General features: G+C 66.2%; 194 protein-coding genes, 1 tRNA gene and 2 riboswitches (2 of these 197 running past the window's edge). Of the genes, 102 read left to right on the top strand and 93 right to left on the bottom strand.

Translation table 11 applies throughout. The annotated features are described in order from the left end of the window. Both C8J24_RS14545 and C8J24_RS14540 read right to left on the bottom strand, forming a co-directional pair. Positions 1 to 1,339, bottom strand: the 5' portion of a protein-coding gene (locus tag C8J24_RS14545) for an ABC transporter permease (RefSeq protein WP_107933470.1). It extends 1,160 nt beyond the left edge of the window; 1,339 of the gene's 2,499 nt are visible here — the first part of the coding sequence; its start codon is at positions 1,337 to 1,339; its stop codon lies off the left edge, out of view. Next, a complete protein-coding gene (locus C8J24_RS14540) occupies positions 1,336 to 2,055 on the bottom strand; it encodes an ABC transporter ATP-binding protein (protein ID WP_107933467.1) in 720 nt (239 codons plus the stop codon). The genes C8J24_RS14545 and C8J24_RS14540 overlap by 4 nt, the downstream gene beginning before the upstream one ends. A 37-nt stretch (positions 2,056 to 2,092) precedes the next feature. On the opposite strand from C8J24_RS14540, the gene C8J24_RS14535 reads away from it, so the two are divergent. Both C8J24_RS14535 and C8J24_RS14530 read left to right on the top strand, forming a co-directional pair. Further along, a complete protein-coding gene (locus C8J24_RS14535; protein ID WP_244180748.1) occupies positions 2,093 to 2,806 on the top strand; it encodes an arylesterase in 714 nt (237 codons plus the stop codon). A gap of 132 nt (positions 2,807 to 2,938) precedes the next feature. After that, complete coding sequence (locus C8J24_RS14530; RefSeq protein ID WP_031395205.1) at positions 2,939 to 3,673, top strand: Crp/Fnr family transcriptional regulator; 735 nt, start codon at positions 2,939 to 2,941, stop codon at positions 3,671 to 3,673. A gap of 24 nt (positions 3,674 to 3,697) precedes the next feature. Here C8J24_RS14530 and C8J24_RS14525 read toward each other — a convergent pair whose 3' ends face one another. From C8J24_RS14525 to C8J24_RS14515, 3 genes are all read right to left on the bottom strand, one after another. Beyond that, positions 3,698 to 4,036 carry a hypothetical protein gene (locus C8J24_RS14525; protein ID WP_107934255.1) on the bottom strand — a complete coding sequence of 113 codons (339 nt, stop codon included), beginning with the start codon at positions 4,034 to 4,036 and terminating at the stop codon, positions 3,698 to 3,700. 88 nt (positions 4,037 to 4,124) lie between these two features. Continuing rightward, positions 4,125 to 4,940 (bottom strand): transglutaminase-like domain-containing protein, encoded by an 816-nt coding sequence (locus C8J24_RS14520; protein WP_107933465.1) that lies wholly within the window; start codon positions 4,938 to 4,940, stop codon positions 4,125 to 4,127. A 13-nt stretch (positions 4,941 to 4,953) separates the two neighbouring features. Beyond that, entirely contained in the window at positions 4,954 to 5,880 is a 927-nt protein-coding gene (locus tag C8J24_RS14515; RefSeq protein ID WP_056675681.1) for a transglutaminase family protein, read from the bottom strand. 16 nt (positions 5,881 to 5,896) lie between these two features. Here C8J24_RS14515 and C8J24_RS14510 point away from each other — a divergent pair, with 16 nt between their 5' ends. The 7 genes from C8J24_RS14510 to C8J24_RS14480 all read left to right on the top strand — a co-directional run bounded on the left by C8J24_RS14510 (position 5,897) and on the right by C8J24_RS14480 (position 15,422). After that, positions 5,897 to 6,694 (top strand): N-formylglutamate amidohydrolase, encoded by a 798-nt coding sequence (locus C8J24_RS14510; RefSeq protein WP_107933463.1) that lies wholly within the window; start codon positions 5,897 to 5,899, stop codon positions 6,692 to 6,694. Between the two features lie 124 nt (positions 6,695 to 6,818). Beyond that, positions 6,819 to 9,734, top strand: a complete 2,916-nt coding sequence (locus tag C8J24_RS14505) for a PAS domain-containing protein (protein ID WP_107933461.1) — start codon at positions 6,819 to 6,821, stop codon at positions 9,732 to 9,734. Between the two features lie 121 nt (positions 9,735 to 9,855). After that, entirely contained in the window at positions 9,856 to 10,824 is a 969-nt protein-coding gene (locus tag C8J24_RS14500) for a c-type cytochrome (protein WP_107934253.1), read from the top strand. Continuing rightward, positions 10,821 to 13,367 carry a cytochrome c oxidase subunit I gene (gene ctaD, locus C8J24_RS14495; RefSeq protein WP_107933459.1) on the top strand — a complete coding sequence of 849 codons (2,547 nt, stop codon included), beginning with the start codon at positions 10,821 to 10,823 and terminating at the stop codon, positions 13,365 to 13,367. The genes C8J24_RS14500 and ctaD overlap by 4 nt, the downstream gene beginning before the upstream one ends. Next, positions 13,364 to 13,765, top strand: coding sequence for a hypothetical protein (locus C8J24_RS14490; protein ID WP_107933457.1), 402 nt, complete (start codon positions 13,364 to 13,366; stop codon positions 13,763 to 13,765). The genes ctaD and C8J24_RS14490 overlap by 4 nt, the downstream gene beginning before the upstream one ends. Continuing rightward, positions 13,762 to 14,382, top strand: coding sequence for a cytochrome c oxidase assembly protein (locus tag C8J24_RS14485; protein WP_107933455.1), 621 nt, complete (start codon positions 13,762 to 13,764; stop codon positions 14,380 to 14,382). The genes C8J24_RS14490 and C8J24_RS14485 overlap by 4 nt, the downstream gene beginning before the upstream one ends. After that, positions 14,379 to 15,422, top strand: coding sequence for a c-type cytochrome (locus tag C8J24_RS14480; protein WP_107933453.1), 1,044 nt, complete (start codon positions 14,379 to 14,381; stop codon positions 15,420 to 15,422). Before C8J24_RS14485 ends, C8J24_RS14480 begins: the two co-directional genes overlap by 4 nt. A 34-nt stretch (positions 15,423 to 15,456) precedes the next feature. Here the strand turns inward: C8J24_RS14480 and treY are convergent, their stop codons facing one another. The 5 genes from treY to C8J24_RS14455 all read right to left on the bottom strand — a co-directional run bounded on the left by treY (position 15,457) and on the right by C8J24_RS14455 (position 25,516). Next, positions 15,457 to 17,874, bottom strand: coding sequence for a malto-oligosyltrehalose synthase (gene treY, locus C8J24_RS14475; RefSeq protein WP_107933451.1), 2,418 nt, complete (start codon positions 17,872 to 17,874; stop codon positions 15,457 to 15,459). Continuing rightward, on the bottom strand, positions 17,871 to 19,853 hold the full coding sequence (gene malQ, locus C8J24_RS14470) for a 4-alpha-glucanotransferase (RefSeq protein ID WP_107934251.1): 1,983 nt from the start codon (positions 19,851 to 19,853) through the stop codon (positions 17,871 to 17,873). The genes treY and malQ overlap by 4 nt, the downstream gene beginning before the upstream one ends. After that, positions 19,850 to 21,559: a malto-oligosyltrehalose trehalohydrolase gene (gene treZ / locus C8J24_RS14465; RefSeq protein ID WP_107933449.1), complete on the bottom strand. Its 1,710-nt coding sequence runs from the start codon at positions 21,557 to 21,559 to the stop codon at positions 19,850 to 19,852. Before treZ ends, malQ begins: the two co-directional genes overlap by 4 nt. After that, the gene (glgX, locus tag C8J24_RS14460; protein ID WP_107933447.1) at positions 21,556 to 23,658 is read right to left on the bottom strand and encodes a glycogen debranching protein GlgX; all 2,103 of its coding nucleotides are present in this window, start codon (positions 23,656 to 23,658) and stop codon (positions 21,556 to 21,558) included. Before glgX ends, treZ begins: the two co-directional genes overlap by 4 nt. Positions 23,659 to 23,842: 184 nt before the next feature. Next, positions 23,843 to 25,516 carry an alkaline phosphatase D family protein gene (locus C8J24_RS14455; protein ID WP_107933445.1) on the bottom strand — a complete coding sequence of 558 codons (1,674 nt, stop codon included), beginning with the start codon at positions 25,514 to 25,516 and terminating at the stop codon, positions 23,843 to 23,845. A 166-nt stretch (positions 25,517 to 25,682) separates the two neighbouring features. On the opposite strand from C8J24_RS14455, the gene C8J24_RS14450 reads away from it, so the two are divergent. Both C8J24_RS14450 and C8J24_RS14445 read left to right on the top strand, forming a co-directional pair. Further along, a complete protein-coding gene (locus tag C8J24_RS14450) occupies positions 25,683 to 28,109 on the top strand; it encodes a TonB-dependent receptor (RefSeq protein ID WP_107933443.1) in 2,427 nt (808 codons plus the stop codon). A 199-nt stretch (positions 28,110 to 28,308) separates the two neighbouring features. Further along, positions 28,309 to 29,412: an NADH:flavin oxidoreductase/NADH oxidase gene (locus tag C8J24_RS14445; protein WP_107933441.1), complete on the top strand. Its 1,104-nt coding sequence runs from the start codon at positions 28,309 to 28,311 to the stop codon at positions 29,410 to 29,412. 46 nt (positions 29,413 to 29,458) lie between these two features. On the opposite strand, the gene C8J24_RS14440 is transcribed toward C8J24_RS14445, so the two are convergent. Both C8J24_RS14440 and C8J24_RS14435 read right to left on the bottom strand, forming a co-directional pair. Next, entirely contained in the window at positions 29,459 to 30,256 is a 798-nt protein-coding gene (locus C8J24_RS14440; protein ID WP_107933438.1) for a glucose 1-dehydrogenase, read from the bottom strand. Between the two features lie 83 nt (positions 30,257 to 30,339). Beyond that, positions 30,340 to 30,633 (bottom strand): hypothetical protein, encoded by a 294-nt coding sequence (locus C8J24_RS14435; RefSeq protein ID WP_244180746.1) that lies wholly within the window; start codon positions 30,631 to 30,633, stop codon positions 30,340 to 30,342. Positions 30,634 to 30,754: 121 nt separating this feature from the next. Here C8J24_RS14435 and C8J24_RS14430 point away from each other — a divergent pair. After that, positions 30,755 to 30,844, top strand: a tRNA-Ser gene (locus tag C8J24_RS14430). Positions 30,845 to 30,923: 79 nt separating this feature from the next. Here the strand turns inward: C8J24_RS14430 and C8J24_RS14425 are convergent. Together C8J24_RS14425 and C8J24_RS14420 are read right to left on the bottom strand one after the other, a co-directional pair. Beyond that, positions 30,924 to 35,003 carry a peptidoglycan DD-metalloendopeptidase family protein gene (locus C8J24_RS14425; protein WP_107933433.1) on the bottom strand — a complete coding sequence of 1,360 codons (4,080 nt, stop codon included), beginning with the start codon at positions 35,001 to 35,003 and terminating at the stop codon, positions 30,924 to 30,926. Beyond that, entirely contained in the window at positions 35,000 to 35,332 is a 333-nt protein-coding gene (locus C8J24_RS14420) for a hypothetical protein (RefSeq protein WP_146163693.1), read from the bottom strand. Before C8J24_RS14420 ends, C8J24_RS14425 begins: the two co-directional genes overlap by 4 nt. A 661-nt stretch (positions 35,333 to 35,993) precedes the next feature. Between C8J24_RS14420 and C8J24_RS14415 the strand changes: the two genes are divergently transcribed. The 3 genes from C8J24_RS14415 (at position 35,994) to C8J24_RS14405 (ending at position 37,042) form a co-directional block, all read left to right on the top strand. Continuing rightward, positions 35,994 to 36,239, top strand: coding sequence for a helix-turn-helix transcriptional regulator (locus tag C8J24_RS14415; RefSeq protein ID WP_107933428.1), 246 nt, complete (start codon positions 35,994 to 35,996; stop codon positions 36,237 to 36,239). 136 nt (positions 36,240 to 36,375) lie between these two features. Beyond that, positions 36,376 to 36,693, top strand: a complete 318-nt coding sequence (locus tag C8J24_RS14410) for a hypothetical protein (RefSeq protein ID WP_107933426.1) — start codon at positions 36,376 to 36,378, stop codon at positions 36,691 to 36,693. Positions 36,694 to 36,766: 73 nt separating this feature from the next. Continuing rightward, positions 36,767 to 37,042: a hypothetical protein gene (locus C8J24_RS14405; protein ID WP_107933424.1), complete on the top strand. Its 276-nt coding sequence runs from the start codon at positions 36,767 to 36,769 to the stop codon at positions 37,040 to 37,042. A 108-nt stretch (positions 37,043 to 37,150) separates the two neighbouring features. Here the strand turns inward: C8J24_RS14405 and C8J24_RS18070 are convergent, their stop codons facing one another. Then, positions 37,151 to 37,666: an SH3 domain-containing protein gene (locus tag C8J24_RS18070; protein ID WP_107933422.1), complete on the bottom strand. Its 516-nt coding sequence runs from the start codon at positions 37,664 to 37,666 to the stop codon at positions 37,151 to 37,153. A 183-nt stretch (positions 37,667 to 37,849) separates the two neighbouring features. On the opposite strand from C8J24_RS18070, the gene C8J24_RS14395 reads away from it, so the two are divergent. Together C8J24_RS14395 and C8J24_RS17375 are read left to right on the top strand one after the other, a co-directional pair. Continuing rightward, positions 37,850 to 38,419 carry a hypothetical protein gene (locus tag C8J24_RS14395; RefSeq protein WP_208403733.1) on the top strand — a complete coding sequence of 190 codons (570 nt, stop codon included), beginning with the start codon at positions 37,850 to 37,852 and terminating at the stop codon, positions 38,417 to 38,419. Between the two features lie 373 nt (positions 38,420 to 38,792). Next, positions 38,793 to 39,134 (top strand): hypothetical protein, encoded by a 342-nt coding sequence (locus C8J24_RS17375; RefSeq protein ID WP_146163692.1) that lies wholly within the window; start codon positions 38,793 to 38,795, stop codon positions 39,132 to 39,134. Positions 39,135 to 39,246: 112 nt separating this feature from the next. Here the strand turns inward: C8J24_RS17375 and C8J24_RS14385 are convergent, their stop codons facing one another. Further along, positions 39,247 to 39,729: a DUF4142 domain-containing protein gene (locus C8J24_RS14385; protein WP_107933419.1), complete on the bottom strand. Its 483-nt coding sequence runs from the start codon at positions 39,727 to 39,729 to the stop codon at positions 39,247 to 39,249. A gap of 351 nt (positions 39,730 to 40,080) precedes the next feature. Between C8J24_RS14385 and C8J24_RS14380 the strand changes: the two genes are divergently transcribed. Continuing rightward, positions 40,081 to 40,713, top strand: a complete 633-nt coding sequence (locus C8J24_RS14380; protein WP_167396768.1) for a hypothetical protein — start codon at positions 40,081 to 40,083, stop codon at positions 40,711 to 40,713. A 112-nt stretch (positions 40,714 to 40,825) separates the two neighbouring features. Beyond that, entirely contained in the window at positions 40,826 to 41,020 is a 195-nt protein-coding gene (locus C8J24_RS14375; protein WP_107933415.1) for a hypothetical protein, read from the top strand. An 89-nt stretch (positions 41,021 to 41,109) separates the two neighbouring features. Here C8J24_RS14375 and C8J24_RS14370 read toward each other — a convergent pair whose 3' ends face one another. From C8J24_RS14370 to C8J24_RS14360, 3 genes are read right to left on the bottom strand one after another with little or no spacing between them, the layout of a single operon-like run. Next, positions 41,110 to 42,378: a Y-family DNA polymerase gene (locus C8J24_RS14370; protein ID WP_107933413.1), complete on the bottom strand. Its 1,269-nt coding sequence runs from the start codon at positions 42,376 to 42,378 to the stop codon at positions 41,110 to 41,112. Next, entirely contained in the window at positions 42,375 to 42,851 is a 477-nt protein-coding gene (locus tag C8J24_RS14365) for a LexA family protein (RefSeq protein WP_107933411.1), read from the bottom strand. The genes C8J24_RS14370 and C8J24_RS14365 overlap by 4 nt, the downstream gene beginning before the upstream one ends. Positions 42,852 to 42,854: 3 nt before the next feature. Continuing rightward, positions 42,855 to 43,049, bottom strand: coding sequence for a hypothetical protein (locus tag C8J24_RS14360; RefSeq protein WP_107933408.1), 195 nt, complete (start codon positions 43,047 to 43,049; stop codon positions 42,855 to 42,857). Between the two features lie 136 nt (positions 43,050 to 43,185). On the opposite strand from C8J24_RS14360, the gene C8J24_RS17725 reads away from it, so the two are divergent. Next, complete coding sequence (locus C8J24_RS17725) at positions 43,186 to 43,524, top strand: hypothetical protein (RefSeq protein WP_208620969.1); 339 nt, start codon at positions 43,186 to 43,188, stop codon at positions 43,522 to 43,524. 166 nt (positions 43,525 to 43,690) lie between these two features. Further along, positions 43,691 to 44,236: a hypothetical protein gene (locus tag C8J24_RS14350; protein WP_244180743.1), complete on the top strand. Its 546-nt coding sequence runs from the start codon at positions 43,691 to 43,693 to the stop codon at positions 44,234 to 44,236. A gap of 264 nt (positions 44,237 to 44,500) precedes the next feature. Here C8J24_RS14350 and C8J24_RS14345 read toward each other — a convergent pair whose 3' ends face one another. Next, on the bottom strand, positions 44,501 to 44,923 hold the full coding sequence (locus tag C8J24_RS14345; RefSeq protein ID WP_107933406.1) for a GNAT family N-acetyltransferase: 423 nt from the start codon (positions 44,921 to 44,923) through the stop codon (positions 44,501 to 44,503). Between the two features lie 863 nt (positions 44,924 to 45,786). Between C8J24_RS14345 and C8J24_RS14335 the strand changes: the two genes are divergently transcribed. Both C8J24_RS14335 and C8J24_RS14320 read left to right on the top strand, forming a co-directional pair. Continuing rightward, entirely contained in the window at positions 45,787 to 45,978 is a 192-nt protein-coding gene (locus C8J24_RS14335; RefSeq protein ID WP_107933402.1) for a DUF6771 family protein, read from the top strand. 1,856 nt (positions 45,979 to 47,834) lie between these two features. Continuing rightward, positions 47,835 to 48,053, top strand: a complete 219-nt coding sequence (locus tag C8J24_RS14320) for a hypothetical protein (RefSeq protein ID WP_146163690.1) — start codon at positions 47,835 to 47,837, stop codon at positions 48,051 to 48,053. A 1,042-nt stretch (positions 48,054 to 49,095) separates the two neighbouring features. Here the strand turns inward: C8J24_RS14320 and C8J24_RS14315 are convergent. The 4 genes from C8J24_RS14315 to C8J24_RS18065 form a co-directional block, all read right to left on the bottom strand. Further along, a complete protein-coding gene (locus tag C8J24_RS14315; protein WP_107934247.1) occupies positions 49,096 to 49,401 on the bottom strand; it encodes a transcriptional regulator in 306 nt (101 codons plus the stop codon). Continuing rightward, entirely contained in the window at positions 49,391 to 49,843 is a 453-nt protein-coding gene (locus C8J24_RS14310) for a hypothetical protein (protein ID WP_107933393.1), read from the bottom strand. The genes C8J24_RS14315 and C8J24_RS14310 overlap by 11 nt, the downstream gene beginning before the upstream one ends. A gap of 296 nt (positions 49,844 to 50,139) precedes the next feature. Further along, positions 50,140 to 51,006, bottom strand: a complete 867-nt coding sequence (locus C8J24_RS14305; protein WP_107933391.1) for a DUF4231 domain-containing protein — start codon at positions 51,004 to 51,006, stop codon at positions 50,140 to 50,142. Positions 51,007 to 51,014: 8 nt separating this feature from the next. Then, a complete protein-coding gene (locus tag C8J24_RS18065) occupies positions 51,015 to 51,425 on the bottom strand; it encodes a TIR domain-containing protein (RefSeq protein WP_107933388.1) in 411 nt (136 codons plus the stop codon). Between the two features lie 404 nt (positions 51,426 to 51,829). Between C8J24_RS18065 and C8J24_RS14295 the strand changes: the two genes are divergently transcribed. Further along, positions 51,830 to 52,660 carry an EcsC family protein gene (locus C8J24_RS14295; RefSeq protein ID WP_107933386.1) on the top strand — a complete coding sequence of 277 codons (831 nt, stop codon included), beginning with the start codon at positions 51,830 to 51,832 and terminating at the stop codon, positions 52,658 to 52,660. 266 nt (positions 52,661 to 52,926) lie between these two features. On the opposite strand, the gene C8J24_RS14290 is transcribed toward C8J24_RS14295, so the two are convergent. From C8J24_RS14290 to C8J24_RS14270, 5 genes are all read right to left on the bottom strand, one after another. Continuing rightward, the gene (locus C8J24_RS14290; protein WP_107933384.1) at positions 52,927 to 55,479 is read right to left on the bottom strand and encodes a VapE domain-containing protein; all 2,553 of its coding nucleotides are present in this window, start codon (positions 55,477 to 55,479) and stop codon (positions 52,927 to 52,929) included. A gap of 111 nt (positions 55,480 to 55,590) precedes the next feature. Then, positions 55,591 to 55,878 (bottom strand): hypothetical protein, encoded by a 288-nt coding sequence (locus C8J24_RS14285; RefSeq protein ID WP_107933382.1) that lies wholly within the window; start codon positions 55,876 to 55,878, stop codon positions 55,591 to 55,593. A 247-nt stretch (positions 55,879 to 56,125) separates the two neighbouring features. Continuing rightward, positions 56,126 to 56,719: a hypothetical protein gene (locus C8J24_RS14280; RefSeq protein ID WP_107933380.1), complete on the bottom strand. Its 594-nt coding sequence runs from the start codon at positions 56,717 to 56,719 to the stop codon at positions 56,126 to 56,128. Further along, on the bottom strand, positions 56,716 to 56,943 hold the full coding sequence (locus C8J24_RS18060; RefSeq protein ID WP_107933378.1) for a helix-turn-helix transcriptional regulator: 228 nt from the start codon (positions 56,941 to 56,943) through the stop codon (positions 56,716 to 56,718). Before C8J24_RS18060 ends, C8J24_RS14280 begins: the two co-directional genes overlap by 4 nt. A 140-nt stretch (positions 56,944 to 57,083) precedes the next feature. Beyond that, entirely contained in the window at positions 57,084 to 58,256 is a 1,173-nt protein-coding gene (locus C8J24_RS14270) for a tyrosine-type recombinase/integrase (protein WP_107933376.1), read from the bottom strand. 439 nt (positions 58,257 to 58,695) lie between these two features. Between C8J24_RS14270 and C8J24_RS14265 the strand changes: the two genes are divergently transcribed. Continuing rightward, positions 58,696 to 60,504: a tetratricopeptide repeat protein gene (locus tag C8J24_RS14265; protein WP_107933374.1), complete on the top strand. Its 1,809-nt coding sequence runs from the start codon at positions 58,696 to 58,698 to the stop codon at positions 60,502 to 60,504. Positions 60,505 to 60,599: 95 nt separating this feature from the next. On the opposite strand, the gene C8J24_RS14260 is transcribed toward C8J24_RS14265, so the two are convergent. Next, positions 60,600 to 63,692 carry a TonB-dependent receptor plug domain-containing protein gene (locus C8J24_RS14260; protein ID WP_244180741.1) on the bottom strand — a complete coding sequence of 1,031 codons (3,093 nt, stop codon included), beginning with the start codon at positions 63,690 to 63,692 and terminating at the stop codon, positions 60,600 to 60,602. A gap of 609 nt (positions 63,693 to 64,301) precedes the next feature. On the opposite strand from C8J24_RS14260, the gene C8J24_RS14255 reads away from it, so the two are divergent. Next, positions 64,302 to 67,751, top strand: a complete 3,450-nt coding sequence (locus C8J24_RS14255; RefSeq protein ID WP_107933372.1) for an amidohydrolase family protein — start codon at positions 64,302 to 64,304, stop codon at positions 67,749 to 67,751. Between the two features lie 36 nt (positions 67,752 to 67,787). Here the strand turns inward: C8J24_RS14255 and C8J24_RS14250 are convergent, their stop codons facing one another. Beyond that, the gene (locus C8J24_RS14250) at positions 67,788 to 70,331 is read right to left on the bottom strand and encodes a PepSY domain-containing protein (protein ID WP_107933370.1); all 2,544 of its coding nucleotides are present in this window, start codon (positions 70,329 to 70,331) and stop codon (positions 67,788 to 67,790) included. A 185-nt stretch (positions 70,332 to 70,516) separates the two neighbouring features. Here C8J24_RS14250 and C8J24_RS14245 point away from each other — a divergent pair, with 185 nt between their 5' ends. Then, on the top strand, positions 70,517 to 71,827 hold the full coding sequence (locus tag C8J24_RS14245) for a metal-dependent hydrolase family protein (protein WP_107933368.1): 1,311 nt from the start codon (positions 70,517 to 70,519) through the stop codon (positions 71,825 to 71,827). A 49-nt stretch (positions 71,828 to 71,876) separates the two neighbouring features. Here C8J24_RS14245 and C8J24_RS14240 read toward each other — a convergent pair whose 3' ends face one another. Further along, positions 71,877 to 72,212 carry a hypothetical protein gene (locus C8J24_RS14240; RefSeq protein WP_107933366.1) on the bottom strand — a complete coding sequence of 112 codons (336 nt, stop codon included), beginning with the start codon at positions 72,210 to 72,212 and terminating at the stop codon, positions 71,877 to 71,879. A 196-nt stretch (positions 72,213 to 72,408) separates the two neighbouring features. On the opposite strand from C8J24_RS14240, the gene C8J24_RS14235 reads away from it, so the two are divergent. The 4 genes from C8J24_RS14235 to C8J24_RS14220 are packed head-to-tail and all read left to right on the top strand — an operon-like array spanning position 72,409 to position 76,752. Then, positions 72,409 to 73,560 (top strand): fumarylacetoacetate hydrolase family protein, encoded by a 1,152-nt coding sequence (locus C8J24_RS14235; RefSeq protein WP_107933364.1) that lies wholly within the window; start codon positions 72,409 to 72,411, stop codon positions 73,558 to 73,560. Between the two features lie 23 nt (positions 73,561 to 73,583). Next, a complete protein-coding gene (gene xylB / locus C8J24_RS14230; protein WP_244180739.1) occupies positions 73,584 to 74,369 on the top strand; it encodes a D-xylose 1-dehydrogenase in 786 nt (261 codons plus the stop codon). A gap of 3 nt (positions 74,370 to 74,372) precedes the next feature. Continuing rightward, entirely contained in the window at positions 74,373 to 75,251 is an 879-nt protein-coding gene (locus C8J24_RS14225; RefSeq protein ID WP_107933362.1) for an SMP-30/gluconolactonase/LRE family protein, read from the top strand. 55 nt (positions 75,252 to 75,306) lie between these two features. After that, positions 75,307 to 76,752, top strand: coding sequence for a sugar porter family MFS transporter (locus C8J24_RS14220; RefSeq protein WP_107933360.1), 1,446 nt, complete (start codon positions 75,307 to 75,309; stop codon positions 76,750 to 76,752). Between the two features lie 79 nt (positions 76,753 to 76,831). Here the strand turns inward: C8J24_RS14220 and C8J24_RS14215 are convergent, their stop codons facing one another. Next, on the bottom strand, positions 76,832 to 78,610 hold the full coding sequence (locus C8J24_RS14215; protein WP_056407987.1) for an IlvD/Edd family dehydratase: 1,779 nt from the start codon (positions 78,608 to 78,610) through the stop codon (positions 76,832 to 76,834). A 337-nt stretch (positions 78,611 to 78,947) separates the two neighbouring features. On the opposite strand from C8J24_RS14215, the gene C8J24_RS14210 reads away from it, so the two are divergent. Continuing rightward, entirely contained in the window at positions 78,948 to 79,364 is a 417-nt protein-coding gene (locus tag C8J24_RS14210; RefSeq protein ID WP_056675741.1) for a globin domain-containing protein, read from the top strand. Positions 79,365 to 79,401: 37 nt separating this feature from the next. On the opposite strand, the gene C8J24_RS14205 is transcribed toward C8J24_RS14210, so the two are convergent. From C8J24_RS14205 to C8J24_RS14195, 3 genes are read right to left on the bottom strand one after another with little or no spacing between them, the layout of a single operon-like run. Further along, on the bottom strand, positions 79,402 to 80,703 hold the full coding sequence (locus C8J24_RS14205; RefSeq protein ID WP_244180737.1) for an MFS transporter: 1,302 nt from the start codon (positions 80,701 to 80,703) through the stop codon (positions 79,402 to 79,404). Continuing rightward, entirely contained in the window at positions 80,691 to 81,902 is a 1,212-nt protein-coding gene (gene manD, locus C8J24_RS14200; RefSeq protein ID WP_107933356.1) for a D-mannonate dehydratase ManD, read from the bottom strand. The genes C8J24_RS14205 and manD overlap by 13 nt, the downstream gene beginning before the upstream one ends. A gap of 9 nt (positions 81,903 to 81,911) precedes the next feature. Then, on the bottom strand, positions 81,912 to 84,281 hold the full coding sequence (locus tag C8J24_RS14195) for a glycoside hydrolase family 3 N-terminal domain-containing protein (RefSeq protein ID WP_107933354.1): 2,370 nt from the start codon (positions 84,279 to 84,281) through the stop codon (positions 81,912 to 81,914). 166 nt (positions 84,282 to 84,447) lie between these two features. On the opposite strand from C8J24_RS14195, the gene C8J24_RS14190 reads away from it, so the two are divergent. The 6 genes from C8J24_RS14190 (at position 84,448) to C8J24_RS14165 (ending at position 94,841) form a co-directional block, all read left to right on the top strand. Continuing rightward, positions 84,448 to 86,592 (top strand): alpha-glucuronidase family glycosyl hydrolase, encoded by a 2,145-nt coding sequence (locus C8J24_RS14190; protein ID WP_244180831.1) that lies wholly within the window; start codon positions 84,448 to 84,450, stop codon positions 86,590 to 86,592. A gap of 20 nt (positions 86,593 to 86,612) precedes the next feature. Then, positions 86,613 to 87,893 (top strand): SGNH/GDSL hydrolase family protein, encoded by a 1,281-nt coding sequence (locus C8J24_RS14185; protein ID WP_107934239.1) that lies wholly within the window; start codon positions 86,613 to 86,615, stop codon positions 87,891 to 87,893. Between the two features lie 429 nt (positions 87,894 to 88,322). After that, positions 88,323 to 91,433, top strand: a complete 3,111-nt coding sequence (locus C8J24_RS14180; RefSeq protein WP_244180735.1) for a TonB-dependent receptor — start codon at positions 88,323 to 88,325, stop codon at positions 91,431 to 91,433. Between the two features lie 137 nt (positions 91,434 to 91,570). After that, positions 91,571 to 92,290, top strand: coding sequence for a SapC family protein (locus C8J24_RS14175; RefSeq protein ID WP_107933352.1), 720 nt, complete (start codon positions 91,571 to 91,573; stop codon positions 92,288 to 92,290). Between the two features lie 5 nt (positions 92,291 to 92,295). Beyond that, positions 92,296 to 93,327 carry a cupin-like domain-containing protein gene (locus C8J24_RS14170; protein ID WP_107934235.1) on the top strand — a complete coding sequence of 344 codons (1,032 nt, stop codon included), beginning with the start codon at positions 92,296 to 92,298 and terminating at the stop codon, positions 93,325 to 93,327. An 11-nt stretch (positions 93,328 to 93,338) separates the two neighbouring features. Beyond that, complete coding sequence (locus C8J24_RS14165) at positions 93,339 to 94,841, top strand: tryptophan halogenase family protein (protein ID WP_107934232.1); 1,503 nt, start codon at positions 93,339 to 93,341, stop codon at positions 94,839 to 94,841. A 36-nt stretch (positions 94,842 to 94,877) separates the two neighbouring features. On the opposite strand, the gene C8J24_RS14160 is transcribed toward C8J24_RS14165, so the two are convergent. After that, positions 94,878 to 95,369, bottom strand: a complete 492-nt coding sequence (locus tag C8J24_RS14160; protein WP_031441091.1) for a nucleoside deaminase — start codon at positions 95,367 to 95,369, stop codon at positions 94,878 to 94,880. Between the two features lie 214 nt (positions 95,370 to 95,583). Between C8J24_RS14160 and C8J24_RS14155 the strand changes: the two genes are divergently transcribed. Together C8J24_RS14155 and C8J24_RS14150 are read left to right on the top strand one after the other, a co-directional pair. Continuing rightward, positions 95,584 to 95,892 carry a hypothetical protein gene (locus C8J24_RS14155; RefSeq protein ID WP_107933350.1) on the top strand — a complete coding sequence of 103 codons (309 nt, stop codon included), beginning with the start codon at positions 95,584 to 95,586 and terminating at the stop codon, positions 95,890 to 95,892. 86 nt (positions 95,893 to 95,978) lie between these two features. Beyond that, complete coding sequence (locus tag C8J24_RS14150; protein ID WP_037528414.1) at positions 95,979 to 96,215, top strand: hypothetical protein; 237 nt, start codon at positions 95,979 to 95,981, stop codon at positions 96,213 to 96,215. A 55-nt stretch (positions 96,216 to 96,270) separates the two neighbouring features. On the opposite strand, the gene C8J24_RS14145 is transcribed toward C8J24_RS14150, so the two are convergent. Together C8J24_RS14145 and C8J24_RS14140 are read right to left on the bottom strand one after the other, a co-directional pair. Beyond that, positions 96,271 to 98,133: a glycoside hydrolase family 15 protein gene (locus C8J24_RS14145; RefSeq protein WP_107933348.1), complete on the bottom strand. Its 1,863-nt coding sequence runs from the start codon at positions 98,131 to 98,133 to the stop codon at positions 96,271 to 96,273. Between the two features lie 162 nt (positions 98,134 to 98,295). After that, complete coding sequence (locus tag C8J24_RS14140) at positions 98,296 to 99,138, bottom strand: response regulator (protein ID WP_107933346.1); 843 nt, start codon at positions 99,136 to 99,138, stop codon at positions 98,296 to 98,298. 141 nt (positions 99,139 to 99,279) lie between these two features. Here C8J24_RS14140 and C8J24_RS14135 point away from each other — a divergent pair, with 141 nt between their 5' ends. Genes C8J24_RS14135 through C8J24_RS14125 form a run of 3 tightly spaced genes read left to right on the top strand, consistent with a single transcriptional unit; the run spans position 99,280 to position 102,115 of the window. Beyond that, positions 99,280 to 99,999 (top strand): response regulator, encoded by a 720-nt coding sequence (locus C8J24_RS14135; RefSeq protein ID WP_037528413.1) that lies wholly within the window; start codon positions 99,280 to 99,282, stop codon positions 99,997 to 99,999. Continuing rightward, entirely contained in the window at positions 99,996 to 101,372 is a 1,377-nt protein-coding gene (locus C8J24_RS14130; RefSeq protein WP_107933344.1) for an ATP-binding protein, read from the top strand. Before C8J24_RS14135 ends, C8J24_RS14130 begins: the two co-directional genes overlap by 4 nt. Before the next feature lie 26 nt (positions 101,373 to 101,398). Beyond that, positions 101,399 to 102,115, top strand: coding sequence for an EF-hand domain-containing protein (locus C8J24_RS14125; RefSeq protein ID WP_167396766.1), 717 nt, complete (start codon positions 101,399 to 101,401; stop codon positions 102,113 to 102,115). A gap of 9 nt (positions 102,116 to 102,124) precedes the next feature. Here C8J24_RS14125 and C8J24_RS14120 read toward each other — a convergent pair whose 3' ends face one another. The 4 genes from C8J24_RS14120 to C8J24_RS14110 all read right to left on the bottom strand — a co-directional run bounded on the left by C8J24_RS14120 (position 102,125) and on the right by C8J24_RS14110 (position 106,501). Then, positions 102,125 to 102,610, bottom strand: a complete 486-nt coding sequence (locus C8J24_RS14120) for a Spy/CpxP family protein refolding chaperone (RefSeq protein ID WP_167396765.1) — start codon at positions 102,608 to 102,610, stop codon at positions 102,125 to 102,127. Positions 102,611 to 102,632: 22 nt separating this feature from the next. Beyond that, entirely contained in the window at positions 102,633 to 102,809 is a 177-nt protein-coding gene (locus tag C8J24_RS17600) for a hypothetical protein (RefSeq protein WP_156360410.1), read from the bottom strand. A gap of 153 nt (positions 102,810 to 102,962) precedes the next feature. Beyond that, positions 102,963 to 105,785 (bottom strand): TonB-dependent receptor, encoded by a 2,823-nt coding sequence (locus C8J24_RS14115; RefSeq protein ID WP_107933338.1) that lies wholly within the window; start codon positions 105,783 to 105,785, stop codon positions 102,963 to 102,965. A 389-nt stretch (positions 105,786 to 106,174) separates the two neighbouring features. Next, on the bottom strand, positions 106,175 to 106,501 hold the full coding sequence (locus C8J24_RS14110; protein ID WP_031394510.1) for a hypothetical protein: 327 nt from the start codon (positions 106,499 to 106,501) through the stop codon (positions 106,175 to 106,177). A gap of 225 nt (positions 106,502 to 106,726) precedes the next feature. Between C8J24_RS14110 and bamA the strand changes: the two genes are divergently transcribed. Both bamA and C8J24_RS14100 read left to right on the top strand, forming a co-directional pair. Next, positions 106,727 to 109,330: an outer membrane protein assembly factor BamA gene (gene bamA, locus C8J24_RS14105; RefSeq protein WP_107933336.1), complete on the top strand. Its 2,604-nt coding sequence runs from the start codon at positions 106,727 to 106,729 to the stop codon at positions 109,328 to 109,330. Between the two features lie 206 nt (positions 109,331 to 109,536). Next, complete coding sequence (locus tag C8J24_RS14100; RefSeq protein WP_107933334.1) at positions 109,537 to 110,373, top strand: glycoside hydrolase family 16 protein; 837 nt, start codon at positions 109,537 to 109,539, stop codon at positions 110,371 to 110,373. Positions 110,374 to 110,385: 12 nt separating this feature from the next. On the opposite strand, the gene C8J24_RS14095 is transcribed toward C8J24_RS14100, so the two are convergent. Together C8J24_RS14095 and C8J24_RS14090 are read right to left on the bottom strand one after the other, a co-directional pair. Next, entirely contained in the window at positions 110,386 to 111,543 is a 1,158-nt protein-coding gene (locus C8J24_RS14095) for an MFS transporter (protein WP_107933332.1), read from the bottom strand. A 149-nt stretch (positions 111,544 to 111,692) separates the two neighbouring features. Continuing rightward, the gene (locus C8J24_RS14090) at positions 111,693 to 114,005 is read right to left on the bottom strand and encodes a beta-glucosidase (RefSeq protein WP_420894117.1); all 2,313 of its coding nucleotides are present in this window, start codon (positions 114,003 to 114,005) and stop codon (positions 111,693 to 111,695) included. 203 nt (positions 114,006 to 114,208) lie between these two features. Between C8J24_RS14090 and C8J24_RS14085 the strand changes: the two genes are divergently transcribed. The 7 genes from C8J24_RS14085 to C8J24_RS14055 all read left to right on the top strand — a co-directional run bounded on the left by C8J24_RS14085 (position 114,209) and on the right by C8J24_RS14055 (position 124,487). Continuing rightward, positions 114,209 to 117,265: a TonB-dependent receptor gene (locus C8J24_RS14085; protein WP_107933330.1), complete on the top strand. Its 3,057-nt coding sequence runs from the start codon at positions 114,209 to 114,211 to the stop codon at positions 117,263 to 117,265. 111 nt (positions 117,266 to 117,376) lie between these two features. Next, the gene (locus C8J24_RS14080) at positions 117,377 to 118,930 is read left to right on the top strand and encodes a tryptophan halogenase family protein (RefSeq protein WP_107933327.1); all 1,554 of its coding nucleotides are present in this window, start codon (positions 117,377 to 117,379) and stop codon (positions 118,928 to 118,930) included. Then, the gene (locus C8J24_RS14075; protein WP_167396764.1) at positions 118,930 to 119,646 is read left to right on the top strand and encodes a SapC family protein; all 717 of its coding nucleotides are present in this window, start codon (positions 118,930 to 118,932) and stop codon (positions 119,644 to 119,646) included. The genes C8J24_RS14080 and C8J24_RS14075 overlap by 1 nt, the downstream gene beginning before the upstream one ends. Continuing rightward, complete coding sequence (locus C8J24_RS14070; protein ID WP_107933325.1) at positions 119,639 to 120,673, top strand: cupin-like domain-containing protein; 1,035 nt, start codon at positions 119,639 to 119,641, stop codon at positions 120,671 to 120,673. The genes C8J24_RS14075 and C8J24_RS14070 overlap by 8 nt, the downstream gene beginning before the upstream one ends. Next, the gene (locus C8J24_RS14065) at positions 120,670 to 122,187 is read left to right on the top strand and encodes a tryptophan halogenase family protein (protein WP_107933323.1); all 1,518 of its coding nucleotides are present in this window, start codon (positions 120,670 to 120,672) and stop codon (positions 122,185 to 122,187) included. The genes C8J24_RS14070 and C8J24_RS14065 overlap by 4 nt, the downstream gene beginning before the upstream one ends. Beyond that, positions 122,180 to 123,238, top strand: coding sequence for a LacI family DNA-binding transcriptional regulator (locus C8J24_RS14060; protein WP_244180733.1), 1,059 nt, complete (start codon positions 122,180 to 122,182; stop codon positions 123,236 to 123,238). The genes C8J24_RS14065 and C8J24_RS14060 overlap by 8 nt, the downstream gene beginning before the upstream one ends. A gap of 154 nt (positions 123,239 to 123,392) precedes the next feature. After that, a complete protein-coding gene (locus C8J24_RS14055; RefSeq protein ID WP_107933319.1) occupies positions 123,393 to 124,487 on the top strand; it encodes a metallophosphoesterase in 1,095 nt (364 codons plus the stop codon). Here C8J24_RS14055 and C8J24_RS14050 read toward each other — a convergent pair. After that, on the bottom strand, positions 124,450 to 125,721 hold the full coding sequence (locus C8J24_RS14050) for an NAD(P)/FAD-dependent oxidoreductase (protein ID WP_107933317.1): 1,272 nt from the start codon (positions 125,719 to 125,721) through the stop codon (positions 124,450 to 124,452). The genes C8J24_RS14055 and C8J24_RS14050 overlap by 38 nt on opposite strands. A 196-nt stretch (positions 125,722 to 125,917) precedes the next feature. Between C8J24_RS14050 and C8J24_RS14045 the strand changes: the two genes are divergently transcribed. The 6 genes from C8J24_RS14045 to C8J24_RS14020 all read left to right on the top strand — a co-directional run bounded on the left by C8J24_RS14045 (position 125,918) and on the right by C8J24_RS14020 (position 130,638). Continuing rightward, positions 125,918 to 126,478 (top strand): gluconokinase, encoded by a 561-nt coding sequence (locus C8J24_RS14045; protein WP_244180731.1) that lies wholly within the window; start codon positions 125,918 to 125,920, stop codon positions 126,476 to 126,478. An 84-nt stretch (positions 126,479 to 126,562) separates the two neighbouring features. Next, complete coding sequence (locus C8J24_RS14040) at positions 126,563 to 127,672, top strand: Gfo/Idh/MocA family protein (protein ID WP_244180729.1); 1,110 nt, start codon at positions 126,563 to 126,565, stop codon at positions 127,670 to 127,672. Then, complete coding sequence (locus tag C8J24_RS14035; protein WP_107933311.1) at positions 127,672 to 128,157, top strand: cupin domain-containing protein; 486 nt, start codon at positions 127,672 to 127,674, stop codon at positions 128,155 to 128,157. The genes C8J24_RS14040 and C8J24_RS14035 overlap by 1 nt, the downstream gene beginning before the upstream one ends. 326 nt (positions 128,158 to 128,483) lie before the next feature. Next, the gene (locus C8J24_RS14030) at positions 128,484 to 128,999 is read left to right on the top strand and encodes a Ros/MucR family transcriptional regulator (protein WP_244180726.1); all 516 of its coding nucleotides are present in this window, start codon (positions 128,484 to 128,486) and stop codon (positions 128,997 to 128,999) included. Between the two features lie 128 nt (positions 129,000 to 129,127). Next, a complete protein-coding gene (locus tag C8J24_RS14025; RefSeq protein ID WP_107933308.1) occupies positions 129,128 to 129,907 on the top strand; it encodes an NUDIX hydrolase in 780 nt (259 codons plus the stop codon). Continuing rightward, entirely contained in the window at positions 129,907 to 130,638 is a 732-nt protein-coding gene (locus tag C8J24_RS14020) for an extensin-like domain-containing protein (RefSeq protein ID WP_107933306.1), read from the top strand. The genes C8J24_RS14025 and C8J24_RS14020 overlap by 1 nt, the downstream gene beginning before the upstream one ends. A 4-nt stretch (positions 130,639 to 130,642) precedes the next feature. On the opposite strand, the gene C8J24_RS14015 is transcribed toward C8J24_RS14020, so the two are convergent. The 4 genes from C8J24_RS14015 to C8J24_RS14000 form a co-directional block, all read right to left on the bottom strand. Further along, positions 130,643 to 131,185, bottom strand: coding sequence for a hypothetical protein (locus C8J24_RS14015; RefSeq protein WP_236559025.1), 543 nt, complete (start codon positions 131,183 to 131,185; stop codon positions 130,643 to 130,645). Positions 131,186 to 131,449: 264 nt separating this feature from the next. Then, positions 131,450 to 131,758 carry a hypothetical protein gene (locus C8J24_RS14010; RefSeq protein ID WP_107933303.1) on the bottom strand — a complete coding sequence of 103 codons (309 nt, stop codon included), beginning with the start codon at positions 131,756 to 131,758 and terminating at the stop codon, positions 131,450 to 131,452. 93 nt (positions 131,759 to 131,851) lie between these two features. Next, entirely contained in the window at positions 131,852 to 132,643 is a 792-nt protein-coding gene (locus tag C8J24_RS14005; RefSeq protein ID WP_107933301.1) for a transglutaminase-like domain-containing protein, read from the bottom strand. 82 nt (positions 132,644 to 132,725) lie between these two features. Further along, the gene (locus tag C8J24_RS14000) at positions 132,726 to 133,475 is read right to left on the bottom strand and encodes a Bax inhibitor-1/YccA family protein (protein ID WP_031440668.1); all 750 of its coding nucleotides are present in this window, start codon (positions 133,473 to 133,475) and stop codon (positions 132,726 to 132,728) included. A gap of 119 nt (positions 133,476 to 133,594) precedes the next feature. Between C8J24_RS14000 and thpR the strand changes: the two genes are divergently transcribed. Then, a complete protein-coding gene (gene thpR, locus C8J24_RS13995; protein ID WP_042467069.1) occupies positions 133,595 to 134,197 on the top strand; it encodes an RNA 2',3'-cyclic phosphodiesterase in 603 nt (200 codons plus the stop codon). A 12-nt stretch (positions 134,198 to 134,209) separates the two neighbouring features. Further along, positions 134,210 to 134,746, top strand: coding sequence for a superoxide dismutase family protein (locus C8J24_RS13990; RefSeq protein WP_107933299.1), 537 nt, complete (start codon positions 134,210 to 134,212; stop codon positions 134,744 to 134,746). A gap of 42 nt (positions 134,747 to 134,788) precedes the next feature. Here the strand turns inward: C8J24_RS13990 and C8J24_RS13985 are convergent, their stop codons facing one another. The 3 genes from C8J24_RS13985 to C8J24_RS13975 all read right to left on the bottom strand — a co-directional run bounded on the left by C8J24_RS13985 (position 134,789) and on the right by C8J24_RS13975 (position 138,540). Further along, a complete protein-coding gene (locus tag C8J24_RS13985) occupies positions 134,789 to 136,387 on the bottom strand; it encodes a spinster family MFS transporter (protein ID WP_107933297.1) in 1,599 nt (532 codons plus the stop codon). A gap of 81 nt (positions 136,388 to 136,468) precedes the next feature. Continuing rightward, complete coding sequence (locus tag C8J24_RS13980) at positions 136,469 to 137,332, bottom strand: hypothetical protein (protein WP_146163689.1); 864 nt, start codon at positions 137,330 to 137,332, stop codon at positions 136,469 to 136,471. A gap of 11 nt (positions 137,333 to 137,343) precedes the next feature. Next, complete coding sequence (locus tag C8J24_RS13975; protein ID WP_107933293.1) at positions 137,344 to 138,540, bottom strand: TIGR04063 family PEP-CTERM/XrtA system glycosyltransferase; 1,197 nt, start codon at positions 138,538 to 138,540, stop codon at positions 137,344 to 137,346. Positions 138,541 to 138,558: 18 nt separating this feature from the next. Here C8J24_RS13975 and C8J24_RS13970 point away from each other — a divergent pair, with 18 nt between their 5' ends. From C8J24_RS13970 to C8J24_RS13960, 3 genes are read left to right on the top strand one after another with little or no spacing between them, the layout of a single operon-like run. Continuing rightward, positions 138,559 to 138,834, top strand: a complete 276-nt coding sequence (locus C8J24_RS13970; RefSeq protein WP_146163688.1) for a hypothetical protein — start codon at positions 138,559 to 138,561, stop codon at positions 138,832 to 138,834. Further along, positions 138,827 to 140,170: a putative O-glycosylation ligase, exosortase A system-associated gene (locus C8J24_RS13965; RefSeq protein WP_107934223.1), complete on the top strand. Its 1,344-nt coding sequence runs from the start codon at positions 138,827 to 138,829 to the stop codon at positions 140,168 to 140,170. Before C8J24_RS13970 ends, C8J24_RS13965 begins: the two co-directional genes overlap by 8 nt. Continuing rightward, a complete protein-coding gene (locus C8J24_RS13960) occupies positions 140,167 to 141,258 on the top strand; it encodes an acyltransferase family protein (RefSeq protein WP_107933289.1) in 1,092 nt (363 codons plus the stop codon). Before C8J24_RS13965 ends, C8J24_RS13960 begins: the two co-directional genes overlap by 4 nt. 36 nt (positions 141,259 to 141,294) lie before the next feature. Here the strand turns inward: C8J24_RS13960 and C8J24_RS13955 are convergent, their stop codons facing one another. Then, entirely contained in the window at positions 141,295 to 141,858 is a 564-nt protein-coding gene (locus tag C8J24_RS13955; RefSeq protein ID WP_107933286.1) for a type 1 glutamine amidotransferase domain-containing protein, read from the bottom strand. An 86-nt stretch (positions 141,859 to 141,944) separates the two neighbouring features. On the opposite strand from C8J24_RS13955, the gene C8J24_RS13950 reads away from it, so the two are divergent. Then, entirely contained in the window at positions 141,945 to 142,976 is a 1,032-nt protein-coding gene (locus C8J24_RS13950; RefSeq protein ID WP_244180724.1) for a DNA topoisomerase IB, read from the top strand. Positions 142,977 to 142,987: 11 nt separating this feature from the next. Next, a complete protein-coding gene (locus C8J24_RS13945; protein WP_107933282.1) occupies positions 142,988 to 144,163 on the top strand; it encodes a mechanosensitive ion channel family protein in 1,176 nt (391 codons plus the stop codon). Positions 144,164 to 144,486: 323 nt separating this feature from the next. Here C8J24_RS13945 and putA read toward each other — a convergent pair whose 3' ends face one another. Beyond that, a complete protein-coding gene (putA, locus tag C8J24_RS13940) occupies positions 144,487 to 147,504 on the bottom strand; it encodes a bifunctional proline dehydrogenase/L-glutamate gamma-semialdehyde dehydrogenase PutA (RefSeq protein ID WP_244180829.1) in 3,018 nt (1,005 codons plus the stop codon). A gap of 133 nt (positions 147,505 to 147,637) precedes the next feature. Between putA and C8J24_RS13935 the strand changes: the two genes are divergently transcribed. From C8J24_RS13935 to C8J24_RS13925, 3 genes are all read left to right on the top strand, one after another. Further along, entirely contained in the window at positions 147,638 to 148,096 is a 459-nt protein-coding gene (locus tag C8J24_RS13935; RefSeq protein WP_107933278.1) for a MaoC family dehydratase, read from the top strand. A gap of 52 nt (positions 148,097 to 148,148) precedes the next feature. Further along, entirely contained in the window at positions 148,149 to 149,327 is a 1,179-nt protein-coding gene (locus C8J24_RS13930) for an acetyl-CoA C-acyltransferase (RefSeq protein WP_031394542.1), read from the top strand. A 78-nt stretch (positions 149,328 to 149,405) separates the two neighbouring features. After that, entirely contained in the window at positions 149,406 to 149,888 is a 483-nt protein-coding gene (locus C8J24_RS13925; protein ID WP_031394543.1) for a pyridoxamine 5'-phosphate oxidase family protein, read from the top strand. A gap of 69 nt (positions 149,889 to 149,957) precedes the next feature. Here the strand turns inward: C8J24_RS13925 and C8J24_RS13920 are convergent, their stop codons facing one another. Beyond that, complete coding sequence (locus C8J24_RS13920) at positions 149,958 to 151,190, bottom strand: polyhydroxyalkanoate depolymerase (RefSeq protein WP_107933276.1); 1,233 nt, start codon at positions 151,188 to 151,190, stop codon at positions 149,958 to 149,960. Positions 151,191 to 151,375: 185 nt separating this feature from the next. On the opposite strand from C8J24_RS13920, the gene C8J24_RS13915 reads away from it, so the two are divergent. Then, positions 151,376 to 153,151: an ABC transporter transmembrane domain-containing protein gene (locus tag C8J24_RS13915; protein WP_107933274.1), complete on the top strand. Its 1,776-nt coding sequence runs from the start codon at positions 151,376 to 151,378 to the stop codon at positions 153,149 to 153,151. Here the strand turns inward: C8J24_RS13915 and C8J24_RS13910 are convergent. Next, on the bottom strand, positions 153,148 to 153,498 hold the full coding sequence (locus C8J24_RS13910) for a TfoX/Sxy family protein (protein WP_107933272.1): 351 nt from the start codon (positions 153,496 to 153,498) through the stop codon (positions 153,148 to 153,150). The genes C8J24_RS13915 and C8J24_RS13910 overlap by 4 nt on opposite strands. A 101-nt stretch (positions 153,499 to 153,599) precedes the next feature. Here C8J24_RS13910 and C8J24_RS13905 point away from each other — a divergent pair, with 101 nt between their 5' ends. The 3 genes from C8J24_RS13905 to trhO all read left to right on the top strand — a co-directional run bounded on the left by C8J24_RS13905 (position 153,600) and on the right by trhO (position 156,568). Continuing rightward, complete coding sequence (locus C8J24_RS13905) at positions 153,600 to 154,757, top strand: saccharopine dehydrogenase family protein (protein ID WP_107933270.1); 1,158 nt, start codon at positions 153,600 to 153,602, stop codon at positions 154,755 to 154,757. A 78-nt stretch (positions 154,758 to 154,835) separates the two neighbouring features. After that, positions 154,836 to 155,507 carry a PAS domain-containing protein gene (locus C8J24_RS13900; protein WP_107933268.1) on the top strand — a complete coding sequence of 224 codons (672 nt, stop codon included), beginning with the start codon at positions 154,836 to 154,838 and terminating at the stop codon, positions 155,505 to 155,507. 38 nt (positions 155,508 to 155,545) lie between these two features. Continuing rightward, positions 155,546 to 156,568: an oxygen-dependent tRNA uridine(34) hydroxylase TrhO gene (gene trhO, locus C8J24_RS13895; protein WP_107933266.1), complete on the top strand. Its 1,023-nt coding sequence runs from the start codon at positions 155,546 to 155,548 to the stop codon at positions 156,566 to 156,568. 110 nt (positions 156,569 to 156,678) lie between these two features. Here the strand turns inward: trhO and C8J24_RS13890 are convergent, their stop codons facing one another. The 4 genes from C8J24_RS13890 to C8J24_RS13875 are packed head-to-tail and all read right to left on the bottom strand — an operon-like array spanning position 156,679 to position 159,609. Then, positions 156,679 to 157,218: an ankyrin repeat domain-containing protein gene (locus tag C8J24_RS13890; RefSeq protein WP_107934221.1), complete on the bottom strand. Its 540-nt coding sequence runs from the start codon at positions 157,216 to 157,218 to the stop codon at positions 156,679 to 156,681. Further along, positions 157,211 to 158,398: a glutathionylspermidine synthase family protein gene (locus tag C8J24_RS13885; RefSeq protein WP_107933264.1), complete on the bottom strand. Its 1,188-nt coding sequence runs from the start codon at positions 158,396 to 158,398 to the stop codon at positions 157,211 to 157,213. Before C8J24_RS13885 ends, C8J24_RS13890 begins: the two co-directional genes overlap by 8 nt. Beyond that, positions 158,398 to 159,147: a PspA/IM30 family protein gene (locus C8J24_RS13880; RefSeq protein ID WP_031440688.1), complete on the bottom strand. Its 750-nt coding sequence runs from the start codon at positions 159,145 to 159,147 to the stop codon at positions 158,398 to 158,400. The genes C8J24_RS13885 and C8J24_RS13880 overlap by 1 nt, the downstream gene beginning before the upstream one ends. Before the next feature lie 27 nt (positions 159,148 to 159,174). After that, positions 159,175 to 159,609, bottom strand: coding sequence for a YjfI family protein (locus C8J24_RS13875; protein ID WP_208620967.1), 435 nt, complete (start codon positions 159,607 to 159,609; stop codon positions 159,175 to 159,177). Between the two features lie 312 nt (positions 159,610 to 159,921). On the opposite strand from C8J24_RS13875, the gene C8J24_RS13870 reads away from it, so the two are divergent. From C8J24_RS13870 to C8J24_RS13860, 3 genes are read left to right on the top strand one after another with little or no spacing between them, the layout of a single operon-like run. After that, entirely contained in the window at positions 159,922 to 160,563 is a 642-nt protein-coding gene (locus C8J24_RS13870) for a DUF2491 family protein (RefSeq protein WP_031440687.1), read from the top strand. Between the two features lie 31 nt (positions 160,564 to 160,594). Then, the gene (locus C8J24_RS13865; protein ID WP_031440686.1) at positions 160,595 to 161,008 is read left to right on the top strand and encodes a DUF350 domain-containing protein; all 414 of its coding nucleotides are present in this window, start codon (positions 160,595 to 160,597) and stop codon (positions 161,006 to 161,008) included. 11 nt (positions 161,009 to 161,019) lie between these two features. After that, entirely contained in the window at positions 161,020 to 161,592 is a 573-nt protein-coding gene (locus C8J24_RS13860; RefSeq protein WP_037529576.1) for a DUF1190 domain-containing protein, read from the top strand. Between the two features lie 36 nt (positions 161,593 to 161,628). Here the strand turns inward: C8J24_RS13860 and C8J24_RS13855 are convergent, their stop codons facing one another. Beyond that, entirely contained in the window at positions 161,629 to 163,122 is a 1,494-nt protein-coding gene (locus tag C8J24_RS13855) for an MFS transporter (protein WP_107933260.1), read from the bottom strand. Further along, complete coding sequence (locus C8J24_RS13850; protein WP_107045869.1) at positions 163,119 to 164,156, bottom strand: LacI family DNA-binding transcriptional regulator; 1,038 nt, start codon at positions 164,154 to 164,156, stop codon at positions 163,119 to 163,121. The genes C8J24_RS13855 and C8J24_RS13850 overlap by 4 nt, the downstream gene beginning before the upstream one ends. A gap of 236 nt (positions 164,157 to 164,392) precedes the next feature. On the opposite strand from C8J24_RS13850, the gene C8J24_RS13845 reads away from it, so the two are divergent. The 4 genes from C8J24_RS13845 (at position 164,393) to C8J24_RS13830 (ending at position 172,893) form a co-directional block, all read left to right on the top strand. Then, positions 164,393 to 167,230, top strand: a complete 2,838-nt coding sequence (locus tag C8J24_RS13845; RefSeq protein ID WP_107933258.1) for a TonB-dependent receptor — start codon at positions 164,393 to 164,395, stop codon at positions 167,228 to 167,230. A gap of 97 nt (positions 167,231 to 167,327) precedes the next feature. Continuing rightward, positions 167,328 to 169,178, top strand: coding sequence for an alpha-amylase family glycosyl hydrolase (locus C8J24_RS13840; protein WP_107933256.1), 1,851 nt, complete (start codon positions 167,328 to 167,330; stop codon positions 169,176 to 169,178). Next, positions 169,178 to 170,794, top strand: a complete 1,617-nt coding sequence (locus C8J24_RS13835) for an alpha-glucosidase (protein ID WP_107045872.1) — start codon at positions 169,178 to 169,180, stop codon at positions 170,792 to 170,794. Before C8J24_RS13840 ends, C8J24_RS13835 begins: the two co-directional genes overlap by 1 nt. Beyond that, positions 170,791 to 172,893 (top strand): glycoside hydrolase family 97 protein, encoded by a 2,103-nt coding sequence (locus C8J24_RS13830; protein WP_107933253.1) that lies wholly within the window; start codon positions 170,791 to 170,793, stop codon positions 172,891 to 172,893. The genes C8J24_RS13835 and C8J24_RS13830 overlap by 4 nt, the downstream gene beginning before the upstream one ends. Positions 172,894 to 172,941: 48 nt before the next feature. Here C8J24_RS13830 and C8J24_RS13825 read toward each other — a convergent pair whose 3' ends face one another. Beyond that, positions 172,942 to 173,568, bottom strand: a complete 627-nt coding sequence (locus tag C8J24_RS13825; protein WP_107933251.1) for a glutathione S-transferase family protein — start codon at positions 173,566 to 173,568, stop codon at positions 172,942 to 172,944. Between the two features lie 106 nt (positions 173,569 to 173,674). On the opposite strand from C8J24_RS13825, the gene C8J24_RS13820 reads away from it, so the two are divergent. Beyond that, positions 173,675 to 175,102 (top strand): dihydrolipoyl dehydrogenase, encoded by a 1,428-nt coding sequence (locus C8J24_RS13820; protein ID WP_107933248.1) that lies wholly within the window; start codon positions 173,675 to 173,677, stop codon positions 175,100 to 175,102. A 3-nt stretch (positions 175,103 to 175,105) separates the two neighbouring features. Here the strand turns inward: C8J24_RS13820 and C8J24_RS13815 are convergent, their stop codons facing one another. The 3 genes from C8J24_RS13815 to C8J24_RS13805 are packed head-to-tail and all read right to left on the bottom strand — an operon-like array spanning position 175,106 to position 177,447. After that, positions 175,106 to 175,306, bottom strand: a complete 201-nt coding sequence (locus C8J24_RS13815; protein ID WP_107933246.1) for a hypothetical protein — start codon at positions 175,304 to 175,306, stop codon at positions 175,106 to 175,108. Between the two features lie 57 nt (positions 175,307 to 175,363). Next, positions 175,364 to 175,747 carry a MerR family transcriptional regulator gene (locus C8J24_RS13810; RefSeq protein WP_031440676.1) on the bottom strand — a complete coding sequence of 128 codons (384 nt, stop codon included), beginning with the start codon at positions 175,745 to 175,747 and terminating at the stop codon, positions 175,364 to 175,366. Further along, entirely contained in the window at positions 175,744 to 177,447 is a 1,704-nt protein-coding gene (locus tag C8J24_RS13805; protein ID WP_244180722.1) for a long-chain-fatty-acid--CoA ligase, read from the bottom strand. The genes C8J24_RS13810 and C8J24_RS13805 overlap by 4 nt, the downstream gene beginning before the upstream one ends. Before the next feature lie 133 nt (positions 177,448 to 177,580). Here C8J24_RS13805 and C8J24_RS13800 point away from each other — a divergent pair, with 133 nt between their 5' ends. From C8J24_RS13800 to C8J24_RS13785, 4 genes are all read left to right on the top strand, one after another. Further along, the gene (locus tag C8J24_RS13800; protein WP_031395136.1) at positions 177,581 to 178,717 is read left to right on the top strand and encodes a thiolase family protein; all 1,137 of its coding nucleotides are present in this window, start codon (positions 177,581 to 177,583) and stop codon (positions 178,715 to 178,717) included. Beyond that, the gene (locus tag C8J24_RS13795) at positions 178,717 to 181,035 is read left to right on the top strand and encodes a 3-hydroxyacyl-CoA dehydrogenase/enoyl-CoA hydratase family protein (protein ID WP_107933244.1); all 2,319 of its coding nucleotides are present in this window, start codon (positions 178,717 to 178,719) and stop codon (positions 181,033 to 181,035) included. Before C8J24_RS13800 ends, C8J24_RS13795 begins: the two co-directional genes overlap by 1 nt. A gap of 213 nt (positions 181,036 to 181,248) precedes the next feature. Beyond that, positions 181,249 to 181,659 (top strand): DUF2147 domain-containing protein, encoded by a 411-nt coding sequence (locus tag C8J24_RS13790; RefSeq protein WP_031395134.1) that lies wholly within the window; start codon positions 181,249 to 181,251, stop codon positions 181,657 to 181,659. 50 nt (positions 181,660 to 181,709) lie between these two features. Continuing rightward, positions 181,710 to 183,002, top strand: a complete 1,293-nt coding sequence (locus tag C8J24_RS13785) for an OmpP1/FadL family transporter (protein WP_107933242.1) — start codon at positions 181,710 to 181,712, stop codon at positions 183,000 to 183,002. A gap of 36 nt (positions 183,003 to 183,038) precedes the next feature. Here the strand turns inward: C8J24_RS13785 and cobU are convergent, their stop codons facing one another. Continuing rightward, positions 183,039 to 183,578, bottom strand: coding sequence for a bifunctional adenosylcobinamide kinase/adenosylcobinamide-phosphate guanylyltransferase (cobU, locus tag C8J24_RS13780; protein WP_107933239.1), 540 nt, complete (start codon positions 183,576 to 183,578; stop codon positions 183,039 to 183,041). Between the two features lie 87 nt (positions 183,579 to 183,665). Between cobU and C8J24_RS13775 the strand changes: the two genes are divergently transcribed. Genes C8J24_RS13775 through C8J24_RS13765 form a run of 3 tightly spaced genes read left to right on the top strand, consistent with a single transcriptional unit; the run spans position 183,666 to position 187,049 of the window. Beyond that, positions 183,666 to 184,640 carry a threonine-phosphate decarboxylase gene (locus tag C8J24_RS13775; protein ID WP_107934217.1) on the top strand — a complete coding sequence of 325 codons (975 nt, stop codon included), beginning with the start codon at positions 183,666 to 183,668 and terminating at the stop codon, positions 184,638 to 184,640. After that, the gene (gene cbiB, locus C8J24_RS13770; RefSeq protein WP_107933237.1) at positions 184,633 to 185,571 is read left to right on the top strand and encodes an adenosylcobinamide-phosphate synthase CbiB; all 939 of its coding nucleotides are present in this window, start codon (positions 184,633 to 184,635) and stop codon (positions 185,569 to 185,571) included. The genes C8J24_RS13775 and cbiB overlap by 8 nt, the downstream gene beginning before the upstream one ends. Further along, positions 185,559 to 187,049: a cobyric acid synthase gene (locus C8J24_RS13765; protein ID WP_107933235.1), complete on the top strand. Its 1,491-nt coding sequence runs from the start codon at positions 185,559 to 185,561 to the stop codon at positions 187,047 to 187,049. The genes cbiB and C8J24_RS13765 overlap by 13 nt, the downstream gene beginning before the upstream one ends. On the opposite strand, the gene cobS is transcribed toward C8J24_RS13765, so the two are convergent. From cobS to C8J24_RS13735, 6 genes are all read right to left on the bottom strand, one after another. Then, positions 187,017 to 187,733 carry an adenosylcobinamide-GDP ribazoletransferase gene (gene cobS / locus C8J24_RS13760; protein ID WP_107933233.1) on the bottom strand — a complete coding sequence of 239 codons (717 nt, stop codon included), beginning with the start codon at positions 187,731 to 187,733 and terminating at the stop codon, positions 187,017 to 187,019. The genes C8J24_RS13765 and cobS overlap by 33 nt on opposite strands. Then, complete coding sequence (locus C8J24_RS13755; protein ID WP_107933231.1) at positions 187,730 to 188,308, bottom strand: histidine phosphatase family protein; 579 nt, start codon at positions 188,306 to 188,308, stop codon at positions 187,730 to 187,732. Before C8J24_RS13755 ends, cobS begins: the two co-directional genes overlap by 4 nt. Further along, on the bottom strand, positions 188,305 to 189,318 hold the full coding sequence (gene cobT, locus C8J24_RS13750) for a nicotinate-nucleotide--dimethylbenzimidazole phosphoribosyltransferase (RefSeq protein ID WP_107933229.1): 1,014 nt from the start codon (positions 189,316 to 189,318) through the stop codon (positions 188,305 to 188,307). Before cobT ends, C8J24_RS13755 begins: the two co-directional genes overlap by 4 nt. Then, positions 189,315 to 189,731: a DUF1636 domain-containing protein gene (locus tag C8J24_RS13745; protein ID WP_056407800.1), complete on the bottom strand. Its 417-nt coding sequence runs from the start codon at positions 189,729 to 189,731 to the stop codon at positions 189,315 to 189,317. Before C8J24_RS13745 ends, cobT begins: the two co-directional genes overlap by 4 nt. 97 nt (positions 189,732 to 189,828) lie before the next feature. Then, a riboswitch (cobalamin riboswitch) is annotated at positions 189,829 to 190,015 on the bottom strand. Positions 190,016 to 190,036: 21 nt separating this feature from the next. Then, positions 190,037 to 190,822: an ABC transporter ATP-binding protein gene (locus C8J24_RS13740; RefSeq protein WP_107933227.1), complete on the bottom strand. Its 786-nt coding sequence runs from the start codon at positions 190,820 to 190,822 to the stop codon at positions 190,037 to 190,039. Further along, positions 190,816 to 191,811 (bottom strand): FecCD family ABC transporter permease, encoded by a 996-nt coding sequence (locus C8J24_RS13735; RefSeq protein WP_107933225.1) that lies wholly within the window; start codon positions 191,809 to 191,811, stop codon positions 190,816 to 190,818. Before C8J24_RS13735 ends, C8J24_RS13740 begins: the two co-directional genes overlap by 7 nt. 67 nt (positions 191,812 to 191,878) lie before the next feature. Here C8J24_RS13735 and C8J24_RS13730 point away from each other — a divergent pair, with 67 nt between their 5' ends. Continuing rightward, positions 191,879 to 192,727: an ABC transporter substrate-binding protein gene (locus C8J24_RS13730; RefSeq protein ID WP_420894116.1), complete on the top strand. Its 849-nt coding sequence runs from the start codon at positions 191,879 to 191,881 to the stop codon at positions 192,725 to 192,727. Here the strand turns inward: C8J24_RS13730 and cobO are convergent. From cobO to hppD, 10 genes are all read right to left on the bottom strand, one after another. Further along, on the bottom strand, positions 192,724 to 193,323 hold the full coding sequence (gene cobO / locus C8J24_RS13725) for a cob(I)yrinic acid a,c-diamide adenosyltransferase (protein ID WP_420894115.1): 600 nt from the start codon (positions 193,321 to 193,323) through the stop codon (positions 192,724 to 192,726). The two genes, C8J24_RS13730 and cobO, sit on opposite strands and share 4 nt — an antisense overlap. Next, positions 193,323 to 195,281 carry a TonB-dependent receptor plug domain-containing protein gene (locus C8J24_RS13720; RefSeq protein ID WP_107933221.1) on the bottom strand — a complete coding sequence of 653 codons (1,959 nt, stop codon included), beginning with the start codon at positions 195,279 to 195,281 and terminating at the stop codon, positions 193,323 to 193,325. The genes cobO and C8J24_RS13720 overlap by 1 nt, the downstream gene beginning before the upstream one ends. Before the next feature lie 182 nt (positions 195,282 to 195,463). Further along, positions 195,464 to 195,696: riboswitch (cobalamin riboswitch) on the bottom strand. Positions 195,697 to 195,754: 58 nt separating this feature from the next. Continuing rightward, positions 195,755 to 196,579: an HpcH/HpaI aldolase/citrate lyase family protein gene (locus C8J24_RS13715; RefSeq protein WP_107933219.1), complete on the bottom strand. Its 825-nt coding sequence runs from the start codon at positions 196,577 to 196,579 to the stop codon at positions 195,755 to 195,757. Then, positions 196,576 to 197,028, bottom strand: a complete 453-nt coding sequence (locus C8J24_RS13710; protein WP_107933216.1) for a MaoC family dehydratase — start codon at positions 197,026 to 197,028, stop codon at positions 196,576 to 196,578. The genes C8J24_RS13715 and C8J24_RS13710 overlap by 4 nt, the downstream gene beginning before the upstream one ends. Then, positions 197,028 to 198,863 carry an acetyl/propionyl/methylcrotonyl-CoA carboxylase subunit alpha gene (locus C8J24_RS13705; protein WP_107934213.1) on the bottom strand — a complete coding sequence of 612 codons (1,836 nt, stop codon included), beginning with the start codon at positions 198,861 to 198,863 and terminating at the stop codon, positions 197,028 to 197,030. Before C8J24_RS13705 ends, C8J24_RS13710 begins: the two co-directional genes overlap by 1 nt. Next, entirely contained in the window at positions 198,860 to 199,345 is a 486-nt protein-coding gene (locus C8J24_RS13700; RefSeq protein WP_107933214.1) for a nuclear transport factor 2 family protein, read from the bottom strand. Before C8J24_RS13700 ends, C8J24_RS13705 begins: the two co-directional genes overlap by 4 nt. A gap of 4 nt (positions 199,346 to 199,349) precedes the next feature. Continuing rightward, positions 199,350 to 200,951, bottom strand: a complete 1,602-nt coding sequence (locus tag C8J24_RS13695) for a carboxyl transferase domain-containing protein (protein WP_107933212.1) — start codon at positions 200,949 to 200,951, stop codon at positions 199,350 to 199,352. Positions 200,952 to 200,982: 31 nt separating this feature from the next. Further along, the gene (locus C8J24_RS13690) at positions 200,983 to 202,149 is read right to left on the bottom strand and encodes an isovaleryl-CoA dehydrogenase (protein ID WP_107933210.1); all 1,167 of its coding nucleotides are present in this window, start codon (positions 202,147 to 202,149) and stop codon (positions 200,983 to 200,985) included. Between the two features lie 68 nt (positions 202,150 to 202,217). Next, positions 202,218 to 202,649, bottom strand: a complete 432-nt coding sequence (locus C8J24_RS13685) for a Rieske (2Fe-2S) protein (RefSeq protein WP_420894121.1) — start codon at positions 202,647 to 202,649, stop codon at positions 202,218 to 202,220. A gap of 16 nt (positions 202,650 to 202,665) precedes the next feature. After that, positions 202,666 to 203,736: a 4-hydroxyphenylpyruvate dioxygenase gene (gene hppD, locus C8J24_RS13680; RefSeq protein ID WP_056675945.1), complete on the bottom strand. Its 1,071-nt coding sequence runs from the start codon at positions 203,734 to 203,736 to the stop codon at positions 202,666 to 202,668. 88 nt (positions 203,737 to 203,824) lie between these two features. On the opposite strand from hppD, the gene C8J24_RS13675 reads away from it, so the two are divergent. Beyond that, the gene (locus C8J24_RS13675; RefSeq protein ID WP_056675947.1) at positions 203,825 to 204,322 is read left to right on the top strand and encodes a MarR family winged helix-turn-helix transcriptional regulator; all 498 of its coding nucleotides are present in this window, start codon (positions 203,825 to 203,827) and stop codon (positions 204,320 to 204,322) included. Here the strand turns inward: C8J24_RS13675 and C8J24_RS13670 are convergent. Then, a complete protein-coding gene (locus tag C8J24_RS13670) occupies positions 204,277 to 205,164 on the bottom strand; it encodes a LysR family transcriptional regulator (RefSeq protein ID WP_107933208.1) in 888 nt (295 codons plus the stop codon). The two genes, C8J24_RS13675 and C8J24_RS13670, sit on opposite strands and share 46 nt — an antisense overlap. Before the next feature lie 92 nt (positions 205,165 to 205,256). Here C8J24_RS13670 and C8J24_RS13665 point away from each other — a divergent pair, with 92 nt between their 5' ends. The 9 genes from C8J24_RS13665 to C8J24_RS13625 all read left to right on the top strand — a co-directional run bounded on the left by C8J24_RS13665 (position 205,257) and on the right by C8J24_RS13625 (position 214,744). Next, positions 205,257 to 207,383 (top strand): malate synthase G, encoded by a 2,127-nt coding sequence (locus C8J24_RS13665; RefSeq protein ID WP_244180720.1) that lies wholly within the window; start codon positions 205,257 to 205,259, stop codon positions 207,381 to 207,383. A gap of 87 nt (positions 207,384 to 207,470) precedes the next feature. Beyond that, positions 207,471 to 208,769, top strand: coding sequence for a homogentisate 1,2-dioxygenase (hmgA, locus tag C8J24_RS13660; RefSeq protein ID WP_107933207.1), 1,299 nt, complete (start codon positions 207,471 to 207,473; stop codon positions 208,767 to 208,769). Continuing rightward, positions 208,766 to 209,407 (top strand): maleylacetoacetate isomerase, encoded by a 642-nt coding sequence (maiA, locus tag C8J24_RS13655; RefSeq protein WP_107933205.1) that lies wholly within the window; start codon positions 208,766 to 208,768, stop codon positions 209,405 to 209,407. The genes hmgA and maiA overlap by 4 nt, the downstream gene beginning before the upstream one ends. Before the next feature lie 114 nt (positions 209,408 to 209,521). After that, positions 209,522 to 210,634 carry a glycosyltransferase family 4 protein gene (locus C8J24_RS13650; RefSeq protein WP_107933203.1) on the top strand — a complete coding sequence of 371 codons (1,113 nt, stop codon included), beginning with the start codon at positions 209,522 to 209,524 and terminating at the stop codon, positions 210,632 to 210,634. Then, on the top strand, positions 210,631 to 211,554 hold the full coding sequence (locus C8J24_RS13645) for a glycosyltransferase family 2 protein (protein ID WP_107933201.1): 924 nt from the start codon (positions 210,631 to 210,633) through the stop codon (positions 211,552 to 211,554). The genes C8J24_RS13650 and C8J24_RS13645 overlap by 4 nt, the downstream gene beginning before the upstream one ends. Continuing rightward, positions 211,551 to 212,654 (top strand): acyl-CoA dehydrogenase family protein, encoded by a 1,104-nt coding sequence (locus tag C8J24_RS13640; protein WP_107933199.1) that lies wholly within the window; start codon positions 211,551 to 211,553, stop codon positions 212,652 to 212,654. Before C8J24_RS13645 ends, C8J24_RS13640 begins: the two co-directional genes overlap by 4 nt. A 50-nt stretch (positions 212,655 to 212,704) precedes the next feature. Continuing rightward, entirely contained in the window at positions 212,705 to 213,343 is a 639-nt protein-coding gene (locus tag C8J24_RS13635) for a PIG-L deacetylase family protein (RefSeq protein WP_244180719.1), read from the top strand. Next, on the top strand, positions 213,327 to 213,905 hold the full coding sequence (locus C8J24_RS13630; protein WP_107933195.1) for an SAM-dependent methyltransferase: 579 nt from the start codon (positions 213,327 to 213,329) through the stop codon (positions 213,903 to 213,905). The genes C8J24_RS13635 and C8J24_RS13630 overlap by 17 nt, the downstream gene beginning before the upstream one ends. Then, positions 213,902 to 214,744: a glycosyltransferase family 2 protein gene (locus C8J24_RS13625; RefSeq protein WP_107933193.1), complete on the top strand. Its 843-nt coding sequence runs from the start codon at positions 213,902 to 213,904 to the stop codon at positions 214,742 to 214,744. The genes C8J24_RS13630 and C8J24_RS13625 overlap by 4 nt, the downstream gene beginning before the upstream one ends. Here the strand turns inward: C8J24_RS13625 and C8J24_RS13620 are convergent. Both C8J24_RS13620 and C8J24_RS13615 read right to left on the bottom strand, forming a co-directional pair. After that, positions 214,741 to 216,057, bottom strand: a complete 1,317-nt coding sequence (locus C8J24_RS13620; protein WP_244180718.1) for a sensor histidine kinase — start codon at positions 216,055 to 216,057, stop codon at positions 214,741 to 214,743. The genes C8J24_RS13625 and C8J24_RS13620 overlap by 4 nt on opposite strands. After that, positions 216,054 to 216,722 (bottom strand): response regulator, encoded by a 669-nt coding sequence (locus C8J24_RS13615; protein WP_107933191.1) that lies wholly within the window; start codon positions 216,720 to 216,722, stop codon positions 216,054 to 216,056. The genes C8J24_RS13620 and C8J24_RS13615 overlap by 4 nt, the downstream gene beginning before the upstream one ends. Positions 216,723 to 216,832: 110 nt before the next feature. Between C8J24_RS13615 and C8J24_RS13610 the strand changes: the two genes are divergently transcribed. After that, positions 216,833 to 217,465: a hypothetical protein gene (locus tag C8J24_RS13610; protein WP_146163687.1), complete on the top strand. Its 633-nt coding sequence runs from the start codon at positions 216,833 to 216,835 to the stop codon at positions 217,463 to 217,465. Between the two features lie 85 nt (positions 217,466 to 217,550). Here C8J24_RS13610 and C8J24_RS13605 read toward each other — a convergent pair whose 3' ends face one another. Genes C8J24_RS13605 through C8J24_RS13595 form a run of 3 tightly spaced genes read right to left on the bottom strand, consistent with a single transcriptional unit; the run spans position 217,551 to position 219,686 of the window. After that, the gene (locus tag C8J24_RS13605) at positions 217,551 to 217,889 is read right to left on the bottom strand and encodes a hypothetical protein (RefSeq protein WP_107933187.1); all 339 of its coding nucleotides are present in this window, start codon (positions 217,887 to 217,889) and stop codon (positions 217,551 to 217,553) included. Further along, complete coding sequence (locus C8J24_RS13600; protein ID WP_107933185.1) at positions 217,882 to 219,435, bottom strand: PepSY-associated TM helix domain-containing protein; 1,554 nt, start codon at positions 219,433 to 219,435, stop codon at positions 217,882 to 217,884. The genes C8J24_RS13605 and C8J24_RS13600 overlap by 8 nt, the downstream gene beginning before the upstream one ends. Further along, positions 219,432 to 219,686: an iron transporter gene (locus C8J24_RS13595; protein ID WP_107933183.1), complete on the bottom strand. Its 255-nt coding sequence runs from the start codon at positions 219,684 to 219,686 to the stop codon at positions 219,432 to 219,434. The genes C8J24_RS13600 and C8J24_RS13595 overlap by 4 nt, the downstream gene beginning before the upstream one ends. A 278-nt stretch (positions 219,687 to 219,964) precedes the next feature. On the opposite strand from C8J24_RS13595, the gene C8J24_RS13590 reads away from it, so the two are divergent. Next, positions 219,965 to 221,251 (top strand): glycoside hydrolase family 130 protein, encoded by a 1,287-nt coding sequence (locus tag C8J24_RS13590; RefSeq protein ID WP_107933181.1) that lies wholly within the window; start codon positions 219,965 to 219,967, stop codon positions 221,249 to 221,251. A 48-nt stretch (positions 221,252 to 221,299) separates the two neighbouring features. Here the strand turns inward: C8J24_RS13590 and C8J24_RS13585 are convergent, their stop codons facing one another. Beyond that, positions 221,300 to 223,861, bottom strand: coding sequence for a TonB-dependent receptor plug domain-containing protein (locus tag C8J24_RS13585; RefSeq protein WP_107933178.1), 2,562 nt, complete (start codon positions 223,859 to 223,861; stop codon positions 221,300 to 221,302). 357 nt (positions 223,862 to 224,218) lie between these two features. On the opposite strand from C8J24_RS13585, the gene poxB reads away from it, so the two are divergent. Further along, positions 224,219 to 225,967, top strand: coding sequence for a ubiquinone-dependent pyruvate dehydrogenase (gene poxB, locus C8J24_RS13580; protein ID WP_107933176.1), 1,749 nt, complete (start codon positions 224,219 to 224,221; stop codon positions 225,965 to 225,967). Between the two features lie 54 nt (positions 225,968 to 226,021). Here poxB and C8J24_RS13575 read toward each other — a convergent pair whose 3' ends face one another. Continuing rightward, entirely contained in the window at positions 226,022 to 227,689 is a 1,668-nt protein-coding gene (locus C8J24_RS13575; RefSeq protein WP_031395000.1) for an MFS transporter, read from the bottom strand. A gap of 49 nt (positions 227,690 to 227,738) precedes the next feature. Continuing rightward, positions 227,739 to 229,166 carry a DcaP family trimeric outer membrane transporter gene (locus C8J24_RS13570; protein WP_107933174.1) on the bottom strand — a complete coding sequence of 476 codons (1,428 nt, stop codon included), beginning with the start codon at positions 229,164 to 229,166 and terminating at the stop codon, positions 227,739 to 227,741. Positions 229,167 to 229,313: 147 nt separating this feature from the next. Here C8J24_RS13570 and acs point away from each other — a divergent pair, with 147 nt between their 5' ends. Beyond that, a protein-coding gene (gene acs, locus C8J24_RS13565) for an acetate--CoA ligase (protein ID WP_107933171.1) crosses the window boundary here: on the top strand, positions 229,314 to 230,686 show its 5' portion. The gene runs 583 nt beyond the window's last position; the window shows 1,373 of its 1,956 coding nt (coding positions 1-1,373); it begins with the start codon at positions 229,314 to 229,316; its stop codon lies beyond the right edge, outside the window.

Raw genomic sequence — 230,686 nt, 5'->3', positions numbered from 1 at the left:
ATCGCGCAGCCGCGATCCGGATGAGCCAGCCGAACCCGGCGAGGAGGAGCAGCACTGCCGCGACCGCCGCAAGGAACCCCGCGCTGAGCCCGGGCTGTTCTGCGGTCAGCAGCGCGAGCGCGACGAGTGCAAGCCCGCCACCGGCGACCCAGGGCAGCGTCCGGCGCAACGGTACGCGCCGCTGGCCGGCATTGCCACGCAACAGCACGACCGCCGGCACGCTTCCGGCTTCGACCAGTGCTGGCGCGGTAAACGCCAGCGCGATCACCATCCCATAGGCGGCGGCAAGCAGCAGCGGCACGGGCTGCACCGCGAAGCTCGGCGCGACCGGCAGCACGTCGCCCGCGAGCGCGACGATCAACGGCACCGCCGCGGCGCCGGCGATCAAACCGGCGAGAATGCCAATCCCGGCGACAACGACGATCTGGATCAGGTAGACCCGGGCGATCATCCCGGACGTCGCGCCAAGCACCTTGAGCGCGGCAATGCTCTGGCGCCGTGCGGCGAGATAGGACGAGACGCCGTTCCCGACCCCGATACCGGCGATGACGAGCGCGGAGAGGCCGACGAGCAACAGGAACTGGCCCATCCGCTGGACGAAGCGTTCGGCACCGGGCGCCGCGCGATCGCGGGTCTTGCTTTCCCAGCCCGCCGACGGGAATGCCGCCTTGATCCGGTCGACCGCGCGCGTGGGCGCGAGTCCCGACCGGAGGCGGACGCGATATTTGGTCTCGTACAGGCTGCCCGGCTGGATCAGGCCGGTCCGCGCAATCCCGGGCAGCGAAACGATCGCGACGGGGCCCAGCGTAAAGCCTTCGCCCAGCCGGTCAGGCTCCTCGACGAGGACATGGTCGACCACGAACTCGGCCGTACCCAGCCGGATCCGGGCGCCGCGGCCGACGCCCAGCCGGTCGGCGAGCGCGGGTGCGATCCAGATCCCCGAGTCGCGCGGCGGCTCCGCTGTGCCACCATCGGCGAACCGGACGGCGCCGTAGAGCGGATAGGCGCGGTCGACGCCCTTCAGTTCGATCGGGACGCTGGCCGCACCGCGAACCGCCGTCGCCTGCATGCGCACCGTCTCCGATACGGTGCCGAGCGCGGCCATCGCGCGGCGCTCCTCGGGTGTCGCAGCGCGTTGCGACGTGGCGAATTCGACGTCGCCACCCAGGATCGTGCTGCCACGACTTGCCAGTTCGCCGTCGATCGCGCGGGTCAGGCTGCCGATCGCCGCCAGCGCGCCGACCCCCAGGAACAGACAGGCAAGCAGCAGTCGCAGGCCGCGGAACCGCAGATTGAGCTCGCGCCTGGCCAGACGCCAGGCGAGCCGCCAGTCGGTCATGCCCCCGCGCCCGTCACGGACCGCAACTGGTCGCGGACGATACGCCCGTCACCAAGCTCGACGACCCGATCGCACCGCGCCGCAAGGACCGGATCATGCGTGATGATGATCAGCGTTGCGACCGTCGCCGCGCGTCGGTCGAACAGCAAGTCCATCACCGCCGCACCCGTCGCGGCATCAAGGTTGCCCGTCGGCTCGTCCGCGAAGACGAGGTCCGGCCGCGGTCCCAGCGCGCGGGCGATCGCGACACGCTGCTGCTCCCCGCCCGACAGCTGGGTTGGATAATGCCCGGTCCGGTGGCCAAGCCCGACCGCCTCCAGCTCGACGGCGGCGCGTGCAAACGCATCGGCCATGCCGGCAAGCTCCATCGGGACGGCGACGTTTTCCAGCGCCGTCATCGTCGGCAACAGATGAAATGCCTGGAGCACGATGCCGATACGACCGCGCCGCGCGCGCGCCAGCGCATCCTCGTCGAGCGCGCCGAAATCGAGTCCCGCCACCTCGACCTCTCCGCCGCTCGCCTGTTCGAGCCCGGACAGCACCGCCATTAGCGACGATTTGCCCGACCCTGAGGGCCCGAGCAGCGCCACGCTGCTGCCCCGCGCAATGTCGAGATCGATGCCCTTGAGGATCGCGGTCGCGGCACTCGCGCTGCCGAGCGTCAGCGTGACATTGCGGGCCGATATCACCATATCGTCGGAGGTTGATCGGGACATGGAGCACTTTACGTTGGAGCGAAACAGGCCTTCATATGTGGCAGTCGCCGCGGTTCTCCAAGCGCTGGTCCTCGCGGGGTGCGATCGGGCGGCGGATAGCTCGGCCCCTGTGGCGGCCACCCGCGGCGCGGGCAACGACACGGCGGTCGATGGTACGGCGGTCGCGATGCCTCCCGCGCCGGCCGGTCGCGAGCGCCTGATCCTGGCCTTTGGCGACAGTATGTACGCGGGGTACGGCGTCGCGCGCGGTCACAGCCTGCCCGACGTGTTGCAGGCGACGCTGCGCCGCAAGGACGTCAACGCGACGATCGTCAATGCCGGCGTCTCGGGCGACACCAGCGCGGCCGGGCGCCAGCGGTTTATCTTCACGCTGGACAGCCTGCCCCGCAAACCCGATCTCATCCTGCTCGGCCTGGGCGGCAACGACGTGCTGCGTCAGATCGCGCCTGCCGAGACCCGCGCCAACCTGACCGCGATGATGGACGAGGCGCGCCGCCGCGATATCCCCGTAGTTTTGACGGGCATGCGGGCGCCCCCCAATCTCGGTCCCGAATATCAGGCGGCGTTCGACACGATCTGGCCCGATCTTGCCAAAACCTATGGTGCGGATCTCTATCCTTTCATTCTCGATGGCGTGATCGGCGACGCTGCGCTGATGCAGCGCGATCATGTCCACCCGAACACACGCGGCATCGATCGGATCGCTGACCGATTTACGCCGATCATTCTGGGACAGCTCGATAAAGGCTGATACGGACCAATCCGCCTGTTGACGACCGGACGAACCGCATGGTTGAGCATGGGGTCACGAGCGGCCGCAACGGGCAGCCGAGATGGGCAGCCGACAGGGGCCGCCGACAAGGGCGAATGCAGGGGCGGAACGATGCATCGAAGTGGGTTGATCGCGCGGCTCGAACGCCATCTTGCGCTGACGGAAGAGGAACGCGCTGCGATCTCGCGCGCCGAGCAACGCGAGATCCGGCTCAAACCCGGCGAGATCCTGATGGCCGAGGGCGGGACGAGCCATGCGCTGTTCGTCGTCCATTATGGCTGGCTGCATTCGGCGGCGAGGCTCGCGGCCGGCGGCCGCCAGATCCTGCGCTTCCATTATGCCGGCGACCTGATCGGCACGTCGAGCATCGCCTGGTCGCAAGCCTCGGCGACGCTGACCGCGGTGTCGGACTGTACCGTCACCGAACTGCCCAAGGCCGATCTGGGCCAAATCTTTCGCCAGCAGCCACGGCTCGCCGGGCTGCTCTATGCCATCGCCGCGGCCGAGAATGTCGCGATGAGCGACCGGCTCACCTCGATCGGCCGCAAAGGTGCGGCGGAGCGGCTGACCACGCTCCTGCTCGATATCCTGGCGCGTCTTCGGGTCACTGCCGGTGGCGTGATCGACTCCTTCGACCTGCCCCTGACGCAGAGCGATATCGGCGATGCGCTCGGCTTGACCAAGGTGCACGTCAACCGGACGATCCGTGCGCTCGAGCGTGACGGCGTGATCGAGCGCAACGGTCGACGAGTCCGGATCCTCGACCCGGAGCTTCAAATGCGGCGGACGGGCTTTGTCGACCGCTACGGCGAGATCGAGACGGCATGGCTGCCGCCGGCGCCGTAACCACGGCGCCAATCCGTTTGGCGGTCAGTTAGGCTCGACGACGAAGAGCGTCACGCCCTCATATTTGATGTCGTGCGGGTTGAAGACGGCGTCGGGCCGGAAACCCTCGTCAATCACGACGATATCCCTCAGCCCGGCGAGCTTGAACGTGCCGAGCTTGATCTCCTTGGGCGGCTGCCCGTCGCGCTGCAGCGTGACCGCGTCCACAAACACGTCATCATGGCGCGTGAACAGGATATGCGGCGCGAGTTTGACATGCATCCGGTTGTAGACCGCGGTCACGCACTGGCGCAGCGCGATCGCTTGCAGCAGCAGCGCGTTGGCGTTGCTCGGGACGGAACCGGGTGTCGAAGAAGCAGGCATATGATGCATCGCAGCATTGTTTAATGGTGTCGCGGCGTTCGCACGAACGCCGGCGGGGTGACAAGCGTAAACCGACGCTGCGGCGGGCTCAAGCCGCCGCGTCGACGCTGTCGGTATGGACGTCGAAGCCCACGAGCCGCGCTGGCCCGAACGTCGTCGTGAGCGCGGCATCGGTCGCATCGCGGCCGCGCGCCATCAGGATCCGCCCGATCCGCGGCTGGTTGTGTCGCGCGTCGAAGGTGTGCCAGCGTCCGCCGAGATAGACGTCGAACCAAGCCGAGAAATCCATCGGCGCGTCGACCGGGGGAATGCCGATATCGCCGAGATAGCCGGTGCAATAGCGCGCCGGAATGTTCATGCAGCGGCACAGCGTGATCGCCAGATGCGCGAAGTCGCGGCACACGCCCTGCTGTTCCTGATGCGCATCCCAGGCGGTCTTGGTCGCCCGCGCATGATGATAGCCGAACTCGATATGGTCGTGCGTGAACTGCACGATCGCCTGCACGCGCGCCCAGCCTGAGGGCACATGCCCGAACAGCGACCAGGCAGTTTCGGACAGCCGGTCCGTCTCGCAATAGCGGCTGCCCAGCAGGAAGACGAGGATCTCGTCCGGCAGATCCTCGACGGCATGCTGAACGGCATCGGGATCGGCCGGGTCGGGCTGCCCGTCATCCTCGATCGTGAAGTCGCACGACAGCGTCAGGCCGCCGGCGGGGACGGTCATGCGCGTGCAGACATTCCCGAACGCGTCGAGATAATCGTAGATCGGGACGTCGGGGCTCGCGACGATCCGGTGCGGGGTGACCAGATCGCGGTTGCGCGACGGATGAAGGCTCAGCATCGCCATCAGCGGCGTCGGAACATCGGCTTCGAAGCGAATATCATAGCCGGCGCGGATCAGCATGCGGTCGTCTTTCTCATGCCCGGACCGGCTGCGGCGCGAGCGGGGTTGTGGCTGTGGGGGCGGCGCTCGGCTCGTCGACCGCGATGTCGACCGAGACGGTCATGTCGAGGAAGCTGCCGGGGAACCCCGCCCAGCTTCCCGAGATCGGGACTGCCTGGTAGATGTCGCGGGCGATCGCGACGCGGATCAGGCCGCGACTGCCGATGATGCCGTTGGTCGGATCGAACTCGACCCAACCCGATCCCGGCAGATAGATGCGGACCCAGGCATGTGTGTTGCCGCCTCCCGTCCGCTGCTCGCGGCTCGACGGATTATAGACATAGCCCGACACGAACCGCGCCGCGAAGCCGAGCGCGCGCGCCGCTTCGATCATCAGCATCGCATAATCGCGGCAGGTACCCTTGCGGCGGGCAAGCGTCTCGATCGGCGACTGCGTCCCCTTTTCGGGGCGCGGCACATAGGTGAAGTCGCGCCGGATCGCCGCGGTCATGTCGGACAGCATCGCCAGCGTATCCGTCCGCCCCGAGGGATCGAGGAACCGCCGCGCCCAGCGATCGATCTCGCGGTGCGGATCGTGATGCTGGCGCTCGATCGACCGCAACAGGTCGGGCATGTCCTCGGACGAATAGGTGAACGGATACGAACGTGCGTATTGCTCGATATCGACCGTCGCGAGTTCGGCGGGGCTGTGATCGAGCCGCACCCGGCTGTCGAACACGAGTTCGCGCGCACGGCGATCGAAGGTCGCGATCGCCACCGAATTACCGAACACGTCGTGCAGCCAGCGCACCTCCGACGGTTCCGGCGTGATGGTCAGCTCGGCCGAAATCAGCTGCTGGTCATGGCTTTCGCGCGGACGGACCATGATACGGTGCTCGCCAAATGCTACCGGCTGCCGGTAAGTGTATCTCGTCACGTGAGAAAGTGTGAGAAATGGCATTCAGGATCCGTATCGCATGACCAACCGGACCGAGGGACCGCTGATCGCAGCAGGAGACAGGCCTCCGACCGTCATCGTCAACCCGAAAGGCGCATCATCGTTCCTCCTGATCGGCGATCATGCTGGAAATTCAGTGCCCGTGTCGCTCGGGTCGCTCGGTCTCGACGATGCCGAGCTGGGACGGCACATCGGCTGGGACATCGGCGTCGGCGAGGTCGGACGGTTGCTGGCGAACCGGCTCGACGCGGTCTTCATCCACCAGACCTATTCCCGGCTGGTCGTCGACTGCAACCGGAGCGAGACGCAACCCGATGCGATCGCCGAGACCAGCGACGGCACGCCGATCCCCGGCAATCGCGACCTGAGCGAGGCGGACAGGGCCGCGCGATATGCGGTGATCCATGCCCCCTATCATGCGGCGATCGCGGCCGAGATCGCACGCCGGGATGCCGCCGGACAACCGACCATCCTGGTTGCGCTGCACAGCTTCACCCCGGCGATGCGCGGCGCGGACGGGGCGGGATTGCGACCCTGGCATATCGGCATCCTGCACGATGGCGGCGACACGCGCTTCGCCCTAGCGATGCTCGAGGTCCTGGCCGGCGAGCCCGACCTCGTGGTGGGTGACAACGAGCCCTATCGGATGGACCTGATCGATTATACGATCCCGCGGCACGCCTACCCGGCACGGCGCCTCTATGCGGAGATCGAGATCCGGCAAGACCTGATCGGCGCGCCCGAGGGCTGTGCCGCTTGGGCGGAACGGGTCGCGTCCGCTCTGACATCCGCCAGCCCGCGCGTCCGTTCCGCATGACACCAAACTTCCCGGGGATCGACCACCGCCTGTCTCGCGTTTGACGACCCGGGTCCAGTGACGCCGGCTGCATGGCTGGTCGTATGCCGGACCCGAGTTGGTGTTCCTGCGAGTAGAAAATTCGATGCCCTCGAGTCCGAACAACGTCCCCGGGAACGACTATCAGCGCGTATCGGGACATCCCGGCGAAGGCGACTATCACGAAGTGTTCGCCGCGATCGAGATCGGCTTCGGACTGGTCGAGCTGATCTTCGACGGCGATCGCGCGGTCGATTGCCGGTTCCTCGAGACGAACGCGCAATTTCTCCGACAGACGGGCCTGCGCGATCCGGTCGGACAGACCTGGCACGCGCTGCAGCCCGCGCTGGATGGCGACTGGATCGGGACGTTCGACGAGATCGCCCGGACCGGGCACGCGACCCGATTCGAGACGGGCGTGGCGCAAGGCGATCGACGCTATGATGCGCAGCTCGCGCAGATCGGCGAGCCAAGTTCGGTCAGGATTGCCGTGCTGCTGAGCGACGTGACCGAGAGGCGCAGGACCGAGACGCTCGCTCGCGAAGCCGAAGAAAGGCTGCAACTCGCGCTTTCGGCCGGGGGCGGGATCGGTACCTGGGACTGGGACATCGCCCGGGATCGCGTCACCGCCGATGCGCGGTTCGCCGTGCTGTATGGGGTGGATCCGGCAGCGGCGGCGGCGGGCGCGCCGATCACGACGTTCTTTCAAGGCATTCATCCGGACGACCGCGCGCGTACCGAGCAGGCAATCGAGGCGGCCGTCCGATCGGGCGGCCCCTTCGAAGCCGAATATCGCCTGCTCGAGCGCGACGGGACGATCCGCTGGGTGATCGCGCAGGGCCGCTGCGAGCGCGCGGCCGACGGGACTGCGCTACGTTTTCCCGGGATCAGCTTCGAAATCACCGCCCGTAAGCTCGCCGACGTGCGGCAGACCGCGTTGCTGGCGCTCGGCGATGCGATTCGCGATCTGACGGACCCTGCGGCAATCGCCTATGCAGCGGCCGAAATCCTCGGCCACGCCCTGCAGGTCAGTCGGGTCGGCTATGGCGTGATCGACACCCTTGCCGAGACGATCACCGTCGAGCGGGACTGGAATGCGCCGGGGACTCGCACCCTGGCGGGAATGCTGCAGTTCCGCGACTATGGGTCCTATATCGAGGATCTGAAGGCAGGGCGCACGGTCGTGATTGCCGATGTCGAGCGCGACCCGCGAACTGCCGCGGGTGCTGACGGCCTGAAGGCGATCAGCGCATGGTCGTTCGTCAACATGCCGTTGCTCGAACAGGATGCCTTCGTCGCGCTGCTTTATGCCAATCACGATCAGCCGCGCGTCTGGGCCGAGGAGGAACTGCAACTTATGCGCGAGGTCGCAGACCGGGTGCGTGCGGCGACCGAGCGGCTGCGTGCGGAAGCAGCGCTCCGCGACAGTGAAGAGCAGTTCCGCGTCTTCGCGCAAGCGGTGCCCAGCCTGATCTGGGCGGCGCGTCCCGATGGCGAGATCTACTGGGTCAACCAGCAAGTCTACGATTATGCCGGTATCTCGCCCGGCGCTCTAACCGGATCCGGCACGTGGCTGTCACTGGTTCACGCCGACGATCGCGAGGCTACGGCGACGACGTGGCAGGCCGCACGCGATACGGGCACTACCTATGCCGCCGAGTTCCGGTTGCGTAGTGCTGATGGCGGCTACCGATGGTTTCTTGCTCGCGCGGAGCCGGTACGGACCAGCGGCGGCCAGATCACGCGCTGGGTCGGCACCAATACGGACATCGACGATGGCCGCCGGCATGCCGCCGAACTGCTCGCCTGGACCGAGACGCTCGAAGATCAGGTCGCCGCGCGCACCCGCGAGCTCATGGACGTCGAGGCCGCGCTGCGCCAGAGCCAGAAGATGGAAGCCGTGGGCCAGCTGACCGGCGGGCTGGCACACGACTTCAACAATCTGCTGACGGGGATCATGGGCAGCCTCGAACTGCTCGGCATCCGCATCGCGCAGGGACGGCTGGGCGATGTCGAGCGCTATTCGCTTGCGGCGCAGGGTGCCGCCAAACGTGCCGCGGCGCTGACCCACCGCCTGCTGGCCTTTTCGCGGCGGCAGACGCTCGATCCCCGGCCGACCGACGTCAACCGGCTGATCGGCGGGCTGGAGGAGCTCGTGCGCCGGACGGTCGGGCCTGATGTCGCCGTGGAGGTGGTCGCGTCCGCCGGGCTGTGGTCGACGCTCGTCGATCCCAACCAGCTCGAAAACGCGATCCTCAACCTGTGCATCAACGCGCGCGATGCGATGCCAACCGGCGGGCGGCTGACCATCGAGACGGCCAATCGCTGGATCGACGCGCGGATGGGCCGCGACCGCGATCTCGATCCCGGACAATATGTCTCGCTCTGCGTGTCCGACAACGGCACCGGCATGCCGCCCGAGGTCGTCGCCAAGGCCTTTGATCCGTTCTTCACGACCAAGCCCTTGGGTCTGGGCACCGGGCTCGGCCTGTCGATGATCTACGGCTTTGCGCGCCAGTCGGGCGGACAGGTCCGGATCTATTCGGAGGTCGGCGAAGGCAGCAATATCTGCATCTATCTGCCACGGCATTTCGGTCCGTCGGACGAGGACGAACCGCAGCCCGACTTTGCCGAGGTCCCGCGCGCTATCCGTGGCGAGACCGTCCTGATCGTCGACGACGAACCCACCGTCCGCATGCTGGTCGTCGAGGTGCTCGAGGAACTGGGCTATGCCGCGATCGAAGCCGCGGACGGGCCTGCCGGCTTGAAGATCCTCCAGGCCGACACGCGCATCGACCTCCTGGTCACGGATGTCGGCTTGCCGGGGGGGATGAACGGGCGGCAGATGGCGGATGCCGCGCGCGTAGGCCGTCCGGACCTCAAGATCCTCTTCATCACCGGCTATGCCGAAAATGCGGTGGTCGGCAACGGCCATCTCGATCCGGGCATGCACGTGATGACGAAACCCTTCGCGATCGACGCGCTGGCCGGCCGTATCCGCGATCTCATCCGCCTGCCCTAGTCCACATGCCAGCCACCCCTGCCCGGGTTGTGCCAGTCCATGACGGAAAGTTCATTTAAGGGGTTTAACGCCGTTTCGGCCACAGCTAGAGGATCTGCTCAAAGGGGAAGCTAAGGCGATGATGCGGAAGGCAAGTTTACTTTCCGTCTGGGCGTGCCTGCCGGCGCTTGGCGCCTGCAACCGGCACCAGTCGACGCTGGCTCCGTTCGGCGAACAGGCCGATCAGGTGCTGTCGATCACCATCGTGCTGGTCGTCGGCGCGGTCGTCCTGGCGCTTGGCCTTGCGCTGCTGATGCGGCACGCGATCCGCGCGCCCGAGGGGCGGTTGACGCACAAGGGCGGGATGAAGATGGTCCTGTGGCTTGGCGGGATCGGCCCGTCGATCCTGTTGCTCGCGCTGCTGCTCTACGCGTTGCCCGCAATGCGCCCCCGACCGGTCGCCGATGCCGACCTGCGGATCGGCGTCGATGGCGAGCAGTTCTGGTGGCGCGTACGTTACGCCCCGCCCGGCGGCGCGGTCGTCGAGGCAGCGAACGAACTCCGCCTCCCCGTCGGCCGCACCGTCGAGCTGTCGCTGCGCAGCCCCGACGTGATCCACAGCTTCTGGGTGCCGGGGCTTGCGGGCAAGATGGACATGATCCCCGGCCGCACCAATCGCCTCGTCGTCCGCGCGACCAAGGCCGGAACATATCGCGGCGTCTGCGCCGAATTCTGCGGGCTGGGACATGCGCTGATGGCATTCGACGTCGTCGCGATGGAGCATGCCGCGTTCGAACGCTGGCTCACCGCGCAGGCGCGTCCCGCGACGGTCACCGCATCGCCCGGCGCGAGGTTGTTCGCCAGGTATGGCTGCAGCGGTTGCCACAGCGTGCGCGGGGTGGGCCCGGCGGCAAAGATCGGCCCCGACCTGACGCATTTCGGATCACGTCCGACGCTTGCTGCGGGGATTTTGCCGATGACCCACGCCAATATCGCGCGGTTCGTGCGTGAGCCCGGCAAGACCAAGCCCGGCGTCCAAATGCCCGCCTTCCCGCAGATGTCGGCCGCCGAAGCCGACCAGATCGCCAGCTATCTTCAGGGGCTGAAATGACGACCGACAGTCCGGCCTATGTCGCCCCCGACCAGAACGATCCCGCCGTCCGCAAGGGCCAGGAGGATCGCCTGCGCGAGGTCTGGAAACCGCCGAGCGGCTGGTTCTTCCGCTGGACCGACGTCAACAACAACCGGATCGGCGTCTGGTACACGCTGACCGCGTTCGGCTTCATGCTGTTCGCGGGCGTGCTCGCGCTGATCATGCGTACGCAGCTGGCGGTGCCGAACAACGATCTGGTCACCGCTAACACGTTCAACCAGCTGTTCACGCTGCACGGCTCGATGATGATGTTCCTGTTCGCGGTGCCGATGTTCGAGGCGGTCTCGATCATTCTGCTGCCACAGCTGCTCGGCGCGCGTGATCTTCCGTTTCCGCGACTGTCGGGCTTTGGCTATTGGAGCTTCCTGATCGGCGGCGTGTTCGTCTCCGGATCGATCTTCTTCGACGCCGCCCCCGATGGCGGCTGGTTCATGTATCCGCCACTGACGACACGGACCGATCTCAGCGGGCTCGGCGCGGACATCTGGATGCTGGGCCTCAGCTTCATCGAGGTGTCGTCGGTCGCAGCTGCCGTCGAGCTGATCGTCGGCGTGCTCAAATGCCGCCCGCCCGGCATGCGGCTCAACCTTATGCCGCTCTACGCCTGGTACATCCTCGTCGTCGCGGTGATGATCCTGTTCGCCTTCCCGCCGCTGATCGCAGGCGACGTGCTGTTCGAGATGGAGCGGCTGCTCAACTGGCCGTTCTTCAATGCGGAAAAGGGCGGCGATCCGCTGCTGTGGCAGCACCTGTTCTGGATCTTCGGCCACCCCGAAGTCTATATCGTCTTCCTGCCGTCGATCGCGCTGTTCGCAATGCTGATCCCGACCTTCGCGCAGCGGCATCTGCTGGGGTATCCGTGGATCGTGCTGGCGGCGGTCGGCACCGCGTTCCTCAGCTTCGGGTTGTGGGTCCACCACATGTTCACGACCGGGCTGCCCAAGATCAGCCTCGCCTTCTTCGCGGCAGCGTCCGAGGCGGTTGCGATCCCGACCGGCGTCCAGATCTTCGTGTTCATCGCGACGCTCTGGGCGGGCAACGTCAAGAAATCGACGCCGTTGCTCTACGCGAGCGGCAGCCTCGCGGTGTTCGTGATCGGCGGTCTGACCGGCGTGATGGTCGCGGTGGCGCCGTTCGACTGGCAGGCGCACGACACCTATTTCATCGTCGCGCATCTCCATTACGTGCTGATCGGCGGTACGCTGCTGCCGCTGTTCGCCGGGCTCTATTATTACTGGCCGCTGGTGACCGGCAAGAAGCTGTCGGATCGGCTCGGGCGGACCGCGTTCTGGATCATGTTCGTCGGCATGAACCTGACCTTCTTCCCGATGCACCTGTCGGGCCTGCTCGGCATGCCGCGCCGCGTGTTCACCTACCCCGAGGAGCTCGGCATCGGCGGGCTCAACCTCGCCTCGACCGCCGGCTCCTACCTGTTCGCGCTCGGCGTGCTGATCGTGTGCATCGACCTCGCGCTGTCGCCGCGTCGCCCGAAGGCGCCGCGCAATCCGTGGAACGCAGGGACGCTCGAATGGCTGGCGCTGCCCGATGACGAGGACTGGGGCATCCGCTCGGTCCCGCTGATCGAGAGCCGCTATCCGATCTGGGACCAGAAGAACTTCGTCCAGAAGGTCGACGAGGGCCGCTTCTTCCTGCCCGACGCGGAGGAGATGCGGCGCGAGTCGATCATCACGACCGTGCTCGATGCGCGGCCGCTGCAGGTCATCCGCCTGGGCACGCCCAGCGTGAAACCGATGATGACCGCGGTGGCACTGGCGGGCGTGTTCATCCTGACGACCTACCATCTCTATCTGCTGTCCGCGCTGAGTGGCGTGGCGACGCTCGCCTGCGTGCTGTGGTGGCTGTGGACCGGCACTGCCGAGATCCCCGAAAAGCCGACCAAGCATATCGGTCACGGGATCGAGGTGCCGCTCTACACCTCGGGGCCATCGGCGCCGGGCTGGTGGGCGATGTTCATCACGATGATGGCGGATGCGACCGCGTTTTCGGGGCTCGTCTTCGGCTATTTCTTCTTCTGGACGATCCATAGCAATTTCCCGCCCACGGGCGCGGGGCTGGACGGGCCCGGCGTATTCTGGCCGATGGTCGCGCTGGCGCTGACTTTGACCGGCTGGGCGGCGACCGTCGGCGCGCGTGAGGTGCACCGTCGCGGCAACGTCGCCGCCGGCCGCCTGCTGCTGGTTCTCGGCATCGTCGCAACGCTGTCGAGCCTGTTCGCCGGGCTCGCCGGGCCGTGGTATTCGGGGATGGACCCCGAACTGCACGTCTATCCGGCGATCGTCTGGACGCTCGCGATCTGGACGGCGGTGCACGCCGCGATCGGCGTGATCATGCAGGCCTATACGCTCGCGCGCAGCCTCGCTGGAAAGATGACGCCCGTCTATGATGCCGATCTGCGCAACATTACCGTCTACCACCATTTCCTCGCACTGACGGGCATCGTGACGTTCTGCACGATCGGCCTGTTCCCGGGGGTCGCATGACAACACCCAAGGACAATCGGAAACACTGGGCGCGCGACCTGAAGGTCACGTTGTGGACGCTGATCGTCCCGCCGACGATCTGGGCCGTGCATTTCCTGTTCTGCTATCTGTGGGTTGCGGTGACATGCGCCAAGTCGCCGACTCCGGCAACGGCGCTGACGGGGTTTCCGCTCGCCACGCTGATCGCGACGATCGTCGCGCTGCTTGGCATCCTCGCCGCGGGCTATATCGCGCGCGTCCAGTCACAGACGCCGGGCGATGCTCCGCCGCATGACGAGGGGACCGCGATCGACCGGCTGCGGTTCCTCGCGCTGTCGACCCGGCTGCTCGCGGGCCTGAGCTTCGTCGCGGTGATCTTCACCGCGCTGCCCGTGATCGTCTTCGGCGATTGCCGATGAGGCGCGCGAGCCTCGCGCTCGGCGTCGCGCTGGTGCCGATCGGCTGGGCGTTCGCCGCCGCGCCGCTCGGTATGGTCGGCCACATGACCGGCCACATGATCGCCGTCGCGGTTGCTGCGCCGTTCCTCGCTTATGGTATCGCGGGCAGCCGGTTCGATCCCGCCGAGCGCTGGCCGACAATCGTCACCCCGCTTGCCATGTCGCTGGTCGAACTGGTGGTCGTGTGGCTCTGGCACCTTCCTGCGCCCCGGCTGGGCGTCGACATGCAGCCGGTTGCGCTGCTGCTCGAACAGGCGAGCTTCCTCGCCGCCGGTCTGCTGTTGTGGAGTGCGGTGCTCGGCACGCGCACCGGCGGCGCGACCGACCGGCGCGTATCGGGCGTCGCCGCGATGCTGCTGACGTCGATGCACATGACCCTCCTCGGCGCGCTCGTCGGCCTCGCCCCGCGGCCGCTTTACGCGATGATGGCGATGCACCCGGCCGCGCACGGCCTCGACGCGCTCGAGGATCAGCAGCTCGGCGGCGTCGTCATGCTGATGGTCGGCGCGGCAAGCTATTTCCTCGGCGGGCTCGCGATGCTCGGCGGGGTATTGAAGACACGGAGCGCGACGGCATGACGATCCGCATTACCTGGGCGCGCGCGATCGCCGCGATCGTCGCGCTGGCGCTTGCCGGGCTGTTGTTCGCCTGGTCGGGCGTGTTCAACATCGCCGCCTCATCGGGTCATTGGAAGATCACCGACTGGTTCCTTCACTGGACGATGCGCAATTCAGTGCGCACGCACGCCGCCTTTACCGCGCCCGACGATCCCAAGGCGAATGAAGGCCTCGTCAGCGCGGCGGGCCTGTTCAGGGCAAGCTGCGCCTCGTGCCACGGCGCGCCCGGCGTGCGTCCGTTGCCGGTGATGCAGGCGGCGACGCCCCCTGCCCCCGACCTCGCGGTCAACGCGCGCGAATGGACTGACAAGCAGATCTTCTGGATCCTCAAGCACGGCGTCAAATATACCGGCATGCCCGGCTGGGCGGCCAAGGATCGCGACGATGAGGTCCGCCGCATGGTCGCGTTCGTCCGCCTGTTGCCGGAGATGTCGCCTGCGACCTATCGCGCCCTGACCGAAGTCCCCGGCAGCGGTACCGCCGGTCCTGACACAGCACGTATCGCCGTCTGCGCCGGCTGTCATGGCACGGACGGCCGCGGCCGTGGCCAGTCCGACATGCCCGTCCTCGGCGGCCAGAGCCCCGTCTATCTGCGTGCCGCGCTCCAGGCCTATGCGACTGGCAAGCGCCAGAGCGCGGTCATGGCCAACGCCGCCGCGACGCTGACGCCCGGAGAGATGACGCGGCTTGCGCGGCATTTCGCCACGATGCCGGGTCTCGGCACGACCACAGCCTCGGGCAATGCGAATGCTGCGCGGATCGTCCGAGAGGGCCTCCCGGCCAAGCAGCTTCCCGCCTGTGCCAGCTGCCATGCACCGGGCAAGCCCTATCCGGTGCTTGCCGGGCAGAGCGCCACCTACATCGCACAGCGTCTGCGCAACTGGCGGGGAGACGAGACGGTGGTCGACGCGCGCAAGTCGCAGGCGACGATGCCGGTGATCGCGCGCCGCATCCCCGAGGACATGATCGACCCGATCGCGGCGTATCTCGCCGGCAAATAAGCTGCGTCCCGCCGTACGCGGGACGCAGCCCGGGTCAATCGCTCGCCGCGACGAAGACCGGTCCGTCCACGAAAAGGTCGGCTGCGCGCTCGCCGGTCGCGAGCCGCGTTTCACCCCACCATGCCGCAGGAACCGCCGCCCCCGACTGATCGAGCAGTTCCGTCGCGCAGCGTAGCGCGACCGCAACCCGCAACGTCTGCCCATTCGCGCGGCGCTCGAAGGCGAGGACATGCGCGGCGCGCGATCCGGTCACGTCGAGAGGGGCGTAGTCACCCTGGGCGAAGATCTGGGGTGCGTCCGCACGGGTCGCGAGCAGTCGGGCAATCAGCGCGAGCTTTGCAGGCGCATCGTGCTCGAGTAGACGCGCGCGGCGGGCATAATCCACCGGCCGGCGGTTATCCGGATCGACCAGGCTGAGATCCGCCAACTCGGTGCCCTGATACAGATCGGGAACCCCCGGCACGGTGTACCGCAGCGCCGTCTGAACGAGCGCATTCGCCTGCGCCGCCGCCGCGGTCGCTTCGATCAGGTCGTGCAGCTCGCGCAGAAACCGCGCGGAACGGTCCGGGTCGAGCAGGGCGCGTGCAAGTGCGTGACAGCGGTCCTCATAGGCCTCGTCCGGCGCCTCCCAGGACGACCGCAGCTTGGCCTCGCGCAACGACTTTTCCTGCCACCCGACGATGCGCTCGGCAAAAGCGGCAAGCCCTGCGCGGTCATCGATCTGGAGCCCCTCGGGCCACGCCCCGAACAGCGTCTGCAGCAGCATATAGGCATCGCCTGCACCCACCGCGTCGTCGATAGCGGCCGCCGCGGCGAGCCAGCCCGTCACGGTCTCACGCCAGCGCACCGGGATTTCGCTCAAGACGGCGAGCCGGGCACGCACGTCCTCGCCACGCTTGTGATCATGCGTCGCCGACGCCAGCATCGCACGCGGCCAATAGGCGGCGCGCTCCGCCATCGCGGCATGAAACGCCTCGATGGGCAGCGCGAAGGCTGCGGGGTCGAACCCGACGTCGTTGCGCGACAGCAACCGGCCATAGCGGTAGAAGGCGGTGTCCTCGACCGCCTTCGCCACGATCGGTGCCGAGAGTTGCTGGAACCGCCTCACCGCGGCCGGGGCGAGATCCGGATCGCCCGGACCTTCGCCGGCGAGCCAGTCGAGGATCAGGTCGACGACCGGTCCCTCGCCGGGTGCCAGATGCGTCGCGACCCGCTCGCGCACGATCGCCCGGATCGCGGCATCGGCGGCGGGTGCCGCGACGCCGGTGCCATAGGTGCGATAGACCGGGAAGACCCAGAGCATGCGCTCCACCGCCCGCCGGATCATCCCCGCCGTCAGCCCGTCGCCTTGCGGCGTCGACCGTGCCAGCGCGACGAACGCCGCGACGCATCGGGCAAGCTGCCCCTCGAACTGCCAGGACAACATGTCCTGACGCGCGCGCAGATCCTCGGGCTCGAACGCGGCCGACCGCCCGCTGATATCCGCCCAGAGCTCGGCGAGCGGTGCGGCGCCGTCCTCGTCATGCAACAGCGCGGTGACCTGCGCCATGAAGTCATACCCACTGGTACCATCGATCCCCCAGTCGGTGGCGAGCGGTTCGCCCTCTGCGAGGATCTTCTCGACGACGATATAGGCCGGATCCGCGCCAGCTGGCGTGATTGCATCGAAGTGCGCGCGCAGCGTTCGGCAATAGCCGGCGGGGTCGGTCAGTCCGTCGACATGATCGACCCGGACACCGTCGATCAATCCCTCGGCATAGAGGTCGAGATACAGGCGGTGGCTCGCTTCGAACACTGCGGGATCTTCCGCGCGCAGTCCGGCGAGATCGTTGATCGTGAAAAACCGCCGCCAGTTGAGATCGTCGTTCGCCGTTCGCCACGATGCCAGCCGGTAATGCTGCCGATCGAGCAACGCGGTCAGGTCGTCACTCGCCGCGGTCGCGTGATCCTTGGGACGGAGCGGCAGACGGTGTTCGCCATACGCGACGAGCATCGGCACATCGTCGACCTGCTCGACGCTGAGCGCCCCCTGCGCGATCGCCACCGACACCGGATCGCCCAGGATCGGCAGCAGGACGGGTTCGCGCCAGTCGATGTCGAAGAATTGCGCATAATGGCTCGACGCACCGTTCGCGAGGACGTCGTTCCACCAGCCATTCTCGCCGCCCGCCACACCCATGTGATTGGGGACGATGTCGACGATCATGCCCATGCCGTGCGCCTTCAACCGGTCGACGAGCCGGCGAAACCCCGCCTCGCCACCCAGTTCGGGATTGATCCGGGTCGGATCGACGACGTCATAGCCGTGCGTCGAGCCTGACCGTGCAGTCGCGATCGGCGAGGCGTAGAGATGACTGATCCCGAGCGCGGCGAGATAAGGCACCTGCGCCTCCGCGTCCGCGAAGGTGAAGTCCTTGTGGAACTGCATCCGGTAGGTCGCACGTGGCGTCATGATGCGCGCGCCGTTTCGATCAGAGCGATGCGTGCGGCAGTGTCGGGGCGCGCGAGCAGCGCGTCGGTGGTGTCTGGCATGCGTCTCCGCCAATTGGGGTGTTCATCGGTCGTGCCGGGAAGATTGGGCTGCTCGACGAGCCCAACGAGATCCTCGAGCGGGAAGATCGCCAGCCCGCATGGCGTCCGTGCGACATGCGCCAGCGCGGCGTCGACGACCGGCGCGGTGTCGCTCGGGTCGGGCTGTGGCCCCGGCGCACCGAGCGCGGTCCACAAACGGGACCGATCCGCGGCGCGCGCATCGTGGTCGGCCGCCTCGTCGGCGGCGTCGCTGGTCCGGCCAAGGGCCCAGTTCCAGGCGATATCGCGCCCCTGCCACCAGCCCGCGATCGTCGCCAGATCATGCGTCCCGCTCATCGCGACCGCATCGATCGACCAGGATTCGGGGGGGATGAATTCACCGTCGCCGTCGCGCTCGAACCAGAGCACGCGCATCCCCAGCATCGCCCGCGTGTCCATCGCCTCGCGAAACCCGTCGGGCACGGTCCCCAGATCCTCGCCGATGACGATCGCGCGCGCGCGGTGCGATTCCAGCGCGATGATCCGCATCATGTCGGCAAACGGCATGTCGAGATACGCCCCGTCCGCCGCCGACGCGCCGTCCGGCACCACCCATAGCCGCCGCAAGCCAAAGGCGTGATCGATGCGAAGCCCGCCGGCATGCGCCAAGCCCGCGCGGATCGTCGCGATGAACGGGGCGAAGCCATTTGCCACAAGCGCCCGTGGGTCGAAGCCGGTGATGCCCCAGGCCTGCCCGTCGGGCCCCAGCGGGTCGGGTGGCGCACCGATCGACAGACCGTTCAGCAAATCACCCCGCCGTCGCCACGCATGGCTGCCGCCCGGATCCATGCCGACCGCGAGATCCGCGACCAGACCGACCGCCATGCCGCCATCACGTGCCGTGCGCTGCGCCCGTTCGAGCCCCGCATCCGCCAGCCACTGGAGAATGACGTAGAAGTCGCACGTATCGCGCTGCTCCGTCATGAACGCGGCGACCGCGGCGCCATCGGGATCCTGATAGGCGGCAGGCCAGTCCTGCCATCCCCGGGCGCCCGACTGCGCAAGAAAATGGGCGTGAAGCGCATCGAACGCGGCGTGGAAACGCAGGTCGCTGCCGCCCCTTGCGCCGAACGCCTCGACCTCGGCCCGTACCGTGTCCGGCAACGTGTCGAACTGTCGGCGCAGCGCGACGAGGCGATCCGGGATCGCGCCCGCCCAGTCGATCAATGCGGGCGGCGACCCTGGGTCCGCCGAAACAGCGCCCGCCATCACGGACGGATCGGCGAGCATGACGTTCAGGAACTGGCGGCTCGACGGGGCATAGGGGCTGAACCGGGTCGCATCCGCCGGGAACAGCGCATGTGTCGGGCTGATCGCCACCGCATCGGCACCGCGCGTCGCGAACGCGCGCACCGTGTCCGCAAGCGTGCCGAAGTCGCCGAACTCGGTGCTCCGGCCGTCGCGCAGGGCGGGGATCTGCACCGCCGGGCCCCAGAGGCGCCCACCTGCCTCGACGTCCGCGATCGTGACGCAGCGCGGTGGCGCGATCGCGAGCCGGATGTCCCGGCCGCCGAGCGTGAGCAGGTGGTATCCCGCCTCCGTGATCCCCGGCAGCTGCCCGTCGACGATCGTCACGGCACGCGACGCCCCGTCCTCCAACGTCAGAACCGCAGGACCATCGCCTGCCCCGATCGACACCCGCGCACCGACATCCGCCGAGACGAACGACGGGGGTTCGGCTCGCACCGCGCGCGCGGTGGCGAGGCTCGCGCGTATCGCCGCCTCGCTGTCCGCGGGAAGTCCGAGCGCGTTCAGGATCGCTTGCAACGCCTCGTCGGCCACGGTCTGCGCACGCCCACCGGCATCCTGCCACCGGGGCTGCAGACCAGCGGCGGCGGCGAGGTCGTGGAGCAGGCTCATGCCGCCAGCCACACGGCGACGCTCGCGTGCTGCCCGGGATCGCCCTGCGCGAACAGCATCTCGCCGGAGGCTTCCGGAAACGCGACCGGATCCTCGCCGAGATTGAGCGCGATCGTGAGCACCGCGCCGTCGCCCAGCGTCCAGCGCGCGACGACCGCCGCCGGCCCGATCGCCTCGGCGCCGATCGCGCGCGTGCCGGACAGGCGCGGTATGATCGCGCGCTGCCGGACCGCGATCAGCGTGCGATAAAGATCGCGCCAGGCATCGGCGTCGGGACCGGGTGCAGCGACCGACGCCTCGAAGGTCGCGCTCGCATTCGGATCGGGGATCGCAGCGCGGGCGGATTCGTCGGCGAACGCGGCAAACTTCGCGAATTCCCGGCGCCGGCCATCGCGCACCGCATCGGCAAGCTCGTCATGGAAGTCGGTGAAGAACAGGAACGGCGTCTCGCTCCCCGTCTCGTCCCCCATGAACAGCAGCGGGATCTGCGGGCAGAGCAGCAGCAATGCGGTCGCAGCACGCAGCCGTGCGTGATAGGTGAGCAGCGTAAGCCGCTCGCCAAGCGCCCGGTTGCCGATCTGGTCGTGGTTCTGCAGAAACGACACGAACGCGGTCGGTGAAAGGTGCGCGCTCGGCGTGCCGCGCGTCCGACCGTCATGATTGGCCGACCCCTCCCCCTGATAAATGAACCCTTCGCCCAGGCACCGCGCGAGACGCTCCGCCGGCCGGTCGGCGAAGTCGGCGTAATAGGCGCTGGTTTCGCCCGTCAGCAGCACGTGAAGGACATTGTGGAAGTCGTCGTTCCACTGCGCATCATAGCCGCCCGGCCGCAGCCGATCGGCGTCGTTGCGCTCGTTCTCGAGGACGAGGTGGATCGGCCGGTCGGTGACCGTCGCGCGGATCTCAGCCGCCATCGCATCGAGGAACCGGTCATTGTCGATCGCGTGGACCGCATCGAACCGAAGACCGTCGATCCGGTAGTCGGTGAGCCACATCAGGGCGTTGTCGATGAAGTAGCGCGCAACGGGTTCGACATCGACCGCCACCGCGCCGCCCCAGGGGGTGTCGACGTCCTTGTGAAAGAACGATCCAGCATAGGCGCCCAGATAATTCCCGTCGGGTCCGAAGTGATTATAGACAACATCGAGCAGCACCGCGACGCCAAGCGCGTGTGCGGCATCGACCATCGCCCGCAGATCGTCGGGCGTGCCGTAGCTCTCGGCGACCGCATAGGGCAGGACGCCGTCATAGCCCCAATTGCGCGTGCCGCCGAACGCAGCGACCGGCATCAACTCGACCGCGGTCACGCCGAGCGCGGCGATCTCGGGCAGGCGTGCGGTGATCCCGGCGAAACCACCCATGGTGCCGGCATGGACCTCCATGATCACAAGCTCCTCCCAGCGCCGCCCGCGCCAGTCGGTCGATCGCCAGCGATACGCATCGGGATCGACGGTGACGCTCCAGCCATGCACACCCCCCGATTGCTGGCGCGACGCGGGGTCGGGCACGACCAGATCCTCGCCGATCCGGAAGCGATAGCGCACCCCTGCCCCGACATCGGCGGTCGCGGTGAACCATCCGTCCGTCTGTCCGTCCAACGGCTTCGGCGCAGCCCCGTCGATCTCCAGCGTCACCCGGTCGGCATCGGGCGCCCAGAGCCGGAACGCTGTGCCGCCGCTCGCCGGCGTCGCGCCCCACGCGCTCATGCCGGATCCATCCTCCAGGACAGCAGCGCCGCACCCTGCGGCGCGAGATCGTAGCTGTCGGTGATCGGCATCGGCTGCTGCTCGGGCTTTGCGCTGTCGATCAGGACCATACGCTCGACCTCGGAGGGCGGTGGCATGGTGAAGGTCAGCGGCCCCTCCGACGCGTTCAGCAGCAACGACACGACCTGGATCCTGCCATCCTCGCACAGCGCCGCACGACGCATCGTCAGCGCACGGCCATTGGTGTTTTCCCAGTCCTCGGGAGACAGCTGGACGCCACGCTCGTCCCACCATTCGATGTCCTTCAGACCCTCCGCCGGGGTATCCTCGCCGTAGAGGAAATTGCCCGCGCGCAGCATCGGATAGTCGCGCCGCAACGCGGCCAGCCGCGCGGTGAAGTCGATCAGCGCTTCGCCCTCGGGGGTCTTCGCCTGCGTCCAGTCGAGCCAGCTGATCTCGTTATCCTGGCAATAGGCGTTGTTGTTGCCGCCCTGCGTCCGCCCGAACTCGTCGCCCGCGACCAGCATCGGCGTGCCGAGCGACGCGAACAGCGTCGTCAGCATCGACCGCGCGACCCGCTTGCGAGTTTCCGCGATCGCGGGATCGTCGGTCGGCCCCTCGACACCCCAGTTGCGCGAGCAGTTGTTCGAATGGCCGTCGCGATTGTCCTCGCCATTCGCCTCGTTGTGCCGCTCCTCATAAGCGGTCGTGTCGGCGAGCGTGTAGCCGTCATGCGCGCCGAGCAAATTGACGCTGGCCCAGGGGCGCCGCGCACGGCGATCGAACAGATCCGCCGACCCGGTCAGCCGCGCCGCCAGATCCGCGCGCTGCGCATGGTCACCGCGCCAGAACTTGCGGACGGTATCGCGGTACTTGTCGTTCCATTCGGCAAAGCCCGGGGGGAAATTGCCGAGCTGATAGCCACCCGGACCGATGTCCCACGGTTCGGTGATCAGCTTCAGCCGGCCCAGCACCGGATCCTGGCGCAGCACGTCGAAGAAGCCGGCGCCCGGATCGAAGCCGGTGTCCGTCCGCCCCAGCGTCAGCCCGAGATCGAAACGGAACCCGTCGATCCCGAAGCTGGTCGCCCAGTAGCGTAGCGAATCCGCCACCATCTGGATCACCCGCGCCTTGGTCAGGTTCAGCGTGTTGCCGGTCCCCGTGTCGTTGATCGAGAAGCGCGGCTGATCCTTGACCAGCCGGTAATAGCTCGCATTGTCAAGCCCGCGCCACGACAGTGTCGGCCCCTGCTCGGACCCCTCGCATGTGTGATTGTAGACGACGTCGAGGATCACCTCGATCCCCGCCGCATGGAGACGGCGGATCGACCGGCGCAGTTCGTTGTGACTGTCGGTCGCGAAGAAGGAGCGTTCGGGCGTAAAGAAGTTGAGGGTGTTGTACCCCCAGTAATTCCGGAGCCCCTTCTCCTGTAGGAACCGGTCCTGCGTATAGCTCTGGATCGGCAGCAGCTCGAGCGCGGTCACGCCGAGCCGCTTCAGATGATCGATGACCTTGGGATTGCCGAGCGCGGCGAAGGTCCCGCGTTCGGAGGGCTGCACCTCGTCGAACAGCTTGGTCAGGCCCTTGACGTGCGCCTCGTAGATCACCGTCTCGGACCAGGGCGTGTTGGGGCGGACGTCCCGCGACCAGTCGAAATGGCTGTCGGTCACGACACCCTTGGGCATGGTCAGCGCATTGTCGCGCCGATCGAAGCTCAGATCCTCGCGCGCCGACTTGACCTGATAGCCGTACATCGCGTCGGTCCAGCGCAGCTCGCCCGTCATCGCCTTGGCATAGGGATCGAGCAGCAGCTTGTTAGGATTGAACCGGTGGCCCTCCTCGGGTGCGTACCGGCCATAGGCGCGATAGCCATAGGACAGCCCCGGCTGCGCATCGGGGAGGTAGCCGTGCCACACCTCGTCGGTCCATTCGGGCAAGACGTAGCGCTTGAGTTCACGGCGGCCGCTGTCGTCATAGACGCACAGCTCGATCTTTTCGGCATTGGCCGAATAGACCGCGAAATTGACCCCGAGCCCGTCGAACGTGGCGCCGAGCGGATAGGCCGAACCGGCCTCGAGCGTATCAGGCAGAAGATGCAAAGCGAGCCCCCAGATTGACGCCAACCTCCACCATTCTAGCAGCGCGGCGGCGTGTCAGGGCGAAAACCCGCCTGCTCCCGGCAATGTTCCCGAATCGGTTTCTTTTCCCTGTCGACGGAAAATCATCGGCGGGATCGGGCAAGGCGGGTGACGCCGATGGGCGTCACCCGGTGTGCCGCCGCCGTTATCCAAGCTGCTCGAGTTTTGCATCCGGGGCTGCGGCCGAGGCGCGGAACCGCGCGACGCTCGCCTCCTCGAACGACTTGGCAACAACGGTCGATACCGTCTTGAAGTCGGCGGTGGCATGGTCCGGCGTCAGCGTCAGGACGATGAACCCCTTGCGATCCTGGTCGCAGAAGCGGACCTCGTCATTGGCGTCGGCGATCAGCGTCCCGATCCCCGGGATCAGCGAGCCATAGGACGGGCTGGTGATCGCGGTCGCACCGAATTCGACCGCGACGAGCTTCCCCGATGCATCATGCAGATCATTCGCCCAGCCGGCATGGCTATCCCCCGACAGCACGACCGGTCGCGACCCCGACCGCTTGAACGCGGCATAAAGCCGTTCCCGTGCTGCGGGATAGCCGTCCCAGCTGTCGAAGTTGAACGGCAGACCCGCGCGATAGGATGCCATGCTCGCCATCAGCGCCGTGCGCCATTTCTCCGGGAGCCGCGCCATCATCGCGGCGAAGCGATCGGGGCCAAGCTGCCTCTCGAGATCCGGGCCGGCCACGCGCGCCATCACCACCTGGTTGCCGAGTACCTGCCACGGCTTGCCCGCCGTGACCGACGCCGCCATCGTCCGCTCGATCCAGGCGAGCTGCGGTGCGCCCAGCATTTCGCGACCCGGCTGCGCGCGCTCCGCCATCATCGGGGCATATTCGGCAGGCGCAATCGCCTCGCCCTTCGCCGCGACCTGCCTGCTCCGAGCGAGCAGCCGCGTCTCGACCATCACCAGCGTCGCGAGATCGCCGAACTCGAAACTGCGGTTGATCGCTTCCCACGGCTCGCCGGGCCTCGGGTCGCGGATCGGCATCCATTCGAAATAGGCCTGCATCGACGCGGCCTTGCGCGCCTTCCAGTCGCCCTCGGTCGCCGGGTCATGGTTCTCGGCGCCGCCGATCCAGTCGTCATTGGCGACCTCGTGATCGTCCCACACGCAGATGAACGCCGCGCGGGCGTGCGCCGCCTGCATGTCGGCGTCGCGCTTCACCTGCGCGTGACGCATCCTATAGTCGGCGAGCGTCAGGATCTCATGCGTGGGCTCGACCAGCCGGCCGATCTTCTTGCCGATGTCGCCGCCATAGCCGTCGATGGCATATTCATAGATGTAGTCGCCGAGATGCAGCACTGCGTCGAGCCGGTCGAGTTTGGCGATCGAAGCATAGGCGTTGAAGAACCCGCCGGGGTATAGCTGGCACGACACCACGCCCATGACGACATCCGCAACCACGCCGCGGGGCAGCGTGCGGACCCGGCCGACGGGTGAGCGCGTGCCCGCCGCGGTTTCGAACCAGTAGCGATACTCGGTCCCGGGTTTCAGCCCCGTCACCGCGACCTTGGCGGTGAAGTCGCGCGCCGCCCGCGCCGCGATCCGGCCCGAACGGAGGGGCGTATCGCCCTCGCGCAATGCGACATGCCAGGTCAGCGCGATATCGCCCGCCTGTTGCGGATCCTGCGGGGTAGCACGCGTCCACAGGATCGCGCCGTCCGCCAAGGGATCGCCGCTCGCCACGCCGTGGTCGAAGCGCGCTGCCCCCGCGCTGCCGTTCGTGCGCGCCGCGGTGGCGAGGCCGGGAAGCGCGAGCGCGGAGCCGGAGCCGAAGAGCGTGAGGGCGTCGCGGCGATTGATCGTCATAACAGTGCCTTTTGCGGTGATGCCGCCTGCTAGGGGCGCTCGGCGTCAGTCACGTTGCGGCGGTGTTACGCCGCGATGACAGGCCGTCACGCGCGGGTCATGTATCCGACGCGGAACCGTAACGACCCCGCCCTAGGTGCTCGCTCACTGACAATCGGGGGACTTCATGACGACTATTTCTACGCGCCTGGCTCTGGCCGCGCTTGCTGCATCCTGTTCGACGGGTGCGCTTGCCCAGGCGATCGTCGCACCCGATCCGGCGACCGGCCCGGCCGCCCGCGCCAGCGTGACAAACGGCGACGACATCGTCGTCACCGCGCAGAAGCGCGAACAGCGGATCGAGGACGTGCCGCTGACCGTCACCGCGCTCACCGGCGCGAAGATGGCGGATATCGGCGTCAACTCGCTGTCCGAAGTCGCCGCCTATATTCCCGGCCTGCAAATCCAGGAGCAGAGCGCGAACAACCCCGGCTTCGTGATCCGCGGCATCACCTCGGACAATGGCTCGTCGCAGCAGGGTGCGCGCGTGACGCTCTACTATAACGGCGTCGACATCAGCCGGTCGCGCGGCGCCTATCAGGATCTCTATGATCTCGAGCGGATCGAAGTCGTGAAGGGCCCGCAGGCGACGCTGTTCGGCACCGCCGCGGCGGTCGGCGCCATCAACCTCATCTCCGCCAAGCCGCAGCCCGGCACCTCAGGCGCGATCACCGGCTCCTACGGCAATTACAACAGGACGCAGGTGTCGGGCTTTATCAACGCCGGCAACGACGTGCTGTCGGGGCGCCTCGCCTTCGCCTATAAATATCGCGACGGCTATGTCCGCAACATCGCCGGTGATGCGAACATCCCCAACCAGAACCAGGGCAAGGTCGATCAGGACGATCTGAACGGTCAGGACCAGCGCGGCATCCGCGGTTCGCTGCGCTTCCGTCCGAACGACGCGGTCACCGCCGATCTCGTCCTGACCTATGATGGTCAGCGCAATCCCGGCACCGCGTTCAAGAGCCGCGCGCATGCCCCGACCGGCGGCCAGACCGGCGATTACGGCAATGCCGAACTTTCGGGCTCGCCGTTCAGCGCGACGGCGCTCGGTGCGCGCAAGCTCGGTCTCGACCGCAACGTCTATGATGCCAATCTGACGGTGTCGGTCGATCTGTCGCCCGGCATCACCTTCACCACCGTCAACGGCTATCGCCGCTTCGACGCGCTCGAGATATTCGACGCGGACGGCGGCCCGGCCTGGTATCTCGAATTCGCCGAGGATGCGAAGGGCGACCAGTGGAGCCATGAGAGCCGCTTCGCGTTCGACGGCCCGAAATATCGCGCATCGTTCGGCTGGAACGCCTTTTTCGAAAACGGGTCGCAGCGCGTCCCCTTCTCGACCGAGGAGGGCACCTATATCGCTTGCTCGATCGCCACGGCCTATCAGCCGTTCCGTACCGCGCTGAACGGCGCGGGGATCCCGACCGGCCCGGGCTGTGTCGCCGCCAACGGCACGATCCCGGCAGCGACCCGCGCCACCGCGATCCTCACCGGCGGCCGCGCGACGCAGATCCCCTATTCGTCCGAGTTCACCAATTACGGCAACAACGACACCTATTCGGTGTTCGCCGACGCGACCTATATCCCGATCCCGGCGCTCGAGCTGACCGCCGGCGCACGCATCCTGATCGAGGATCGTCAGTCGGGCTATTCGTCGATCCAGCCGAATTCGCAGATCCTCGCTGCGCTGGGCGTCCGCACCAGCCTGCTCGGCACCGCGAACACCAATGGCGTGAAGTTCGAGGCGGACCAGAGCTTTGCCGCGATCCTCCCGCGGTTCAACGCGCTGTTGAAGCTCGACGACGATGTCAGCCTCTACGGCACGATCAGCAAGGGCCGGCGCTCGCCGGTCGTCCAGTTGGCGGCACTCAACGCCGTCAACGGCGTACGCCCCAATCTTCAGATCGTGCCTGAGGAAAATGTCTGGAACTACGAAGGCGGGGTCAAGGGGCGCGTCGGTCCGTTCACCGGCGCGGCATCCGTCTTCTATCAGACCTATGACGGGTTCCAGGTCTCGGTGAACGAGGTCAATCCCGCCAATGGTGCGGTCGTTGCGGTCACGCGCAGCGCGGGCTCGGCAAAGAATGTCGGCGTCGAGCTCGAGGGCAATCTGGCGCTTGGCCAGTATCTCTCGGTGTTCGGGACCTTCGCCTATCTCGACGGCGGGATCGCGGACCAGCCTGCAGGCACCTTTGCTGGCAACCGCTTCCGCCTCCAGCCGAGCACCACGGCATCGGGCGGCGCGACGCTCCGGCTGCCCGTCGGCGGCGCGGTCTTCTATGCGACGCCGAGCGCGAATTACCGGTCGAAGGTGTTCTTCGAACTGCCCAACAGCGCCGCGATCAGCCAGCGCGGCTATACGCTGGTCAACTTGCGTGCCGGTATCGAGCTCGCGGACGGGCGCTACCGCGTCGGCGGCTTTGCGCGCAACCTGACCAACAAGCGCTACCTGATCGACGCGGGCAACACGGGCGGCGGCTTCGGCATCCCCACTTATATCGCCGGCGAACCGCGCTTCTACGGCGTCGAGCTCGGCGCCAAGTTCTAAACAGCCCTGTCCCACCCTGTCGTTCCGGCACGCGCCGGGACGGCGGGGACCATCCGCAAAGACCAGTCGGGCGGCTGCAAGTTGGCGCGCCCGGCACTCGTCCGCCGGCTCCTATCCCGGCCCGGTGCGTTGACGCGCATTCCCCATCGCACGAGGTTCTCACGATGCGCGCCATCCCCATCGCTACGGCCGTTTCCGCATGAGCGGTCCGCAGCTCTTCACGCCGTTCAAGGTCGGCAAGCTCGATCTCGCCAACCGGATCGTCATCGCGCCGATGTGCCAATATTCGGCGGTCGACGGCTGCATGACCGACTGGCACCTGATCCATCTCGGGCATCTCGCGCTGTCGGGGGCGGCCCTGATGATGCTCGAAGCCGCCGCGGTGACGCCCGAGGGGCGGATCACCTACGGCGATGTCGGGCTGTATGACGATGCGAGCGAAGCGGCGATCGCGCGGACACTCGAGAGCGTGCGGCGCTGGTCGGACATGCCGATCGGCATCCAGCTGTCGCATGCCGGACGCAAGGCGTCGTGCGAGGTGCCCTGGAAGGGCGGCGGGCAGATCGCGCCGGGCGCCGACAAGGGATGGCAGACCGAAGCCCCCTCCCCGGCCGCTTTCCTGCCCGACGATACGCCGCCGACGGCGCTCGATCGCGAGGGGCTGGCTCGACTGCGCGACGCGTTTGCCGCCGCGGCGACGCGCGCGGCACGGCTCGGGATCGATGCGATCCAGCTGCACGCCGCGCACGGCTACCTCCTCCACCAGTTCCTCTCGCCCTTGGCCAACCACCGCGACGACGACTATGGCGGCAGCCTCGAGAACCGGATGCGCTTCCCGCTCGAAGTGTACGACGCGGTCCGCGCCGCCTTCCCGGCGGATCGCCCGGTGACGATGCGCGTATCGGGCACCGACTGGGTCGAGGGCGGCTGGGACGGTGAACAGACCGTCGCCTTCGCCAAGGCGCTCGAGGCTCGCGGGTGCGCCGCGATCCACGTCTCGAGCGGGGGCCTCAGCCCGGACCAGCAGATCCCGGTCGGGCCGAGCTATCAGGTCCCGCTGGCGCGTCAGGTCAAGCAGGCGGTCGGCATCCCCGTCGTCGCGGTCGGGCTGATCACCGATTATGAACAGGCCGAGGCGATCATCGGTACCGGTGACGCCGATCTCGTCGCGCTAGCCCGGACCCTGCTCTACGATCCGCGCTGGCCGTGGCATGCCGCCGCACATCTCGGCGGCCATGTGAAGGCGCCCAACCAGTATCTCCGCTCACAGCCACGCCAGTACAAGGACCTGTTCCAGGCCTGACGCGAGCCGCGACCCTCGCGGGTCGCGGCAATGTCTCCAGCCGCGGTCAGCCGTTTTCGCGGAAACCGGGATACAGGCTCATCCCGCCGTCGACGGTCAGCGTCGATCCGATGATATAGTCCGCGGCGTCGGACACCAGGAACAGCGCCGCACGCGCGACATCGTCGGGCTCGCCGATCCGTCCATAGGGGATGAGCTTGAGCAGCGCGTCGGCGGCATCGCCCCTGGTCGCATCGGCGTTGATGTCGGTCGCGATCGCGCCGGGCGCCAGCGCATTGACCCGGATCCGCTCCTGCGCGACCTCCTGTGCCAGCGTGCGCATCAGCATTCCGCTGCCGCCCTTCGACGCCGCATAGTTCGCATGCCCCGCCCAGGGGATCGTCTCGTGCACCGAACTCATGAACAGGATCTTGCCGATCGCCCGGCCGAAGCCGCGATCACCCTGCGCGCGGAACCGGCGTACCGCCTCGCGCGAAACGAGGAACTGGCCCGTCAGGTTGACGTCGATGACGCGGCTCCAGTCGGCCAGCGTCATGTCCGCATAGCCCGCATCCTTCTGCATGCCGGCATTGGCGAACACGACGTCGACGCCGCCGAACCGCGACACGGTCTCGTCGAACAGCCGGAGGACCGCATCCTCGTCCGCGGTATCCGCCTGGCAGGAGAACGCCTCGCCGCCGCCGGCCACGATCCGCGCGACCACGTCGTCCGCCGCCTCGCGATTGCTGTTGTAATTGACCGCGACGCGCGCGCCGGCCTGCGCGAAGAGCAGAGCGGCGGCGCGTCCGAGGCCGGAGCTTGCGCCGGTGACGATAGCGGTCTGTCCGGAGAGATCGATGTGCATGGGGCTCGCTTTCGCTAGACTGTCAGGAGTTGCGTCCCCAACGCCCGCCTTGCCAAAGCTATCCGTCTGCCCCCACCGGGCGGCTAGCCGCCCAGCGTAACCGCCGTCCGCAGCGCGCGCGCATAGGCCTGCGCAGCCTGTTGCTCGGCCGGGGTCTTGAACGCGTCACGCGGGTCGGGCGCATCGCCGAGCGTCGCCAGCACCGCCCACAGCGCAAACCGACGGCCGGTCTCGCGCTCGGTCCCGAACGCAATCCGGACGCGCTCGAGACCGTCATCGATCGCGATCGTATCCAGCGTATCGAGATCGGTCGTGCCGAAATAATGGGTGAGCATCGCATCGAGATCCATGGCGCAGCGCTGCCCGAGCCGGGCCATCGTGGCAAGCCATGTCGAACGGCCGGCCACCTCCCTGCGAAAGAGTTGCGCAACGGTCCACCCCGACCTAGATGCCGGTCGCACACGCCCCTCCGCCATCGCGGCGGCGCGGATGCGGTGCGGAAGAGTGTCCGAGTGGTTTAAGGAACTGGTCTTGAAAACCAGCGTAGGGGTAACTCTACCGTGGGTTCGAATCCCACCTCTTCCGCCATAAACTATTGAAATCGTTGGGAAATCTTGCCTTCGGGCGGCCCTGCCCCATTTTCTGCCCTGCCAGAGGGCGTGCGCTATCAACCCAGCACCTGCTTGACCGCGGCGCTGTTCGCCCGGATGTAATTCAGGAACGCCTTGCCGCCCACGCCGCTGTCGAGGCCCTTCGACACGATATCGCCAGCATCAAGTGCATTGACGACGGTGATCTTCGGCATCGGCGCTGCACCGCCACCCAGGCCGCCGTTCGCACGGTGACGCGGGTCACCGCGGGTCAGGATCTCTTCGCCCCTCTGCGCGATGATCGGCACCTCGTCAGGCCGCAGCCCCGCGATCCCGCCGGTGTGGAACCGCGACGCGCCGGCGAACGCTGCTGAGCTCATGAAGCGCGACCCGGACGTATTCTGTCCTACGACACCGCCAGTATGCTGTGCGGGCACAGGTCCGCCACCGCCGATCGCACTGATGACGCCTTTCGCGATGTTCAACGCGATCTGCTGCAGGATCATCTGCGAGATGAGCCGCAGAAAGTTCGCCGCGAAATCTAGGAACGCGTTCTTCAGCGCGCCGAACGCGCTCTGTCCGTCGACCAGTGCCTGCACGAACCCGTCGATTGCCGAGGTAAGGGTGTTGGCAAATGCATCGGCGATTTGCTCCACCGATACATCAAGGATCGTCCCCCATTCGGCAGACGACTGTTTCGCGATGGTGAGCTGCGTGTTGATGGTGGCCAGCTGCGCGGCCGTCAGCCCCAGCGGGTTGTCGCCGGGCGACAGCGCCGCATAGAACGCGATCGCCTTGTCGACGGCGCCCTGCAACTGGGTGTTCACCTGCCCCAGCATCGGCAGTAGCGAGTCGGCCTCGGCATTCAGCCCACTGTCGCGCAGGAACGTGACCTGATCCCGCATCGCGTCGCGCTGGGCGGTCAGATCAGCGACGGGCTTGTCGACGCTGTTCTGCTGCGCCTGGAACGCATCCTTTGCGTGCGCCGCGTCGAAATACGCGCCGGTGACCTCGCGCAGCCGTTCGATCCGCAGCGCCAGCCCGGCGTCATCCGGCGCGACACCGGCCTGTGTCGCGTCCGTCTCGGCCTTCCGAACGGCGTCCTCGATCGCAGCCTTACGCTGGGCGGCCAGCAGCAGCCCGTCGGTCAGGTTCTGCTGCTCGCGCAACTGCTCGGTGTCCTGCACCATGGCAGCGCTGGTCTCGTCGACCTTCGCCAGATACGCGTCGCGCTTGTCCGCGAGCTTCTGCTGCGCGTCGTCATAGTTGTCGATCGCGTCGGCCTGATCGACCTGGAACCGCGACTTCCCGTCCGCCGGGAACAGCCCCTTGGTCGGGTCGACAGGCTTCCCGTTGACCGTCACCGTGTAGTGCAGGTGCGCGCCGGTGCTGTTGCCGGTGTTGCCCGACTTCGCGATCGCCTGGCCGGCGGTAACTACCTGCCCCTGCGCGACTACGTTGTTGTCCGACAGGTGGCTGAACTTCGAAATCGTGCCCTTGCCGTGGTCGATGTAGACGAACTTGCCCAGCTTCGAGTCGGTGCCGGTCTCGATGACGACGCCCTCCGCCGGCGCGCGCACCGTGGTGCCCGACGGCACGGCATAATCGACGCCCTTGTGGAACGTCGACGCACCCGCCTTCGGGGCAGCGCGCGCACCGAAACCGGACGAGATGCGACCGTCGACCGGCGCCTGGAACGCCGTCTGCTTGGCGAGTCGTTCCTGTTCGCGCTTACGCTCGTCGGCCAGTCGTTTGGCCTGATCGGCTTCCCGCTTCCGTTCGTCGGCAGCCTTCTTCAGCGCTGCCGTGCGCGCCTCTTCAGCTTTCTGGCTGATGTACGCCTGTTTTGTGGCCTCGCTGGCGAACTTGAAATTCTTCTCGACATACTCGGTCGCGGTGCGGCGGGCTTCGTTCGTCGCCTTGAGCACGGATTTCTCGGACTTGGCCGCCTCCGTCTGGGCAGCCAGGTCGACCGACTGCTTCTTCGTCAGCTCACCGCGTACGGCAACCGTGTCGTTGAGTTGCTTCTGGGTGCCGTTCAGCGCGGCATACTGCTTCTCAAGCCCGGCAATCTGTGTGCGCAGCACCGCGATGTCCGCGTCGAGCGCGCCGACCAAGCCGGGGTTGGCACCCTTCGCCGCTTCCTTGTTCGCGATGACCTGCTTCGCGCGGGCGATCTGCGCGGCAACGTCGGCCGCCGACTGCGCGCCGCTGATCGCGCGGATGGCCTGCGACGCAATGCGGCCGAGCCCTTCCAGCTCCTTCGCGACTTCCTTGATCGCATCGGTATTCGACAGCACGTTGAGGAAGTCCGACCATGCGGTGCTGAGCGACCGGGTCGCCTCGGACCATGCGCCGCGCGACTTCTGGGCCGCGTCTTCCTGCTGCTCGCTGAAGATCCGCAGCGCTTCGTTGCGCGCTTCGGCGGCCTTGCCCTGGTCGAACAAGGACTTGATGTTGTCGCGCTGCGTCGACGTGAGAAAGTTCGTCGCGTCGTCCAACTTCTTGACGCTGTCGTATCCGCCGGTGAACGCCTCGCTGACCTGCTGCGCGGCGTCGACCACCTTGATGCCGAGCACGTCCGCCAGATCCTGCGCGGCCTCGCCGAACTCCACGATGCGGGCCGGATTTACGCCGTCCTTCACGAACCCGCGCACCACGGTGACCGCGTCGGCTGCCGACAGGCCATACCGGTCGAGCGCTTCCGCGGATTCGTTCAGCGCCTTGGCACCGTAGGTCGCGCCGTCCGCCGACGCCGCCAGCAGCCCCATAAACTTCCGCGTGCGTTCGGCTTCGTCGCCGGCGCTTTTCAGCGCGATTGCGACGGTACCGATGACAGCGACGAACCCCAGAATCGCGGGGTTCGTGAATGCTCCGACGATCGCAGACCCGACACGCGGGAAAATCTGAACGATCTGCCCGGCCTGCTGACCGAGCGTCTGCGTCAGCGAGGTGCCGGACGCCAGCTGCGTGACGACGTCATTCACCTGGTAGCCGAGATTCTGCATCTCGTAGGGCTTCAGGCCAAACAGCAACGGCTTACCGCCCGCGCCCATGCCTTGCGACCCGTTCAGCGCCGCCGACGCCTTCGCCGCCCGGCCACGCAGCAACTCGGTCGCCGCGCCCAACTCGGTCGCGCTGATCTTGCCTGCTTTGTAGAGGCGATTCGCTTCGGCCACTTCCGTGTTCAGGTTCGCCTGGATCGTGGCCATCGGGTTGAGCTCGGCGCGCAACCGGGCCGTGGCGTCGACCAGTTCCTTCTCGGCGCGCGCGGCACCTTGGGCAGCGTCTTCCTCGTCGCGCAGTTGCTGGGCGAACACGGTGTCGGCAGCGCGGCCGGCGGAACCACCGTTACCCTCGATCCGCGCCCGCGCCCGCAGCGCGTTGTTCGTCAGCTCGGCAGCCTGCGCCCGACTGCGCTCGGCAGCGGCTGCGGCCTCGGAGGCTGCCGCCTGCTTCTCGAGCAGCCCGAAGGTGGCGCCGTTGTCGACGGCTGAACCGCGATCGGTGCCGGTCGCCCGCGCGATAGTCTTGAGCACGGCAGCATTGCGTTGCGCGGCCGCGGTCTGGTTATCCAGCGACCGGGCGTAATCGGCGGCCTCCTGAGCCGCGAAAGTACTGACGGCGCCGGCGAGACGCGTCTGCCGCTCCAGCTCAGCCATGCCCGACGCGGCGCGCGTGAACCCGGCTTCCTGCTGCGCGATGGTCCGCTGCAGCTTGTCCGCCTCCGACTCCAGCCGGCGCATCTCGGTCGTGACTTCGCCGATCTGGGCGCGCAGGACATCGGCGTTGCCGTTCGTCAGCAGCGCATCGACCAGGGCGACACGCAACTGGTCCGCCGCGCGCGCCGCGCCGCGCTGCTGGGCTTCCAGTGCCGTGTATTGCGCCTTGCTGGCGGCGATCGCGCGGTTCTGCCGTTCGAGGGCCGCGGCACCGGCGTCACTGGACTCCGCGGTGCGGGCATAGGCCTTGTCCAGTGACGCGAGCACGCCGAGGATCTGCTGCATGCCGCTGGCTGCGCTCTCGCTGCCGGACGCGACCTTCTTCTGGGTGCCGATCAGCTGCTCGAGCGCGTTGCCGATCGCCGTGACAGCCTTGGTCGCCTCGTCGCGTGCGCGGATGACCAGGACGCTGTCGACTTGAGTGCGCGCGCTCACTGAACGCTTCCAATGTCGTTCCCGAAGCCCGGCGCGACTGCAGTGATAAACACTTCACCAATGCTCTGTGGCGTATGGGCGGCAATCGTATGTACAGCCACAACCGCGGCTCGGATCGACGTCAGCAAACCTCGCTGCACATCAGCGAGGGGGCGACCGCTACTCGTGGCAACCAAGTCTCGCGCGACATCACCATCGATCGCCATTTTTGATATTGCGTATGAAATATCGTCGACCGTTATCCGCGGCATAGCTGCCACCACGGATAGGGCAGCCGGCTTTCTTTCGATGATTTCCGAAAGCTGCTTAAGAGATAAGGGTTTATTCATGTCGCCGGTTCACTCCGTTGTATAGTAACATTTACCACGGGTCCGCCGGGAAATGGAATTTTAGAGGGTCGTCACAGTTTCAACCGAAAGTTGAATATCAACTAGACTAGTTGTAAGTGATTCGGTAACGAAGTTTTAGCTTTACGGAGCTAATTGATAGCATGTATCTAGCTACTGCAGGCTCAAAACAATGAGTCGGTACGGTTGGCAATCCGTTGCAGTAGAAGCCGCTTTTCCGTCATCCGCTTTGAGCGGTGTTATGCGGTCGGGCGATAATGGGGAGTCTATGACTCGTCGTGTCTACTGCACGATATTGCCACCCGTTATCGTCCGGTCACCAAGTGGCAATTTGGCCCGGACACTCACCAGTAGGAGTTATGTTCGTGGTCGATCAGCAAGCATTAAACACAAGCGCACTTCGGGAAGAGATTGCCGGTTACATCGATATGCCTGAGACAGGCGACTACGCGGTAGATTGCGCAACTGGGCGGCGATTTGCGGACGCGATCATCGCAAGAATGTCGGCCGATGCAGGGCTGCCCATGCTCAGTAGCGTGACCCGTGGTGCTGTCGAGTCAGGCCGTTGGACGCCAATGCACGCTGGCTTCTACCAACGGATCGCCGAGCACTGCACCCGAACAGCTTAGCAAGTGAGGCATGTATGGCAGTTCTTGAGTTTTGGGGACTGCGGCGGGTCATGGAAACGACCGGCGTCTCGAAATCAGAGCTATACCGGTTGATGCGTGCGGGACAATTTCCGCAGTCACGCCCTTATCAGCATTCTCCAAAGCGACGGTTCTGGCTGTCTTCTGAGGTTCAGTCTTGGCAGATGATGCAGATTGGCAAGGGAGGAATCCAGAATCTGACTCAGGCTGACAGCGATTTTGAAGTGCTTCTCAACTCGTAGTTGTATTAGCCCTTCGAAATTTATTAGATTCGCCAATCCGAGTTATACACAAGTCGTTCCGCGAAAGTACGGGCTGGTGTCTCCGCACTGGTCCGTACATTCGCCGGATGCGGTACAACCATCGGAGATACATCACATGGCCAACGCCAAACCCCGCCCCACCGGCAACGATACTCTCGAAGTCGATCGCAAGCGTCTGCCAGACGGCAAGACCAACTGGTCGGCCAGCGGCGCTTTACCTGATCCCGTCATTCAGGAAGTCGGCATCGTTCCGCTGAAGGCGATCAATACGATCGTCTACGGCGCGCAGCAGACTGCGGCGCCGGGCTCGCTGTTCGTTCCGCCGACGGCAGTCGAGCGGGCTGAACTGTTGCAGGGTCAATATCCGGCGGCTGAAGAGCCTTCCACGGCTGAACTGTCGCTGTTCTCCGAGCAGCAGAGCGAGTTCGCCTGAACCAGTTGGCCGCCTGCGGCGTCACTCCACCGCAGGCGGCCTTCAATCTACAGGAGTGTAGGAGACATCTAAGATGTCCGACCATGAGCAGTACTTCCGCCAAGGGCCGGCATTCACCGCCGCGGCACGGGTGCAAGAAGCCAGCCTTAAGCCGCTGAAGGCGACCGGGCAGATTCTCTTCAATGCGAAGGAAGCGGTTCGCGGTAGCGTGCTGAAGGACGGCGTGCGGTCCGTCTCGCCGAAGACTGTGTTCATGCCGGTGACAGCTACCGAGCGTCGCGAACTACTGTCAGGCGAATATCCGATTGCGGTCGAACCCACGGCTGCCGAGATTGCCGCGTTCGGCTGACATCCAAAAAGGGCGCCAAGGTTTCCCCTGGCGCCCTTTCGACTTAAGCCATGGTTCGATGCTGCTAGGGCTTTCGTTGCAGCAGCGCTTCCCGAAAAGCGAAGTTCATTAAACCCCGTATCGCTTATTGCCGCCGCTGGTGATGCAATAGCGACCGCCGCGGGGGCCAACGCAAATGTTGCTGCCGGAGCACGGGCAAGAGCCGCCGCCGTAGTTGTACCGGGGTGCGCTTCGAGCCCGGCTCTGTCGCCGCGGCGAGCGACGAGGCGTGCTGGACAAGAATGAGGGCCGGCGACTAGGCCGATTGATGCGCTCCCTGTTCGCGTAGGCGCTGTGGCTAACAGCACGGGACTGCCGCAGACTCACGCGGTTAGCGTCTGCGGTGCCCTGCCCTCCGAGATACCGCGATGCCACCCAGCAGCTTCGAGGCGCGTGGCGTATCAGTGACCAATTACCTCGGCGCCGTTCTACGGACACGTCAGTGCCGGCGGGAATGCGGTCGACGATACGCGCAGTGGCCGTAGGTTGATCTCGACAGTTGAGGTTGCTCGCCACAGTCGTTGCGCTCGCCGCTCCGGAAATTAGGCCCGCCACGATCACAATGCATCTTAAAATACCGCGCATTAACCACACCTCTTATCTATCAGGCATCTACTTCGGCTCGCGTGGCCGCTATAATTCGCTCCGGGTCAATCGTTGATCGGCGTTGCGTTCAATTTCGATGGATATCTTCCGTTGACCGCGAGTGACTTAAGCGACAGGCTTCGCAAATCGACCTGGGGAGGTCGAATCAGGAGGGGCTAATTCATGAAAAACACAATTCTCGCGCTCGCGTGCGCGCTTACATTTGCTGTGCCTGCAGTCCAGGCGCAGACCGGTCCAGTTGCGACCGCTGCTACGACGTCGGGAACGCTCCGCGCGGGAACGTCGGTTCCGCTGAAGATGGCCGAAGGGCTGACCACGAAGGGCAAGAAGCTTAAAGTAGGCCAGCGCTTTCAGATGGAGACAGCGGAGGCTGTTACAATCGATGGCAACGTCGTGATCCCAGCCGGCAGCCCTGCAACTGGCGAGATCACCGAAGTCAGGAATAAGGGCATGTGGGGTAAATCAGGCCGCATCAACGGACGCGTCCTGTACGTGCGTGCGAATGGTCGGCAGATCCGCATGAGCGGCTCGATCGACGATAAAGGCAAGACGGGGACTGCGGGCGTCGTTGGCGCCGTAGTTCTGATCCCGGTAGCCGGTTTCTTCATGACCGGGACGAGCGCTGACATTCCGTTGGGCGCGCCGGTAACCGCATTTATCGACGAGGACGTTTCGATTGCCGTCGTTCCGGCGGCCGCGCCGATGGTAGTTTCAGTGCCGGCAAAAAACTGACGTAGCGAGCGCGGGTGTGATCGCCCGCGCCCGTCTCGCCTCAGACTGGCTTGGCGCCAGCCGTGCCGCATTTTGCAAACTTGCCATTCGCGCTCTTGCAACGGGCCGGCTTGGCTGGTGCCTTGGGCGGGCATTTCGTGAAGCGTCCTTTAGTGTCCTTGCACGGTGCGGCGAATGCCGGCGCACCACTAGCAATTAACGACAACGACGCGGCAGCAACGAGCAGGGTACGCATGTGGCCAATCTCCAAGCCCTTAATGGGCAAGGCGATGCTATGCCGACCGCGGTATCGGTCAACTGACAAAGCCTTCATCACATTCGCGGAGCTTTCTGCCGGTTGTGCGTTGGTCACCAACGACACTGAGAGGTTGCCATGACAGACAACAGCACGCCGAAGCCTAACGAAAATGTCCGGGTAAAATCCAAGGACGCGAACCCAGCCGACGACGGTTTCGGTAAAAGTGATGGTTACTCGGGCGACGAGTACGATAGCGTGGGCCATGCCGCTGAGCGTCATTTGCAGAACCGGGACCGTGCGCCTGGTGCGGAGCCAATGGAAAAGGCTGACGGCAGGGACATTCCGCGCGAAGCTGGTAAGCGAGCATATATCGACAACCAAACCGGTGAAGTTCACGGCAGTGGGGCCAGTGCAGGTGGCGGCAATCCGGGGGAGGATATCGACTTGGACACGTCGCGAAGCGGGCCTGAGGAATAGCTATCGGACACTGGAGGGCGCGGCGACGGGGAAGCGTAGCGCTCCGTCGCGAAAATTTGCCGTTAGCCAACAACAATGATCTCGACCCGCCGAAACGGGTCGAGATTTGTCTTCACATGGATTCCAGCATCTCGATGTGATGCTGGACGGTTGGCGCGATGGTCGACGCGACCTGCTTTAGCGCGGGAGCCGAACCGGAAGTGGCAAAACCCTGGTGAAGGGCGAGTGCCTGCTGGTGAGCAGTCTTCTGCTGCTTGATATAAAGTGCATCACGTGCTGGTCCCTTGGACGCCTTAAGCGCAGCGATATTCTTTCTGCCCATCGGGTCAAGCATCGGGGGCTTTGGCGTCAGGCCGGACTGCGTAGCCGCGGCCTTCACGTCAGCAGTGCTCTTGTTGTGGTCGCTTACCATCATCGTGGCGAACTGCTTAAGCTCGGCGTTCTTCGTGGTGGCCATCACGAGATTGCTCGATTGGATCTCATATTGGTCCGACGCGCCAGCTTTCACGACATAAGTAGCGGGGGATGGCACGCTTTGTGCCGCTACCAGTGTGGGGGCAGCGATCAGCACTGCCGTGAGAATAAGCCGCTTCATTATCTTCTCCTACGCCTTGTATTTGCGTAAGGTGATAAGGGATCAGCCGATCATAGTGTTCCCCTGTCGGTCTACTTGCCGGCCCTCTCTTAATGTTGATTTATACGATTCGAGGGCTGGCGCCAATGATGCGATCGATTAAGCCTCTGGGGGTGCCACGGATCTGATTAATCATGGCGAATGGTGACAGGTATAACTGTGATCTATCTGGGACACGCAACCATTGCGCAAAAAGGCACGGTGGCAATTTGCTTCAAACACGGAATGGATTGTTATCAGTCTGATTGTGCCATGGATGTCCGGCGCCAGCTACTGATAAGGCCCTGCGCGAAGTTAGAAGGCAGCACAACCATGGCAGACGTATCGACGTTTGGATTAATGCTGGGCTCCTCGGTTATCGCAGCAGCCCTGACCCACGGCGTAACAGCGGTGAAAGACGGCATATCGACAAAAAAGACTGCCGATTATTCCGCGCTGTATCTCGCTATGACGCTTGAGGCCTACGCTCGAGAATGCTCCAATATGCTTTCCGAGTCGGAGATGGCGCTCGCTTCAGATGACAACGCCGGGAAACGGCACGCCTACCTTCCTGAATTCCCTGCCGTACCGACGACGGTTGATTGGAAATCTCTTGGTATTGAAATTACTGCCATGGCACTGGCGTTACCCGTCCTGATCGCGACGACAAACGTTTCGATCGGCACGACCTGGGATCTCACGGAAGAGGACCTAGCGTTGACCGAGTTGCACGAAGCCGGCGCCGAGATCGGTCTACAGTGCTTTGCTCTCGCCCGAGATGTCCGAGAGAAGCGCAGTATTCCTCCTCTGGCGCTCAACGAAAAGTGGAATGCGTTTTCTCACCTAATCAACAAGCAAGCGGAATATGCTGGCCTGCGGGAGAAAAAGGAGACGAGCCACCGTATCATGATACGCGGCATGGACCACGCAGCGGATGCACCTGATCAAACGGACGTGCGTGGGTAGCTTACGCGCTGAGGCATGCCGCCTTTTATTCTACTGGCGGTTTGCGCTTTCGCGGGGGAGGGGGTGGACATTAGTAACTTTATCATCGACCATAAAGCCGGAGAGGTGATCCATGACACTTGCACAAAAAATCTTGACCCTGCTCATTGTGAGTGAGGTTGCCTTTATCGCGACTGCGTTTCTTGCCATTCAGTTCGCAGGCCTCGGTCCGCTGTCAGCCGTCATCGCCGCCTTGCTTGCGATCGCGCTACCCGTCGCGGTCTGGGGCGACGTTGTTGGTTTGATGAGGCTCGGGCGAATAAAGTAGCATTTCGGGAACCATTCGGCGTCAACTCAGCCTTTGAGCGATATATAATAATCTCGTTTGCGAAGTTCCGTAACCAGTAGCCCTTTTGGTCATGCCTGAACCACCGGCACCTGGGTTATGTCCGTCGTCCAAGCTGGCGACCGCATCTCCGACCGCATCTTCCACTCCCGTTTGAAGCCCTGCGACGCCGTCACCGCAGTCCACGTGCCGAACTTGCCGTTGATCGCATCGAGCGCGTCCATCAGCCGGTCTCGCTTGGCAGTATCCTCTTCGAACAGCGTGCGCGGCCGCTCGTCCTCGGGAAGCAAATCGTCGAGCATGATGCCGGCCTTCGTGTAGGCGTAACCATCGCGCCACGCCTTCTCAGCCGCTCGCCTGGCCGCCGCGATCAATTCGAAGCTGTCGTTCGTCATGGGATGTAGCGTCACCATCCGTGACGCGCCGTACTGCGGGCGATCCGGCTTGTGCTTATTGGTGTGGAAGAACGCCGTCAGCCGCGCGGCGACGAGCCCGTGCGATCGCAGCTTCTCGCCGGCACGCAGCGCGTATTGCGACAGTGCGCCCATCAACTGCTCGAAGTCGCAGATCGGCGTTCCGAAAGATCGGGTAACGGCCATGCCCTTTCGTCTCGGCTCGACAGCCTCAACCGCGTTGGACGGAACGCCGCGGAGCTCGGCGACGAGTCGCTCGAGCACGACGGTCCCGACGGCGCGCGCCTGCTTCATGGGCATGTCTCGCAGGGCGCCGGCGGTATGGATTCCCAGGTCGGTCAGTTTACGACTGGTCGCGCCCCCGACACCCCAGACGTCCGCCACTGCGAAGCTGCGCATCACGTCGCGCCGCGTGGAGTCATCGCGTAAATCCGCCACGCCGTCGAACCGCGGGTCCTTTTTCGCTGCAGCATTGGCGAGCTTCGCCAGCGTCTTCGTCTCCGCGATGCCAACGCAGGTGGGAATCGTTGTCCACTGTTGTACCTGGGCACGCATGGCATGGGCATGGGCGACGAGATCACGGTTCTCAAACCCTGCCAGGTCGAGGAAGGTCTCATCTATCGAGTAAATCTCGAAGTCGCGGGCGAAAGGCTCGCATGCGGCAATCACCCGGCGTTGCATGTCGCCATAGAGCGCATAATTCGACGAGCGAACCTGGATGCCATGCTGCCGGACCATGTCACGCAAGTGATGGATCGGATCACCCATTTTGATCCCGAGTGCCTTCGCTTCCGCGGATCGGGCGATCGCGCAGCCATCGTTGTTCGACAACACGATGACCGGGACGCCGGCCAAGCTGGCATCGAAGGCACGTTCGCACGATACGTAGTAGTTGTTGCAGTCGATCAGGGCGATGGGTGTGCTCATGCCATCTTGCGGGCGACGCCTACGACGGTGCCCCATATTTCCACGTGCTCGTCGACGAGGATGTCGGCGAACCCTTCCGCTTCAGGTACCAGCCAGTGGCGACCATCAATGAAGCGTAGCCGCTTCAGCGTTCGGTCGCCGTGTACCAAAGCGACGACGATGGCCCCAGCTTTCGGCTGCTTGGCACGATTCACGACGATCAGATCGCCGTCGTTGATCCCGGCACCTGACATGGATCGACCATCAACCCGCATAATGTAGCTGGCAGCGGGGTGCTCCACGAGCCACGCGCCAAGGTCGATTGGCTCTTGCATGTCGTCCTGCGCAGGTGACGGAAACCCCGCCTGCGTATGGACGAGGAAAAGGGGCACCTCGCGTGGGACTAGTTCGAACGGGACGTCGTGAAGCCGGATCCGGTCATGACGACGGTTTAGCGAAATGACGACCGGGCGCTCTCGATTGGTTAGGGGCATCACCTAGAGGATCGCAACGAATAGAAGCTGCTCGTGTCGAGCGGCTAGGACTGACCGGGCATCTTGCGCCGCGCCGACCGCCTGCCTGTACTCCACGGTCACGAACCGCTCGGCATCATCGAAGCTAAACTGCGCCGACGCATAAACATTGTCGTAAACGGCGCGCGCAGCCGCTCTCAACCGCAGATCGTGCTGCATTTCGTCGCTCCCATCCATGTCGGTCCGCCCGTCGCGGCGTGACCCTAGCTACGCGCACTCCCGCGTGATTCGCAAGAACATTGCATGAACATCAATCTGATGCGATTGGCGGTCCAACGTTTCGAAGGGCGCCAGAATGACCGAGCACGCCGAGCCAAAGCCAGCGTTTGGCCAGTGGCCTATAACCCAGAGCGACCCATGCGACCTTGTCGGCCAGCTTGCAGCCGGCGCTGCGTTCGATCGCAGGTTTCTGCTTAACGGTGACCCGGAGGCCGTTGGTCAGCATCCTGGCGCCATGCAGGTGGAAGGCGATACTTTTGCCACGGTCGACGACGCAAAGTCCCATTCGTTTTACGTGCCAGCGTCCATTCCTTACAAGGGAGAGGAGATTAGAATTGCTGGTCGTTTGGATCGCGCCAAGGAGTTTTTTGAAACCCTGGCCGGCCCGCCTCGCGCTTTTCCCCGTTGTCGCTGAGGCGGGCCGTAAGCGGACACGCCTGCCTGACGCGTCATGGCTCTATGCAGGAAGATCGTGGTCTTTCGACCCAGCCGCTTCATGAACGGCAGCAATCAAGGGGCGCAGACAACGGTACGTTAACGGTCGCCTCTTACGTGCCGATCATCGACTAAAGGGACCGCTTATGAAGCGCTTCTCGGCCTGCCTCATATTGCTGGCGATCGCGCAGCCGGCTGCGGCGGGCGGCGGCGATGCGCCATACTACGGGCCAATGAAGCGGTGGCACGGGATCGGCTTTCAAACCGGCTATAAAGACCGAACAGAAAAAGACGGATCTTGGCGGATCGATGCAGCGATACACGGTCGAACTGATGCGATCGATATGGCGCTGTATCGGGCTGCCGAACGAGCCCATGAGCTGGGCTGCCGGTATCTTTTTCTTTTGGGCGGCAATTCAAGGAAGTCGCCGGGCCTAGATACGGCGACCGTTTATGCGCGTCCCAGTCATGAACCTGTGCCGCCGATTGGCTGCAGGTCTAAGAAGCTGACGACCTGCTATACGGCCGACGTAAGGGAGGTAATGCGGGTTCTCGGGGGTTCCGATGGCGCACAGCCTGGCGTGCCAATCGTAGCCGGGGCGATGAGTTTGGACGCGATGTATTTTTGTCAGGCTATGGAACTGGGGGTGTGGCGTCGCTGGTGCCGGGTGGGCGGCCTCGGAGCCGTATGACGACTATTGTCAGCGGTGGGACGAGCATCCGCGGGGGCTCTGTCTCGCTGATCGGACGTGGAGATATCTCGGCTCCGACTTCCGATGCTCCCGTACCAATGGCCAGCGTGACCGTGCCACCTGCGGCGCGTACATTTGCCCACCCTACCCAATTGCCTGCCGTCACCGAAAAGACACCTAGGGAGCGCTTCAGAAAAGCCCTGCAGGCTGCCCAGCCTGTACACGGGCGGGATGCGGAACAGGGTTGGACGATCAGCGACTGATTTAGTTGGGCACTCCTGCCGGCCAAAGATCACGGTGAAAGAACGCCTCTGGTTCGTCTAAAGGACGTAGCCCAACGATTTGGCCAGCAGCGACCCAGCCCGTGCTTTCGAGCAGGGACACAGCTGCATCGTTATCTGTACCCGTCGATATAAATACCCTGCCGCTCAACACGGTGTTTAAGGCTCCGATCAGGTCCCGTGCGATTCCGCGACGCCGGTAGATATCGTTGACGACGAGCTTATTGACGTAGTCTTGCCCTACGCATCCACCGCGTTGCCAAGCAAGGTAGCCGACAACTACGTCACCCATCTCGGCCACCAACATGCGCTTCTCAACAATTTCCGCAATTCGGTTACCAGGAAACGAATCGAACTTCGTTAAGGGCGATAGGTCATACGGTTCTGCAAGCCGAATGGTCGTCATGTGATTCTCCCGTGCTCGCAAGCTATTCAGCCACTTTGCACTGTTAGGCGTGTTTGACTGCAAGCGGATTAACGCACTGAAAAGGAAACGCACGGTACCACCTTGGTGATGGGAACACGACTCGTAGGCCCTTTGTGCCCACCTTGTCTCGCTGAGGATAAGCGACAGGACATACGGATTCCTGTCGCTTGGAATGCCACGATATCCGCAGATAAGTTTGACGAGCAGAATGTCCGCATCACCGACTGTACCGCGCGGGGATGCCGTATCGAAGCGCCGCTCGCCGTAACCGTCGGGACATTTGTCCATGTCACGATCCCTCAATTCGCCGCAGTGCCGGGATGGGTCGCTTGGAGCAGTCCCGATGCAATGGGGATCGATTTCAGTCACCCACTACCCAATCGGGTGCTTGAATACGTTATTGAGCGTAACGCGCCGTTCTGAGGTGCCTTTCTCGAATGGCCGTTTTTGACCTCAAACGTTTGTTTCCCCTTGCTGACGGACGGATTCGTACCCGTATGCAACCCGACCACATCCTGCCAAGCTTCAGCAATTGCCGCATCCCGGGGTTGCAGACGGATGCCGCGAACGAACGCCTCCGACTTTGATTGCGTTCCCCGTCTGTTCCACTATAGTCGACGTATGGAACACGTACCCGAATTGATGCGCAACGGCGCACAGCCATTCAGCCAGACCCATAACCTGATCTCTGAAATCCTGCCCGACATCCGCCCATGCGAAATGCAAACTATCTATTTCCAGGCGATGGAGGATGGCCCTGAGTCCTTGTTGTCTCCAATTGAGGCAGAGTTTGCGCGCCGTGGCCTATCGCCGTACGCGACCTACTCAACTGACTGCATTTGATGGGCGGCGTAATCACCGCCGAACGGATCGCCTTGCTCATCGACGGGGCACCTACGTGGGCGGTAATCGGCCTCACCGCGCAGGACGAAGGGTTGCGGGCGGCTGCTCAGTTAGAAGTCGCGCAGCATGTGTACGGTGGCCTGTTCCAGCCGTTGAACCCCAACGGCGCACAAATGCCGTTGCCTTGGTGACCGTTCGACAATGATTGACCTCGCACCAATCACGACGTTCTCATGCAAGGTGACGCGAGTGCACGACGGCGACGGACCCCTGTGGTGCTCGAACGGCGTTAAAATTCGAATTGCAGGTGTCCAGGCGCCGGACTTTGAGAGTGCATCACCGTGCCGGGCAGCTGACCCACGCCGAGTAAATTATCGCTGCGATAATGCCGCTGCTAAACGCAGCCAGCAGATCGTCGAACGTCTTGTGTTACGGCAGACACTCCGATGCGAGGCGACCGGCAAGAGCTACACCCGCGTGGTTGCCCGATGCACGTTGCCAGATGGGCGGTCGCTGTCTTGCGCCGCGATCGCCTCCGGCGCGGCCGTGCGGTGGGATCGGTACTGGCGGCAGTATCGGATGGGTGACTGCAGGTAAGGCCAAGCGGTCGAAAGGCGGGCGGCCCGTAACAACCGCCCCCGCGATCAGTACTTAGGCGTGTAGGGCTTGTACGGCTTCGGAGCGTAAGGATCCGCTGTCCCCGCCTTGCCTGTATAAGGGTTCACGTTCGGCCGACTGCTCCAGTTGTCGACCTTTGTCTCGTTCGGAGCGGTCCGGACGTGAGGCTGTACGTAAACGCCCTCACGGGTTGTATGGCCGCGCACAGCCACTGAGCTTTGGGCGCTTGCGCCGACAGCGATCGTCGGCAGCAATAACGCCGAGCACAAAATCAGTTTCATCAAATTTCCTCCTGTTGAGGCGGAAAAGATAATCGACCAAAATCCAACGGCAGGTAAAAATTCGAACGAACGGATCGGTTTTGGATCAGGTTTTACCCAAGACGGGAATTGCCCGCGTAGTCTTGGTGCAACGACGACTCCTTATCAACGGTCCAACCCGTCACGATAAGGTGCTAGAGCGCTTGGCAGCGATTGCCTTGCATGACCCCAATGCTCCACTTGCCGGCAATCGGTCCTGACGCAGCGTACGAGCCACACAGGCCGACGGAGAGACTGGCTACGGTAGAAATGTCAGCTCATTTTATGCGAAACTACCATCGACGTAGCTTGGGCGGTTGCGATAGCCTTAGGTATGAGTGAAAGTCAGCGTCGAACCAAAGATGATCTTAAAGAAGGGATCGAGGAACTCATAGCGCTGGCTGACCTTCTGGAACTGCCCCTCGTCGGTGCAATGCTCGATGGTGCGCTTAGCGTCGTGCCTTCTGACGTACATCACTGAGTCTCAGACCACTTAACGATGCCTGACACCGCCAATGAAACGCAATAGTCGCATGCTCTTGGGTAGGCCCAAGCCACAAAGCGCAGGAGCCCAGCCGCGTACCTAGACCTTTTGTTTGCATAGTGTGATGCTGACGTGGCTGGGGCGAGATTGCCGCAGGGTTAAACGCCTGGCAGATGTTTTAACTGGTCGCGTGCGTCAATCAATGAGCGTCTGGATCGCCTTTCGAGCGATGTAACCCAAGACTGGCAGGAGCGACCGTTCTTATAGAATGAGACGGTGCGGCCTTCAAAGAGTCCGGCATCAAGCTGCCCGCTACTGAGGACGAACCCCTCTTCGCGCGATCTGTTTGCGGTCACCAACGACTTCGGTCCACTACCTCATTATGCCACTACCCCATCGGTCGGTGCGCGATGAGGTAGTGGCATTCTGGATTACTGGTAGCCGCCGTTTTCTTCACGCTCCTTTGCAGCGTCCTCCTGTACCTTTTCCATCTCCTCAGCCTTTTCAGACTCGGTGGCGTCGTCGGTCTTTGGATCGTCAATCATGATCATCTCCTCACTCTTCCAACGCGCGGCGCAGCTTTCGGGTGCAGCCGTTTGTTACCCCTCAAGCGTTCGCAGTGCCGGACGCGATACCGGAGACGACCATGCGATTTGTTCAGATCGAGACGCTGCCTCCAGGCAAGGCGCTAGTAGACATTGACAAGGTGACCCACGCGATGCCCGAGGGTGCGGGATCGCGCCTGTTCCTGGGAGCGCAGCACATCGACGTGCCACATTCTCTGTCCGAGCTTGAGAACGTCCTGGCCGGCCGCGAGCGGAACGACGATGGCGAGAACAGCAGGGCCGGGTTCGGCGCTGGATAGAGCCGGGTAACTGACGAGCGCCCCGCGTGTCCTTGTGACTGAAACAGGCGGGGCGCTGAGGTACTCTACACCGGAAGCGAAGGCCTCGAACGCTCCAATACCGCCGCAAAGTGAACTTTAGGTAAAGCATTCCGCCTGCTCCGTTTGACACCTCATGCGCCGCGGGCGGGATACCGAGCATCTGCCGTCTTGGGTCGGCTAGCTCTGCACCTAACGTCACTGCGAATGGGGTAGCTGGCAACGGCATTTGTGCGCCGTCGGCGTTGCCGTGGTAGCCTTTCGATGGTGATCGCCCTCGCACCAGCAACGGCGTTCTCATGCGCGGGGACGCGCGTGCACGACGACGGCTCCGAGGTAACAATGCGAGCAACCTAATCAAACCAGCACCGGCTCTCGTGATCAGCCTGCGCCGGCTGAAGTGGCGTCCCTGTGGGGCCTCACAGGACGTGCTGGGACACATCGCCGATCCGCTCCGGGTCCTCCTACGTCCTGTGACGTGCTAGCGCGTGCGTCGAGACCCCGGTTTCCGACCCATTTCAAACCAGCGTCCGGGCAATATGCGGAGATTCGAGGCCAAGATCCGTACGCTGTTACAGGGTTTAGGGCTGTAACAGGGCCTGTAACGGCAAAACTCGCAGAAATCCGCCATTATTACAGGTGTTACAGGTGTTACAGGAGTCTAATAGGCAGCGGTGTATCAATGGGTGAGATATGGGCCCGGTAGTGACGGGTGACTGCCGCCCTGTGGTAGCCATGACGCGACAGACTATGGTCGTGGACCTGTAACATGTAACACCTGTAACAATGGCGGATTTCCGCTTTTTTTGTTGTTACAGGTTGGTCAGTGATTTGCCCCAAACAGGCCAAAATGCCATTTCGCGATGAGAAGGTGATACCTTTTGCTAGCTTTTTCGGAGTTCTGGCCGTTAGCTGAATGGCCGGAATTCGTGGAACGCGCAAACGAGACTTTCTCGTGTAAGCCTGTCGATCAAGCCGTTCCTACATCGCCTGCGCAACCCGGTCTCATATGTTGCGCTTGCTGTCACGCAGTCGAAGGCACCCGTCCTGACGCAAGTGCCTGTAACGCCGCGACATGCCCCTTGAAGGCCTTTCGCCCCGCCGCGGTGCCGACGATCCAAGTCCTTTGCCGGGTGTTCACCGTAGCCTTCCGCAACTCGATGTATTCACCATCGCTTAATTGCGCGAGGTGCTTGGACAGCACCGAATCACTGACCCCCAGGATGTCGCGCGCAGTCCCGAATTCCATCTCGCTCACGTCGGCCAGCAACGCCATGAGTTGTAGCCGCACCGGAGGGTGGATTAGCAAATCCAGCCGTTCAGCACCCATGCCGCGCTCCATCCAACTCTTGCCGGTACATCCGCTCCCACACGATGCTCATTATCGTAGCGAACACCGCCATGCCGCCTCCAATCGCGACCGGCGCCCAAGTAATGCCATAGCGCTGCCTCAGGACGATCGCGCCCACCAGCGCAGCCAACCCGACCAGCAGCATCGCGAACGTCACCCACCACGTGCGCCCGGACCGATACCCGCTGACGAAGAATCCGTCACGTCGCCGATCGCGGGCGACGACCATCGCCGTGGCGGCCATGCATGCGCCAGCCAAGATCATCGGCCATGGACCCGGCAGCGCATAGCCAGCGATCAGCCCGCCCAACAGCAGTCCAACCGCCGCATGGCGCGCTAAGGACCATTTCGCCCGCGCGGCCAATGCCCCGCGCGTCGTCCGCATCATTTCCAGCGACTGCGCCGCCTCCATCTCGTTCATGCACCACTCTCCCGCGAACTGTCGCTCACTTTCCAGACTGGCAACTTACGACTTGACTGAACGGAAAGCAATGATCACTTTCCAACACGAAAATTGGCAGAGAAAAAAGAATATGGTGCTCGCATTAGCCTGGATCGCGGTCATGTTCGACGGGGGAACGTGGTGGGTGCGGCGGAATGCAGCATTGCATCGTGCTCTGAGCGGGCCCGGCGGAGGGGATCTCCGGCGTGAGGTTTGCCCAAGTGGCGATAAATGCTAAGTTACATGAGATTGGTAAGCATCGCTCGCCGCAGCTATCAACTTTGCTGCCTCGCGACCCACTGCGTGTGTTCTCGAGAAAATGCTCGCTCTGACTCATTGATGAAGTCTGAAAGCGCCTCTTCCGTTTCGACCGACTCTATATTGCCCTGAATAATTCCGATCTCATGAGCCGTTAATGCATAGGATGAGGCCAACTCATTAAATTTCTTTACTTGCGTCCAGCCAATAATGGCCGACGCAAATACGAGAACAGGTTCGATTGGCCAAAGCTCCCAATCTGGCAGAGCTATTCGGGTTAGCGCTAAAACAATGGCGACGATATAAGCAAAAACCCCGATCTTGCCCCAAAATCGGCCTGCCCTCTTGTTCGCACCAGCCTTGCGCGCATACCACTCTCGCTGTTCCTGGATTCGATGGGCTAGATAGAATGCCTTCCGGTCGACCAGTTGCAGCTTTCGAACATACTGCATTGAATCAGGGATCTGTTCTTTTGCAAGGCTATCGGGAGGCATGCGATCGCCTATGAAACGGTTTGTTTTGAGAATTTCGAGCAAATGATTACGAAATTCCGCTTTTACCGTCTGTACTGTGTCAGCATCCCCGAAAGGCTCTGCTCTCATGCAGTAGCGCCAGCATGACGTCTTAATCGATTCCGCGAGGGCCCGGCCGCGATACCACCCCTGTTCCGGCTTTTCCGAATTGCGTTTAATTAGTAGTCCCAGCGATCCTAAAAGAACACCGGTGTAGATCACGAAGAAAATTGGCTCTTTGCTCCAATTCATTGACAAAACGGCCGCGAGGAACAGGAGCGCGTATTCGCCGCGGATAAGGTTCAACGTCGCAGCTTGCGATTCGGCCGACATCTCGCCGGCCGTTTGGTATAGCGCAGGATATTCAAACATGTTGTGACCTATGGAACGAGACGACGGATTGCGGCCACAATCGAGCTGGAGTTCCAGTTCACCATTTCATCCGCGCAATTTATCACGCTTTGGGGCGTCCTCTGCTCGCCCCATCTCCGAATGCCTAAAATCGGCTTTCCAAGGGACTTGGCAAAGTCCATTTCGAATTGAATCCAGTCGCTGTGATTAACATACATTCCTGAGACGATCACAACGCATTGAACCGGTCGAATCTGGCGTCGCATTGCCTCTGTGAGGTCTGCAGCGGACATCCGTGGAAAGGCATCATCTTCAGGGATGGAGTAGTTAGTCCACGAAAAGTTTGGAGCCGCCTCAAGGAACTGAACAGCCCGCTTGTATCGGTCGCTGTACTTCCAGGCGTGGCTAATAAAAAGTCGGTGATTGTGAAGATATGGCATCAAACTCCCCCTTGTCGGGACGTTATGAGATTCTCCATAAATCGCCAATAGCCTAGCGCATTAATAACTGATTGAACGCACGAGCATTGGGACCGGTGGTGAGAATTTGCCCGGCAACTGCGTCTTGCCCAAGCTATAATTCGGCAAAGCGACCAGGCGGAGTTGACCGTCTTCGCGTAAGCAGCGCTGGTCGGGTGAGTAGCGCTTGGGCACCCCGAAATCCGAAATTCGTGCTTAGTTCCCCCGGCTGCGGAAAGGTTCGCCCGCCGCAGCCAATGCTCGATTGGCCGGGCTTGGTGGCAAACGGCTAGGCATCTTTTTAAATCTACAGTCATTTTCACTCGCGGGTAGCGCAACCCGGCAACCCTCGCCAAACTGTTCCAGGGATTGTGAGAGGGGCAGCGATGAAGATTGATGAGTACGTCAGGGGTCAGATCAAGGATATCGTTGCTTGGGAGGCAGAGGAGCCCTGGCTCGTCACCAAGGTGATAAATCGGGTCACGGCACCGCTCGCATGGGGAATTAAGAAAGTCATACCTAAAGTTGCTATTGAGGGCATAGTCATATCGGCGGATTGGGTGGCAAGCCTCACCACCCGAGAAAAGTGGGTACTTGGGGAGGCGGGGGTCGACAGTTTTGCAGCCGTTCGAGAACTGCCTCTGCAAAAACTGGACGCAATGGCAGACAGCGTTCACAATTGGGCGATCACAACGGCCACGGCCGAGGGTGGCATCGCGGGGGCTGCCGGACTTCCTGGCATGGTCTTGGATATACCGGCTGTAATTGGTCAAGCTTTTCGCTTGATACGTCAGGTTGGGCTTTGCTATGGTTACGAGACAAAAACTGACGAAGACTTTAGCTTTTGCCTAGAGGTGCTCAGCTTAGCTGGTGCCGCCTCAATGAAGGAGAAGACTGGTTCTCTAGCCACGCTAAAGTCAATGGAAACGACACTGAAAAAGGTTGGCTGGAAGGCGATGGAGAAGGTTGCCAAGAAAAATCCGGCAACTAGAGAGGCATTCCTGCTGGCGCTCAAGAAGGTCGCCGAGCAGCTTGGCTTCCAGCTTACGAAGAAGAAGGCATTACAGGCGGTTCCGATAATTGGGGCAGCAGTCGGCGCTACATCTAACCTCGCCTTCATACGATCCGTGGGTTGGGCAGCACGGCGCGCCTATCAACGCCGGCTATTAGAGGAGCATGGGCTCACCATTGTCGACGGACGCCTAGAGGAGCGTTGAACACTGCCTTGTTATGTCGTTGCTACTAATTGGGACTTTCCTTCAAACGCATCCGTAGCGGGGCAGTCGCCCGTACAAGCACTCGAAAAGCCCCCCCCCCCCCCTGCTTTTCTAAGAAGTGTTCGTGACCGCTTTCCAGAAATGGCCTATCCGAGACAGTAAGCGGCGATAATCGCGCTGAACGAATGGCTGCTATCTGGAGCCCGGGTCGCTGGCCTGAGCTTCCGAGTATGGGTGTTTCGGACCGCTCTCAGATCTGGTTCCGACTAAACAGACCCTCCCGCGTCGGGCCACGGCGGCGTCTCAACGTCGCGGGCGATAACACGCTGTAACCCGTATGCCCGATTATACCGGCGAGCCTTCTTCTCGACCGTCCATCCAGGCACCATACGCATCGCGCGACCCAACATTTGTGCAGTCTGCTGGTTGTACAGCCCGCGGTCCTTCTTGAGGCAGTCGACCCAGATCTCGAGCAAACATGTCTCGTTTCGCACAATGGCCCTGCCCTCAGCATCTTGATCGTCATCGACGCTGCCGCTCATGATCGGCGAATCTAGCCATGCGCCAATCTGACCCGCCTGCGCCTCATCCGCGCTCTCCACCTGCGCAGACTCTTGGTGCTGAACTGCAATGGCCTGTGCAGCCGCACCAGTCAGATAAAGCGGCAGGTCGCCAACCGGCTGCTCTGCTCGCATCGCGCGATAAAGCACCACGGCCTCCGCCCATAGCTGATCGACTTCAGCACGTAGCCGATCGATATCAATGGACTCGACGTGGCAGCCAATGGGCCAAAAGCGACGGTTGCCGGTATCGTCTTTGAGGAACTTAAAGTCGTTGGTTGAGCCGCAAAAGATAGATTGCCGACGATATTCCTGGGTACGTTTGGCGTACGCAAGGCGAACCTTGTCGGTCTGCCGGCTTACGAATCCTTTGATGTGTCGGACGTCGGCGCGGGTGAAGCCGGCCAGTTCAGGGATCTCGAGTATCCAGGCCTTCTGCATCGCTTCGACCATGGCGCGCGTGTCCGTCATGTCTCCCTCGAGCTCGGCGGCCCAATTCTTAGCAAGTGTGCTGATGAAGGTGGACTTTCGCTTCCCCTGGAGCCCCTGCAAGATCACGACATAGTCCCACTTGCAGCCGGGCTCGAATATCCGAGCGACGCCAGCGATCATCATTAGCCGCGCGGTATCACGGCCGTAGACGTCGTCGGGCGAACCTAGGTAGTCGATGAACAGCCGTTCGACACGCGGCGTGCCGTCCCACTGCTGCGCGGACAGGTATTCGCGCACGGGGTGAAAGCAGTTCTTGCGGCCGACGATGTTGATGGCTGCCCGCAAGTCGCGATCGGGCACCTTGATGCCGTAGCCGCCCTGCGTCTTTGGCGCTTCGATCATCGCACGAATGGAGTCGTCTTTTTCTTCCGTCCAGAAGTCTCCGTTTGCACGGTCTCGCAGCGTCCAGATGGGTCCTGACAGCTGGACGAACGGCTTAGCCTGATTCTTGCGGTTCGGCGACCGGACGCCGGGGGCGCCACGCTGCACGACTTCCTGCGTGAACTCGTTGAACGCCATGACGCCAGCTGTCCGCTTATCGTTTTCTACAATCAGTCGTAAGTTGTGCAGGTTGGGTTCGATGCTGCCTTTCTCGCTGATTGCGAGCAGCGTTTTCCAGTCGGGCGCTGCATCAGTCAGGCCAATATCGAAGACGGATTCATCTGTAGATTTTGCGGCTGGCCGTTCAGCGTTTAGGAGATCATCGAATTCGCCCGATTCATCGTCTGAGGCAGGCATCGTTGCAACGGGTGTACCCGCGTCATCGAGATCATCAAGCTCGGCTATTGCAAACGCCAGCTTGGCAGCATCCCGCTCTTCCAAATACCATCTGCGAACCGTTGCCATCGTGACAGGCTGCCGACGATTGCGGCCAAAGCCGCGATACCGACGCAGTTCTGCATTCAGACTGCTGCCCTTCAGATAACTTTCCGATTTAGCCGAATAGCGCATCCACAGGTCGAAGCCTTCCTGCGCCCCGCCGAACTGATGATGCAGTGCCTGGCCTAACATCACCCATTTCGCGCGATCGTCCAGTATGTCCAACGACAGAGCGTCGAGCTCGCTCTCCATCTGCCCCGGAGTAAACGTCTTGGGAGGGGAAGCCTCAAAATCGAATGCGCCAGTCGACGCGATGCCCAGTCTTTCGATAGCATCCGCATCGATGACCGGGCCGCCACCGAACTCAAGGCCTTCTAAATCGTATTCGCGCTCCCAGTGGTACGCGATGCCGGTCGCCGGATGAATTGACGGAGGCATGGCAACCTGCCTGCCGGTCCCAAACAAGTCGATTTCCCAGTTATAAGTCCATCCACCGTTTGCCGTGCGGTGCTTTGCCTTCGAAACGGCCAGCTTGCGCCCGAAAAACGGCTTGTCGGTAAGGAAGTGGAGGTGCCGTGATGCACCACCTGATCCGGACGCGACGCACGGAAGAGTATCGCGAATGCCCGGAAACATTCGATCGAACTCATCCCACGCTTCGTCGGCGAGATCAGGAAAGCGAATATCGACATCGAAGACATGGGCGTACATGCCTGCAACGTGTGACGGTTCACCAGTCCGCAGGCCGACGTTCAGGCCGTCTCGGTACGTAGATGTCAGCTGCCCGACGGAGGCAACGGGTAGTTCTGGCCATCCGAGACCGGCGGCGGGAGCCTTAGACTTTTCCTGAAGCCAATGAATAGCAAAACCCGCTTCTCGGAACGCAGTAGCCTGCGAGAGAAAGGACGGATGACGAACGACAGAAAGACTCTTCAAACGGGTAGCCATAATACAACGAAGCCTTGTGTTGGCCCCGAAATCTGCTATGTATTCCGTGTCGAGCGGATTCGCAGAATCCAGGGAGCCCGAAGCGTGTTAATCGCTTCGGGTTTTCTGTTTTTATGCAGCGGGCGTAATCACCGGCGATAGGTTCGGAAGCTCGAGTAAGCGCTGCCGTTGCAGGGCTGTCAGGCCTGCAAGTCCGCCGGTCAGGGCAAATCTAACGTTGTTGCCGTCGACAAGGATATTAAGCTTGGCCGCACGGGCTGCTCTCCATCCAATGCAACGACTGATACGCTGCCGTGTGGCCGTTTCGACCTTGCCGACTTGTTGAGCGATTTCGGACCCCATACCTTCGGCCTGGAGCTCGGCGATCCGGCGCTGCTGCCACAGCGGCCAAGGGATCATCCGACGCGGTCTCACTGCGCACCTGTTTCATCGGCAACGCACTGCAGCCTTGCTGCCTTGGCAAGTGCCATCACGGCTGAGGCGTTACAAATCGGCGGCGCCGCTGCTGCGGCTACGTTCCTCGCAGCGGGTGTTGCCTCCTGCCGGGGCTGACCCGTTGCAGCTGCTGGCGATACGTCGAAACCCTGCAGCCCTAGCGAGCTACCAATGGCGAGCAGCGTTGCCGGATCTGTTTTTGTCTTCTGGGTCACGGGGCAACCTCCTGGATCTGTTCTTCGATTTTAGCCGCGGTCTCCGAGTATCCCGGCCAGTCCCAAGCGCCACGCCCTGGGCCGACGTCGCAGTAGATGTTGGCCGCTTGGGCGGAGCTCATGGCGGCGCACAGCGCTGAAGCGTTGCCGTGGCCGTATGGCGTTCCGGGGCGGCTTTGCAGCCGTAAGGCGGCATCTTCCGCGGCAGCTAGACTGGCGAGCGCGCGCCCAAACACGGCGCCGGCTTCCTTCGCTGCGTTGAGCAGCGGTGGTACCACCTCCGACCGGACGTGCTGCCCTTGGGCCCTACGTCGTTCGGCCAGGGCATGTTCGACATTCTGCAGGGCACCCGGTAGCTGCCTATCTACAAACTCCATGATCCGGACGCAGGCTGCCTGAGCTTCGATCATCTCTGCACGTTTTGCGTCTGACATCTGCTCGTGGAGGCGCGGTAGGCCCAGCACGTCGGCTTCAGCGTTGACCAGACGCGCTGCGTCGTCTGACGTGAGGGCTAAGGCGTACGCGCCGTGCTGGGCCTTTGCCGTGGCTTGCTTGGTCTGCAGGTTCTTCAGCTGCTCCTGCGGGGTCATGCTGCAGCACTCATGCGCGCCGAGAGGGCGGCTTCCAGCCATGCTTGCGGAATGACAGTGGCCTTACCTGCCGGGTGTACCCGTACTGGAGCCGGCAGGGCACCCGCACGCACCATCGCGTACAGAGTGCATCGCGATATACCGCAAAAGGCGGCGGCTTGGGCAGGCCGTAAATATGGTCCACGCGGCTCAATGCCGGTCCAAGGTTGCGCTAAAGTGGTCATGACCGTTCTCCGAATCGCCGTTTCAGTATTCGGAGTAATACGTTAACTTACGTGCTCGCCCTAATTTCCGTGGGCAAGTCCAGACGACATCTGAAGCAAGCTTATGATTGTGCATACACTGCGACTCGCCAATACAACTTTCAGTTGTATTCGGAGATGTAGGCCGCCCAGTCGTTCATCAACTGGCGGCGTCGCTCCAATGCCTCGCCGCGACGGTACGCGCGCCTGACGGCTGAGCCTACTGTGTGTGCCAAAGCTTCCTCCGAAAGCTCATCGGCGTGGTTGGTCTCGTTGGCAGCCCAGTCCTTGAAGCTACTGCGAAAGCCGTGGGCGGTGACCTCGACGTTCATCCTTCGTAACAGCATGGCCAAACACATGTTCGACATCGGCCGCTCGGCCTCACCACCGTGGAAGATGTAATCCGTTGGCTTTCCGCGTTCCAACCCGGCGACCAGCATCAGCGCTGCATCGGACAGCGGCACGGTGTGAGGTCTGCCGCCTTTCATCCGGTTGCCTGGCACTGTCCAAACGCCGCCTTCGATCTCACCCCAGCGCGCCCCGAGAACCTCGCCAGAACGTGACGCACAAAGAATCAAGAACCGCAGCGCCTTAGCCGCCATTGCTGGGCGACCGAGAAGCTGCTGCATGAAAACCGGTAATTCCGCATAGGGCAAAGCGCGATGGTGTCCGCGTGACAGCTTGGACCGAAGGGGCAGCAGGATATCCAGGTGGCCTCGCCATTGTGCGGGGTTCGCTGCATCGCGGTCGCGGAGACCTCGGGCCTTGGCAGCGTTGAGAATTCTCTCGATCCGACCACGGACACGACTCGCCGTCTCCGGCTTATCCGACCAGATAGGCTGCAGAACGGCTAATACGTGGTCCGTCGAAATCGCGTTTAGATCGAGATTTGACAGGGTGGCGGCATGCATCTTCAGGCTGCTGCGCCATTGCTGGCGGTGCTTCTCGTTTCTCCATCCCCCCTCGACTGATGCTATGTAAGCCTCGGCATACGTGCCGAACGTTGAGGCTCGCGGGTCGGCGATAGCCCTTTCAGTGTTCCGCGCAGTTACCGGATCAAGGCCGGCGGCCAGATGGCTGCGAGCCGCACTGGCGAGAGTTCGTGCCGCAGATAGGGTGACTGCGCTTGCCGAACCGAGGCCCATTTCCCGCCGTTTGCCATTCCAGCGGTAGATAAACGTCCACCGCTTCCCGCCGCCGCTCAAGGAAAGATACAGACCGCCCCCGTCTGCAAGCCTGCCACTTCCCTTCGCGTTCTTCACCGCCAGCGCCGTTAGCGCATTCGTCTTTGCCATATCGTGCCCTGATTCTCTGCCCTGATTCTGAAGAGTATCTAACACAACGCAGTAAAACGGCATAATACAGCGCGGGCGGCAAAACTCTGCACAATCAAACCTCTAAGACTCCGCATATCATCACCCTGATACGGCATGATACGATTAGTTCGACGGACACCTCTTCCGCCAAAGCTTAGTCTCAGCTTGCCTCACCCGGGCTTATAACGGCGCTCAAGGCCCCTCTTCTGGCGTGTTCGCATCCCCGGAAACCCCAATCGGTTCATAGACAGCGCAATCAAATCGGAGCCACTTTCGGGGCAACGGGTGATCCCGGAGGTCCATAATGGGATGGGAAGCAAACATTCTTACAGACGGCGCCTGAAGATCGTCTGTAGCGGTACCTAGGGCTCGGAATGACTTGATTTCGGGTTCGGTCAGGCGCTTGATGCACATCTGAATGCTTGAGGTGATGCGGGGCTTCAAACAAATGAAGCGGTGGTTGCTCTTGATCCTGGGTGTGGCCGTCAGCGTCCCGGCGCAGGCGCAGCTTGCGGCACCGGTGAAGAATGGCGACTCGACCATCGTCGTCACGGGTAACCGAAACCGCGAGACGAAGGTGGAGCTGAGCGAGTGGCGAATGGCGGAAACGCCGCACGTCGTCGTTTTCAGTCAGGGCGATGAAACTGCGTTGCGGCGCACCGCCCACAATCTCGAAAAGCTGCACTTCCTGCTCTCGGTCCTGCATGGCCGGGTGGATCAGCCTGACGAGACGATCAAGATCGCCGTGACGATGATCGGCGATGTCGCAGCGTTCGAACAGCTTCGACTGACCGACCTGCGCTGGCAATATGGTCCCTTCCCGCAGGCGTTCGAAAAGACGATCTACTATGATCCGCGTGATGAAGGGTCGGTGCTCGCAACGACCGAGGAGGGCGTGAACCTGGTTCTTCAGCCATCGGTTGGCCGCAAGACGAACCGCAATTGCACGCGCGGGCGGGACAGAAACCCTCCAATCGTTGATTATTACGTGAGCCCCAGGGTGACGGCGACCGGACAGCCGACGTACGACGTGAACCAGATTCTCGAACAGCTTCCAGTGAACGAGATTGCCTTTTGCCAATGGGCGGAATCCAGGGTTTATGCCGCCTTCGCCCAGAACTACCTGATGACCTATTTTCCGGCAGCGTATCCGCGCTGGTATCTGCAGGGGTTCGGAGAATTGTTCGCGACGATGGAAGCCGGCGACGACTTCGTCGAATATGGCCACCCCCCGCCTGGCTACGCGAAGGTCATGCATCATTACGGTCTATATCCGGTCACGCACATCCTCGACGGGCGTTATCTCTCGGGCAAGGGTAGGGCCTGGACGCCCTATCACGCATGGCGGCTGGTCCACCTCCTGTATTTCTCCGAGGAGTGGAAGCCGCGGCTCCACGACTATCTGAACGCCCTGGCACGGGGTGACGACTTGCCGACCGCCGCGAGCGCCCTTGGCGATCCGAGCCAGTTTCAAAGCGCAGTGACCGCCTACCGAGGCCGCAAATTACAGGCTGAGAAGATGGCCTTTCCGGCCAATCGCGCGCCGGAACCTAGCATCCGACGTCTGACCCGCGCGGAGGCCGGGCTGATCCGTGGCCGGCTTGAACTTGGCGCGCGGATCGAGGTGCCCGACGCCGGCCCCGACCGTGAGAAGGCGCTCGCGCGACGCTCCGCATGGATCGACCGGCTTCGCGACAACGCGACCCGCTTCCCCACCCTGACCGAAAACCATCTGCTCCTGGCCGAGGCCGAATGCCGCACCGGCAATCCCGAAGCCTGTCTTGAAGCCGCTGAGAGGGCGATTGCACAGTCACCGACGGAAACGCGCGCGCTGGTGTGGAAAGGCACGGCGCTGACGCAACTGGCCATGCGCACTCCAGCGGCCGAACGTCGGCAGCGGCTTGCGGACGCGAGACGTTTCATCGTCAGGGCCAACCGCCTGGACCCGGAGAGCAGCCTTGCGCTGATCGCGTATCACGACAGCTTTGCAACGGCGGGCGAGCAGGCCCCGGATGTCGCGGTGGAGGGGCTGTACAAGATTATCCAGTCTGCGCCCGCCGCGCCCGGTCCAAGACTGAAACTCGGTGAGGAGCTGATCGCCCGCGACCTTCGAGATGAAGCGCGCAGGATGCTGCTGCCGGTCGCCAAAGGGGCGTTCGCAACCCCCGAACAGCCCGCCGCCGCCGCTTTGCTGTCGCCAGCGGGAGCGACGGAGCTAGGACGTTAAAGGCTGCTAAAATCCGGCGTTCGCAGACCGTAGCGCATTTCGAAAAATCGCCGGGGTCCCGATCCGGACCCCGGCGATCACATCAGTCGGTCGCGTTACAGCCGCAGCGAGACACCCGCCACGAGCTGCCGGCCGAGCAGGTCATACCCCATCACGGTATTGCCACGCAGCAGACCGATCCGCGAACGGCTGTCCGGGATGAGCGGCGGATCGCGGTCGAAGATGTTGTTGGCGGCCAGCCGGAACGTCATCTGCTTGTTGATGTCGAAGCTGAGCGCGACGTCGATCCAGTTGTACGAACCGACACCCGGATATTGATCGCGCCGGGCGCTCGCGTCTTGGGCGGGAATGCCGGTATCCTCGGGCGCATAGATGTCGAGCGGCATCGCGCCGCGGTGGCGCCAGTTGACCGACAGGCTGGTCGTGCTGTCGGGCGCGGTCCAGGTGGTGCGGAGCTGGTGCTTCCAGCGCGGCATGCTCTCGCCGCAGAGATTGCCGAAATATCCCACGCAGTTGCGCGGTTCGATCGTCGGCGACGATTGCGAGCCGACGCGGGTCATCAGCGTCCCGTTGAAGCTCATGTCGAGCCGGCCGACGCCGCCCAGGCCGACATTATACTGCCCCTGGAAATCCCAGCCATGCGACTGCGACTTGTAGCCATTGGCCGAACCGCGCGCCACCCAGCCGGTCGACGGACTGGTCGCAGGCGAGCTCGAGAGCGTGCCGGTGCCGGGATTACGGACGATGCCGCGGCAGAAATAGTCGTTCCCGGTCGCAAGACACTCGCCGATGATGTTCTGCGGCTGGAGGAAGTCGAGCTGGTCCTTCAGATCGATCAGCCAGCGGTCGATCGACACCGTCAGGCCGGGTATGAAGCGTGGGCGCAGCACGACGCCGAACGTCTTGGTAAAAGCGCTTTCGGGCGTCAGATTGAACCCGCCCTCGCGCACGGTGCACCGATCGTCAGGGCAGATCAGCGAGGCACTGCCATAGAGATTGTCGGCAAGGCCGGTGTTGCGGCATTGCTGCAGCGTCGCTGACGGCGCCAGTCGCGCGCCGTTGGGGTTCGACGGATCGATCCGCGGTGCGCAGGGATCGGCATAGAAGCCCTGGTTCCAAAAGATGTTGGCGGCCCCCTGCGCGGTGCTGACACCCGGTGCGGCCTGGGACTTGTTGTAGGAGGCGCGGAGCGTGATGTCCGCCACCGGCGACCAGAGCCCCTCGACCTTCCAGGTATCGAACTTGCCGGCGAGCCGATTATATTGCGACACGCGGTAGCCGGCGTTGACCTGCAGCAGCTCCGCAAACCGGCGATGTTCGATCAGCGGTGCCTGCACCTCGGCATTGGCTTCGAGGATGCTTTGCGTGAAGCGCTGGTTCTCGCCACCGTTATTCTGCTGGAAGACCTCGTTGACGATCGTGCGTTCCATCTCCTCGCGATATTCCGCGCCCAGCGCGATCGCGATGCCCTGGTCCGCAAGCGGCGAGGTAATGCCGTATCGGCCCAAATCGCCGCTGACGGTGCCGACGAACTGCAACAGGCGCGGAATGCGCGTGCTGATCCCGCCGGTCGCGCCACCGTAGAGATACTGGTTGAGCGCCGTATCCTGGTTGAACGGCGCGAACGCGTTGAACGGCACGCAGGAGGGATCGGTCCCGTTGACGACCGAACGACAGGTCGGCGTGCCGTTGACGCGGACGACGTCGAGCGAACGGTTGATGTTGTCGAAGCGCGCGAACGGAACGTCGATGGTGTCGAGGCGCGCGCGTGAGATCATGCCCGCGACATCGTAGGACCACACGTCGTCAAATCCGCGCCCGCGCAGCCCTGCGACGATACGATAGCCTTCATTGGTGAAGCGCTGCCGCACCAGTGGCAGGCCGTCAAAGCGATAGCGGACGTCGATCGGCGCATATTGTCCGGCGACACCGGCGTTGGCACCGCACAGATCCTGTGCCTGCGAGGCCGACAGGAACGCGTTGTCGCAATTCACGCGGAACGGGTCCGAGCCGTACGCACCGAAGTTGAAGGTGCGATTGAGCTGGGTGTTGTAGGACTTGTCGCGGTAGAACAGCCCGTTGCCGTACAGCTCGATGTCATCGCTGATCTTGGCGGTCAGGAAACCGCCAAGGTTGACGCGGTTAAACGCGCGCTGGACCGCCCAATTGTCATAGGGGTTGGCCGACGAGCCCTGCGGCCCGCTGTTGATCGGGATGAAGGTCCCGTTGCCGTTGGGATTGTTGACCAGGATCTGCCCGGCGCGCGGGCCCGACTGCGGAATGATCGTACCGGCGGGCGTGAAGCTCGCACGCGAACAGCCGAGCGGCGAGGTATTGGTCGGCTGGACCGCCTCGCAGACCGAATAGGAGCGATCGACCAGCTCGATCGGGTTGGACTGGCGGTAATTGATGAACCCGGTGAGGTTCACCCGGTCGTTGAACAGATTGGTGCCCGCCGCCAGGCTGACATCCGAACGACCACCGTCATTGGTCAATCCGCGCTTGGCGGCGAAACCCGCGCGACCTGCCGCCTCGGTGACCGCGTTGCTGCCATTGTCGTGATTGTAGAAGCTGTAGTTCGCGTCGAGCCGGATGCCTTCGAAGTTCTTCTTCAGCACGAAGTTGACGACGCCCGACACCGCGTCGGATCCGTAAACGGACGAGGCACCGCCGGTCAGCACGTCGATTCGCTCGACCAGCGCGTTGGGGATGATCCCGACGTCGACCGTGTTGGCCAGTCCCATGCGGAGACCGTCGATCAGCGTCAGCGTGCGCTCATAGCCCAGGCTGCGCAGCTTGATGCGCTGACGACCTTCGGAATCGCTGAAATTTTGTTCCGAGTTCACCTGCACCTGCGGCAGGCGGTTCAGCACCTCCTCGATCGTCGTCGCGCCCTGTGCCGCGATTTCTGCGGCGGTCGTCGTCACGATCGGTGCGGCAGACCGGTTGTTCGGCCGCGTGATGCGCGTGCCGGTCACGACGATGTCCGACGCTTCCCGCCGATCGCCGGTGCGGTCTGCATCTGCGGCGAGCTTGGCGGAGGCGACGGGATCGCCGATCGCGGTCTGGCTTTCCTGCGCACCATCGGGCGCGCCTGTATCCGACGCCTGGGCCTGCGCCTGAGCCGGCATCGCAAACAACGCCGCGACGCAACATGTCGTAGTCAGAAACCCTTTGAACAGCACCATTCTATCACCCCCCATGTTGCCGATCGGGTCACATGGATAGTGATGCATCGTATCGATTGCTGCCGACCCTGTTCGGAAGCGTTCGATGAACAACAGGACGCGCTTTCATCGGGATCTGTCGCCCCGTGACCTTGCTGACCTTGTTCGGCATTACCATCCGGACCCTCGGACAGGCACATGCTGTCACGTCCCAAATATCAAAACAATACCAATAATTTCAGAAATGACACGCGGTATGGATTTTGTGTCGTAACGGTCTCAATCGGTATCAATGACAGGACTTTGCGTTCCTCAGGCCGCACCATTCCGCTTCCGTTGCGAGTCCGTCCGCCATGGAATAGTATCCGCTGGGGTCATTGCTATCGGTCGTCGGTCAACGCGCCAAAAGCGCAAGCAAAGCGGAGAAACTTGCTTGTGACGCGACGCTCTAGACCCGGCGTGACGTGCTCTCGCCTTCCATCCACTCGCGACCGGCGAAGATCACGTCCGAGACCGGTACAAAGCGGAGCGGCGACGACAGGACAATAAGCGACCCGATAAAAGAGATTTGCGAGTGACGATCGCGATCAATCGGTTAGACCCTGCCGCACAAGGGGAGATCTCTACACCATGAAGCACCGCGCACTGACCGCCATCGCACTCTGCCTCGTCGCCACCGAACTGTCCGCACAGACCACGCCGCCACCAGCCGCCAAGCCCGTCGAACGGACCCAGGCGCCCGAGAATCAGGCGACGGCGCCCACCCCCGCGACGACCCGCGCCGACCCCAATCCGTCGCCCCAGCCCGTCGCCGCAGCCCCGGTCACTGCCGCCGTGCCCGCCAATGCGTCGGCTGCCACATCGAAATCGTCCGCCAAGCCGCCGGTCTGGGACGTCATGCAGCCGCGCGGACTGAAGACGCGCGAGGTCGCCCTGCATGTCGACGAGGGCAGCTGGATGAACGTCGACGTCTCGCCCGACGGCCGGCTGATCGCCTTCGATCTGCTCGGCGACCTCTACACCATGCCGATCACGGGCGGCACGCCGCGACGCATCGCCGAGGGGCTGGCGTTCGAGCATCAGCCGCGCTTCTCGCCCGACGGCCGCCGCATCGCCTTCACGTCGGACCGCGGCGGTGGCGACAATATCTGGGTGATGAACGTCGACGGCAGCGACAAGCGCCAGGTGACGAACGAGGATTTCCGCCTGCTCAACCAGCCGAGCTGGAGCCCGGACGGCCGGTTCATCGCCGCGAAGAAGCATTTCACGACCGGCCGCTCGCTCGGCACGGGCGAGATCTGGCTTTATCACGTCTCGGGTGGCGGCGGCGTCCAGCTCGTCAAGCGCGCGAGCGAGGTGCTGCAGAAGGAACTGGGCGAGCCGATCTACGCGCCCGATGGCAAGAGCATCTTCTACACGCGCAACATCTCGCCCGGCCCGATCTTCGAATATGCGCAGAATTCGCGCACCGACCTGTTCGATATCGAACGCTATGACGTCGACAGCGGCGAGGTCAGCACCGCGGTCTCCGGGGTTGGCGGCTCGGTCCGGCCGACCCCGTCGCGCGACGGCAAGCGGATCGCCTTTGTCCGGCGCGAGAACAACGTCACCAAATTATGGGTGAAGGACTTCGCGACCGGCGTCGAACGGATGATCTATGGTCCGCTCGACCGCGACGTGCAGGAGACATGGGCCGTTACCGGGGTCTATCCCGACATGGCCTGGACGCCGGGCGACACGGCGATCGTCTTCTGGGCGGGGGGCAAGCTGCGCCGGGTGGCCCCCGACGGCTCGGGCGCGGCGGTGATCCCGTTCCGCATCGACGATACGCGCGTCATCGTCGATGCGGTCCATCCGCAGGTCGCAGTCGCACCCGACCGGTTCGCGACGAAGATGCCGCGCTGGGCCAGTGTGTCGCCCGATGGCCGCACCGTCGTGTTCGAGACGCTCGGCAAGCTCTGGACCAAGCCCGTTGCGGGCGGCACCGCGACCCGGCTGACGCGCGGCGCGGACGAATTCGAGCTGTTCCCGAGCTGGTCGCGCGACGGCCGCCAGATCGTCTTCGTCGGCTGGACGGATGCGGGGCTCGGCCAGATCCGGACGATCGCGGCAGGCGGCGGCTCGCCCCGCACCGTCACGACCGTCGCCGGCCATTATCGTCGCCCGCGCTTCTCGCCCGACGCCCGCACGATCGTGTTCGAACAGGGCCCGGGCGGCGGGCTGACCGCGGCGCGGGGCAATCCCGACGCCGGGGCCTACCGCGTCGCCGCCAGCGGCGGTGCGCCGGTGCGGATCGCCAAGGATGCGAGCGGCCCGCAATTCGGCGCGGCGAACGACCGCGTCTTCCTGATGGCGACCGAGAAGGACAAGCGCCAGCTGATCAGCACCGATCTCAACGGACAGGACCGCCGCGTCCATGCCTCGGGCGAACTGGTCAACGACTATCAGATCGCACCGCAGGGCGATTACGTCGCCTTCCGTCAGAATTACGAGGCGTTCGTGATGCCGCTGATGCCGGGACGCCAGGCGGTCGAGACCGATGCCAAGGGCGGCCCCCTGCCCGTCACCCGCGTCAGCGGCGACGGCGCCGACTTCATCAACTGGTCGAACGACGGCCGACAGATCCACTGGAGCGCGGGCCCGACGCTTTTCACGGCCGAGACCGCGGCGCTGTTCCGCGCGGTGCCGACGCCGAAGGGTGAGGACGCGCCTAAGTTCGTCGCGCCGCGCACCGGCACCTCGCTGTCGATGGACATCGCCGCCGCCAAGCCTGACGCGACGGTGGCGCTGACCGGCGCACGTGTCGTGACGATGGCGAAGGCCGATGGCGGGATCATCGACGACGCCACGATCCTGATCCGCGGCGACCGCATCGTCGCGGTCGGGCCACGTGGTACTATCGCCATTCCCGCAGGCGCGAAGACCGTCGACCTGGCGGGCAAGACGGTCATCCCCGGGCTGGTCGACGCGCATGCGCATGGTCCGCAGGGCGAGGACGAGATCGTCCCTCAGCAGAACTGGTCGGCGATGGCGAACCTCGCGCTCGGCACCACGACGATCCACGATCCGTCGTCGCGCTCCGCCGAAATCTTCCCGGCGGCCGAGATGCAGCAGGCCGGCATGCTGCTCGCGCCGCGCATCTTCTCGACCGGCGAGATCGTCTATGGCGCGAAGGCGCCCGACGTCTATGCGCAGATCGACACCTATGAGGACGCGCTCGCCGTCGTCCGTCGCCTCAAGGCGCAGGGTGCGCGCAGCGTGAAGAACTACAACCAGCCACGCCGCGAGCAGCGCCAGATGGTCGTGGCGGCCGCGCAGGCTGAAGGCATGGAAGTCGTGCCCGAGGGCGGCTCGCTCTTCACGCTCGACATGAGCCTGGTGCAGGACGGCAATTCCACGGTCGAGCACAATGTCCCGCTCGAGCATTTCTATGCGGATGTGGTCGATCTCTGGTCGCAGACGACGGTCGGCTACACGCCGACGCTCGTGGTCGCCTATGGCGGGCCGGCGGGCGATCCCTATTGGCGCGCGCACAGCGACGTGTGGCGGCATCCGCTGCTCGCCCGCCATGCGCCGCCGGCACTGCTCGCAGCGCAGAATGCGCGGCGCGAGATCGCGCCCGAGGAGGATTATGTCGATGGCGCGACCGCGCGCGAGGCGCGCAAGCTCGCGGTCAAGGGCGTGCCCGTGGCGATCGGCGCGCACGGCCAGCAGCCGGGGCTTGGCGCGCATTGGGAGCTGTGGAGCTTCGTCCGGGGCGGGTTCAGCCCAATCGAGGCGCTGCGTGCGGGCACGATCGAATCGGCACGATCGCTGGGATACGCCAAGGACGTCGGTTCGCTCGAACCCGGCAAGCTCGCCGATCTGGTCGTGCTGACCGCCGACCCGACAAGCGACATCCGCAACAGCGACAAGGTTGCGCAGGTGATGCTCGGCGGCCGCCTTTATGATGCCGCGACGCTGAACGAGACGGTCACCGGCACGCGCAATCGCCAGGCCTATTGGTGGGAGGGCGGCAATGCGGGCGCCGATACGGGCGCACGCATCACCGTCGGCCACGGACACGGGGATGTCGACTGAGTTCCCGATAGGAACCGGCGCTGAGGTCGACGGCGATCAGTAGATGTCGCGGCGGTACAGCCCGGCCTCGCTCATCGCCTCGACCCGGTCGTCGCCGAGGATGATCCGGAGTTCGGCATCCACCGCGCCCGCCATTCCGACGAGACTGCCGCAGACATAGATAGCCGCCCCCCGGTCCGCCCAGTCGAGCATCCGGGCGGCCTGTTCCGCGACCAGCGCCTGGACGTAGCGTCCGCAGCCCGCATCGCGCGAGAAGGCGCGGTCGATCCGCTCGAGCGTACCCGCGGCCTGCAGCGCATCGAGTTCGGCGGCGAGCGGACGGTCGTATGCGCTGCTGCGCTCGCCATACAGGAGCCAGGCGGGCGCGCCGCCGGTCCGCGCCCGCTCGCGCAGATGCGCCATCAACCCGGCGAGGCCCGTCCCGTTGCCGATCAGCACGAGCGGGGTCGCCGGATCCATCGGTGTCGCAAACCCCGGATTGGCGCGAAGCCGAATGGCAATAGGATCACCGATAGACGCCACTTCCGTCAGCCACCCCGAACCGATGCCGAGCCCGCCATCGGCTGCGGGACATTGCCGCACGAGCAGCTCGACACGGCCCGACACCGGCAGCGACGCGACCGAATATTCACGATGCGCAAGCGGCGGCAGCGCCAACGGATCCCGCCCCCCGGCTTCGAACGTCGCCGGATCGGGCAGCGTCGCCTTGGCGAGTCCAGCCGCGACCCGGCCGTCATCGACGATCCCGCAATCGGCCAGGAGCCGCGCGACGCGGGCCGGATCGTGACGCGGCTCGATCTCGGCGATCGCGCCCGGTGCCCAGCGCGTGCCCGCGGGGATGCCGAGTTCGACCCGGTACATAGGCGCGCCCGGGCTGTCGGGATTGAGCCATGTTCGTGCGACCAGCGGCCAAGCGGCATAGTCCGCCGGCTGCCAGTCGGGCTGCGCCGGATCCGCACCAATCGCGTGAAGCTGTTGCTGCCACTGGCGTTCGCCGTCCGCATCGGCCGCATCGAGCTCGATCCGGTCGAACAGGCGCTGCGCCCCACTCGCATGCAGCCACGCGTCGACGCGCTGACCAAAGGCGCAATAGTCGGGATATTCGCGGTCCCCCAGCGCCAGCACCGCGTAGCGGACCCCGTCGAGATCGGCCGGCGCGGCCATGACGCGGCGCTCGAACGCCCGGGCGGTGTCCGGCGCATCGCCCTCGCCATAGGTCGCCACGACGAACAAGACGGTGCCGGCATCGCGGAGATCCGCCGGCGACACCGTCGCCAGCGGCTGGATCGCAGCATCCGGGAACGCCGCAGCGCTGAGGCGTGCGAGACGCTCGGCAGTGCCGGTCTGCGACGCGTGGACGACCAGCACGCCGGGTCGGTCCGCCCCCCCGTTGTCGGCCGAGGCAGGAACCGCGACCGCCGCCAGCGCCCGCTTGGTCCGCCGGCGGCCGAGATACAGCAGCAGGCCGGTGACCGTGAACAGCGGCATCGTCAAGCTCGTCAGGAACAGCGCGATTCGTCCGGGCAGACCGAAGAATGCCCCCGTGTGGAGCGGATAGATGCTGGTCGCGATCGTCTCGCCAACGCCGCGATCGGCATAGCGCTTCGTCTTGGTCAGCGCGCCGCTCCGCGCATCGAAGCGGAGTTCGTCGGTCATCCGGTCGGACCGCGCGCCGATCGGCACCATCCGCATCGTCACCGGTGCCGCGCCCTGCGGGACCGTGATTGTCACCCGGTCGAAACGCGCGCCCTCACTTCGCTGGAACCCCGCCCAGGCCGGAGCGATCGGTCGCGACTCTTCCGCCACCTCACCCCGGTCGCCGCGACGACCACCCGGCGCGCGCCCTTCACGCCCGCCGCGTTCCGGGCGTTCGGTCGTACCGGTCAGCATGTACCGCGCACCCCGCTGATACCAGTCATAAGACCACCAGAGGCCGGTCGCCGCACTCAGCAGGTAGAAGACGAGCACCCAGCCGCCGATCACCGCATGAAGCGCACGGTACAGGTTGCGCCCGGTCTTGCGCAGATCGAGCACGAACCAGGCGCGCCAGTCGAGCGGGTGGCGCGGCCAGCGCAGATACAGCCCCGATACCGCGAAGAAGACGAGCGCCAGCGCGGACAGACCGGTCAGCTGGCTGCCGATGCCGTTGCGTCCGCCCGGCAGCGCGAGCCAGCGATGCAGATTCTCGATCGTGCGAAACACCCCCGCGCCCGTGGCGGTGCCGAGCAACCGGCCGGTCCGCGGATCGATATAGCTGCGCTCGCCACCGCGCTGGCCCTTCTTCGCGGCGAAGCGAACCTGCGCTGCGAGCGTGGGATCGCGCGCGATCGTCAGGTCCTGCACCCGCTTGCCGTCGCGCTGCGCGGATGCGGCCCGGACCAGAGCATCGGGCGACAGCCTTGCCGCATCGCCCGCCCCACTTGGCAGCGGTGCGAGGGTCACCACCCCCGGGCTGAGCGCCGCCATGATCTCGTCCTCGAACGCCATCGCGGCGCCGGTCACGCCCATCAGTGCGAGCACGAACCCCGCGGTAATCCCCAGAAACCAGTGCATCTGGAACAGCACGCGGCGCAGCGTCATTGCGCGCAGTCTCGAACGATCATCATCTGCCTTCAGCCCCCCAGATCACGGATGCCGCACTATCACGTATTGCTATTGGTTCTCAAGTGCAGCTTTGAGCAGGTGTTGGCGGACGGTCTTCGTCACGCATCGACGCTTGCCCGGAGGTCGCGGATCGGCAAGCATGCACAAAAGGGGAGAGACACATGAAAACCGCGATACTGGTCGCGCTGGCCGCTGCGACCGCGATTCCGGCCGACGCGCAAACGGCGCCACCGGTTGTGACCTATATCCAGGCCGGCACGCTGCTCGATCGGCCAGGCCAGGCGCCGCGCGGCGCGACCACGATCATCGTCCGCGACGGCAAGATCGTCGCGCTGCGTGACGGGTTCGTGGCGCCGGAGGCGGGCGCGACACTCGTCGACCTGCGCACCGCGTTCGTGATGCCGGGCATGGTCGACATGCATGTCCATCTCTGGGGCATCGGCGGCGACCCGATGCGCGCGCGGCTCGAGGCAATGACCCGCGACCGGTTCGATGACGAGATGACCGCGGTCGCCAATGCGCGGCAGACGCTCGCCGCAGGGTTCACCTCGGTCCGCGACCTTGGCGGCGATCCGCGCGGTATCCGTGCCTTGCGTGACGCGATCGACGCGGGCGCGATCGAAGGGCCGAGCATCACCAATGCCGGCGAGATGATCTCGGTCACCGGCGGGCACGGCGATGGCGGCAACGGCCTCGCCGAGGAATTCGCCGATATGGTGCACGGTCGCGAGGTCAATGTCTGCAACGGGCCCGACGACTGCCGCCGCGCGGTTCGGGCGCAGGTTGCGCTCGGTGCGCGTGTCATCAAGTTCGCGGCGACCGGCGGCGTGCTGTCGAACGTCAGCGGCGGCCTGGGCCGGGCGATGACCGCGGACGAGATGCGCGCGATCATCGACACCGCGCACATGCTCGGCCGCAAGGTCGCGGCACACAGCCACGCGACCGAGGGAACCCGCGCCGCGCTCGAGGCGGGGGTCGATTCGATCGAACACGGCACGTTTCTCGACGACGAGACGATCCGCCTCTTCAAGACCAGGGGCGCCTATCTGGTGCCGACCGAGATCGCACCGGTCGCGGCACTGGCGCAGGCACGCGGCGGCGCCCTGCCCCCGGCCACTATCGTCAAGGCGGAGTCCGCCGCCGCGGCAATGGCCGCCAGCCATCGCCGCGCCTATGCGGCCGGCGTCAAGGTCGCCTTCGGGACGGATACCGGCGTGTCGAAGCACGGCGACAATGCGACCGAATTCGCGCTGCTCGTGCAGAACGGCCTTACCCCGGCACAAGCCATCGCCGCAGCGACGAGCGGCGCGGCGGATCTGCTTGGGCGGGACGATATCGGCACGCTCGCGCCCGGCAAGACCGCGGACATCATCGCGGTGCGGGGGTCCCCGCTCGACGACGTGAACCGGCTCACGCACGTCGATTTCGTCATGCACCGCGGTGTCGTGGCGAAGGCGGTCGCGGCGAAGTGATCGTCACGCGGCGGCGGCCCTTGCGCGTCGAGCGCGCCGCCGCAACGGATCAGGCGGTCAGTTGACGCCGCCGGATCTCGCCGAGCAGCGCTTCGGCGGCGGGGTCGCCGACCTCACCCTCCGTCGCGCGATAGGCGGCAATTACATCGGCATCCGACGCTGCGGCCAGCAGCCCACGGACCTCCGCGTCGAACGCATCGACCTCACCCGCCGCAGCATCGGCGGCGTCGTCGCTGCTGATCGCCGGCGCGTCGGCGGGCGACGGTTCATGCGCCATGATCGCGTCCTGCTTGAACACGTCAAAGGCGTCTGCGGCCTCGTCACGCTCGACAAAGGCGATCTTGAGCGAGGTGAGCAGATCGAGCGGCGATGCGATATTTTCCATATCCTCACGGTAGGCACGGGCCCGCGAATGGCAAGCGCGATCGCGTCTCAACGGGACAAGTCCGTCGCTTGCTGGCCACGGCGCGCCGCGCGTCCCGAAGCGGGGCAGCCTATTGTACGATCAATCTCGTCCGCGTCTCTTGACGATCGGGCAATGGCCTATACGATAGCGGTAACATGAGTGGAGAGGGAAATTGATGTCGCATATCGCCGCGCCGGTCCTGTCGGCGTTGCCTGCGGACTGGCGCAACGCGCTGCTGCTTGGCCGAGTTGATCTCGGCGACGGCCCCACGCCGATATTGGTCAGCCGCGGTGAAGTCTTCGACATGTCCCGCGTCGCGCCGACCGTGTCGGCGCTCGTCGCGGGCGGCACGTTCGACACGGCAGCCGGCCAGTCGCTGGGCACGTTCGAATCGCTCGACCTGTCCGCGGCGGTCGATGCGCCTGCGCGCCTGCTGAGCCCGATCGACCTGCAATGCGTCAAGGCCGCCGGCGTGACGTTCGCGGTGTCCGCGATCGAGCGCGTCATCGAGGAGCGTGCCCGGGGCGATGCCTCCAAGGCGGTCGAAGTCCGCGGCCGACTCGAGGCGCGGATCGGCGGCAGCGTCCGTTCGGTCGTGCCGGGCTCCGCCGAGGCGGCGGCGCTCAAGGCGGCGCTGATCGAGGACGGGATGTGGTCGCAATATCTCGAGGTCGCGATCGGCCCCGATGCGGAGATCTTCACCAAGAGCCCGACGCTCTCGACCGTGGGCTGGGGTGGCCCGATCGGGATCCGGTCCGATTCGACGTGGAACAACCCCGAACCCGAAGTCGTGCTGCTGGTCGATGCAGACGGCGCGATCGTCGGCGCGACGCTCGGCAACGACGTCAATTTGCGCGATTTCGAGGGCCGTTCCGCGCTGCTTCTGAGCAAGGCCAAGGACAATAACGCGTCCTGCTCGATCGGGCCGTTCATCCGGCTGTTCGACGACGGCTTCTCGCTCGACGACGTCCGCGCGAGCGACGTGACGCTCAAGATCGAGGGCGAGGACGGCTATGTGCTCGACGGACATAGCTCGATGCGCGAGATCAGCCGCGACCCGACCGATCTCGTCACGCAGGCGATGAGCGAGCATCATTACCCGGACGGCTTCGTCCTGTTCCTCGGCACGCTGTTCGCCCCCACCAAGGACCGCGACGAACCCGGCCGCGGCTTCACGCACAAGATGGGCGACGTCGTCACCATCTCGAACCCGAAGCTTGGCGCGCTCGTCAACCGTGTCACGACCTCGCGCGATGCGCCCGCATGGACGCTGGGCATCGGCGGCCTGATGGCCAATCTCGCGCGCCGCAACCTTCTCGACGCATGACCTACGATCAGACGGAGACTCCCGTGTTGCAGCAGACCAGCGCCGGTGAAGGCCGTGCCATCTATCCCAGTCTCGCCGGCAAGCGGGTCCTCGTGACCGGTGGAGGCTCGGGCATCGGCGCGGGTCTGGTCGAGGCGTTCGTCGCCCAGGGTGCGCGCGTCGCGTTCGTCGACGTCGCCGACGAACCCAGCCAGGCACTGCTCGAGCGCCTCGCGGTCGATGCGGCGCATGCGCCGATCTATCATCGCTGCGACCTGACCGACATCGATCAGCTGAAGACGGTGTTCGGCGCGCTCGAGCAGGCGCTCGGCGGGATCGACATCCTGATCAACAATGCGGGCAATGACGACCGGCACGGCGTCGACGAGGTCACGCCCGCTTATTGGGACGAGCGGCTGAACGTCAATCTGCGACACCAGTTTTTCGCAGCCCAGGCCGTCGTCCCTGCGATGAAGCGCGCCGGCGGCGGCACGATCCTCAACTTCGGCTCGATCAGCTGGCATCTCGCGCTGCCCGACCTGGTCCTGTACCAGACGTGCAAGGCGGCGATCGAGGGTCTGACCCGCGGCCTCGCGCGCGACCTCGGCCGCGACGGCATCCGCGTCAACACGATCGTCCCGGGCAATGTCCAGACACCGCGCCAGGAAAAATGGTACACGCCCGAGGGGGAGGCCGAGATCGTCGCCGCCCAGTGTCTCGACGGCCGGATCCAGCCGATCGACGTCGCAGCACTCGTGCTGTTCCTCGCGTCGGACGATGCGCGCATGTGCACCGGACACGATTATTTCATCGATGCGGGCTGGCGCTGAACCATGGATAGCGAAGCCCGCCTGCTCGCCTCGGTCGGCGCCGAGCTCGGTGAAGGACCGGTCTGGTCGGCGCGCGACAAGGCGCTGTGGTTCGTCGATATCAAGGCGCCGTGCGTCTATCGATATGATCCCGCGTCGCATGCGCTCGATCGCTTCGACGCGCCATCGCATGTCGGCTGGATCCTGCCCGCGCAGGACGGCCTGTGGGTCGCCGGGCTCGCCAAGGGCCTCCACCGCTTCGATCCGCGCGACGGCAGCTTCACGCTGATGAACGGCATCGAGGCGGGCCTGCCCGACAACCGCCTCAACGACGCAGCGGTCGATCCCGCCGGCAGGATCTGGTTCGGGTCGATGGACAACAGGGAAGTCCACCCGACCGGCCATATCTACCAGTGGCACCGCGGCGCCGTCAGCAGGACTGCCGTACCGCCCGTCGTCATCACCAACGGCCCCGCCATCTCGCCCGACGGGCGCACCGCCTATCTGGTCGATACGCTGGGCCTGTCGATCGCCGCGCATCCGATCGGTCTCGACGGCACGATCGGCGCGGGTCGCCCCTTCCTTAAGTTCGACGCGAGCAAAGGCTATCCCGACGGCGCGATCTGCGATGCCGGCGGTGGCGTGTGGGTCGGCTTTTACGGCGGCTGGGCGGCGCGACGGTTCGCGCCCGATGGCACGATGACCGACGAAGTGCGCTTTCCCGTCTCGAACGTCACCAAGATCGCGCTGGGCGGCGACGATGGTCGCACCGCCTTTGCGACGACCGCGCGACAGGGACTGTCGGCAGAGCGCCTCGCCTCGCAACCGCTCGCGGGCGACATCTTCACGTTCCGGACCGACATTGGCGGCATTCCCGTCATGCCGGTCAGCTTGGACCTTTAATCTCTAGACCTTGAACACGCCAACAGAGCGTGCACCATCAGGAAGGACGTCACTAATGAACGGCACGGCTACAGCCAGGGCCACGGGCTCACCCACCGATACGGGGGGCGTCAACAGCGCGCTGATCGCCCTCATCGTCGCGGTGGCGACGATCGGGGGCTTCATGTTCGGATATGATTCGGGCGTGATCAACGGCACGCAAAAGGGGATCGAGGCGGCGTTCGACCTCGGTAGACTGGGCATCGGCATCAATGTCGGCGCGATCCTGGTCGGATCGTCGGTCGGCGCATTCGCGGCGGGCCGCCTATCCGACGTGATCGGCCGTCGCAACACGATGATGCTGGCCGCAATCCTGTTCATCGTCAGTGCGCTCGCAGCGGGGGCGGCGAACTCGTCGCTGCTGTTCATCATCGCGCGGATCATCGGCGGATTCGGCGTCGGCGCCGCCAGCGTCACCTCGCCGGTCTATATTTCGGAAGTCGCACCGGCCAATATCCGCGGACGACTGACCAGCATCCAGCAGGTCATGATCATCTCGGGCCTGACCGGCGCGTTCGTCGCGAATTTCGCGCTCGCCCGTTTCGCCGGCGGCTCGACCGCCGAGTTCTGGCTCGGGTATCAGGCCTGGCGCTGGATGTTCTGGCTCCAGGTGATCCCCGCGACGATTTATTTCGTCGCGCTGTTCTTCATCCCGGAAAGCCCGCGCTATCTCGTCGTGAAGGGTCATGACGCCCGCGCCGAGGTGGTGCTGACCCGCCTGTTCGGCGCGGCCGAGGCCCGCCGCAAGGTGGCCGAGATCCGCTCTTCGCTCGCGGTCGATCACCACAAGCCACGGCTGTCCGATCTGGTCGACAAGACCACCGGCAAGATCCGTCCGATCCTCTGGGCGGGTATTGGTCTGGCGGTGTTCCAGCAGCTCGTCGGCATCAACGTCGTGTTCTATTACGGCGCGACGCTTTGGGAAGCGGTCGGCTTTACCGAGGACAATGCGCTTCAGATCAACATCCTGTCGGGCGTCCTGTCGATCGGTGCCTGCCTCCTGACGATCACGCTGATCGACCGGATCGGGCGCAAGCCGCTGCTGCTGGTCGGCTCGGCCGGCATGACCGTCACGCTCGGCATCGTCGCCTGGGCCTTCTCGAATGCCGTGCCCGCCGTCTCGGGCGTCGGCGTCACGCTGCCCGGCAATACCGGGCTGATCGCCCTCGTCGCCGCGAATCTCTACGTGATCTTCTTCAACGTCAGTTGGGGGCCGGTGATGTGGGTGATGCTGGGCGAGATGTTCCCGACGCAGATCCGCGGTTCGGCGCTCGCCGTCGCGGGGTTCGCGCAGTGGATCGCCAATGCGCTGATCTCGGTCAGCTTCCCCTCACTCGTCCTCTCGCCGGGGCTGGCCTTCACCTATCTCGGCTATGCGATCGCCGCGCTCGTCTCGTTCTTCTTCGTCCGCGCCGCGGTCACCGAGACCCGGGGTCGCGAACTCGAAGACATGACCGGCTGAGCCGGACCATGAAAAAGGGCGGGCGGGAGGTGTTCCTCCCGCCCGCCCCATTTCGGCCTGTCCGTGGCGCGCTCGGCGCCTAGTGATTGTGCCGCGGCGTCTTCGCGGCAATCCCGCGATACTTCACCGCGAAGTCCAGCACCCCGCCCTGCGCCAGCTGCCCCGTCTTTTCACGGTACAGTTCCTCCCAGGGCGAGTTGCTCGGCGGGATCGGCGGCGCGGGCTCGGTCTTGCGACGGGCGATCTCGTCTGCATCCACCAGCGCGTCGCAGGTCCCCGCGACCAGATCGATCCGGATCATATCGCCGTCGCGCAGCCAGGCGAGTCCGCCACCGACCGCGCTTTCGGGCGACACGTTGAGGATCGACGGGCTGTCCGACGTGCCCGACTGGCGTCCGTCGCCCAACGTCGGCAACGTCAGGATCCCCTGCTGGATCAGGGCGTCTGGCGGCTGCATGTTGACCACCTCGGCCGATCCGGGCCAGCCGATCGGACCGGATCCGCGGATCACGAGGATGCACCGCTCGTCGATCCCCAGCGCGGGGTCGTTGATGCGGTGGTGATAATCGTCCGACCCGTCGAACACGACCGCGCGGGCCTCGAACCGGTTCTCGGCGCCTGGCGTCGACAGATAACGCGCGCGGAAGGAGTCGGAGATCACCGACGTCTTCATGATCGCATGATCGAACAGATTGCCCTTGAGCACCAGGAACCCGGCATGCTCCATCAACGGGGCGTCGAGGGTGCGGATCATCTCCCGGTCCCGCGTCACCCGCCCCGTCAGATTGTCGCCCAGGCTCTGCCCGGTGATCGTCAGGCAGCTCGTGTCGAGCAGTCCCGACTCGGCCAGTTCATGCATTACCGCAGGCACCCCGCCCGCGCGGTGGAAGCGCTCGCCGAGATACTTGCCCGCCGGCTGCATGTTGACGATCAGCGGCACGTCATAGCCGTGCGTCGACCAGTCGCTCATGTCGAGCGCGACCCCGGCATGCTGCGCCATCGCCATGATGTGCGGCTGCGCATTGCTCGATCCGCCGATCGCGCTGACGACGCGGATCGCGTTCAGAAAGGCTTCGCGCGTCAGGATCTTCGACGGGCGAAGATCCTCATACGCCATGTCGACGATCCGGCGTCCGGTCTCGAACGCCATCTGGCCGCGTTCGCGGTACGGCGCGGGGATCGCGGCGCACCCGGTCAGCGACATGCCGAGAGCCTCCGCGACCGCGTTCATCGTCGACGCCGTCCCCATCGTGTTGCAATGTCCGGCCGATGGCGCGCTGTCGGTGGCGCGGGCCAGAAACTCTTCCTCGTCGATCTCGCCTGCGGCCAGCTTGCGGCGGCTGCGCCAGATCACGGTGCCCGAGCCGACGAGTTCGCCATCATGCCATCCGTCGAGCATCGGCCCGCCCGACAGGACGATCGCGGGAATGTCGACGGTCGACACCGCCATGATCCCCGCGGGGGTCGTCTTGTCGCATCCGGTGGTCAGCACGACCGCGTCGATCGGATAGCCGTACAGCGTCTCGACCAGCGTCATATAGGCGAGGTTACGATCGAGCGCCGCGGTCGGGCGGCGGCAATTCTCGAAGATCGGGATCGTCGGAAATTCCATCGGGATCCCGCCCGCCGCAATGATGCCGTCGCGCGTTCGCTTGGCGAGCTCGACATGGATGCGGTTGCAGGGCGACAGGTCGCTGCCGGTCTGCGCAATCCCGATGATCGGCTTGCCACAGCGCAGCTCGGCAGGCGTGAGCCCGTAGTTCATGAAGCGTTCGAGATAGAGCGCCGTCATGTCCGAGCGGGCGGGGTCGGCGAACCAGTCGCGCGAACGAAACGGCCGAGCCGGTACGCGATCCAAAGCTTCTCTCCTCCAAGTCAATCCGATAGCGCTACCTTTACCTGCCGAACAGTCAAGCTCGGCGCGACACTTGGCGGCGAAACAGCCGCCGCACCGGGATCGCCGTACGACGATTTGAGGTTCGCGCCGATTGTAACACGCGTGCAACATGGCGGATTGACGCTCGATCGTGAAGCTGTTGAAACCGGTACATAATCGTGCGGGTCGGGAGAGCCGGAATGCGACAGGTCACAGGCATTTATGCCATATCGCCACGATCGCCGTCGGGCGAGCCGTACACCGGATACTCCATCTCCGGGTCACCCCGGTCGACCGGCATCCTGGTGAACCTCGTCCGGTGACGCCGCGGCAGATCGATCTGGTCCGCGACAGCTTCGTCCATATCCTGTTCGCGGCGGACGAAGCCTCGACGATCTTCTACGACCGAGTGTTCGCGCTCGCCCCGGAATCCCGCGCGCTGTTCACGAACGACCGCACAGTCCAGGGCCGGCTCTTCATGCAGACGCTCGCCAAGATCGTCACCGGGCTGACCGCGTTCGAGGCGATGCGTCCTGAGCTGAGGGCGCTTGGCCGCCGCCATGTCGCGTATGGCGCCAAGGATCATCACTACGCCATTATCGGCGACGCGTTGCGCCATGTCGTCGCGCATTTCGCCGGCGCGGATTTCGATCCTGATACCGACCGGGCCTGGCAGGACGCCTATGATCTGGTCGCGCGGGTGATGATCGCAGCAAGCCACGAGCACCACGTCTAGCGGGTTCGGACGGGCCGCGAAGCACGCGCCGCCGGCATCATCCCAAGCGGTCCGGGGCCACCGGCGCATAGCGCGGCACGACGAGGTGGATGACGGCGAGCGCGACGAGATAGGCGCAGGCCGCAACGATGAAGATCGGCTGATAGCTGCCGACGGTCTCGAGGATGCGACCCGCGAACTTCGCCATCAGCATGCCTCCGATCGCGCCCGAAAGGCCCCCCAGCCCCACCACCGACCCCGTCGCCCAGCGCGGCAGCAAATCGCCCGGCAGCGCATAGAGATTGGCCGAGAACCCCTGATGCCCGGCACAGGCCACGCCGATCATCAGCACCGCCCACCACATGCTCGGTACCTGGGTCGCGAACGCGATCGGCACCGCACACAGGGCGCAGGCGAACATCGCGGTCTTGCGCGCGCGATTGACGCTGTAGCCGCGCCCGATCAGCCGCGACGAGAACCAGCCGCCCCCCACCGACCCGACATCGGCGAGCAGATAGACCGCAATCAGCGGCGGGCCGAAGGCGAGCATCGTCACGCCATATTGCCGGTTGAAGAAGTCCGGCAGCCAGAACAGGAACGTCCACCACACCGGGTCGATGAGGAACCGCCCGAGGATATAGGCCCAGGTCTGGCGTTGCCGCAGCAGCGTCCGCCACGCGACGGGCCGACCGGGTTCGACCGGCTCGCTCTCGATATAGGCGAGCTCCTCGACCGTAACCCGGGGATGCTCGCGGGGGCGGCGGTAGAAGCCGAGCCAGACGATCAGCCAGACGAGCGTGAGCAGCCCGGTCAGGATGAACGCCCAGCGCCAGCCCATCGTCACCGCGATGATCGGGACCAGCAACGGCGTGAGGATCGCGCCGACATTCGACCCGGCGTTGAAGATGCCGATCGCAAGCGCCCGCTCGCGCCGCGGGAACCATTCGTTGGTCGCGGCGATCGCGGCGGGGAAGGTCCCGGCCTCGCCGAGCGCGAGCGGAATCCGCGCAAGGATCATCCCGCTGGTCGAGGTGAAGAAGACGTGGCCGACATGGCCGAGCGTCCACAGCGCCACCGCCAGCGCGTACCCGATTCGCGCGCCGAGCCGGTCGATGAGCCGGCCGAAGACGAGATAGCTCAGCCCGTAGGCCGCCTGAAACCAGATGGCGAGGTCAGCATAGCCCGTCTCGCTCCAGCCATAGCGTTGCTGCAGATCGGGCTTGAGCGTCGGCAGGACGAGACGGTCGACATAGCTCAGCACCACCGCCGCGAACAGCAGCGCGCAGACGATCCACCGAACCCGGCCCCGCGGCTTTACGACGTCGGCGGGGCTCGATCCGTCGGCCCTCACCAGTTGCACAGCGTGCCGTCTTCGAGCCGCGCGACCGGAAGATAGGCGCGCCGATAGTCATGGGTTTCGGCCAGCGCCTCGTCGATATCGACGCCAAGGCCCGGCGCCTCCCCCGGATGCATCATGCCCGCGTCGAAGCGATAGGCATGCGGAAAGACCGCGTCGGTCTCGTCCGTGTGCGGCATATGCTCCTGGATTCCGAAATTGGGGACAGAGAGCCCGAAGTGCAGCGCGGCCGCCATCGCCACGGGGGACAGGTCGGTCGCGCCGTGGCACCCGGTCCGGATATGATAGAGGTCGGCGAGCGCGGCGATCCGGCGCAGATGCGTGATGCCGCCCGCATGCACGACGGTGGCGCGGATATAGTCGATCAGCTGGTGCTCGATCAGGTCCTTGGCGTCCCAGATCGAATTGAACACCTCCCCCACCGCGATCGGCGTCGTCGTGTGGTGGCGGATCAGCTTGAACGCCTCCTGGTTTTCGGCGGGGGTCGGATCCTCCATCCAGAACAGGTTATAGGGTTCAAGTGCCTTGCCGAGACGCGCCGCCTCGATCGGCGTGAGCCGGTGATGAATATCGTGGAGCAGGTGGACGTCCCAGCCCATCGCCTCGCGCGCCGCCTTGAACAGGTCGGGGACGACGCGGAGGTATTTCTCGGTCGACCACACGCTCTCGCTCGGCAGATCCGCGTCGGCGGGTTCATAGCGCGCACCGTGCTTGGCGACGCCATAGGTCGAGGCGAGTCCGGGCACGCCGCATTGCAGCCGGATCGCCTTGTAGCCCTTGGCCTGTTCCGCCTTCGCGACCGCGATCGTGTCCTCGATCGTCGTGCCATTGGCGTGCGCATAGACCATGCACGCGTCGCGCGCGGCGCCGCCGAGCAGCTGATAGACGGGCATTCCCGCCAGCTTGCCCTTGATGTCCCACAGAGCCGTGTCGACCGCGGCGATCGCCGCCATCGTCACCGGGCCACGCCGCCAATAGGCGCCCTTGTAGAGAAACTGCCAGACGTCCTCGATCCGATGCGCGTCGCGACCGATCAGGCAGGGCACGACATGATCGCTGAGATAGCTCGCGACGCTGAGTTCGCGACCGTTGAGCGTCGCGTCGCCGAGCCCGGTGGTGCCGTCGTCGCACTCGATCTTGAGGGTGACGAAATTGCGCCCGGGGCATGTCACGATGACGCGGGCATTGACGATCCTGGGCATGACGATCCTTCAGGCGATTTCGAGAGTAACGGTCTTGAGGCGCGTCGAGTCGGCACCAACGGAAATGTCGAACAGACCCGGCTCGACCACCTCGCGCATCGTGATGTCGAAGAACCGGAACGCGTCCGGGCCGAGCGTGAACTGGACCGTCCGGCGCTCGCCGGGGGCCAGCGTCACGCGTTCGAAGCCCTTGAGCTCGAGGATTGGCCGCGCGACGGACGATACCTGATCGCGCACATAGAGCTGGACGACCTCGTCGCCCGCGCGCGCACCGACATTGGCGATGTCGACCGAGACGGTGACACTTCCCGCAATCCCGATCTTCGCGGACGACAGGCGCGGCGCACCGATCTCGAACTTGGTGTAGCTGAGCCCGAAGCCGAACGGGAAGAGCGGCGCGGTCGTGTCGAACAGATAGCCGCGGCGCGCCGAGGGCTTGGCGTCGTAGAAGACCGGCAGCTGCCCCGTCGACCGCGCGACCGTCACCGGAAGCTTCGCACCGGGGTTGATGTCCCCGAACAGCGCCTCCGCGATCGCGGTGCCCCCCTCCTGCCCGACATACCAGCATTCGAGCACAGCATTGGCCTGCGCCGTCACGCTCGGCCAGGATGGCGGGCGGCCGTTGATCGCGACCACGATCACAGGCTTCCCCGTCGCCTTCATCGCCGCGAACAGCGCATTCTGCTCGCCGAGCAGGTCGAGACTGGTGCGATCGCCGAGATGCGTCTTGGCATAGCCCTCCCGGCTCGTCTGCTCGGTGTCGCCGACCGCGAGCAGGATGACGTCCGCGGTGCTGGCGACGGTAACCGCCTCGGCGATCAGGTCCCGGTTTCGCGCGGGATCGGCCAGCAGCACTTCGTTGGCGGACCGGTCCTCGCTCTGCGTGATGAAGACACCCTGCGCGTGCACGACGTCGGCCTTGCCCTTCAACCGCGCACGAACCCCCTCGAGCAGCGACACGGTCGCCTTGGGGATCGACGAATAGCCACCAAGCCGCGCGACGGCTGCGTTCGGGCCGATCACGGCGACGCGCTTGTGCGCGCCCGGGCTGAGCGGCAGGACACCGTCGTTGACGAGCAGCGCGATCGACCGCCGCGCCGCCTCGAGCGCCAGCGCGCGCGCCTCCGCATTGCCGGTCATCCGCGCCGCCGCTTGCGGATCGACGATCGCCTGTTCGAACATCCCCGAGCGCATCTTCAGCGTCAGCATCCGCCGGCACGCGGCATCGACCGCCTCGATCGCCACCCGACCGCCGCGGACCTGATCGGCGAGCGAGCGATAGGCCTCGCCGTCCGGCAGGTCCGAATCGACCCCTGCCGCCAGCGCGAGGCGCGCCGCTTCAGCCTTGTCCGCGGCGATGTGGTGGAGCGATGCGAGTTCGCCGATCGCCGCATAATCACTGACGATCGCGCCGTCGAAGCCCCATTCGCCGCGCAGCACGTCGTTCAGCAGCCAGTGATTGGCATGGCTCGGGACACCGTCGATCTCGTTGTATGACGGCATCACCGCGCCGATCCCGGTCCGCGCGACGACCGCGCGAAACGGCGGGAAGAAATTCTCGCGCAGTTCGCGTTCGGCGATCGGCGCGGGGGCGACATTCTCGCCGCTTTCGGGCTGACCGTGCCCGGTCATGTGCTTGAGCGTCGCGAACACCTTGCCGGGTGCCAGCGTCTTGCCCTCGCCCTGCAGGCCGATCACCGCTGCGACGCCCATTTCCCCGCATAGATAGGGGTCCTCGCCGAACGTTTCCTCGATTCGGCCCCAGCGCGGGTCGCGGGCGATGTCGACGACCGGCGACAGCGCCAGCACCGTTCCGTGCGCCCGCACCTCGCGCGCGATCACCGCGTTGACCCGGCGGACGAGGTCGCGGTCGAACGATCCCGCCAGCGCGATCGCCTGCGGGAAGCTAGTCGCCTCCGGCGCCATGAAACCGTGCAGCGCCTCCTCGTGGAACAGGATCGGAATGCCCAGCCGCGTGCGGGTCGTCGCCCAGCGCTGCGCCGCATTGACGAACGCGATCGTATCCGCCGGCGCACGCCAGCGGCCGGTAACGGCGGCAGCCGTGTTGGCTGCGGTGGCGGCCCCGCCCCGGTCGGACGGCCGCGCGATCTGGCCGATACCGTTGGGATAGGCCGTATCGGCACGCGCCGGGTCGAAGCGCAGCGCGTCGTCCATCACCTGCCGCTTCGTCGTCGACAGCGTGATCAGCTGCGCCACCTTCTCGTCGAGCGTCATCCGCGCCATGAGATCGCGGACCCGCAGGTCGACGGGCGCGCGAGGATCGCGGTAGACGGGCAACTCCTTCGCCGCGCTCGCCAGCCCGGGGGCCAGACCGGACGTCAAAGTCGCGAGCGATGCCGAACCCATCCAGCGGAGCATGCCGCGGCGACTGGTCGCGATTGTCCTGAAACTCGTGCCGGTCACCCATCGTCTCCTGTCGTCAAACGCGGCATTGCTGTCGATGCCGTCATCGTGATAGCGATAACATGTTCGACAAGCAGACCCGTTGTCAATGCGGGAGGCTGTGCCGGGAGAGGAAAGAATGATGCGAGTGCGTTGGCTTTGCGTGGCGGTCGCGGTTGCGATGGCGAGTACGACCGGGGCGCAGGCAGAGGACGGCTACGACCTCTGGATGCGCTACCGCCCCCTGGCGAAAGAGGCGGCGACGGCGCTCGACCGGGATGCCGAATCGGTCGAAATGCGCGGCCAGTCGGCGACGTTGCGCGTTGCCGCCGACGAGCTTCGCCGCGGTCTCGCGGGGCTGACCGGCCACGCATTTGCCATGGGTCCGAGCCCGCATCCGATCCTGCTGGCGACCTCGGCAGACGGTGACGTCGGCCGGCTCGGCCTGCCGCTGAAAGACCTTGGCGACGAAGGCTATATCGTGCGGCAGGTGCGTCTCGGCGGCCGCGACGTCACGCTGGTGACCGCGCGTACCGACCGCGGCGTGCTCTACGGCAGCTTCGCGCTGCTGCGCCACATCCAGACCGGCGGGCGGCTCGACCGGGTCGCGCTCGCCTCGACACCGCGGGTCAAGCTGCGCGTACTGAACCACTGGGACAATCTCGATGGCGTGGTCGAGCGCGGCTATGCGGGCCAGTCGCTCTGGGACTGGTGGACGCTCCCCGACTTCAAGGACCCCCGCTACACCGACTATGCGCGCGCCAATGCGTCGATCGGCATCAACGGCACCGTCCTCAACAACGTCAACGCCAAGCCCGACAGCCTGTCCGCCAGCTATATCGCGAAGGCGGCCGCACTCGCCGATGTCTTCCGCCCCTATGGCATCAAGGTCTATCTGTCGGCCCGGTTCTCCGCGCCGATCGAGCTTGGCAAGCTGAAGACGGCAGACCCGCTCGACCCCCAGGTCGCGGCCTGGTGGAAGGCGAAGAGCGACGAGATCTACCGCGCGATTCCCGATTTCGGCGGCTTTCTCGTCAAGGCCAATAGCGAGGGGCAGCCGGGGCCGCGGGACTATCACCGCAGCCATGCGGAAGGCGCGAACATGCTCGCAGCGGCCGTCGCACCGCATGGCGGCATCGTGATGTGGCGGGCGTTCGTCTATGCCGACACCGACCCGGACGACCGCGCGAAACAGGCCTATACCGAGTTCAAGCCGCTCGACGGCAAGTTTGCCGCCAACGTCATCGTCCAGGTCAAGAACGGCGCGATCGACTTCCAGCCGCGCGAGCCGTTCCATCCGCTGTTCGGGGCAATGCCCAGGACGCCGCTGATGCTCGAGTTTCAGATAACGAAGGAATATCTCGGCTTTGCGACGCACCTCGCCTATCTCGGGCCGCTCTTCGCCGAGACGCTCGGCAGCGAGACCTTCGCCGGCAGCAAGCGCGCGACGGTCGCCCAGATCGTCGAGGGCGGCGTCAATCGCCACGCGCTGACCGGCATGGCGGGAGTCGCCAATATCGGCCGCGACCGCGACTGGGCCGGATCCACCTTCAACCAGGCGAACTGGTTCGCGTTCGGGCGGATGGCCTGGGATCCGACGATCGGCGCACAGCCGGTTGCGCGCGAATGGGCGGCGATGACCTTCGGGCCGAACCCCGCGATCGTCGCACCGGTGACGGACATGATGATGGGCTCACGCGAGGCGGTGGTCGACTATATGACGCCGCTCGGCCTCGCGCACGTCATGGCGACGGGCCATCATTATGGCCCCGGCCCGTGGGTCGCCGACCTGAAACGTCCGGAATGGAATCCGGTCTATTATCACCGCGCGGACAAGGCCGGAATCGGCTTCGACCGGACGCGCACCGGCAGCAACGCCGTCGCGCAATATGCGCCGGAACTTGCCCGCCGTCTCGCCGATCCCGCGACGACGCCGGAGCGAGACCTGCTGTGGTTCCATCACGTGTCATGGGACCGGCCGATGGCATCGGGACGCAGCGTCTGGGCCGAGATGGTCCATGATTATGACCGCGGCGTCGGCTATGTCGCGGACATGCGCCAGCGCTGGGACGGACTGCGCGGCCAGGTCGATGCCGAACGCTGGACCAAGACTGCGACCTATCTGGGTATCCAGGAGCGCGAGGCGCGGTGGTGGCGCGATGCCAGCCTCGCCTATTGGATGTCGGTGAACGGCCGGTCGCTGCCGGCCGGCGCCGCTGCGCCCGCGCATGATCTCGACTGGTACAAGGCGCAGCGCCCCGCCTTTGCCCCGGGCAACCCGCAATGAGCGGCCTTATGGAGAAAGCGATGACTGTGGGATCTTCGGTCGCCAGGCCGACGGCGTGGCTGTTGGCAGCATTGCTCGCGACCGGCGCGGATGCCCAGCGCGCCGCGCCGACTGAGCGGTGGACCGGGAGCTGGGGCTCTGCCCAGATGATCGCGACCGGCGACAATGCGCTGCCGGCCGACCGCGCCGGCGCGATCACGCTGCGACAGGTCGTTCGCCTGTCCGCCGGTGGCACGCAGGTCCGCGTGCGGCTGTCCAACGCGTTCGGCACGCAGCCGCTCAGGATCGGCGCGGCGCATCTTGCCCGGCCGACCGCACTCGGCACCGCGCGTATCGCGGGCGGCACGACACTGCGCTTTGCCGGACAGGTGACCGCGGTCATCCCGGCGGGTGGGGAGATCTATTCGGATCCGGTCGCGCTCGCGCTCGCACCCGGGGCCGACCTCGCCGTCAGCCTCTATCTGCCCGATCCCGCCACGCCCCAGACCGGACATCCCGGTGCGCGGGCCACCAGCTTCACGGTCACGGGCAATCACGTCGCCGACCCGCTTCTCGCAGGCGCGACCGCGACGCCACACTGGTATGCGCTCGCCGATGTCGAGGTGGCGGGTCCCCGCGTCGCCCAGGTCACCGGCGCGGCACGCCCAACGACGATCGTCACGATCGGCGATTCGATCACCGACGGCTATGGCGTCGCCCCGGAACGCAACACCCGCTGGCCCGACATCCTCGCCGAGCGGCTGCGCGCGGCGCCGGCGACACGCACGCTCGGCGTCGTCAATGCCGGCATCGGCGGCAACCGGATATTGCTCGACGGGCTCGGTCCCAACCTTGTCGCCCGGTTCGACCGCGACGTGATCGCGCGGAGCGGCGTCGGCTGGGCGATCCTGCTCGAAGGGGTGAACGATCTCGGCGTCTTGACGCGCGACGCCCCGGCATCGCCCCAAGACCATGCGGCGCTCGTCGCGGAGCTGACCGCCGGCTTCCGCCAGCTGGCCGACCGCGCGCATGTGCACGGTATCAGGATCATCGGCGGCACGGTGATGCCGTTCGGCGGCAATGACTATTATCACCCGGACGCCGCGCTCGAGGCCGATCGCCAGGCGGTCAACAGCTTCATCCGCAACTCGGGCGTGTTTGATGCGGTGATCGACTTTGACCGGGTGATGCGCGATCCGCGCCGTCCCGACCGTCTCGCGCCGGCGTTCGACTCAGGCGATCATCTTCACCCGTCCGAAGCGGGCTATCGGGCGATGGGTGCCGCGGTGCCGCTCGCGCTGTTCACCACGCCGCAGCGCTGAGCACGCGCCCGGCATGACGGTCGCGCCGGTCCCCCGCCTGTGCCGCCGGACCGGGTGATCAGTTCGCCCGTTCCTGCGGTTGGTCCGAACCTGCCTGAACAGGCCCCGCCCCGCTTTCCAATGACGGGGCAGGTCTCTCCCTGTCTCAAGTATTAAATAATCATATTTAAGTTATTTTATCGGCTATGGCTTTACTGCCACTGTGTCTAAAATACGCGACACAGAATACAGATTACCGTTGACAGTATTCGTGCCCATGGTAGCCCTATCACACACCGCCAATAAGAGCGGTTTCGGAAGGGCTGCGGTCATGCCGCAAAGGGGGAGAGAATGATGAGGGGTTCGTCCATACTCAATGCACTCGTGCGTTCGAGTTCGATTGCCACAGTTGCCGTTTGCCTGCTGAATCCGGCACAGACCTTCGCGCAAATGGCGCCAGGCACCGAGACAGGGTCGCCTGCGACTGCCGCGCAGCCAGCGCTTCCGGCGACATCCACCGCGCAAGACGCAGGGCAGACCGCGAGCCAGGATCCACAATCGGCCCCCGGGGACGAGATCGTCATCACCGGCATCCGCGCCAGCCTTGGTCGCGCTATCGACATCAAGCGCAACTCGGCCGGCGTCGTCGACGCCATCTCGGCCGAGGATATCGGCAAGTTCCCCGACACCAACCTCGCGGAATCGCTGCAGCGCGTCACCGGCGTCTCGATCAGCCGCGCCAACGGCGAAGGCTCGCAGGTTGCCGTCCGCGGCTTCAGCGGCGGCTTCAACCTCGTCACCCTGAACGGCCGCCAGCTTCCGGCGACCAGCATCGACACGAGCACCGGCAACGCGTTTGCGACCGGTACGGGTCGTTCGTTCGATTTCCAGAATCTCGCATCCGAGGGTGTCGCCACGCTCGAGGTCTACAAGACCGGCCGCGCCAACATCCCGTCGGGCGGCATCGGTGCGGCGATCAACGTCGTCACCCGCCGACCGCTGTCGTCGAGCGAGAGCGGCCTTTCGGGGTCGATCGGTGCCAAGGGGCTGTATGACAGCTCGGTCGAGAAGGCGGAAGGCGATCTGAGCAAGATCACGCCAGAGCTGTCCGGCCTCATCAACTACAAGAACCCGAACGAAACCTTCGGCGTCAATGTGTTCGGCAGCTATCAGCTGCGCGAATCCGCTTCGGTTCAGTCCAACCCCAATTACTGGAACATCGTGCCGCTGGCCGATTTCCTCAACACGGCGGGCGCCTATATCCGGCCGACGACGGTGATCACCAATCGCCCGACGACCGAATATGTCCAGATACCGAACGACAGCCGGTACCAGTTCTCCGAGAACCGCCGCGAGCGTCTGAACGGCCAGGCCAACATCCAGTTCAAGCCGTCCGACCGGTTCGAAATCTCGATCGACGGCATGTATGCCCGGAACAAGCTGAGCGAAGAGCGCAGCGAGCAGACCAACTGGTTCCAGCGCCCGTTCACCGAAGTCACCTTCGACGACAACAAGCAGATGCAGAGCGCAGTCATCCTCGCCGAGTCGATCCAGGCGGACAAGGGTTACGAGCAGCAGCGGTTCGCGACCAAGACCGAGCTCTATTCGGTCGGTGGCAATGTGAAGTGGGACTTCACCGACAATCTGCGACTGACGCTCGACGCCAACCACGCCAAGTCGAAGACCAATCCGGATAACGCGAACGGAACCTCGGCGACGACGATCTCGATCGGTGCGCCGGTACGCTCCTCGCACAAGGTCGATTTCACCACCGGCTTCCCGCAGCAGTCCGAGACGATCAACGACTGCACCGCAACCAACGGTGGTCGCGGCGGCAACTGCAACAACACGCTCGACATCGCGGATCTGGGCAGCCAGGTCGCACGGAAGATCACGTCGACCCAGGAAGCCCGGATCAACCAGTTCGGCGGCGACGTCGCCTGGGACCTGGGCGGGGGCAGCAAGTTCAACGTCGGCGGCAATTATATCGACGCGAACATGCGCTCGACCACGGTCAACACGATCCAGACGCTCGGCGACTGGGGCATCACGGATACCGGTCGCGTCGCAGAACTCGCCGGCGATCTCGTCGACACCTTCTGCCTGACCTGCAAGTTCGACAAATATGATCCGAAGTCGACAGGCTCGTCACTGGTCGCCTTCCGCGCCAACGCGGTCGATCTGCTCAACGTGTTCGAGCCTTATTATGCCGGCCGCGGCAACGCGGTCTCGCCGAGCCCGTCCTCGGACGACACCGTCGGTGAAAAGACCTGGGCAGCCTATGGCCAGATCACCTGGGCCGGCGAACTCGGCGGACGCCGCGCCAATGCGCTGATCGGCGCCCGCTATGAAAAGACGCGGGTCAAGTCGATCGGCATCCAGTCGGTGCCAAGCGGCATTCGCTGGTCGCAGGACAATGACTTCGCGGTCGATGGCGGGCCGCCCAGCGGCGCCGTCACGGTCAAGGCGAGCTACGACAATCTGTTGCCATCGCTCGATTTCAACATCGAACCGATCGACAACGTCATGGCGCGCGCCTCGTTCAGCCGCACGCTCGCCCGTCCCGACTATGGCAATCTGTTCGCCTCCGTCAGCGCCGGGGCACCGAACCGCCCGACCGCGCTCGGCGCAGCGCCTGCGGGCGCAACGCGTCAGGATCCGGCGCTGTTGCCGCTGGTTTCGGACAATTTCGACGTGTCGCTCGAATGGTATTACAAGCCGACGAGCTTCGTGTCGGTCGGCTTCTTCAACAAGGACGTCCGCAACTTCATCGGCAACCAGGTCACCAGCGGCAATCTGTTCGGGCTGCGTGACCCGGGTTCGGGCGCTGCCGGTTCGCGCTCGGGTACCGCGCTGGCCTACCTCCAGGCCAACGGCCTCCCGCTCAGCGATATCAACCTGTTCTCCTACACCGCGTTGCTGACGCAGAACAACGGCAACCAGGCGGCCGCATCCGCCGCGTTCCAGAACAATATCGATCCCGCGACGGGTGGCCTGAGGACGCAGTTCGTCGTCGATCTGGCCAATGCGGTCGACATCGTCGCCGATCCCAACGATCCCCTGTTCGAGTTCGCGATCAGCGGACCGGTCAACAACCGCGAGGGCAACATCCACGGGTTCGAGGTCGCCTGGACCAACTTCTTCGGTCAGACCGGCTTCGGCTTTGCGGTGTCGTACACCAAGGTCAATGGCGACGTGAACGTCGATCCCTATGCCGATCCCAACGTCAACATTTTCGCACTGACCGGCCTCGGCGACAGCGCGAACCTGACCGGGATCTATGACAAGAACGGGCTTTCGGCGCGTGTCTCGTACAACTGGCGCGACAAATATCTGTCGGGCACAAACCAGGGCGGCAACCGCAACCCGCTCTTCACCGCAGCCTTCGGGACGCTCGACGCGAGCATCAGCTACGACATCGCGCAGAGCTTCTCGATCTCGCTCGAGGCGGTCAATCTGACGAGCGAGCCGTTCCGCCAATATGCCCGCACCGAGACCAATCTGGTCTATGTGCAGGAATTGAAGCCGCGCTTCTATCTCGGCGCGCGCTACCGCTTCTGAGCACAGGCCGGCGTGCGCCTCGGCGCGCGCCGGACACCGCATCGGGCAATGGAGGGGCCGCAGCACCGTGCCGCGGCCTTTTCCTGTTGTCCGACGCCGCCTGGCTGATAGACCCGGATAAAAAGGGACCGGAGCGGATGAACCCCGTACAGATCAACAATATCGATCATGCCGACCTGCGCGTCAGCCCGCGCGCCGGCGCCGCATTCAACGACGCGGCCAATCAGGCGCTGGTCTTCCCCGCCGAATTCGAGGAACTGCAACGCGAATTCGCAATCGTGTTCCGCCGCCGCGACGAAGGTCTTCAGGCCTTTGCGCTGCTGGGCCTCGACCGCGACGAGAATCTCTTTCTCACCGACGACCGCTGGACCAGCCGCTACGTCCCCGCCAGCCACCGGCGCGGTCCCTTCTCGATCGGCATGACCCGGTCCGCACAGGACGATGTCGGCGAGGCGATGCTGCAGGTCGATCTCGACGATCCGCGCGTCGGTGACCCGGCGGGCCTGCCGCTGTTCCTCGAGCATGGCGGCAACACGCCGTATCTCGATCATGTCACCGGCGTATTACGGCTGCTGTACGAGGGGATGGACACCGCGCCCGCCGCCTATGCCGCGCTCGACGACGCCGGGCTGCTCGCGCCGGTCACGCTCACGATCGATGTCAGCGACGAGCGCCGCTACACCGTACCAGACGTGCTCGTCGTCGACCTCGAGCAGCTTGCGGCGCTGAACGGCCCGCCGCTCGAACAATTGCACCGCTCGGGCATCCTGCGGCTCGCCATCCTTGCCGCGTCATCGCTCGGCAATATCCAGCAGCTGATTGCACACAAGCAACAGCGGCTCGCGGCCGTCGGTTGACCCCGGTGCCCGCCATCACCCGCCGGACCCGCGTGATCGAAGGGGCGGACGCGCGGACCCTGCCCGTCGCCGATCTGATCGCGGAGGGCCGCCCGACGATCCTGCGAGGGCTCGCGCGCGACGTGCCGCTCGTCGCCGCGGCGCGTCAGGGTCCCGCGGCCGCGGTCGCCTGGCTCAAGCGGTTCGATGGCGGCCAGCCGGTGACGGCCTATATCGGCGACGCCGCGATCGGCGGCCGCTTCGGATACACGGCCGACTGCACCGCGCTCAACTTCACCCGCGAGCGCGGGTCGCTGTCCGCCTATCTCGACCGGCTTCTCGCCAGCATCGACGATGCCGCCGCGCCCAGCATCTATATCGGCTCGACCGATATCGATCAGTACCTCCCCGGCATCCGGGACCAGGCAGTGCTCCCCTTCGGCGACCCCGAACTCATCGCGCATCCGCCGCTGGTCAGTATCTGGATCGGCAACCGGACGACCGCGTCGGCGCATCACGACATGTCGAACAACATCGCGGTCACGTTGGTCGGGCGGCGGCGCTTCACGCTGTTCCCGCCCGATCAGGTCGCGAACCTCTATCCGGGGCCGCTCGAACCGACGCCCGCGGGCCAGGTCGTCTCGATGGTCGATTTCGACGCCCCCGACTTCACCCGCCATCCCGGCTTTGCCGATGCGCTGGCGGTGGCCGAAGTCGCGGAGATGGAGCCCGGCGACGCGCTCATCTACCCGGCCTTGTGGTGGCATCAGGTCGAGGCGCTCGATCCGTTCAACGCGATGATCAACTATTGGTGGAACCCGACCCCGCGCTTCATGGACACGCCGCAGAACACGTTGCTGCACGGCCTGCTCAGCCTGCGCGACCGGCCCGAGCATGAGAAGCGCGGCTGGCAGGCGCTGTTCGACTATTATGTCTTCGGCGATGCGGCGCGCGCCGGCGCGCATCTGCCGGCAGACGCACTGGGCGCACTCGCGCCGCTCGACGCGATGGCCGCGCGAAGGCTGCGTGCCACGCTGTTGCAACGGCTCAATCGATGAAGGGATATGCGATGGATACCCCGCCGAAAACCCGCGTGATCATCGCCGGCGGCGGCACCGCCGGCTGGCTCGCTGCGGCGCTGCTGACGCGACAACTCGGCGCGCTGGTCGACGTCACGCTGATCGAGTCGGACGAGATCGGCACCGTCGGCGTCGGCGAAGCGACCATCCCCACGGTCCAGGCCTTTCACGCACTGCTGGGCCTCGACGAGCGCGCGTTCATGGCCGCCACCGGCGCGACGTTCAAACTCGGCATCGCGTTCGAGGGCTGGGCACGCCCCGACGATCGCTATGTCCATTCGTTCGGCGATGTCGGGCGGTCCACCTGGATGGGCGATTTCCAGCATTTCTGGCTCGAAGCCCGCGCCAACGGTCTTGCCGGCGACTTTGGCGACTATTGCCTCGAGCTCCAGGCCGCTGAGGCGCGCCGCTTCACCATCGGCCAGCAGGGTCCGCAGCTCAACTATGCCTATCATTTCGACGCGGGCCGCTATGCCCGCTTCCTGCGCGAGCGCTGCGAGACCGCGGGGCTGACCCGGATCGAGGGACGGATCGCCGGGATCGATCGCTCGGCGGAGACCGGCCATATCGATGCGGTCATCCTTGCCAACGGATCGCGAGTCGCAGGCGATCTGTTTCTCGACTGCAGCGGGTTTCGCGGGCTGCTGATCGGCGATGCGCTGGGTGTCGGCTATGAAGACTGGAGCCACTGGCTGCCCGCCAACCGTGCGCTCGCAGTGCAGACGACGTCGGTCGAGCCCGCCCGACCCTACACCCGCGCGATCGCGCATGACGCCGGCTGGCAATGGCGGATCCCGCTGCAGCACCGCGTCGGCAACGGCATCGTCTATTCGAGCGAGTACCTCTCCGATGATGCGGCCCAAGACCGTCTGCTGGCATCGGTCCAGGGTCGACCGCTGACCGACCCGCGCCTACTGCGCTTCACGACCGGGCGCCGCCTGCGCGCCTGGGAGGGCAATTGCATCGCGCTGAGCCTTGCCGGCGGGTTCGTCGAACCGCTCGAATCGACCAGCATCCATCTCGTCATGACCGCGCTGACGCGGCTGCTCCGCGCCTTCCCCTTCGACGGGATCAGCCACGCGGTCGTTACGCAATTCAACGCGCAGACGCGGCGCGAGCTCGAAGGCGTGCGCGATTTCGTCATCCTCCACTATCATTTGAACCAGCGCAGCGAACCGTTCTGGAAGGCCTGTGCCGCAATGCCGATCCCCGACACGTTGGCGGAGCGCATCGCGCTGTTCGCCGATGCCGCGCAGGCCTACCAGTCGCCGGACGACCTGTTCCGCGTCAGTTCCTGGACCCAGGTCATGCTGGGCCAGCGGCTCGAGCCGCGCGACTGGCATCGCCTCGCGCGGATGATGCCGCCCGAACGGCTCGGATCGTCGCTTGCGGAGCTGAAGGCGGGGATCGCGCAACAGGTCGACCGGCTGCCCGCGCACCAGGCGTTCGTCGATCGCTATTGTGCCCAGGCCGCGACCGGGGTCGCCGCTTGAGCGTCGGCAAACCCTGACCCGACGCGTCGCCTCAGCTCAGAGATTGGCCTGTTCGTCGGTCGGCAGCTCCGCGTCCGGGCCATAATAGAGCACGGCGCATTCGGCCTTCAGGCACCCGCCCTCGATGACGATGTCGTCGCGATAGGCGTCGTGGATGAAGGCGAGCGTGTCGACGTGCTTCGCCTCGAAATACATCGGATGCACGTCGTCGCGGCCAGCGCCGTAGACGACGCGCCCGACCTTCGACCAGATCGACGCCATCGTGCACATCCCGCAGGGTTGCAGTGTCGAGTAGAGCGTCGCCCCGCGCAGTTCGAGCTCGCCCGTATCCTCGCAGGCGCGACGGATCGCCATCATCTCGGCGTGCGCGGTCGCGTCGGGAAGCTCGTGCGTCTGGTTGCGTTCCCCCGCGATGATCTTGCCGTCGAGCACGATCACGCAGCCCAATGGTGATGTCGACGGATCCGATCCCTTCGACCGAGCGATCGCGATCGCCTCGCGCATCCAGCGTTCATCATCCTGCATCATGGCGTCACCTCCCGGAATCACCGTGTAACGCGCGGAAGCAGGTCTTGTTCGCCCGGTTCGGCAGAGCGAGCCCTAAATCGGCGATCGGCCTTTGCCGCCGGGTCAAATTCTTCGAAACGGCTGGGCGAAATCCGCCGATGCGCGTTGTCATCACGCGTTGCAGGACGGCCGAAAGCCCGTCGTGCAGGACCTTTCGCATCCCGAGGAGCCATTGATGCCGACCACTCTCAAAGCCAAGTTCGACACGCGCCGCGAAGCCGAGATGACGGTGGAACGTCTCGCCCAGGAAATGCAGGTCGAGCGGACCGACATCTTCATCACGACCGACGGCGCGAACAACAGCGCTGGCGACGAACGCGCGGGCGCCGACACCGCAGGCGATAATCCCACGCCCGCGTCGCGCGCCGACGCCGCGCTCGAGGGCAAGATCATCGTCTCGGTCGATATCGCCGACGCCGGGCGCGCCAGCGACATCAAGGCCGCATTCGCCGAGTTCGACGCCTCCGAGGTGGCAGAGCGCTAAACGCCGTGAGGGCGGGGCGGACGACACGGTGACCGCCCCGCCCCTGCGACCGTCTTTACTCCCTCCCCGACACCATGGAATTCGACATGACCGACACTACCGCCATCATGGCCCGCCAGCGCGAGATCGCGTCCGAACATCTGCTGTTCAAACTGATGGAATATGTCGAGGCGCAGCACCCGGGGTTGCTCGACTTCATGGAAGCCAGCCTCGACCATCTCGGCGACCCGGCGACCGACGAGACCAAGGATGATGCCGGTGTCCGCCAGATCGCCGCGCGCATGATCACCGGCGCGCGCAAACAGGGCGTCGACGCGGGCTGAGTAGTCCGGCGACAGGCTGACGGCGGGGCGGCGAAACGCATCGCCGCCCGCTCTTCTAGCAGGCGTCCTGTCCGCCGAGCACGTCGAGCGCCATGACGTGCGCAAGGTGCGACAGACCCTGCGGCAGGTTGCCGAGAAACATGCCCGTCTTCGGATCGGCCATCTCCGTCATGATCCCGACGCCGCGATCAAGCGCCTCGGAAATGCCCGCGAGCGCCGCCTCTGCCCGATCACGCTGGCCAAGCAGCGCACGGGCCTCGATCATCCAGAAGGTGCACGCCAGGAAACACCCCTCTTCCGCCCACACGTCGGTGTAGCGATAGTGATAGGGCCCCGCCCCCAGTTCGCGGTCGATCGCGTCGAGCGTCTTTTCCAGCCGCTCGCGCCCGTCGAAGCCGAACCGCACCGCCAGCGCGAGCGACGCGTCGAGCTTGTCGCTGCCGGGGTAGAAGACGAACGCCTGCTTGGTCTCGGACCAGCATTCATCCTCGATCCACTGCGCGATCCGGTCGCGTTCGCGCGACCAGCGATCGCGGCACGTGGTCGGCAACTGCCCCTGGTCCGCCAGTTCGACCGCACGCGCCAGCGCCTGCCAGCAACTGATCTTCGACATGGTGTAATGCTGCGACTCCTCGAGCTCCCAGATGCCCGCGTCCTTCTGCCGCCACGCGTCCGCACACCGGTCCGCCAGATGCGACAGCAGCTCGGCGCTCGACGCGTCGAGGATATTGCCGCAACTGACGAAGCGGGCGGCGGTCTCGAATATGTCGCCATAGACGCCGTGCTGGTTCTGGTCGGTCGCGGTGTTGCCGACCTGCACGGGTTTCGACCGCCGATATCCCGGCACGTCGATTTCACTCAGATCGGGGACCAGCGCGCCGTCGAGCGTATAGCAGACGCGCGGCCCGTGTTCGGCCAGCCGCTTCAACAGCCAGGTGAATGCCGCCTTGGCCTCCATCTGCGCACCCGCGGCGAGAAACGCCTTGATCGTATAGCCGGCGTCGCGGATCCAGGCGTAGCGATAGTCGTAATTCTTCTTGCCGCCGATCCCTTCGGGAACCGAGGTGGTCGCGGCGGCTGCGATCGCACCGGTCGGTGAATAGAGCAGCAGCTTCAGCGCGAGGACGCTGCGGATGAACGCGGGGCGCCGTTCGCCGTCATAGTTGATCCGGTGCGACCATTGCCGCCATTCCGCGTCCGAAATATCGATGCGCTCGTCGATGTCGGCGATCGTCGGCACGACCAGCGGCTCGTCCTCGCCCGCGACGATCGCGACGACCTCGCGCTGGCCCTGCGCGACCGTCAGCACGCCCGTCACCGCCTCGTCGGTGCGTTCCACGACGACGCCATCGCTGTGCAGGAACAGCCCCAGCACGCGGTCGACATGGAAGACCGGATATTCGCCGATCTTCGACTGATACGGGCTCGCCCCGCTGGCCCTGCGCCCCGGACGCATCTCGATTCTGAACCGGACCGCACCGTCGAGCCCGTCGATCCGCCGTGCGAGTTCGGTCCAGGGCAACCGGCCCGCCGTACCGCTGTTCATCGACTCGGTCAGTCGCGCGCGGCCGCTGTCCGTGATGAAGAGCGTCTCGAGCACGTTACTGCCGGGCAGATAGCGGCGTTCGACGGTGAACGGCTCGGTCGGGGTGATGCTGAACCGTCCCCCCTCCTCCGGATCGAGCAGCCGGTCGAACAGCGGCTGCGAATCGAGATTGGGGACGCACCACCAGTCGATCGATCCGTCCGCCCCCGACAGCGCGACCGACCGCCCGTCGCCGAGCGCGCCATAATCCTCCAGTCGCAGATAGCCGTCCTCGCGCACCCCCTCGCGCACCCCCTCGCGTACATCGCTGCGCGCGGGTCGGGTGGTGGCGCGCAGCACGTCGCTGGCCAATGCGGCAAGGGTCTTGGCCATGGAAGTGTCTGTCCGATCGCGTCTTTGCTCCCCACCAGGCCGGGTATTCGACGCTGGGGAAGCCGTGGTCGGACATGAACGTCGCGGCGTGCGCCAATATCCCGCCCCAACGCTATTTTCCTGGCAGCAGCCCGCAACGCGCCGACCGGGTCCGCCCGCTGCTCAGAGCGGGGACACGTCCGGCATGAAGATATAGCCGTTGCCGCGCACCGTCCGGATCAGTTCGGTGCGGTCGTGCCGCTGCACCTTGCGCCGCAGCCGGCTGATATTGACGTCGATCGTGCGGCCCTTCGCCGGACCATCGCTGCGCCCCAGCGTCGCGATCATGTCGTCGCGCGAATGGATCGTCTGCGGTTGCGCCACGAACAGATGCAGCATTTGGAATTCGCCATCGGTCAGCCGGACATTGGTGCCGTCGGGGGCGGTCAGCGTCCGCATCCGGCAGTTCAGCGCCCAGCCCGCAAAGCCGACCAGATCGTGGCTCTGGACGGGATTTTCGGCGCCGGCGAGTCGTTCGGTCGGCGCGGGGTCGGCAGGATCGGGTGACGCGCCGCTGGCCAGTTGCGCCCGTTGCCGCCGCAGGACCGACCGGATCCGCGCGAGGATCTCGCGCGGGCTCGACGGCTTGGTGACATAATCGTCCGCGCCCAGCTCGAGCGCGACGACCCGGTCGATCTCGCTCGACAGCGCGGAGAACATGATCACCCGCGGCGGATCCTGGGTCTGGGTCAGTGCGCGCAGCACCGACAGCCCGTCCTCGCCGGGCATCATCATGTCGAGCACGACGAGATCGCAAGGGCGATGCGCGAGCCGGGTCCGCAACGCGGCGCCGCTCGCCACGGCTTCGGCGCGCAGGCCGTGATCGACCAGAAACCCCGTCAGCAACTCTCGCAGCCCGGGATCGTCGTCGACGATAACGATCCGCGCGCTGTCATCCGCCCCTCGCGTGCCGGCATGGAGATCAGGGCCGGGCGCGGCGACGGAAACGCTGTTGGTCAAAATCATGCGCCTCGCCTGCAGGTCAGTTCTTTCCGGCATATGTCTGGATGTTGCGCAATCCGTCGCGCCGGCAACGACCGGCGGTGGCGTGGCATGATGCGAAATCGCTGAAACATCGCGAACACATACGTGGCATAGTGGCCGGCGATGCACTGCGCCGCTCCCGAACCCGCCGATACGATGCTGCTCGTGGTCGATGACGACCATGCGATCCGGACGCTGCTCGCGCAGAGTCTGGGGATGCACGGGTACCGCGTCGAAACCGCGACCAATGCGCAGGAAATGGACGTCGCGCTCGCACGGCATCCGATCGCGCTGATCCTGCTCGACGTGATGATGCCCGGCGAGGACGGCCTGGCGGCCTGTCGCCGCTTGACCCGCAAGGGCGCCCCCCCCGTCGTCATGCTCAGCGCGCTGGGCGACGAACCCGACCGGATTCTCGGGCTCGAGATCGGCGCGAGCCATTATCTGACCAAGCCGTGCAGCCCGCGCGAGATCCTCGCCACAGTCCGCGCCGCACTGCGCGAACGCAATGGCGCGGCTGTCGAGACCGGCCGCAGCTATGGCTTTCTCGGCTGGCGGGTCGATTTCGCCGCGCACGAATTGCTCGACGGCGACGGCATGCTCGTCGACCTGACCGATGGCGAATTCGCGGTGCTGCGCGCCTTTGTCGAGCGTCCGCGCCGCGTGCTCGCGCGCGACGCGTTGCTGGAGGCGGCGCGGGGTCCGGATACCGACGCATTCGACCGGGCGATCGACGTCCAGGTCAGCCGGCTGCGACGCAAGCTGCGCTCGCGCGGTGACGAGATCATCCGGACGATCCGCAACGAGGGCTATTTCTTCGTTCCCCGCGTGATCCGGCTGTGACCACGCCGTCACGCACGGCCGGCGCGAATCCGGCTGGTACCAGGGTCGGGCATCCGCGGCGCTGGCCGCTGTTCCTGCGGATCTTCGCGTTCATCCTGTTCACCGTCCTGCTCGTCCAGCTGCTCAATTTCGCCGCCGTCCTTCTGGTCCCGCCGCCGACGCCGGTGGTCTATTCGACCAGCCGGATCGCCTCGGTCGTGCGCGCCGGACGCGACCCGAGCGGCTTGCTGACGATCGCGGTCGCGACCGCCCCGCCGACCGAGCAGGGCGATGCGCGCGATCGCCATCTCGGCCGGGTGATCGCCGCCGATCTTGGCGTGCCGGCACGCGCGGTGATCGTCGAGGCGCGCCGCTATGGTCCGCCCTTGATGGCGGGCGCGTTTCGGCCGCCCATGCCGATGGGCATGCCCAAGATGCCGCCACAGTCGGTCGTCGACAACACACTGTTCGGCGCGTTCGTCGTCTGGGTGCATGCCCCCGACGGCCAGTGGCGGACGATCCGCCCGGCGCGGCCGGCGTTCGGCTTGTGGCAGGCGCGGCTGATCCTGTGGTTCCTCGTCGCGATGGCGGTCGCCGCACCGGTCGCGCTGGTACTGGCACGACGCATCGCCAGGCCCGTCGCGCTGTTCGCCGCCGCCGCCGACCGGCTCGGTCGCGATCCGCGCGCCGATCCGATCCCGCTGACCGGACCGCCCGAGATCATGGAGGCCGCGACCGCCTTCAACGTCATGCAGGAGCGACTCAATCGCTATGTCGAGGATCGCACGACGCTGATCGCCGCGGTCGCGCACGATCTGCGCACGCCGCTGATGCGTCTCGCGCTCCGGCTCGAAAAGGCGCCGGACGAGATCCGCGAGGCCAGCGAGGAGGATATCCAGGAGATGAGCCAGCGGATCGGCGCGGCGATGGCGTTCGTCCGCGACATGACCCGGCATGTCCGCCGCCAGCGGCTCGACCTGCGCTCGCTCGCGGAAAGCATCACCGACGATTATGCCGACCGCGGCGAGCAGGTGGTGCTGTCGCCCGGTCCGTCGCTCGCGATCGACGGCGATGCCCCCGCGCTCAAGGCGTTGCTGGTCAATCTGGTCGACAACGCGGTCATATATGCCGGGCATGCCGAGGTCCAACTCTACCGCGACCGCGACACGGTGGTGATCGAGGTCGGCGATCGCGGTCCGGGCCTCTCCGCCGCCGATGCGTCGCATGCCTTCGAACCGTTCTTCCGGGCGGAGCGGTCGCGCAACCGCGACACGGGTGGCACCGGCCTCGGGCTCGCCAGCGTCCGCGCGGTGGCGCATGCGCATGGCGGCGCCGCGTCGCTGGAAAATCGCCCCGAAGGCGGTCTCATCGTGCGCGTCATTCTGCCGGCATGATCCGGCCCCGAAACAGGAGAAGACCGATGTCGATGCGCGCATGGACGGTGATCGCCGGCGGGATGCTGGCCGCACTGGCGCCCGCCCCGGATGTCGCGGCGGCGGCGCAGTCGAGCACCGAGCCGGCGCGATCCCCCCGGCCTCGCCCGCAGCAGGGCCGCGGCCAGCTGTTCATCAGCCCGATGGGCGAGCCGTTCCGCTCGACGCAGAAGGCCGGCGCGGCGCAGGCATTATGGTTCCAGGGTGCCGACCGCGACGGCGATGGCCGGATCACCCGGGCCGAGTTTCAGGCGGATGCGACCCGGGTCTTCGCGCATTTTGACCGCGGCCGCGATGGCGAGATCGATCCTGAAGATATCGCTTGGTACGAAAATATCCTCGTCCCCGAGATCCGCGTCCGCGGTGGAGGACGCGGCGGATCGGCGGGACGTCCCGACACCGGGTCCGGCAAGCGTGGCAGCGCCGCCAGCCGCAGGACCAGCACCGCCGACGCGACCTTGCGGATCGGCGCCGGCCGCTTCGGCCTGTTCGACCTGCCCGAACCGGTGACGTCGGCGGATTTGAATTTCAACCGCGGCGTCGACCGGGCGGAGTTCGCCAAGGCCGCCGCCGACCGGTTCGCCGCGCTCGACCGCAATGGCGACGGCGCGATCCGCCGTCGCGAAGTGCCGCGCGCAGGCGGCGACACCTGGCGCAATGGCGACGACCAACTTGGAACGGCACCGTTGACGCCCGCGCGCTGACAGGCCGCATCAGCCGGGTGGCGGCCCGGCCCCCAACGGACCGCCCGGCCCGCCCGGACCGGGGGGCGCATGGCGAAGCCGCATCAGCGCCTCGAACCCCGCGCGCTGGGGCGTGTCGAGACTGTCGTAGAAGCTGCGGGCTGCGATCAAGCGCGACCGGTCATGCGCTGCGTGCGCGGTCGCCTGCGCCTCGAACCGTTCGAGATGGCGGGCGAAATCCTCGCCACCCGGCATCGACGGGCCCGGGCGCATGTTCGGCCCCTCCCCGCCGTCGCGCCGCGGCGGAGGCGGCCCCCAGGCGGACAGAAACGCCACGAGTCCGCTACGCTGATCGGGCCGCAGATGCAGCAGCAGCGCGATATCGTCGGCCTCCCGGGCCCGCATCGCATCGACATTTGCGGGCCCACGCGGGCGCTCGGCACTGGCAGTGCAAGTCGCGCCGAGCAGCAGCATCGCCGCCAGCCAGCGTGCCGAACGCGGTTTCTGCAAAATCATCGTCATCGTCCTTCCCCCGGTATCAGCCGAGCATCCCGGATATGATCCAGCGCCGGCTCAGCGCGGATTTGGTGATCGTCGCCCCGCATCCGCGGCAGGCGGCGCGCTGGATCGACGCGCCGGCGACATCGCGGTGCCGCGACCGGGGCAGATGACGCCCGACGCTGCAATCAGTGGTGCGCGGTGATGGCATCGACATGGCTGGCTCCCCGGTTCATTCCGTCGGACCGGATATCGCAACTCCGTTTGTCCTGAATATTTCCGCGAGCTGCCCCCCGGGCGACAGACGCGAAAAAGCCCCGCCATCACGATGGATGGCGGGGGCGTTTCGCGGTCGTACCAGTCCTCGTTCCTAGAACTTCACGTTGGTGCTGACGAAGAAGGCGCGACCATAGGGGTCGTAGGTCGACGGATAGGTGTTCGCCTGTTGCTGATTGTCGCCCAGGATCGGCGGCTGCTTGTCGAAGACGTTGTTGACCCCGACCGACCAGGTGAAGCCGTCCTTGATCCGGAACGCCGCGGTCAGGTCAAAGTAATCATAGGCCTTGATCCGCTCGACTGCATAGGTCGTCGCGCTGTCGTCGTCCTTCACCGCCGACAGGTGACGATACAGCACCGATACCGTCATCGGCCCGGTCGAATAGGTCGCCCGCGTCGACAGCCGCCATTTCGCATAGGGGTTGCCACAGGTCTGACCGAACTTGCCCGCACAGTCGATCGTCAGGTCGGGAATCGCCGCCAGCGGGTTATAGTCGAACGCGATCAGCCGCGTACCGCTGAAGCGCAGGTCGAGCCGGCTGGTGTCGCTGCCGAACGCCCCGAAGCCGAGCGGCAGGCCGTAGCGCGCCTCGAAATCGACCCCGCGCGTCGTGACGCCCCCCGTATTGGCCAGCGTGTTGGCCGCATCGGTGATCGCAAAGCTGTTCGCGTCGCGCGGCAACGACCCGCAATAGCTCGCGTCATAGGGCGTGTAGCCATTGTCCGCGTCGCCGTAACAGGCGCGGATCAGGTTCGTGGTGCCGACCGTCGAGATGTAGTTCGCGATCTTGATCTTGTAGTAATCCGCGGTGAACGAGAAGCCGGGCAGGAAGCGCGGCTGGAGCACGATGCCCGCGGTATAGGTGTCGGACGTCTCCTCGCGCAGCGCGGGGTTGCCGCCATTCACCGTCTGGATCTGCGTGCTGCCGCCGTCATAGGCGGTGCCGATCACCGACGCCGCGACACCGTTCGACAGGCAGCTCGCATTCAGATTGGTGTTCGTCAGCGCCACCGCGGTCGTGCACGGATCGGTCGCGGCGGGAAAGTCCTGCGACGCGCCGCTGAACAGGTCCGACACGGTCGGCGCGCGCACTGCCCTCGAATATTGGCCGCGCAGTGCGATGTCGTCGATGAGCGACCAGACCGCGCCACCCGAATAGGTGTTCACCGATTTCGCCGCGGTCGAATAATAGGAATAGCGATAGGCGCCGTTGACCTCGAGCTTCTTCACGAAGGGAAGGTCCGCGAGCAACGGCACCGCAACCTCGGTATAGACTTCCTTGACGTTATACCCGCCGCCCAGGGCTTCGCCCGCGTTGAAGCCGACCACGTCGCCCGACGACAGCGAGAAATCGGGATTGTAGCTGCCCTGCTCGCGGCGATATTCGGTCCCGAACACGATCCCGACCGGGCCCGCCCCCAGATCAAACAACTCGCGGTTCGAGATCGACGCGCTGGCGACCTGCTCGCTGATCGTGCTCGAATTCTGCACCGGAATGGTGATGAACGCGGCGGCCGCGTCGCTGATGTTGCCCGCCCCGAAGATGTTCAGCGGGACGCAGCCATTGCTCGTATCCGAACACACCAGATTGCCGCCGGTGTCATAGGTCGTCCGCAGCGCCTGGAGCACGCGGCTGCGCGAGACGTTGCCGGTCTGGCTCTCGATCGATTTGGTCCGCGAATAGCTGTAATAGGCGTCGTAGTTCCAGCCACCGCCGATATCGCCCTTCGCGCCCAGCACCGTTCGATAGGCGGTGTTGTCGAGGCTCGACACGCGATTGCCGACCTCGCTCAGCCGTCGGTAGATGGTCGAGGTGACAAAGCCGTCGCCATCCGTATCGAGCCCCTGGAGCAGCGTGCGCGATCCTGCGGAGAGAAACGAGGAATCGGCGTCGAGCGAGACCGACCCGGTGAACGGCGTCGGCGCGAGCTGGTTCTTCACGCGGTTGTTGATGAACTGGCCCTCGGCATAGACGGTCAGTGCGTCGCTGACGTCGTAATGCGTCTGCGCGCTCATCAGGAACCGCTCCTGCGGGACCTGCAGGTAATTGGACGGCGCATAATTATAGGCGTCGGTCGCGGCGCTATAAGCCGAAAAGCTCCCATCGGGTTCGAACTTGCGGTTGACGCCGCCAATCGCGAACCGCGTGCCCTCGATCGAGCCCGACCCGCCTGCGATCAGCCCCCCCTCGCCATCATCGACCTGCGCCTGTCGCGAATAGTCGCGCGCCGACTGAAGGATGCCGTTGCGCTTGGTATAATCGAAATAGACCGTCGCATTGCCGCGCCCGTCCTCGAAATTTCCCCCGAGCAGCAAGTTGCCGTTGAACGTGCCGCCATCGCCCGCCTCGTTGATGCGGTAGTTCGCATTCACCTCCGCGCCGCTGAAATCCTTCTTCATGACGAAGTTGATCACGCCCGAGATCGCGTCGGAGCCATAAACCGCGGACCGGCCACCGCTGACGATGTCGACGCGTTCGATCAGCCCGGCGGGGATGGTGTTCAGATCGACGACCTGGTTCGAGTCATAGGCGACGTAGCGACGGTTATCGACGAGGACGAGCGTTCGCGTCGAACCCAATCCGCGCAGATCCGCGGTCGCCACCCCGCCCCCGGGGTTGTTCGACGCACCCGTCGTGCTCGGCACCAGCTGCGGCAGGTCCTTCAGGACATTCTCGACATTGGGCTGGCCCGACAGTGCGAAGTCCTGTGCGCTGACCACCGCGATCGGTGACGCCTGCTGTAACTGGAGACCGCCCAGCCGCGATCCGGTGACGACGATCGTCTCGCCATCGGCCGGCGCGGCGTCGCCCGGCACCGCCTGCGTTGCCGGGTCGACGGTCTGCGCAACGGCCGGTGCACTCAAGCCAAGCAGAAGCGTGGACGCCAGAAGGCGTTTGCGAAAGTCCAGACGCATGGTGATACTCCCTGAGCCGCAACACTTTGGGTTGCGAGGCATTTTTTGCGATGACGGATATGGTCCGTCCGGCAAAGCTGCAGGGATTTGACGGGGTCGACAACGGCTAAGTCGTCATCGAACCGTCATGCGTTCGACCTGTTGTTACGCAGCCACGGTTTGTGACAAACCATGTCGCAACCAAGACTGTATCGTGTCTTTGATCGCAGCGCGGACATCAGCCATGCATCACGCCGCCGGTCGGCGGAACACGACGGTCACGCTTCGCACGCGCTGATCCACAGCTCGGCTCTGTACTCGAACGCCAAACCGCAGCGCTTCGATCGCCACGGCCAAGCCGGTGGCCGAAGACCCACGGATACCGGCTGGGGGCGGCACGGTCGCGCGGCTCATTGGAACGTCGACCCGGCGGCCATCGCCTTGCTCGGGCTCAGCCCCTGCTGCTCGAGGAACTGGTTCAGCGCCGCGACCAGATCCTGCGCGGCGCCGCTGGTCAGCGCGACCCGCCCGACGACGACCCGCTCGACCGATGGCGCGTCGCGCGTGTGATCGCACCGCGCGCTCTCCAGCGTCAGCACGATCACGCCCGACAGATTGGCGAGCCCGGCGAGCCCCGTGGCGAAGACTTCGGGCGCAAACGGATTGTCGACGAGCGGCGGCAGCGTCGGCGCGCTGATCGGCGCGGATGACGGGACGGATTTGATGGCGACACGCATGGCGATGGTCCTCGCAGGATGAACGGGCGAGCCGATTGGCCCGCACGGCGCTCTAGCCAGCGACCATGTCCCGAACATTTCCCGCCACTTGCTCCATGTGTCAGCCGAGCCCGGCGACCGCGCGGTCGCGCTCGTTGGTGACCCAGTGTTGCAGTCCGGCCGGCGCGCGCCATCCGCCAGAAACATCGCCCGCCCAGGCGCCCGGTCTCACCCGGAGACCTCCCCATGATGTTCGAATTCGGCGCCAGTACGATGGCCCTGGCCTTGGCCGGCACGCTCGGCGGCACGGCGGTCGCAGCGCCCGTCCAGCATGCGAAGCCCCCCGCCCCGACGCCACCAGCCGATCCCGCCGTCCGGACGATCCGATCCTTGCGCGTCGAGGGCGCGCAGCGGATCGAGCCCGAGACCGTGCTGAGCTACACCAAATTGCGCGCCGGCATCCCCTACACGGCGGAGACGCTCGATCAGGCGCTCAAGGACCTTCAGGCCAGCGACCTGTTTGCCGATTATTCGATCGCCGGGGTCGAGGACGGCAATATCGTCGTCCGTATCCGCGAGAACCCGATCATCAACCGCATCGTCGTCGAGGGCAACAAGGCGCTCAAGAGCGACAAGATCACCAAGGAAATCAGGCTCGCACCGCGGCAGATCTTCACGCGCAGCGCGGTGCGGCAGGATGTCGCGCGGATCGTCGAGCTCTATCGCCGGCAGGGCCGCTTCGCGGCGATGGTCGATCCGAAGATGGTCAGCCTCGACCAGAACCGCGTCGACATCGTCTTCGAAATCAGCGAGGGCCCGAAATCGAAGGTCCGCCAGATCAACATCCTCGGCAACAGCGTGTTTTCGGACGCGCAGCTTCGCGGGCAGATGGCAACCAAACAGGCACGGCTCAGCCGCATGCTGTCGTCCGCAACCAGCTACGACCAGGATCGGCTGAGCTACGACCAGCAGAAGCTGCGGCAATTCTACCTGACGCAGGGCTATGCCGATTTCCGCGTGACGTCCGCGGTGGCCGAACTCGCCCCGGACAAGAAGGACTTCATCATCACCTATGTGGTCGAGGAGGGCAAACGCTACACATTCGGTGACGTCACCGTCGACAGCCAGATCCGCGACTTCGACAGCAGCAAGCTCGCCGCGACGCTGCCGCTCAAGAAAGGCGCCTGGTACAACGCCAAGCAGGTCGAGGACGCGGTCGACAGCCTGAGCCAGACCGCCGGCCTGTTCGGCTACGCCTTCACCGAGGTCAATCCGGAGTTCCAGAAGGACGCCGACACGCTGACGATGGGGATCAACCTCAACATCGCCGAAGCCAAGCGCACCTATGTCGAACGCGTCGAGATCAACGGCAACACACAGACCAAGGACAAGGTCGTACGGCGTGAAATCCGGTTGGCGGAGGGCGACGCGTTCAACAGCTTCCAGGTCAAACGCTCGGAGGACCGGATCAATTCGCTCGGCTATTTCCAGGACAAGACGGAGATCAAGCAGAAGCCCGGTTCCGCGCCCGATCGCGTCATCCTCGAAACCAACCTTGAGGAAAAATCGAGCGGCGAGCTTCAGCTCTCGGCCGGCTATTCCAGCCTGGAGAATTTCATCGCATCCGCCACGATCACCCAGCGCAACTTCCGCGGCATGGGACAGGAGCTACGGGCCGGAGTCAGCTATTCGAGCTATTCGAAATCGGTCAATCTCGGCTTCACCGAACCCTATCTGTTCGACACCAACATCGCACTGGGCGGCGACATATTCCGGCGGGATTACCGCTCGTACAGCACCACCGGCGACACCGACAGCACGACCTATGAACAGATCTCGACCGGGTTCCAGATCCGCGCGGCGGTGCCGCTGACCGAATATTGGTCGGCCACCGCACGCTACGGCCTGTCCTATGATCAGGTCACGCTCGATGCGGACACCTATTACACGAACGGGGCGTGCGATCCCGCGGTCGCCGGCCAGTATCTGTGCGACGCGGTCGGCAATCGCTGGACCTCGTCGATCGGCTATTCGCTGGTGTTCGACAGCACGAACAGCCGTACCCGCCCGTCCAAGGGCAGCAAATTCAGCGTCAGCCAGGATTTCGCCGGCCTCGGCGGCGACACACGGTATCTCCGCAGCACCGCCAACTACTCGAAATATGTCGATCTCGGCTCGCGCTTCATCCTCACCGCGCATGCCGAGGGCGGCTATATCAGGGGGCTCGGGCAGCAGGTGAGACTGACCGACCGCTTCTATCTGGGCGACCCGCAGATGCGCGGCTTCGATATCCGCGGCGTCGGGCCGCGCGTCACGCGGACCTATTACGACACCAGCACGATCCCTGCGACGATCTCGACCGGCAGCAGTTCGAACACGCAGACCGCGCTGGGCGGCACCGCCTATTACCAGGCCCGCCTCGAGGTCGAGCTCCCGCTTGGCTCGGGCGCGCGCGAACTCGGCCTGCGCCCCACCGTCTACATGGACGTCGGCGCGGTGTTCGGCGGCAGGACGCCGACGCTGACCGACAGCTGTGCCGCCGCGAACGCGACCTCGATCGCGTGCGTCGCCGCGACGCGTCAATACACCGACAGCGCCGGCAACCTGCTCTACCTCGATTCCGCCGGTGCAAGCACGACGACCAACACCGGCACGCCCTACAGCTATTCGCTCGGCGCCTACCGCGAGACCTATACGGGCAATAGCGCCAGCCCGCGGCTGTCGGTCGGCATCGGCGTCAACTGGGCCTCCCCGTTCGGCCCGCTGCGGATCGATCTCGCCAAGGCACTGCTCAAGGCCGATGGCGACGACAGCAAGCTGATTACCTTCAATATCGGCGGCCAGTTCTAGTGTGCACGGCGTCCTCCTGCGAAACGCCCTGCGCGTGGGGAAGCCGCCCGGTTGAGCTTGCCGCGGAGCTGCCCTAGACCCGTCACGCCACCGGCTCGCGTCCGCACGTCGCGGCGACGATCCGGGGCATGATGGAGAGCGTCCCCCATGTGTTTTGACCCCGCCCCGAAGCGCAAACCCGCGAACTTCCCGACGGCGGTGACACGATGATCCTCCTGCTGCTGGCCGCGCAGGCCGCGACGCTCGGCGCGACCAATTACGGGCTCGACGCACCGATGCCGACACCCAAAACGACGCCCGCCTTTGCCGACGAATTCAACGGGCGAACGATCGATCGCCGCAAATGGCGGTTCGACACCTCGCGCAATGCCGAGGGCTGGGCCAATCATGAGCGTCAATATTATGCCAAGGACCGGCCCCGAAATGCACGGATCGAAAAGGGCTCGCTGATCATCGAGGCGCGTCGCGAGACGCTGTCGAAGGCGCGCTTCCCCGACTGGGGCGGCCAGAGCTACAGCTCGGCCAAGCTCGTCTCTCGGGTGCCACGCGGCTATGGCTTCTACGAAGTCCGCGCGATGCTGCCCTGCGGCCGCGGCAGCTGGCCCGCGGTCTGGCTGCTGCCAAGCGGCGGCCGCTGGCCCGACGAGGGCGAGATCGACATCGTCGAGCTGGTCGGATGGGACCCGAACGTCGTCCATGCGACGGTGCACAGCGGTGCGTTCAACCACACCAAGGGCACGCAGCGCGGCGCGCAGAAGCGCGTGGCGACCGCCTGCACCCGCTATCATCGCTATCAGCTCGACTGGCGCGCCGATGTCATCACGATCGGCGTCGACGGCCGCGCGGTCATGCGCGTCGCCAATGACCAGCCCGGCGGCAAGGCGGCCTGGCCGTTCACCCGGCCCTATGACCTGATCCTCAACCTTGCGGTCGGCGGCGACTGGGGCGGGCAGAAGGGGATCGACGACACCGCCTTCCCGCAGCGCATGGCGGTCGACTATGTCCGCTACTGGCGCCCTGCCCCGAGCCGGTCGCGCCGTTGATCGCCGTCGGCCTCAGCGCCGCCCCCGCGCGGCGAGCAGGATCATCCCCCCGCCCAGCGTCAGCACCGCGAGCACGACCAGCACCGCATCGAAATCGCGCGGCGTCGCCAGCGCCCAGGTGATCACCGGCCCGAGCAGCCCGGGCAGGGTGTTGGCGAGGTTGAGCAGCCCGAGGTCGCGCCCGCGGTGCCGCGCGCTCGGCAACAGCTGCATCGCAAAGCCCGCGTGCAGCGCCAGGAAAACGGACGTCCCGCCCGTATAGACGCAGAACGCCGCCGCACCGCTGGTGAAGTCGCGCGCCGCCATCATCGCGATCAGCCCCGCCGCCGCGATCAGCGCTGCCGCGAACAGGAACGGCTTGGTCCGCCCGGTCCGGTCGGCAAGCCGGCCGACCAGCACTGCGATCGGCAGCGGCACGCTATAGGCGACGATCATCACCGTCCCCATCCGCGCAGCGAGAACCGACTCCGGTACCGAGGGGGAGACGGTTTCGAAATAATAGAGAAGATAGACGAACAGCGCGCTGCCCGCGACCTGCACGAGCAGCCGCGCGGTCCAGGCGAGCAGCAGATCGCGTCGCAGCATCGACCGCAACACCGGCGGCGGCGCCCCCGCCTGCCGCGTCCCGCGCACGATCACGAGCGGGAGCGTGCACATAGCGACGGTGACCGCGATGACCGCGAACCGCGCCGGCTCGCCGAACCGGCTCACCCCGACCAGCGCGGCCGACAGCGTCGCCGCGACCGGATTGGCCATCGCAAGCAGCCCGCCCGCGACCCCCTTGCGGCCATCGGGCACCTCTTCGGCGATGATCGCCATCAGCGGCGCGATCACCGCGTTCAGCGCGACCTGGAACAGGACGATCCCCGCCACCAGCAAGGCAGGCGTGGTCGCCGCCGCGAGCCCCGCATAGGACGCCATCGTCGCGACGACGCCTCCCGCCATGATCCCGCGGCGCCCCCCGCCCCGGCTCACCGACCGGTCGCCCAGCCAGCCAAAGCCGATATTCGCCACGCTCGCCGCGATCGCCCCCGCGATCACCGTCACCGTCAGCAGATCGAGGCGACCGTCGCCCGCCACCTGCTCGACCTTGATCGGCAGCAGCAGCGTCAGCAGCGGCAGATAGCCGACGACCGCCCCCGCATAAGCGAGCGCGCAGACGAGGAGCAAAGCTGCCGGTCGCGGCGTGGGCGACGGTAACCGACTATGCGGGGAAGAGAAAACGGAACGCGGCACGATGGCGCCCTTGTGACCCGCTCGCCGCCGTCGGGCAACTCCCGAACCACCCCCGCCGCCGCCGCGGCTGGTCTACGCCCCGGTCAGGGTTTCATCGTCATCGGCTCGAGCGTCGTCGTGAGCAGCTGCGACCGGTCCGCGGCATCATGCGCCAGCGCGACGCGGTAGCGGCCCCCGGCAATCCGCCACCCCGGCAGCGCGGTGTCGTACTGCGCGACGACCCGCGGCTCCGCGGTCAGCGTCACGCGCCGCGACTCGCCCGGTTTTAGCGTCAGCCGCGTGAACCCCGCAAGCCGCATCGGCGTCGCCGTCCCCGCCCCGGCCGTCCCCGCCCCGTCCGCCGCCGCCTGCGCGACATAGATCTGCGGAACGTCCGCGCCCGCACGGCGCCCGGTGTTGACGACGTCGAACGTCACGCTGAGCCGTCGGCCGCCGGTCACCACCGGGTTGCGATAGGCGAAGCTGGTAAAGCTCAGCCCGTGCCCGAAGGCGAACAGCGGCCGCTGGCGCTGCTTCTCGTACCAGCGATAGCCGACGTCCGCGCCCTCGACATAGTCGACCGGAAAGCTTTCGAGCTGGATCGCGGCGGCGTTCGCCGGATTGGCGGCCGCCTGCGCCTCGACCGACGTCAGCCGGTCGAGATTGACCGGTGCCGGGCGTGGCGCCTGGGACGCGGCGGCGGGGAAGGTGATCGGCAGCCGGCCCGACGGCGACACCCGGCCGGTCAGGATGTTAGCGATCGCCTCGCCGCCGCGCTGTCCCGGATACCAGGCCTGCAGCACCGCCGGCACCGCATCGATCCAGGGCATCAGCACCGGTCCGCCGGTTTCGAGCACTGCCACCGTCCGCGGCTGCGCCTTCGCCACCGCCGCGATCAACGCGTCCTGATTGTCGGGCAGCGACAGCGTCGGCACGTCCTGCGCTTCGGTCGTCCACTGCGTCGCAAAGACGATCGCCATGTCCGCGTCGCGGGCGGCGCGCGCCGCCGCCTCGGTGTCCTTGCCGTCGACAAAGGTCACCACCGCGCCCAGCATCGCCGCGGTGATCGCCCGGAGCGGCGACGAGGCATGATAGGTGTAGCGCGCGAACGACATCGCCGCCCCCGACGTCAGCGGAATCTCGATCGGCGCGCCACCGACCGAACGGACCTGGCTCGATCCCCCGCCCGACAGCACGCCGACGTCCGCTCGTCCGCCGATCAGCACGATGCGTTTGGCGGTGCGCGCGATCGGCAGCATGTCGCGGTCGTTCTTGAGCAGCACGATCCCCGCTTCCGCCGCGTCCTGCGCAACGGTGGCATGGCGGGCATAGGGAATCGGCGCCTCTGCGGCGGGCATCGGCGTGTCATAGGCGCCGGTTTCGATCAGGCCGGTCAGATAGCGCACGATCATGTCGTCGAGCCTCGCCTGCGATACGCTGCCGTCAGCCACCGCGGCCTTGAGCGGCGCGCCGAAGTAGATCGCCTTGTCGAGTTCCTGTCCCGACTGCTGGTCGAGCCCCGCATTGGCCGCCTTCGCAGTTGAATGGACCGCACCCCAGTCGCTCATCACCCAGCCGCGATAGCCCCAGTCGCGCTTGAGCACGTCGGTCATCAGATGCTTGTTCTCGCACGCCCAGTCGCCATTGACCTTGTTGTACGCGCACATCACCGAGCCCGGTTTCCCGCGCTCGATCGCGATCTGGAACGCGAGCAGGTCGCTCATCCGCAGATCGGCCTCGCCGATCCGCGCGTCGACGACCATGCGACCGGTCTCCTGCGCGTTGAGCGCGAGGTGCTTGACCGTCGAGACGATGTGGTTCGACTGGACCCCGGCGATATGCGCGCCCGCCATCGACCCTGCCAGCAGCGGATCCTCGCCGAGATATTCGAAGTTGCGGCCGTTCCACGGATCACGCGTCAGGTTGACGCCCCCCGCCAGCAGCACGTTGAACCGCTTCGCCCGCGCCTCCGCGCCGATCATCGCCCCGCCTGCGCGTGCGATTTCGGGGTCGAAGCTCGCCGCGGTCGCCAGTCCCGACGGCAGCGCGGTCGCCACGTCACCCTTGCGCTGTTCGACCTGGTTGGCGACGCCGAGCGACGCGTCGCTCTCGCGGACCAGCGGCACGCCCAATCGCGCGATGCCGTCGATATGACCCGCCGACGGGATCAGCGTGTCCGTCGTCTTGCCCGCCGCCATCGGCGGGAACAGGCCGTGCGCCAGCTTGATCTTCTCGTCGATCGTCATCCGCGCGACGATCGCCTCGGCCCGCCGTCGCGCATCGGGTCCGGCGTCCTGCGCCGCCGTCGCTGGCGCCTTGGGCGGAGCAACCTTCACAGGCGTCTCGCGCGCCTCGACCATGGCGGCGATCCCCATCAGCGACACGCCCAGCATCAGCGCCCGATACCCCGTCGACATCGTCATTCCCTTCCGGTTTTCCGCCTCCCCCTGCAGACTGCGACACGCATCCGGCCGGGCTGTGGCACCATTGTCACTGTTCTCAGCATATTTAGTGAACGTTCACAACCAGCAGTCCAAACCCTTGACACGAATCGCGAAAAGGGAAAGTGAACGTTCACACGGAAGGCGCACTCATAGCGTCGGCTACAGGGAGGATTACCATGCGTGGCTTCACGGCTCGCTCGCTTTCGCGTCTTGTCATCGGCACATCGGCACTGGCGCTCGCCGCCATTCCCGGCGTCGCTCTGGCGCAGGATGCCGCAGCCACGGTCGGCAATCCCGGCCCGTCCGACATTGATCCGCAGGCTGCACCCGCCACGCCCGCCGATCCGAATGCGGTCACCGACGACATCGTCGTGACCGGCATCCGCGCGTCGCTGCGCGAGGCGATCGACATCAAGCGCAACGGCCAGGGCGTGGTCGACGCGATCTCGTCTGAGGATATCGGCAAGTTCCCCGATACCAACCTCGCGGAATCGCTCCAGCGCATCACCGGCGTCTCGATCGACCGCTCGAACGGCGAAGGCTCGACCGTCACGGTCCGCGGCTTTGGTCCCGAATATAACCTCGTCACGCTCAACGGTCGCCAGATGCCGACCTCGACGCTCGGCGACGGTGCCAGCGCGCCCGCCTCGCGCTCGTTCGACTTCGCCAACCTCGCCTCCGAAGGCGTCGCCGCGGTCGAGGTCTACAAGACCGGTCGCGCTGCGGTCCCGTCGGGTGGTATCGGCTCGTCGATCAACATCCGCACCCCGCGTCCGATCGACAAGCCCGGCACGCGCGGCAGCGTCGCGGTCAAGGGCGTGCTCGACAGCTCGCGCAACGGCAAGGATCCTATCACCCCCGAAGTGTCGGGCATCCTGTCCACCACCTTTGCCGACGACCGCATCGGCGTCCTGCTCAGCGGCGCGTATCAGCGGCGCAAGGCGAGCAACAATTCGGCGGGCGTCGGCTTCCGCGACGGCTTTCTCGGCGCGGAGAACAACTGGGGCACGCTCGCCCAGCCCGGCACGCCCGGCGGTGCGAACATCACCAACCGTCCCGGCCCGACCGACGTCTATGAAATCCCGCAAAGCGCCAATTACGATGTCGTCGACATCGATCGCGAGCGCATCAACGGCCAGCTCGTGCTGCAGGCCAAGCCGACCGACACGCTGACCGCCACGCTCGACTTCACCTATTCAAGCAACAAGGTCGAAGTCCGCAACAGCAGCGTCGGCATCTGGTTCAACTTTGGCGACACGCGCAGCGCGTGGACCGATGGCCCCGCGGCTGGCCCCGTCTTCTATTCGGAGAATTTCGCGCCCGGCAAGGATCTGTCGTACAGCAGCTCGCTGACCGCGAACAAGTCCGAGAACAAGTCGCTCGGCGGCAACCTGACCTGGGAAGCGCCCGGCAACGTCACGATGTCGCTCGACGCGCATCATTCGACCGCGGTTTCGAAGCCGACCAACGATTACGGCAGCAGCACGTCGATCGGTGGCGCGATCTTCGGCGTCCAGTCGCAGAGCATCAATTTCGAGAAGGACCTGCCGGTCATCTCGTACCAGATGTATCCCGGGATCGACCCGCTGAATGCATCGCTGATCACGCCCACCGGCAACGCGTTCCGCAACGCCTATTTCAAGAACGAGATCAACCAGCTCCAGCTGAAGGGTCATTACGACCACGACGGCGATTTCCTGAGCAGCATCGACTGGGGCTTTTCCTATGTCGATAACAAGGTGCGCTCGGCTTACGGCTTCATCCAGAACGAGACCTGGGGCGGTGTCGACCCGCGCGGTGCGTCGTTCGGCGCGGCGGCCGTGCCCGACGATTTCTTCAACCTCACCAGCCTGCCCGACAAGTTCAAGGGTGTCGCCGGATCGAACGATCCCGCGCTGCCGCCGTCGATCTACACGTTCAATTTCGAGCAGATGGCCGAACTGCTGCGCTCGCAATATGCGATCTGCAGCGCACCGCAGACGGGCGTCGCGGCGGAAGGCACCTGCCTTGCCAATTACACCAACGATCGCCGCATCCGCGAACGCACGATCTCGCCCTATATTCAGTTCAACGGCAAATTCGACATGTTCTCGATGCCGGCGCACCTCATCGGCGGCGTCCGCTATGACGAGACGCAGGTGAACTCGTCGGCGCTGGTGCCGATCCCGAACGGTACGCGCTGGACGGGCGCGAACGAATTCGCGCTCACCTACGGCGCCAATTCGTTCACCTCGCTGAAGGGCCGCTATCACAACTGGTTGCCCGCGGTCGATTTCGACATCGAACCCCTCCGCAACGTCAAGCTGCGCGCGTCGTACAGCCACACGATCACGCGCGCCGATTACGGCAGCCTGCAGGGTGGCCTGAACATCGATTCCAACCCGCGCATCGGCGGCGGCACCGGCAGCCAGGGCAATCCGAACCTCGTCCCCTTCAAGTCGAAGAACATCGATCTGTCGGCGGAATGGTATTACGGTGCCGAAAGCTACATCTCGGTCGGCTATTTCAACAAGGACGTGAAGAACTTCATCGGCACGACGCAGGTCAACACGTCCGCGTTCAACCTGCGCAACCCGGGCTCGGGGCCCCGCTATCGTCAGGCGGTCGCAGCACTTGGAACGACGGACAATCTCCAGGTTCGCGACTACATCCTGCGCAACTTCCCCGCCTCGTCGCAGGTCACGGGCACCAGCGATTCCGGTCTGCTGAACGGCAACATCTTCGGTCTGCCCGAGGACGACCTGTTCAATTTCCAGCTGAGCCAGCCGTTCAACAGCGACCAGACCGCCAATATCGACGGGTGGGAATTCGCGCTGCAGCACAGGCTCTGGAACACTGGGCTGGGCGTCATCCTGAACTACACGATCGTCAACGGCGACGCGAAATATGACAACACGCTCGATCCGAACATCGGCCAGTTCGCGCTGACCGGGCTCAGCGACAGCGCCAACGCGGTCGCCTATTACGACAAAAACGGCATCCAGGCGCGTGTCGCCTATAACTGGCGCGGCGAATTTTATGCCGGCGGCGCCTTCGATCCGCTCTATGTCGAATCCTATGGGCAGGTCGACGCCAGTGCGAGCTATCAGGTCACCACGGGGCTGGCCGTGTTCGGCGAGGTCATCAACCTCACCGGCCAGGGCCGTCGCGGTCACCGTCGCTCGGACAATTTCGCCACCTTCGCGCAGCCGGGCTATGCCCGCTACGCAGCCGGCCTGCGGTTCAACTTCTGATCCGCGGCGCCGCCGGCCTACGGAACGACCACTCCCCCGCGGGGGGTGGTCTTTTCGGCGCCGTGGCGGCACAGAATGACAGTGTCGGACATGCAAACTGACGGGCTGGACATGGATCGCGCGATCACCTCGATCGTGATCGTCGGCGGTGGCACCGCCGGATGGCTTGCCGCGTGCCTGATCGCTGCCCGCGCGGACCGTGATGCCGAGCGACCGCTTCAGGTCACCCTGATCGAATCGCCTGACGTCGCGACGATCGGCGTGGGCGAAGGCACTTGGCCGACGATGCGCCGTACGCTCGAACGGATCGGCATCTCGGAAACCGAATTCCTCCTCGCCTGCGATGCCGCGTTCAAACAGGGATCGCGCTTCGACGGCTGGCGCACCGGCGCACCCGACGACCGCTATCTCCACCCCTTCACGACACCCGCCGATGCAGCCCCCCGCGATCTCGCCTCGGCCTGGTCCGACAGCGGCCTGGCCTTTGCCGAAGCGCTCTGCGCGCAACATGCCGTCTGCAGCCAGGACCTTGCCCCACGCCAGCGTGCGATGCCCGATTATGCGGGCACGCTGAACTATGCCTATCATCTCGACGCCGGCAAGTTCGCGGCCCTGCTCGCCCGCCACGCGACCGAACGGCTCGGGGTGCGCCATCTGCGTGACCATGTCGTCGGCGTCGATGGCGCGGCCGATGGCGACATCACCGCGGTCCGCACGCGCGCATCGGGCAGGATCGAGGGCGACCTGTTCCTCGATTGCACGGGTCATGCCGCACTTCTGATCGGCGAGCATTACGGCGTCGGCACGATCGACCGCGGACGCGAACTCTTCAATGACCGCGCGCTCGCAGTCCAGCTGCCGGTCGCCGCCGACAGCGCGATCGCGTCGCAGACCAATGCCACCGCGCACGCCGCGGGCTGGATCTGGGACATCGGCCTGCCCGCGCGACGCGGCATCGGCTGCGTCTATTCCTCCGCGCATCTCGACGACGACGCGGCGGCCGACACGCTCACCCGCTATCTGCGCGCGACGGCGCCCGACGCACCGCTCCCCGACTTTCGCCCCCTGCGGTTCCAGTCGCGCCACCGCAACCGTTTCTGGCACCGCAACTGCCTTGCGATCGGTCTGTCCGCCGGCTTCCTCGAACCGCTCGAGGCATCTGCGATCGTGCTCGTCGAGCTCTCGGTCGACGCGCTGCTCGACAATTTCCCGGCCACCCGCCGCACGATGGATCTCCACGCCGCGCGCTTCAACACGCTGTTCCGCTATCGCTGGGACCGGATCGTCGAGTTCCTCAAGCTTCATTATGTCCTCAGCCAGCGCGATGAGCCCTATTGGCGCGACCACCGCGATCCCGGCTCGATCCCGCCGCGTCTCGCCGAGCTGCTCCAGCTATGGGCCGACCAGCCCCCGTCGCACGCCGATTTCCCGATGGTCGACGAGATCTTTCCCGCGGCGAGCTATCAATACGTGCTCTACGGCATGGGCTTTCCTGCGCCGCGCCGCACGCCTGTCCGGACCGGAACGCGCGGTGCCGCCGACATGCTCGTGCAGCAGGTCGACCGACACGGTCGCATGCTCGCCGCCGCCCTGCCGACCAATCGCGCCTATCTCGATGCCCTGCGGCATGCGATGACAAGCGCTACCATGGAAACGAGAGCCTGATGCCCGACCACGCGATCCTGACGCCCGAAGAGCACCGCGACCTGCGGATCCGCACCGACCGGTCGGATGCGCTCGGCGATGCCGTGATGGCGTGCATCACCGTCCCCAGCGAATTCCGTCGCGTCCAGACCCACTATCCGATCCTGTTCCAACGCGACCAGACGCGCGACGGCTTCACCGCGCTCGCGATGTTCGGGTTCGAAGCGGGCGAGAATCTGTTTCTCGAGGGCGGGCGCTGGGACGCCCGCTATCGCCCGCTCGCGATCGACAGCCAGCCCTTCCTCGTCGGTCGGGGGCCGGAAGGCTCGTCGCTGCGCCAGGTGCATATCGACATGGCGAGCCCGCGGATCGGCACCGGCGAAGGCATGCGCGTGTTCGACGATACCGGTCGCCCGACGCCGTTTCTCGAACGTATCGCCGATCAATTGCGCGCGCTCGACGAGGATTATGTCGCCGCGACCGCGTTCTTCGCCGCGCTCCAGCGCCACGACCTGCTCGAACCGCTGACGCTCGACGTCACGCTCGAGGACGGATCGAAGAACCGGCTGGTCGGCTATCACGTCATCGACGAGGATCGCCTGGAAGCGCTCGATCCCGCATCCGTCGCCGAGCTTCACGCCGAGGGCCATCTGTTGCCGATCTTCATGGCGCTCGCCTCGCTCGGCCAGATCGGGGATCTCGTCGCGCGCAAGAACCGACGGCTCGCGCATGGCTGACGCCGGCACCGCGGGGATCTTCGCTGCCCTGCCGCGGATCCGCGAAGTCGACATCAGCGGGCCGGCGGCGCTCGACACGCTGTTGCGCGAAGCGACGACGCCGTTCATCGTCCGAGGGCTCGTCGCCGACTGGCCGATGGTCGAGGCCGGTCGCCAGTCGGGACGCGCGGCGCGCGATTATATCGAGCGCCATGCCCGGCCCACGCCCTTTGCCGTCTCGGTCGGCGCGTCGCAGAGCGGCGGCCGGCTGTTCTACGGCGACATGCAGGGCATGAACTTCCAGATGATGCGCGCGCCGCTGCCCGAGATCTTTGCGCGGATGACCGAGAATGAGGGGGTCGACGGCGCACCGTCCATCTATCTCGCCTCGATCGACATGCAGAATTTCTTCACCGGGCTGCACGAGGCCAATCACGTCGATCTCGGCGAGCGCACGCCGCTCGCGAGCATCTGGATGGGGACGCCGACGCGGATCGCGGCGCATAACGACGCGCCCGACAATCTCGCCTGCGTCGCGGTCGGTCGTCGCCGCTTCACGCTGTTTCCGCGCGACCAGTTCCGCAATCTCTATCTCGGGCCGGTCGACAATACGCCCGCGGGCCGCGCGGTGAGCATGGTCGACTTCCACGACCCCGACTTCGTCGCCTATCCCGGCTTTCGCGATGCCTTGGCGCAGGCGCAGGTCGCCGAACTCGACGCCGGCGACGCGCTCTACATACCGGCCTTGTGGTGGCACCATGTCGAGGGGCTTTCGGACTTCAACGTGCTGGTCAATTACTGGTGGCGCGACACGCCGCGCTGGCTCGGTCAGCCGCAGGATGCGCTCAACCACGCATTGCTTGCGATCCGCGACCTGCCCGAGGACGAGAAACGGCACTGGCGCGCGATGTTCGATCACTATGTCTTCTCCGACGACCCCGCGGTCGCGGCGCATATCCCCGAGCCCGAACGCGGCGTCCTCGCCCCGCTCACCCCCGACAGCGCAGGCAAGCTGCGCGCCTTCCTCCTGAGAGCACTCAGCCGATGACCACGCCCCCGATCCACCGCGTCGTCATCGCCGGCGGCGGCACCGCCGGCTGGATGGCCGCCGCCGCGATCGCGCGGACGATGGGCCGCACGGTCGCGGTGACGCTGGTCGAATCCGAGGCGATCGGCACCGTCGGCGTCGGGGAATCGACGATCCCGCCGATCGTGACGTTCAACCGCCTGCTCGGGATCAACGAAGCCGAGTTCATGCGAGAGACGCAGGCGACGTTCAAACTGGGCATCCTGTTCGACAACTGGAAGGATCGAGGCGACACCTATTTCCATTCGTTCGGCACGACCGGCAAGGATCACTGGTCCGCGGGCTTCCAGCATTTCTGGCTGCACGGGCTGACGCGCGGCCATCATCAGCCGTTCGACGATTACTGCCTCGAACTGCGCGCCGCATTGCAGGGCAAGTTCGCGCATCTTCCCGATGGCCGGATGAACTATGCCTATCAGCTCGATTCAGGCCTCTACGCCCGCTTCCTGCGCAAGATGGCGGAGGCCGACGGCACGACCCGGATCGAGGGCCGGATCGCGCAGGTCGAGCTGAACGGCGAAAGCGGCGACATCGCCGCGCTGACGCTCGACTCCGGCGCACGGATCGAGGGCGACCTGTTCCTCGACTGTACCGGCTTTCGCGCGCTGCTGATCGAACAGGCGCTCCATGCCGGGTTCGACGACTGGACGCATTTCCTGCCGTGCGATTCCGCGATCGCGGTCCAGACCGAGAGCGCCCGGCCGGCCCTGCCCTATACCCGCGCGATCGCGCACGATGCCGGATGGCAGTGGCGCATTCCGCTGCAGCACCGCACCGGCAACGGCATCGTCTATTGCAGCCGCTATCTCGATCACGATGCCGCGCTCGAGCGTCTGCTCGGCACCGTCGAGGGACCGACCCTGACCGAGCCGAACAGGATCCGCTTCGTCACCGGCGCGCGACGCCAGCAATGGCATCGCAACTGTGTCGCGATCGGCCTGTCCGGCGGGTTCATGGAGCCGCTCGAATCGACGAGCATCCATCTGATCCAGCGCGCCATCCTCCGTCTGCTGCGGATGTTCCCATCGGCCGGGATCAGCCCGCGCGACGTCGCCGAATTCAACGAGCAGCAGCATACCGACATGCTGCAGATCCGCGATTTTCTGATCCTCCACTACAAGGCGACCAACCGCCGCGACAGCGCCTTCTGGCGGCAATGCGCGTCGATGCCGGTGCCCGACTCGCTCGCGCACAAGATCGCGCTGTTTCGCGAAACCGGCCGCGTCTTCCGCAAGAATGACGAGCTGTTCGCCGAGAACAGCTGGGTCCAGGTGATGCTCGGCCAGGGCATCGTGCCGGAGAGCTATCACCCGATCGCGACCAAGATGCGCGACGACGAACTCGTCCGGCTGCTCTGCGGGCTGCGCGACACGACCAACGCGACCGTCGACGCGCTGCCCGACCATGCCGCCTATGTCGCGCATTATTGCAGCACAGCGCCGTCTGCCTCGGCGGGATCCCCGCATCTTGGCTAGGCGCCGTCAGGCCGTGACGATCAAGCATGTTGCAGCGGACGCCGGCGTCTCGCTGCAGACGGTCAGTCGCGTCGTCAACAAGGAGACCGGCGTCCGCCCGCAAATGGCGGAGCGCGTGCAGGCGTCGATCGACCGGCTTGGCTATGTTCCCTCGATCGCCGCCCAGCGGATGGGCGGTTCGCGCTCTTATCTGATCCTCGCGCTCAACGACCGCGAACGCACGATCGCCGACTGGCGCGCGCGACAGGGGACCGACTGGGTCGACCAGATGCTGCTCGGCGGGATGCTGACCTGCGCCGAACATGGCTATCGCCTGATCGTCGAGCTGGTCGATACGCATAGCGATCATATCGAACGCGAACTGCTGGGCGCGATCGCCGCGTTGCAGCCCGACGGGGTGATCCTCACCCCGCCGCATTCGGGCAATCCGCTGATCATCGACCTGCTCGAGGCGCAGGACATCCGGTTCGTGCGGATCGGCTCGATCAGCGAAGGGCCCGGCGTGCGCCTGATGATGGACGATGCGCGCGCGGCGCGGATCGCGACCGAGCATCTCGTCGCGCTCGGCCACCGGCGGATCGGCTTCATCGCCGGGCCTGCCGAGTATGAACTCAGCGGCTGGCGCGTCGATGGCTGGCGCGCGGCGATGGCGGATGCGGGGCTGGCCTGTACCGACCTGCTCGCATCGGGGGATTTCAGCCATGCTTCGGGCCGGGCCGCCGCCCGTACGTTGTTCGCGCTGCCCGAGCCGCCGACCGCGATCATCGGCAGCAATGACCAAATGACGCTCGCGACGCTCGAACTCGCGCGCGAAACCGGGCGGCGCGTGCCCGAGGATCTGTCGCTGATCAGCTTCGACGACACGCCGATCATCCGCCTCGCCCATCCGCCGTTGACCGCGATCGTCCAGCCGATCGCCGAGGCGTCGGCGCGCGCGGTGAGCCTCATCATCGCCGGGCTGGCGGGCGATCCCACGCCGGACGCACCGATCACCGTCGCGGCGGAACTGACGGTGCGCCGTTCGACCGCGCGCCCACCCGCGAGCGGCTGACCGGTCGGCTCGCGCCAACGGGTCCGGCGGGCCTTGCGACGCAAGGCCAACTCCCCCACAGGCGGCGCGGGGACGAACGGAGACCGTCATTTTCAATCTCATTTTCGCGACGCCCTGCCTGGTCGTCCTTGCCCGCTGGCTCTGGCCGCTGTCGATGTCGCTCTGGCTCAAGGCCGGCGTGGCGCTGCTGCTGCTGTTCGCCTCGCAGTTCCATTTCTGGAACCGGCTGTCCTCGGGATCGATCTTCGCGCCCGAATTTCCGCGCAGCGTCGTCATCCTGTTCAACTGGGCGTTCGCGGCGATCGTGCTGCTCGCGATGCTCCAGCTGCTGCTCGACATCGGCACGCTCGCGACCGCGATCCTGCGTCGCAGCACGACCGCCGCGCCCGACGGGCTGCGTTATGCGATCGCGGGGCTCGCGGCGCTGATCTCCGCGATCGGTGTCTCGAACGCGCTGCGCGTGCCGCCGGTCAAGGACGTCGCGGTCACGATCACCGGACTGCCGCCGCGGTTCGAGGGGTATCGCATCCTCCAGCTCACCGATTTGCACATTAGCCGGCTGTTCCCGGCGCGCTGGGCCAAGGCGGTGGTCACCCGCGCCAATGCTGCGGGCACGGACCTGATCGTCGTCACCGGCGACTTCATCGACGGATCGGTCGCGATGCGCCGCGCCGACGTCGCCCCGCTACGCGCGCTCCGCGCGCCCGACGGCGTCTATGCGATCCCGGGCAATCACGAATATTTCTTCGATTACGCCGCCTGGATGCGGCACCTCGACGGGCTCGGCTTCCGCATGCTCCCCAACAGCCACGCCGTGCTGTCCCGCGACGACGCGCAGCTGGTGCTTGCAGGACTCACCGATCTCTCCGCCCCCTCGGTCGGACAGCCGGGTCCCAATCTCGACAGCGCGTTGCGCGGCGCACCCGCGGGTGCACCGATACTGCTGCTCGATCACCAGCCGCGCAATGCTCGCAACGCCGCGGCGCACGGCGTCGCGCTCCAGCTGTCGGGGCATACGCATGGCGGCGTCGCGCCCGGCTTCGACCGCCTGTTCGCGCGCGCCAATGGCGGGTTCGTGTCCGGCCGCTACGACGTCGCCGGGATGACGCTCTATGTCGGCAACGGTACCGGGCTGTGGCCGGGCTTCGCGGTCCGGCTCGGCCGCCCGTCAGAGATGACGCGCTTCACGCTGCACGCCGCCGGGCCGGACCTCAATCCGCGGGCACCAGCGTCTTCAGATCGACCGTGATATCGGCCAGCAGCGCCGGCTCGATCCGCGCCGACGCGACGACCAGCGCGCGCCCCTGCACATAATCCCGCGTCTTGTTGACGCAGTCGAGCGCGATCACCCGCCCCGCCTTCAGATACACCACCGAGAAGCTGCGGCTCGCCGGATCGCCGCGCAGCAGCGCGAGATCATGCCCCGTCGACAGCCCGACGCTCTGCAGCTTCAAGTCATACTGGTTCGACCAGAACCACGGCACCGCGCTATAAGCCTCCTCGACGCCGGTCAGCGCCTTGGCGACGATCGCCGCCTGGTCGTTCGCGTTCTGCACCGATTCCACGCGGATCAAGTCCCCGCCGGCAAAGCGACTGGCATGCGCCGCGCAATCCCCGACCGCAAAGACATTGGGCAGGGTCGTGCGACACTGCGCGTCGACCATCACACCGTTACCGCCCGCCGATCCGGCCCCTGCCGCGATCAGTGGCGCGACCGCAGGCACGATGCCGATCCCGACGATGACCATCTCGCACGGCAGCACCGTATCGTCGGCCAAACGCACGCCCGACGCGGCCCCGTCGGCGCCCTCGATCGCCGCCACCGTCACGCCGGTCCGCAGATCGACGCCGTGCGCGCGGTGCTCGGCCTCGTAGAACCGCGACAGCGCCGCCCCCGCCACCCGCGCGAGCACCCGGTCCTGCGCTTCGAGCACCGTCACCTGCTTGCCGAGCTTGGTCAGCACCGCCGCCGCCTCCAGCCCGATATAGCCGCCCCCGACGACCACGACCCGCGTGACGCCCGGCAGTTCGGCGATCATCCGGTCGACATCGTCGCGCGTGCGCACCCCGTGGACCCCGGCGAGATCATGCCCGTCGCACCCCAGCCGCCGCGGCGATCCCCCCGCGGCCCAGACGAGCGTGCCATAGTGCAGGCTCGTCTCGTCGGCGTTCTCGGTTGCCTGCGCGTCGACATGGCTGACGCAGCGCTCGGCCGCGTCGACGCGTGTCACGCGACGCCCGGGGATCAGCGTGATTCCGCGCTCCCCCCAGAAGCTGGCCGGGCGCAACAGAATGCGATCGAACGCCTTTTCGCCCGCCAGATAGTCCTTCGACAGTGGCGGCCGCTCATAGGGGGGCGACGTCTCGTCACCGATCACCCCGATCGTCCCCGCATAGCCGCGTTGGCGCAGCGCGATCGCGACCTGTGCTCCGGCATGGCCGGCCCCGACGATCAGGACGTCATGATGATTGCGAGCGGACATGCATCGACCTCTGTGATTGGCCGGTCTCGATGCCCGTACCGACGCCGGTCGACAAGGGCGCGACGATGGTCGTAATGGCCAATTGTCGCGATCGACCGGATAGAGGCCTGGAACCAGGCGCCGCCGGACGCGCTCAAACCGCGAGTCAGGATCTGTGCAAACCACCCCCTCCCCCCAGGCCCGCTCCGGCGACGGCATGCCCCACGCGGTCCCGCGCGGTTGCGCGATCATCGTCATGGGCGTCAGCGGCAGCGGCAAGTCGACGCTCGGCCAGCGTCTCGCCGATGAGGCGGGTCACCGCTTCCTCGAAGGCGATGGCTTCCACAGCGCGGAGGCGGTCGCCAAGATGCGCGCCGGCCATCCGCTCGACGACGCCGACCGCTGGCCCTGGCTCGACCGCGTCGGTCACGCGATCGGCGATGCGGTCGCGGCCGACGGCTTTGCGGTCGCCGCCTGCTCTGCGCTGAAGCGGGTCTATCGCGAGCGGCTTGTCGCTGCCGCGGGCGTCCCGCTGCTGTTCGTGCTGCTCGACACGGATCCGGCGGAACTCGCACGACGGCTCGGCGCGCGCGCGGGGCATTACATGCCGGCCAGCCTGCTCGACAGCCAGCGCGCGACGCTCGAGCGCCCCGGGCCCGACGAAGCCGCGATCACGCTCGATGCAAAGGCGACGCCCGACACGCTGATCCGCGACGTATGGGCCTGGATCGATGACCGCGCCAGCGCGGATGGCGCTGACGGCACCGATCGGCGATAAGACCGACCAAGGTCGTAATGGCCACGCGACAACTGGTGGCCGAACAGGGTGGCCGACAGCGCTTGCAGGATGAGGAATCTGATCGTGACGATAGGACGACGCGAATTTGTCATCGGCGCAACCGCGCTGGCCGCAGTGCCCGCAATCACGCAGGCGGCCACCCCGACGCGCAAGCTCGGCTATGCGATCGTCGGGCTGGGCTATTACGGGCTCGACGTCATCATCCCCGAATTCGCCAAATGCGCGCACAGCCGGCTCGCCGCGGTGGTCAGCGGTGACCCCGCCAAGGCGCGCCGCGTCGCGGCGGCGCATGGCCTGCCCGAGCGGTCGGTCTACAGCTATGCGACCTTCGACCGGATCCGCGACAACCCCGATATCGATATCGTCTATATCTGCCTGCCCAACGCGATGCATGCCGAGTACACAATCCGCGCCGCGCGCGCCGGCAAGCATGTGCTGTGCGAAAAGCCGATGGCGGTCTCGGTCGCCGAATGCGAGGCGATGATCGCGGCCTGCAAGGCGGCGGATCGCAAGCTGATGATCGGCTATCGCTGCCATTTCGAGCCCTGCAATGTCGAGGCGATGCGGCTCGCGCGTGCGGGAACGATGGGCAAGACGCGCTATGTCCGGTCCGAACATGGCTTCGTCCAGCGTGATCCGTCGAAGTGGCGGCTGAACAAGGCGTTGGCGGGCGGGGGCTCGTTGATGGACATGGGCATCTACAGCCTCCAGGCGGCGCGCTACATGACCGGCGAGGAGCCCGTCGCGGTGACCGCGCGCGAGTCCACCGATCGCACCGATCCGCGGTTTCGCGAGGTCGAGGACATGATCGACTGGACGCTCGAATTCCCGTCCGGCGCGATCGCCAGCTGCCAGTCGATGTACAGCGCGAACCAGAACCACATCCTGCTGATGGGCGAACGCGGCCGGATCGAGCTCGAACCCGCGACCCGCTATGCCGACAACCGGATGTGGACGGGCGCGGACGGCCGCGAGCGCGATGTCACGCCAGCAGCATCCGGCCGAACCCAGTTCGCCGGCCAGCTCGATCATCTCGTCACCTGTATCCGCACCGGCCGCGAACCGATCGTCTCGGGCGCGGAGGGCCTGCGCGACCTGCGTATCGTCGAGGCGATCTATCGCTCGGCGCGCGAAGGGCGGACGATCCGGCTGGCGTCGGGCACCAAGGCGTGATGCGCCTCCTGCTCGCGCTGGCGACGCTCGCGGTCGCCACGGTCGCGCCGGCGCAGGAGGCGGCGCGTGATTTCGCCGCGGCGACCGATATCCCCCGCGCGGTCGCGGCGCTCGAAGCGACGATGAAACCCGGTCAGGGCTTTGCGATGCAGACGCTCGTCAGCGGCGGGGGCAGCGTCGTCGCGCTCGAATATTGGAAAGCCGAAGGCCGTCCCGCGGTGCACCCCGACGACAATGAATATGCGACCGTCGTCGCGGGATCGGGGACGTTGCTTTCGGGCGGACGCCTGGTCGATCCGCATGTCGTCAATCCCGGCCTCACCGACGGCGCGCGGATCGAGGGCGGCACGACCCGCGCGCTCCGCCCCGGCGACGTCCTGCTCATCCCCGCCGGCGTTCCGCACGGCTTCGGTGTCGGCGCGGACGGGCTGGTCCTGCTCGGTACCAAGATCACGCCGCGCCGACCGGCTGCCCCTGCGCGATAAGATGCGTCCGCCAATCGCGACGTCCCGATCGGGCGTCTCGATCCGCGCCCTGATCTGCCGGATCTGATGACTGCGCCGGATGTCGGACCCGCTGCGAGCGCACGCATGCTACAACCGCGAATGCGCGTATTTGTGAGGATCTATAGGGTTGGTCTGGCGCGCGTATAAACTCAGCAAACCGCAAGATCAGCGCCCGGATTCGACGTCGCGAACAGAATTCCCGGTCAATTGAGCGCTTTAATAATATTTGCGGGTGTCATTTTCTGCCAATAGCGCGTAGTCGCGCGAATGGAGGGGGAAAATTTTTCAACAATCAAGGATCCCGTGTGACCGAAACCATCAATACCGTCGAACTGGCGGCAGAACTGACGGCAGCCTGGCTGGCGAACCCCAACACCCGCACCGCTGCCGAAGACGTTCCTGCGTTTCTCCTGTCGATGCACACCGCCGTGACCAAGCTCACGACCGGCGCAGAGATGACGGGCGATACCGCCGAGGCGACGACCTATGAGCCCGCCGTGACGGCGCGCAAGTCGCTTGCATCGCCTGACCACATTGTCTCGATGATCGACGGCAAGAAGTACAAGACGCTGCGTCGCCACCTGACGACGCATGGCATGACGCCGGAGCAGTATCGCGAACGCTTCAACCTGAAGGCCGACTATCCGATGGTCGCTGCGACCTATTCGGAAGCACGCCGTGCGATGGCGAAGTCGATCGGCCTCGGCCGCAAGGCTGGCTCGAAGGTCGAAGCCGCTGCGGAAGACGCAGGCAAGACTTCGCGCAAGACCGGCAAGGCCGCGCTCGATGCCGCCAAGCATACGCTCGGCAGCGACGATTGATGCGCCACGGGGAGGGCTGATCGCCCTCCCCGACCGTTAAAGCCATTCTGATCGCGCTGCCGGTCGCGCTCTGAATCACGCTACAAAGCCGTCTGGCCCGATCCGGGTTTCGCGCGTTACACAGATCGATGACCGAACCGATCTCCCCCGCCATACCGGCTGCCACGTTGGTGATCTTTCGCGATCGCCCGTCGCTCGCCCCCGAACTGCTGATGGTCGAGCGTGCGGGATCGATGGCGTTTGCCGGCGGTGCACTCGTCTTCCCCGGTGGCCGGGTCGACCCCGCCGACCGCATTCTGGCAGAGCAGCACGTCCAGCAGCCCGCTGATCAGACCGCGATCGAAGAGGTCGCCGCCCGCATCGCCGCAATCCGCGAGACGATCGAGGAGGTCGGGCTCGCCATCGGCCTTCATCCCGCACCGTCCGCCGATACGCTCGCGACACTGCGTGCGGCGCTGCATGCCGGACGGGAACTGGGGCTCATGCTCGACGAGCTGGGGCTCCGCTGTGATCCGCACATGCTCACCTATTTTGCGCGGTGGCGGCCCGCGCATCATCTGACCCGCATCTTCGACACGCGCTTCTATCTCGCGCGCTTGCCCGTCGACGCCGCGCCCGCCCGCGTCGACGAAACGGAGAACGTCCGCCTGCTCTGGGCAACCGCTGCAGAGATCCTCGCGCATGCCGATGCCGGGCGCGCACAGGTGATCTTCCCGACCCGCCGCAACCTCGAACGCCTGGCGCTGTTCGCCGGCTTCGACGACGCGGTCGACGACACACGACGCAGACCGGTCCGCACCGTGACGCCGTGGATCGAGCCGCGCGACGGGATCGACCATTTCTGCATCCCCGACGATCTCGGCTATCCAGTGACCAGCGAGCCCGTCACGCGTGTGGCGCACGGCTGATGCGTGCGGTGCGACGGACGCTGGGCTGGATCGTCGCACTGGCGGTGATCACGGGCCTCGGCCTGATACTCTGGTCGACGCTGCGCGGTCGGCCGCAGGATCTGCCCTGGACCCCGCTCGACCTCGGCCAGCCGATCGGCCTGATGACCGGGCGGAAGCTCAACGCGCTGACCCAGTCCTATCCCGCCTGTCGCGCCGCGCTCGAGCGTGCCGGTGTCCGCTACACCGCGCTGCCGCCTCGCAGCGGTGAAGGCCGGTGCGGCTATAGCGACGGCGTCCGGTTCACATCCGGCGGCGCACGGCGGATCGACTTCGCGCCCGCGGGTCTTGGCGTCGCCTGCCCCGTCGCCGCGGCGCTCGCGATCTGGGAATGGAATGTCGTCCAGCCTGCGGCCGAACGGCATTTCGGCACCAAGGTCACGAGCATCGACCATTTCGGCAGCTATAGCTGTCGCCGCATCTACGGCCGCGATGCCGGCACGTGGAGCGAGCATTCGACCGCCGACGCGGTCGACATTGCCGGCTTTCGGCTGGGCAATGGCACGCGGATTACCGTAGCCCGCGACTGGAAAGGCGATGCCGCCAAGGCCGCCTTCCTCCGGGAGGTACGCGACGGCGCCTGCCAGCTGTTCGCGACGACGCTCTCGCCCGATTACAACGCCGCACATGCCGACCACTTCCATCTCGATCAGGCGGATCGCGGCGCGATGGGCTGGCGCGCCTGCCGCTGAGCCGTCAGGTGGCGAGCGACGTCCCGCTGTCGACCTTCTCCACCCAATAGGGAAAGAAGACCGGCTCCCGGCTCGACCAGCCCGACGCGGTCGCCGCGGCTTCGCTGATCGATTGGAGCAGCTTGCGGCGCAGTTCGGGGTGGAGATGCGGCAACGCCGCCGCCGCGCAGAAGGCGGACGGCAGCCACGGTCGGACATCCGCGCCGGCAAGCCGCTCGTACAGGAACCGGAACGCGGAAAAGCTCGTCAGCCGCCCCTGCCCCAGATCGAACGCGGCCAGCGTCACCAGTTTTCCCAGAAACCGGTCCGCCCCGCCGAGCCCCGCATCCTCGGGCAGAAGTTCGCGAAGATCGTCAAGACCAAGATAGAGCCGCGCCTGTGCACGGATGCTGGCCTCCTCGACCACGTCGCGCGACCAGCGCGTCATCGCATCCTCGCGATCGAGGCCGACATCGAGCGAGCGTCGGATGTAGCGCTGCGTCGCGCTGGAAAAGCCTGCGAATTCCTTCATCTCGGCGAGCGTCGTGATGCCCTTTGCCGGTTTCATCCGTGAAGCCATATCGTCACCCCGCCTTGCTGCAAGTAACAGGCGTTCCCATGCATTTGGGGCAGAGGAGGGTCCCTAACGCATCGTCACGTCACGGTTATAAGCGACCATGAAATCTGTTGCGCTGCAACACGCAATGCGACCAGTCGAAGCCAGGCATCAAACTTTTCGCTAGGGGCGGTATTTACGCAACAATCGAACCCGGGCCATTGGAGCGCCGCCCGCGCCCGGCATCGGCCAGGCGCGAGCACCCCCCACGATAGATCAGCTGTTCTTTTCGGCCAGCTTGCGTTCTGCTTCGGCATCATAGCCTGACGACGGCGCCGGACCCTGATTGTGCACCGGCTGCGTCGAGGCGGGCGGATCGCTCGCATCCATCGACTCATCGAGCGCATTGTCGAGACGCGCATCGTTGCTCGACGGGTTCTTCTGCAGCCGCTTGCCGATCGACTTGTCCTGACCGGCCTCCTGGCGCGGGTCGCGGCCGTCGGTCCGGCCGGTGGCCGCATCGCCATCCTGCCCATCCGGTGCCACCGACAGGCTGTCGAGCGCGCGTTTGTCGATATCGGTCATGTCGAGACTCCTGTGAAAATCGTTACGGACGCAAACGGTTCAGCACGCCCGGTGTTCCTGCTCCTGCGACGAGCGACTCGCGTTGCGGGCCGGTCACGCGGTTTCGTCGTCGAGCGCGCGGACCCGGACGGTCTGCGTCCAGAGCGTCGCCTGCCCGAACACCGTCATGAACGCGATGTCGGTGGCGTCGCGCCCGATGCACACACGCGCGATATCGCCGCACGATGCCATCCCCGTCGGATCGACCAGCCGCCACGCGCCATCGAGCCAGAGCTCGGCGACCGCGTGGAAATCGGGCGGATCGACCCCAGGTGCATAGGCCGAAACACAGCGCGCCGGGATCCCCCCCGCGCGGGCGAGCGCGACCAGCAGATGCGCATAGTCGCGGCACACGCCCGACCGCGACGCGAAGGTGTCGAGCGCGGTCGTCTCGCCCGAACTCGATCCCATCCGGTAATCGAGCGCGTTGCCGACCCACGCACTCAGCGCCGCCGCCAGCGCGCCGCCGTCGAGCCCGGGAAACTCGCGTGCAACGAACCCCTCGAACCGGTCCGACTGGCAATAGCGGCTCGGCATCAGATAGGCGGTGACGTCGCCGGGCAGCAGCCGGGGCGGCGTCGTGCCATAAGCGCCGAGCGCGACGACCGGCCGCTCGACCTTCACCACCGCGCGGTAGACCGCGGTGAGGCGGCCATGTCCCCGCGCCCAGCAGCGCTGGCCGATGCCGTCCTCGCCCGGGACCGCGCGGATCGGGCTGTCTGACCAGATCGTCAGCGATTGTTCCTCGATCCGCTGGTCGGGCATCGCCGCCGCCTCGATCTGCAGCAACACGTCGGCGTCGCCGGCAATTCCATAATCCAGATGAACGTCGATCGAGAGACGCATTGCGGTCTTAAATCCTGGCCAGGATGCAAAAACGGCCCGGCGGTTTCCCGCCGGACCGTCACTCAGAGAAGGTGCGAAGCGCTTAGTTGCGGCTGCTGCCGAACAGGCGAAGCACGAACATGAACATGTTGATGAAGTCGAGATACAGGCTCAGCGCCGACATGATCACGACCTTGCCGACCATGTCCGTACCCGCGACCTGCATGTACAGGCTCTTGGTACGCTGCGTGTCATAGGCCGTCAGACCTGCGAACAGGAGCACGCCGACGCCGCTGATGACCAGCTGCATGACACCCGACTGCAGGAAGATGTTGATGATGCTCGCCACCAGCAGACCGACCACGCCGATGATCAGGAACGTCCCGAACGCCGACAGATCGCGCTTCGTGGTATAGCCGTACAGGCTCAGCCCGGCGAAGCCGGCAGCCGTCGCGAAGAACGCGCTGGCGATCGACGTGCCGCTATAGACCAGGAAGATCGTCGACAGCGACAGACCCATCAGGATCGCAAAGCCCCAGAACAGCATCTGCAGCGTCGCGGTGCTCATCCGGTTCTGGCCAAAGCTCATGCCGAACACGATCGCGAGCGGCGCGAACATGATGACGTACTTCAGCGGACCGCCGCCCATGAACACCTGTGCGGCAGGTGACGATGCACCGCCCCAAGCGAACAGCAGCGCGACGATGCCGGTCAGCAGCACGCCCGAGCCCATATAGTTATAAACCGACAGCATGTACGAGCGGAGACCCGCGTCATACGCTGCCGAACCGGTGGTGGTGGCCGTCGCTCCGAACGGCGCGGCACGAGGCCGGGGATCAGACCAATTAGCCATTGAAATTACAACTCCTCTATCCGGCCATATGCCGGTTGCGCGCAACATCGGTGCTGGAAGGACGACTTTCAAGCGGAGACGTTCCCAATTCGGGGTGATCGGCGCTATCAATCCCGCCGATGCTACGCCTGTTTCTCGCGCTCCGCCCGCCCCTCCCCATCCGCGAGATGCTGTTCGACCTGATGGACGGGATCGGTGGTGCGCGCTGGCAGGATGACGAGCAGCTCCACGTCACGACGCGCTTCCTTGGCGAAGTCGATCCGCGTCTCGCCGACGACATCGTGACCGAGATCGACCGGCTCCGCCTGTCGCTGACGCCGGCGGCCCCAACGGTTGCGCTGCATGCGGTCGGCCAGTTTGCGAGCCGCGGGCGGACCGACACGCTCTGGGCGGGCGTCACCCCGCACGCCGCGCTCACCGCGCTGCACCGCAAGGTTGATCAGGCGGTCGTCCGCGCCGGGCTGCCACCCGATCGCCGCGCCTATCTGCCGCACGTCACGCTCGCGCGGCTGCCGCGGTCGCTCGGCACATCGCCGGAGATCGACGGCTGGATCGCGCGCCATGCCGGGCTCGCCAGCGCGCCGTTTGCGATGACCCATCTGACGCTGTACCAGAGCCACCTTGGCCGCGACGGTGCCTGGTACGAACCGCTGCTGCGCTGGCCGCTCGAACCCGACGCCGGAACCGCCGGCGACTTTGGCGGGTTCGCGTCGGATCAATAGGGAGAGACGGACATGCGGATTGCAACATTTGCGCTGGTCGGTGCAGCGGCGCTCGGGCTGGCGGCCTGCGATCAGAAGGGGCTCGAGACCGGCACGCCGGTTGCAGGCGGGCAGAGCGCGCGCGCGATGCTGATGAACGCCGCCGGGGTCGATGTCGGCCGCGCGACCGCGACCGACGTCGCGGGCGGACTGCGCTTCACCGTCGATGCCAAGGCGCTGCCGCCGGGCACGCACGGCGTCCATATCCACACGACCGGTCGCTGCGACGCTCCCGACTTCACGACGGCGGGGGGCCACTGGAACCCGACATCGATGAAGCACGGGTCGATGAACCCGCAGGGGCCGCATGAGGGCGATCTGCCCAACCTGATCACCGGCACCGACGGCCGCGGCACGGTCGGCGTCACGATCCCGGGCGCGACGATGGCCGGGCTGCTCGATGCCGATGGTTCGGCGTTCGTGGTCCATGCCGGTCCCGACGATCTGATGACCGACCCCGCCGGCAACAGCGGCGGCCGCATCGCCTGCGGCGTGTTCCAGGCGAGCTGAACCACTTAGCCTAGCCATGGCATCCTCGGCGAGGGGCCATGGCTAGGCGACCTCCCCCGCCGCCCGGGCCCGCGCCTCGCGCGACGCCTCGGCGGCAGGGACCAGCCGGTACGCCGCCACCGCCGTGGCCAGCGTGATCGGCACGCTGACCAGCAGCGACAGCATCCCGACCGACAGGCTTCCACTGAGCGTCGACACGCGACCCGCCAGGTACGGCCCGAGCGCCAGTCCGATCAGCGTCGTGCCGATGAAGAAGGTGGCGGTCGCTGTCCCCCGCATCCGCGGCAGCACCAAATCCTGCGTCGTCGCCGCCGCAGCACCGAGCGCGCAGCTCGCGGTGATCTGCGCGAGGAATATCCCGGCATAGAAGGGCAGCGGCGCCGACCCGGTGAAGGCGAGGCACAGGAACGGCACCGGCACGACCGCGCCGAAGATCACGACCAAAAGCCGGCCGGCAGGGTTGGTCCGCCGCAACCGGTCGGAGACCACTCCGCCCATCGTCAGCCCGAGAAACCCCGCAAGCGCGCCCAGCCCGCCGAGCAGGAACCCCGCGCTCGACGGCGTCGCGCCGAGCACACGCAGCGCATAGGGCGCCGCCCAGAAGCTCGCCGCATAGCTCAGGAACGCGTTCAGGCCATAGGCGACGACCGTGCACAGGAACGCCGGCGTGCCGATGATCAGCGCGAAGGTCGGCGGATCGCGACGGCGCAGCGCACAGGCCCAGGAGAACACGGCATAGACGCCGGTCCCGATCGCCACCCATTGCGGCCAGGGCTCGCCCGCTGCCACCAGCCCGACCACCGCCAGCGTGACAATCGCCAGCCCGGCGAGGTTGACGACGAACGCCCCGACCCCGCCCATCGCCGCACCGATCAGCGTCAGCGGCGGCACGATCGTCAGCAGCTCGCCGGCAAAGGCGCGGAACGGTGCGGGGTGCGGCGCCGGTTCGGGAAGCCCCTCGACATGCCCGCGGATCGGTTCCCTCAGCGTCGCGATCCAGATCGCGAGCAGCAGCCCCGGGATGCCGACCGCCATGAACGCGGCCTGCCACCCGACCAGCCCGAACGGCCCGCCCCCCGGATAGGCCCGGTTCCAGCCCTGCACGATCGCCCCGCCGATGAACAGCGAGCAGCCGCCACCGACATAAAGCCCAGCCGAATAGATCGACAGCGCGGTCGCGCGCAGCCTTCTGGGGAAATAATCGGAGATCAGCGAATAGGCCGACGGGCTGGCGGTCGCCTCGCCGATACCCACGCCGATCCGCGCCGCCGCGAGATGCCCACCGGTCCGCGACAGGCCGGACACCGCCGTCATCACCGACCAGAGCGTCAGGCCGATCGTCATCAGCCGGACCCGGTGCCAATTGTCCGCAAGCCGCCCGAGCGGGATCCCGAACAGCGCATAGAAGACCCCGAACGCGGTCCCGTAAAGAAACCCGAGATCCTGGTCCTTCAGCCCCAGATCACGCTTTATGTCCTCGGCAAGGATCGAGATGATCTGCCGGTCGACGAAGTTGAGTACATAGACCAGGAACAGGATCGACAGCACATACCAGCCATAGCGGGTCGCCCCCGCCTGCCCGTCAGGCTCCGCCGCCGGCGGCGCTTCTTCGAACTTCGATTGATCCGCGACCTGCGCCATGACCCCTCCGACCGTCGTTTTCAAGCAATCGGTATCAGAGGTTTCTTCGTATCAACAGCGGTTTCACGCGGTCGCGGTATGTCAGCCCGATGTCGCCTGACGCCGCCGGGTCGCACCCTGCTCCAGCCGCCGCAACAGCGACTCGATCGAAGGCGGTGACGGCGATGCAGCCGGCGCCGGCGTATCGACCAGACGCGGCTCATGGCGCGCCGCACCGTTGACGGCGCCAACTGACGGTGGAGCCGACGATGGCGCTGACCAAGCCACCGAGACCCGCGGTGCGACCGGCTCGCTCACCATGATCGGGACCGTCGCGGCCTCCACCGGCTCGTCGATCGCGACGGATTCGTCAGCTAATGCTACGACCCGCTCATCGTCTTCCACCGGAGCGGCTGGCGCGACCGGCGCCGCCTCGGCCTGCACCAGCGGCGTGACCGGCCGGATCGGCGCCATCGGCACCGGCAGGATCGCATGCGGGTCGAACGCCGCGAGCGGCTGGTCGAGGTCCGCGGGGATCGATCGCTCGAGCGTGACCGGGTTCGCCGCGGTCACCTCCATCATCGGCGTGCCGAGATCGGCCGCGGTCATCGGCCGGCGTGGCGGCGCGTCGGGATGCGCATCGGCCCGGCGGACGACCGGCACGCCGTCGTCGCGGCGACGCGGCGGACGCACCAGCAGGCCCCCCGGCCCCACCAGCAGGAACAGCGCCGACCAGGTCACCGCCGCGCCGATGACCGCGGTGGCCAGCGCGAGACCGACACGCGCCGTCATCCCCAGCGGCGGCTGTGCGGCGGGGATCAGCGCGGCGACGCCGGTCCGCCAGACCAGTTCCTCGAGCATCGTCCCCGGCATCGCGACGAAGCCAAGGACCGCGGCGACCGCGACGAGCAGTGCCGCGGCGACGGGAAGGTGGCGGATCGGGGACTGTCGATGGAATTCGGTCATGCCATGGTCCGTCATTCGGCCTGTATCAGCCGATGGTAAAGCGGTTCGTAACGCAAAATGTTTGACGACCAGTTACGGTCGCGCTCGACGAACGCCCGGGCGCGCTGGCGGCGCGACGGCCAGTCCGCGCGATCGTCGAACATCCCCGCCAGTGCCGCCGCGATCGCTGGCGGATCGTCGGGTGGGAACAGCGTGCCCGTATCCCCGTCACGAATCAACTCGCGGTGTCCGCCGACGTCCGACGCGGCCACCATCCGCCCCTGCGCCATCGCCTCAAGCGGCTTGAGCGGCGTCACCAGATCGGTCAGCCGCATCCGCTTGCGCGGATAGGCGAGGATGTCGATCAGCCCGTAATAGCGCTCGACCTCCGCATGCGGCACGCGACCGACGAAATGGATCGCGTCCGCGACCGGCGAGGCCGCAGCCTGCGCCGCCAGCGCATCCGCCATCGGCCCGCCCCCGACCAGCAGCAGCCGCGCGTCCGGCCGGGCCGCGACCAGCGCGGGCATCGCCGCGATCAGGTCGTCCAGCCCTTCGTAGTCATAGAAGCTGCCGATGAAGCCGACCACGTCCCTGCCGTCGAGCCCCAGCGTCGCCGCCAGCGCGTCGTCGCGCGGCGGCACCGCCCCGAACAGCGTCATATCGACGCCGTTGGGCGACACCATGATCTTGCCCGCGTCGATCCCGCGCGCGATCAGGTCGTCGCGCAGCCCCTCGCAGATCACCGCAACGCCGTCCGCACGGCCGACCGCCCAGGTCTCGAGCGCGCGCGTCGTCCGATAGGCGAGCGATCCCTCTGTCCCGGTGCCGTTGCCAACCGCGGCATCCTCCCAGAACGCCCGGATCTCGTAGACCAGCGGCAGTTTGCGCCGCCGCGCGACGATGATGCCGGCCAGCGCATCGAGCACCGGCGAATGCGCGTGCAGGATATCGGGGCGAAAGGCATCGACCGCCGCCTCGATCCGCCGGGCAAAGGCGCGGATCCCGGCGATCTCGCCCAGCGGTCCCGACCGGCGCGTCGCCGGCGTCCGGTGGAAGGTCAGCCCGTCGACCGACTCCACCGCGGCGGCGGCCGGCCCATGACGCTGCCCGGTCACCGCCGCGACCGTCCAGCCGCGCGCCTCCTGCGCCTTGAGGATCGCCCGCGTGCGAAAGGTATAGCCGCTCTGCAGGGGCAGGCCGTGGTCGAGGATATGAAGAATGCGCATCGTGAGTAGCGTGTTGCCATGACAGCGCTTAACGGCGCGTCAACCGCCATGGCCTATGCCGCGGCGACGAACACGGGCGGCGACGGGACCGCGCAGACACGGAAAGGCGGGCCGATGATCGACAATTTCGCGCTGGGCCTGACGCACGGCCTGATGATGATCGCTGCGATCCTGCTGCTCCGCCGCCCCGATCTCGATTCCGAGCCGGAAGCCGGCAACGATCGTGAGGGTGGCAGCCCGCCCGCCGGTGACCGCCCGGCGGCACGCGGTACCGGACGCCGCCCGCGTGCGTGATCTCGCCTTCATCGCCTTTCTGGCTGCGATCTTCGCGCTCGGGTTCCGGCGTCCGTTCCTGCTGGTCCTCGCCTATGTCTATATCGACATCGTCTCGCCGCAGCGCTTGACCTATCTGCTGCTCAACACCGTCCCGATCTCGCTGATCGCGGTCGCGCTGGCGGTCGGCGGCTGGCTGATCGCGGACGACAAGCGCGACACGCGCGTCGCGCCGCGCCAGCTGCTGATCGTCGTGCTGCTGCTCTATTGCTGGGCGACCACGCTCGCCGCCGACTTCCCGATCGAGGCGAAGGACAAATGGGACTGGGTCTGGAAGGCGCTCGCCTTTGCCGCCTTCCTGCCGCTGACGCTGCGCACCCGGCTCCGGATCGAGGCGCTGCTGCTGTTCATGATCCTGTCCGCCGCCTCGATCATCATCGTCGGCGGGATCAAGACGATCGCCAGCGGCGGCGGCGGCTATGGCCAGCTGAACCTGATGGTCGACAATAATTCAGGGCTCTACGAAGGCAGCACGATCAGCGCGGTCGCGGTCGCGATCATCCCGATCATTATCTGGTTCATGCGCTACGGGACGATCTTCAAACCCGACTGGCGCGTGCGCGGCTTCTGCGTCGCGCTCGTCTTCGCCTGCCTGCTGATCCCGGTGGGCACCTCGACGCGCACCGGCCTGCTCTGCATCGCGCTGCTCGCGGTCCTGTCGCTGCGCGTCGTCAAACGCAAGGCGCTGTATCTGGCGGGGCTCGGCGCACTCGGGCTGATCGCGATCCCCTTCCTGCCCTCGACCTTCACCGACCGCATGAACACGATCAAGACCTACCAGGCCGACGAATCCGCCTCGACCCGGATCGCGGTGTGGCAGTGGACGATCGACTATGCCAAATCGCATCCGTTCGGCGGCGGGTTCGAGGCGTATCGCGGCAACCGCATCCGCTACGACCTTGCCGGCACCGGTGCCGCGACACCGGGCCGTGTCGAGGAAGACAAGGCGCGCGCCTATCACAGCGCCTATTTCGAGATGCTCGGCGAACAGGGCTATTTCGGGCTCGCGCTGTGGCTGGTCCTCAATCTCGGCGGCCTGGTCCGGATGGAGATACTGCGCCGCCGCTACCGCGATCCCGCGGGAGAGTTCGCCTGGGCCGGCCCGCTCGCCGCCGCATTGCAGAGCGGCCATCTCGTCTATCTGCTCGGCGCGGCGTTCATCGCGATCGCGTTCCAGCCGTTCATCTACATGCTGATCGGCGCGCAGATCGGGCTCGACACCTATCTCGGGCGCAAGCGCCGCGAGGCGAGTTTCCGGCCGATGCGTCGCCCTACGCGCACGCCCCTGCCGGCATGAGCGAACTGAGGGCGCTGACCGGCGCGCGCGGCGTCGCCGCCTGGTTCGTCGTGCTGTTCCATCTCCGCGCCGCGCTCGGTGTGTCCGACGGCGTTCAGCGCGTTCTCGCCAAGGGCTATCTTGCGGTCGACTTCTTCTTCCTGCTTTCGGGCTTCGTGATCTGGCTGAGCTATGCCGACCGGATCGCCGTGCAGCGCTGGCGCGCCATCCCCGGCTTCCTGCGCCGCCGGGTCGCGCGGATCTGGCCGCTCCACCTCGTCATGCTCGGCTTCGCGCTGCTCATCGTCGCCGCGCTCGCGCTGACCGGACGCCCCCCTGACCCGCGCTTCCCGCTCGACCGCTTGCCGGTGCATATCCTCCTGCTCCAGAACTGGCCGATGACGCGCGACTGGTTCGGCGTCACCGCGCTCGACTGGAACGATCCCGCCTGGTCGATCTCGAGCGAGATGTTCGCCTATCTCGTCTTCCCGCTGCTCCCGCTCGTCATCGACTGGCGACGCGTACCCACACCGGGCCTGATCGCGGCGATCGCCGTCGCGCTGGGCCTCCTCGCTTACGTGATGCGATCGAACGGCATAGCGACGCTGGGCCAGGCGATCCCCTGGTTCGGCGTCCTGCGCTGCGTCACCGAATTCGCGGCGGGCACCGCGGTCGCGGCTTTGTGGCTACGCCACCGCGAGCACCCCCGGCGCGCACTCGTCGCGGCATTGTGCGTCAGCAGCCTGGGCTTTTCGAGCTTTGCGAGCGGCCTCGTCAACGAAATCGTCGCAGTGCCGGCCGCGCTCGCGGCGCTCCTGCTCGCGCTCGCGCTGACCTCGAACCGGCCGCGCAACCCGCTAGCCTCATGGCCGCTCCACCGGCTCGGCGAGATTAGCTTTTCGACCTATCTCGGCCATTCGCTGCTCTGGACCGCGTTCAAGATGGCGTTCGTCGCCAGCGCGGTCGCGGTCCCACCGCTCCTGATCGGCGTGCTTCTCGCCGGGATCCTGCTGGCCTCCCTCGCGCTGTACCACGGTGTCGAGCGGCCTGCGCAACGCTGGATCAACCGCTTTGGACAAGCAGCAAAAAGGGGCCAGCAAACGCGCTGACCCCCCCAGTATCTCGTCGCCTCTGACCGTCGAACGTCAATCGACCGGCTCGTCCGCCAGTTCTTCCTCGAGCGCGGCGATGATCGCCTTGTTGAACGCGGGGATGTCGTCGGGCTTGCGGCTGGTGATCAGATTGTCGTCGACCACGACCTCCTCGTCGACCACCTCCGCGCCGGCATTCTCCAGATCGGTACGGATCGACGGAAAGCTCGTCAGCCGCCGCCCGTCGATCACGTCCGCCTCGGCCAGCAGCCAGGGCGCGTGGCAGATCGCGGCGACGATCTTGCCGTCCTCCATGAACTCGGTGATGATCTCGATCGCGCGCTCCTGGACGCGCATCGCGTCCGGGTTGGCGACGCCGCCGGGCAGCACCAGCGCGTCGTAATCGTCGGTATCGACCTCATCGAGCGTCAGCTCGGGGGTGATCGTCTCCGCCTTGTTGATGTCGCCCTTCATGCCCTGGATCGGGTCGGTCTTGATCGACGCGAGCGTCACCTTCGCGCCCACCGCCTCGAGCGCCTTCTTGGGTTCGAACAGCTCGACGGTCTCGAAACCGTCGGTGGCGAGGATCAGAATACGTGCCTGGGAAAGATCGGCCATGTCATGTCTCCAGTGAAATCCCGTGCCCCCTCAACCCCGCGCCGCGCGGGTCGTTCCGGAACGATGCGCCCGCCCGAACATTTCGAATGTCGGCCGGAAGGAGCGACGCGTTGCCCAGCAGACTCGTATATTCAGATGACAGCAAGCCCGGCATTTCCCGCCGCAAGATGCGCGCCGGCTGGGGCTATTGGGACGCATCGGGCACCCGCATCACCGACCGTGACGAGATCGACCGGCTGAACGCGGTCGGCCTGCCCCCCGCCTACAGCAACGCGTGGTTCTGCCCGAAGCCCAATGGTCACATCCAGGCGGTCGGCTGGGACGAGAAGGGTCGCAAGCAATATCGCTATCACGCCGGCTTCCGCGAGGCGCAGGACGCCGCGAAATACGAGCGCTGCGCCGATTTCGGTCTCGCGCTGCCGAAGCTGCGCAAGGCGGTCGAGGCCGATCTGCGCAAACGCTCGCTCAGCCGTGACCGCGCGGTCGCCGCCGTCCTCCGCCTGCTCGACGGCGGGCATATCCGCATCGGGAACGAGGCCTATGCCGCCGCGAACGAGAGCTTCGGCGCGACCACGCTCCGCAAGCGCCACGGCGCGGTGAAGGGCGCCACGCTCCGGCTCGAATATAAGGGCAAGTCGGGCAAGATGCGGACGCTCAGGATCACCGACCGCTCGCTCAGCAGCTTCGTGAAGAAATGCCAGGACCTCGACGAACAGCATCTCTTCGCCTGGCTCGACGATGACGGCGTCGCGCATCCCGTCACGTCGAGCGACGTCAACGCCTATATCCAGGCGGTCACCGGGACCGACTTCACCGCCAAACACTTCCGCACCTGGGCAGCCAGCGTCGCCGCGTTCGAGGCGCTTGCCTCGGCAGAGCGCGATCTCAGCCTGAAGGCGATGCTAGAACCGGTCGTCGCACGGCTCGGCAACACGCATGCCATCGCACGGAAAAGCTATGTCCACCCCGCCCTGATCGACCTTGTCAAACAGGGCCAGTCGACCTTCCGCAAGGCGCTCCGCCTCCCGCGCGCCAAGCGCTATCTCAGCCGGCAGGAATGCGGCCTGATCGCCTTCCTCGAAGCCGGCACCCCCGCGACCATCGCCGTCGCGGCCTGACGAGTATCCAGATGTCCAATACGAACAGCGTCGCTAAAGCCCCCATCTTCAACGCGAGCGATGTCGGCAGCCAGGCGCAGGGCTTCGTCACCGCCAGCCTCGCCTGGGTCCAGGCCTATTGGCTGCAGATCCTCATCGCGTTCGGCGCCGGCGCGCTGATCGTCCTCGCGCTGCATACCGCGCGCCGCTTCGGCAGTCGGTTGTGCGAACGCCCGCGTGCGCTCAACGGCTGGGGGATCGTCGTCGGCAAGGCGGTCTCGCGGACCAGCAATTTCTTCATCGTCATGCTCGCCGCCAAGCTCGTCGACGGCTATTCCGCCGCACCGGGCGAGGTCGCGACCACGGTCAACTTCCTCTTCACCGTCGCCGCCGTGTTCCAGGTCGCGGTCTGGGTGCGCGAGATCATCCTCGGCGCGATCGAGCACCGCACCCAGTCCGAGCATTATTCGGGTGAGGCGCTGCTGTCGGCGATGGGGCTGATCCGCCTGCTCGTCACCTTCGTCGTGTTCGCGGTTGCGATGGTCGTTGTGCTCGACAATCTCGGCGTCAACGTGACCGGCCTTGTCGCGGGCCTCGGCGTCGGCGGCATCGCGATCGGTCTTGCCGCGCAGGGCATCTTCGCCGACCTGTTCGCCGCGCTCGCAATCATCTTCGACCGCCCGTTCCGCCGCGGCGATTCGATCAGCTACGACACCGCCTCGGGCAGCGTCGAGGCGATCGGCCTGAAATCGACCCGCATTCGCGGCATCGACGGCGAGGAGCGCGTGATCTCGAACAAGAATCTCCTCAACAAGGAGATCCTCAACAACACGCAGCGCAATCACCGCCGCGCGAAGTTCATCATCGGCGTCACCTATTTCACCCCCGCCGAAATCTGCGCGCGCATTCCCGACATGCTGAAGGACGTGGTCGAGGCGCAGGGCAAGATCTTCGTCCGCGCCGGCTTCACCGGCTTCGGCGCATCGAGCCTCGATTTCGAGGTCCAGTTCGACAGCGACGGCCCCGACTATGCCAGCTTCTACAACGGCCGCACCGCCGTTGGGATCGCCATCCTCCAGCGCTTCAACGACGAAAAGATCGAGATCGCCTTCCCCACCCAGGTCAACCTCACCGCCGCCCCGGACGGGTCGATGGTGATGCCATTCCCGCAGGTGCAACAGGCGCGCGCGAATACACCATCCACCTGACGCCGCCCCCGGGTCTGAAGGGTACTCGCCACGCCAACCTGTTACACCTCCCCGGCGAAGGCCGGGGCCCAGTTGGTGAGGCCGCAGTAACGGAACGCACCCGTCGTTACGCCCGTCCCCCAACTGGGCCCCGGCCTCCGCCGGGGAGGACGAAGGAAGCGCGGCACGCCTGCTGCAAGGGGGAAGCCCAGCACCCTCCGTCATCCCCGCGAAGGCGGGGATCCATATACTCAACGGGTCGAGATACCCCTCACCGCCAGCCAGTATGGATTCCCGCCTCCGCCGGGGATGACGAGGCGAAGGTAGATAGGCCGAGCCCCCCCTCAGATCCCACCCTCATCCAGCGACAGCAACGTCGCATTCCCGCCCGCCGACGTCGTATCCACCGACACCGCGCGCTCCGCACAGAAGCGGTAGAGATAGCGCGGCCCGCCCGCCTTGGGCCCGGTCCCCGACAGCCCCTCGCCGCCGAACGGTTGCGATCCGACCACCGCACCGATCATCGACCGGTTGATGTACAGGTTGCCGACCGCCGCCTCGGCCTCGATCACCTCGGCCGCGCGCGCGATCCGGCTGTGCAGCCCCATCGTCAGGCCGTAGCCCTTGGCGTTGACCCGCGCGATCGTCTCGCTCAGCTTGCCCGCCTCCCAAGTCGCGACATGGAGGATCGGCCCGAACCACTCCTCGTTCAGATCCTCGATCGCGCCGATCCGCACCAAAGTCGGCGGCACGAACAGGCCGTCCGCGGGCACGTCGAGCGTCTTGACGGTCTTCGAGGCCACCCGCGCGCGATACGCCATCAGCCGGTCATAGGCGGCCTGGTCGATCACCGGCCCGACATCGGTCGCCGGATCGCCCGCACGGCCGATCCTCAGCGTGTCCATCGCGCCCGACAGCATCTCGATCACGCCGTCCGCGATATCCTCCTGCACCAGCAACAGCCGCAGTGCTGAGCAACGCTGCCCCGCCGAACGGAAGGACGACGCGATCACGTCCGCCACCACCTGTTCGGGCAGCGCGGTTGAATCGACGATCATCGCGTTGATCCCGCCGGTCTCCGCGATCAGCGGCACGATCGGTCGGCTATCGTCCTCGAGCAGCGCGCGTGCGATCTTGCGCGCGGTCGCGGTCGAGCCGGTGAACGCGACGCCCTGAATGCGGGCGTCCGCGGTCAGCGCCGCGCCGACCTCGGGCCCGCCGGTGACCAGGACCAGCACGTCGGCCGGCACGCCCGCCTCATGCGCGAGTTCGACCGCCCGCGCAGCGATCCGCGGCGTCTGCGGCGCGGGCTTGGCCACCACCGCATTGCCTGTGACGAGCGCCGCCACCGTCTGCCCCAGGAAGATCGCCAGCGGGAAGTTCCACGGCGCGATCGTCGCCCAGACCCCGCGCCCCTCGATATGCAGCATGTTGCGCTCGCCCGTCGGCCCCGGCAGCTCGATCGGCTGCAGCTTCGCGCGCGCCTGCTGCGCATAATAACGGCAGAAATCCACCGCCTCGCGCACCTCGCCGATCGCGTCCGGGATCGTCTTGAACGCCTCCTGCACACAGATCGCTATCAACTCGTCACGGTGCGTCTCGAGCAGGTCGGCCAGCCGGTCGAGACACGCCGCCCGCGCCTCGACCGGCGACCGCGACCAGCCCGGGAACGCCGCATGCGCGCGGGTGATGGCATCACTGACCGTTCCCCCGCGAAGGCGGGGGTCCAGCCCCTCCGGCTCACGCGCGGTAGCGCGGTCGGCGCTCTGCGCCGAGTCTGGGCCCCCGCCTTCGCGGGGGAACGCGCCCTGTGACAATGGCGCATTCACCACCTTAACAGTCGCCGTCAGCGTATCCACGTCACTCAAATCGAGCCCCGCCGAATTCCGGTGCCCGCCCGCCCCGAACAGATCGACCGGCAACGGAATGCTCGGATGACGCTTGCCGCCCACCGCGGCGATCTTCGCCACCGGATCCGCGAGGATCTCCCCCTCGGTCAGCCGCTCGTCCGCCAGTTGATGCACGAAGCTCGAATTCGCCCCATTCTCCAGCAGACGCCGGACGAGATACGCCAAGAGGTCGCGGTGCCCGCCGACCGGCGCATAGACGCGGCAATGATAGCCATTCTCCTGCACCAGCCGCTCGTACAGCCCGTCGCCCATGCCGTGCAGCCGCTGGAACTCGAAATCGCGGCTGTTGCCCGCCCATTCCATGATCGTCGCGACCGTCAGCGCATTGTGGCTCGCAAAGGCCGGCCGGATATTCTCCGCCGCCAGCATGTCCTTGGCGACCGCCAGATACGACACGTCGGTCGCCGCCTTGCGCGTGAACAGCGGATAGTCCGCCAGCCCCTCGACCTGCGTCCGCTTGATCTCGCTGTCCCAGTACGCGCCCTTGACCAGCCGAACGTTCATCACCCGGTCGAGCCCGTTCGCCCATGCGATCACCGGCCGCGCGCGCTTGCCATACGCCTGCACCGCCATGCCGAACCCGTCCCAGCCCTTCAGCGACGGCAGCCCGGCGACCGTGCCGATGATGTCGAGGCTCATCTCGAGCCGCTCGGACTCCTCCGCATCGACGGTCAGCGCGATCCCCTTCGATGCGGCCTGCACCGCCAGTGCCTCGAGCATCTCGGTCAGCGCGGGCACGCACTCGCTCCACCGCGCGACCTCGTAGCGCGGGTGCAGTGCCGACAGCTTGACCGAGATCGAATGCCCCGCCGCCGGATCGCGCCCGACCGCGTCGACCGCGCCGACATAGGCCTGGAAATAGCGCTGCGCATCGGCATGCGTCCGCGCCGCTTCGCCCAGCATGTCGAAGCTCGCGGTGAAGCCCTTGTTCTCCGGCCGCCGCATCCGCTTCATCGCCTCGTCGATGGTCCGGCCCATCACGAAGATCTCGCCCATCATCTTCATCGCGGCACCGACCGCCTGCCGCACGAACGGCTCGCCCGCCCGGCTGATCAGCCGGCGCAGCGGCCCGGTCGCACCCTCGCCGACCAGCACGCGGCCGACCACCAGCCCCCAGGTCGCCGAATTGACGAGCTTTGAATTCGACTTGCCCGCATGCGCACGCCAGTCGGCATCGCCCAGCTTGTCCGCGATCAGCAGGTCTGCGGTCTCGGGATCGGGCACGCGCAAAAACGCCTCGGCGAGGCTGAGCAACGCGACCCCTTCCGACGAATTCAGCCGATATTCCTGGAGGAACTGGTTCACCCAGCCCTTGCTCTGCGCCGCGCGAAGGTCGGCGAGCAGGCCGAGCGCATGACCCATCACCCGCTCACGCGAATCCGAATCGAGCGCGGCACGCTCCAGCAGCGGTTTTAGAACATCGGGTTCGCTTGCGCGGTACAGCTTTGCCATGGTGTTACGGGCATTGGACGTTACGGCAGTCGACATTTTCCAGCTTCCGGTTGGGTGAGGCTTGCGGTCGGCCAGCCTGTACGCCTAGAGACGTCGCTGCGCTTAGCGCCAAACAGGCTAGGAGGGGAATGCCGTGGCGACGATCACCACCGCCGAGATGCAGAACCGCGTCGGCACCGAGACGCTGTCCGACTGGGTCGAGGTCACGCAAGCGATGATCGACACGTTCGCCGACGCCACCGGCGACCATCAGTTCATCCATGTCGATCCCGCCCGCGCGGCGCAGACCCCGTTCGGCGGGACGATCGCGCACGGCTTCCTCACGCTCTCGCTGATGCCGCTCCTGTCGTCGAAGATCCCCGACGCGCCGACCATCGAGGGCGCGAAGATGGGCGTCAATTACGGCGGCAATTCGGTCCGCTTCCTCACGCCCGTCCGCTCGGGATCGAAGGTCCGCGGCCGCTTCAAGCTGCTGTCGTTCGACGAGAAGCGCCCCGGCCAGTGGCAGCAGACCAACAGCTTCGCGGTCGAGATCGAGGGCCAGGACAAGCCCGCCCTGATCGCCGAATGGATCAGCCAGGTTTTCGTTTGATACCGCTCCCCTCCCGCTTGCGGGAGAGGACTTCAGAAAAAAGGATAGCATCATGCGTTCAGCCGTCATCGTCTCCACCGCCCGCACCCCGATCGGCCGCGCCTATCGCGGTGCGTTCAACAACACCCCCGCGCCGACGCTCGCCTCGCATTCGATCAAGGCCGCGGTCGAACGCGCCGGGATCGACGGGGGCGAAGTCGACGACGTCGTCTTCGGCTGCGCGCTGCAGCAGGGGCATCAGGCGGGCAACATCGCGCGCACCTCGCTGCTCCGCGCCGGGCTGCCGACGACGGTCAGCGGCATGTCGCTCGACCGTCAGTGCGCCAGCGGGCTGATGGCGATCGCCACCGCCGCCAAGCAGATCATCACCGACCAGATGGACATCACCATCGGTGGCGGGGTCGAGAGCATCAGTCTCGTCCAGACGCCGCAGATGCGCGTCGCACCCGATCCCGAACTGCTCGCGATGCACCGCGACGTCTATATGCCGATGCTCCAGACCGCCGAGGTCGTCGCCAAGCGCTACGGCATCACGCGCGACGCGATGGACGCCTATGCACTCCAGTCGCAGCAGCGCACCGCCGCCGCGCAGGCCGCGGGCTATTACGACGCCGAGATCGTCCCCGTCACCGCGAACATGGCGATCGTCAACAAGGAGACCAAGGACGTCACCTACAAAGAGGTGACGATCGCCCGCGACGAGGGCAATCGCGCCGACACGACGCTCGAGGGCCTCCAGTCGCTGAAACCCGTGATGGGCCCCGACATGACGATCACGGCGGGCAATGCCAGCCAGCTGTCCGACGGGTCGTCCGCCTCGGTGCTGATGGAGGAGAAGATCGCGTCGCAGCGCGGGCTGCAGCCGCTCGGCCGCTATATCGGCATGGCGGTCGGCGGCACCGAACCCGACGAGATGGGGATCGGCCCGGTCGTCGCGATTCCCAAGCTGCTCAAGCGCTTCGGCCTCAAGATGGACGATATCGGCCTCTGGGAGCTGAACGAGGCGTTCGCGGTCCAGGTCCTCTACTGCCGTGACACGCTCGGCATTCCCGACGAGCTGCTCAACGTCAGCGGCGGCGCGATCTCGATCGGCCATCCCTACGGCATGACCGGCGCACGCGCGACCGGCCATGCGCTGATCGAGGGCAAGCGCCGCGGCGCAAAGCATGTCGTCGTGACGATGTGCGTCGGCGGCGGCATGGGCGCGGCGGGCCTGTTCGAAGTCCTGTGATGCTCGCGGGGCGGCGGTGGCAACCATCCTCCGCCCCGCCCGTTCTCTGTGGCAATCCAAGCCAATAGGAGAACGACGATGGCCGACAAGGATACCCCGCAGGAAGTCGCGAACACCTTCCTCGACAAGCTGAAGTCCAGCCCGTTCGTGATGATCGGCCTCGACGACGGCCAGCATTCCGAGCCGATGACCGCGCAGCTCGACGACGATCAGCCCAACGTGCTGTTCTTCTTCGCTGGTCGCGACAACCGCATCGCCAAGGGCGGCGCGGCGATGGCGCAGTTCGTCGGCAAGGGGCATGACTTCTTCGCGTGCATGGCCGGCACCGTCTCGCAGATGAACGACCGCACGCAGATCGACAAGCTGTGGAACAACCAGGTCGAGGCCTGGTTTCCGGGCGGCAAGGAAGACCCCAACCTCACGCTGCTGCGCTTCGACATCAACAGCGCGGAACTCTGGGAAACCGACATTTCGCTGACCGGACGCGTCAAGATGCTGTTCGGCGGCACGATCACGTCGAGCGAGTCGAGCAGCCACGCAGTCGTCGACTCGGTCGGCTGACCCAGATACCGATCGCGACCGCCGGTTTCAGGACCGGCGGTCGCGATCGACCCTTATACGGGCGGCTCCTTATCCGTTCGCGGTGATGAACTCCTCGACAACCGGCGCGATCGTGTTGCGCCAGCGCGAGCCGTTGAAGATCCCGTAATGGCCGGCCCCCTCGGCAATCAGATACCGCTTCTTTTCGTCGGGAAGAGCCGTCGCCAGCGACAGCGCCGCCTTGGTCTGCCCCAGCCCAGAAATATCGTCGCGCTCGCCCTCGATCGCCAGCAGGCCGATATCGGTGATCGCCGCCGGATCGACCGGCCGTCCGCGGTGCGTCAGCAGGCCGCGCGGCAGCGCGTGGGTCTGGAACACCACGTCGATCGTCTGCAGATAGAATTCGGCGGTCATGTCGCAGACCGAGCGATATTCCTCGTAGAACCCCTTGCTTGCCATCGCGCTCTCGCCGTCGCCCTGGACGAGATGCTTATACATTTCCCAGTGCGAGACCATGTGGTTGCCGAGGTTCATCGACATGAAACCGGCAAGCTGCAGGAAGCCCGGATAGACCTTGCGCCCCGCGCCCGGATAATTCGCAGGCACCGTCGCGATGACATTCTGTTCGAACCACGTATGCGGACGCTCGGTCGCCAGCGTGTTGACCGCGGTCGGCGCCTCGCGCGTATCGACCGGCCCGCCCATCAGCGTCAGCGTCTTCGGCCGGCACGGATTGCCGTCCGCGCTCATCAGCGCCGCGGCGGCATAGCAGGGCACCGACGGCTGGCAGACTGCCAGCATATGCGTACCGCCCTGCCCCTCGTTCGCGCCGATCGTCTCGAGGAACGCGATCACATAGTCGATATAATCGTCGAGATCGAACCGTCCGGCGGACAGCGGCACGCTGCGCGCGTCACGCCAGTCGGTGATGTACACATCGGCGAACGGCAGCATCCGCTCGACCGTGCCGCGCAGCAGAGTCGCATAATGCCCTGACATCGGCGCGACGATCAGCAGCTTGGGGCCGCCCTCGACGCCCTCCCGCACGAACCGCTTGAGCTGGCCGAAATCCTTGCGCAGCACGATCTCCTCACGGACCGCGAATTCGCGTCCGTCGATGATCGTGTGGTCGAGGCCGAACGCCGGCTTCCCGCGAGTCGCATTGACGTGCGCGAACACCTCCAGCGCCGATCCGACGACCGCGCCGCCGCCCAAATAGGCGAATGGGTTTGCTGGATTGTTCAGCATTCCCGCCCCGAAACTGGCCATTCTGCTGGCACCTGCCATCATCGACCGCTGAAATTCATAGGCATCGTAGAGCATTCGGTATCCTCTACCCCAAAAGGGGTTAACATTTCCGTAACGCAATTATGCTGCCGCGCAACAGAGCATTGCCGGGACGCAGGCGCGCGCGTGTCCCAATCCCGTGCGCGTCCTGCTCGTTCAACGTCCCGGCCGTCATGCGGTTGCCGTTGAGCGTGACCCCCGCCGCTGCTAGGCGATCCGCCATGGCCAAGCCGATACTCGACGAAAAGACGCCCCGCCGGATCGGCGACCTTGCAATGGTGTGGCGACACGCCGCGAACTACCCGCGCCAGATCACCTTTGCGGGACTCGCGCTGGTAACCACCTCGGCCGCGACGATCGGCATACCCTACGGCTTCAAGCGCGTGATCGACCGCGGCTTCGGCCCGGGCGCGAGCGGATCGGTCGGGACCTCATTCCATTACCTGCTGATGATCGTCGTCGTGCTCGCGGTCGCGACCGCGGTGCGCTTCTACTATGTGTCGTGGCTCGGCGAACGAGTCGTCGCGGACATCCGCACCACGGTCCAGCGTCACCTGCTCACCCTGACACCGCGCTTCTTCGAGGAAAATCGCCCGTCGGAGATCGCCTCGCGGCTGACCTCGGACACCGCGCTGATCGACCAGGTCGTCGGCAGCACCGTCTCGATCGCGCTGCGCAACACCTTCACCGGGGTCGGCGGGCTGATCTATCTGTTCGCGATCTCGCCCAAGCTCGCCGGTCTGCTGATGATCGGCATCCCCCTGATCGTCCTGCCGATCGCGCTGCTCGGCAAGCGCGTCCGCAATTATTCGCGCACCTCGCAGGACCGCGTCGCCGATGTCGGCTCGATCGCCACCGAGACGCTCGGCGCGATGAAGGTCGTGCAGGCGTTCGGGCAGGAAGACCGCGAGGCGACCCGCTTCGGTGACGCGGTGCGCGCGACCTTTGCCGCGGCGCGTGCGCGGATCCTGTTGCGCGCGATCATGACCGCGATCGTCATCGGACTGCTGTTCGGCTCGATCACGCTGGTGCTGTGGGAAGGCGCGGTCGACGTCGCCGCCGGGCGGATCAGCGGCGGCGCGATCGCCGCCTTCGTCCTCACCGGCGGCATCGTCGCGGGCGCGTTCGGGGCGCTGACCGAGGTTTACGGCGATCTGCTGCGCGGCGCGGGTGCCGCCGGACGGCTGTCCGAACTGCTCCGCGAGACGCCCGAGATCGCGCCGCCCGCCGTGCCCGTCGCGCTGCCGCAGCCGTCGCGCGGTGCGCTCGCCTTCGAGGGCGTCCGGTTCCATTACCCCACCCGCCGCGACGTCGCCGCGCTCAACGGCTTCTCGCTCGACATCAGGCCGGGCGAGACGGTCGCGGTCGTCGGCCCCTCGGGCGCGGGCAAGACCACCTTGTTCCAGCTCGTCCAGCGCTTCTACGATCCCGATGCGGGCCGCGTGACGCTCGACGGCGTCGACCTGCGCGATGCCGATCCCGCCGCGGTCCGCGCCCGGATCGCGATGGTGCCGCAGGAAACGGTGATCTTCGGCGCCTCGGCGCGCGACAATCTCCGCTATGGCGACTGGACCGCGACCGACGAGCAGCTCTGGGCCGCCGCCGAGGCCGCCAACGCCGCCGAATTCCTCCGCAAGCTGCCCGAAGGACTCGACACCTTCCTCGGCGAGGGCGGCGCGCGGCTGTCGGGGGGTCAGCGCCAGCGCGTGACGATCGCGCGCGCGCTGCTCCGCGACGCCCCGATCCTGCTGCTCGACGAGGCGACCAGCGCGCTCGACGCGGAGAGCGAACGGCTCGTCCAGGAGGCGCTCGAACGGCTCATGGCGAACCGCACCACGCTCGTCATCGCGCACCGCCTCGCAACCGTCCGCGCCGCCGAACGGATCATCGTGATGAACGACGGTCAGATCGTCGAGGAGGGCTCGCACGGGGCGCTGATGACCAACAGCGGCCTCTATGCACGGCTCGCGAGCCTGCAGTTCAACGACGCGGCCTAGCCCTTCGGCGATTTCGCCCGCCTGGGCTTGGGCAGCGGCAGCTCGGCGGCCGAGATCCGGACGATCTCGGCCATCCAGTCGGCATCGTCCCAGCGATCCGCGTCGATCACCAGACAGGGTTTCGCCCCCGGATAGGACGATGCCTCCTCGATCGCCGCGCCGTCGCTGCCCGCGAACGCGCGCCCGCCCGGGGTCGGCTTGAGGAACAGCCGGTCGTCGCAGACCAGCGCGACCATCCGCCCGTCGCAATAGACGCCATATTCGCCGAACATCGGCCGCGCGGCGACCTCGCCCGCGGCGGCGATCTGCTCGACGATGAACGCGACGATGCTCGGATCGGATGCCATTGCGCGATCCTGACAGATCCGTCCCGCCTTGACGAGACGCGGCGTTTCGCTTGCGAGGCGCCGCCGGCCGGGGCAGAACCGCGGCAAAACGGGAGATGGACATGCGCGACTTCGACATCGTCATCTATGGCGCGACCGGCTTCACCGGCCGGCTGGTCGCCGAATATCTGGTCCAGGCCTATCCGACCGGCCTGACCTGGGCGATGGCCGGGCGGTCGCGCGCCAAGCTGGGGGAAGTTCGCGACCTGATCGGCGCGCCAGCCGACACGCCCCTCATCACCGCCGACTCGGCCGATCCGACAAGCCTGCGCGCGATGGTCGAGCGTGCCACCGTCGTGATCTCGACCGTCGGGCCCTACCAGCTCTACGGCTCCGATCTCGTCGCTGCCTGCGCCGCAACGGGCACCGCCTATGTCGACCTGTGCGGCGAGCCCGCCTGGATGCGGCACATGATCGACGCGCACGAGGGGGAGGCCACGCGCACCGGCGCCCGGATCGTCTTCTCCTGCGGCTTCGACAGCATCCCGTTCGATCTCGGCGTCCTCACGCTCCAGGAGGCGGCCAAGGCACGCTACGGCAGTCCTGCGCCGCGCGTGAAGGGCCGCGTCCGGACGATGAAGGGCACCTTCTCCGGCGGCACGGCGGCCAGCCTCAAGGCGACGCTCGCCGCCGCCGCGCGCGATCCCGGCCTCGTCAAGCTGCTGACCAGCCCGTTCGCACTCACCCCCGGCTTCACCGGGCCGCATCAGCCGACCGGGCTGCTCCCCGAATATGACTCGACGCTCCAGACCTGGGTCGCACCGTTCGTGATGGCGCCGATCAACACGAAGAACGTCCACCGCACGAATTTCCTGCTCGGCGAGGCCTATGGCGCGGACTTCGTCTATGACGAGATGATGGTCGCGGGGCTCGGCGACATGGGCAAGGCCGCGGCCGAGGCGATCGCGAAGTTCAATCCGTTCGCCGGCGACAAGGGCCCGAAGCCCGGCGAAGGCCCCTCCAAGGCCGAACGCGATGAAGGCCATTACGACCTGCTGTTCGCAGGGATCATGCCCGATGGCAGCCGCATCGACACGGTCGTGACGGGCGACCGCGACCCGGGCTATGGATCGACCAGCAAGATGATCGCGGAGGCGGCGATCTGCCTCGTGCGCGATGTCGCGGGCGATGGCGGCATCTGGACGCCGGGCGCGCTGATGGGCGCCAAACTGCGCGACCGGCTTATCGCGCATGCCGGGCTGACCTTCGTCCCCAGCTGAGCGATCGCGGCGTAAACATTTGATACAAGGGTGATCGCGCCCTATCTGAACGGGGGATTACAAAGGACTTCCGCCTCGATGCTCGTCGGCCATTCCCTGTCGGACCCGAACGGTCTGCTACTGACGATGGACCAGACCGTCGAGGACCTGCTGCAACGGCCGCTTAGCGAACTCGTCGGGCGGTCCTATGCCGACGTCACCCACCCGGACGACCGCGTCCGCAACATCGATCGGGTCACCATGCTCGCCCCCGGCGCGGGCCCGGTCTGCATCCGCAAGCGCTATCTCCAGCCCGGCGGTGCCGCGGTGTGGGTCGACGTCCATGTCTCGCGGCTCGACCGCGGGCTCGAGGCCGGCCGGCTCGTCGGCACGCTCTACCTCCCGCAAGCCAAGGCGCTCACCGCGGTGCCCGACGTCGTCATGCCCGAACGGCTCTGGCAGGTCGCGCTGAAGGTCGACCGGAGCCTGCACCGACGACGCGAGCAACTCGGCGACGACCTGTTCGGCGATCATGCCTGGCTCGTGCTGGTGCAGATCTATCTCGCCGAGGCCGAGGGCCGGATGATTGATGCGACGACGCTGGGCGCGCTCGCTCTGCTCGATCTGCCGCGCACGCACCGCTGGATCGGCGCGCTCGCCGAAAAGGGCCTGGTCGAACGCCCCGACTGCAGCACGGGCGTGATCCAGCTCACCGCGACGGGCCTTGCGCGGACCGAAACCCTGCTCGCCACCTACTCCGACTTGGCGTAACAGCGGCGGCGCCATCTTCGATCCGGACCGTCCTGCCCATGCCTGCCGACCCCTTACCCGCCGCCGATCTTCTGGCGAGCCACCCTGAGTCCCTCGGACCGGTCCGCGTCGCCGCGCTCTATCGCTTCACGCCGTTTGCCGACATCGCCGCGATCAAGCCGCCGCTCGCCGCCCTGTGTTGCGCGCAAGGCGTGAAGGGCACGCTGCTGCTCGCAGCCGAGGGGATCAACGGCACGATCGCGGGGACCGACGCGGCGATCGACACCGTCCTCGCGCATATCCGCGCGCTGCCCGGCTGTGCCACGCTCGACGTCAAGGATTCGCGCGCCGAAACGATGCCCTTCCACCGCATGAAGGTCCGCCTCAAGCGCGAGATCGTGACGATGGGCCAGCCCGATATCGACCCGCTCGGCGATGTCGGCCGCTATGTCGAGCCCGGCGACTGGAACGCGCTGATCGCCGATCCGGACACGATCGTGATCGACACGCGCAACGATTATGAGGTCGCGGTCGGCAGCTTTGCAGGCGCGATCGACCCGAAGACGCGCAGCTTCCGCGACTTCCCCGCCTGGTTCCGCGAGCACCGCGACCAACTCGTCGGCGACGGCCCGCCGCCGAAGATCGCGATGTTCTGCACCGGCGGGATCCGCTGCGAGAAGTCGACCGCGTTCCTGAAAGCGGAAGGGTTGGACGAGGTCTATCACCTGAAGGGCGGCATCCTCAAATATCTCGAGACCGTGCCCGAGGCCGAGAGCCTGTGGGAAGGCGAATGCTTCGTCTTCGATCAGCGCGTCGCGGTCGGCCACGGCCTCGCCCCCGGCACGCACGGCCTGTGCCACGCCTGCCGCATGCCCGTCAGCCCCGCCGACCGCGCCTCGCCGCTCTATGTCGAGGGGATCAGCTGCCCCGCCTGCCACGACGCCCGCGACGCGACCCAGCGCGCCGGCTATGCCGAACGCGAACGCCAGATGCGCCTCGCCGAAGCCCGCGGCCAGACGCACGTCGGCGCGGTCCTCCCGCAGACGCACGCGGATAACGAGGGCCACACTCCGTCATCCTGATAAAGTCCGGACGCACACCCCTTCCCGTCATCCTGACGAAAGTCAGGATCCAGAGTAACGGGCGGCACCTTCATGGCTCTGGATCCTGACTTTCGTCAGGATGACGACGTTCAGCCGGCGGATCCCGACGCGTGCGAACCCTCGGCAAATCGCGCCGCCAGCGCCGCATTCCCCTGCGACATCGCCAGCGACGCCACGCTGTTCCCCGCCGCATCGACCACCGCCGGGTCCGCACCCTGCTCGATCAGCAGGTCGATGATCGCCCCCTGATTGAACAACGCCGCCATCATCAGCGCGGTCTGTCCGACGCCGTTGCGCCGGTTCACGTCCGCCCCTGCCGCGATCAGCATCCGCGCGATCGGCGTATAGCCCTTGAAGCACACCCCCATCAGCGCGGTATTGGCGGTGCTCGCCGGATCGCCATCGACCCGCGCCCCCGCGTCGAGCAGCAGCCGCGTCGTCGACTCCTGCGCATTGTAGCTCGCCAGCACGAGCGGGGTGTACCCCCGCGCATCGGTCACCTCGATATCGACCCCCGCCTGCAGCAGCGCGGGGATCATCTCGTCCCGCCCCATCCGCGCGGCATCGAACATCAGTTCGACCAGCCGCTCGATCGGCGGCAACGGGGGCAGCTCGCGTACGTCAGTCATCATTCGCCTCGATGATATGCGGGACGAAGCGCGCCATGTTGCGCGTCACCACCGTCTCATCCTCCCGAACGCCGATCCCCGCGGCTTCGTTGCCGACGATCCACGCCCCGATCACCGGATACCGCCCGTCGAACATGGGCGGCGGCGCATAGGCCTGGAGGATCGCCCCTTCGGCACCATAGCCCTGGTCGAGAATGGCGGGCGTGCAGCCCTCCCCGCCGACGATCTCGACATTGGCGCCCTCGCGCGAGAATAGCGGCTTGCGGACATGGCGCGGCCCCAGGATTGTCGCCGCCGGATCGCCGTCGAAATACGCCGGCAACAGGTTCGGGTGCCCGGGATGCCGCTGCCACAGCAGCGGCAGGATGCCCTTGTTCGACAGGATCGATTTCCACGCGGGCTCGATCCAGCGCACGTCCGCGCGCGACAGGTTCGGCGCATAGGGTTCGCGCAGCATGAACTCCCACGGATAGAGCTTGAACGCCGCCTGCACCTCGAAGCCCTCGGGATCGACGAACCGGCCATCCGCGGCAAGGCCGATATCCTTCATCTCGACGAACTTCGGCTCGATTCCGACCTGGCTCGCCAGATCCTCGAAGAACCGCACGGTCTGGCGGTCCTCGATCGCGGTCGCGTCGGCTGCGAAATGGACGAAGCCGCCGCTCGGGAACAACGCGCGGAAGCGTTCGCGCAATTTGTCGAACAGGCTGTTGAACTGGTCGGTCCCCGCCGGCATCGCCCCGCTCGCGAGCAGGTCCTCGAGCCACATCCACTGGAACGTCGCGCATTCGAACACCGATGTCGGCGTGTCGGCATTATATTCGTAGAGCTTGGCCGGGCCCGTCCCGTCATAGGCGAAGTCGAACCGGCCATAGAGCGACGGCTGGCGCGTCCGCCACGTTTCCGCGACATAATTCCACTGCTCGCGCGGGATCGCGAGCCGCTCCATCAGCTGCTGGTCGCGCACCACCTCGTCGACCAGCTCGAGGCACATCGCATGCATTTGTTCGGCCGCGGGTTCGAGATCCTCCTCGATCTCCGCCAGCGTGAAGGCATAGGCGGCGCTCTCGTCCCAATAGGGTTCGATTGCGTCGCCGACCGCCGTGCCGTGATAGACGAACCCGATCGCGTCGGCCCGTTCGCGCCAGTCGCCGCGCGGGTCGACCGCGATCCGGCGCATCAGTTGTCCTGCGTCTTGCTGTCGTCGCGCTGCTCGATCCGCAGCGTCTGCCCGAGCTGGTCGGTCTTGGGCGCGGTCAGCCGGGCGAGCACGTCGTCCGCGGACGACTGACCCGGCAGGATCCCCGCCTGGCGCAACTTCTCGTCGAGATCCGCGCCGGTGCGCCGATCCTCAAGCTCGCCGGCCGCCTTGATCCGCTCGCCGCGGATCGCCTGCCGCTCGCGGATTCGCGCAAGGCTGTCCGCCGCGGAGCCGAGCTTGTTGCCCGCGCCGATGCTGCCCGATGCGACGGTCGCCTGCGCCTTCTGCACCGACTCGTTGACCTTGACGACCTCGACCTCGCGGCGGAGCTGCTCGATCTTGCGGTCGGTCTGCGCGACCGCGGTGTGGATCTGCTCCTCGGCGGCGCGCATGTCCTCGACCTGCGGGCTCTTCAGCGCGATGTCCTGTTCGAGATCGGCGATCCGCTGCGCGACCTGCCGTGCGAGGTCCATATTGCCCTTCTCGACCGCGATCCGCGCCGAGGCCTCGTATTTCGCGGCTTGCGCGCGGAAGCTCTCGACCTCGGTCTCGAGGATCCGGCGGCGGGCGACCAGCCCGGCCAGGTCGTCGCGCGCCTTGCCCTGCGCCTTGTCCGCGTCGCGGATCTCCTGGTCGAGGATTCGCAGGGCGTTCGCGTCGACGACCGCCGCGCCGGCTTCATGCGCGCCCGCCCGGCCGAGGGTGAAAATCTTGCTCCAGATGGCCATGCCAGTCTCTCCGTATGATGCTTTGGGTCAGGCGGCGGGGATCTGCGCGTTGCGCAGGTCGGTGGCCGCATCGATCGCGTTCTCGGCCAGCGTGCGCAGCTCGATCACTATCGTGTCGAGCCGGCTCGACGTCGCGAGTTCGCCGAACAGTTCATAATAATCGCGCCCCTCGACGCTGCCGATCCCGAAGTTCGACAGTGGCACCAGCTTCTGCGTCTTCAGCAGGAACGCGTTGAACGCCGCCTGGTCCTCCTGCTCGTCGCACGGCCAGAGCAGGGTGGACGCCGAGATCTGCGCCTCGCTGACATTGACGAACAGCTCGAGGTCACCGTGCTCGTGCATCGTGACGAGCAGGATCGGATCCGCCCCCTCGACGACGCGAACGCTCAGCTCCCCCGTTTTCGCAGGCTCGGACGTATCGAGCGCGGCCTTCAGGCTGCGGACGGTCCAGATGTCGGTCAATGCAAGAACTCCCATGCGTGGCTCGTGCGCCAACATAGGACGTCTCGGAAAGCCTTGCTATGCCGTTCGCGCGCGAAAGCGGCACCCGCCTCATCCCCCTCCGCCATCCTCCCACTCCGCCACCCCCCACTCCGTCATCCTGACGAAAGTCAGGATCCAGAGTAACCAGGCGCACCGCATCGTAACCCTGGATCCTGACTTTCGTCAGGATGACGAGAAAAGGCGTACGGACAGGAAACACCAACCCCGCCGCCCTTTGCGACCGCCACCGCTTTGCCCTATGCAGGCCGTCAACACAGATGCGAGGATTGCATGTTCGATCGCCTGTTCGGCCGCAAGCAACCGCTTGAAGGCTCCGGACTTCCCGTCATTCGCAACGTCACGCTCGGCCGCACGGTGATCGTCGACCCGCTCGCCTGGCGCCGGTTCGGGTCGGAGCTGCTGTTCCCGTTCGACCGCGACACACTGGTGATCGTCGCGCAGGGTCTGGTCGACCTCAACGAGGGCGGGTTCGTCCACCGTTTCTACACCGATGACGACATCATGTTTCAAGCGGTCTCGAACGACCGCGCCGGTCAGGACGTCACCGACGTCACGATCTTCGCGCCCTGGGACAGCGCCTACCCCTCCTCCGCCGCCGAACGCCCCGCCTGGAAGTCCCGGCTCAAGGCGCGCAGCTTCACCGCCGAAGGGCTCCCCGACTATGACCGCGTCTGGTTCGGCCCCGAGGCGAGCGAACAGGAACCGGTGACCTTCTGGGAGGATCTCCACGACGACCGCGACGGCATCGTCGACCGTCGCATCTTCCAGACCTGCATGCTGTTCGGCCGCGACCTGCCGGGCGACGACGGCCGCGAACTACTGCTCGCGATCGACCAGGAGAATGAGGCGGGCGAGGTCTCGTTCGAGATCATGCTCGGCGTCGCACTGGAACTCGGCGAGTTCCGCGCCTAGCATCGTCGCATCAGCGTTCCGGGGGATTCAGATGATCGACTATTACAGCTTCGGCGCCAGCGCGGCGGCCTTCCTGATCGCGTTCGTCGCGGCCGGGCTCTTCACCATCGCGTTCAAGATCATCTTCCAGGCGACCACGCCCTATAACGAGAAGGCGCTGATCCGCGACGGCAATACCGCCGCGGCGATCACGCTGGGCGCGGCGTTGCTCGGCTATGTCCTCCCGCTCGCCTCCGCGCTGACGCACACCGTCACGCTGGTCGAGTTCGCGGTGTGGGCGGTGCTCGCAGGCGTGATCCAGATCGTCGCCGCGCTCGTCGTCCGCCGCCTCGTGATGCGCGACATTCACGACCGGATCGTGCGGGGCGATATCGCCGCCGCCACCTATATGGGCAGCATCTCGCTCTGCGTCGGCATCCTCAATGCCGCGTGCATGACGAACTGAGAGGCAAAGACATGAAGCGTTCCAGCTCGATCGTCCTCACCGGCCTGATCGCGGGCTCGGGCATTTCGCTGACCGCCTGCGACGGCGATGTCGGCGGCAAGCCCGTCGACGCGCAGAGCTATGCCTCGGTCGCCGAATGCCGCTCGGCGGGGGCGATCCCGGCCGCGCAGTGCGACACCGCGTACGAACAGGCCAAGACCGACGCCGCCAAGACCGCACCGCGGTTCGAGGACAAGCAGACCTGCGAGGAGCAGTTCGGCGCCGCACAGTGCGAACCCCGCAACAATGGCAGCGGCGGCAGCTTCTTCACGCCGTTGCTGACCGGGTTCATCATCGGCCAGGCGCTCAACGGCGGCTATGGCTATCGCGGCGCGCCGATGTACCGCGACCGTCAGGGCAATTATTATGGCGGCGCCGGCGGCCGCATCAGCCGCGATTACGTCACCGGCCGCACCCGGGTCGGCTCGGACGCCTTCACGCCGACGACCGCGCGTGCTCCCGCACGGGTCCAGACCCGCAGCTCGGTGATCTCGCGCGGCGGGTTCGGCGGCGGCTTTGGCGGCCGCGGCGGTTTCGGCGGCTGACCCCTGATCCTCCCCCGACAGGGGGAGGACAGGATCTCAGGCGTCCCGCGGCACGCGCAGCATCGCCAGCGCAGCCACGCCCATCACCCCCGCCGCGATCAGCATCGCCCAGACCGGGTCGCCCGGGAACACCGTCCGCATCACCTGCCCCATCACCGACGACACGATCAGCTGCGGCAGCACGATGAAGATGTTGAACAACCCCATGTAAACGCCCAGCTTGGCCTGCGGCAGCGCGTTGGACAGCATCGCATAGGGCATCGTCAGGATCGACGACCAGGCGATCCCGATCAGCACCATCGACCCGATCAGCGCATGCGGATCGCGCAGCACCAGGAACGACCCGAACCCCGCCGCGCCGCTCAGCAGCCCCAGGATATGCGCATTGCGCCGCCCGATCCGACCCGCGAGCCACGGCATCACGAATGCCCACACCGTCGCCACGCCGTTATACACCGCGAACAGCACCCCGACCCAGTTCGCGCCGTCATTATACGCCGCGCTCGCCGTGTCGGTCGTCCCGAACGCGCGCTGCGTGACGATCGGCGTGGTGTAGATCCACATGATGAACAGCGCCGACCAGGTGAAGAACTGGACCAGCGCAAGCCGCTTCATCGTCTGCGGCATGCTCGCAAGATCGCCGACGATCTGGCTGAGAACATTGGACTCTCTGCCCGACCGTACCAGCGCGGCGCTGACCAGCAGCGCGATACCGAACGCGATCAGCCCGGCGCCGAGCAGATAGACCGGCTTGTCGAGCCCGAACCGCGCCACCGCCGCGATCACGATCGCCCCCAGCGCGATCCACACCGGCGCCAGCCGCGCGCCCGATCCGGCCGGTGCCGCTATCGCCGGCCCCGCCTCGACCGCGCCGTCATCCTGCTCGAACGCCGCCATCTCGTCGGGCGAATATTCCTTCGTCGTCAGCACCGTCCACAGCACCGCGCAGAACAGCGCCGCCGCGCCCAGATAGAAGCCATAGCGCACCGATGGCGGGATCCCGCCGCCCGCCGCGGTATTGGCGACGTGGAAGATGTCGGTCAGGATCAGCGGCGCCAGGCTGCCGATCACCGCGCCCGCGCCGATGAAGCCGGTCTGGAACGCATAGCCCGCGGTCCGCTGCCGGCTGCCCAGCATGTCGCCGACGAACGCGCGGAACGGCTCCATCGCGACGTTGAGCGATCCGTCGAGCATCCACAGCAACGCCGCCGCGACCCACAGCACGGGCGCGTTCGGCATCCCCAGCAACGCGATCGTCGCCAGCACCGCACCGCCCAGGAAATAGGGTCGCCGGCGCCCGAGCCGCCCCCAGGTCCGGTCGCTGTAATGCCCGATCACCGGCTGGACGAGCAGCCCGGTCAGCGGCGCGGCGATCCACAGAAAGGCGAGGTCGTCGACGCTGGTGCCGAGCGACTGGAAGATCCGGCTGACATTCGCGTTCTGGAGGGCGAAACCGATCTGGATCCCGAAGAACCCGAACGAGATGTTCCACAGACCCCAGAAACCCTGACGCGGCTTCTCGCGCGTCACGCCGCGGCCTCGCCCGACGAACGCCGTACGACCAGTTGCGTCGGCAGCACGATGCTCGTCACCGGGCGATCGTCGATCCGCGCGAGCAGCATCTCGACCAGCCGCCGGCCGCCCAGCACCGTGTCCTGCGCCACCGTCGTCAGCGGCGGATTGGCGAGGCTGGCGGCGGGAATGTCGTCGAACCCGACGATCGCGACGTCGTCGGGCACGATCCGCCCCGCCCCCGCCAGCACCCGCATCGCCGACAGCGCGATCAGGTCGCTCGCCGCGACGATCGCATCGAACGCGACCCCGCGCGCGAGCAACGCCTGCGCGGCGCGCGTGCCGTCCTCCTCGGTCGTGATCGCATCGACCTGCAAGTGCGGATCCGCATGCAGGCCATGTTCCTCGAGCGCCGCGAGATAGCCGCGGTGGCGGTCGTAGAATTCCGGATAATGGTCGGTCGCATCCCCCAGGAACGCGATCCGCGTCCGCCCCTGCGCGATCAGATGCCGCGTCGCCTCCGCGCCGCCCGCGACATTGTCGCAACCCACCGTCAGCCCGGGCTGGTCGTGCCGCACCGATCCCCAGCGGATGAAGTGCGTCCCCTGCGCCACGAGGTGATCGAGCCGCGCGCGATAATCCGCATAGTCGCCATAGCCGAGCAGGATCAGCCCGTCGGCACGGTGGCTGTCCTCGTAATCGGTATGCCAGTCGGACGAGAAATTCTGGAACGAGACGAGCAGGTCATAGCCGTGATCGGCGCACGCCCCCATCATCGCGCCCAGCATGCCCAGGAAGAACGGATTGACCTCGGTCTCGTCGGGCGTCGGATCGCGGAACAGCAGCAGCGCGATCGTCCGCGTCTTGCCGCTGCGCAGGTTCGAGGCACTGCGGTCGACGGTATAGTTCAGCTGCTTGGCGATCGCCTCGATCCGCTGCCGCGTCGCCGGGCTGACCGTCGGGCTGCCGCGCAGTGCGCGCGACACGGTCGGCTGCGATACGCCCGCGGCCTGCGCGATGTCGAACGACGTGGATTTGCGCTGGGCACTCAAGACAGGGATCCTCTCGGGGGCGCTCGGACGGCGTCGCCGTCGCAATCATCACTCCAGTTTCGCTGCAACGTCAACGCACTGGCCCACGCGATCCGTGGCAAATCGGCAACACGGCCGGAACGGCCGCACTGAATACGTATGTCGATTGATTGGCTTTCGCGGGGCGGAATTCCATTGGAACGCCACACACGGCCCACGGCGCGAAAGATGCAGCGGGGCTTTCAGGGGAGTTGAACATGACGACGTCCAAGCGTTTCCCGGCATCTGCCGCGCATCACCTTTTCACCCTATCGGCCAGCGGCACCGCGCTCGCCGTGGCGCTCTTCGCCGCGTCGGTCGCCGACGCGCAGGTCGCGACCGATCCCGCCCCGGCCTCCGCCGACAACACCGTGTCGAGCGCACCCTCGACGCCCGCCCCGACCGTCGCGACGCAGGACGCCACCGCCCCGAGCAGCGGCCCCGCCGCCGAGTCGAGCGACGACATCGTCGTCACCGGTTTCCGCGCCAGCCTGCGCTCGTCGATCGCGGTCAAGCGCAACCTCGACGTCGTCGCCGAGATCGTCTCGGCCGAGGATATCGGCCGCTTGCCCGACGTCTCGATCGCCGAGTCGCTCGCCCGCCTGCCCGGCGTCACCTCGCAGCGTACCGGCGGCCAGGCCTCGGCGATCAACATCCGCGGCCTCAGCCAGGACCTCGTCTCCGCCACGCTCAATGGCCGCGAACAGGTTGCGACCTCGGGCAACCGCGTCATCGAATTCGACCAGTATCCGTCCGAGCTCATCAACCAGGCCGCGGTCTACAAGAGCCCCAAGGCCTCGCAGATCGAGGGCGGCGTCGCCGGCAAGGTCGAACTCAGCACCGCGCGTCCGCTCAGCATCCCCGGCAAGACGCTCGTCAGCGTCAACGTCCGCGGCGTCTATAACGACCGCGCCGGCCAGAACCCCGACGCCAGCGAATTCGGCTATCGCGGCAGCGCCTCGATCCAGACCAAGTTGCTCGACGACACGCTCGGCCTCGCGGTCGGCTATGCCCGGCTGAAGCAGGCGAACGTCGCCACGCGCTTCGTCGGCTATGATTACACCGCCACCGGCCAGAACGGCAGCCCGGCGATCCGCGACCTCGACGGCAACGGCCGCGCCGACGCGATCGGCTATGGCTTCGAGGCGGTCCAGTCGGGCGGCAACGAGACCCGCGACGGCGTGCTCGGCAGCATCCAGTATGAGCCGACCGACACGTTCCGCGTCCTGCTCGACGGCTATTATTCGCGCTTCAAGTCGGACGTGTTCCGCCGCGGCATCCGTGTCGAGAACCTGCAGCAGACCAGCAGCAACCTGACCGACCCGACCGTCATCGGCAACACGATCGTCGGCGGCAACGCCTCGGGCATCCGCACCCGCACGATCCAGCAGAACGAGAACCGCCTCGACAAGCTCTACACCTTCGGCGGCAACGTCCAGAAGGACATCGGCCAGCTCACGCTGACCGCCGACGGCTCCTATTCGCGCGCGTCGAGCTTCTTCAACAATTCGGGTCTCGACGACAACGGCAACACGACTGCGACGCCGACGACGCTCAGCTACAAGCTCGACGGTCTGAACGTCGGCTCGTTCTCGACCAACGCCAACTACACCGATCCCGCCGCGAACGCGTTCGAGGGCTTCTACATCGTCCCGCAGAAGGACACCGACCGCCTCTATGCTTTCGCGGGCAGCGCGCTGCTCAAGATCGACGGCCCGTTCCTCAAGTCGTTCGAGGTCGGCGGCCGCTATGGCAATCGCAAGGCGGAGCGGACGATCACCAGCTTCAACGCGTTCAGCTTCGCTGCACCCGTCACGCTGACCAGCTCGAATTCGACGACCGCGGGCTTCAAGGGCAAGTTCTCGTCCTTCCCCGACTTCATCGTCGCCGATATCGGCAGCATCTTCGACTCGCAGCTCGGGCCCGACCGCGTCGTCGACCAGACCCAGGCGTTCACGCAGGACCAGAGCTTCACGATCGACGAGAAGACCTATGCCGGCTACGGCCAGCTTAACTTCGACACGATCGCCGGCTCGCTGCCCTTCAAGGGCAATATCGGCCTGCGCGTCGTCCACACCGACCAGAGCTCGTCCTCGACCATCTCGGACGGCGGCACCGGTCGCTACCTCAACACCCGCGGCCGCAAGTTCACCGACTGGCTGCCCCAGGCGAACTTCATCCTCGGCCTGACCGAGAACGACCAGGCCCGCCTGTCGCTCTCGCGCCAGATCTCGCGCCCGCGCTTCTTCGACTTCCGCAACTCGATCAGCACCAACCTGGTCAGCATCGGCGGCACCGCGGCGCGGCTCGACGGGTCGGGCGGCAACCCCGCGCTCCAGCCGTTCCGCGCCAACCAGTTCGACGCCACCTATGAGCATTATTTCGGCAACAGCGGCTCGCTCGTGCTCGGCGCCTTCTACAAGGACGTCCGCAGCTTCGTGATCGGCGGGGTCATCCCGAACTACGACTTCGCCGCCAACGGCATCAGCACACCGCCGCTCGCCGGGACCGGCTTCACCAGCGTCGTCACGACCGGCAATCTGTTCGCACCGATCAACGGCAATGGCGGCTATGTCTATGGTTTCGAAGGCGCCATCACCAAGACGTTCGACTTCCTGCCGGCGCCGTTCGACGGCCTCGGCGCGGTGCTCAACATCTCGTACAACCAGTCCGACGTCAGCATCACCAACGCGATCAGCGGCAACACGCTCTCGCTGTCGCTGCCCGGCCTGTCGAAGATCGTCTCCAACCCGACGCTCTTCTACGAGAAGAACGGCTTCCAGACGCGCGTCTCGATGCGCTACCGCTCGAAGTTCGTCGCGCCGCAGTTCGGCCTCAGCGAGCAGATCGTGACCAATGCCGCCGAGACCGTGTTCGACGCGCAGATGAGCTATGAATTCCCGCAGGGCAGCCCGCTCGCCGGGATGACGCTGCTCGCACAGGCGAACAACCTGACCGACCAGCCGACCCGCTCCTATTTCGGCCAGACCGCACAGACGGGCACGCTGCAATATTTCGGGCGCCAGTTCTATCTGGGTGCAAGCTTCCGCTTCTAAGTGCCTGTAATACCGCCGTCCGCCCGGGGTCATCCCGGCGGACGGCGACCCGGCGCCGGTGGCGCCGTCACCGATTCCGGTGCGAAAAGGACATCCGATGATCAAGAGCGTCGCCACCATCCTGGCAGGGTTGCTCGCGCTCTCGCCCGCCATCGCAGACCCCGGCCCGGCATCGCGGGCCGCACGCAAGCCGGTACCGGCGACCGACTATCGCGCGCGGCTGCCGCAGGACGAGGTCATCTATTTCGTCCTCCCCGACCGGTTCGAGAATGCCGATCCCGCCAACGACCGCGGCGGCCTCACCGGCGATCGCCGCGTCACCGGCTTCGACCCGACCGCCAAGGGCTTCTACCATGGCGGCGACCTCAAGGGCCTGACCAAGCGCCTCGGCTATCTCCAGCAGCTCGGCGCGACCGCGATCTGGCTCGGTCCGATCTTCAAGAACAAACCCGTCCAGGGCGCGCCGGGCAAGGAATCCGCTGGCTATCACGGCTACTGGATCACCGACTTCACGCAGGTCGATCCGCATCTCGGCACCAATGCCGACATGACCGCGCTCGTCACCGCGGCGCATGCGCGCGGGATGAAGGTCTATATGGACATCATCATCAACCACACCGCCGACGTGATCCAGTACCGCGAATGCACCGAGGGCACCCCCTGCGCCTATCGCGACCGCGCCAACTACCCCTATCAGCGCAAGCTAGGCCTGCGCGGCAAGCCGATCAATTCCGGCTTCGCTGGCGACGCCGTCCGCACGCCTGAAAACTTCGCGCGGCTGACCGACCCCGGCTTCGCCTACACGCCCTATGTACCTGCGAAGGAACGGACCGTGAAGGTCCCCGCCTGGCTCAACGACCCGATCTATTACCACAACCGCGGCGACTCGACCTTCACCGACGAGAGCTCGACGATGGGCGATTTCTCCGGCCTTGACGATCTCGCGACCGAAAATCCCCGCGTCGTATCGGGCATGATCGAGATCTTCGGCAGCTGGATCGACCGGTTCAAGGTCGACGGCTTCCGCATCGACACCGCGCGCCACGTGAACCCCGAATTCTGGCAGGCCTTCACGCCCGCGATGCTCGACCGCGCCAGGGCGAACGGCATCCCCAATTTCCACATCTTCGGCGAGGTCGCCTATGGGACGATGGATCCGGGCTATCTCGCGCGCTTCACCCGCGTCGACAAGCTGCCCGCGGTGCTCGACTTCGGCTTCCGCTGGGGCGTGACCGACGTCGTCGCGGGCAACAAGGGCACCAACGAACTCGCCGCCTTGTTCGACGGCGACGCACTCTACGAACACGGCGCCGACACCGCGATGATCCTGCCGACCTTCCTCGGCAACCACGACCAGGGCCGCTTCGCGCGCGACGTCCGCCGCCTCAACCCGAATGCGAGCGAGGCCGAGGTGCTCGCCCGCGTCAAGCTCGGCCATGCGATGCTGCTGACGCTGCGCGGCGTGCCGACCATCTATTCGGGTGACGAGCAGGGCTTTGCCGGCGACGGCGACGACCAGGACGCACGCGAGGACATGTTCGCCTCGAAGGTCGCGGTCTATAACGACAACCGCCTCGTCGGCACCGACGCGACCACCGCGACCGCCAATTTCGGTACGACCCACCCGCTGTTCCGCCAGATCGCCCAGCTCGCCCGCCTCCGCGTCGCGCACCCGGCGCTGACCCGCGGCCGCACGATCGTTCGCGCGCGGGGCGATACGCCCGGCCTGTTCGCGGTCTCGCGCTTCGATCCCGTGACCGGCGCCGAGATGCTCCTTGCGTACAACACCAGCGCCAAGCCGCTGACCAGCGCGATCCAGGTCGAGACTCGCTCGACCCGCTTCGATACGCTCGCCGGCGCTTGCGCCGCGCGCGCGACCGCCCCCGGCAGCGTCACGCTGACCATCCCCGCCTTTGGCTATGCGGTCTGCGCCGCGGAGACCCGCTGATGCCCGACGATACGAGCCTGCCCGTGCACCGACCCTGGTGGAAGGGCGCGGTCATCTACCAGATCTATCCGCGCAGCTTTGCGGATTCGAACGGCGACGGCATCGGCGACCTGCCCGGCATCACCCGCCATCTCGATTATGTCGCGAACCTCGGCGTCGATGCGGTCTGGCTCTCACCCTTCTTCACGTCGCCGATGAAGGACTTCGGCTATGACGTTGCGAACTACCGCGATGTCGACCCGATCTTCGGAACGCTCGCCGATTTCGACACGCTGATCGCGCGCGCCCACGCGCTCGGCCTGAAGATCATCATCGACCAGGTCTACAGCCATACCTCGGACGAGCATCCCTGGTTCGTCGAGAGCCGCTCGTCGCGCACCAACCCCAAGGCGAACTGGTATGTCTGGGCCGACGCCAAGCCCGACGGCAGCCCGCCGTCCAACTGGCAGTCGGTCTTTGGCGGCCCCGCCTGGACCTGGGACGCGCGCCGTCGCCAATATTATCTGCACAATTTCCTGAAGGAACAGCCCCAGCTCCACCTCCACGACGCGGACGTTCAGGACGAGATCGTCGACACCGCCAAATTCTGGCTCGACCGCGGCGTCGACGGCTTCCGGCTCGACGCGATCAACTTCGCGATGCACGACCCCGCGCTGACCGACAATCCGCCCGTCACCGACAACAGTCTGAAGACGCGCCCCTTCGACTTTCAGGCGCATGTCCACAACCAGAGCCATCCCGACATCCCCGCCTTTCTCGAACGACTGCGGCGGCTGATCGACGGCTATGGCGACCGCTTCACCGTGGCCGAGGTCGGGGGCGCCGACAGCGACCGCGAGATGAAGCTGTTCACCCGCGGCCAGACCCGGCTCAACAGCGCCTATGGCTTCGACTTCCTCTACGCGTCGGACCTCCGCCCCAGCACCGTCGCCGACGCGATCACGCTCTGGCCGTCGGACGCGGAGATGGGCTGGCCGAGCTGGGCGTTCGAGAATCACGACGCCCCCCGCGCCGTCTCGCGCTGGATCGGCCCCGATGACCGCGACGCCTTCGCGCGGATGAAGATCGCGCTGCTCGTCTGCCTGCGCGGCAACATCTTTCTCTATTATGGCGAGGAACTGGGCCTGACCCAGGTCGAGGTGCCGTTCGACCAGCTCCAGGATCCCGAGGCGATCGCCAACTGGCCGCTGACGCTGTCGCGCGACGGCGCCCGCACGCCGATGCCGTGGCGGGCCGATGCGCCGCATGCGGGCTTCACCGATGCGTCGCCCTGGCTCCCCGTCGGCAACGACCATCCCGAGCTCGCGGTCGACCGGCAGGAGGGCGATCCCGACTCGCTGCTCGCGCTGACCCGCCGCCTGCTCGCGCTGCGCCGCGCGATCCCCGCGCTCGCGATCGGCGATCTGGTCCTGACCGAGGTCACCGACACGCTGCTTGCCTTCGAACGCCGTGACGGCGACCAGATCCTGCTCTGCGTCTTCAACATGGCCGCGACGCCGGTCGCGTGGAGCCCCGCTACCCCCGAACACTGGCGCGTCCGCGACAGCATCAACGACGCAACGATAGGACGACTGGGCGGCTATGCCGCGCTGATCGTCGAAAGGACCGGATCATGAAGACCCTCTCGCTCACGCTGGCGACCCTGCTCGCGACCACCGCACCCGCGATCGCGCAGGATCAGGCCGCCCCCGCCGCCACCACCCCCGCGGTCACGACGAACGAGACGATCAAGCCGCAGCCCGTCCCGACGATCCCCTCGGCGATCGCGACCTCGCCCGATGGCAGCATCGCGGTCACCGTCGCGACCGACGGTGAGGGTCATGCGACCTACAGCGTCACGCGCAAGGGCACGCTGATCGTCAAGCCGTCGCGGCTCGGCTTCCTCTTCACCGATGCGCCCAAATTCGACCGGCATCTGAAGATCGAGACCGTCACCCGCGACAAGGCGGATTCGACCTGGACCCAGCCCTGGGGCGAGTGGAAGACGATCCGCGACAACCACACCGAGATGCGCGTCCGCCTCCGCGAGACCGACCGGTTGCAGCGCGCGATCGACGTCGTGTTCCGGCTTCAGGACGACGGCATCGGCTTCCGCTACGTCTTCCCCGACCAGCCCAATTTCAAGACCGTCAACATCGCCGAGGAGCTGACGCAGTTCGCCTTTGCCGAGGACGCGACCGCCTGGTGGAAGCCCGGCTTCGAATGGAACCGCGAGGAATATCTCTACAACCGCACGCCGCTCGCCGATGTCGGCACCGCCGCGACGCCGATCACGCTGAAGCTCGCCCGCGGCACGCATGTCGCGCTGCACGAGGCCGCGCTCACCGACTATGCCGGCATGAACGTCGCCAAGGTCGAGGGCAACACGCTGAAGGCGGTGCTGACCCCCGGCGCCGGCGCGCCCAAGGTGACGCGGACCGGCCCGTTCGCGACGCCGTGGCGCACGCTGATCCTCTCGGACGACGCGCCCGGCCTGTACATGAGCCATATCGAGCTCAATCTGAACGAACCGAACAAGCTTGGCGATGTCAGCTGGGTGAAGCCCGGCAAGTTTGTCGGCGTCTGGTGGAACATGATCACCGGCAAGTGGAGCTGGGCGACCGGCCCCAATCACGGCGCCACCACCGCGCATGTGAAGACCTATATCGACTTCGCCAGCGCCAACAAAATCCCCGGCGTCCTCGTCGAGGGCTGGAATGTCGGCTGGGACGGCGACTGGTTCGGTGACGGCACCGCGATGCAGTTCGACACGCCGACCCCCGATTTCGACGCCGGCTATCTCGCCAAATACGCCAAGTCTAAGGGCGTCTACCTGATCGGCCATAACGAGACCGGCGGTTCGGCCAGCCATTATGACGGCCAGCTCGACCGCGCCTTCGCCTTTGCGCGCGATCACGGCATTCCCGCGATCAAGACCGGCTATGTCACCGACGCGGGCCAGATCGAACGCGTCGATCCCGACGGGTCGCAGCACCGCGAATGGCATGAGGGCCAGTGGATGGTGAACCACTATACCCGCGTCGTCACCACGGCTGCCAAATACAAGGTGTCGATCGACAGCCACGAGCCCGTCAAGGATACCGGCCTGCGCCGCACCTATCCCAACTGGATCGCGCGCGAGGGCTCGCGCGGCATGGAATATAACAGCTGGGCCGGCAAGAACCCGCCCGAGCATGAGGCGAACCTCGCCTTCACGCGCATGCTCGAGGGGCCGATGGACTTCACCCCCGGCGTGCTCAGCCTCAAGGGGACCGACGACAGCGATCTCCTGTCGACCATCGCCAAGCAGCTCGCGCTCTACGTCGTGCTCTATTCGCCCGTCGTGATGGCGGCGGACACGCCCGAGAATTACGCGAAATACCCCGCCGCGTTCCAGTTCATCAAGGACGTGCCGACCGACTGGTCCGACACCCGCGTGCTCAACGGCGAGGTCGGCGACTTCGTCACCTTCGCGCGCAAGGACCGCAAGTCGAACGACTGGTATGTCGGCAGCGTCACCGACGAGAATGCCCGCACGCTCACCGTCGCGCTCGATTTCCTCGACGCTGGCCGGACCTACACCGCGCAGATCTATCGCGACGGCCCCGGCGCGGACTACAAGACGACCGCACGCCACGCGATCACGATCGAGACGAAGCGCGTCCGCAAGGGCGACACGCTGACGCTCGCGCTCGCGCCCGGCGGCGGTCAGGCGATCCGCTTCAAGGCACGCTGAGCCGACAGGACCGGCGCTGCCGTATCGCAGCGCCGGTCCGCTCACACGTCAGCGCCGCGGTGGCGCCAGCGGCCCGCCGATCTCGATCGCCTTCTGATAGCCCGGCACCGCCTTCAGCCGCTCGAAATACGCGCTCACCACCGGCTGGTCTTTCAGCAGCCCCGCGCTCTCCGCGGTCGCGAGCAAATACGACATCTGGATATCCGCCAGCGTCAGCTTGGCCCCCATCAGATACGGCCCCTCGCCAACCGCGTCGGCGATGTACGCAAAGGTCTTGGCGACCTCGGGCTCGGAGAATTTGCCGAGGCCCTCGGGCAGCCCGCCCATCATCTTGCCGATCACCGTCATCATGATCGGGAACGCCGCCGAGCTCTCGACATAGTGCAGCCATTCGTCATGGATCGCCGCCTCGGGCGTGCCCTCGGGCGGGCTGAGCCGCGCGCCGCCATACTTGCGATCGAGATAGGACAGGATCGACGCGCTCTCGGCAAGCGTCAGGTCATCGTCCTGCACGATCGGCGCCTTGCCCAGCGGATGCACCGCCTTCAGCGACGCGGGCGCACGGAAGCTCGCATCGCGCTCGTACCGGACCAGCTCATAGGGCAGCTGCAGTTCCTCCAGCAGCCACAAGATGCGGAAAGACCGGGAGAAATTCAGGTGATGGACGGTCAGCATGGCGGGTCCTCGGATCGGGGTGATTATCGGATCGGCATGCGGAACGGGTCAGGCGGTTGGAAGGTTTCGCTGCCATGACCGGAATACTCCGGAGACGGAGTCGATCATGCCGAACACCAGCCCCGAGTTAACCTGCGACGTCGCGATCATCGGCGCGGGCACCGCCGGTCTCGCGGCCGAGCGCAACGCACGGCGCAACGGCGCGCGCACGCTGCTGATCGACGAGACCTTTTCGGGCACCACCTGCGCCAGCGTCGGCTGCATGCCCTCCAAGCTGCTGATCGCCGCCGCCCATGCCGCGCACGCGGTCCGCCAGGCATCGGTCTTCGGCATCGCCGCCGAGCCGAAGATCGACGGGGACGCGGTGATGGCGCGCGTCCAGCGCGAGCGCGACGCGTTCGTCGCAGGCGTCTGCGACTCGCTCGACAAGCTCCCCGACGGCGTGAAGGTCCAGGCCCGCGCGCACTTCATCGACGCGACCACGCTCCGGCTCGACGACGGCCGCACCGTGACCGCCAAGGCAATCGTGATCGCGACCGGCTCCTACCCGAACATCCCCGACACGTTCGACGCGGTGCGCGACCGCGTGCTGACCAATGAGACGATCTTCGAGCTGCCGACGCTGCCCGGATCGGTGGGCGTCATCGGCGCCGGCCCGATCGGCCTCGAACTCGCCCAGGCGCTCGTCCGGCTCGGCGTCGAGACGATGGTGTTCGACCAGTCGCCCGGCCTCGCCGCGCTGAAGGACGAGAAGGTCTCGGCGGCACTCCACACGATCCTCGCCAAGGAGCTGCCGATCCATCTCGAGATGAAGCTGAAGGCCGAACCCGACAGCGACGGCGTCCGCCTGTCCTGGTCGGGCGAGCAGTCGGGATCCCGGCGCTTCGACTATCTGCTCGTCGCGACCGGCCGCCCACCGCGGCTCAAGGACCTCGGGCTAGAGACCACCGGGATCACGCTCGACGATCACGGCACGCCGGTCTTCGACAGGACGACGATGCAGTGCGGCGACGCGCCGATCTTCATCGCCGGCGACGCGGATCACGACCGCACCGTGCTAGGCGAAGCCTCCGCCGAGGGCATGATAGCCGGCCGCAACGCCGCGAGCTTTCCCGACGTCACCCCGGGCCCGCGGATGGTCCCGCTCGCGATCATGTTCACCGACCCGAGCGTCGCGGTGATCGGCGACATCACCCCCGACGACCAGGACGGCATCGTCATCGGCGAAGCCTCCTACGAGGACCAGGGTCGTGCGAAGGTCATGGCGCGCAATGCCGGCCTGATCCGCTTCTATGCGGAGGCGGGCACCGGCCGGCTCACCGGCGCGACGATGGCCGCCCCCGGGGTCGAGCACAGCGCGCACCTGATCGCCTGGGCGATCCAGCAGGGCCGCACCGCGACCGACCTGCTCGACATGCCCTTCTATCACCCGACGCTCGAGGAGGGGCTCAAACCCGCACTCCGCGCGATCTGCAAGGCGGTCAGCGCACCCGTCCCCGCCGACCGCGACGACGGCTTCACCGCCGGCGCCTGAGCCTCACTCGTCGAGATCGAGATAGGCGACGACGTCGTTCTCGGTCGCGATGTACAGCCCCGCCTGGACCTCCTCGCTCTGCTGCGCGGCAATCGCCAGCGCCCCGCCGAGCGGGCCGTAGAACAGCGTAGTAGCCGCCCCGCCCTCGAGCGCATCGTCGAGATGATAGAGACGAACGCCGACGGCGGAGGAGATGGTACGCATCACCCATCCCTGCCGCGCCGCGCGAGCCGGCGCAACCGCGCGCGCGTTACAGGCCGGTCAGGACGCGATCCGCTCGAGCGCCTGCGCCTCGATCTTCTCCAGTTCCTCCAGCGTCTGCGCGATCGCCGCCTGCTGCTGCTGCAGGTCGTCGATCCGCTGGCGACAGCGTTCGGCGAGCGCGCGCATCTGTTCGACATGCTGCGGATCCGCATCGTACAGGACGAGAAACTCCTCGATGTCGCGCAGCGAGAATCCCAGCCGCTTGCCGCGCAGGATCAGCTGCATCCGCGCGACGTCGCGCCGCGTATAGACGCGCGTCGTGCCGATCCGGCACGGCTCGATCAGCCCCTTGTCCTCATAGAAACGCAGCGTCCGCGCGCTGACCCCCAGCGCCTGCGACACGTCCTGAATCCCGGTAAGATCGTCCTGCCGCTCGTTCACGGTGTCGCTCCCCTCTCCCCCGACGCCGCCCCGGCCGGCATCGCGCGTGCCAGCCTGGCCTCTTCCTCCGCGACAAGTTCCTTTTTGGATAGCTTGCCGATCAACGTCTTGGGCAGAGTGTCGCGGATTTCGACCTCGCGGGGAAGCTCGATCTTGCTGATCTTGTCGCGCAGAAAATCACGCAATTCCACAGGGGTTGCGACCGCACCTTCGACCAGCGTGACGAACGCCTTGGGCGCCTGGCCGCGATAGGCGTCGGCGACCCCGATCACCACCACCTCGGCGACCGCGGGATGCTCGTACAGCGCCTCCTCGATCACGCGCGGATAGACATTGTAGCCGCCGCACAGGATCAGGTCCTTGATGCGGTCGACGATGAACAGATAGCCGTCCGCGTCGAGATGCCCGACATCCCCGGTGCGCAGCGCGCCGTCCGCGAACAGCGCAGCGCTTGCTTCCGGCTTGTGCCAATATCCTTGCGTAACCTGCGGGCCACGCGCGCAGATCTCGCCATTCTCACCGACCGGCAGCAACCGGGTCGGGTCCTCGCGGTCGCGGATCTCGATGATCGTGCCGGGAAAGGGCAGCCCCGCCGATCCCGGCTTGTTCAGCCCCTCGATCGGATTGCAGGTGATGATCGGCGACGCCTCCGACAGGCCATAGCCCTCGACCAGCTTCGACCCCGTCGCCGCCTCGAACGCGGTACGCACCTCGGCGGGCAGCGGCGCGCCGCCCGAGATGCACGCATGGATCGACGACAGGTCGATCGGCTGCGTCTCCGCCGCCTTGGTGATCGCGGCATAGATGGTCGGCACCGCGGGGAAATAGGTCGGCTTGGTCCGCACGATCGTCTTCAGCAGCTGCTGCAGCTCGAACCGCGGCAACAGGATCATCTGCGCGCCCGCGCGGATCGAATAGGTCAGCACCGTCGTCAGCGCGAAGACGTGGAACAGCGGCAGCGCCCCCATCACCCGGTCCTGCTCGGGCGTCTCGCCACCGACGAACGTCATCATCGCATCCGCGTTCGACACCAGATTGGCGTGGCTCAGCATCGCCGCCTTGGGCTCGCCGGTCGTCCCCCCGGTATATTGCAGCACCGCGACCTCGTCCGGCGTCACCGCGACCGGCGTGGGCGCGCCCTTTGCGCGCACCAGCGACTCGAAGCTGCGATGCCGCGCGTCGTTCGGCGCGCTGGCGATCTCGGCGCGCTTGAAGATGCGGTAGGCGATCGACTTCAGCGTCGGCAGCGCGCCCGCGATCGGGCAGGTGATAACATGCCGCAGCCCCGTCTCACCCGCGACCTTCAGCACGCGAGCATGGATCTCGGTAATGTCGCAGGTCGCGATGATCTCCGCGCCCGAATCCCTCAGCAGGTGGCACAGCTCGCGCTCGACATAGAGCGGGTTGACGTTGACGACGATCCCGCCCGCCTTCAGCACCGCGAAGAACAGCACCGGATAATAAGGCGTGTTCGGCAGGCACAGCGCGACCCGCGTCCCCTTCACCACGCCCAGATCCTGCAACCCCCGCGCCGCATGCGTGACCGCGTCGCCAAGCTCGGCATAGGTCATCGTCGACCCGAGGAAATCGAGCACCGTCCGCGACCCGAATCGGCGGACCGCCGTGTCGAGCATGTCGCCCAGCAAACGCGCTTCGCCTTCTAGCGGTACGCCGATCGCACGGCCGTCGGTGTCCAGCATCTCTCTCTCCTTTTCGGCGTGCGCTCTCGACTGATATTGTAGGCCGCATCACCTTGACGTATAGGAGAGGTATCGCACCTTAAGGGTAGCCCGCAAGTCTTAAGCGGACCGATTGCAATTGGAGAGGATCATCGTGACCAACGTCGTCATCGCCGGGTACGCCCGCTCGCCGTTCCACCTTGCCGGCAAGGGCGATCTCGCCCGCGTCCGCCCCGACGATCTCGCCGCGCAGACGATCCGCGGTCTGCTCGACAAGACCGGCGTCGATCCCGCCGCGATCGAGGACATCATCCTCGGCTGCGCCTTCCCCGAAGGCGAGCAGGGCCTGAACGTCGCGCGGATGATCGGCCTGCTCGCCGACCTGCCGCTGTCGGTCGGCGGCATGACGGTCAACCGCTTCTGCGGCTCGTCGATGAGCGCGATCCACATCGCGGTCGGCCAGATCAACATCGGCGCTGGCGACGCGTTCATCTGCGCCGGGCTCGAATCGATGAGCCGCGTGCCGATGGGCGGCTACAACCCGCTCCCCAACCCGGATCTCTTCAAGAAGAACGCCGGCGCGTACATGGGCATGGGCGAGACCGCCGAGAACGTCGCACGCGATTACCAGATCACCCGCGCCGAGCAGGATGCGTTCGCGGTGAAGAGCCAGGACAAGGCCGCCGCCGCGCGCGCCGATGGCCGTCTCTCCGACGAGATCGTGACGATCCAGACCAAGGCGGGCCCGGTCAGCCAGGACGGCACGATCCGCGCCGGCACCACCACCGAAGCGCTCGCCGGCCTGAAGCCTGCATTCAGCGCGGACGGTTCGGTTACCGCCGGCACCTCCTCGCCGCTGACCGACGGCGCCTCCGCCGTCCTCGTCACCTCGGAAGAGTTCGCGACGAAGCACGGCCTGACCATCCTCGCGCGCATCAAGTCGGTCGCGGTTTCGGGCAACGAGCCGTCGACGATGGGCCTCGGTCCGATCTACGCCTCGCAAAAGGCGATGGAGCGCGCCGGCATCACCGTCGCCGACCTCGACGTGGTCGAGATCAACGAGGCGTTCGCCAGCCAGGCGATCGCCTGCATCCGCGACCTCGGGCTCAAGGACGAGACGATCAACCTCGATGGCGGCGCGATCGCGATCGGCCATCCGCTCGGCGCGACCGGCGCGCGCATCGTCGGCAAGGCTGCAGCCCTGCTCGCGCGCGAAGGCGGCCGCTACGCGCTCGCCACCCAGTGCATCGGCGGCGGTCAGGGCATCGCAACGGTGCTGGAGCGCGCATGATGGTCGATCAGGTGAAAAAGGTCTGCGTCATCGGCGCGGGAGTCATGGGCGCAGGGATTGCCGCGCAAGTCGCGAACGCCGGTATCCCGGTGCTGCTGCTCGACATCGTGCCCCGCGAGGGTGACGATCGCGATGCGGTCGCCAAGGGCGCGGTCGCGAAGATGCTCAAGACCGACCCCGCCCCCTTCATGTCGAAGCGTGCGGCCAAGCTGGTCGAGACGGGCAATATCGACGACCATCTCGACCGCGTCGCGGAATGCGACTGGATCGTCGAGGCGATCGTCGAACGGCTCGACATCAAGCAGGCGCTCTATGCCAAGCTCGAGGCGCTCAAGCGTCCGGGCACCGCGGTCTCGTCGAACACCTCGACGATCCCGCTCGGCCATCTCGTCGACGGCCGCTCGGACCAGTTCAAGGCCGACTTCCTCATCACCCATTTCTTCAACCCGCCGCGCTACATGCGGCTGGTCGAGATCGTCCGCGGCGAGCATACCGACGTCGCGGTCGCGGAGAAGGTCGAGGATTTCGTCGATCGCTTCATGGGCAAGCGCATCGTCCGCGCGAAGGACACGCCGGGCTTCATCGCCAACCGCATCGGCACCTACTGGCTGGCGATCGCGATCAACGCGGCGATGGACCAGGGGCTGACCGTCGAGGAGGCCGACCAGATCGGTGGCCGGCCGATGGGCGTGCCGAAGACCGGGATCTTCGGTCTGGTCGATCTCGTCGGCGTCGACCTGATGCCGTTGCTGTCGAAGAGCCTCTCCTCGACGCTCCCCGCGGGCGATCCCTATTTCGACACCGTCCGCGACATGCCGCTCGTCGACAAGATGATCGCGGAAGGGTTCACAGGCCGCAAGGGCAAGGGCGGCTTCTACCGCTTCGACAAGGCGACGCGCACCAAGCTGTCGCTCGACCTCGCGACCGGCGACTATCGCCCCGAGGCGAAGCCCGCCGAGCTGCCCGGCAAGACCGGCAAGGATCTCGCCGCGCTGATCGCCGAGCCCGGCAGGATCGGCACCTATGCGTGGACGATCCTCGGCAACACGCTGTCCTATGCGGCGATGCTCGTCGGCGAGGCGGCGGATGATATCGTCGCGATCGATGACGCGATGAAGCTCGGGTACAACTGGAAATACGGGCCGTTCGAGCTGATCGACCGGATGGGGCCGGGCCTGCTGGCACAGCGTCTCGCCGCCGAGGGCCGCGACGTGCCTCCGATCCTGACGACCGCGGGCGACCGTCCCTTCTACCGCGTCGAGAACGGCAACCGCCAGTATCTCACCACCGGCGGCGACTATGTCGACGTGCCGCGCGCCGACGGCGTCGAACTGCTCGAGGACATCAAGCTCCGCTCGCAGCCCGTCCTGACCAACGCCTCGGCGTCGCTCTGGGACGTCGGCGACGGTGTCGCCGCGCTCGAATTCCACACCAAGATGAACGCGCTCGACGATCAGGTCATCGCACTCATCGAGGAAGCGGTCCCGGTCGTGCGCGAGCGCTTCAAGGCGCTGGTCGTCTATAACGAGGGCAGCAACTTCTCGGCCGGCGCCAATCTCGGCGCGGCGATGTTCGCGGTCGGTGCGGGCCTGTGGGACATGGTCGAGGCCAGCGTTGCGCGCGGGCAGCAGGCGTACAAGGCGCTGAAATACGCGCCCTTCCCCGTCGTCAGCGCGCCCGCAGGACTGGCGCTCGGCGGCGGCTGCGAGATGCTGCTCCACTCGGACGCGGTCCAGGCGCATGCCGAGACCTATGCCGGCCTCGTCGAATGCGGCGTCGGGCTCGTCCCCGGCTGGGGCGGCAATGGCGAGATGCTCGACCGCTGGACGAAGTCGCGCACGCTCCCCAACGGCCCCATACCCGCGCTGACCAAGGTGTTCCAGGCGGTCTCCACCGCGCAGGTCGCCAAGTCGGCGGCGGAAGCGAAGGAGATGATGATCCTGCGCAAGGACGACGGCATCACGATGAACCGCGATCGCCTGCTCGCCGACGCCAAGGCAAAGGCCTTGTCGCTCGTCGAGGGCTATGTCGCCCCCGAGCCGCCGACCTTCCGTCTGGCGGGCGCGAGCGGTCGTACCGGGCTGTCGATGGCGGTGTCCGACTTCCACAAGAAGGGCATGGCGACCGACTATGACGTGGTGGTCGCCGACCGCCTCGCCGAGGTGCTGACCGGCGGCGAGGCCGACCTCGTCGACACCGTCACCGAGGCGCAGCTCCTCGACCTCGAACGCGCCGCCTTCATGGCGAGCGTCAGGGACCAGCGCACCCAGGCGCGCGTCGTCCACATGCTCCAGACGGGTAAGCCACTGCGCAACTGAGACAGTTCCCCCGCGCGAGCGGGGGAACACCCGCGCATGACCAATTTTTCACCTGCCCTGATCAGTAAGAACACTTGACTATTGTTTGTACAAATCTAGGCGGGTCGATGACATGCCGTATACGGCAGCGGACTCGCGAATAGGTCGCGGGGCTCGCAAATACACTGGGTGACCGTACAGATGCGGCGGCCCGACACTAGGAGAGGATAGACGATGTCCCTGATGATGATCGCCGCGCTGCTCGCCGGCGCGCCCGCGACCGCCGACACCGTGGTCGGCCGCTGGCGGACCGAGACGCACAACGCCATCGTCGAGATCGCGCGCTGCGGCCCCTCGATCTGCGGCAAGATCCTGACCTCCGACGCGCTGCGCGCCAACCCGTCGATGAAGGACGCGAACAACAGCAACACCGCGCTGCGCAGCCGCCCGATCCAGGGCATGCAGATGCTCAGCGGCTTCAAGTCCGACAAGGACGGCGTCTGGAGCAGCGGCCAGGTCTACAATGCCGAGGACGGCAAGACCTATAGCGGCAAGATCACCCCGGTCGGCGCGAACCAGCTGAAGCTGCGCGGCTGCGTCTTCTTCCCGCTCTGCAAGACCCAGACCTGGACGCGCGTCCGCTGATTCCAGGTCCCTTTCATCTCCCCAAAAGTTAGCGTTCAGGAATTTTGTAAATGTCGTTTCGTACCAAGGCCCCGTTGCTGGCCGTGACCGCGCTCGTCTCCGCTTTCGGATGCGCCAGCACCGCCTATGCCGACGCCTTCTATCTCCAGGCGCAGTCGGCGCGCGGCGCGGGCCGTGCGTTTTCGGGTGAGGCCGCCGATACCGGCGCCGCGTCGCTCTGGTGGAACCCCGCCGCGATCGCCGGCATCCGCGACGGCAGCGCGACGCTCAGCGCCAGCGCGATCATCCCGCGCGGCGACGTGATCGACACCGGCTCGCAGATCTGCCGTCCGGGCGGCCAGCCCTGCACCGCGATCAGCGGCCAGTCGAACTCGAGCGACCCGGTCAACAAGGGCGTCGTCCCCTCGGGTGCGGTCGCCTATCCGCTGACCGACCGGATCGCGGTCGGCCTCGTCGTCACCTCGCCGTTCAGCTTCACGACCAACTATGACGCCGACAGCTGGGCCCGCTACAGCGCGGACAAGACCCGCCTGCGCACGATCGACATCCAGCCCTCGATCGGCGTCGAGCTGACCGACTGGCTCCGTGTCGGCGGTGCGCTCAACGTCGAATATACCGACGCGATCCTCAGCAACGCGCTCCCCAACGTGTCCGCAGCACAGCCAGACGGCCGCCAGGAACTCAGCGGCGACGGCTGGGATCTCGGCTGGACCGCGGGCGTCCAGCTCCACAACGACTTCGCCACCGTCGGCGTCACCTACAAGTCGAGCATCCGCCACAAGCTGAAGGGCGACCTCGTCGTCACCGGCCTGCTCGGCCCGCTCGCCGGCGGCAACACCGAAGTCTCGGGCGCGACCGCCGAGTTCAACACGCCCGGTCAGGTCATCGTCGCGGGCCGCGTCCGCGCCACCGATCAGCTGACGCTCAACGCACAGGTCATCGCGTTCAACTGGAGCAAGTTCGACACGATCGATCTCGGCGCGCCGCTCAACACGTCGATCCCGGAGAACTACCGCGACAGCTGGAGCCTCGCGGGCGGCCTCGACTATGACGTCACGCCCAAGCTGACCGTGCGTGGCGGTGTCCAGCGCACCAAGACGCCGACCCAGGACGGCCAGCGCGACGCGCGCGTCCCCGACGCCGATCGCTGGACCTATGCCGCCGGTGCCTCCTACCAGCTGACGCCGCGCATCGCGGTCGACGCCGCCGCGCAATATGTCGACTTCGAGAACACGACGATCGACCGCGCCACTTTGGTCGCGGGCAGCATCATCCGCACCAACGGCGCGCTCCGCGACGCCAGCGCGATCGTCACCTCGCTCGGCGCCCGCGTCTCGTTCTGACGCTAACCGCCCCTCCCCATATCGGGGAGGGGCACCCTATCCCTTCATCCGGATCGTCAGCCCGGACACCGCGAGATCGACCGTCTCGACCGCAGCCGCGACCCGCTGGTTGAGCATCCCCGCCAGATCGCGGAACCGCCGCGCCATCGCATTGTCGGGCACGATCCCCATCCCGACCTCGTTGGTGACCAGCACCAGCCGCCCCGCGACGCGACCGATCGCATCCAGCAATGCGGCGATCGCCGTCTCTGCATCCGCCTCCGCCAGCATCAAATTCGACGCCCACAAGGTCAGGCAGTCGACCAGTATCACCCCGTCCGGCGCGTCCGCCTCGGCGATCGCCGCCGCCAGCGCGAGCGGCACCTCGACCGTCCGCCACCGTTCGTCCCGCTCGGCGCGATGCCGCGCGATCCGCTCGGTCATCTCCCCGTCGAACGCCTGCGCGGTCGCGATATAGACCAGCGCGGCCCCACCAGCCGCCTCTGCTAAAGCCTGCGCATGGCGGCTCTTGCCCGAGCGCGCACCGCCGGTCACCAGCACCGTCTTTCCAAACCCCTGCACGACCGTCTCCTCCATCGCCTCTTGCGCTATCCCCGGCGAATGGCGAAGGCCAGCAGCAACGCCGCGGCATCGCCGGCGCAGGGGACGCATGTGCACGCGCTGATGGAACATGGCGGCCGGATCGACAGCGCGCAGGCGCTGTACCCGCACGCGCCGCGTCCCTGGCTCGACCTGTCGACCGGGATCAACCCCTGCGCGTGGGAGCCGCCCGCCAATCTCGCGGTCGACCTGCGCAGCCTCCCCTCGCCCGCCGCACTCGCCACGCTCGAGGCCGTCGCCGCGCGCCACTTCGGCACCGACCCCGCGCGCGTCGTCGCGCTGCCCGGCACCGAGATCGGCCTCCGCCTGCTCGGCGGACTCGGCCTCCCCGCCCGCGCCCGCCATGTCGGCCCCAGCTACGCGACGCACGAAGCGGTCTTCCCCGCGCGTATCTCGATCGACAGCCTGACCGACGAAGCGACACATGGCGGCACCATCCTGCTCGCCAACCCGAACAACCCCGACGGCCGTCTGGTAAGTCCGGACGCGCTCAGGCCAGTGATCGACCGTCTCCGCGAGAATGCCGGCTGGCTGGTCGTCGACGAGGCCTTCGCCGACACGCTGCCCGACGCCGGCCTGTCTTCGCATCTGTCCGCAGCAGATCCCGTCATCCTCTTCCGATCATTCGGCAAGTTCTTCGGTCTAGCGGGCGTGAGGCTCGGCTTCATGATCGCACCGCCTAGCATCGTCGCGCGGGTCCGCGACCGTCTGGGCAGCTGGCCGATCTCCGCCACCGCGCTCGCGATCGGCACCGCCGCCTATGCCGACCGCGACTGGATCGAGACGACGCGCGCTCAGCTCGTCACCCGCGCGGCCGCGCTCGACGCGGTACTTCTCCGCCACGGGCTGACCGCGACGGGCGCCTGCCCGCTCTTCCGCCTCATCGCAACAGACGACGCCAAGTCGCTGTTCGAGCGTCTTAATATGGCGGGCATCCTGACGCGTCCCTTCACCTATGACCCCCGCTGGCTCCGTCTCGGTGTCCCCGCCGACGCGACTGCACTGGCGCGTCTCGACGCGGCACTCGCGCATGGCTGACCCCGTCGCCCTCATCGCCCTCGCGCTCGATGCCGCGTTCGGCTGGCCGGAACGGCTCTACCGTCGGATCGGTCACCCCGTCGGCGCGATCGCCGCGATCATCGGCAGCATCGAAAAGGCGCTCAACCGTCCGGCATGGCCCGACGCAACACGCCGCATCGCCGGGGTCGCGACGCTTGCGATCACGCTCGCGGTGACGGGCGGGATCGCCTGGGGCGCGACCTGGCTGCTGACGACCTATCTAGGCGGCTATGCCTGGATCGGCATCGGCCTCCTCGCCGCCCCGGGCCTCGCGCAGCGCAGCCTCAACGATCACGTCGCGCCGATCGCCGCCGCGCTCGGCAAGGGTGACGTGCAGGGTGCGCGGATCGCGGTTGGCAAGATCGTCGGTCGCGACACCGACCGGCTCGACTCCGCCGGCATCGCCCGCGCCGGAATCGAAAGCCTTGCCGAAAGCTTCTGCGACGGCATCGTCGCTCCGCTCTTCTGGCTGCTTATCGGCGGGCTTCCCGGGCTGTGGATCTACAAGGCGATCAACACCGCCGACAGCCTGATCGGTCACCGCGAACCCCGTTGGCGCGCGTTCGGCTGGGCGTCCGCACGGATCGACGATCTCGCCAACTGGATCCCCGCACGGATCAGCGGCGGCTTGCTGTGCCTCGCCGGTCCCGGCGGCTGGCGCGTGATGCGGCGCGACGCGCGCAAACACGCCTCGCCCAATGCCGGCTGGCCCGAAGCGGCGATGGCGGGCGTGCTCGACCTCCGCCTCGCCGGTCCGGTCAGCTATGACGGCGTCACCCAGCTGAAGCCCTGGATCGGCAGCGGTCGCCCCGCCGCCACCGCCGCCGACATCGCCCGCGCGCTCCAGGTCTATCGCCGCGCCTGCCTGCTACTCTGGATCGTCACGGGGGCGCTGCTGTGGGTGCGGTGATGCTCCAGGGCACCGGCTCGGACGTTGGCAAGTCGGTGCTCGTCGCCGGCCTCTGTCGCGCGCTCGCCAATCGCGGGCTCGCCGTCCGGCCCTTCAAGCCGCAGAACATGTCGAACAACGCCGCCGTCACCGCCGATGGCGGCGAGATCGGCCGCGCGCAGGCGACCCAGGCGATCGCTGCGCGCACCGCGCCGACCACCGACATGAACCCCGTTCTGCTCAAGCCGCAGGGCGACCGCAGTTCGCAACTCGTCGTCCACGGCAAGGTCCGCGGCATCCTGCGCGCCAGCCGCTGGCGCGAGGGGCGCGCGGGGCTGATGGACGACGTGCTCGCCAGCTATCGCCGGCTCCGGGCGCAGGCGGACATCGTCGTCGTCGAGGGCGCGGGCAGTCCCGCCGAGATCAACCTGCGCGCCGCCGACATCGCCAACATGGGCTTTGCGCGCGCAGCGGGCGTCCCCGTCATCCTGATCGGCGACATCGACCGGGGCGGCGTCATCGCCTCGCTCGTCGGCACGCGCGCGGTGATCGATCCCGCCGACGCCGCGATGATCCACGGCTTCCTCGTCAACAAGTTTCGCGGCGACCCCGCGCTGTTCGACGACGGCTATCGCGCGATCGAGGCGCGGTCGGGCTGGCGCGGCTATGGCGTCATCCCCTGGCTTCCCGAGGCCGCCCGCCTGCCGAGCGAGGACGCGGTCATCCTCGAACGCCGCCCCGGTCACGGCCGGCAGGACGGCCAGGTCGTCATCGCCTGTCCGATCACCCCGCGAATCGCCAATTTCGACGATCTCGACCCGCTGCGGCTCGACCCCGGCGTCACGCTCGTCATGGTCCCGCCCGGCGAACCGATCCCCGACGCCGACATGATCATCCTCGCCGGCTCCAAGGCGACGATCCCCGACCTCGCCTTTCTCCGCGGGCAGGGCTGGGACATCGACATCCACGCGCATCGCCGCCGCGGCCGCCCCGTGCTCGGGCTTTGCGGCGGCTATCAGATGCTCGGCCGCAGCATCGCCGATCCGGACGGGCTGGAGGGTCCCGCCGGTATCGCCCCCGGTCTCGGCCTGCTCGACGTCGCGACGATCCTGTCCCCCGCCAAGACGCTCGAACGCGTCGCCGGCACCGCGATCGGCGCACGGTTCGACGGCTATGAGATCCATATCGGCGAAACCACCGGCCCCGACACCGTGCGCGCGCTGACGACCCGCGACGATGGCCGCCGCGACGGCGCGGTCAGTCCCGACGGGCTCGTCTCCGGCAGCTATGTCCACGGCCTGCTCGGCCTCGCGGATCAGCGCCGCGCCTGGCTCAGCCGGCTCGGGGTGGGCGCGGTCGGGGCCGACCATGGCGCGTCGATCGACGCCGCGCTTGATGCGATTGCGGAAACGCTCGAACGCCATCTCGATATCGACGCGCTGATCGCAGTGTCGAAGCTCGCGGGGTCAGACGCGGCCGGCAATGGCGAGCGCGACTAGCATCCCGGTCTCGACGAATTCGATCCCCGCGCCGTGGCAATCCCCCGATACGCCGCCGACCCGTCGGATCAGCCACCAGCCGAATACCGCGATCAGTGCAGGGGCCCCTGCAACGGCATGCACAGGCACCCCTAAACACCCTGTTACGCACCCCCAAAACACCAGATCGTGCACCCTGATCTTCCCTGCCACCATCCCTCCCAGCCCGCCCTCCCGGAGCAGCGGCACCCACCGCGCCCAGCACAACGGACCGATCCGCGCGAGCATCGGGACGACGATCACGACCGCCCATCCCAGACTCGAAACGGCATGCAATAATACAAGCTTTGCACTGAGTTGCAGGGTGATCATCACAACGCCGAAGCTGCCGATATGCGGATCCGCCATCACCGCGATCAGCCGGTCGCGATTGCCATGCGCGGCACCCAGCCCGTCTGCCAGATCCGCCAGCCCATCCAGGTGCAAAGCCCCTGTAATCGCTACCCAAGTTGTCAGCGCGGCGAGCGCACCCGTCCACGGATCGATCAGCGCGCCGACCCACCCCGCCGCCGCGACGACGACCCCGATGCACGCCCCGACGACCGGATACCACCGGATCGCCGCAGCAAAATCCTCAGCGTCCGCAGCAACTTGCGGCACCGGCACGCGCGTCAGGAAGCCGAAGGCGACGATCAGCCGCTTCAAGAAACCGGATCCGTCTGCAGCCCCACGATCTGCGCCGTCCGGTCCGGCCAGATCCGCAAACTAATCAGCGCCGCGTAAGGCAAATCGAACGCCCAGAGCTCGCGCAACCCGAACCCGCACAGCGATTTCAACGCCGCACGCATCGCCCCGCCATGTGTCACGATCAATGAGGTTTCGGGCGTAAGATCTTCTATCGCATCGGTAATTCTCGCGACCAGATCGCTCCACCGTTCCCCACCCGGTGGCGGTGCACCATCCGGATCGTCCCAGAACCGCTGCAACGCCGCCGCGTCGATGTCCGCCGCAGCCAGCCCGTCCCAATCCCCAAAATCCAGCTCCCGCCACCGCGCATCGGTCGTCGGAGTTAGCCCCCGCTCCCGCCCGATCGCATCCGCAACAGCCTGCGATCGCATGAGATCAGAACAGACGATCTTCTTGAAATTCAGCGGTTTTACCCGAGCCACACAGGCCGCCATCCCCTCCGCCGTGACCGGACTATCGGTCCGCCCCAGCATCCGCCCAGTCAGTTCAGGCGCACCATGCCGCAACAGGTGGAGCAGGAACGCCCCACTCACGCCACCGACACCCCCGCCTCGGCAAACGTCGCCATCCCGTCATGCGCCGCCACCGCCGACCGGATCACCCCGACCGCAACCGCCGCCCCGCTTCCCTCCCCCAGCCGCATCCCAAGTCTCAGTAAAGGCTCGAGTTTCAGCGCGGCGAGCAGTCGCTCATGCCCCGGCTCGGCCGAACAATGCCCGGCAATGCAATGCTCTGTGATGCCAGGATACGCCGCCGCAATCGGTGCGATCGCCGCCGACGAAATGAACCCGTCGAGCACCACCGGCACCCCCGCCAGCCGCGCCGCCACCACCGCGCCAGCGATCGCGACGATTTCACGCCCCCCCACCCGCCGCAACGTCTCGAACGGCGTACGCAGGAAATCATCATGCCGCCCAATCCCCGCCTCAACGACCGCGATTTTCCGCGCGATTCCCGCCACATCAACCCCCGTCCCCGGGCCAACCCAGCCGGCGGCGGTTCCGCCGTAACTGCGCAGACACAGTGCTGCGGCCGACGTCGAATTGCCGATCCCCATTTCGCCAACGACGAGCAAGTCGAGCCCCGGCACGACGACGTCGGCGCCAATGTTGAGTGCGGCGAGACACGCGGCTTCGTCCATCGCCGGCCCCGTCGTGAAATCCGCAGTGGGGGTTTCCAGATCGATGTCGGCGATGAACAGCTCGAGCCCGACAGCATCCGCCAGCGCATTGATCGCCGCGCCCCCACGGCGGAAATTGTCGACCATCTGTGCGGTCACGGAGACCGGGAAAGCGCTGACCCCGTGCACCGCAACGCCGTGATTTCCGGCGAAAATTGCCGCTCGCGCACGCTCGAACCGCGGCCGCTCGCGCCCCTGCCAGCCCGCCATGAAGACTGCGAGGTCTTCAAGTCGGCCGAGCGATCCGGGCGGCTTGGTCAACTGTGTTTGCCGCAGCGATGCGGCTCCTCGCGCGGCTTCGTCTGCCGCAGGAAGGGCCTCCAGCGCCGCCTCGAACGCCGCGACCGTCGGGAACAGCGTCACTGCGCGACATAGCCGGCGGGGGGCGTCCGGGTGATGAAATGCCCCTTGATCCCGGCGGGCCACTGCCGAAACGGCACCTGCCCCTCCGCACTCTCCGCATGCAGCACGGCGTAATCGAGGATCGCCCGCGCTGCTTCCTCATCAGGCGTGAAGCGCCCCAGCACATAGCCGATCTTCGCGGGCCCGCGGACATGGATGGTGCAGAAATCCTGGCAGGCGAACAGGCACGGCATCGCCTGGACAGCAATCCCCGCATAGCGCGGATCGCTTGCCTGGACCGCCTGCAACGCCGCAACGAGCCGCGCACCGCCCCGCATGCCCTCGGCATCGTCCTTCGCATCGGTGGACGCGCGGCAGGTGCTGCAGGCGACGACGGCCGCACCATCTTCGGCGGGAACCAGTAGATTCGGCATTGAAACCCCATGACATACGCGCCCGCGGCACAGGCCGCAGGCTGGTTATGTCGTCGCGCGGGTTTACCCCCGTCCGCTCGGCGCACCCTGGCCGGACGAAAGACGACCGCGACGGGCAGGTCTCCTGGCTCACGGGTCACAGCCCTTCGCGCCGCCTTCTCGGGACCGGGATCCCAATGGCATGATGGCACGATGGCTCGCCGCTTACAGTTGCAGGGGCAGCCGGGGTTCTCCCGTTCCCTCTTCATCCCCGTCGCCGGGGAACCTGTCGCGGTCAGAGGGATAGGCCGGGCGAGCGGCCCGGGTCAATCGCCCTGCGCGCTGTCACGCGTCAGCGGTACCACGACCGGTACGCCCTCGATCGATCCGAACCACGCCCTAACGCCATAGGTCTCACGCAGCCGAGCCGGCGTCAGCACCGCCGAAGGCGCACCGTCGGCGACAAGCCGTCCCGCGTCGAGCACGAGGATACGATCGCAATAGCGTGCGGCAAGCCCCAGATCATGCAGCACGGCGATCACCAGGACGCCGCGCGCGGCCTGCGCCCGCAGGATGTCCATGACCGCGATCTGATGCGCGGGATCGAGCGATGCGAGCGGCTCGTCGACGATCAGCGCCGGCGCCTCGACCGCGAGTGCCCTTGCCAGCAGGACGCGGGCCCGCTCGCCCCCCGAAATCTCGGTCGCGACACGCGCCGCAAGCGTGGTCACGTCCGCCGCCACCATCGCACGGGCAATCGCGGCATGGTCGTCCCGTGAGATGCGGGACAGCGGTGCGAGATGGGGCAATCGGCCCAGCGCGACGAGACGTTCGACGCTCAGCGGCCAATGAAGACTTTGACCCTGCGGCAGATACGCGACCGTCTGCGCAATCTCGCGTCGCGAGCGCTCCGCCAGCGGAACGCCGTCGAGCAGGATCGCCCCCGTAGCGGGAACCAGCCCGAGCAACGCCTGGACCAGCGTCGATTTGCCCGCCCCATTGGGGCCGACGATCCCGATGAGCGCGCCGCCCTCTGCTGCGAAGCTGACATCGTCGACCACGACCCGCCGTGCACGGCGGACGCTGAGGCGGTCCGCGGAGAGGGCTACCACAGCCGCCGCTCGCGCATGAGGTGGACGAGGAACACCGGCACGCCGAGAAACGCGGTGACGACCCCGAGCTTGAGTTCGTTCGACGTCGGGATCACCCGGACCAGCACGTCGGCAAAGGAGAGCAATGCGGCCCCGCCCAGTGCGGAGGGCAGCAGGATCGCCGACGGCGAACGATCTGTCATCGGCCGGACGAGATGCGGGACGATCAGGCCGATGAACCCGATCGCGCCCGATACCGCGACTGCGCCGCCGACCCCGATCGCCACCCCGACCAGCATCCGAACGCGCGTCCGACGCAGATCGACGCCGAGCGCGCGCGCGCCATCCTCGCCAAGCGTCAGCGCGTCGAGCGCATGGCTGTCCCAGGCGACCAGCACCATGCCGAGTGTGATACAGGGCAGCGCCAGCGCTACATGGCTGAACGACCGGTCTTCGAGCGACCCGAGCAACCAGGTCATGATCTCCATCGCCGCAAACGGGTTCGGGGACAGGTTGAGCGCAAGGCTGACCCCCGCGACGGCCAGCGTTCCGACCGCGATCCCCGCGAGGATCAGTGACAAGGCGCTTTGCGACCCCGCCGACAGCACGAACAGCAACCCCAGCGCCGCGAACGCCCCGGCGATCGCCACAATCGGCAGCATCGCCGGATGAAGCTCCGCCAGCCCGAAATACAGCGCGATCACCGCGCCCAGCGATGCGCCGTTCGACGCACCCAGCACCGATGGCTCGGCCAACGGATTGCGCAGGAACCCCTGCAGCGCGGCACCCGAAAGCCCCAGCATCGCGCCGACCGCCAGCCCGAGGATCGCGCGCGGCAGACGAAGTTCGAACAGGATCGCGCGTTCGATCGGATCGCCCTGCCCGCTGAGCGCCCGCACGACATGCGCCAGCGGGATCGCCGCGCTCCCCACCGCGACCGACGCGGCGCCGGCCAACAGCGCAAGCAGCGCGAGGCCACCGACCAATCGCGCACGCGTCACGCGTTCCATAGTGCCAGATCCCACCGCATCGATTTCCGCCTAGCGCATAAGCGGCCGCTGCGGCAGGGCTTTGCGCATGCGCGGCCGCCGTCTCCTGACCATCCTGATGATCGCTGCCGCCGGCGCACCCGCCGCGGCGGCGCCGCCTAGACCGCCGCGGCGTATCGTTTCGCTCAACCTGTGCGCGGACCAATATCTTCTGGCGCTCGCCGACCCCGCGCAGATTGTCGCGCTCACCCGGTTCGCACGCGATCCGAACATGTCCGCGGCCGCCAACGCCGCGCGTACCATGCCCGTCAGCCGCGGCAGCGCGGAAGACGTGCTGATGCTGCACCCCGATCTGGTGATCGCCTCGCCGTTCCGACGCCAGACGGTCACGGCCGTTCTCGCCGGCCGGCACGTCGCGACGCTCGATCTGCCCCCCGCTGACAGCTATGCCGCGATCGTGACGCAAGTCCGGCAGGTCGCCGCAGCCATCGGCCACCGCGATCGCGGCGAAAGGCTGATCCGGCGGATGGACACCGCGCTCGCACGATTGCCGCGCGCGCCGGGAGGTGGTCGTACGGCGGCCTATTATCAGCGTCGGGGTTTCCTGACCGGTACCGGCACGCTCGTCGACGAACTGATGCAGCGTCTCGGGCTTGCCAATCTCGCGACCCGGCTTGGCAAGCCGGCACTCTCGCAACTGTCGCTCGAACAGATGGTGTTGGCACGCCCGAACTATCTCATCGTCGAGAGCGCCACCGAGCGCGTGACCGATCAGGGCACCGAAATGCTGCATCATCCGATTCTCGACGGGATTCCCCGTCTGCGCATCCCCGAGGCGTGGACCGTCTGCGGAGGTCCCGCCTATGTGCTGGCCGCGCAAAGCCTTGCAGCGCAGTTGCGCACGCCGCGTCCGGCGGTTCCTCGCCGCGGCCGTTAGAACTCGACGCCGGCCTGGGCCTTGACCCCACCCCGGAACGGATGCTTGACCTGCCCCATCTCGGTGACGAGATCCGCCGCGGCGATCAACGCCTCGGGCGCGTTGCGCCCCGTCGCCACGACATGCGTCATCGCCGGTCGCGCCGCGAACCCCGCAAGCACCTCGTCGAGTGGCAGATAGTCATAGCGCAGGACGATGTTGATCTCGTCGGCAATGACCATCGCATAGCTCGGGTCGGCGATCATCCGGCGGACCTCGTCCCACCCTTCGCGCGCCACTGCGATGTCGCGGGCCCGATCCTGCGTATCCCAGGTAAAGCCCTCGCCCATCGGCTTGAATTCGACCAGATCGGGAAAGGCGTCGAAGATGACCTTCTCGCCGGTCGTCATCGCACCCTTGACGAACTGCACGATCCCGACCTTTCGCCCATGCCCCATCATCCGCACCGCCATGCCAAGCGCCGCGGTGGTCTTGCCCTTACCCGGTCCGGTGTGGACCATGAGCAGGCCCTTTTCGATCGTCTTGGCAGCGACGATCTTGTCCTGGACGACCTTCTTCTTGGCCATCCGCGCCGTGTGCTCCGCCTCGCTCCGCATCAGAATGCTGCCTTCACGCCGGCATAGGCGCCGCGACCCTGACCGACATAGCTGAACACCTCCTCGTACCGCTCGTCGAACAGGTTTTCGACCCGACCGAAAACCGACAGCCCGGGCGTCAGCTTGTACGCCGCGTTCAGGTTGACGAGGACATATTCCTGGAGCGAGACGCGGACCGGGACATAGCTTGGATCGGTATAGGCGTCGTCCTGCTGCCGGCCGTTATACCGCACGGTGAGGGTCGCCGAGGCGCGCTCGTCGCGGCTGAACGCGGTCATGTTGACGCTGCCGATATGGTTGGGGCGCCGGATCTCCACGCCCCCGTCCTCGCGCGCCTTAAGATAGGTATAGGCGAGGTCGAAGCGCAGCTGCGCGATCGGCCGGGCGGTGGCGAACACTTCGACGCCGTGCTGCATCGATCGCGTATCGCGGTTACCGGGCGTCGCGACGAAATCGGGGGCGGGATAGGTGGTGAAGATCTCGTTCGTCAGGCGACTGTCGAAATAGGTCGCGCCGATCGTCGCACGATCCCCCCCGAAAACCTGTTCGACCCCGGCTTCCCAACCCTTTGACTTTTCCGGCTTGAGATTCGGGTTGCCGATATAGCGACCGTCGGAATAACCGAAGAGATCGAAATAGCCGGGATTCTTCACGCCCGTCCCGTAGGCGCCGCGCACCCGCGTTCCGGTCGCAAAGCGATAGCTCGCCTGCGCGCGATAGGTGGTGGTGTCATCGAACCGATTATTCTCGTCACGTCGCACCGATCCGCCGATCGCGAGCGCATCGTCGATCACGACGTCATACTGGCCAACGAGCCCGACATTGTCGGTATGCCGCCGTCCCGTAAAGACGAACTCCGAAGGAGCCGCGCTAAGCGTCTGGAACTGCTCGCGCTCGACATCGACCGCGGCGGTCAGCCGATGCCGGATGCGATCGGTCCCGAACCGGAACGCGCTTTCGAACGATCCCTTGTACCGCCGTCCCTTGTTGCCAAAGCTCAAGGCATCGTCGACCAGCGCCCGGCGTGTCGTATCGGCAAACTGGCCGCTGAGCGCATTCGTCCAGCGGCCATCCGCCAGCGCCAACTCGGCCCGGACGAGCCCGTAATAGGCCTCGACCGTGCTGCGCGCGCCTGGCGTATCGACGATCGTGCCGAACTGCGGGCCGCTCAATGCCGTGTCGTTGCTGTCGGCATCGGTATAGCTGTAGCGCCCGACGCCCGTGACCTTCAGCGTGTCGGTGGGCGACCAGCTGAGCTTGCCCGTCGCGCCGACGCTCTTCGCGCCGATGTCGCGCGATCCGCCCCGCGCGGTCGGCGTGCCGTCGGTGAGGTAGGTCGAGCTCGACAGCGCGTAATCGAGATTGCCCGCTACGCCCGCGACCCGGGCGCCTCCCGAAAACGTGCCGAACGATCCCCCTTCGGCCCGCAGTGATACGCCCGGGGCCTCCGCGCCGCTGAGCGTGAGATACTGGATGACGCCGCCGATCGCGTCGGACCCGTACAGCGCCGATTGCTGGCCGCGCAGCACCTCGACCCGTGCCGCCTCGTCGGCAATCAGCGTGCCGAAATCATATTCGCCCTGATAGGGATCGGACACTTCGATCCCGTCGATCAGCACGAGCACGTGATTGCCCTCCGACCCGCGGATCCGGACCTGCGTCGTCCCCCCGACCGCGCCGGTCCGGCTTACCGCCAGTCCCGGGACGTCGCGCAGCACGTCGGACGCGATCCGGGTCTGCCGCTGGTCGAGCGTCGCGGCGTCGAGCACCGTCACCGACGCCCCGAGCTGATCGGCGGGAACCGCATCCCCCGATCGCGATGCGGTAACCACCAGCTCGGCGGCGCCCCCTGCCGCCTCGCCCGTCGCCGCAGTAACCGGATCAGGCTCGGCCGCGGCCGGCGATGCAAAGGCCGTGGCGGTCGCGAGCGCCGCAAGCGAAACGAAAATTCTGGTCATGAAACGATACCCCCGGCGTCACGAGCGACCGGCCGGGGCCTGCCGTCCGATGATACGGACAGCCGGCGCAACGCTTGGGGTGTACGCCGAACCGCACCCGCCACGCGCACCGATGCGGCCCCCGCCGCATGGTTCGTCGCTCAGACGGAGTACCGTGCCGCGGTCATCCCCTGGACCATGGCAAGAGCGACCGAGCGCCGGCAGGTCTCCTGGCTCGCGGGTCGACGCCCGGTACGCGACCTTCCCGAGCCCTGCGCTTACGCTCAGGCCTAGTGGTCGCCCCCCCATGATGAAGGGACATGCGCACCGCACTCACCGCTTACAGTTGCAGGGACAGCCGCGGCATGAGGAGGACCGCCTCCCGCACCGCATTCCCTTTGAAGCCCCGAGGGGCACCGACGCGATCTGCGACCCCGGCCTTCACCGGTTTCGCAGGGCGACGGTAGCGCAGAAAATTCCTGCCGCCAATGGGCCTAGAGTCGCGCGAGGATCGCCCGCGCCTGACGTAAGTGCGGCGCATCGATCATCCGCCCATCAAGCTGCAGCGCGCCCGCCTCGGGAGCCGCTGCAAACGCAGCGACGACGGCGTGCGCATGTGCAACGGTCGCCGCATCCGGCGTGAACGCGGCGTTGATCGTGGCGACCTGCGACGGATGAATCGCCATCATGCCGGTAAAGCCGTCACGGCTGCCGCGCGCGGCATAGGCTGCCAGCCCGTCAATGTCCGCGATTGCGGGATAGACCGTCTCGATCGCCGCGACGTCCGCCGCCTGCGCGCCGAACAGCAGCAGCGATCGTACGAGCTTATAGGGTTCGGTATAGGATCCGTCGTCCTCCCGACTGGTCGCCGCGCCGATCGCCGCGGGCAGGTCTTCGGCGCCCCAGGTCAGGCCACATAACCGGTCCTTGACCCGCACATATTCGCCCAGTGTGAAGATCGCGGCGGGCACTTCGGTAGCGATCGGCAGGATCGGCGGGCAGTCATCGCCATAAGCCTCGACCAGCGCGACGACGGTCGCAGGCCCGGTCGCCTTGGGCAGCATGATCGCATCGGCCCCCCTCGCGGCAGCGAGATCGTCATCCAGCCACCCCGAGTCGACGGGATTGATCCGCACCATCCGCACGACGTCGGCGCGGTCCTGCAACGCGGCCCGGACCGCCTCGCGGGCAACAGCCTTGCGGGACAGCGCGACCGAGTCCTCCAGATCGAGGATGATGGCATCGGCCCCGCTCGCTGCGGCCTTCGCAAAACGCTCAGGCCGGTCTGCGGGCACGAACAGCAGCGAGCGCAACCTCATGCCGGCGTCCGCAGCTGCAGTGCCGAGCGGAGGCACTGACAGACGATCTCATCACGCTGGTTGATCAGCTGATGCATGAATGTGACGATCCCGGCGTTCGGGCGCGACCTGCTGGGTTTGAGCTCGGCAATCTCGGTCTCGGCGCGCATCGTGTCGCCGATGAAGACGGGTTTCGGATGCACGAGCTTGTCGTAACCGAGATTGGCGACGAGCGTCCCGAGCGTCGTGTCGCCAACCGACAGGCCGACCATCAGCGCGAAGGTGAAGGTGCCGTTGACGAGGATCTGGCCGAATTCGCTCGCCTTCGCCGCTTCGGCATCGAGGTGCAGCGGCTGCGGGTTGTGCGTCATCGTCGAAAACAGGAGGTTGTCGGTCTCCGTGACGGTGCGGCGGATTTCATGGACGATCCGGTCGCCGACTGCCCATTGGTCGAAATAGCGGCCGGCCATCAGTCATCCTTCTCGATACGCGCGAGCACCATGCCATCGCTCACCTGCCCGCCTTCGATGGCGGTCAGTTCGGCAACCGTCCCGTCGAACGGCGCGACGAGCGAATGCTCCATCTTCATCGCCTCCAGCGTCACGAGCTTCTGCCCCTTTGCGACACGGTCCCCGGCCGCCACGTCGACCGCGATGATCCGTCCCGGCATCGGTGACAAGATCGCGCCATCCGCTGCCGCCCCCATCGCCGCGCCAGACGCACGCCAGGGCCGCAACTGCCAGGTCTGCCCGGCATCGGAAACGAGGGCGGCATCGACCGGTTCATGAACGCCGCGACCGTCGAGATCGATCGTCACGGTGTCGTCGTCGAGCAGGAACCGCGCCGTCTTCAAAGGTCCCGCGTTGAGGCGAAAGCCCGCCATCGGTTCGACGCGCACGAGCGCGCGCGCGGCCTCGATCAGCGCTTCCTCGCTAGGCTGCACCGGGGGCATCAGCGCCGCACCTTCGCGGGCGATCAGCCCGGTATCGAGCGTTCCCGCGACAAATTCCGGATGGTCGAGCGCCTGGACGAGAAAGCCCGCATTCGACCGGACCGGCCAGACGACCGCCTTGTCCAGCGCCTCCGCCAACGTCTCGCGCGCGGCTTCACGCGTGTCGCCCCAGGCAATCACCTTGGCGATCATCGGGTCATAATAGGGCGATATGTCTGCCCCCTGTTCGACGCCCGTATCGACCCGCGCCGCATCACCCAGATCGAACGCCTCGAGCCGCCCGATCGACGGCAGGAAACCCTTGGCGGGATCCTCCGCATAAAGCCGCGCCTCGATCGCCCAGCCGCGGATCGCAAGATCATGCTGCTGCAGCGGCAACGCCTCGCCGCTGGCAATCCGCAGCTGCCACTCGACAAGGTCCTGTCCGGTGATTTCCTCGGTGACGGGATGCTCGACCTGCAACCGGGTGTTCATTTCCATGAACCAGATCCGATCGGCGCGCAGGCCTTCGCTCGCATCGGCGATGAACTCGATCGTACCCGCGCCGACATAGTTCACGGCCTGTGCCGCGCGCACCGCCGCCGCGCAGATCGCCGCGCGCGTCGCATCATCCATGCCGGGCGACGGGGCCTCCTCGATCACCTTTTGATGCCGGCGCTGCAACGAACAGTCGCGTTCGAACAGATGGACGACGTTGCCCTGACGATCGCCGAACACCTGCACCTCGATATGCCGCGGCGAGAGGATATATTTCTCGATCAGCACGTCGGTATTGCCGAAGGATGCGGAAGCTTCGCGCTGGCACGAAGCGAGCGCGTCGGCAAAGTCGGCGGACGCGTCGACGCGGCGCATACCCTTGCCGCCGCCGCCGGCGACGGCCTTGATCAGGACCGGGTAGCCGATGGCATCCGCCTCACGCTGGAGCCTATCAGGCGACTGGTCTTCCCCCAGATAGCCTGGCGTCACCGGGACCCCGGCCGCCATCATTCGCTGCTTCGCGGCATCCTTCAGCCCCATCGCGCGGATGCTGTCGGGATCGGGGCCAACCCACAGGATCCCTGCATCAAGCACGGCCTGCGCGAAGTCCGCATTCTCGGACAGGAACCCGTACCCCGGATGAATAGCCTCAGCGCCGGTGGCGAGCGCGGCGGCGATGATCTGCTCTCCGACCAGATAGCTCTCGCGCGCCGGGCTCGCACCGATATGCACCGCCTCGTCCGCGTGCCGGACATGCAGCGCGCCCGCATCGGCATCGGAATAGACCGCGATCGTGCGGATTCCCAACGCCCGAGCTGTGCGGATGATGCGGCAGGCGATCTCGCCACGATTGGCGATGAGCAGTGATTCGATCATTGCGCGGGGCATCCGGTGGTCCGCTTAGACCAAGTGATGTTGAGGATCTTCCACCGGCCCGCGTCGCGCACCATGTCGAAATGGTCGGTCCCGCAATACGCGACCCGGCCGTCGATGGTGAAGACATAGGGCGACCATACCATCGCGATATCGCCATCGATATCCACGGCGGGATCCGTCAGGCGTTCCGCATATCGCTCCGGTCCGGGCTTCAGACCGGCGGCGAAGTCGGACCAGCCGGTCCGGCGAATGTTGCGCGCGCCGTCGGCCTTTTCTTCCACGGCCGTAGCGCCACCCTCGGGGCGCACCTGTGCGAGCAAGGCTTGGCCATCGCGGGCGGCCAACGCGGCGAACATCGCGTCGATCGGCGCCATGACGCCGGCCTTCTCCGTCACCACGGCTGGCGGCAAGCCGGTCCCTTTGACGATCGGCTGGACCGGTGTGACCTGACCCGCGGCCAGCAGGAACGATACCAGGATCATCGGCTTACATCCTGAACACACCGAACGCGGGGCGTTCGGCGATGGGAGCGTTGAGCGTCGCGGCGAGCGCGAGGCCGAGAACGTCGCGGGTCTGCGCGGGATCGATGATCCCGTCGTCCCACAGCCGCGCGGTCGCGTACCAGGGATTCCCCTCGTCCTCATATTTCTGACGAACCGGCGCCTTGAACGTTTCCGCCTCCTCCGCCGTCCAGTCGTCCGCGTCGCGGTGAACGGTGGCGAGGACCGAGGCCGCCTGTTCGCCGCCCATCACGCTGATCCGGCTGTTCGGCCAGCTGAACAGGAAGCGCGGCGAATAGGCGCGTCCGCACATGCCGTAATTGCCGGCGCCGAAACTGCCGCCGATCAGCACCGTGATCTTCGGCACGGTCGCGGTCGCGACTGCCGTCACGAGCTTTGCACCATGTTTGGCAATGCCTTCCGCCTCATACTTCCCGCCGACCATGAAACCCGAGATGTTCTGGAGGAACAGCAGCGGTACCTTGCGCTGGCAGGCGAGCTCGATGAAATGCGCGCCCTTCTGTGCGCTTTCGCTGAACAGAACGCCGTTGTTGGCGAGGATCGCGACGGGGAGCCCGTGGATATGCGCGAACCCGCAGACCAGAGAAGTACCATAAAGCGCCTTGAACGCATGGAATTCGCTGCCATCGATAAGCCGTGCGATTACTTCGTGTACGTCATAAGGTGCGCGGACGTCGGACGGCACGACACCGTAAAGCCCCTCGGCGTCGTATTTCGGAGGGCGCGCAGATTGCTGGTTCACCGTGACAGGGACCTGTGGCGGCAAGGTCGAGACGATGTCGCGAACGATCGTCAGCGCGTGGTCGTCCGACTCCGCGACATGATCGACGACGCCAGACCTGCGCCCATGCGTGTCCGCACCACCTAGGTCCTCCGCAGAAATCACCTCGCCCGTCGCCGCCTTGACCAGCGGCGGCCCAGCAAGGAAGATCGTGCCCTGCCCGCGGACGATGATCGTCTCGTCGGACATGGCCGGGACATAGGCGCCGCCCGCAGTGCAGCTTCCCATCACGCAAGCGATCTGCGGGATGCCCAGCGCCGACATCTGCGCCTGATTGTAGAAGATCCGGCCGAAATGCTCGCGATCGGGAAAAACCTCCGCCTGATGGGGTAAATTTGCCCCACCACTATCAACAAGATAGATGCAGGGCAGCCGATTTTCCTGTGCGATTTCCTGCGCTCGCAGGTGTTTCTTGACGGTCAGTGGGAAATAGGTGCCCCCCTTCACCGTCGCATCGTTGCACAGGATCATGCACTGCCGACCGGCAACGCGGCCGATCCCCGCAATCACCCCCGCGCCGGGCACCGCATCGTCATACAGCCCATTGGCGACGAGCTGGCCGATCTCGAGGAACGGCGAACCCGGATCGAGCAAGCGCTCGACCCGGTCGCGCGGAAGCAGCTTGCCACGCGCAACGTGCCGGTCGCGCGACCGGGCGTCCCCGCCGAGCGCGACGCGCGCAACGTCGTCGCGCAGGCGCTGGGCGAGTGCACGGTTGTGCGCTGCATTCGCCTGGAACGTCTCGGCGTCGACCGACAGCTTCGTATCGAGGACGGGACCGCTCACCGCTCACCCCGCCCCGATGTAAGCCGCGCGCTCATTGCATCACCTTGGGCGCGGCACCGATCAGTTCGCGTCCGATCAGCATCCGGCGGATCTCGTTCGTTCCCGCGCCGATGTCGAGCAGCTTGGCGTCGCGCATGAAGCGCTCGACCGGCCAGTCCTTGGTATACCCCGCGCCACCCAGGGCCTGGATCGATTCCAGCGAGACCTTCACCGCGCTCTCGCTCGCCAGCAGGATCGCGCCCGCCGCGTCGAACCGCGTCGTCTTGCCCGCATCGCACGACCGCGCGACGGCATAGACATAGGCACGTGCGGAACTCAGCGCGACATACATGTCCGCGACCTTCGCCTGGATCAGCTGGAACTGGCCGATCGCGGTCCCGAACTGCCTGCGTTCGCGGACATAGGGGATGACCACGTCGAGACAGGCCTGCATGATGCCGAGCTGAATGCCCGCGAGCACCGCGCGCTCATAGTCGAGGCCCGACATCAGCACGCCGACGCCGCCATTCTCCGGTCCCATCACCGCGTCGAACGGCACGTGGCAATCGGTGAAGACGAGCTCGGCGGTCGGGGAGCCCCGCATGCCCATCTTGTCGATTTTCTGCCCGATCGCGAAACCCGGCATGTCCTTCTCGATCAGGAAGGCGGTGATCCCTTTCGATCCCTCCCCCGTCTTCGCATAGACGACGAGCGTATCGGCATAGGCCGCGTTTGTGATCCAGAATTTGGTGCCGTTCAGGACATAGCCGCTCTCGGTCTTCACCGCCTTCAGCTTCATCGACACGACGTCGGATCCCGCCCCGGCTTCGGACATCGCGAGGCTTCCGACATGCTCGCCCGACACCAGCTTGGGCAGATATTTCGCCTTTTGCTCGGCATTGCCCCAGCGGCGGATCTGATTGACGCACAAGTTGGAATGCGCGCCATAGCTCAAGCCGATCGACGCCGATGCGCGCGATACTTCCTCGACCGCAACGACATGCTCGAGATAGCCGAGCCCGAGCCCGCCATACTCTTCCTCGACGGTGATGCCGTGAAGCCCCAGCTCGCCCATTGCCGGCCAGAGCTCGCGGGGAAACCAGTCGTCCGCATCGATCTTCGCAGCCAGCGGAGCGATCTTCTCCTTCGCAAAACGCTGCGTCGTGTCGCGGATCATGTCCGCGGCTTCGCCCAGCGCGAAGTCGAAATCTGGCGTCACGAAACTCTCCTTACCGTATTGTTCCCGTGGCTTGCCGGGCTGTTCTCTTTACCGTTCTCGCCCGATGCTCAGCGAGGGTCAGGGACCGCAGCCGTCGCGCCGAGCGTCGTGATCACGCCGTCTACGACCGTGATCGGCCAGACCGCAAGCGCTTGACCCACGCAGGGGCCGCCAACGCAGCGGCCATCGTCGATTCTGAACAGTGCGGAATGCCACCCACAGACGATCAGGTCGCCATTCGGGCTCAGATAGTCGTCGAGGGCGCGCGCCAGTGGCAGTCCGGCGTGCGGGCAGCGGTCGACATAGCCGACGACCCCGTCACCGCGCCGAACCGCAAAACCGTGGAACCGCCCCGCGCGCATCTGCACGACATAGCCTCTCGACTGGCCGGGTGCGATCGCCTCGATCGACCCGAGCGCGATCCCGGCCGGCGTCGCGAACAGCCGCGCCGATGACGGCGCATCGCTCACGACACTGTCGTCGCCCCGCTGGCCCTGCATGTCCGTCATGACGTCGTCACGCGTCGACCGTGATCACCCCACGCCGGATCTGGTCGAGTTCGATCGATTCGTACAGCGCCTGAAAGTTGCCGTTGCCGAACCCCTCATTGCCCTTGCGCTGGATGACCTCGAAAAAGATCGGCCCGAACAGCGGTTCGGTGAAGATCTGGAGCAGCAGCCCCTCTTCGCCGACATTGCCGTCGAGCAGGATCCGGTTGCGCCGCAGCCGCTCGAGATCTTCGCCATGGTTCGGCACACGCTTGTCGACCAGTTCGTAATAGGTCTCGATCGTGTCCTGCAGCCGGACGCCGCGAGCCCGCAGTTTCTCGACGGTCGTGTAGATATCGTCGGTGGTCAGCGCGAGATGCTGGATGCCTTCGCCGTTGTAATCGCGGATGAACTCCTCGATCTGGCTGTGGTCGTCCTGGCTCTCGTTCAGCGGGATCCGGATCGCGCGATCGGGCGCGATCATCGCCTGGCTGAACAGGCCCGTCGCCTTGCCCTTGATGTCGAAATATTTCTGCTCTTCGAACCCGAAAATCTGGCCGTAAAAGGTCGACCAGGTCCGCATCTGCCCGCGCTTTACGTTGTGGGTAAGATGGTCGAGCAGATCGAGACCGACCGAATTCTCGGCCTCGGCCTCTGCCGCACCTGGGATCTGATCCCACGCATCGTACAGGCTGCCCGCGCCGCCATGACGGTCGACGAGATAGAGCAACGATCCGCCGATCCCCTCCAGCGCGTAGCTCTCGTCGCCCAGCGCCCCCAGCGACGCATCGGCCGACTTCGCACCGCGTGCCAACGCAGCGTCGAAGGCCGCCTTGGCATCGGCAACACGGAACGCCATGCCATTAGCCGAAGGACCATGGTCGGCGCGGAACGTCGCCGCCTGCCCAGTCGGCTCCGCATTGAGCAGAAGGTTGATGCGACCCTGCTTGTAGCGGGTCACTGCCTTGGTCGGATGCCGGGACGCGGGCACGAAACCCAATTGCTCGAACTGTTTGCCCATCGCCGCCGGATCGGGCGATGTGAACTCGCAGAACTCGAAACCATCCAACCCCATCGGGTTGACGTCCATATGCTCCATGATGCGACAGCCTCTCACAGCTTTATAGTATCGTTGGATACCAACTGCGCGTTTGCGCAGATCGTGTCAACTGATACTATCCCGTGCCATGACCGCCCCATCCGACCGCCCGCTGCTGCTCGACGACTTCATCCCGTTCCGGCTGTCGTTCACGTCGAACCTCGTCAGCGACACGATCGCGCGCAGCTATGAATCGCTGTTCGGCCTCTCGATCCCCGAATGGCGACTGGTCGCCGTCATCGCGGAAACCGGCGGCATTACGCAGGCGGAAATCGGTCATCGTACGCGCATGGACAAGGTTACGGTAAGCCGCGCGGCCATTGCGTTGGTCGAGCGCGGCCTTCTCGAACGGCGCGCCAATGCCAGCGACCGTCGCTCGCACCTTTTAATGCTCAGCGATGCCGGGCGCACGCTTTACGCTGCGGTCGCACCCAAGGCACGCGATCTGGAGGCGCGGATCTTTGCGCAGTTCGACCCGGCCGAAGTCGCCGCGTTCACGGCGATGCTCCGCCGGATCGACGCGGTGACCAGCGCGCTCGATCAGCCGGCCCAGGGCGGTGACGGTGTCCACAGCGTCCGTAAATAGTCGAGCAGTGCGACAACCGACGACGGCACTGCGCCGCGCGGGTGCAGCGCGAAGATCCCGACATCCGCGCTCCCCTCGATCGCCGGCAGGACGCGAACGAGCCGCCCCGCCGCCAGATCGCTGCTGACGTCCCACAGCGACCGCAGCGCGATCCCGACGCCCGACAGCGCGAGTTCTCTCACGACCTCGCTCGAATTCGTGCGGACGTGGCTCGCGGCATCGATCGTGAAATCGCCGTCAGGCCCCGTCAGCCGCCACGGCATTTGGCCGCGCGCCGCGAGCAGACGATGATCACCCAGCGCCGCCGCGCTGCCGGGAATTCCCACCATTTCGAGATAGGCGGGTGCGGCACACAGGACCCGGCGGCTGTCGCCCAGCCGGTGCGCGTCAAAACCCGGCTCGACCGTCGGCGCGATCCGGATCGCGAGGTCGATCCCTTCGCCGAGCAGGTCCGAAAAACCGTCTGACAGATTTAGTTCGAGCGCGATGTCGGGATGCGCATCGAGAAAGGGCTTGAGCCGAGGTGCGATATGCAAGCGCCCGAACGACGTCGGCGCGCTGACGCGGAGCGGACCGCTCGGCCCGGCGGCCCGGTCGCCGACCCGCCCCTCGGCCTCCCGGATCGCGGCAAGGATCGCGACCATGTCCGCGTGATATCGCTCGCCTCGCGCCGTCGGCTCGAGCCGCCGCGTCGTACGATTGAGCAGGCGCACTCCGAGCCGCATCTCTAGGCGGACGATCCGTTTCGATACCATCGCCGGCGAGATGCCGCGCAAGCGGGCAGCTCCGCTCAGGCTTCCGGCCGCGACGACGTCGACGAACAAAGCTGCATCCGGATCCATTCATTCCCCCAGTGATCGACAGCTTAAACACTTGATCGTCTACCGAACAGCCTGGCGGTCGTATAGGATGATCGTCAGATAGGGAGAGAGCGATGACCGCGACGTCAGACGGCATGATAGACAAGGCGGGGTTGCGTGTCGCCGCACCGCTGGCACGGTTCCTCGAAGACCAGGCGCTGCCCGGCACGGGAGTCGACCCGTCCGCCTTCTGGTCCGGAATGGCCGACATCTACGCCCGCTTCGCACCCGAAAATCGCGATCTGCTTGCTCGCCGCGATGCGCTGCAGGCGAAGATCGACGCCTGGTACGGCGCGCTTGGCGGCCGCCCCGTCGATCCGGATGCCCAGGCGCGCTTCCTCCGTGAGATCGGTTATCTCGTCGAAGAGCCTGCGCCGTTCGTGGCGACCTCGATCCGCGTCGATGACGAGGTGGCACGGCTGGCAGGCCCGCAGCTGGTCGTGCCGATCCTCAATGCCCGGTTCGTCCTCAACGCCGCAAACGCACGCTGGGGCAGCCTGTACGACGCGCTCTACGGCACCGACGTGATCCCCGGAACGCCGTCGGGTCGGGGTTATGATCCGGACCGCGGTGCACAGGTGATCGCCTGGGCCAAGGCGTTCCTCGATTCCAGCGTGCCGCTTGCGACGGGTTCGTGGACCGACTGGGACGGCAGCCCGCCCGTGCTGGCACAACCGGATCAGCTCCGCGGCCATGCCGGCAGCACGATCCTGTTGCGCCACAATGGCCTGCACATCGAACTTGTCATCGATCGCGACCATCCGATCGGCGCGTCCGACCCCGCCGGACTCGCCGATGTCCGGCTCGAATCCGCGCTCACGACGATCGTCGACCTTGAGGACTCGGTCGCAGCGGTCGACGCCGACGACAAGGTCGCGGCCTATGCCAATTGGCTGGGCCTGATGAAGGGCGATCTGGAGGCGCAGTTCGACAAGGGAGGCCGGACGCTGACCCGGTCGCTGGAGGACGACCGGCGCTACACCGCGCAGGACGGGTCGGAGATCGTCCTGCCGGGGCGCAGCTTGTTGTTCGTCCGCAATGTCGGCCATCTGATGACCACACCCGCAATCCATCTGCCCGATGGGACGGAGGCGCCCGAGGGCATACTCGACGGGATCGTGACCGCGCTGATCGCGCTTCACGATCTGAACGGCACCGGCCGCTTCCGGAACAGCCGCGAGGGTTCGATCTACATCGTCAAGCCGAAGATGCACGGCCCCGACGAAGCGGGCTTCACCAATCGGCTGTTCGACGCGGTCGAGGATCTGCTCGGCCTCGACCGCCACACGATCAAGGTCGGCGTGATGGACGAGGAACGCCGCACTTCGGCCAATCTGGCCGCCTGTATCGCCGCGGTGAAGGACCGCATCGTGTTCATCAACACGGGGTTCCTCGATCGAACGGGCGACGAGATGCACACCGCGATGCGCGCCGGACCGATGATCCGCAAGAGCGAGATGAAGGCCAGCGCCTGGATCGCCGCCTATGAGGATCGCAATGTCCAGATCGGCCTCGCCTGCGGCCTCAGCGGTCGCGCGCAGATCGGCAAGGGCATGTGGGCAGCCCCCGATCGCATGGCGGACATGCTCGACCAGAAGATCGCGCATCCGATGACCGGCGCCAACACCGCCTGGGTCCCCTCGCCCACCGCGGCGACGCTCCACGCGACGCATTACCACCGGGTCGACGTCTTCGCGCGGCAGGCGGCACGACAGAGCGAGCCCGTCACGCCGCTCGAGAAGCTGCTGACGATCCCGCTCGCACACGGCCATAACTGGTCCCTCGACGAGATCCGCGACGAGCTCGAGAACAATGCGCAGGGCATTCTCGGCTATGTCGTGCGCTGGATCGACCAGGGCGTCGGCTGCTCGAAAGTGCCGGACATTCATGACATCGGCCTGATGGAAGATCGCGCGACCCTGCGGATCAGCTCGCAACATATGGCGAACTGGATGCTTCACGGCATCGCGACGCCCGCCGAGGTCGATGCCGCCTTTGTGAAGATGGCAGCCAAGGTCGACGCGCAGAACGCTTCCGATCCGCACTATCGGCCGATGGCCGGGCCCGCAGCGACCAGCCTTGCCTATCGCGCCGCCCGGGCGCTCGTCTTCGAAGGCCTCGATCAGCCGAACGGCTATACCGAACCCCTGCTTCACCGCTTCCGGCAGGAGGCGAAAGCGGCGCAAACTGGTAACAGTTGACACCATATTGGCCGGGGGCCATCGTCCTTCTTGAAACCCCCGGCCCCCGCGGCACGTCGAACAGGGGTGCGCGAGGAGAGTGTTACGATGGCCAACGACCCGGCCGACACCGGCTATATTTCGGGTTTCGGCAACCATGTCGCGACCGAGGCCGTCGCAGGCGCGCTACCCATCGGCCGCAATGCGCCACAACGGCCCCCCTTCGGGCTGTACACCGAGCAGCTGTCGGGCACGGCCTTCACCGCACCGCGTCACGAGAACCGGCGGAGCTGGCTGTACCGCATGCGCCCCACCGCCGAACATCCGCCCTATGTCCGATATGACGGCGCCACACGCTTCACCGCGGGCGCGCAGGACGGTCTGCTGGCGCCCAACCGGCTGCGCTGGGATCCGAGCGCGCCACCCTCCCCGGGCACCGACCTGATCGACGGCATGACGACGATGCTTTCTACCCGCGATCCTGCGGATCTGGAGGGCGTCGCGGTCCACCTCTATGCCGCCAACCGCGATATGACCGCGCGGGTCTTTGTCGATGCCGATGGCGAACTGCTCTTCATCCCCCAAGCGGGGCGGCTCGAACTCCTGACCGAGCTTGGGCGGATCATGGTCGCGCCCGGCCAGATCGCGCTCATCCCGCGCGGTGTTCGTTTCCGGGCTTTGCTACCCGATGGGCAAGCAACGGGCTATGTCGCGGAAAACCATGGCGCGCTGTTCCGTCTGCCCGATCTAGGTCCAATCGGCGCGAACGGGCTGGCCAATCCGCGCGATTTCGAAACGCCGGTCGCCTGGTTCGAGGATCGCGACACGCGGTTCGAGGTAATCCAGAAATTCATGGGATCGCTGTGGTGCACAACGCTCGAGCACAGTCCGCTCGACGTCGTGGCGTGGCACGGCAATCTGGCGCCGTGGCGCTATGATCTCGCGCGGTTCAACACGATCAATACGGTGAGCTTCGACCATCCCGATCCGTCGATCTTCACCGTTCTGACCTCGCCCTCCGACGTACCCGGCCGCGCCAATGCCGATTTCGTCGTCTTCCCGCCGCGCTGGATGGTTGCCGAAGACACGTTCCGCCCGCCCTGGTTCCACCGCAACGTCATGTCGGAGGCGATGGGGCTGATCCACGGCGCCTATGACGCCAAGGCGGCCGGCTTCACGCCCGGCGGTCTGAGCCTGCACAATCTGATGGCAGGCCACGGCCCCGATCTCGAGAGCTGGACCGCCGCGACCAACGCCGATCTCAAGCCGCACAAGATCGACGGGACCATGGCCTTCATGGTCGAGAGCTGCTGGCCCTACCGGCCGACCCCGCATGCGCTGGAGCATGCCCAGCTCGACTATGACGCGGTCTGGGCCGATTTCCCCAAGGCAGTGCTGCCGGCATGATCCTGCACGGCTATTGGCGGTCGACGACCTCGTACCGTGTGCGGATCGCGCTGAACCTGAAGCAATGCGCCTATGAGCAATGCACGCACGATCTCAGGACCGGCGCGCAGCGTGACGCGCGCTATCTCGCGCTTAACCCGCAAGGGCTGGTGCCCGCGCTGGACATTGGCGACGGCACGATCCTGACGCAGTCGCCGGCCATCCTCGAATGGCTCGACGCGACCTATCCCGCGCCGCCGCTATTGCCCGCCGACCCGACCGAGGCCGCGATCGTGCGCAGCATTGCGGCAACGATCGGGTGCGACATTCATCCGGTCAACAATCTACGAATCCTCGACGCGCTCAGGGCCGATTTCGCCGCGACGCCCGAGCAGGTATCAGCCTGGATCGCGCGGTGGATGACCGCGGGATTCGATGCGATCGAGCCACAGATCGCTCGCCATGGCGACGGCTATGCCTTTGGCGCCACGCCGACGCTGGCCGACTGCTATCTCGTGCCGCAGGTCTATGCGGCCGAACGCTTCGCCGTCGATCTCTCACGCTACCCCTGTCTGGCCACCGCCGCCGCGAACGCCGCGACCCTGCCGGCCTTCGCCGCTGCACATCCCGACATGCAGCCTGACCGTGACCCGCTATAGTATTGATATAGATTAGCACAAACCCGGTCCGAGTAGCGGACATAAAAGCCGAATTGATGCGTTTCTCACCGAATCGACGCGACTTAGATCGTGATCGCTGGTGAAGGGGTCGGAATGCGAATCGCGATTATTGCGCATCTCAAATATGCCATCCGCGAGCCTTTTGCCGGTGGCCTCGAGATGCATACGCACCTGTTGGCGACCGCGTTACGCCGACGTGGACATGCGGTCACAGTATTCGCATCGATGAAATCCGATCCGGCAATGGGGCTCGAGGCAATCTGCGACGAAACCTCGCTTCTCGAAACCGGCACCGCCGAAGCGCAGGACGTGACGTTCTTCCGCGAACACCATGCCTATCTGCGGCTGATGAGCATGCTGAGAAATCGACGGTTCGACGTCATCCACAACAACTCGCTCCACTATCTTCCCGTCTCGATGGCGGAAACGCTCGATACGCCGATGGTCACGACGCTGCACACACCCCCGTTCTGCTGGCTGGAAAGCGGCATCCGCCTCTGCAAGTCACCATCGATGCGGTTCGTTGCCGTATCCGATACGATTCGCGGTCTGTGGAGCCACGTGACGCCGATCGACCGGACGATCCCGAACGGTATCGACCTTGCGAGCTTCCCCTTCCAACCTGCCGCAAGTCCCGACCGCTATCTCGTTTGGTATGGGCGGATCGTTGCCGAAAAGGGCCTTCATCTGGCGATCGACGCGGCGAGGCTGGCAGGCTATCCGCTCCGCATCGCCGGACCGATCTCCGATCCGGATTACTACGCGGCCGAGATCCTGCCGCGGTTTGGCGCCGACGTCACGCATGTCGGCCATCTCGAGCATGCAGCACTCGGCGAACTCGTCGGCGGCGCGAGTGCGTTTCTCTGCACGCCCCGCTGGGAGGAGCCGTTCGGGCTGGTGGTCGCCGAAGCCCTCGCGTCCGGGACGCCCGTCGCTGCCTTTGCGCGCGGCGCGATTCCGGCGCTCCTCGACGAGTCCTGTGGCACGCTCGCACGCGCGGACGATGTCGCATCGCTCGCGGATGCCGCGCGGCGGGCGGTGCTGCTCGACCGCCGTGCCTGCCGCCTGCGGGCGGAGGCGATCTGCGACGCCGACGTCATGATCGACCGCTATGAGGATTTGTACGAAGAGATGATCCAGCCGACGCGCCACGCCGCACGGGGCCGCGCGTCTGACTATCCGATCACATTGGCGGGGGCGGCATGACGGACGCCCGCTTCTGCGTATGCGTGCCCGCGCGTGACGAGGCAGACCGTCTGCCAATTCTGCTCGACGCCCTCGCGCGACAGGACGTGGATGGACCGATCCGCGTCTCGATCTTGATCAACAACACCGTCGATGACAGCGTCGCCGCGGTGGCCCGGGCACAGGCAGCCTGGGGCGAGCGACTGCATCTCGCCGTAGCTTGCTACGATCTTCCGCCCGAGCGTGCGCATGCCGGCACCGCACGACGCCTGGCGATGGAGGCTGGCTTGGCACGCATCGATCCGGATCGCGGCGTTCTCATCTCCACCGATGCCGATACCCGGCCGCCGTCCGACTGGATCTCGGCGATGCTTCGCGCGATCGACGCAGGGCTCGATATCGTTGGCGGCCGGATCGTCGTCGACGATGCCGAACCGCTCGCGGCGGACATGGATGCGATGCAGATCAAGCTCGACCGCTACTGGGCGTGTGTTCGCGCGATCGAGGACGACATCGATCCGTGCCGCTGGGATCCGGCGCCCCGTCACGGAGATCATACCGGCGCGAGCCTGGCAATTCTTGCCCCGCTCTACCGTGCGGCGGGCGGTGTCCCCGCTATCCCCGCCGGGGAAGACCGCGCACTGGTCGAGGCGGCGGTCGCGGCAGGCGGTCGGCTCGGTCATCCGATGAGTGTGTGGACCCGTGTGTCAGCGCGCACCATCGGTCGCGCGACCGGGGGCATGGCGGACCATATGCAGGTGCTGTCCGATCGGGTGGCGCGCGGCGAGTCCACTTTTCTGCCGTCGTTCGATCAGTGGCGCGCACGCGCGGCGTGGCGACGGATGCGACGCGACCAGCCGGGCGGTGATGCCGGCGTCGCCCGCGACGAACCGCTGCTCCCGGCGATGCGCTGCGACATGCCGTTGGGCCTCGACCGATGAGCGGCCTGATCTCGCGGCCGGCCCCCGCAATCCCGTCCCTAGACCTCGTCGAGACGCTCGCCTCCTGCGGCGAGCGTTATGATGCCGCCCCGGCGTTTCCCGCCGACAGCATGGCGGCACTGGTCCGCCACGGCCTGCACCGGCGTTTCGCCCCGCGTGCACTGGGCGGCCAGGCCAGTGGTGCACCGGACGAGCTGCTCGATGCGCTGCGGACGGTCGGACGCGGTGACCTTAGCGTCGGGCGGCTGTTCGAGGGCCATGTCAACGCGCTCGCGCTGTTCGACTGGTATGCATCGGCGGATCAGCTCGCTTGGCTCGATACCGAACTCGACCGCGGCGCCTGGTTCGGCGTCTGGGCGACCGAGCCTCCGCCCGGCGTCGCGGTAACCGACGGTCCTGACGGCCCTGTGCTCGATGGGGCCAAGCACTTCGCAAGCGGCGCCGGCGGTATCGATTACGCGATCGTCACCGCGCGTCCGGCGGCGGGCCAGCGTCCGATCGTCGTCATCCCGGCCGATGATCCCGTGCGTACCGACGCGTCCCGCTGGCGCGTGCGCGGCATGCGCGCGAGCATGAGTGGTCGCTACGAATGTTCGGGCTATCCCGCCGGCGTCATGCAGACGCTAGGCGCACCGGGCGACTATGACCGCGAACCCCGGTTCACCGCGGGCGCATGGCGGTTCCTGGCGGTTCAGCTTGGCGGCATGGAGGGGCTGCTGACCGAGACCCGGCGCGCCTTGTCCGACACTGCACGCGGCGATCCCGTCCAGCGTGCGCGCTTCGCCGAGGCGGTCGTTGCCGCGCGCACCGCCTATCTGTGGATCCGCGAGGCTGCGGGACGTGCCGCACGTGAGGAGGCCGACGCCACCATCTTCGTCCAGATGACTCGCGGGGTCGTCGAACGTGCTGCGCTCGACGTCATGGAAGCCACCGCGCGTTTGCTCGGTACGCGCAGCGCGTTTGATGGTGAGCGCGCGGACAAGATCAGCCGCGACCTCAGCCTCTATCTGCGTCAGGCAGGCCCCGACTATGCGCGCGATCAGGCGGCGCTCGCCTGGCTCGACCGCGACGTCTGGGGCGCCGGCGACCGCTTGTGGTGACCCCCGCGACTGCACTGAGCCGAACTCCGTGGCGGAGCGCGCGGTGGCTGGTGCTGGCGCCGCACGCCGATGACGAAACACTCGGCACGGGGGCATTGATCGCGGATACGGCGGCGCGCAATCGCCTTGCCGGTGTGATGATCCTGACCGACGGATCGGGTTCGCATCCCTGCCCGACGCCGGCGGATCGTAGCGCGCTTATCCGGCGACGGCGCAGTGAGGCACGGCATGCCGTCGCGCTGCTGACCGGCGGACGGCGGATCGTCCCGCGGTTTCTCGACTGGCACGATGCAAACCCGCACCGCCCCGGAAGCACCGCGTTCGGGCGATCCGTCCGGCAACTGGCGACCCTGTTGCGCCGGCACGCGGTCGACGCGATCGCAACCACCGCGGCAGGCGAGCCCCATTGTGACCATGCCGCGTGCTTCACGCTTGCGGTGCATGCTGCGCACGCGGCGCGCAGGCCGGTCGCGGTTTTCGAATATGCCGTCTGGGGCGAACGCCCCGAAGGGAAGCGCGTCCTCCGTACCGCGGCGATGCCGACCGCCCGGCGCAGCGCCGCGCTCCGCGCGCACCGCAGCCAGTTGACCGGATTGATGGGCGACGGGTTTCGCCTGCCGCGCGCGCAACAGCGGATGCCGGGCACCGATCTCCTCTATCTGGCGAACCGACATGCGACCCGACCATAGCCTCGACGCGCGTTATTTCGACGACGTCTTCACCGGCGACGATGACCCCTGGTCGCTCGCCTCGAGCCCGTATGAATCCGCAAAGTTCGATGCGACGATCGCCGAGCTCGACGATCGGCGCTATAGTTCGGCCCTCGAGATCGGCTGCGCCCACGGCGTGCTGACCGCTCGGCTCGCGCCTTTGTGCGATACTCTGACCTCGATCGACATCAGCCTGCGCGCGGTCGAGCTTGCCCGGTCGCGCTGCGCCGCACTGCCCAACGTCACGATCGCCCGCTGTGGCTTCCCGGCCGAGACGCCCGACGGCGCGTTCGATCTCGTCGTGCTGTCGGAGGTCGTCTATTACTGGGACGACGCTGACATCGAGCGCGCAGCCGCCGCGATTCGCGCCAGCGCCACGCCCGATTGCCGGATCATACTAGTGCATTGGACAGGCGATACCGACTATCCACAGACCGGCGACGCAGCCGTCACCAAGCTACGGGATCGGCTCGGCGGCGTCGCGGTCGAGCGCGCCGAACGAAAAGACGCGTACCGCCTCGACCTGTGGTCCCTGCGATGACGCCGCTCTCCGTCCTGACCCTCGTGAAGGACCGCGAACCCCATCTGATCCAGCTGATCGAGGGCCTGAAACGGAGCGCGGTCGCCCCCGCCGAACTGATCGTCGTCGACATGAGCAGCACCCCGGTCGCGCAGCCGGAGGCGCCCTTCCCCGTCTACGTCCATCGGCTGCAGACCGGCACCCTCGCGCTTGCCGCCGCGCGCAACCTTGCAGCACGGCACGCGCGGTCGGCACATCTCCTGTTCCTCGACGTAGACTGTATCCCGATGGCGCAGTGCCTCGGCAGGATGGGTGCGGTGCTCGATGAGGACGATGCGTTGCTTTGCGCGGATATCCGCTATCTCGGGCCGAACGACGCGCGTTCGGCGTGGAACGAAGAGGTCCTGCTGGCGACCGGGCGGCCACATCCGGTGCGCAGTTTTCCCGCGACGGGCACGCGGCGCGAAACCAATCCCGGCCTGTTCTGGTCGCTGGCGTTCGCGATCCGCCGGTCGCGGTTCGACGCGCTGGGCGGCTTCGACGAGGCGTTTGTCGGCTATGGCGCGGAAGACACCGACTTCGGCTTTCGCGCCGAGCATGCACAAACCCCGCTAATCTTCGTCGGCGGTGCGATCGCCTGTCATCAATATCACGACAGCTATGATCTGCCCGTCCAGCATCTCGACGACATCGTCCGCAACGCAACGATATTCAAAGCGCGTTGGGGCTGGTGGCCGATGCAGGGATGGCTCGACGCCTTTGTCTCGATGGGGCTGATCGATTATCGCGATGATAGCATCCGCATCCTGCGCCGTCCGAACGCCGCGGACCTGATCGCCGCGCATTCGGGCCAATCCTAGACCGCGGTACCGATCGGCATGGTGACCGAAGCCGAGAGCCCGCCGCCCGCGGCATCGTCGAGGACCAGCACGCCGCCATACAGCGCTGCGAGTTCGCGCGCGATCGCCAGGCCGAACCCATGGCCGTCCTCACGTTCGTCGAGCCGCACGCCAGCGTCGGTCGCCCGCTGGCGGTCCGCCAGCGCGATGCCCGGTCCATCGTCGACGACGCTGAGCCGGATCATGCCCTGATCGACCCTTGCGGCGACATGCACCGTCGTTCGCGCATGTCGTGCGGCATTGTCGATCAGATTGCCCGCCAGCTCGTCAAGATCCGCGGCATCGACCGCGACGTGCAGCGCCGGGTCGATCGCCGCATCGATCACGATGCTGCGCTCCATCCTCAGCCGCCGGATCGTCGACACCAGATCGGCGATCGCGGGGGCGAGTGCGGTGCTGCTCGCATGACCGCCCGCGATGTTGCGTGCCCGGGCAAGATGATGCCGGATCGTCGCGTCAATCCGGGCGAGCTGCGCCGCCTGGGCCGGATCGTCACGCACCGTGAGTGCAAGCGTCGCGACGGGGGTCTTCAGCGCGTGCGCCAGATTGGCCGCCGACGCGCGCGCGGTCGCGAGCGCCGACGCGTTGTCCCGCGCGAGTGCGTTCAGTTCGATCGCGAGCGGACGAAGCTCGTCGGGCTGCGCTTCGGAAATACTGGTGGCCCCCCTGCGCATCGCGGCTACACCGTCGCGCAACGCGCGCAGCGGTCGCAACCCGATCCGCACCTGCACCAGCGTCGCAACGCCCAGCACGATGCCAAGGATGCCGAGCGTCGCAAGCAACGGCACCACCGCCGCCTGGATCGGTCGGGCGACGACGTCGCGCGGTGCCGCCGCGGTCAGCACCACCGGCCCCGCGTCGGTCGCGATCGAAATCCGCCGAGCGTGGACCCCGTCGCGTCCCTCCAGTGGTTGCGGACGCTCCTTGCCTTCCCCGCGCAGCGCGTCTCGCGGTGCCGGGCCGGGCGTCCGCAGCGTCGGAAATTCGGCGGAACTCACCGTCTGTGCCGGGCCGCTGATCTGCCATTGCCAGCCGGGGCCGGCATCGAGCAGGCCACGAAGCCGTGTCAGCCGCGCCCGGTCGATCCGCCCATCGCCATCGACCGCACCGGCAAGCAGCGACAATTCGGCATCGAGCCGCTGGTCGAGCCCCTGGGTGACGAACCGCTGCAGCACGCCGGCGATCGCCGCACCCGCGACCACGAGCGCGACGAGGGTGGCGAGCAGCGAAAGGCCGAGCATCCGCCCATGGATCGACCGCGGGATCAGCCTCATCGGGGTGTCGGCGTCGCGAGCCGGTAGCCCCGGCCACGCACGGTATCGATCAGCGACGAACCGATCTTCTTTCTCAGTCGACCCACGATCACCTCGAGGCTGTTCGAGTCGACATCCGCATCGCCCTCATAGACACGCTCCATCAGCGCCAGGCGCTCGATCACCGCGTCCTTCGACAGCATCAGCGCCGACAGCACCCGCCATTCGAGCGCAGTCAGCTTGACCGGCAGACCGTCGAGCTCGAACTGGCCCGTCTGCGTCTCGAACGCGAGCGGACCGCATTCGAGCCGCGTGGCGCCATGCCCCGCCGCCCGGCGCACCAGCGCGCGCAGCCGCATGACCAGTTCCTCGACGCGGAACGGCTTGGTCATGAAGTCATCGGCCCCCGCCTTGAACCCCGCCACCTTGTCCGACCATCCGTCGCGCGCGGTGAGGATCAGCACGGGAAGGTCGCGCCCCGCCGCCCGCCAGTCCCGCAGGATCGTGACGCCGTCCCGGCCCGGCAGGCCAAGATCCAGCACGGCGGCGTCATAGGCCTCGGTGTCGCCCAGATGCCCTGCATCGACGCCATTTGCGGCAAGATCCACCGCGCAGTTCTCGCCTCGCAAGGCCTTGGCCAGCGCGGGGCCGAGATCGGGATCGTCCTCGACGAGCAATATACGCATGACGACCTCGCTAGCTGTGCACGCTAAACCCAAACTGAACGGGGAAGTTCAGCGGGGCGTGGGGATGCGGTGCCTAGAAGCCGGTCATCGACACGAAGAGGAGACGATGAATGCCCCGTTTGATGGACACAATGAACCGCGGAACGCGGATGAAGCTCGCCGCTGCCGCCCTGCTTGCAGTCGGCGTCGCCGGCGGCGCCGGCGCCGTATCACTGACGCGGCCCGGCATCGAGATGGCGCCGACCACGCCGACCGCGATCGCCCGACTGTCTGGTACGAGCGGCGTGGTGACGGTGAAGGGCCGTGTGGTCGAGATCTACGGTGACCGCTTCGTCCTTCAGGACGCAACCGGGCGGACGATGATCGATGCCGGCCGCAACGGAGATGGCGTCACTGCCGGTGCGACGATGACGGTACAGGGGCGCTACGACAACGGACAGCTGCGCGCGTCCTATCTGGTCGATCCGAATGGGCGGATCGTCGCCGCCGGCCCCGCGGGCGGTCCGCCGCCGCATGGCCCCGGTATTCCTCACGGTCCTGGTGGTCCCGGTGCGCCCGGCCGCGATGGTCCGCCGCCACCGCCACCGGGCGGCGCGAACTTGACCCCTCCCGGTGCAATGGCGCCGTCCACGGTTCCCGGTTGCGCGCCATCCGTAGTCGGTGTCACGCCGCCATCGGCACCCGTCGGCACACCCGTCGCGCAAACGCCACCCCGCGCACCGGCTGCCGCGGTAAATCGCTAGGATGGTTATGATCCGGCACAACGGTGGCGGATTTAGCCCCGAGGCCGATCGCTAGTGACCGGAACCCTCCGTACCGCTTCCGCCGTCAGGCCGAGGCGGTGCGGTGTTCGTCTTTCGAGGGTCGTAGGGCACGCGCCATGCCGAGGATCAGTACAACGGGTCGGAGCATGAACATCGGCGCGACCGACAGCGTGCCGACCATGATGACCGCCGCGATTGAGCCGCCACCCAGAAACCGCACGACGCGTTCGCCGCTGACCGGCGCCCCGCACCGCAGGAACGCCAGCGTCAGTGCGGCGGCGGCGGCGATCCGCAACAGCTGGATCGTCCCGGGTGCGGTGATCCCGAGATCCCGGCGATAGCGAAACGCGGAGGCCGCGAGCAGCATCCAGCCCGCCAGCGTGACGATGATCGTTTCAAGCATGAACCACTCCACGGGCAGGACGTCGTACCGGAGCCGCCGGACGAAGATGCGCGACACGCCATGCTGCCATCCCCAGCACGGTGGCGATCGCGAGCATGGTCAGGTCGAACCCGGCAAATACCGGGTCGTCGCCACGCAATGAGGCCGGCAGACCGCGCGCGGTCGTGACGGCATTGATGACCGGAATTGCGGCAAAGGCGATGGCACCGATCGCGAAGCCCTCGATCCAGGCGCGTCGCGGCGATCGGGCCAGCTGCATGACTGCGACCGCCCCCCAGGCCCAGAACATCGCGGCGACTTCGCCATCCGCGCGCCCGGCTGCATCGGCGGGAATTACCCGGTTCGCCAGGAGATACGCCGCCATCCCGAACGGCAGCCCGGCAATCACCGCGATGTTCAAGCGCTCGACAAGCGTCAGCCCCGGAAACGGCGCCGCGCCCGGCCGCCGCCGCTTGGTCGTCCAGAGCAACAGGCCCGTACCGACCATTGCGGCGCCGGTCAGGCCGAGCAGGCAATAGGCCCAGCGCAGCCCGGTACCCGCATAGCTCGCGACGTGCAGACCGAGCATCACCCCCGCGGTCATCAGCGCGGGCCCGGTGCCGCCCGATCGCTCGAGCATTTGCCCGGTGCTTCCGGAATAGGTCACCGATGGCAGCCGCGCATTGATCGACACGCTGGCATGTCGATAGACGGTCACCGTCGCCGCGCGGTCGTTGGGATGGCGCACCACGACCCGCGTCGCAGGTGCGCCGAGTACTGCTTCGGCCTTCTCGATCATCGGCTCGATCGGCAGCAGCGGGGCGGCAATGCCGGTCGCGGCGCGTTCGGTCGGAATGCCGAATGCGACCGCCCCGTAATCGAGCGGCGTCTTGTAATTTACCATCGCCGGCCACGGCATGTACATCGCCACCAGCGTGATCAGCCCGGTATAGGTGATCATAGCGTGATAGGGCAGCGCGAGCACGGCCGAGACGTTATGCGCATCGAGCCAGCTCCGCTGTCCCTTGTTCCAGCGCAGGGTGAAGAAATCGGCAAAGATCCGCTTGTGCGTGATCACCCCCGACACGATCGCCGAGAGCATCACCATCGCACACAGCCCGGCCAGCCAGCGCCCCCAGGGATAGGGCAGCTGAAGCTGGAAGTGGAACCGATAGAAATGCTCGCCGCCGCGCGTTTCGCGGGCACGGACCGGCTCACCGCTGCGGGGATCGAGCGTGAGTTCGGCGGGACGCGGCGGTGCCGTCGACGTCGGACTCCGCTGCTCGAAGACGCGTGTCACCGCCGAGCGGGCATCGGGAAGATAGAGGAACCACTGGACGTCGTCACCCGCGCCGATCCGCTGCAGATAGGTCATCGCGCCTTGCGCCGCCTGCGCGGGCGACACCGTGCTCGCGCGGATTTCCGGTTGCATCCACTGGGTGATTTCGGGCCGGAAATAGCTTGCCGTCCCCGTCAGGAACATCGCGAACAACAGCCATCCCGCGAGCAGTCCCAGCCACCCATGGACCCACGCCATGCTCTGCCGCAGCGGCAACGCAGCCGTCATGGGCGGACGCCGAGCAAGGCCAGTGCCAGACCGATCGCCACGCTGCCGCCCCAGATGCCGAGCATGACGCGCATCACGCGTGGCTCGTGAAAGCTCCAGAGCACGGCGATTGCGTAGACTAGGAACGAGAGGATCATTCCCCAACTGGTGGCCTCGGCACGGTCCACTGGCAGCAGCCGCGCGATCAGCGTCGCACCCGCGGAGGCCAGGACATAGCCGCCGACCAGCGCGGTCCCGATCCGGGCAATCATCGGCACGACCGCAGGACGCAACCGACGCCGCGGCGACGTTGCCGTTCGCCTTAGGTCCGGCGTGCGCTGCGGGGTGGCCTGCATGCTCATGCCCTACAGAAGTTTGCGAGTGGTTATCAATAGCAAAGTTGTTGCACGATATCCGGTCAGGGCCGCGAGTAGCAGGTCATAGGGAAATCCGCCCCGGGGATGCGATCCATGGATATAAAAGCGCGGTCTATCGCTGAACGGGGCAAGGGTGTGCGCATGCAGGACGCCGCCCGATGAAAGGTCTGCGCATGGAAGCTGCCAACGTCTTCAAGAAGCTTGAGATCGAACTCAAGCCCGATCCTTCGCGAACGGTGATCCGCCCGTTCAGCTTCAGCTATCCGGAGGCATTTGCGGCCGATCGTCCATCGCGCGCGCAAAAGGTGGCGCAGCGGGTGATGGCACTCGACCCCGCGCTGCGCAAACGCATGGTCGAACTGCTGGCGAAACCGATGGAGGAGCGGCATCGCAATGCCGATGACGTCTTCCGCCGCCGCTTTGCCGAGGTTCAGGATGAGCTTGATATCGGCGACATCGACGCCGACGAGGCCCTGCTGCTGGGCGCCTATTTCAGTCAGGAATATGCGTTCGAGTCGGCGGCCCTTTTCAATCCGAGCATCGCGCGGATCGACGACGAACCCGGATCGGCTACGGGCGGCGTCAAGTTCGTGCTGTCGTTGCGCGGCATCGGCGAAGGACATATCTCCTCGGTTACGTTCCGTACCGGCGAATGGGGACCCGACGATCGCCTCGTGATCGATTCGGCAAGCCCGCATGGTGTGCCGCCACGAATTGACCGCAACCAGGATGGCTGGGTCCGGCTCTTGTGCGACGACAGCCAGGACGCGTCGGAAACGGTCATCTTTCCCGTCCTGCCCAGCCAGCGCCAGGGTGTCGAGGATCTGCGCCTCGTCAATTTCACCGATCATGATGGCGTTCGCAGCATCATCGGGACCTATACCGCGTTCGACGGACGCAAGGTTCAGCAGGAAATGCTCCGCGGCGTCGACATGCGGACCTTCGAAATGCGCCCCCTCGCCGGCGCCATGACCGGCTACAAGGGCATGGCGCTGTTCCCGCGCCGGATCGATGGCCAGTTCGTGATGCTCGGACGGCAGGACAGCGAGACGATCTGGCTGCTCCGCTCGGACGATCTTTACACCTGGGAGCGCGGGATGCCGATCATGGCACCGAAATATCCGTGGGAATTCGTGCAGCTCGGCAATTGCGGATCCCCGATCGAGATCGACGAGGGGTGGCTTGTCTTCACCCACGGCGTCGGCATGGTCCGCGGCTATTGCATCGGCGCGTGTCTGCTCGACAAGGCGGACCCCAGCCGCGTGCTGGCGCGCACGCCCTCCCCGCTCCTGTTCCCGAGCGCGGAGCAGCGTGGCGGCTATGTGCCGAACGTCACCTATAGCTGTGGCGGGCTGTTGCAGGGGCGCCGCATCCTGCTGCCCTATGCGATCGGCGACGAATATACCGCCTTCGCCACCGCACAGGTCGATGATATCCTGTCGGTCATGGCCCCCGCCTGACGTGCAGGCAGGTTCGGGCGCGGCCGCCGAACGCCGCGCCCGATCTCGTCAGAAGCTGATATTGAAGCGCGCGTAATAATAGCCGCCGTTGATGCCGTAGGGACTGAACGTCAGCGGCCCGTCGAGGACATTGGCGTCGTTGACCAGCGAGTTGGTCGACCCCGGCACCAGCCCGACGGTCGGCGGCCGCTTGTTGAACAGGTTGTTGGCACCGACCGACAGCTTGAGTGCGGCGGTCAGGTCATAGTTGAGCTCGACGTCGCCGATGAACGCCGACCCCACCGTCTGCTTGTAATATGCGCCGCCATCCGGGGTCAGATACGCCGTCGTCTTGCCGTAGACGGTCCCGCGCAGCGTCGCACCGAACTTGTCCAGCGCATAGACGATCGAACCGATCACCTTGGTCTTGGGCGACGCCGTCTCGAGATAGCTGATCGCCTCATCGTCGAAGAGCGGGATGCCGCCGAGCGTCGCAGGCGCCGCATTCAGCCTGAGCGCCTTGGTCTCGTTATAGTTGCCCGACAGCATCCAGTTCACTTTGCCATAGTCGGCAAGATCGGTGACGTAGCTCGCCACCAGATCGATGCCGCGCGTCCGCGTGTCCGCGCCGTTGGTGAAGATGTTGATCCCGGTCTGATTGACGGTCGGGTCGAGGATGTTGCCGTTCGCCCGAATGGCCGCGGTCACGATCGGGAAGTTGGTCGCACCACCGCTGCCGTAGAGCGAACCGGTCCCGAGGATGCGGTCGCGGATCTTGACCTGATAGGCGTCGATCGTGATCGTCAGGCGTGGTGCCGGACGCAGCACGGTACCCAGGCTGAAATTGGTCGATTTCTCCGGCTTGAGATTGGCAAACCCCAGGAGCTTGGCCGCGGCGGAATTGGCCGGCAACTGCACGAACGCGGACGTCGGCGAGACATTGGTTGCGGAATAATAGGACTCCGCGAGCGTCGGCGCCCGAAACCCGGTCGAGACCGTGCCGCGCAGCGCGAACGCGTCCGAGAAATCGTACCGGCTCGTCCCCTTGTAGATGAACTTGCTGCCGAAATCGGAATAATGTTCATAGCGTCCGGCGACATCGACCTTCAGCCCGTCGATCGACATCATCGCGACATCGACATAGGCCGCCTGGCTGTTGCGGCCGTTCACGCCCGCATCGGATGGCCGGAACCCGGGATAGGATTGCCCGCCCTCCTTGTAGATCGATGCGGCATCGCCCGAGCCGATCTCGTACACGTTCTTTCGATACTCCGCGCCGAATGCGAGGTTCAGCGGGGCCGCCATGCCCACCGCGATCTCGCGGGTGACATCGGCGTTCGCGGTGAACTCGGTCGCCTTGAAGAAGCCGTTATAGAAGCGCGTCGGCGTAAATCCGGTATCCGCGTAGAGCGAGGCGTTGGCGGAATCGACGGTGTAGATCAGGTTCTTGTCCTGCCCGAAACTGGTCGACAGGTCGTAAGTGAAACCGCTCAGCAGTCCGCGAACCCCGCCGGTAAACGCCATGTCGTCCTCGCGGATCTTTTCGCGCGGTGAAAAGCCGTTGACCGGGCTGTCGCCGTCAGGATCGAAATAGGTCGTGACCCCGCCGACCGTCCGCGAGACCCGCGTCGGTACGCGCAGATTTTCGTACGCGCTGGCGATCCGCTTCGAATAGGTGCCGAAACTGTACACCTCCGCCGCGCCGAAGTCGTAGGCGCTGTTAAATTGCAGGTTGGTGAGGCGGGATTGCGCATCACCGTTGATCCGATTGACGTACGGAAATCTGGAAATATTCGGGTAGAGTTGCTGCTGCAGGGGACTTAACGCCGGCGACGTCGTGCCGGTGAGCAGCTTGCCATCACCGTCCGTCACCCGCCGGTCGAGCCCGCCGACCTGCGTGAAGTCGTGATAGCGGTGAAATGCGGTCACGTTGAGGAACCCGTCCTCGCCGATCTTGGTCGCGAGATGCAGCGTCCCGGCATAGGTCCGTCCGCCCGTCTGGTAATTTTCGCCCGCGGTTGCATAGCCATCGCCGCCCGTATCGCCGTCCTTGAGGATGATGTTGATCACCCCGGCGATCGCATCCGAGCCATATTGCGCCGCCGCGCCGTCTTCCAGAACCTCGATCCGCTTGATCGACGAGGGGGAGATCAGGTCGAGATCCGCGGTCGCGGCGCCCTGATAGGGCCCGCCGAGCACCGCGAGGTTGGCGGTGCCATGCCGGCGCTTGCCATTGACGAGCACGAGTGTGTGGTTGGGGCTCAGTCCGCGCAACCGCGCCGACAGCGTCAGGTTCGCGGTGTCGCCGCCAAATGCCTGCGCGGTGAAGGACGGGACCAGCTGCGTCAGGATCTGGTTCAGATTGGGCTGGCCGACATGGCTCATCATGTCGGCATCAAGCACCTTGATCGGCGCCGCGCTTTCGGCAGCAGTAATGCCGGTCGCACGCGTCCCCGTCACGATGATGTCGTCGGGGATGTCGTCGGACGCATCACTTGTCGGCGGGCTGGCCGATCCTACCGTGGCGGGGTTTGTCGTCTGGGCAAGCTCTTGGGCACTGGCGGAAACATGCCCTCCAGCGGCAAGGGCGACGATCAAGGCGTGACGCGAGATATGATGAGCGATCTTCATTAGGCTACCCCCGAATGGTGAGCGCCTTTTCGGATCCTTCCCCCAAGTCTATCGACGATTTACGTCGTTTGCTCACGCAATACTGGCCGTGCCGAAATCAATCCTTTGTCATGGGCCCGGCATGTTGCCGGGATCCGTTGCGCATGCTCGGGTCTCCAAATTTTGAATGCAACCTATTCAGAGTAACGAGATCGTATCCGCGCGCGTTTTCCAACCGAAAATTTGAACTTGTTACATTTCTGCAACGATCCGGCCGTACCGCTCCCAGGTTCGATTCCGCGATTTCGCCGCGTCACTTGCCGCCGGGACGCGTTGAGGCCTCGACCTTCACCCTTTTTCGAGACCCGGAGACGCCCGATGCCCAAGACCCTGATCGCCGACCTGTTCGTCGAGACGCTCGAGCTTGCCGGTGTCGAGCGCATCTATGGTGTGGTCGGCGACAGCCTGAACGGCCTCACCGAAGCGCTCAGGCGGCGTGGAACGATCGAATGGGTGCACGTCCGCAACGAGGAAGCGGCGGCCTTCGCGGCCGGCGCCGAAGCGCAACTCACCGGCAAGCTCGCGGTCTGCGCCGGCTCCTGCGGGCCGGGCAACCTGCATCTGATCAACGGGCTGTACGACTGCAACCGGACCCGCGTGCCCGTACTGGCGATTGCCGCGCAGATACCGAGCGCGGAAATCGGCTCCAATTATTTCCAGGAAACCCGCCCCGAGGCGCTGTTCCGTGAATGCAGCGTCTATTGCGAGACGATCTCCGATGCCGATCAGATGCCGCGCACGCTCGACACCGCGATCCGTGCCGCGGTCGGCCATCGTGGCGTCGCGGTCGTCGCGATGCCGGGCGATGTTGCATTGCGCACGACCACGGGCCTTATCGCCCGATCCCGCACGGCGTTGCTGCCCGAAGCGGCCACGATCATCCCCGATCAGGGCTCGCTCGCTCGCCTTGCCGCGCTGCTGAACGACACCGGCAAGGTGACGATCCTCGCGGGTCGCGGCTGTCGGGGGGCGCATGCGCAACTCGTCGCGCTTGCCGGCGTGCTCCAGGCACCGGTCGTCCATGCACTCGGCGGCAAGGAATTCGTCGAATATGACAATCCTTATGATGTCGGCATGACCGGGCTGATCGGCTTCTCGTCCGGCTATGACGCGATGATGGAGTGCGACACGCTGCTGATGCTCGGGACCGACTTCCCTTATCGCCAATTCTATCCGGAAAAGGCGAAGGTGGCGCAGATCGACCTGCGGCCCGAAAATCTCGGCCGCCGTACCGCGATAGACCTCGGCTTGGTCGGCGACGTCGGCGCGACGATCGACCATGTCCTGCCGCTGCTGACACGCGAGCGCGACGGCGCCTTCCTGCGCGACGCACGCGAGGATTACGCCAAGTCGCGCAAAGGCCTGGACGAGCTCGCGACCGGCACCCCGGGCAGCGGCGTGATCCACCCGCAGCATGTCGCGCGAGTCGTCAGCGAGCTCGCAAGCGACGACGCCGTCTTCGCGTGCGACGTCGGCACCCCGACTGTCTGGGCGGCACGCTACCTGGAAATGAACGGCCGCCGGCGGCTGATCGGGTCGTTCAACCATGGCTCGATGGCAAACGCCCTGCCTCAGGCGATCGGCGCGCAGGCCGCCTATCCCGGCCGGCAGATCGTCAGCCTGTCGGGCGACGGCGGCCTTGCGATGCTGATGGGCGAATTGCTGACCGTTCGGCAGCTCGGTTTGCCGGTGAAGATCATCGTCTTCAACAACGGCACGCTCGGCTTTGTCGAAATGGAGATGAAGGCGGCGGGGATGATCGAGACCGGCGTCGCGCTCGACAATCCCGATTTCGCCGCGATGGCGCGCGCGATCGGTCTGCACGGCGTTCGCGTCACCGACCCTGGCGAGGTCGAGGCGGGCGTCCGCGAGGTGCTCGCGCATCCGGGCCCCGCGCTGCTCGATGCCGTTACCGCGCGCACCGAACTGTCGATGCCGCCCAAGATCACGCTCGAACAGATGAAGGGCTTCACGCTCTATATGGCGAAAGCGGTGATGAGTGGTCGTGGGGATTCGATCGTCGAGCTCGGCAAGACCAATGCCGGACTGTTCAAGACGCTGTTCTGAAACAGATCCGGGGTGCGGCGGCTGCCGCACCCCGGGACTGCTCGATACTACCGTTTAGCCGTGCAGCGAGCGGCGGAACGTCTCGGGCAGGAAGACCAGACCGACCAATGCGGTGACCGCACAGGCCAGGATCGGGTACCAGAGCCCGTAATAGATGTCCCCGGTTGCCGCGACCATCGCAAAGGCCGCAGTCGGCAGGAAGCCGCCGAACCAGCCATTGCCGATATGATAGGGCAGCGACATCGACGTATAGCGGATCCGCGTCGGGAACAGTTCGACCAGCAGCGCGGCGATCGGGCCATAGACCATCGTCACGTACAGCACGAGCAGGACGAGGATCGCGACGACCATCGGCTTGTTGATCTGCGCCGGGTCCGCCTTTTCGGGATAGCCGACCGCGGTCAGTGCGGTCTTCACCTCGGCGCCGAACGCCTTGATCGCTGCAGTACGATCGGCCCCTGTCACGATCGCCGGATTGACGACCGGAATGGTCGCGCCGCCGATATGGATTTGTGCGACCGTGCCCGCCGGTGCGACGACGTTGGTGTAGGAAATGCCGGCCTTGGCCAAATACGACTTGGCGATGTCGCACGAGCTGCTGTCGAACTTGTTCTTGCCGACCGGATCGAACTGCACCGAGCATTCATCGGGGTTGGCGACGACGCTGACCGGCGACGACAGCTGCGCGGCATAGAGCGCCGGGTTGGCTGCCTTCGACAGCGCGTGGAACAGCGGCATATAGGTCAGTGCAGCGAGCGCACAGCCGGTCAGGATGATCCATTTCCGCCCGACCTTGTCCGACAGCCAGCCGAAGAAGATGAACGCGGGTGTCGCGATCAGCAGCGCGATTGCGATCAGGATATTCGTCGTCGGCCCGTCGACGCGGAGATTCTTTTCGAGGAAGAACAGCGCGTAGAACTGGCTGGTGTAGAACACGACGCCCTGCCCCACGACCGCACCGAACAGCGCGATCAGCACGATCTTGAGATTGCCCCATTTGGCGAACGCCTCGGTCAGCGGTGCCTTGGAGGTTTTGCCCTCCTCCTTCATCTTCTGGAACACCGGGCTCTCTTCGAGCTGCATCCGGATCCAGAGCGACACTGCGAGCAGCGCGATCGAGACGATGAACGGGATGCGCCAGCCCCAGGCCGCGAACGCCTCCTCGCCGACGAGCGTGCGCACGCCGATCACGATTAGCAGCGCTGCAAACAGGCCGAGCGACGCCGTGGTCTGGATGAAGCTGGTGAACAGCCCGCGCTTCTTGTCCGGCGCATGCTCGGCGACATAGGTCGCAGCGCCACCATATTCACCGCCGAGCGCAAGGCCCTGCAGCAGCCGGAGCACGACCAGCGCGATCGGCGCAGCGACGCCGACCGAGGCATAGCTCGGGAGCAGACCGACGAGGAAGGTCGACAGGCCCATGATCGCCATCGTGACGAGGAAGGTGTTCTTGCGCCCGACGACATCGCCGATCCGCCCGAACACCAGCGCACCGAACGGCCGCACCGCGAACCCGGCCGCAAACGCCGCGAGCGCAAAGATGAACCCGGTCGTCTCGTTGACGCCCGAGAAGAACTGCGCGGTGATGATCGTCGCGAGCAGCCCGTAGAGATAGAAGTCATACCATTCGAACACCGCGCCGAGCGACGACGCGATGATGATCAGTGGCTGGCTCTGCTTCACGTGACCAAGGGGCGATGCGTCCCCTGTTGTCGTTGCCATGGCGGTATCCTCTCAAGTGGAGCGGTGGTAATTTTGGAGCGTCGGGCGATCAGAACCCGTATTTGAAGGCGAATTCCATGCGGTCGAGCGCACCGGTGTCACCCGAAACCAGTTCGCGGACGGCGTGCCGATATTCGACGCCGATGTCGAAGCCCTTGCCGGGCGACCAGAACAGGTTGGCAGCACCGCCATAGGACTTGGCATTGGCCAGCCCCGTGACGATCACGCCGGCCGGATAATCGGCCGATTGGTAGCTGCCCATTAGCGTCGAGTGGATCGCATCGGTCCAGCCGATACGCAGTGCCGCGAAGCCTGCGAAATTGTCGATCCGCTCGAGCTGCGTCGCGGTGCCGCCGTAGATCGCGTCGGGGACATATCCCAATCCCAGATATCGACCGATGCCCTGCCCGTAGGTCGCCATGAAGCGCAGGTCGTGACGCTTGCCGATCGGGATCTTGCCGGACCCGGAAACGCCCCAGCCAAAGGCGGTATCGCCGCGGCCCAGGGTATCGGTGCGCAATTCGCGCGCGATGCCGGCCAGTGCGAAATCGCCCAGTGTCGACTTCCAGTTCAGCCGTGCCACCACGTCGGGCAGGCGGTCGTCATCCGTGTCGACCAGCGCCGCATTGGCGGGCAGCGCCGTTTCCGTTTCGGGATTCTCGACCGCGACCTGCAACGTCAGCCCGGTTCGCAAGGGGATGGAGTAGCGGATCAGCGCCTGACGGTTGAACACCGTGCCGTCCAGCGGGCCGACGAAATCGGTCGTCTCGGGCAGCACCGCGATGTTCTGGAAGGTCGACCATTCCTGCCCGACCAGCAGATTGCCATATTCGATGAAGCCACGGCGGAAAGTGGGCGTGTAAGGGTTGGTCGCGCGCTGCGCGCCGACCGGCGCCGTCGCGAGCGCGAAATCAAACTCCACCAGCGTCTTTATCTCGGTACCGTTCATCGGGGTTGCCGTGCTGAACTGCAGGCGGGTCTGGCGCGCGGAGAGCAACAGGTCCTGGCTGGAGAACCCGCCGCCGACCGGAATCTGCTGCGGCAGGAAGAACTCCTTGCCCAGCCCCCCGACCGCGACCTCGCCACCGCTGTAGCGGCTGGCAATGGCGTTGAGGCGAACGAAACCGCCCAGCTTGACCGTCGTGTTCCCCATGCGAAAACCGTCGGTCGGTGCCGAGTTTGTCGCGACAGGCTTGGCCTGGGCCACATTGGTCGCGCCGGGCGATCCGCCGGACGACGCGGCCGGCGCCGTCACCTGCGACGCAGCGACGGCGGTCTGTGGGGACAGAGTCGGGGCCGCGGCGGCGGTTGCACGCGCTGCGGTCAGCTCGCCGCGAAGGTCCTGGACCGCTGCTTCGAGCGCCTTGAGCCGTGCTTCGAGTTCCGCCTCTCGCGCGGTCTGGCCGAAGGCGGCGCCCGGCGTCAGCCCGACAAGGGCCGTGCCAAGCAGCAACGTCGTGAATACCGATCGTTTCATCCCAACCTCCTGGTTGCTCCACCGGTCTGACGCGTAGATGAAAGCAACGCGACGATGGCGGATCGGCCGGGCGGGATCATCCCTGACTTTGGTTGGGGGTGCCGCGTACCGCGCGACCGTCTAGAACGGCGGCAAAAGGAGAGTGTGATGACCGAGGCCAGCTATCCCGTTCCCGCAGCATGGGCCAAGGACGCACGGATCGATGCCGCCGCCTATGACCGGATGTATGCCGAGGCCGCGACTGATCCCGATGCCTTCTGGGCGAAAGAGGCGCAGCGGCTCGACTGGATCGTTCCCCCGACCAAGATCAAGGACACGTCGTTCGACGAGGCCGATTTCCGCATCCGCTGGTTCGAGGACGGTCAGCTCAACGTCGCCGCCAATTGCGTCGATCGCCACGCCGATACACGCCCAGACGCGACCGCGATCCTGTGGGAAGGCGACGACCCCGCCGACTCGCGCACGATCAGCTACGCCGAGCTGCGCGACGAAGTGTCCCGGCTCGCCAATGCGCTGAAGGCGCGCGGCGTCGCGAAGGGGGACCGCGTCACGATCTATCTGCCGATGATCCCCGAAGCCGCGTTCGCGATGCTCGCCTGTGCGCGGATCGGCGCGATCCATTCGGTTGTGTTCGGCGGCTTCTCCCCCGACAGCCTGTGCAACCGGATCCACGATTGCGACAGCCGCGTCGTCATCACCGCGGACGAAGGGCTGCGCGGCGGCAAGACGATTCCGCTGAAGGCCAATGTCGATGCCGCGCTCGATCAGGGCGATCTCGGCGTCGAGACGGTCATCGTCGTCCGCCGCACCGGCGGCGACATCGCGATGACCGAGGGCCGCGATTGCTGGTATCACGAGTGCGTCGCAAACCAGTCGACCGACTGCGCGCCCGAGCCAATGAACGCCGAGGATCCGTTGTTCATCCTCTACACCAGCGGATCGACCGGCCAGCCCAAGGGCGTGCTCCACACCACCGGCGGCTATCTCGTCTGGGCGTCGATGACGCATGAATATGTCTTCGATTACCGCGCGGGCGACGTGTTCTGGTGCGCGGCGGATGTCGGCTGGGTCACCGGCCACACCTATACGCTGTATGGCGCACTCGCGAACGGCGCGACGACGGTGATGTTCGAGGGCGTTCCTAATTACCCCGACCACAGCCGCTTCTGGCAGATCGTCGACAAATATCAGGTCAGCACGCTCTACACAGCACCCACCGCGCTGCGTGCGCTGATGCGCGAGGGCGACGACTGGGTCACGCGGACCAGCCGCAAGTCGCTCCGGCTGCTCGGGTCGGTCGGCGAGCCGATCAACCCCGAGGCCTGGAACTGGTATCACAATGTCGTCGGCGAAGGCCGCTGCCCGATCGTCGACACCTGGTGGCAGACCGAGACCGGCGGGCACATGATCAGCCCGCTCCCCGGCGCGACCGCGCTCAAGCCCGGCAGCGCGACAAAGCCGTTGTTCGGCGTGGTGCCCGAACTGGTCGATGCCGACGGCAAGGTGCTGGACGGCGCGGT

The sequence above is a fragment of the Sphingomonas aerolata genome, from assembly GCF_003046295.1.
In the GTDB taxonomy this organism is placed as follows: Bacteria; Pseudomonadota; Alphaproteobacteria; order Sphingomonadales; family Sphingomonadaceae; genus Sphingomonas; species Sphingomonas aerolata.
The sequence above is the reverse complement of the archived record's forward strand: the minus strand, read 5'-3'. Positions and strand labels throughout refer to the sequence as shown.

Bases quoted from the DNA above. Each gene is read 5' to 3' on its own strand.
- C8J24_RS14540 (WP_107933467.1), bottom strand. From the start codon at position 2,055: ATGTCCCGATCAACCTCCGACGATATGGTGATATCGGCCCGCAATGTC.
- C8J24_RS14530 (WP_031395205.1), top strand. From the start codon at position 2,939: ATGCATCGAAGTGGGTTGATCGCGCGGCTCGAACGCCATCTTGCGCTG.
- C8J24_RS14525 (WP_107934255.1), bottom strand. From the start codon at position 4,036: ATGCCTGCTTCTTCGACACCCGGTTCCGTCCCGAGCAACGCCAACGCG.
- C8J24_RS14520 (WP_107933465.1), bottom strand. From the start codon at position 4,940: ATGCTGATCCGCGCCGGCTATGATATTCGCTTCGAAGCCGATGTTCCG.
- C8J24_RS14515 (WP_056675681.1), bottom strand. From the start codon at position 5,880: ATGCCATTTCTCACACTTTCTCACGTGACGAGATACACTTACCGGCAG.
- C8J24_RS14510 (WP_107933463.1), top strand. From the start codon at position 5,897: ATGACCAACCGGACCGAGGGACCGCTGATCGCAGCAGGAGACAGGCCT.
- C8J24_RS14505 (WP_107933461.1), top strand. From the start codon at position 6,819: ATGCCCTCGAGTCCGAACAACGTCCCCGGGAACGACTATCAGCGCGTA.
- C8J24_RS14500 (WP_107934253.1), top strand. From the start codon at position 9,856: ATGCGGAAGGCAAGTTTACTTTCCGTCTGGGCGTGCCTGCCGGCGCTT.
- ctaD (WP_107933459.1), top strand. From the start codon at position 10,821: ATGACGACCGACAGTCCGGCCTATGTCGCCCCCGACCAGAACGATCCC.
- C8J24_RS14490 (WP_107933457.1), top strand. From the start codon at position 13,364: ATGACAACACCCAAGGACAATCGGAAACACTGGGCGCGCGACCTGAAG.
- C8J24_RS14485 (WP_107933455.1), top strand. From the start codon at position 13,762: ATGAGGCGCGCGAGCCTCGCGCTCGGCGTCGCGCTGGTGCCGATCGGC.
- C8J24_RS14480 (WP_107933453.1), top strand. From the start codon at position 14,379: ATGACGATCCGCATTACCTGGGCGCGCGCGATCGCCGCGATCGTCGCG.
- treY (WP_107933451.1), bottom strand. From the start codon at position 17,874: ATGACGCCACGTGCGACCTACCGGATGCAGTTCCACAAGGACTTCACC.
- malQ (WP_107934251.1), bottom strand. From the start codon at position 19,853: ATGAGCCTGCTCCACGACCTCGCCGCCGCCGCTGGTCTGCAGCCCCGG.
- treZ (WP_107933449.1), bottom strand. From the start codon at position 21,559: ATGAGCGCGTGGGGCGCGACGCCGGCGAGCGGCGGCACAGCGTTCCGG.
- C8J24_RS14455 (WP_107933445.1), bottom strand. From the start codon at position 25,516: ATGACGATCAATCGCCGCGACGCCCTCACGCTCTTCGGCTCCGGCTCC.
- C8J24_RS14450 (WP_107933443.1), top strand. From the start codon at position 25,683: ATGACGACTATTTCTACGCGCCTGGCTCTGGCCGCGCTTGCTGCATCC.
- C8J24_RS14445 (WP_107933441.1), top strand. From the start codon at position 28,309: ATGAGCGGTCCGCAGCTCTTCACGCCGTTCAAGGTCGGCAAGCTCGAT.
- C8J24_RS14440 (WP_107933438.1), bottom strand. From the start codon at position 30,256: ATGCACATCGATCTCTCCGGACAGACCGCTATCGTCACCGGCGCAAGC.
- C8J24_RS14435 (WP_244180746.1), bottom strand. From the start codon at position 30,633: ATGGCCCGGCTCGGGCAGCGCTGCGCCATGGATCTCGATGCGATGCTC.
- C8J24_RS14420 (WP_146163693.1), bottom strand. From the start codon at position 35,332: ATGAATAAACCCTTATCTCTTAAGCAGCTTTCGGAAATCATCGAAAGA.
- C8J24_RS14415 (WP_107933428.1), top strand. From the start codon at position 35,994: ATGGCAGTTCTTGAGTTTTGGGGACTGCGGCGGGTCATGGAAACGACC.
- C8J24_RS14410 (WP_107933426.1), top strand. From the start codon at position 36,376: ATGGCCAACGCCAAACCCCGCCCCACCGGCAACGATACTCTCGAAGTC.
- C8J24_RS14405 (WP_107933424.1), top strand. From the start codon at position 36,767: ATGTCCGACCATGAGCAGTACTTCCGCCAAGGGCCGGCATTCACCGCC.
- C8J24_RS18070 (WP_107933422.1), bottom strand. From the start codon at position 37,666: ATGCGCGGTATTTTAAGATGCATTGTGATCGTGGCGGGCCTAATTTCC.
- C8J24_RS14395 (WP_208403733.1), top strand. From the start codon at position 37,850: ATGAAAAACACAATTCTCGCGCTCGCGTGCGCGCTTACATTTGCTGTG.
- C8J24_RS17375 (WP_146163692.1), top strand. From the start codon at position 38,793: ATGACAGACAACAGCACGCCGAAGCCTAACGAAAATGTCCGGGTAAAA.
- C8J24_RS14385 (WP_107933419.1), bottom strand. From the start codon at position 39,729: ATGAAGCGGCTTATTCTCACGGCAGTGCTGATCGCTGCCCCCACACTG.
- C8J24_RS14380 (WP_167396768.1), top strand. From the start codon at position 40,081: ATGGCAGACGTATCGACGTTTGGATTAATGCTGGGCTCCTCGGTTATC.
- C8J24_RS14375 (WP_107933415.1), top strand. From the start codon at position 40,826: ATGACACTTGCACAAAAAATCTTGACCCTGCTCATTGTGAGTGAGGTT.
- C8J24_RS14370 (WP_107933413.1), bottom strand. From the start codon at position 42,378: ATGAGCACACCCATCGCCCTGATCGACTGCAACAACTACTACGTATCG.
- C8J24_RS14365 (WP_107933411.1), bottom strand. From the start codon at position 42,851: ATGCCCCTAACCAATCGAGAGCGCCCGGTCGTCATTTCGCTAAACCGT.
- C8J24_RS14360 (WP_107933408.1), bottom strand. From the start codon at position 43,049: ATGCAGCACGATCTGCGGTTGAGAGCGGCTGCGCGCGCCGTTTACGAC.
- C8J24_RS17725 (WP_208620969.1), top strand. From the start codon at position 43,186: ATGACCGAGCACGCCGAGCCAAAGCCAGCGTTTGGCCAGTGGCCTATA.
- C8J24_RS14350 (WP_244180743.1), top strand. From the start codon at position 43,691: ATGAAGCGCTTCTCGGCCTGCCTCATATTGCTGGCGATCGCGCAGCCG.
- C8J24_RS14345 (WP_107933406.1), bottom strand. From the start codon at position 44,923: ATGACGACCATTCGGCTTGCAGAACCGTATGACCTATCGCCCTTAACG.
- C8J24_RS14335 (WP_107933402.1), top strand. From the start codon at position 45,787: ATGGGCGGCGTAATCACCGCCGAACGGATCGCCTTGCTCATCGACGGG.
- C8J24_RS14320 (WP_146163690.1), top strand. From the start codon at position 47,835: ATGCGATTTGTTCAGATCGAGACGCTGCCTCCAGGCAAGGCGCTAGTA.
- C8J24_RS14315 (WP_107934247.1), bottom strand. From the start codon at position 49,401: ATGGGTGCTGAACGGCTGGATTTGCTAATCCACCCTCCGGTGCGGCTA.
- C8J24_RS14310 (WP_107933393.1), bottom strand. From the start codon at position 49,843: ATGAACGAGATGGAGGCGGCGCAGTCGCTGGAAATGATGCGGACGACG.
- C8J24_RS14305 (WP_107933391.1), bottom strand. From the start codon at position 51,006: ATGTTTGAATATCCTGCGCTATACCAAACGGCCGGCGAGATGTCGGCC.
- C8J24_RS18065 (WP_107933388.1), bottom strand. From the start codon at position 51,425: ATGCCATATCTTCACAATCACCGACTTTTTATTAGCCACGCCTGGAAG.
- C8J24_RS14295 (WP_107933386.1), top strand. From the start codon at position 51,830: ATGAAGATTGATGAGTACGTCAGGGGTCAGATCAAGGATATCGTTGCT.
- C8J24_RS14290 (WP_107933384.1), bottom strand. From the start codon at position 55,479: ATGGCTACCCGTTTGAAGAGTCTTTCTGTCGTTCGTCATCCGTCCTTT.
- C8J24_RS14285 (WP_107933382.1), bottom strand. From the start codon at position 55,878: ATGATCCCTTGGCCGCTGTGGCAGCAGCGCCGGATCGCCGAGCTCCAG.
- C8J24_RS14280 (WP_107933380.1), bottom strand. From the start codon at position 56,719: ATGACCCCGCAGGAGCAGCTGAAGAACCTGCAGACCAAGCAAGCCACG.
- C8J24_RS18060 (WP_107933378.1), bottom strand. From the start codon at position 56,943: ATGACCACTTTAGCGCAACCTTGGACCGGCATTGAGCCGCGTGGACCA.
- C8J24_RS14270 (WP_107933376.1), bottom strand. From the start codon at position 58,256: ATGGCAAAGACGAATGCGCTAACGGCGCTGGCGGTGAAGAACGCGAAG.
- C8J24_RS14265 (WP_107933374.1), top strand. From the start codon at position 58,696: ATGCTTGAGGTGATGCGGGGCTTCAAACAAATGAAGCGGTGGTTGCTC.
- C8J24_RS14260 (WP_244180741.1), bottom strand. From the start codon at position 63,692: ATGGTGCTGTTCAAAGGGTTTCTGACTACGACATGTTGCGTCGCGGCG.
- C8J24_RS14255 (WP_107933372.1), top strand. From the start codon at position 64,302: ATGAAGCACCGCGCACTGACCGCCATCGCACTCTGCCTCGTCGCCACC.
- C8J24_RS14250 (WP_107933370.1), bottom strand. From the start codon at position 70,331: ATGACGCTGCGCCGCGTGCTGTTCCAGATGCACTGGTTTCTGGGGATT.
- C8J24_RS14245 (WP_107933368.1), top strand. From the start codon at position 70,517: ATGAAAACCGCGATACTGGTCGCGCTGGCCGCTGCGACCGCGATTCCG.
- C8J24_RS14240 (WP_107933366.1), bottom strand. From the start codon at position 72,212: ATGGAAAATATCGCATCGCCGCTCGATCTGCTCACCTCGCTCAAGATC.
- C8J24_RS14235 (WP_107933364.1), top strand. From the start codon at position 72,409: ATGTCGCATATCGCCGCGCCGGTCCTGTCGGCGTTGCCTGCGGACTGG.
- C8J24_RS14225 (WP_107933362.1), top strand. From the start codon at position 74,373: ATGGATAGCGAAGCCCGCCTGCTCGCCTCGGTCGGCGCCGAGCTCGGT.
- C8J24_RS14220 (WP_107933360.1), top strand. From the start codon at position 75,307: ATGAACGGCACGGCTACAGCCAGGGCCACGGGCTCACCCACCGATACG.
- manD (WP_107933356.1), bottom strand. From the start codon at position 81,902: ATGCCCAGGATCGTCAATGCCCGCGTCATCGTGACATGCCCCGGGCGC.
- C8J24_RS14195 (WP_107933354.1), bottom strand. From the start codon at position 84,281: ATGCTCCGCTGGATGGGTTCGGCATCGCTCGCGACTTTGACGTCCGGT.
- C8J24_RS14190 (WP_244180831.1), top strand. From the start codon at position 84,448: ATGCGAGTGCGTTGGCTTTGCGTGGCGGTCGCGGTTGCGATGGCGAGT.
- C8J24_RS14185 (WP_107934239.1), top strand. From the start codon at position 86,613: ATGACTGTGGGATCTTCGGTCGCCAGGCCGACGGCGTGGCTGTTGGCA.
- C8J24_RS14180 (WP_244180735.1), top strand. From the start codon at position 88,323: ATGGCGCCAGGCACCGAGACAGGGTCGCCTGCGACTGCCGCGCAGCCA.
- C8J24_RS14175 (WP_107933352.1), top strand. From the start codon at position 91,571: ATGAACCCCGTACAGATCAACAATATCGATCATGCCGACCTGCGCGTC.
- C8J24_RS14165 (WP_107934232.1), top strand. From the start codon at position 93,339: ATGGATACCCCGCCGAAAACCCGCGTGATCATCGCCGGCGGCGGCACC.
- C8J24_RS14160 (WP_031441091.1), bottom strand. From the start codon at position 95,369: ATGATGCAGGATGATGAACGCTGGATGCGCGAGGCGATCGCGATCGCT.
- C8J24_RS14155 (WP_107933350.1), top strand. From the start codon at position 95,584: ATGCCGACCACTCTCAAAGCCAAGTTCGACACGCGCCGCGAAGCCGAG.
- C8J24_RS14150 (WP_037528414.1), top strand. From the start codon at position 95,979: ATGACCGACACTACCGCCATCATGGCCCGCCAGCGCGAGATCGCGTCC.
- C8J24_RS14145 (WP_107933348.1), bottom strand. From the start codon at position 98,133: ATGGCCAAGACCCTTGCCGCATTGGCCAGCGACGTGCTGCGCGCCACC.
- C8J24_RS14140 (WP_107933346.1), bottom strand. From the start codon at position 99,138: ATGATTTTGACCAACAGCGTTTCCGTCGCCGCGCCCGGCCCTGATCTC.
- C8J24_RS14135 (WP_037528413.1), top strand. From the start codon at position 99,280: ATGCACTGCGCCGCTCCCGAACCCGCCGATACGATGCTGCTCGTGGTC.
- C8J24_RS14125 (WP_167396766.1), top strand. From the start codon at position 101,399: ATGTCGATGCGCGCATGGACGGTGATCGCCGGCGGGATGCTGGCCGCA.
- C8J24_RS14120 (WP_167396765.1), bottom strand. From the start codon at position 102,610: ATGATTTTGCAGAAACCGCGTTCGGCACGCTGGCTGGCGGCGATGCTG.
- C8J24_RS17600 (WP_156360410.1), bottom strand. From the start codon at position 102,809: ATGTCGATGCCATCACCGCGCACCACTGATTGCAGCGTCGGGCGTCAT.
- C8J24_RS14115 (WP_107933338.1), bottom strand. From the start codon at position 105,785: ATGCGTCTGGACTTTCGCAAACGCCTTCTGGCGTCCACGCTTCTGCTT.
- C8J24_RS14110 (WP_031394510.1), bottom strand. From the start codon at position 106,501: ATGCGTGTCGCCATCAAATCCGTCCCGTCATCCGCGCCGATCAGCGCG.
- bamA (WP_107933336.1), top strand. From the start codon at position 106,727: ATGATGTTCGAATTCGGCGCCAGTACGATGGCCCTGGCCTTGGCCGGC.
- C8J24_RS14100 (WP_107933334.1), top strand. From the start codon at position 109,537: ATGATCCTCCTGCTGCTGGCCGCGCAGGCCGCGACGCTCGGCGCGACC.
- C8J24_RS14090 (WP_420894117.1), bottom strand. From the start codon at position 114,005: ATGTCGACGGGGTATCGGGCGCTGATGCTGGGCGTGTCGCTGATGGGG.
- C8J24_RS14085 (WP_107933330.1), top strand. From the start codon at position 114,209: ATGCGTGGCTTCACGGCTCGCTCGCTTTCGCGTCTTGTCATCGGCACA.
- C8J24_RS14080 (WP_107933327.1), top strand. From the start codon at position 117,377: ATGGATCGCGCGATCACCTCGATCGTGATCGTCGGCGGTGGCACCGCC.
- C8J24_RS14075 (WP_167396764.1), top strand. From the start codon at position 118,930: ATGCCCGACCACGCGATCCTGACGCCCGAAGAGCACCGCGACCTGCGG.
- C8J24_RS14070 (WP_107933325.1), top strand. From the start codon at position 119,639: ATGGCTGACGCCGGCACCGCGGGGATCTTCGCTGCCCTGCCGCGGATC.
- C8J24_RS14065 (WP_107933323.1), top strand. From the start codon at position 120,670: ATGACCACGCCCCCGATCCACCGCGTCGTCATCGCCGGCGGCGGCACC.
- C8J24_RS14055 (WP_107933319.1), top strand. From the start codon at position 123,393: ATGTCGCTCTGGCTCAAGGCCGGCGTGGCGCTGCTGCTGCTGTTCGCC.
- C8J24_RS14050 (WP_107933317.1), bottom strand. From the start codon at position 125,721: ATGTCCGCTCGCAATCATCATGACGTCCTGATCGTCGGGGCCGGCCAT.
- C8J24_RS14045 (WP_244180731.1), top strand. From the start codon at position 125,918: ATGCCCCACGCGGTCCCGCGCGGTTGCGCGATCATCGTCATGGGCGTC.
- C8J24_RS14035 (WP_107933311.1), top strand. From the start codon at position 127,672: ATGCGCCTCCTGCTCGCGCTGGCGACGCTCGCGGTCGCCACGGTCGCG.
- C8J24_RS14025 (WP_107933308.1), top strand. From the start codon at position 129,128: ATGACCGAACCGATCTCCCCCGCCATACCGGCTGCCACGTTGGTGATC.
- C8J24_RS14020 (WP_107933306.1), top strand. From the start codon at position 129,907: ATGCGTGCGGTGCGACGGACGCTGGGCTGGATCGTCGCACTGGCGGTG.
- C8J24_RS14015 (WP_236559025.1), bottom strand. From the start codon at position 131,185: ATGAAACCGGCAAAGGGCATCACGACGCTCGCCGAGATGAAGGAATTC.
- C8J24_RS14010 (WP_107933303.1), bottom strand. From the start codon at position 131,758: ATGACCGATATCGACAAACGCGCGCTCGACAGCCTGTCGGTGGCACCG.
- C8J24_RS14005 (WP_107933301.1), bottom strand. From the start codon at position 132,643: ATGCGTCTCTCGATCGACGTTCATCTGGATTATGGAATTGCCGGCGAC.
- C8J24_RS14000 (WP_031440668.1), bottom strand. From the start codon at position 133,475: ATGGCTAATTGGTCTGATCCCCGGCCTCGTGCCGCGCCGTTCGGAGCG.
- thpR (WP_042467069.1), top strand. From the start codon at position 133,595: ATGCTACGCCTGTTTCTCGCGCTCCGCCCGCCCCTCCCCATCCGCGAG.
- C8J24_RS13990 (WP_107933299.1), top strand. From the start codon at position 134,210: ATGCGGATTGCAACATTTGCGCTGGTCGGTGCAGCGGCGCTCGGGCTG.
- C8J24_RS13985 (WP_107933297.1), bottom strand. From the start codon at position 136,387: ATGGCGCAGGTCGCGGATCAATCGAAGTTCGAAGAAGCGCCGCCGGCG.
- C8J24_RS13980 (WP_146163689.1), bottom strand. From the start codon at position 137,332: ATGACCGAATTCCATCGACAGTCCCCGATCCGCCACCTTCCCGTCGCC.
- C8J24_RS13975 (WP_107933293.1), bottom strand. From the start codon at position 138,540: ATGCGCATTCTTCATATCCTCGACCACGGCCTGCCCCTGCAGAGCGGC.
- C8J24_RS13970 (WP_146163688.1), top strand. From the start codon at position 138,559: ATGACAGCGCTTAACGGCGCGTCAACCGCCATGGCCTATGCCGCGGCG.
- C8J24_RS13960 (WP_107933289.1), top strand. From the start codon at position 140,167: ATGAGCGAACTGAGGGCGCTGACCGGCGCGCGCGGCGTCGCCGCCTGG.
- C8J24_RS13955 (WP_107933286.1), bottom strand. From the start codon at position 141,858: ATGGCCGATCTTTCCCAGGCACGTATTCTGATCCTCGCCACCGACGGT.
- C8J24_RS13950 (WP_244180724.1), top strand. From the start codon at position 141,945: ATGTCGGCCGGAAGGAGCGACGCGTTGCCCAGCAGACTCGTATATTCA.
- C8J24_RS13945 (WP_107933282.1), top strand. From the start codon at position 142,988: ATGTCCAATACGAACAGCGTCGCTAAAGCCCCCATCTTCAACGCGAGC.
- putA (WP_244180829.1), bottom strand. From the start codon at position 147,504: ATGGCAAAGCTGTACCGCGCAAGCGAACCCGATGTTCTAAAACCGCTG.
- C8J24_RS13930 (WP_031394542.1), top strand. From the start codon at position 148,149: ATGCGTTCAGCCGTCATCGTCTCCACCGCCCGCACCCCGATCGGCCGC.
- C8J24_RS13925 (WP_031394543.1), top strand. From the start codon at position 149,406: ATGGCCGACAAGGATACCCCGCAGGAAGTCGCGAACACCTTCCTCGAC.
- C8J24_RS13920 (WP_107933276.1), bottom strand. From the start codon at position 151,190: ATGCTCTACGATGCCTATGAATTTCAGCGGTCGATGATGGCAGGTGCC.
- C8J24_RS13915 (WP_107933274.1), top strand. From the start codon at position 151,376: ATGGCCAAGCCGATACTCGACGAAAAGACGCCCCGCCGGATCGGCGAC.
- C8J24_RS13910 (WP_107933272.1), bottom strand. From the start codon at position 153,498: ATGGCATCCGATCCGAGCATCGTCGCGTTCATCGTCGAGCAGATCGCC.
- C8J24_RS13905 (WP_107933270.1), top strand. From the start codon at position 153,600: ATGCGCGACTTCGACATCGTCATCTATGGCGCGACCGGCTTCACCGGC.
- C8J24_RS13900 (WP_107933268.1), top strand. From the start codon at position 154,836: ATGCTCGTCGGCCATTCCCTGTCGGACCCGAACGGTCTGCTACTGACG.
- trhO (WP_107933266.1), top strand. From the start codon at position 155,546: ATGCCTGCCGACCCCTTACCCGCCGCCGATCTTCTGGCGAGCCACCCT.
- C8J24_RS13890 (WP_107934221.1), bottom strand. From the start codon at position 157,218: ATGACTGACGTACGCGAGCTGCCCCCGTTGCCGCCGATCGAGCGGCTG.
- C8J24_RS13885 (WP_107933264.1), bottom strand. From the start codon at position 158,398: ATGCGCCGGATCGCGGTCGACCCGCGCGGCGACTGGCGCGAACGGGCC.
- C8J24_RS13880 (WP_031440688.1), bottom strand. From the start codon at position 159,147: ATGGCCATCTGGAGCAAGATTTTCACCCTCGGCCGGGCGGGCGCGCAT.
- C8J24_RS13870 (WP_031440687.1), top strand. From the start codon at position 159,922: ATGTTCGATCGCCTGTTCGGCCGCAAGCAACCGCTTGAAGGCTCCGGA.
- C8J24_RS13865 (WP_031440686.1), top strand. From the start codon at position 160,595: ATGATCGACTATTACAGCTTCGGCGCCAGCGCGGCGGCCTTCCTGATC.
- C8J24_RS13860 (WP_037529576.1), top strand. From the start codon at position 161,020: ATGAAGCGTTCCAGCTCGATCGTCCTCACCGGCCTGATCGCGGGCTCG.
- C8J24_RS13845 (WP_107933258.1), top strand. From the start codon at position 164,393: ATGACGACGTCCAAGCGTTTCCCGGCATCTGCCGCGCATCACCTTTTC.
- C8J24_RS13840 (WP_107933256.1), top strand. From the start codon at position 167,328: ATGATCAAGAGCGTCGCCACCATCCTGGCAGGGTTGCTCGCGCTCTCG.
- C8J24_RS13835 (WP_107045872.1), top strand. From the start codon at position 169,178: ATGCCCGACGATACGAGCCTGCCCGTGCACCGACCCTGGTGGAAGGGC.
- C8J24_RS13830 (WP_107933253.1), top strand. From the start codon at position 170,791: ATGAAGACCCTCTCGCTCACGCTGGCGACCCTGCTCGCGACCACCGCA.
- C8J24_RS13825 (WP_107933251.1), bottom strand. From the start codon at position 173,568: ATGCTGACCGTCCATCACCTGAATTTCTCCCGGTCTTTCCGCATCTTG.
- C8J24_RS13820 (WP_107933248.1), top strand. From the start codon at position 173,675: ATGCCGAACACCAGCCCCGAGTTAACCTGCGACGTCGCGATCATCGGC.
- C8J24_RS13815 (WP_107933246.1), bottom strand. From the start codon at position 175,306: ATGCGTACCATCTCCTCCGCCGTCGGCGTTCGTCTCTATCATCTCGAC.
- C8J24_RS13805 (WP_244180722.1), bottom strand. From the start codon at position 177,447: ATGCTGGACACCGACGGCCGTGCGATCGGCGTACCGCTAGAAGGCGAA.
- C8J24_RS13795 (WP_107933244.1), top strand. From the start codon at position 178,717: ATGGTCGATCAGGTGAAAAAGGTCTGCGTCATCGGCGCGGGAGTCATG.
- C8J24_RS13790 (WP_031395134.1), top strand. From the start codon at position 181,249: ATGTCCCTGATGATGATCGCCGCGCTGCTCGCCGGCGCGCCCGCGACC.
- C8J24_RS13785 (WP_107933242.1), top strand. From the start codon at position 181,710: ATGTCGTTTCGTACCAAGGCCCCGTTGCTGGCCGTGACCGCGCTCGTC.
- cobU (WP_107933239.1), bottom strand. From the start codon at position 183,578: ATGGAGGAGACGGTCGTGCAGGGGTTTGGAAAGACGGTGCTGGTGACC.
- C8J24_RS13775 (WP_107934217.1), top strand. From the start codon at position 183,666: ATGGAACATGGCGGCCGGATCGACAGCGCGCAGGCGCTGTACCCGCAC.
- cbiB (WP_107933237.1), top strand. From the start codon at position 184,633: ATGGCTGACCCCGTCGCCCTCATCGCCCTCGCGCTCGATGCCGCGTTC.
- C8J24_RS13745 (WP_056407800.1), bottom strand. From the start codon at position 189,731: ATGCCGAATCTACTGGTTCCCGCCGAAGATGGTGCGGCCGTCGTCGCC.
- C8J24_RS13735 (WP_107933225.1), bottom strand. From the start codon at position 191,811: ATGGAACGCGTGACGCGTGCGCGATTGGTCGGTGGCCTCGCGCTGCTT.
- C8J24_RS13730 (WP_420894116.1), top strand. From the start codon at position 191,879: ATGCGCGGCCGCCGTCTCCTGACCATCCTGATGATCGCTGCCGCCGGC.
- cobO (WP_420894115.1), bottom strand. From the start codon at position 193,323: ATGCGGAGCGAGGCGGAGCACACGGCGCGGATGGCCAAGAAGAAGGTC.
- C8J24_RS13720 (WP_107933221.1), bottom strand. From the start codon at position 195,281: ATGACCAGAATTTTCGTTTCGCTTGCGGCGCTCGCGACCGCCACGGCC.
- C8J24_RS13715 (WP_107933219.1), bottom strand. From the start codon at position 196,579: ATGAGGTTGCGCTCGCTGCTGTTCGTGCCCGCAGACCGGCCTGAGCGT.
- C8J24_RS13710 (WP_107933216.1), bottom strand. From the start codon at position 197,028: ATGGCCGGCCGCTATTTCGACCAATGGGCAGTCGGCGACCGGATCGTC.
- C8J24_RS13705 (WP_107934213.1), bottom strand. From the start codon at position 198,863: ATGATCGAATCACTGCTCATCGCCAATCGTGGCGAGATCGCCTGCCGC.
- C8J24_RS13700 (WP_107933214.1), bottom strand. From the start codon at position 199,345: ATGATCCTGGTATCGTTCCTGCTGGCCGCGGGTCAGGTCACACCGGTC.
- C8J24_RS13685 (WP_420894121.1), bottom strand. From the start codon at position 202,649: ATGCAGGGCCAGCGGGGCGACGACAGTGTCGTGAGCGATGCGCCGTCA.
- hppD (WP_056675945.1), bottom strand. From the start codon at position 203,736: ATGGAGCATATGGACGTCAACCCGATGGGGTTGGATGGTTTCGAGTTC.
- C8J24_RS13675 (WP_056675947.1), top strand. From the start codon at position 203,825: ATGACCGCCCCATCCGACCGCCCGCTGCTGCTCGACGACTTCATCCCG.
- C8J24_RS13670 (WP_107933208.1), bottom strand. From the start codon at position 205,164: ATGGATCCGGATGCAGCTTTGTTCGTCGACGTCGTCGCGGCCGGAAGC.
- C8J24_RS13665 (WP_244180720.1), top strand. From the start codon at position 205,257: ATGACCGCGACGTCAGACGGCATGATAGACAAGGCGGGGTTGCGTGTC.
- hmgA (WP_107933207.1), top strand. From the start codon at position 207,471: ATGGCCAACGACCCGGCCGACACCGGCTATATTTCGGGTTTCGGCAAC.
- maiA (WP_107933205.1), top strand. From the start codon at position 208,766: ATGATCCTGCACGGCTATTGGCGGTCGACGACCTCGTACCGTGTGCGG.
- C8J24_RS13650 (WP_107933203.1), top strand. From the start codon at position 209,522: ATGCGAATCGCGATTATTGCGCATCTCAAATATGCCATCCGCGAGCCT.
- C8J24_RS13645 (WP_107933201.1), top strand. From the start codon at position 210,631: ATGACGGACGCCCGCTTCTGCGTATGCGTGCCCGCGCGTGACGAGGCA.
- C8J24_RS13640 (WP_107933199.1), top strand. From the start codon at position 211,551: ATGAGCGGCCTGATCTCGCGGCCGGCCCCCGCAATCCCGTCCCTAGAC.
- C8J24_RS13630 (WP_107933195.1), top strand. From the start codon at position 213,327: ATGCGACCCGACCATAGCCTCGACGCGCGTTATTTCGACGACGTCTTC.
- C8J24_RS13625 (WP_107933193.1), top strand. From the start codon at position 213,902: ATGACGCCGCTCTCCGTCCTGACCCTCGTGAAGGACCGCGAACCCCAT.
- C8J24_RS13620 (WP_244180718.1), bottom strand. From the start codon at position 216,057: ATGAGGCTGATCCCGCGGTCGATCCATGGGCGGATGCTCGGCCTTTCG.
- C8J24_RS13615 (WP_107933191.1), bottom strand. From the start codon at position 216,722: ATGCGTATATTGCTCGTCGAGGACGATCCCGATCTCGGCCCCGCGCTG.
- C8J24_RS13610 (WP_146163687.1), top strand. From the start codon at position 216,833: ATGCCCCGTTTGATGGACACAATGAACCGCGGAACGCGGATGAAGCTC.
- C8J24_RS13605 (WP_107933187.1), bottom strand. From the start codon at position 217,889: ATGCTTGAAACGATCATCGTCACGCTGGCGGGCTGGATGCTGCTCGCG.
- C8J24_RS13600 (WP_107933185.1), bottom strand. From the start codon at position 219,435: ATGACGGCTGCGTTGCCGCTGCGGCAGAGCATGGCGTGGGTCCATGGG.
- C8J24_RS13595 (WP_107933183.1), bottom strand. From the start codon at position 219,686: ATGATTGCCCGGATCGGGACCGCGCTGGTCGGCGGCTATGTCCTGGCC.
- C8J24_RS13590 (WP_107933181.1), top strand. From the start codon at position 219,965: ATGGAAGCTGCCAACGTCTTCAAGAAGCTTGAGATCGAACTCAAGCCC.
- C8J24_RS13585 (WP_107933178.1), bottom strand. From the start codon at position 223,861: ATGAAGATCGCTCATCATATCTCGCGTCACGCCTTGATCGTCGCCCTT.
- poxB (WP_107933176.1), top strand. From the start codon at position 224,219: ATGCCCAAGACCCTGATCGCCGACCTGTTCGTCGAGACGCTCGAGCTT.
- C8J24_RS13575 (WP_031395000.1), bottom strand. From the start codon at position 227,689: ATGGCAACGACAACAGGGGACGCATCGCCCCTTGGTCACGTGAAGCAG.
- C8J24_RS13570 (WP_107933174.1), bottom strand. From the start codon at position 229,166: ATGAAACGATCGGTATTCACGACGTTGCTGCTTGGCACGGCCCTTGTC.